At 69.7% G+C, this 225,680-nt stretch carries 225 protein-coding genes, 5 tRNA genes, 1 pseudogene and 3 riboswitches (1 of these 234 running past the window's edge); of the genes and pseudogenes, 170 read left to right on the top strand and 61 right to left on the bottom strand.

Annotated elements, in window-relative coordinates; genetic code table 11:
* Positions 1 to 100: 100 nt before the first annotated feature.
* Positions 101 to 3,340, bottom strand: a complete 3,240-nt coding sequence (locus tag ACH442_RS27655) for an SNF2-related protein (protein WP_396341031.1) — start codon at positions 3,338 to 3,340, stop codon at positions 101 to 103.
* A 162-nt stretch (positions 3,341 to 3,502) separates the two neighbouring features.
* On the opposite strand from ACH442_RS27655, the gene ACH442_RS27660 reads away from it, so the two are divergent.
* Positions 3,503 to 3,575 (top strand) — tRNA-Arg (locus tag ACH442_RS27660).
* Between the two features lie 162 nt (positions 3,576 to 3,737).
* Here the strand turns inward: ACH442_RS27660 and ACH442_RS27665 are convergent.
* The 4 genes from ACH442_RS27665 to ACH442_RS27680 all read right to left on the bottom strand — a co-directional run bounded on the left by ACH442_RS27665 (position 3,738) and on the right by ACH442_RS27680 (position 8,851).
* Entirely contained in the window at positions 3,738 to 4,853 is a 1,116-nt protein-coding gene (locus tag ACH442_RS27665) for a tyrosine-type recombinase/integrase (RefSeq protein WP_396341032.1), read from the bottom strand.
* A gap of 1,087 nt (positions 4,854 to 5,940) precedes the next feature.
* Positions 5,941 to 7,176, bottom strand: coding sequence for a Fic family protein (locus ACH442_RS27670; protein ID WP_396341240.1), 1,236 nt, complete (start codon positions 7,174 to 7,176; stop codon positions 5,941 to 5,943).
* 902 nt (positions 7,177 to 8,078) lie between these two features.
* Positions 8,079 to 8,540: a hypothetical protein gene (locus ACH442_RS27675; RefSeq protein ID WP_396341033.1), complete on the bottom strand. Its 462-nt coding sequence runs from the start codon at positions 8,538 to 8,540 to the stop codon at positions 8,079 to 8,081.
* 137 nt (positions 8,541 to 8,677) lie between these two features.
* A complete protein-coding gene (locus ACH442_RS27680) occupies positions 8,678 to 8,851 on the bottom strand; it encodes a hypothetical protein (protein ID WP_396341034.1) in 174 nt (57 codons plus the stop codon).
* 501 nt (positions 8,852 to 9,352) lie between these two features.
* Between ACH442_RS27680 and ACH442_RS27685 the strand changes: the two genes are divergently transcribed.
* Entirely contained in the window at positions 9,353 to 9,583 is a 231-nt protein-coding gene (locus ACH442_RS27685) for a hypothetical protein (protein WP_396341035.1), read from the top strand.
* Here the strand turns inward: ACH442_RS27685 and ACH442_RS27690 are convergent.
* On the bottom strand, positions 9,580 to 10,557 hold the full coding sequence (locus ACH442_RS27690; protein WP_396341036.1) for an alpha/beta hydrolase fold domain-containing protein: 978 nt from the start codon (positions 10,555 to 10,557) through the stop codon (positions 9,580 to 9,582). The genes ACH442_RS27685 and ACH442_RS27690 overlap by 4 nt on opposite strands.
* A gap of 251 nt (positions 10,558 to 10,808) precedes the next feature.
* Between ACH442_RS27690 and ribA the strand changes: the two genes are divergently transcribed.
* From ribA to ACH442_RS27705, 3 genes are read left to right on the top strand one after another with little or no spacing between them, the layout of a single operon-like run.
* A complete protein-coding gene (ribA, locus tag ACH442_RS27695; RefSeq protein WP_396341037.1) occupies positions 10,809 to 11,465 on the top strand; it encodes a GTP cyclohydrolase II in 657 nt (218 codons plus the stop codon).
* The gene (locus ACH442_RS27700; RefSeq protein ID WP_396341038.1) at positions 11,462 to 11,929 is read left to right on the top strand and encodes a dCMP deaminase; all 468 of its coding nucleotides are present in this window, start codon (positions 11,462 to 11,464) and stop codon (positions 11,927 to 11,929) included. The genes ribA and ACH442_RS27700 overlap by 4 nt, the downstream gene beginning before the upstream one ends.
* Entirely contained in the window at positions 11,926 to 12,399 is a 474-nt protein-coding gene (locus ACH442_RS27705; protein ID WP_396341039.1) for a MarR family winged helix-turn-helix transcriptional regulator, read from the top strand. The genes ACH442_RS27700 and ACH442_RS27705 overlap by 4 nt, the downstream gene beginning before the upstream one ends.
* A gap of 488 nt (positions 12,400 to 12,887) precedes the next feature.
* On the opposite strand, the gene ACH442_RS27710 is transcribed toward ACH442_RS27705, so the two are convergent.
* Positions 12,888 to 13,709, bottom strand: coding sequence for a hypothetical protein (locus tag ACH442_RS27710; protein WP_396341040.1), 822 nt, complete (start codon positions 13,707 to 13,709; stop codon positions 12,888 to 12,890).
* 223 nt (positions 13,710 to 13,932) lie between these two features.
* Here ACH442_RS27710 and ACH442_RS27715 point away from each other — a divergent pair, with 223 nt between their 5' ends.
* Complete coding sequence (locus tag ACH442_RS27715; RefSeq protein WP_396341041.1) at positions 13,933 to 14,397, top strand: hypothetical protein; 465 nt, start codon at positions 13,933 to 13,935, stop codon at positions 14,395 to 14,397.
* A gap of 580 nt (positions 14,398 to 14,977) precedes the next feature.
* On the top strand, positions 14,978 to 19,750 hold the full coding sequence (locus ACH442_RS27720; RefSeq protein ID WP_396341042.1) for an ExeM/NucH family extracellular endonuclease: 4,773 nt from the start codon (positions 14,978 to 14,980) through the stop codon (positions 19,748 to 19,750).
* Positions 19,751 to 19,817: 67 nt separating this feature from the next.
* On the opposite strand, the gene ACH442_RS27725 is transcribed toward ACH442_RS27720, so the two are convergent.
* Positions 19,818 to 20,723, bottom strand: a complete 906-nt coding sequence (locus ACH442_RS27725; protein WP_396341043.1) for a LysR family transcriptional regulator — start codon at positions 20,721 to 20,723, stop codon at positions 19,818 to 19,820.
* A 91-nt stretch (positions 20,724 to 20,814) separates the two neighbouring features.
* On the opposite strand from ACH442_RS27725, the gene ACH442_RS27730 reads away from it, so the two are divergent.
* Positions 20,815 to 21,171 (top strand): YybH family protein, encoded by a 357-nt coding sequence (locus tag ACH442_RS27730; protein WP_396341241.1) that lies wholly within the window; start codon positions 20,815 to 20,817, stop codon positions 21,169 to 21,171.
* Here ACH442_RS27730 and ACH442_RS27735 read toward each other — a convergent pair.
* Positions 21,143 to 21,826, bottom strand: coding sequence for a transglycosylase family protein (locus tag ACH442_RS27735; RefSeq protein WP_396341044.1), 684 nt, complete (start codon positions 21,824 to 21,826; stop codon positions 21,143 to 21,145). The two genes, ACH442_RS27730 and ACH442_RS27735, sit on opposite strands and share 29 nt — an antisense overlap.
* Before the next feature lies 1 nt (position 21,827).
* A riboswitch (cyclic di-AMP (ydaO/yuaA leader) is annotated at positions 21,828 to 22,009 on the bottom strand.
* A 346-nt stretch (positions 22,010 to 22,355) separates the two neighbouring features.
* Between ACH442_RS27735 and ACH442_RS27740 the strand changes: the two genes are divergently transcribed.
* Entirely contained in the window at positions 22,356 to 23,594 is a 1,239-nt protein-coding gene (locus ACH442_RS27740) for a saccharopine dehydrogenase family protein (RefSeq protein WP_396341045.1), read from the top strand.
* Between the two features lie 6 nt (positions 23,595 to 23,600).
* Here ACH442_RS27740 and ACH442_RS27745 read toward each other — a convergent pair whose 3' ends face one another.
* Complete coding sequence (locus tag ACH442_RS27745; protein ID WP_396341046.1) at positions 23,601 to 24,218, bottom strand: class I SAM-dependent methyltransferase; 618 nt, start codon at positions 24,216 to 24,218, stop codon at positions 23,601 to 23,603.
* Between the two features lie 126 nt (positions 24,219 to 24,344).
* Between ACH442_RS27745 and ACH442_RS27750 the strand changes: the two genes are divergently transcribed.
* The 3 genes from ACH442_RS27750 to ACH442_RS27760 are packed head-to-tail and all read left to right on the top strand — an operon-like array spanning position 24,345 to position 26,696.
* Entirely contained in the window at positions 24,345 to 24,953 is a 609-nt protein-coding gene (locus ACH442_RS27750) for a GNAT family N-acetyltransferase (RefSeq protein WP_396341047.1), read from the top strand.
* Between the two features lie 21 nt (positions 24,954 to 24,974).
* The gene (locus ACH442_RS27755) at positions 24,975 to 26,072 is read left to right on the top strand and encodes a DNA glycosylase AlkZ-like family protein (RefSeq protein WP_396341048.1); all 1,098 of its coding nucleotides are present in this window, start codon (positions 24,975 to 24,977) and stop codon (positions 26,070 to 26,072) included.
* Between the two features lie 36 nt (positions 26,073 to 26,108).
* The gene (locus ACH442_RS27760) at positions 26,109 to 26,696 is read left to right on the top strand and encodes a hypothetical protein (protein WP_396341050.1); all 588 of its coding nucleotides are present in this window, start codon (positions 26,109 to 26,111) and stop codon (positions 26,694 to 26,696) included.
* 146 nt (positions 26,697 to 26,842) lie between these two features.
* On the opposite strand, the gene ACH442_RS27765 is transcribed toward ACH442_RS27760, so the two are convergent.
* The 6 genes from ACH442_RS27765 to ACH442_RS27790 form a co-directional block, all read right to left on the bottom strand.
* Entirely contained in the window at positions 26,843 to 27,118 is a 276-nt protein-coding gene (locus ACH442_RS27765) for a DUF3040 domain-containing protein (RefSeq protein WP_396341051.1), read from the bottom strand.
* A 401-nt stretch (positions 27,119 to 27,519) separates the two neighbouring features.
* Complete coding sequence (locus ACH442_RS27770) at positions 27,520 to 28,749, bottom strand: glycosyltransferase (RefSeq protein ID WP_396341052.1); 1,230 nt, start codon at positions 28,747 to 28,749, stop codon at positions 27,520 to 27,522.
* A 175-nt stretch (positions 28,750 to 28,924) separates the two neighbouring features.
* Entirely contained in the window at positions 28,925 to 31,090 is a 2,166-nt protein-coding gene (locus ACH442_RS27775) for an ArnT family glycosyltransferase (protein WP_396341053.1), read from the bottom strand.
* A 131-nt stretch (positions 31,091 to 31,221) separates the two neighbouring features.
* Complete coding sequence (locus ACH442_RS27780) at positions 31,222 to 32,286, bottom strand: 3-deoxy-7-phosphoheptulonate synthase (RefSeq protein WP_396341054.1); 1,065 nt, start codon at positions 32,284 to 32,286, stop codon at positions 31,222 to 31,224.
* A 204-nt stretch (positions 32,287 to 32,490) separates the two neighbouring features.
* Positions 32,491 to 34,038, bottom strand: coding sequence for a sensor histidine kinase (locus ACH442_RS27785; protein ID WP_396341242.1), 1,548 nt, complete (start codon positions 34,036 to 34,038; stop codon positions 32,491 to 32,493).
* A gap of 89 nt (positions 34,039 to 34,127) precedes the next feature.
* Positions 34,128 to 34,865 (bottom strand): response regulator transcription factor, encoded by a 738-nt coding sequence (locus ACH442_RS27790; protein ID WP_396341055.1) that lies wholly within the window; start codon positions 34,863 to 34,865, stop codon positions 34,128 to 34,130.
* A gap of 262 nt (positions 34,866 to 35,127) precedes the next feature.
* On the opposite strand from ACH442_RS27790, the gene ACH442_RS27795 reads away from it, so the two are divergent.
* A complete protein-coding gene (locus ACH442_RS27795; RefSeq protein WP_396341056.1) occupies positions 35,128 to 35,499 on the top strand; it encodes a tetratricopeptide repeat protein in 372 nt (123 codons plus the stop codon).
* A 10-nt stretch (positions 35,500 to 35,509) separates the two neighbouring features.
* Positions 35,510 to 35,794: a Smr/MutS family protein gene (locus ACH442_RS27800; RefSeq protein WP_396341057.1), complete on the top strand. Its 285-nt coding sequence runs from the start codon at positions 35,510 to 35,512 to the stop codon at positions 35,792 to 35,794.
* A 222-nt stretch (positions 35,795 to 36,016) separates the two neighbouring features.
* On the opposite strand, the gene ACH442_RS27805 is transcribed toward ACH442_RS27800, so the two are convergent.
* Positions 36,017 to 38,374 carry a M28 family peptidase gene (locus ACH442_RS27805; RefSeq protein WP_396341058.1) on the bottom strand — a complete coding sequence of 786 codons (2,358 nt, stop codon included), beginning with the start codon at positions 38,372 to 38,374 and terminating at the stop codon, positions 36,017 to 36,019.
* A 76-nt stretch (positions 38,375 to 38,450) separates the two neighbouring features.
* On the opposite strand from ACH442_RS27805, the gene ACH442_RS27810 reads away from it, so the two are divergent.
* The 10 genes from ACH442_RS27810 (at position 38,451) to ACH442_RS27855 (ending at position 49,327) form a co-directional block, all read left to right on the top strand.
* On the top strand, positions 38,451 to 38,807 hold the full coding sequence (locus ACH442_RS27810; RefSeq protein WP_396341059.1) for a hypothetical protein: 357 nt from the start codon (positions 38,451 to 38,453) through the stop codon (positions 38,805 to 38,807).
* A gap of 92 nt (positions 38,808 to 38,899) precedes the next feature.
* The gene (locus ACH442_RS27815) at positions 38,900 to 40,102 is read left to right on the top strand and encodes a PP2C family protein-serine/threonine phosphatase (RefSeq protein WP_396341060.1); all 1,203 of its coding nucleotides are present in this window, start codon (positions 38,900 to 38,902) and stop codon (positions 40,100 to 40,102) included.
* A complete protein-coding gene (locus ACH442_RS27820; protein ID WP_396341061.1) occupies positions 40,099 to 41,700 on the top strand; it encodes an ATP-binding protein in 1,602 nt (533 codons plus the stop codon). Before ACH442_RS27815 ends, ACH442_RS27820 begins: the two co-directional genes overlap by 4 nt.
* 73 nt (positions 41,701 to 41,773) lie before the next feature.
* Entirely contained in the window at positions 41,774 to 42,226 is a 453-nt protein-coding gene (locus ACH442_RS27825; protein WP_396341062.1) for a response regulator, read from the top strand.
* On the top strand, positions 42,219 to 43,037 hold the full coding sequence (locus tag ACH442_RS27830; protein ID WP_396341063.1) for an inositol monophosphatase family protein: 819 nt from the start codon (positions 42,219 to 42,221) through the stop codon (positions 43,035 to 43,037). The genes ACH442_RS27825 and ACH442_RS27830 overlap by 8 nt, the downstream gene beginning before the upstream one ends.
* Before the next feature lie 67 nt (positions 43,038 to 43,104).
* Positions 43,105 to 43,878 carry an SDR family NAD(P)-dependent oxidoreductase gene (locus tag ACH442_RS27835; protein WP_396341064.1) on the top strand — a complete coding sequence of 258 codons (774 nt, stop codon included), beginning with the start codon at positions 43,105 to 43,107 and terminating at the stop codon, positions 43,876 to 43,878.
* A 63-nt stretch (positions 43,879 to 43,941) separates the two neighbouring features.
* Positions 43,942 to 45,003 (top strand): coiled-coil domain-containing protein, encoded by a 1,062-nt coding sequence (locus ACH442_RS27840; RefSeq protein WP_396341066.1) that lies wholly within the window; start codon positions 43,942 to 43,944, stop codon positions 45,001 to 45,003.
* A gap of 66 nt (positions 45,004 to 45,069) precedes the next feature.
* Positions 45,070 to 46,581, top strand: coding sequence for a fused MFS/spermidine synthase (locus tag ACH442_RS27845; RefSeq protein ID WP_396341067.1), 1,512 nt, complete (start codon positions 45,070 to 45,072; stop codon positions 46,579 to 46,581).
* A gap of 214 nt (positions 46,582 to 46,795) precedes the next feature.
* Positions 46,796 to 48,565, top strand: a complete 1,770-nt coding sequence (locus tag ACH442_RS27850; protein ID WP_396341068.1) for a serine/threonine-protein kinase — start codon at positions 46,796 to 46,798, stop codon at positions 48,563 to 48,565.
* Positions 48,566 to 48,601: 36 nt separating this feature from the next.
* Complete coding sequence (locus ACH442_RS27855; RefSeq protein WP_396341069.1) at positions 48,602 to 49,327, top strand: SDR family NAD(P)-dependent oxidoreductase; 726 nt, start codon at positions 48,602 to 48,604, stop codon at positions 49,325 to 49,327.
* 119 nt (positions 49,328 to 49,446) lie between these two features.
* Here ACH442_RS27855 and ACH442_RS27860 read toward each other — a convergent pair whose 3' ends face one another.
* Positions 49,447 to 49,845 carry a hypothetical protein gene (locus ACH442_RS27860; protein WP_396341070.1) on the bottom strand — a complete coding sequence of 133 codons (399 nt, stop codon included), beginning with the start codon at positions 49,843 to 49,845 and terminating at the stop codon, positions 49,447 to 49,449.
* 182 nt (positions 49,846 to 50,027) lie between these two features.
* Between ACH442_RS27860 and ACH442_RS27865 the strand changes: the two genes are divergently transcribed.
* On the top strand, positions 50,028 to 52,154 hold the full coding sequence (locus ACH442_RS27865) for a RecQ family ATP-dependent DNA helicase (protein ID WP_396341243.1): 2,127 nt from the start codon (positions 50,028 to 50,030) through the stop codon (positions 52,152 to 52,154).
* A gap of 13 nt (positions 52,155 to 52,167) precedes the next feature.
* Here the strand turns inward: ACH442_RS27865 and ACH442_RS27870 are convergent, their stop codons facing one another.
* The gene (locus ACH442_RS27870; protein WP_396341071.1) at positions 52,168 to 52,623 is read right to left on the bottom strand and encodes a GNAT family N-acetyltransferase; all 456 of its coding nucleotides are present in this window, start codon (positions 52,621 to 52,623) and stop codon (positions 52,168 to 52,170) included.
* Between the two features lie 210 nt (positions 52,624 to 52,833).
* Positions 52,834 to 53,787, bottom strand: a complete 954-nt coding sequence (locus tag ACH442_RS27875) for a nucleotidyl transferase AbiEii/AbiGii toxin family protein (RefSeq protein WP_396341072.1) — start codon at positions 53,785 to 53,787, stop codon at positions 52,834 to 52,836.
* A 63-nt stretch (positions 53,788 to 53,850) separates the two neighbouring features.
* Here ACH442_RS27875 and ACH442_RS27880 point away from each other — a divergent pair, with 63 nt between their 5' ends.
* The 3 genes from ACH442_RS27880 (at position 53,851) to ACH442_RS27890 (ending at position 55,547) form a co-directional block, all read left to right on the top strand.
* On the top strand, positions 53,851 to 54,156 hold the full coding sequence (locus tag ACH442_RS27880; RefSeq protein WP_396341073.1) for a metal-sensitive transcriptional regulator: 306 nt from the start codon (positions 53,851 to 53,853) through the stop codon (positions 54,154 to 54,156).
* A gap of 55 nt (positions 54,157 to 54,211) precedes the next feature.
* Positions 54,212 to 54,424 (top strand): heavy-metal-associated domain-containing protein, encoded by a 213-nt coding sequence (locus ACH442_RS27885; protein WP_396341074.1) that lies wholly within the window; start codon positions 54,212 to 54,214, stop codon positions 54,422 to 54,424.
* A 115-nt stretch (positions 54,425 to 54,539) separates the two neighbouring features.
* Complete coding sequence (locus ACH442_RS27890; RefSeq protein WP_396341075.1) at positions 54,540 to 55,547, top strand: hypothetical protein; 1,008 nt, start codon at positions 54,540 to 54,542, stop codon at positions 55,545 to 55,547.
* Here the strand turns inward: ACH442_RS27890 and ACH442_RS27895 are convergent.
* Positions 55,540 to 56,679 carry a class I SAM-dependent methyltransferase gene (locus ACH442_RS27895; protein WP_396341076.1) on the bottom strand — a complete coding sequence of 380 codons (1,140 nt, stop codon included), beginning with the start codon at positions 56,677 to 56,679 and terminating at the stop codon, positions 55,540 to 55,542. The genes ACH442_RS27890 and ACH442_RS27895 overlap by 8 nt on opposite strands.
* A 118-nt stretch (positions 56,680 to 56,797) precedes the next feature.
* Here ACH442_RS27895 and ACH442_RS27900 point away from each other — a divergent pair, with 118 nt between their 5' ends.
* A complete protein-coding gene (locus ACH442_RS27900) occupies positions 56,798 to 57,454 on the top strand; it encodes a heme oxygenase (biliverdin-producing) (RefSeq protein WP_396341077.1) in 657 nt (218 codons plus the stop codon).
* 101 nt (positions 57,455 to 57,555) lie between these two features.
* Here ACH442_RS27900 and ACH442_RS27905 read toward each other — a convergent pair whose 3' ends face one another.
* From ACH442_RS27905 to ACH442_RS27915, 3 genes are all read right to left on the bottom strand, one after another.
* Positions 57,556 to 59,535 (bottom strand): DEAD/DEAH box helicase, encoded by a 1,980-nt coding sequence (locus tag ACH442_RS27905; RefSeq protein WP_396341078.1) that lies wholly within the window; start codon positions 59,533 to 59,535, stop codon positions 57,556 to 57,558.
* A gap of 208 nt (positions 59,536 to 59,743) precedes the next feature.
* Positions 59,744 to 59,968, bottom strand: coding sequence for a DUF3107 domain-containing protein (locus tag ACH442_RS27910; protein ID WP_203739383.1), 225 nt, complete (start codon positions 59,966 to 59,968; stop codon positions 59,744 to 59,746).
* 40 nt (positions 59,969 to 60,008) lie between these two features.
* Positions 60,009 to 60,668, bottom strand: a complete 660-nt coding sequence (locus tag ACH442_RS27915) for a TetR/AcrR family transcriptional regulator (protein WP_396341079.1) — start codon at positions 60,666 to 60,668, stop codon at positions 60,009 to 60,011.
* A gap of 620 nt (positions 60,669 to 61,288) precedes the next feature.
* Between ACH442_RS27915 and ACH442_RS27920 the strand changes: the two genes are divergently transcribed.
* The 6 genes from ACH442_RS27920 to ACH442_RS27945 all read left to right on the top strand — a co-directional run bounded on the left by ACH442_RS27920 (position 61,289) and on the right by ACH442_RS27945 (position 70,679).
* The gene (locus ACH442_RS27920; RefSeq protein ID WP_396341080.1) at positions 61,289 to 62,710 is read left to right on the top strand and encodes a Daple; all 1,422 of its coding nucleotides are present in this window, start codon (positions 61,289 to 61,291) and stop codon (positions 62,708 to 62,710) included.
* On the top strand, positions 62,710 to 63,669 hold the full coding sequence (locus ACH442_RS27925; RefSeq protein ID WP_396341081.1) for an alpha/beta fold hydrolase: 960 nt from the start codon (positions 62,710 to 62,712) through the stop codon (positions 63,667 to 63,669). The genes ACH442_RS27920 and ACH442_RS27925 overlap by 1 nt, the downstream gene beginning before the upstream one ends.
* Positions 63,670 to 63,771: 102 nt before the next feature.
* Positions 63,772 to 64,698, top strand: coding sequence for an APA family fibronectin-binding glycoprotein (locus ACH442_RS27930; protein ID WP_396341082.1), 927 nt, complete (start codon positions 63,772 to 63,774; stop codon positions 64,696 to 64,698).
* Positions 64,699 to 65,679: 981 nt separating this feature from the next.
* Complete coding sequence (locus tag ACH442_RS27935; protein WP_396341083.1) at positions 65,680 to 68,439, top strand: DUF3152 domain-containing protein; 2,760 nt, start codon at positions 65,680 to 65,682, stop codon at positions 68,437 to 68,439.
* Between the two features lie 108 nt (positions 68,440 to 68,547).
* Positions 68,548 to 69,729, top strand: coding sequence for an adenylyltransferase/sulfurtransferase MoeZ (gene moeZ, locus ACH442_RS27940; RefSeq protein ID WP_396341084.1), 1,182 nt, complete (start codon positions 68,548 to 68,550; stop codon positions 69,727 to 69,729).
* A 143-nt stretch (positions 69,730 to 69,872) separates the two neighbouring features.
* A complete protein-coding gene (locus ACH442_RS27945) occupies positions 69,873 to 70,679 on the top strand; it encodes a prenyltransferase/squalene oxidase repeat-containing protein (RefSeq protein ID WP_396341085.1) in 807 nt (268 codons plus the stop codon).
* Between the two features lie 272 nt (positions 70,680 to 70,951).
* Here the strand turns inward: ACH442_RS27945 and ACH442_RS27950 are convergent, their stop codons facing one another.
* The 4 genes from ACH442_RS27950 to proB form a co-directional block, all read right to left on the bottom strand.
* Entirely contained in the window at positions 70,952 to 72,457 is a 1,506-nt protein-coding gene (locus ACH442_RS27950; protein ID WP_396341086.1) for a glycosyltransferase, read from the bottom strand.
* A complete protein-coding gene (locus tag ACH442_RS27955) occupies positions 72,454 to 73,056 on the bottom strand; it encodes a hypothetical protein (RefSeq protein ID WP_396341087.1) in 603 nt (200 codons plus the stop codon). Before ACH442_RS27955 ends, ACH442_RS27950 begins: the two co-directional genes overlap by 4 nt.
* Positions 73,057 to 73,368: 312 nt before the next feature.
* Positions 73,369 to 74,613 carry a glutamate-5-semialdehyde dehydrogenase gene (locus ACH442_RS27960; protein ID WP_396341088.1) on the bottom strand — a complete coding sequence of 415 codons (1,245 nt, stop codon included), beginning with the start codon at positions 74,611 to 74,613 and terminating at the stop codon, positions 73,369 to 73,371.
* A 164-nt stretch (positions 74,614 to 74,777) separates the two neighbouring features.
* Entirely contained in the window at positions 74,778 to 75,890 is a 1,113-nt protein-coding gene (gene proB / locus ACH442_RS27965) for a glutamate 5-kinase (RefSeq protein ID WP_396341089.1), read from the bottom strand.
* Positions 75,891 to 75,952: 62 nt separating this feature from the next.
* Here proB and ACH442_RS27970 point away from each other — a divergent pair, with 62 nt between their 5' ends.
* Positions 75,953 to 76,276: an MGMT family protein gene (locus ACH442_RS27970; RefSeq protein WP_396341090.1), complete on the top strand. Its 324-nt coding sequence runs from the start codon at positions 75,953 to 75,955 to the stop codon at positions 76,274 to 76,276.
* Complete coding sequence (locus tag ACH442_RS27975; protein ID WP_396341091.1) at positions 76,254 to 77,054, top strand: class I SAM-dependent methyltransferase; 801 nt, start codon at positions 76,254 to 76,256, stop codon at positions 77,052 to 77,054. Before ACH442_RS27970 ends, ACH442_RS27975 begins: the two co-directional genes overlap by 23 nt.
* A gap of 130 nt (positions 77,055 to 77,184) precedes the next feature.
* Here ACH442_RS27975 and ACH442_RS27980 read toward each other — a convergent pair whose 3' ends face one another.
* Positions 77,185 to 77,868, bottom strand: a complete 684-nt coding sequence (locus tag ACH442_RS27980) for a TetR/AcrR family transcriptional regulator (RefSeq protein WP_396341092.1) — start codon at positions 77,866 to 77,868, stop codon at positions 77,185 to 77,187.
* Positions 77,869 to 77,969: 101 nt separating this feature from the next.
* On the opposite strand from ACH442_RS27980, the gene ACH442_RS27985 reads away from it, so the two are divergent.
* Positions 77,970 to 78,893 carry an NAD-dependent epimerase/dehydratase family protein gene (locus ACH442_RS27985; RefSeq protein ID WP_396341093.1) on the top strand — a complete coding sequence of 308 codons (924 nt, stop codon included), beginning with the start codon at positions 77,970 to 77,972 and terminating at the stop codon, positions 78,891 to 78,893.
* Positions 78,894 to 78,953: 60 nt separating this feature from the next.
* Here the strand turns inward: ACH442_RS27985 and ACH442_RS27990 are convergent, their stop codons facing one another.
* Positions 78,954 to 80,345: a gamma-glutamyltransferase gene (locus ACH442_RS27990; RefSeq protein WP_396341094.1), complete on the bottom strand. Its 1,392-nt coding sequence runs from the start codon at positions 80,343 to 80,345 to the stop codon at positions 78,954 to 78,956.
* 49 nt (positions 80,346 to 80,394) lie between these two features.
* Between ACH442_RS27990 and ACH442_RS27995 the strand changes: the two are divergent.
* The 3 genes and pseudogenes from ACH442_RS27995 to ACH442_RS28005 form a co-directional block, all read left to right on the top strand.
* Positions 80,395 to 80,736 (top strand): annotated as a pseudogene (locus ACH442_RS27995) (hypothetical protein); the annotation flags it as partial.
* 90 nt (positions 80,737 to 80,826) lie between these two features.
* Entirely contained in the window at positions 80,827 to 81,363 is a 537-nt protein-coding gene (locus tag ACH442_RS28000) for an NADH-quinone oxidoreductase subunit B (protein ID WP_396341095.1), read from the top strand.
* A gap of 10 nt (positions 81,364 to 81,373) precedes the next feature.
* Positions 81,374 to 82,675, top strand: a complete 1,302-nt coding sequence (locus tag ACH442_RS28005; RefSeq protein ID WP_396341096.1) for a DUF2252 domain-containing protein — start codon at positions 81,374 to 81,376, stop codon at positions 82,673 to 82,675.
* A 7-nt stretch (positions 82,676 to 82,682) separates the two neighbouring features.
* Here ACH442_RS28005 and ACH442_RS28010 read toward each other — a convergent pair whose 3' ends face one another.
* Positions 82,683 to 83,609, bottom strand: coding sequence for a hypothetical protein (locus ACH442_RS28010; protein ID WP_396341097.1), 927 nt, complete (start codon positions 83,607 to 83,609; stop codon positions 82,683 to 82,685).
* Entirely contained in the window at positions 83,606 to 84,142 is a 537-nt protein-coding gene (locus ACH442_RS28015; RefSeq protein ID WP_396341244.1) for an RNA polymerase sigma factor, read from the bottom strand. Before ACH442_RS28015 ends, ACH442_RS28010 begins: the two co-directional genes overlap by 4 nt.
* Positions 84,143 to 84,214: 72 nt before the next feature.
* Here ACH442_RS28015 and ACH442_RS28020 point away from each other — a divergent pair, with 72 nt between their 5' ends.
* The 9 genes from ACH442_RS28020 (at position 84,215) to ACH442_RS28060 (ending at position 92,610) form a co-directional block, all read left to right on the top strand.
* A complete protein-coding gene (locus tag ACH442_RS28020) occupies positions 84,215 to 84,940 on the top strand; it encodes an NADH-quinone oxidoreductase subunit C (protein WP_396341098.1) in 726 nt (241 codons plus the stop codon).
* Positions 84,940 to 85,899, top strand: coding sequence for an NADH-quinone oxidoreductase subunit H (locus tag ACH442_RS28025; protein WP_396341099.1), 960 nt, complete (start codon positions 84,940 to 84,942; stop codon positions 85,897 to 85,899). Before ACH442_RS28020 ends, ACH442_RS28025 begins: the two co-directional genes overlap by 1 nt.
* Positions 85,900 to 86,074: 175 nt before the next feature.
* A complete protein-coding gene (locus ACH442_RS28030) occupies positions 86,075 to 86,641 on the top strand; it encodes a NuoI/complex I 23 kDa subunit family protein (RefSeq protein ID WP_396341245.1) in 567 nt (188 codons plus the stop codon).
* On the top strand, positions 86,638 to 87,204 hold the full coding sequence (locus tag ACH442_RS28035; protein WP_396341100.1) for an NADH-quinone oxidoreductase subunit J: 567 nt from the start codon (positions 86,638 to 86,640) through the stop codon (positions 87,202 to 87,204). The genes ACH442_RS28030 and ACH442_RS28035 overlap by 4 nt, the downstream gene beginning before the upstream one ends.
* Positions 87,204 to 87,566, top strand: a complete 363-nt coding sequence (gene nuoK, locus ACH442_RS28040; RefSeq protein WP_396341101.1) for an NADH-quinone oxidoreductase subunit NuoK — start codon at positions 87,204 to 87,206, stop codon at positions 87,564 to 87,566. Before ACH442_RS28035 ends, nuoK begins: the two co-directional genes overlap by 1 nt.
* Positions 87,563 to 89,476 carry an NADH-quinone oxidoreductase subunit L gene (locus ACH442_RS28045; RefSeq protein WP_396341102.1) on the top strand — a complete coding sequence of 638 codons (1,914 nt, stop codon included), beginning with the start codon at positions 87,563 to 87,565 and terminating at the stop codon, positions 89,474 to 89,476. Before nuoK ends, ACH442_RS28045 begins: the two co-directional genes overlap by 4 nt.
* Positions 89,476 to 91,038, top strand: a complete 1,563-nt coding sequence (locus ACH442_RS28050) for a NuoM family protein (protein WP_396341103.1) — start codon at positions 89,476 to 89,478, stop codon at positions 91,036 to 91,038. Before ACH442_RS28045 ends, ACH442_RS28050 begins: the two co-directional genes overlap by 1 nt.
* Positions 91,035 to 92,477, top strand: coding sequence for an NADH-quinone oxidoreductase subunit N (locus ACH442_RS28055; RefSeq protein WP_396341104.1), 1,443 nt, complete (start codon positions 91,035 to 91,037; stop codon positions 92,475 to 92,477). The genes ACH442_RS28050 and ACH442_RS28055 overlap by 4 nt, the downstream gene beginning before the upstream one ends.
* A 4-nt stretch (positions 92,478 to 92,481) precedes the next feature.
* Positions 92,482 to 92,610 carry a hypothetical protein gene (locus ACH442_RS28060; protein WP_396341105.1) on the top strand — a complete coding sequence of 43 codons (129 nt, stop codon included), beginning with the start codon at positions 92,482 to 92,484 and terminating at the stop codon, positions 92,608 to 92,610.
* On the opposite strand, the gene ACH442_RS28065 is transcribed toward ACH442_RS28060, so the two are convergent.
* The 7 genes from ACH442_RS28065 to ACH442_RS28095 form a co-directional block, all read right to left on the bottom strand.
* Complete coding sequence (locus tag ACH442_RS28065; protein WP_396341106.1) at positions 92,603 to 92,905, bottom strand: GNAT family N-acetyltransferase; 303 nt, start codon at positions 92,903 to 92,905, stop codon at positions 92,603 to 92,605. The genes ACH442_RS28060 and ACH442_RS28065 overlap by 8 nt on opposite strands.
* Positions 92,906 to 92,926: 21 nt before the next feature.
* Complete coding sequence (locus ACH442_RS28070) at positions 92,927 to 93,583, bottom strand: MOSC domain-containing protein (protein WP_396341107.1); 657 nt, start codon at positions 93,581 to 93,583, stop codon at positions 92,927 to 92,929.
* On the bottom strand, positions 93,580 to 94,401 hold the full coding sequence (locus tag ACH442_RS28075) for a GNAT family N-acetyltransferase (protein ID WP_396341108.1): 822 nt from the start codon (positions 94,399 to 94,401) through the stop codon (positions 93,580 to 93,582). The genes ACH442_RS28070 and ACH442_RS28075 overlap by 4 nt, the downstream gene beginning before the upstream one ends.
* A gap of 19 nt (positions 94,402 to 94,420) precedes the next feature.
* A complete protein-coding gene (locus tag ACH442_RS28080; RefSeq protein WP_396341109.1) occupies positions 94,421 to 95,428 on the bottom strand; it encodes an LLM class flavin-dependent oxidoreductase in 1,008 nt (335 codons plus the stop codon).
* Complete coding sequence (locus ACH442_RS28085; protein WP_396341110.1) at positions 95,425 to 96,135, bottom strand: TetR family transcriptional regulator; 711 nt, start codon at positions 96,133 to 96,135, stop codon at positions 95,425 to 95,427. Before ACH442_RS28085 ends, ACH442_RS28080 begins: the two co-directional genes overlap by 4 nt.
* A gap of 311 nt (positions 96,136 to 96,446) precedes the next feature.
* Complete coding sequence (locus ACH442_RS28090) at positions 96,447 to 96,923, bottom strand: DUF1707 domain-containing protein (RefSeq protein WP_396341111.1); 477 nt, start codon at positions 96,921 to 96,923, stop codon at positions 96,447 to 96,449.
* Positions 96,924 to 96,978: 55 nt separating this feature from the next.
* Positions 96,979 to 97,422, bottom strand: a complete 444-nt coding sequence (locus tag ACH442_RS28095) for a DUF4396 domain-containing protein (RefSeq protein WP_396341112.1) — start codon at positions 97,420 to 97,422, stop codon at positions 96,979 to 96,981.
* Between the two features lie 129 nt (positions 97,423 to 97,551).
* Between ACH442_RS28095 and htpX the strand changes: the two genes are divergently transcribed.
* Entirely contained in the window at positions 97,552 to 98,457 is a 906-nt protein-coding gene (gene htpX, locus ACH442_RS28100) for a zinc metalloprotease HtpX (protein ID WP_396341113.1), read from the top strand.
* A gap of 202 nt (positions 98,458 to 98,659) precedes the next feature.
* Complete coding sequence (locus tag ACH442_RS28105) at positions 98,660 to 99,904, top strand: MFS transporter (RefSeq protein WP_396341114.1); 1,245 nt, start codon at positions 98,660 to 98,662, stop codon at positions 99,902 to 99,904.
* Between the two features lie 484 nt (positions 99,905 to 100,388).
* On the opposite strand, the gene ACH442_RS28110 is transcribed toward ACH442_RS28105, so the two are convergent.
* Both ACH442_RS28110 and ACH442_RS28115 read right to left on the bottom strand, forming a co-directional pair.
* Complete coding sequence (locus ACH442_RS28110) at positions 100,389 to 101,051, bottom strand: HAD family hydrolase (protein WP_396341246.1); 663 nt, start codon at positions 101,049 to 101,051, stop codon at positions 100,389 to 100,391.
* 38 nt (positions 101,052 to 101,089) lie between these two features.
* Positions 101,090 to 101,956, bottom strand: coding sequence for a GntR family transcriptional regulator (locus ACH442_RS28115; protein WP_396341115.1), 867 nt, complete (start codon positions 101,954 to 101,956; stop codon positions 101,090 to 101,092).
* A gap of 362 nt (positions 101,957 to 102,318) precedes the next feature.
* On the opposite strand from ACH442_RS28115, the gene ACH442_RS28120 reads away from it, so the two are divergent.
* The 15 genes from ACH442_RS28120 to ACH442_RS28190 all read left to right on the top strand — a co-directional run bounded on the left by ACH442_RS28120 (position 102,319) and on the right by ACH442_RS28190 (position 112,369).
* Positions 102,319 to 102,570, top strand: coding sequence for a DUF6284 family protein (locus tag ACH442_RS28120; RefSeq protein WP_396341116.1), 252 nt, complete (start codon positions 102,319 to 102,321; stop codon positions 102,568 to 102,570).
* A complete protein-coding gene (locus ACH442_RS28125) occupies positions 102,570 to 102,923 on the top strand; it encodes an RRQRL motif-containing zinc-binding protein (protein ID WP_396341117.1) in 354 nt (117 codons plus the stop codon). The genes ACH442_RS28120 and ACH442_RS28125 overlap by 1 nt, the downstream gene beginning before the upstream one ends.
* A 33-nt stretch (positions 102,924 to 102,956) precedes the next feature.
* Positions 102,957 to 103,748 carry an ABC transporter permease gene (locus tag ACH442_RS28130; protein WP_396341118.1) on the top strand — a complete coding sequence of 264 codons (792 nt, stop codon included), beginning with the start codon at positions 102,957 to 102,959 and terminating at the stop codon, positions 103,746 to 103,748.
* A gap of 91 nt (positions 103,749 to 103,839) precedes the next feature.
* Positions 103,840 to 104,001, top strand: coding sequence for a hypothetical protein (locus ACH442_RS28135; protein WP_396341119.1), 162 nt, complete (start codon positions 103,840 to 103,842; stop codon positions 103,999 to 104,001).
* A 1-nt stretch (position 104,002) separates the two neighbouring features.
* A complete protein-coding gene (locus ACH442_RS28140) occupies positions 104,003 to 104,692 on the top strand; it encodes an NUDIX domain-containing protein (RefSeq protein WP_396341120.1) in 690 nt (229 codons plus the stop codon).
* Positions 104,693 to 104,698: 6 nt separating this feature from the next.
* Positions 104,699 to 104,860: a hypothetical protein gene (locus tag ACH442_RS28145; protein ID WP_396341121.1), complete on the top strand. Its 162-nt coding sequence runs from the start codon at positions 104,699 to 104,701 to the stop codon at positions 104,858 to 104,860.
* A 12-nt stretch (positions 104,861 to 104,872) separates the two neighbouring features.
* Complete coding sequence (locus ACH442_RS28150) at positions 104,873 to 105,256, top strand: hypothetical protein (RefSeq protein ID WP_396341122.1); 384 nt, start codon at positions 104,873 to 104,875, stop codon at positions 105,254 to 105,256.
* Entirely contained in the window at positions 105,253 to 106,359 is a 1,107-nt protein-coding gene (locus ACH442_RS28155; protein WP_396341123.1) for a hypothetical protein, read from the top strand. Before ACH442_RS28150 ends, ACH442_RS28155 begins: the two co-directional genes overlap by 4 nt.
* The gene (locus ACH442_RS28160) at positions 106,266 to 107,408 is read left to right on the top strand and encodes a hypothetical protein (RefSeq protein WP_396341124.1); all 1,143 of its coding nucleotides are present in this window, start codon (positions 106,266 to 106,268) and stop codon (positions 107,406 to 107,408) included. Before ACH442_RS28155 ends, ACH442_RS28160 begins: the two co-directional genes overlap by 94 nt.
* A 136-nt stretch (positions 107,409 to 107,544) precedes the next feature.
* Positions 107,545 to 107,817 carry a hypothetical protein gene (locus ACH442_RS28165; RefSeq protein ID WP_396341125.1) on the top strand — a complete coding sequence of 91 codons (273 nt, stop codon included), beginning with the start codon at positions 107,545 to 107,547 and terminating at the stop codon, positions 107,815 to 107,817.
* The gene (locus ACH442_RS28170) at positions 107,814 to 108,155 is read left to right on the top strand and encodes a hypothetical protein (RefSeq protein ID WP_396341126.1); all 342 of its coding nucleotides are present in this window, start codon (positions 107,814 to 107,816) and stop codon (positions 108,153 to 108,155) included. Before ACH442_RS28165 ends, ACH442_RS28170 begins: the two co-directional genes overlap by 4 nt.
* Complete coding sequence (locus ACH442_RS28175) at positions 108,155 to 109,216, top strand: bifunctional DNA primase/polymerase (RefSeq protein ID WP_396341127.1); 1,062 nt, start codon at positions 108,155 to 108,157, stop codon at positions 109,214 to 109,216. Before ACH442_RS28170 ends, ACH442_RS28175 begins: the two co-directional genes overlap by 1 nt.
* The gene (locus ACH442_RS28180; protein ID WP_396341128.1) at positions 109,213 to 110,445 is read left to right on the top strand and encodes a DUF3631 domain-containing protein; all 1,233 of its coding nucleotides are present in this window, start codon (positions 109,213 to 109,215) and stop codon (positions 110,443 to 110,445) included. Before ACH442_RS28175 ends, ACH442_RS28180 begins: the two co-directional genes overlap by 4 nt.
* A 323-nt stretch (positions 110,446 to 110,768) precedes the next feature.
* The gene (locus ACH442_RS28185) at positions 110,769 to 110,957 is read left to right on the top strand and encodes an AlpA family transcriptional regulator (RefSeq protein ID WP_093618787.1); all 189 of its coding nucleotides are present in this window, start codon (positions 110,769 to 110,771) and stop codon (positions 110,955 to 110,957) included.
* Between the two features lie 26 nt (positions 110,958 to 110,983).
* On the top strand, positions 110,984 to 112,369 hold the full coding sequence (locus tag ACH442_RS28190) for a tyrosine-type recombinase/integrase (RefSeq protein ID WP_396341129.1): 1,386 nt from the start codon (positions 110,984 to 110,986) through the stop codon (positions 112,367 to 112,369).
* Positions 112,370 to 112,488: 119 nt separating this feature from the next.
* Here ACH442_RS28190 and ACH442_RS28195 read toward each other — a convergent pair.
* A tRNA-Tyr gene (locus tag ACH442_RS28195) sits at positions 112,489 to 112,572 on the bottom strand.
* A 147-nt stretch (positions 112,573 to 112,719) separates the two neighbouring features.
* Between ACH442_RS28195 and ACH442_RS28200 the strand changes: the two genes are divergently transcribed.
* On the top strand, positions 112,720 to 113,211 hold the full coding sequence (locus tag ACH442_RS28200; RefSeq protein WP_396341130.1) for a YajQ family cyclic di-GMP-binding protein: 492 nt from the start codon (positions 112,720 to 112,722) through the stop codon (positions 113,209 to 113,211).
* 585 nt (positions 113,212 to 113,796) lie between these two features.
* Here ACH442_RS28200 and ACH442_RS28205 read toward each other — a convergent pair.
* Positions 113,797 to 114,156: a hypothetical protein gene (locus tag ACH442_RS28205; RefSeq protein WP_396341131.1), complete on the bottom strand. Its 360-nt coding sequence runs from the start codon at positions 114,154 to 114,156 to the stop codon at positions 113,797 to 113,799.
* A gap of 256 nt (positions 114,157 to 114,412) precedes the next feature.
* On the bottom strand, positions 114,413 to 114,688 hold the full coding sequence (locus tag ACH442_RS28210; protein WP_396341132.1) for a S1 RNA-binding domain-containing protein: 276 nt from the start codon (positions 114,686 to 114,688) through the stop codon (positions 114,413 to 114,415).
* 195 nt (positions 114,689 to 114,883) lie between these two features.
* Here ACH442_RS28210 and ACH442_RS28215 point away from each other — a divergent pair, with 195 nt between their 5' ends.
* The 3 genes from ACH442_RS28215 to ACH442_RS28225 all read left to right on the top strand — a co-directional run bounded on the left by ACH442_RS28215 (position 114,884) and on the right by ACH442_RS28225 (position 116,805).
* Complete coding sequence (locus ACH442_RS28215; protein WP_396341133.1) at positions 114,884 to 115,174, top strand: hypothetical protein; 291 nt, start codon at positions 114,884 to 114,886, stop codon at positions 115,172 to 115,174.
* A gap of 174 nt (positions 115,175 to 115,348) precedes the next feature.
* A complete protein-coding gene (locus ACH442_RS28220; protein WP_396341135.1) occupies positions 115,349 to 115,981 on the top strand; it encodes a LysE family translocator in 633 nt (210 codons plus the stop codon).
* Between the two features lie 14 nt (positions 115,982 to 115,995).
* Entirely contained in the window at positions 115,996 to 116,805 is an 810-nt protein-coding gene (locus tag ACH442_RS28225) for a sulfurtransferase (protein WP_396341136.1), read from the top strand.
* Positions 116,806 to 116,809: 4 nt separating this feature from the next.
* Here ACH442_RS28225 and ACH442_RS28230 read toward each other — a convergent pair whose 3' ends face one another.
* Entirely contained in the window at positions 116,810 to 117,157 is a 348-nt protein-coding gene (locus ACH442_RS28230) for a hypothetical protein (protein ID WP_396341138.1), read from the bottom strand.
* Between the two features lie 258 nt (positions 117,158 to 117,415).
* Between ACH442_RS28230 and ACH442_RS28235 the strand changes: the two genes are divergently transcribed.
* From ACH442_RS28235 to truA, 56 genes are all read left to right on the top strand, one after another.
* Positions 117,416 to 117,556, top strand: a complete 141-nt coding sequence (locus tag ACH442_RS28235; RefSeq protein WP_396341139.1) for a hypothetical protein — start codon at positions 117,416 to 117,418, stop codon at positions 117,554 to 117,556.
* Between the two features lie 53 nt (positions 117,557 to 117,609).
* The gene (locus tag ACH442_RS28240; RefSeq protein ID WP_396341140.1) at positions 117,610 to 120,138 is read left to right on the top strand and encodes a putative bifunctional diguanylate cyclase/phosphodiesterase; all 2,529 of its coding nucleotides are present in this window, start codon (positions 117,610 to 117,612) and stop codon (positions 120,136 to 120,138) included.
* A gap of 93 nt (positions 120,139 to 120,231) precedes the next feature.
* Positions 120,232 to 120,304, top strand: a tRNA-Thr gene (locus ACH442_RS28245).
* Positions 120,305 to 120,352: 48 nt separating this feature from the next.
* Positions 120,353 to 120,425, top strand: a tRNA-Met gene (locus ACH442_RS28250).
* Positions 120,426 to 120,531: 106 nt separating this feature from the next.
* A complete protein-coding gene (gene rpmG / locus ACH442_RS28255; protein ID WP_014687739.1) occupies positions 120,532 to 120,699 on the top strand; it encodes a 50S ribosomal protein L33 in 168 nt (55 codons plus the stop codon).
* Between the two features lie 78 nt (positions 120,700 to 120,777).
* Complete coding sequence (locus ACH442_RS28260) at positions 120,778 to 121,233, top strand: MaoC family dehydratase N-terminal domain-containing protein (protein ID WP_396341247.1); 456 nt, start codon at positions 120,778 to 120,780, stop codon at positions 121,231 to 121,233.
* 73 nt (positions 121,234 to 121,306) lie between these two features.
* Positions 121,307 to 121,702, top strand: coding sequence for a MaoC/PaaZ C-terminal domain-containing protein (locus ACH442_RS28265; RefSeq protein ID WP_396341141.1), 396 nt, complete (start codon positions 121,307 to 121,309; stop codon positions 121,700 to 121,702).
* Between the two features lie 81 nt (positions 121,703 to 121,783).
* Positions 121,784 to 121,856: transfer RNA gene (locus tag ACH442_RS28270), tRNA-Trp, on the top strand.
* Between the two features lie 104 nt (positions 121,857 to 121,960).
* Complete coding sequence (secE, locus tag ACH442_RS28275; RefSeq protein WP_396341142.1) at positions 121,961 to 122,341, top strand: preprotein translocase subunit SecE; 381 nt, start codon at positions 121,961 to 121,963, stop codon at positions 122,339 to 122,341.
* A 53-nt stretch (positions 122,342 to 122,394) separates the two neighbouring features.
* Complete coding sequence (gene nusG, locus ACH442_RS28280; protein WP_396341143.1) at positions 122,395 to 123,111, top strand: transcription termination/antitermination protein NusG; 717 nt, start codon at positions 122,395 to 122,397, stop codon at positions 123,109 to 123,111.
* Positions 123,112 to 123,189: 78 nt separating this feature from the next.
* Entirely contained in the window at positions 123,190 to 123,906 is a 717-nt protein-coding gene (rplA, locus tag ACH442_RS28285) for a 50S ribosomal protein L1 (RefSeq protein WP_396341144.1), read from the top strand.
* Between the two features lie 64 nt (positions 123,907 to 123,970).
* Positions 123,971 to 124,837, top strand: coding sequence for an ATP-binding cassette domain-containing protein (locus tag ACH442_RS28290; RefSeq protein ID WP_396341145.1), 867 nt, complete (start codon positions 123,971 to 123,973; stop codon positions 124,835 to 124,837).
* Positions 124,834 to 125,532: a hypothetical protein gene (locus ACH442_RS28295; RefSeq protein WP_396341146.1), complete on the top strand. Its 699-nt coding sequence runs from the start codon at positions 124,834 to 124,836 to the stop codon at positions 125,530 to 125,532. Before ACH442_RS28290 ends, ACH442_RS28295 begins: the two co-directional genes overlap by 4 nt.
* A gap of 485 nt (positions 125,533 to 126,017) precedes the next feature.
* Positions 126,018 to 126,566, top strand: a complete 549-nt coding sequence (gene rplJ, locus ACH442_RS28300) for a 50S ribosomal protein L10 (protein ID WP_396341147.1) — start codon at positions 126,018 to 126,020, stop codon at positions 126,564 to 126,566.
* A 57-nt stretch (positions 126,567 to 126,623) separates the two neighbouring features.
* Positions 126,624 to 127,007 (top strand): 50S ribosomal protein L7/L12, encoded by a 384-nt coding sequence (rplL, locus tag ACH442_RS28305; protein ID WP_396341148.1) that lies wholly within the window; start codon positions 126,624 to 126,626, stop codon positions 127,005 to 127,007.
* A gap of 583 nt (positions 127,008 to 127,590) precedes the next feature.
* A complete protein-coding gene (locus tag ACH442_RS28310; RefSeq protein ID WP_396341149.1) occupies positions 127,591 to 131,031 on the top strand; it encodes a DNA-directed RNA polymerase subunit beta in 3,441 nt (1,146 codons plus the stop codon).
* A gap of 131 nt (positions 131,032 to 131,162) precedes the next feature.
* Positions 131,163 to 135,053 carry a DNA-directed RNA polymerase subunit beta' gene (locus tag ACH442_RS28315; RefSeq protein ID WP_396341150.1) on the top strand — a complete coding sequence of 1,297 codons (3,891 nt, stop codon included), beginning with the start codon at positions 131,163 to 131,165 and terminating at the stop codon, positions 135,051 to 135,053.
* A gap of 119 nt (positions 135,054 to 135,172) precedes the next feature.
* Complete coding sequence (locus ACH442_RS28320; protein ID WP_396341248.1) at positions 135,173 to 135,499, top strand: hypothetical protein; 327 nt, start codon at positions 135,173 to 135,175, stop codon at positions 135,497 to 135,499.
* Positions 135,500 to 135,625: 126 nt separating this feature from the next.
* Positions 135,626 to 136,036, top strand: coding sequence for a hypothetical protein (locus ACH442_RS28325; protein WP_396341151.1), 411 nt, complete (start codon positions 135,626 to 135,628; stop codon positions 136,034 to 136,036).
* A 408-nt stretch (positions 136,037 to 136,444) separates the two neighbouring features.
* Positions 136,445 to 136,819: a 30S ribosomal protein S12 gene (rpsL, locus tag ACH442_RS28330; protein ID WP_007465318.1), complete on the top strand. Its 375-nt coding sequence runs from the start codon at positions 136,445 to 136,447 to the stop codon at positions 136,817 to 136,819.
* A 1-nt stretch (position 136,820) separates the two neighbouring features.
* Positions 136,821 to 137,291, top strand: coding sequence for a 30S ribosomal protein S7 (gene rpsG, locus ACH442_RS28335; protein ID WP_396341152.1), 471 nt, complete (start codon positions 136,821 to 136,823; stop codon positions 137,289 to 137,291).
* An 85-nt stretch (positions 137,292 to 137,376) separates the two neighbouring features.
* A complete protein-coding gene (gene fusA / locus ACH442_RS28340) occupies positions 137,377 to 139,473 on the top strand; it encodes an elongation factor G (protein ID WP_396341153.1) in 2,097 nt (698 codons plus the stop codon).
* A 118-nt stretch (positions 139,474 to 139,591) separates the two neighbouring features.
* Positions 139,592 to 140,785 carry an elongation factor Tu gene (gene tuf / locus ACH442_RS28345; RefSeq protein WP_203739449.1) on the top strand — a complete coding sequence of 398 codons (1,194 nt, stop codon included), beginning with the start codon at positions 139,592 to 139,594 and terminating at the stop codon, positions 140,783 to 140,785.
* A gap of 367 nt (positions 140,786 to 141,152) precedes the next feature.
* Positions 141,153 to 141,461, top strand: coding sequence for a 30S ribosomal protein S10 (rpsJ, locus tag ACH442_RS28350; protein ID WP_007073037.1), 309 nt, complete (start codon positions 141,153 to 141,155; stop codon positions 141,459 to 141,461).
* An 11-nt stretch (positions 141,462 to 141,472) separates the two neighbouring features.
* Entirely contained in the window at positions 141,473 to 142,123 is a 651-nt protein-coding gene (gene rplC, locus ACH442_RS28355) for a 50S ribosomal protein L3 (protein WP_396341154.1), read from the top strand.
* Entirely contained in the window at positions 142,120 to 142,767 is a 648-nt protein-coding gene (gene rplD, locus ACH442_RS28360; protein ID WP_396341155.1) for a 50S ribosomal protein L4, read from the top strand. The genes rplC and rplD overlap by 4 nt, the downstream gene beginning before the upstream one ends.
* On the top strand, positions 142,764 to 143,066 hold the full coding sequence (gene rplW / locus ACH442_RS28365; protein ID WP_203739455.1) for a 50S ribosomal protein L23: 303 nt from the start codon (positions 142,764 to 142,766) through the stop codon (positions 143,064 to 143,066). Before rplD ends, rplW begins: the two co-directional genes overlap by 4 nt.
* Positions 143,067 to 143,080: 14 nt before the next feature.
* Positions 143,081 to 143,920: a 50S ribosomal protein L2 gene (gene rplB / locus ACH442_RS28370; RefSeq protein WP_396341156.1), complete on the top strand. Its 840-nt coding sequence runs from the start codon at positions 143,081 to 143,083 to the stop codon at positions 143,918 to 143,920.
* A 14-nt stretch (positions 143,921 to 143,934) separates the two neighbouring features.
* Complete coding sequence (rpsS, locus tag ACH442_RS28375; protein ID WP_014687760.1) at positions 143,935 to 144,216, top strand: 30S ribosomal protein S19; 282 nt, start codon at positions 143,935 to 143,937, stop codon at positions 144,214 to 144,216.
* Positions 144,217 to 144,253: 37 nt separating this feature from the next.
* Entirely contained in the window at positions 144,254 to 144,712 is a 459-nt protein-coding gene (gene rplV, locus ACH442_RS28380; RefSeq protein ID WP_396341157.1) for a 50S ribosomal protein L22, read from the top strand.
* On the top strand, positions 144,712 to 145,563 hold the full coding sequence (gene rpsC / locus ACH442_RS28385; protein ID WP_185039463.1) for a 30S ribosomal protein S3: 852 nt from the start codon (positions 144,712 to 144,714) through the stop codon (positions 145,561 to 145,563). Before rplV ends, rpsC begins: the two co-directional genes overlap by 1 nt.
* A 3-nt stretch (positions 145,564 to 145,566) precedes the next feature.
* Positions 145,567 to 145,992, top strand: a complete 426-nt coding sequence (gene rplP, locus ACH442_RS28390; RefSeq protein ID WP_014687763.1) for a 50S ribosomal protein L16 — start codon at positions 145,567 to 145,569, stop codon at positions 145,990 to 145,992.
* Complete coding sequence (gene rpmC / locus ACH442_RS28395) at positions 145,992 to 146,225, top strand: 50S ribosomal protein L29 (protein WP_203739467.1); 234 nt, start codon at positions 145,992 to 145,994, stop codon at positions 146,223 to 146,225. The genes rplP and rpmC overlap by 1 nt, the downstream gene beginning before the upstream one ends.
* The gene (rpsQ, locus tag ACH442_RS28400; protein ID WP_396341158.1) at positions 146,222 to 146,494 is read left to right on the top strand and encodes a 30S ribosomal protein S17; all 273 of its coding nucleotides are present in this window, start codon (positions 146,222 to 146,224) and stop codon (positions 146,492 to 146,494) included. Before rpmC ends, rpsQ begins: the two co-directional genes overlap by 4 nt.
* 92 nt (positions 146,495 to 146,586) lie before the next feature.
* A complete protein-coding gene (gene rplN / locus ACH442_RS28405) occupies positions 146,587 to 146,955 on the top strand; it encodes a 50S ribosomal protein L14 (RefSeq protein WP_014687766.1) in 369 nt (122 codons plus the stop codon).
* Positions 146,952 to 147,272, top strand: coding sequence for a 50S ribosomal protein L24 (gene rplX / locus ACH442_RS28410; protein WP_185046399.1), 321 nt, complete (start codon positions 146,952 to 146,954; stop codon positions 147,270 to 147,272). Before rplN ends, rplX begins: the two co-directional genes overlap by 4 nt.
* Positions 147,272 to 147,841, top strand: a complete 570-nt coding sequence (gene rplE / locus ACH442_RS28415) for a 50S ribosomal protein L5 (RefSeq protein WP_396341159.1) — start codon at positions 147,272 to 147,274, stop codon at positions 147,839 to 147,841. Before rplX ends, rplE begins: the two co-directional genes overlap by 1 nt.
* Before the next feature lie 2 nt (positions 147,842 to 147,843).
* Entirely contained in the window at positions 147,844 to 148,029 is a 186-nt protein-coding gene (locus ACH442_RS28420; RefSeq protein WP_014440734.1) for a type Z 30S ribosomal protein S14, read from the top strand.
* Positions 148,030 to 148,103: 74 nt separating this feature from the next.
* Positions 148,104 to 148,511: a 30S ribosomal protein S8 gene (rpsH, locus tag ACH442_RS28425; protein ID WP_396341160.1), complete on the top strand. Its 408-nt coding sequence runs from the start codon at positions 148,104 to 148,106 to the stop codon at positions 148,509 to 148,511.
* 14 nt (positions 148,512 to 148,525) lie between these two features.
* Positions 148,526 to 149,065, top strand: coding sequence for a 50S ribosomal protein L6 (gene rplF / locus ACH442_RS28430; RefSeq protein WP_396341161.1), 540 nt, complete (start codon positions 148,526 to 148,528; stop codon positions 149,063 to 149,065).
* An 8-nt stretch (positions 149,066 to 149,073) separates the two neighbouring features.
* Complete coding sequence (gene rplR / locus ACH442_RS28435) at positions 149,074 to 149,457, top strand: 50S ribosomal protein L18 (protein ID WP_203739547.1); 384 nt, start codon at positions 149,074 to 149,076, stop codon at positions 149,455 to 149,457.
* Positions 149,458 to 149,470: 13 nt separating this feature from the next.
* Positions 149,471 to 150,091, top strand: a complete 621-nt coding sequence (gene rpsE, locus ACH442_RS28440) for a 30S ribosomal protein S5 (RefSeq protein WP_396341162.1) — start codon at positions 149,471 to 149,473, stop codon at positions 150,089 to 150,091.
* A complete protein-coding gene (gene rpmD, locus ACH442_RS28445) occupies positions 150,091 to 150,273 on the top strand; it encodes a 50S ribosomal protein L30 (RefSeq protein ID WP_014687772.1) in 183 nt (60 codons plus the stop codon). The genes rpsE and rpmD overlap by 1 nt, the downstream gene beginning before the upstream one ends.
* Entirely contained in the window at positions 150,273 to 150,722 is a 450-nt protein-coding gene (gene rplO / locus ACH442_RS28450; protein ID WP_396341163.1) for a 50S ribosomal protein L15, read from the top strand. Before rpmD ends, rplO begins: the two co-directional genes overlap by 1 nt.
* Before the next feature lie 232 nt (positions 150,723 to 150,954).
* Entirely contained in the window at positions 150,955 to 152,295 is a 1,341-nt protein-coding gene (gene secY / locus ACH442_RS28455; RefSeq protein ID WP_396341164.1) for a preprotein translocase subunit SecY, read from the top strand.
* A gap of 74 nt (positions 152,296 to 152,369) precedes the next feature.
* The gene (locus ACH442_RS28460; RefSeq protein WP_203739488.1) at positions 152,370 to 153,023 is read left to right on the top strand and encodes an adenylate kinase; all 654 of its coding nucleotides are present in this window, start codon (positions 152,370 to 152,372) and stop codon (positions 153,021 to 153,023) included.
* 1 nt (position 153,024) lies between these two features.
* On the top strand, positions 153,025 to 153,855 hold the full coding sequence (gene map / locus ACH442_RS28465) for a type I methionyl aminopeptidase (protein WP_396341165.1): 831 nt from the start codon (positions 153,025 to 153,027) through the stop codon (positions 153,853 to 153,855).
* Between the two features lie 47 nt (positions 153,856 to 153,902).
* Entirely contained in the window at positions 153,903 to 154,340 is a 438-nt protein-coding gene (locus ACH442_RS28470) for a DUF1707 domain-containing protein (RefSeq protein ID WP_396341166.1), read from the top strand.
* A gap of 214 nt (positions 154,341 to 154,554) precedes the next feature.
* On the top strand, positions 154,555 to 154,776 hold the full coding sequence (gene infA / locus ACH442_RS28475; protein WP_007073013.1) for a translation initiation factor IF-1: 222 nt from the start codon (positions 154,555 to 154,557) through the stop codon (positions 154,774 to 154,776).
* Between the two features lie 102 nt (positions 154,777 to 154,878).
* Positions 154,879 to 154,995 (top strand): 50S ribosomal protein L36, encoded by a 117-nt coding sequence (gene rpmJ / locus ACH442_RS28480; protein ID WP_014687778.1) that lies wholly within the window; start codon positions 154,879 to 154,881, stop codon positions 154,993 to 154,995.
* 150 nt (positions 154,996 to 155,145) lie between these two features.
* Positions 155,146 to 155,526, top strand: coding sequence for a 30S ribosomal protein S13 (gene rpsM / locus ACH442_RS28485; RefSeq protein WP_185039472.1), 381 nt, complete (start codon positions 155,146 to 155,148; stop codon positions 155,524 to 155,526).
* A gap of 17 nt (positions 155,527 to 155,543) precedes the next feature.
* Entirely contained in the window at positions 155,544 to 155,951 is a 408-nt protein-coding gene (rpsK, locus tag ACH442_RS28490; RefSeq protein ID WP_014440747.1) for a 30S ribosomal protein S11, read from the top strand.
* A 16-nt stretch (positions 155,952 to 155,967) separates the two neighbouring features.
* Positions 155,968 to 156,594: a 30S ribosomal protein S4 gene (rpsD, locus tag ACH442_RS28495; protein ID WP_396341167.1), complete on the top strand. Its 627-nt coding sequence runs from the start codon at positions 155,968 to 155,970 to the stop codon at positions 156,592 to 156,594.
* Between the two features lie 83 nt (positions 156,595 to 156,677).
* Positions 156,678 to 157,700 (top strand): DNA-directed RNA polymerase subunit alpha, encoded by a 1,023-nt coding sequence (locus ACH442_RS28500; RefSeq protein WP_203739500.1) that lies wholly within the window; start codon positions 156,678 to 156,680, stop codon positions 157,698 to 157,700.
* A gap of 40 nt (positions 157,701 to 157,740) precedes the next feature.
* Positions 157,741 to 158,316 carry a 50S ribosomal protein L17 gene (gene rplQ / locus ACH442_RS28505; protein WP_396341168.1) on the top strand — a complete coding sequence of 192 codons (576 nt, stop codon included), beginning with the start codon at positions 157,741 to 157,743 and terminating at the stop codon, positions 158,314 to 158,316.
* A gap of 144 nt (positions 158,317 to 158,460) precedes the next feature.
* Complete coding sequence (gene truA, locus ACH442_RS28510; RefSeq protein WP_396341169.1) at positions 158,461 to 159,285, top strand: tRNA pseudouridine(38-40) synthase TruA; 825 nt, start codon at positions 158,461 to 158,463, stop codon at positions 159,283 to 159,285.
* A gap of 83 nt (positions 159,286 to 159,368) precedes the next feature.
* Here truA and ACH442_RS28515 read toward each other — a convergent pair whose 3' ends face one another.
* A complete protein-coding gene (locus ACH442_RS28515) occupies positions 159,369 to 160,133 on the bottom strand; it encodes a hypothetical protein (protein WP_396341170.1) in 765 nt (254 codons plus the stop codon).
* A gap of 94 nt (positions 160,134 to 160,227) precedes the next feature.
* Here ACH442_RS28515 and ACH442_RS28520 point away from each other — a divergent pair, with 94 nt between their 5' ends.
* From ACH442_RS28520 to thiC, 9 genes are all read left to right on the top strand, one after another.
* Positions 160,228 to 160,848, top strand: a complete 621-nt coding sequence (locus ACH442_RS28520; protein WP_396341171.1) for a class I SAM-dependent methyltransferase — start codon at positions 160,228 to 160,230, stop codon at positions 160,846 to 160,848.
* A 65-nt stretch (positions 160,849 to 160,913) separates the two neighbouring features.
* Entirely contained in the window at positions 160,914 to 162,560 is a 1,647-nt protein-coding gene (locus ACH442_RS28525; protein ID WP_396341172.1) for an ABC-F family ATP-binding cassette domain-containing protein, read from the top strand.
* Between the two features lie 158 nt (positions 162,561 to 162,718).
* Positions 162,719 to 162,829, top strand: a riboswitch (TPP riboswitch).
* On the top strand, positions 162,823 to 163,422 hold the full coding sequence (locus ACH442_RS28530; RefSeq protein ID WP_396341173.1) for a thiamine phosphate synthase: 600 nt from the start codon (positions 162,823 to 162,825) through the stop codon (positions 163,420 to 163,422). (Overlaps the previous riboswitch by 7 nt.)
* Positions 163,419 to 164,435 (top strand): glycine oxidase ThiO, encoded by a 1,017-nt coding sequence (gene thiO / locus ACH442_RS28535; protein ID WP_396341174.1) that lies wholly within the window; start codon positions 163,419 to 163,421, stop codon positions 164,433 to 164,435. The genes ACH442_RS28530 and thiO overlap by 4 nt, the downstream gene beginning before the upstream one ends.
* Complete coding sequence (gene thiS, locus ACH442_RS28540; RefSeq protein ID WP_396341175.1) at positions 164,426 to 164,626, top strand: sulfur carrier protein ThiS; 201 nt, start codon at positions 164,426 to 164,428, stop codon at positions 164,624 to 164,626. Before thiO ends, thiS begins: the two co-directional genes overlap by 10 nt.
* A gap of 2 nt (positions 164,627 to 164,628) precedes the next feature.
* Positions 164,629 to 165,378 (top strand): thiazole synthase, encoded by a 750-nt coding sequence (locus tag ACH442_RS28545; protein ID WP_396341176.1) that lies wholly within the window; start codon positions 164,629 to 164,631, stop codon positions 165,376 to 165,378.
* A complete protein-coding gene (locus tag ACH442_RS28550; protein ID WP_396341177.1) occupies positions 165,372 to 165,953 on the top strand; it encodes a thiamine phosphate synthase in 582 nt (193 codons plus the stop codon). Before ACH442_RS28545 ends, ACH442_RS28550 begins: the two co-directional genes overlap by 7 nt.
* Positions 165,950 to 166,711 (top strand): bifunctional hydroxymethylpyrimidine kinase/phosphomethylpyrimidine kinase, encoded by a 762-nt coding sequence (gene thiD, locus ACH442_RS28555; RefSeq protein ID WP_396341178.1) that lies wholly within the window; start codon positions 165,950 to 165,952, stop codon positions 166,709 to 166,711. Before ACH442_RS28550 ends, thiD begins: the two co-directional genes overlap by 4 nt.
* 62 nt (positions 166,712 to 166,773) lie before the next feature.
* Positions 166,774 to 168,300, top strand: a complete 1,527-nt coding sequence (gene thiC, locus ACH442_RS28560) for a phosphomethylpyrimidine synthase ThiC (RefSeq protein WP_396341249.1) — start codon at positions 166,774 to 166,776, stop codon at positions 168,298 to 168,300.
* Here thiC and ACH442_RS28565 read toward each other — a convergent pair.
* The 4 genes from ACH442_RS28565 to ACH442_RS28580 all read right to left on the bottom strand — a co-directional run bounded on the left by ACH442_RS28565 (position 168,276) and on the right by ACH442_RS28580 (position 174,196).
* Positions 168,276 to 171,374, bottom strand: coding sequence for a signal peptidase I (locus tag ACH442_RS28565; protein ID WP_396341179.1), 3,099 nt, complete (start codon positions 171,372 to 171,374; stop codon positions 168,276 to 168,278). The two genes, thiC and ACH442_RS28565, sit on opposite strands and share 25 nt — an antisense overlap.
* A gap of 98 nt (positions 171,375 to 171,472) precedes the next feature.
* Positions 171,473 to 171,877 carry a hypothetical protein gene (locus tag ACH442_RS28570; RefSeq protein WP_396341180.1) on the bottom strand — a complete coding sequence of 135 codons (405 nt, stop codon included), beginning with the start codon at positions 171,875 to 171,877 and terminating at the stop codon, positions 171,473 to 171,475.
* 20 nt (positions 171,878 to 171,897) lie between these two features.
* Positions 171,898 to 171,972: riboswitch (cyclic di-GMP riboswitch) on the bottom strand.
* Positions 171,973 to 172,224: 252 nt separating this feature from the next.
* Positions 172,225 to 172,656 (bottom strand): ribonuclease domain-containing protein, encoded by a 432-nt coding sequence (locus tag ACH442_RS28575; protein WP_396341181.1) that lies wholly within the window; start codon positions 172,654 to 172,656, stop codon positions 172,225 to 172,227.
* 73 nt (positions 172,657 to 172,729) lie between these two features.
* Positions 172,730 to 174,196 carry a hypothetical protein gene (locus ACH442_RS28580; RefSeq protein ID WP_396341182.1) on the bottom strand — a complete coding sequence of 489 codons (1,467 nt, stop codon included), beginning with the start codon at positions 174,194 to 174,196 and terminating at the stop codon, positions 172,730 to 172,732.
* Between the two features lie 600 nt (positions 174,197 to 174,796).
* On the opposite strand from ACH442_RS28580, the gene ACH442_RS28585 reads away from it, so the two are divergent.
* Genes ACH442_RS28585 through ACH442_RS28600 form a run of 4 tightly spaced genes read left to right on the top strand, consistent with a single transcriptional unit; the run spans position 174,797 to position 179,052 of the window.
* On the top strand, positions 174,797 to 177,646 hold the full coding sequence (locus ACH442_RS28585) for a nitrate- and nitrite sensing domain-containing protein (RefSeq protein WP_396341183.1): 2,850 nt from the start codon (positions 174,797 to 174,799) through the stop codon (positions 177,644 to 177,646).
* Positions 177,643 to 178,050: a roadblock/LC7 domain-containing protein gene (locus tag ACH442_RS28590; protein ID WP_396341184.1), complete on the top strand. Its 408-nt coding sequence runs from the start codon at positions 177,643 to 177,645 to the stop codon at positions 178,048 to 178,050. Before ACH442_RS28585 ends, ACH442_RS28590 begins: the two co-directional genes overlap by 4 nt.
* A 44-nt stretch (positions 178,051 to 178,094) precedes the next feature.
* Positions 178,095 to 178,457, top strand: coding sequence for a DUF742 domain-containing protein (locus ACH442_RS28595; protein WP_396341185.1), 363 nt, complete (start codon positions 178,095 to 178,097; stop codon positions 178,455 to 178,457).
* Positions 178,438 to 179,052, top strand: a complete 615-nt coding sequence (locus ACH442_RS28600; protein ID WP_396341186.1) for a GTP-binding protein — start codon at positions 178,438 to 178,440, stop codon at positions 179,050 to 179,052. The genes ACH442_RS28595 and ACH442_RS28600 overlap by 20 nt, the downstream gene beginning before the upstream one ends.
* A 617-nt stretch (positions 179,053 to 179,669) precedes the next feature.
* On the opposite strand, the gene ACH442_RS28605 is transcribed toward ACH442_RS28600, so the two are convergent.
* A complete protein-coding gene (locus ACH442_RS28605) occupies positions 179,670 to 180,815 on the bottom strand; it encodes a uroporphyrinogen-III synthase (RefSeq protein WP_396341187.1) in 1,146 nt (381 codons plus the stop codon).
* Positions 180,816 to 181,435: 620 nt separating this feature from the next.
* Here ACH442_RS28605 and rplM point away from each other — a divergent pair.
* From rplM to glmM, 3 genes are all read left to right on the top strand, one after another.
* Positions 181,436 to 181,879 (top strand): 50S ribosomal protein L13, encoded by a 444-nt coding sequence (gene rplM / locus ACH442_RS28610; RefSeq protein WP_109598659.1) that lies wholly within the window; start codon positions 181,436 to 181,438, stop codon positions 181,877 to 181,879.
* A gap of 20 nt (positions 181,880 to 181,899) precedes the next feature.
* On the top strand, positions 181,900 to 182,415 hold the full coding sequence (rpsI, locus tag ACH442_RS28615; protein WP_396341188.1) for a 30S ribosomal protein S9: 516 nt from the start codon (positions 181,900 to 181,902) through the stop codon (positions 182,413 to 182,415).
* Positions 182,416 to 182,620: 205 nt separating this feature from the next.
* Positions 182,621 to 183,976: a phosphoglucosamine mutase gene (gene glmM, locus ACH442_RS28620; RefSeq protein WP_396341189.1), complete on the top strand. Its 1,356-nt coding sequence runs from the start codon at positions 182,621 to 182,623 to the stop codon at positions 183,974 to 183,976.
* 61 nt (positions 183,977 to 184,037) lie between these two features.
* On the opposite strand, the gene ACH442_RS28625 is transcribed toward glmM, so the two are convergent.
* Both ACH442_RS28625 and ACH442_RS28630 read right to left on the bottom strand, forming a co-directional pair.
* On the bottom strand, positions 184,038 to 185,195 hold the full coding sequence (locus ACH442_RS28625; RefSeq protein WP_396341190.1) for a pyridoxal phosphate-dependent aminotransferase: 1,158 nt from the start codon (positions 185,193 to 185,195) through the stop codon (positions 184,038 to 184,040).
* 10 nt (positions 185,196 to 185,205) lie between these two features.
* Positions 185,206 to 185,802, bottom strand: a complete 597-nt coding sequence (locus ACH442_RS28630) for an MmpS family transport accessory protein (RefSeq protein ID WP_396341191.1) — start codon at positions 185,800 to 185,802, stop codon at positions 185,206 to 185,208.
* 158 nt (positions 185,803 to 185,960) lie between these two features.
* Here ACH442_RS28630 and glmS point away from each other — a divergent pair, with 158 nt between their 5' ends.
* Complete coding sequence (gene glmS, locus ACH442_RS28635; protein ID WP_396341192.1) at positions 185,961 to 187,844, top strand: glutamine--fructose-6-phosphate transaminase (isomerizing); 1,884 nt, start codon at positions 185,961 to 185,963, stop codon at positions 187,842 to 187,844.
* A gap of 17 nt (positions 187,845 to 187,861) precedes the next feature.
* Here glmS and ACH442_RS28640 read toward each other — a convergent pair whose 3' ends face one another.
* Together ACH442_RS28640 and ACH442_RS28645 are read right to left on the bottom strand one after the other, a co-directional pair.
* Entirely contained in the window at positions 187,862 to 189,298 is a 1,437-nt protein-coding gene (locus ACH442_RS28640; protein WP_396341193.1) for an alpha/beta hydrolase, read from the bottom strand.
* Complete coding sequence (locus ACH442_RS28645) at positions 189,295 to 189,582, bottom strand: type VII secretion target (RefSeq protein WP_396341194.1); 288 nt, start codon at positions 189,580 to 189,582, stop codon at positions 189,295 to 189,297. The genes ACH442_RS28640 and ACH442_RS28645 overlap by 4 nt, the downstream gene beginning before the upstream one ends.
* 100 nt (positions 189,583 to 189,682) lie before the next feature.
* Between ACH442_RS28645 and ACH442_RS28650 the strand changes: the two genes are divergently transcribed.
* The 12 genes from ACH442_RS28650 (at position 189,683) to ACH442_RS28705 (ending at position 201,338) form a co-directional block, all read left to right on the top strand.
* Positions 189,683 to 190,051 (top strand): holo-ACP synthase, encoded by a 369-nt coding sequence (locus ACH442_RS28650; protein WP_203739583.1) that lies wholly within the window; start codon positions 189,683 to 189,685, stop codon positions 190,049 to 190,051.
* Positions 190,052 to 190,060: 9 nt separating this feature from the next.
* Positions 190,061 to 191,512, top strand: coding sequence for an NAD(P)H-hydrate dehydratase (locus ACH442_RS28655; RefSeq protein WP_396341195.1), 1,452 nt, complete (start codon positions 190,061 to 190,063; stop codon positions 191,510 to 191,512).
* Between the two features lie 48 nt (positions 191,513 to 191,560).
* Positions 191,561 to 192,670, top strand: a complete 1,110-nt coding sequence (alr, locus tag ACH442_RS28660) for an alanine racemase (RefSeq protein WP_396341196.1) — start codon at positions 191,561 to 191,563, stop codon at positions 192,668 to 192,670.
* Positions 192,667 to 193,827 carry an alpha/beta fold hydrolase gene (locus ACH442_RS28665; RefSeq protein ID WP_396341197.1) on the top strand — a complete coding sequence of 387 codons (1,161 nt, stop codon included), beginning with the start codon at positions 192,667 to 192,669 and terminating at the stop codon, positions 193,825 to 193,827. The genes alr and ACH442_RS28665 overlap by 4 nt, the downstream gene beginning before the upstream one ends.
* Positions 193,824 to 194,273, top strand: coding sequence for a tRNA (adenosine(37)-N6)-threonylcarbamoyltransferase complex ATPase subunit type 1 TsaE (gene tsaE / locus ACH442_RS28670; protein WP_396341198.1), 450 nt, complete (start codon positions 193,824 to 193,826; stop codon positions 194,271 to 194,273). The genes ACH442_RS28665 and tsaE overlap by 4 nt, the downstream gene beginning before the upstream one ends.
* The gene (gene ung / locus ACH442_RS28675) at positions 194,270 to 194,953 is read left to right on the top strand and encodes a uracil-DNA glycosylase (protein WP_396341199.1); all 684 of its coding nucleotides are present in this window, start codon (positions 194,270 to 194,272) and stop codon (positions 194,951 to 194,953) included. The genes tsaE and ung overlap by 4 nt, the downstream gene beginning before the upstream one ends.
* A 9-nt stretch (positions 194,954 to 194,962) precedes the next feature.
* Positions 194,963 to 195,619, top strand: a complete 657-nt coding sequence (gene tsaB / locus ACH442_RS28680) for a tRNA (adenosine(37)-N6)-threonylcarbamoyltransferase complex dimerization subunit type 1 TsaB (protein ID WP_396341200.1) — start codon at positions 194,963 to 194,965, stop codon at positions 195,617 to 195,619.
* Positions 195,616 to 196,053, top strand: coding sequence for a ribosomal protein S18-alanine N-acetyltransferase (rimI, locus tag ACH442_RS28685; protein ID WP_396341202.1), 438 nt, complete (start codon positions 195,616 to 195,618; stop codon positions 196,051 to 196,053). The genes tsaB and rimI overlap by 4 nt, the downstream gene beginning before the upstream one ends.
* A gap of 139 nt (positions 196,054 to 196,192) precedes the next feature.
* A complete protein-coding gene (gene tsaD, locus ACH442_RS28690) occupies positions 196,193 to 197,245 on the top strand; it encodes a tRNA (adenosine(37)-N6)-threonylcarbamoyltransferase complex transferase subunit TsaD (protein ID WP_396341204.1) in 1,053 nt (350 codons plus the stop codon).
* 326 nt (positions 197,246 to 197,571) lie between these two features.
* On the top strand, positions 197,572 to 197,826 hold the full coding sequence (locus tag ACH442_RS28695) for a hypothetical protein (protein ID WP_396341205.1): 255 nt from the start codon (positions 197,572 to 197,574) through the stop codon (positions 197,824 to 197,826).
* A gap of 42 nt (positions 197,827 to 197,868) precedes the next feature.
* Positions 197,869 to 199,557, top strand: coding sequence for an ABC transporter transmembrane domain-containing protein (locus ACH442_RS28700; protein WP_396341206.1), 1,689 nt, complete (start codon positions 197,869 to 197,871; stop codon positions 199,555 to 199,557).
* Positions 199,554 to 201,338 carry an ABC transporter ATP-binding protein gene (locus ACH442_RS28705; protein ID WP_396341207.1) on the top strand — a complete coding sequence of 595 codons (1,785 nt, stop codon included), beginning with the start codon at positions 199,554 to 199,556 and terminating at the stop codon, positions 201,336 to 201,338. The genes ACH442_RS28700 and ACH442_RS28705 overlap by 4 nt, the downstream gene beginning before the upstream one ends.
* A gap of 12 nt (positions 201,339 to 201,350) precedes the next feature.
* On the opposite strand, the gene groL is transcribed toward ACH442_RS28705, so the two are convergent.
* On the bottom strand, positions 201,351 to 203,000 hold the full coding sequence (gene groL / locus ACH442_RS28710) for a chaperonin GroEL (protein ID WP_396341208.1): 1,650 nt from the start codon (positions 202,998 to 203,000) through the stop codon (positions 201,351 to 201,353).
* 74 nt (positions 203,001 to 203,074) lie between these two features.
* Entirely contained in the window at positions 203,075 to 203,389 is a 315-nt protein-coding gene (gene groES / locus ACH442_RS28715) for a co-chaperone GroES (protein WP_014440794.1), read from the bottom strand.
* A 216-nt stretch (positions 203,390 to 203,605) separates the two neighbouring features.
* On the opposite strand from groES, the gene ACH442_RS28720 reads away from it, so the two are divergent.
* From ACH442_RS28720 to ACH442_RS28765, 10 genes are all read left to right on the top strand, one after another.
* Complete coding sequence (locus ACH442_RS28720; protein WP_396341209.1) at positions 203,606 to 204,784, top strand: methyltransferase domain-containing protein; 1,179 nt, start codon at positions 203,606 to 203,608, stop codon at positions 204,782 to 204,784.
* Positions 204,785 to 204,863: 79 nt separating this feature from the next.
* The gene (gene ybaK / locus ACH442_RS28725) at positions 204,864 to 205,346 is read left to right on the top strand and encodes a Cys-tRNA(Pro) deacylase (RefSeq protein ID WP_396341210.1); all 483 of its coding nucleotides are present in this window, start codon (positions 204,864 to 204,866) and stop codon (positions 205,344 to 205,346) included.
* 312 nt (positions 205,347 to 205,658) lie between these two features.
* Complete coding sequence (locus tag ACH442_RS28730; RefSeq protein ID WP_396341211.1) at positions 205,659 to 206,765, top strand: sugar ABC transporter substrate-binding protein; 1,107 nt, start codon at positions 205,659 to 205,661, stop codon at positions 206,763 to 206,765.
* Positions 206,766 to 206,884: 119 nt separating this feature from the next.
* Complete coding sequence (locus tag ACH442_RS28735) at positions 206,885 to 207,688, top strand: ATP-binding cassette domain-containing protein (RefSeq protein ID WP_203739619.1); 804 nt, start codon at positions 206,885 to 206,887, stop codon at positions 207,686 to 207,688.
* Positions 207,685 to 208,947, top strand: a complete 1,263-nt coding sequence (locus ACH442_RS28740; RefSeq protein WP_396341212.1) for a sugar ABC transporter permease — start codon at positions 207,685 to 207,687, stop codon at positions 208,945 to 208,947. Before ACH442_RS28735 ends, ACH442_RS28740 begins: the two co-directional genes overlap by 4 nt.
* A gap of 2 nt (positions 208,948 to 208,949) precedes the next feature.
* Entirely contained in the window at positions 208,950 to 210,128 is a 1,179-nt protein-coding gene (locus ACH442_RS28745) for an ROK family protein (protein ID WP_396341213.1), read from the top strand.
* 46 nt (positions 210,129 to 210,174) lie between these two features.
* Entirely contained in the window at positions 210,175 to 211,116 is a 942-nt protein-coding gene (locus tag ACH442_RS28750; RefSeq protein WP_396341214.1) for a hypothetical protein, read from the top strand.
* Positions 211,113 to 212,786 (top strand): M16 family metallopeptidase, encoded by a 1,674-nt coding sequence (locus tag ACH442_RS28755; protein WP_396341215.1) that lies wholly within the window; start codon positions 211,113 to 211,115, stop codon positions 212,784 to 212,786. The genes ACH442_RS28750 and ACH442_RS28755 overlap by 4 nt, the downstream gene beginning before the upstream one ends.
* Positions 212,786 to 214,477 (top strand): M16 family metallopeptidase, encoded by a 1,692-nt coding sequence (locus tag ACH442_RS28760; RefSeq protein ID WP_396341216.1) that lies wholly within the window; start codon positions 212,786 to 212,788, stop codon positions 214,475 to 214,477. Before ACH442_RS28755 ends, ACH442_RS28760 begins: the two co-directional genes overlap by 1 nt.
* Before the next feature lie 29 nt (positions 214,478 to 214,506).
* On the top strand, positions 214,507 to 216,009 hold the full coding sequence (locus ACH442_RS28765; protein ID WP_396341217.1) for a molybdopterin-dependent oxidoreductase: 1,503 nt from the start codon (positions 214,507 to 214,509) through the stop codon (positions 216,007 to 216,009).
* A 159-nt stretch (positions 216,010 to 216,168) separates the two neighbouring features.
* On the opposite strand, the gene ACH442_RS28770 is transcribed toward ACH442_RS28765, so the two are convergent.
* Positions 216,169 to 216,555 carry a WhiB family transcriptional regulator gene (locus tag ACH442_RS28770; protein ID WP_014687836.1) on the bottom strand — a complete coding sequence of 129 codons (387 nt, stop codon included), beginning with the start codon at positions 216,553 to 216,555 and terminating at the stop codon, positions 216,169 to 216,171.
* Positions 216,556 to 216,786: 231 nt separating this feature from the next.
* Here ACH442_RS28770 and ACH442_RS28775 point away from each other — a divergent pair, with 231 nt between their 5' ends.
* On the top strand, positions 216,787 to 217,617 hold the full coding sequence (locus ACH442_RS28775) for a response regulator transcription factor (RefSeq protein WP_396341218.1): 831 nt from the start codon (positions 216,787 to 216,789) through the stop codon (positions 217,615 to 217,617).
* Between the two features lie 669 nt (positions 217,618 to 218,286).
* On the opposite strand, the gene ACH442_RS28780 is transcribed toward ACH442_RS28775, so the two are convergent.
* On the bottom strand, positions 218,287 to 218,682 hold the full coding sequence (locus tag ACH442_RS28780) for a DUF5319 domain-containing protein (protein ID WP_203739646.1): 396 nt from the start codon (positions 218,680 to 218,682) through the stop codon (positions 218,287 to 218,289).
* 119 nt (positions 218,683 to 218,801) lie between these two features.
* On the opposite strand from ACH442_RS28780, the gene guaB reads away from it, so the two are divergent.
* Positions 218,802 to 220,289 (top strand): IMP dehydrogenase, encoded by a 1,488-nt coding sequence (gene guaB, locus ACH442_RS28785; protein ID WP_396341219.1) that lies wholly within the window; start codon positions 218,802 to 218,804, stop codon positions 220,287 to 220,289.
* A gap of 18 nt (positions 220,290 to 220,307) precedes the next feature.
* Positions 220,308 to 221,429, top strand: a complete 1,122-nt coding sequence (locus tag ACH442_RS28790; protein ID WP_396341220.1) for a GuaB3 family IMP dehydrogenase-related protein — start codon at positions 220,308 to 220,310, stop codon at positions 221,427 to 221,429.
* Between the two features lie 33 nt (positions 221,430 to 221,462).
* Here the strand turns inward: ACH442_RS28790 and ACH442_RS28795 are convergent, their stop codons facing one another.
* Both ACH442_RS28795 and ACH442_RS28800 read right to left on the bottom strand, forming a co-directional pair.
* Entirely contained in the window at positions 221,463 to 222,845 is a 1,383-nt protein-coding gene (locus tag ACH442_RS28795) for a M1 family metallopeptidase (RefSeq protein WP_396341221.1), read from the bottom strand.
* A gap of 15 nt (positions 222,846 to 222,860) precedes the next feature.
* Positions 222,861 to 223,958: an LCP family protein gene (locus ACH442_RS28800; protein WP_396341222.1), complete on the bottom strand. Its 1,098-nt coding sequence runs from the start codon at positions 223,956 to 223,958 to the stop codon at positions 222,861 to 222,863.
* Between the two features lie 148 nt (positions 223,959 to 224,106).
* On the opposite strand from ACH442_RS28800, the gene ACH442_RS28805 reads away from it, so the two are divergent.
* Positions 224,107 to 225,680 carry the 5' portion of a S8 family serine peptidase gene (locus tag ACH442_RS28805; protein ID WP_396341223.1) on the top strand. Its footprint extends 190 nt past the window's final position, so the window shows 1,574 of its 1,764 coding nt (coding positions 1–1,574); the start codon lies at positions 224,107 to 224,109; the stop codon falls past the right edge of the window.

Consider the following 225,680-nt stretch of genomic DNA (forward strand, 5'->3'; position numbering starts at 1 on the left):
TGCACTGCTGGAGGCCTTCACCTGTTCGCGAGATGGATCAACAATCCTCAGATCGAGTGGTCACACTTCCTCGACCAACGTCCCCGGATATCACAGCTAGCTAGCCCAGGAGCTCACGGATGTCGGCAGCGGTGAGCCCCGCGGATGCGAATTCTCCGCCGTCCATCACTCCGGCGAACAGTTCGGCCTTGCGTGCCTGCAGGGCCATCACCTTCTCCTCGATGGTGTCGCGCGCTACCAGGCGGTAAACGATGACGTTGCGGGCCTGGCCGATGCGGTGGGCCCGGTCCACGGCCTGTGCTTCGGTGGCGGGGTTCCACCACGGGTCGAGCAGGATGCAGTATTCCGCCTCGGTCAGGTTCAGGCCGAACCCGCCGGCCTTCAGGCTGATCAGGAAGACCGGCGCGGTCCCGGTCTTGAACTCCTCAACCACCTGCTTGCGGTTGCGGGTGGTGCCGTCCAGATAGACGCAGGTGATGCCGGCCTGCTCCAACCGGGCGCGGGCCGCGCCGAGGAAGCGGGTGAACTGGCTGAACACCAGGGTGCGGTGGCCCTCGGCGGCGATGTCGGTGAGCTGCTCGACGAGCAGGTCGAGTTTCGTCGACGAAACCGTCCGGTGTTGTTCGTCGACCAGCGCCACGTCCAGGCTGGCCTGTCGCAGCAGGGTCAGCGAGCGGAAGATCTCGAACCGGTTTTTCTCCAGGTCGCCGAGCAGGCCGAGCACCTTCTGTCGCTCCCGCTGCAGATACCGCTGGTAGATCTTGCGATGGCCCGGGGACAGGTCGACCTCGATCACCTGTTCCTGCTTGGGTGGTAGGTCGGCGGCGACCTCGTTCTTGCGGCGGCGCAGCACCAGCGGGCGGATCCGGCGGCGTAGCTGGGCGAGCCGGTCTTGGTCGTGCTCGCGTTCGATCGGATGGCGGTAGTACTCGGTGAACCGGTCGAGCCGAGGGAACAGGCCGGGCGCCGCGATGGAACAGAGTGCCCACAGCTCGGCGAGATTGTTCTCCATCGGCGTACCGGTGATGGCGACTTTGAAGGGTGCCGGGAGCCGGCGGGCGCATTTGTACGCCTGCGACTGCGGGTTCTTCACGAACTGCGCTTCATCGAGCACCAGCCCGGCCCAGCCCAGCGCGGCGTAGTCGTCGTACTCCAGGCGGAACAGCGTGTACGACGTGACCACGACGTCGGCCCGGTCGACCGCCTCGGTCAGCTCGATTCCTCGCCGGGCCGCGGTGGAGGTGATTGCTCGTACCTCAAGGTCGGGGGTGAAACGGGCGGCCTCGGCTGCCCAGTTGTGCACGACGCTGGCTGGCGCGACGACCAGAAACCGGCCATGTTTGCGGGCATGGCAGAGCAGCGCGAGGGCCTGCAGCGTCTTGCCGAGGCCCATGTCATCGGCAAGGATGCCGCCGAGCCCGTTGTCGTGCAACGCCGCCAGCCAGCGGAAACCCTCCAGCTGATACGGGCGCAGCTCGGCGTCCACCTCGGCGGGCACCGGCTGGTCGAGGCGCACTCCGGCCTCGCTCAGCGTGGCCACTGTGCGCTGCCAGTCGGCTGCCTGACCGGCCAGCTCACCCAGCTCGGCCAGCTCGTCCCAAACGCCGGCCTGGAACCGGCCGACCCGCAGCACGCCCGGCGGGCTGTCAGTGAGCGCGCGAGACTCGGCGATCAACTCGCGCAACTGCCGGAACTCCGGCCGATCGAGAGCGAAATAGGTGCCGCTGGGCAGGATCAGGAACTCCTGGTCACGGGCGAGCCCGATGAAGAGTTCCTCGAAGTCGACCTGCTCACCACCCACCTCGACGCGTACCGACAGGTCGAACCAGTCGTGCTCGTCAGCCTGTGCGGCACTGGCGAACGTGATGACCGGCGGTGCTTCGCTCTCCTGAAGGTCCCAATCCTCGTCAGGCTCGATCACGGAAACGCCGAGATCGGCCAGCGCGGGGACCACCGTGCTCACGAAATGGATCATCGAGTCGCCGCCGAGCACTGATTCAGCGGCGAGCCGAGGACCCGCCAGGCCCTGCTCGAGCAGGCCAGACCCAACAAGATCAACAATTCGCCGTACGAGATCAGCCTGCTCGTCGGAGAGCGTCGGCGACCACAGTGGTTCGACGCGCCGGCCGCCGCCCACCTCGACCGCCCACTCCCAGCACAGCCGCAGTTGATGTCCACGCTCGGGGGTCAGCGTCACGGTCAGGGCCGGAGCGCCCACATCGGGAAGGCTCACGTCCGGTCCCGCCGGCACTACCTCCAACTGCCGGACGAGACTGGGGTAGAACTCGGAAAAGAACCGGTCTTCCTGCTCGCTCGGGATCTGGATGCTCGGGGCGGCCAGCACCTTGCGCGCTGATTTCGGCAGCGGACGCGCCAACGGGGCCAGCCGCATCACCTGCCCGGTCTCCGCACCCCACGAGGCGATGCCGTGTGCCGGCTCGCCGATGAACATCGCGTGCTCGACATCCACCGACATGCCGTCGACCTGCACGACGGCTTGCAGCGAAAGATCACCCTCGATCCGGTCCACCTGCAACGACACTCGGGCAGGGCGGCGCGCTACGACCACCGGCGCGGCGTTCTTTCCGTGCTGCACCAGCGGCAGGCCGGACTCCTGTGCCTCGGCCAGAAGGTCCCAGATGCGCCGGCTGCCGAACTCGTCGAGGAACAGATTCGTGCTGCCGCTGCCGTAGTAGGGCGCATAGGAGCCGGACAATTTGATGATTTCGTTGAGCAGCCGGCGGTGGTGTTCCAAGTCCGGCGAGTGCCCTCCGGCGTAGCTGATCGAGTGCCAGTTGATCCCGGTCCGCACCCACCCTTTACGGCCGGGTAGAACCGGGCGCAGCGAGATTCGCTGTCCAGTCTTGCGACTACGTGGGAGATACCCGCTCACCAGCTCGAACTGCAGACCGAGACCGGGTTCCGCGGGCTGCGTCAGCGACGGCCCGGCCACGTCCCGCATCCATGCCGACAGCTGAGACTCCCACCGACTCCTCTTCGGCCGCCGTTGCGCCGGCGCAACGGACTTAGTCGGTGCGGTCTCCTGCCGAGCGGCGATCAGCAGCGCCACGATATGAATGCAATCCGAGTCGGCGCAGCTGCACACGCCGCTCAGGTTGGGCGTTGCCCCGGAGGTCAACTCGCCGGCCACGACTCCGCCGCCGCGGAGCTGGCCGACCGCCTGACCGGAGCCGGCAGCCTGGACGAGAATTTCGCCATCGGCCACCACCGCACGTGCCCGGAGGAAGGTGTGAACCCCGACCGCCTCGCAGAGGGCAGCTTCCTCCGGGGACAGGACCAGCTTCGCCATCATCACCTTCCGCCAGCGCCAACCGTTCACCTTAAACGCGCTACGGCGGGGATCGCACGCTGTGTACTCACCGAGAGGGACACCCGATGTGCGATCCGTCGGTGGGAACGCACCAACTTCGACGCCGCTGGTCAGCGGTGGGTGTTATCGGGTGCTGGTGGTCACCGCTGGTCAGGTAGGATCGGCAACCGCGCCCTCGTAGCTCAGGGGATAGAGCAACGGTTTCCTAAACCGCAGGTCGCAGGTTCGATTCCTGCCGGGGGCACTCTATCGATCACCAGAAACGTCCGCTGGCCTGCGCGGACATAAGATCGTCGATGTGCGGCCATGTGCAGCCGTGCGCCTCTGAAAGCCGCCGTTTGTCGCCAGTCGTGCAAAGGGCGTGCAATGGATCTTGGTAGCGTTTCCGCAGGCCAGCCGTCGGATTTCAGGCATCGAGTGCAGCCTCGATCCGGGCATTGAATCGCTCCCGATCGCCGTCGAGGCACTTGGCGTAGACCTTGAGCAAGACGTCGACGGAGTGCCCGGCGCGGTCGGCGACGTCGGTGGCAGGCACGCCTGCGTTCAGCCACAACGACACCCCGGCATGCCGCAGATCGTAGGGGCGACCGGCCAGCGGGGTGCCGACCCGGTCCGGAGGGAACGCCACCGTACGGGCGATCTCCCACACCCGGGAGTACGCCGAGGACGAGACCACCCCGCCGCGGGTGCTCCGGAACAGCCGGCCGGTCTCGTCGGTGCCGAAGCGCTTCAGGTGCTCCCTCAGGATCGCCACCAGCTCAGGCGGAATCGGGACATCCCGCGCCTCCGTTTGGCCCCGGTGCTTGAGCCCTCGGTCGTCGTGGACCTCGCCACTGTCGGTGTAACGCTTGCCCGCCGCCGGCCGCGAGCGTTCCACAGTCAGTGTGCCCCAGCCGGTTGCCGGAAGCTTGCAGTTGTGCCGACGAAGGTCGGTGGCCTCGCCCGGTCGTAGCCCCGCGAAGTACATGCAGGCGAAGAAGGCTCGAAGCCGCTCCCCACGCCGACCGTCCTTGCCTCGGGAACCGACGTAGGTCACCGCCGTCAGCAGCTCTCGCGCCTGCTTGGGGTTGACGACCACGCGGCGGTCGACTTGGACGGAAACCTTGTTCCGGTTGGAACGTACCCGTAGCTGGTCCACCGGGTTGAAGGCGAGAAGTTCCAGCTCGACCGCGTACTGAAGAACGTTGTAGAAGACTGCGCGCTTGCGCCGGGTCGTGGTGGCCGCCGCGCTCCGGCCGTCGAGCCGCACGGCCAGGGCGTTGAGCGCCGGGCGGATGACCGACGCTTGAGTGAGATCGGCCAGGGGCAGCGATGCCCGTTCCAGCCATTGCAGCGTCTTAGCGACGTCAGCCGGTCGCGGTTCCTCGCGAGTTGCCGGAACAAGTTCGTAGCCACGCAGCGCCCGCCGTAGCAGTTCGGCGTCCGGCCTCCCGGGAACGTCCGCCGTCAGCGCAGGCGTCACCGTGGCCAGCGCGTCGGTCAAACTCTCCCGCGACTTCGCGGCGGAATCCGGCCACTTCATCGCGGATGTGTGGGCAGCCCAGGTCCACGAAGAGTTCCATACCCTTTGCGACTGCTATCAGGCCACGCCGCGCAGCATCCTGCCAGCCCGCTACGGACTCGTCGCCGCTGTCAACACCCCAGACGGACCACTCGTATTCCGCAGCAGCCCAGACCCCCGCGGCCGCAACCAGGCAGCCGTAGCCGCCGCGCTCGCCGACCTGGGCGCCGCCTCACGGGTGCACGAGGCCGTCACCACTGACCACGGAACTGGACCGTCGCCGACCGCGTGCTACCAGGCACCCCACTCAGCCAGACCGACCCCGCAACCGTCAACCCCCAGGCACTCTTCGCGCCCTTGGTGATGATGCGTGGACAACCGGCCCCGCTTCCTGACATTCCTTCAGTGTTGGACTGGCTTCGCGAACGCCTTCAAAATGACCAGCTTACCGACTTACGTCCAGGCACGACCATTGCACCGGCCGGCGAACGCAAAGCCGCACTTAGACTCCTAACCGAGCTAGCTGTGATCACGTCCCCGGTCTATGCCACGGAGACGCCTCCAGTGGCAACATTATCGCCAACGGGCCAAACCATTGGATGTATATCGACCTCCGCGGCATGGCCGGCGAATACACCTACGATGTCGCCGTGCTCGCCATTAGAATTAGCGCTGCTCATGGCACGCCGGACGCATTTAGCCAAATTTTCTATTTAACGCAAGCGGAGCCCGATCGCCTCCGCTCCTGGATGGCGGTTGCTCAAGCTGCGCGCGTTTAGTGGCGGTACTGCCCTGCCCGGAAATTGCCAAACGCGAGGGCATATTTTGACCTGCGGAGCTACATCAGTCTTGCATTTGGGCAGGCTGAACCTCCCGCACCTAGTGGTTAAGGAAGTGTCAGTCTTAGTTCGGTGGCCATTAGTCGGTCGGGCCGTAGATGCGGTTGGCTTTCTTCTTTAGCTCTCGGTACTGCTGAGCGATAGCGCTGTTGATTTTCTGGCACAAATAGAATTGTACGAAGCGTCAACGAAAGACGTACTCAACCTCAAGCGGCAGCGGGCTACTGGCCTCTCCATTTAGGAATCAAGAGGCCAGTAGGTGCGCCAATCTACAGCTCTCGCGCAGCATTTGCACGATCTTCATCCGTTGGCGAGTGTTGCGGTCTACGGCGCCCAATTTGGCTAGTTATCCGTAGAACTCGGTCGCAAGCAAAGAGCCTATTCTGTCGGCGACCCGTAATTTCTCTTAGAAGCCCAAAGTCAACGAGTCGTTGGACGGCCTGATTTGCTGCCTCAAACGACTTTCCGATCATTGTTCGTGCGGTTGGAACGTCAATTACAGGGTAGCCGATCAGATTCTCCGCAATGTGGAGTCCAGATCCTCGCAGGCCTCCATCGCGAAGCAGTTTTACCATCTCATCACGCTCACCAAGAAGTTCTCGGATAGTGACGATTCCTTCTTCGGCTTGCACCCTCACCGCTTCGCTGAAAAATTCGACCCAAGGGCTAAAATCCCCAGTAAGCGTTACGTCTATAAGTCCCTTGATGTACTGCTCGCGACGTGGTTCTAGCCATGGTGCGATGTTTAATACGGGTAAGCGAAGAACGCCTTCTTGGATAAGCTGAAGAATGGCCAGAAGTCGCCCAACGCGGCCATTTCCGTCATTGTACGGGTGGAGTGATTCAAATTGATAATGCGCTAGCGCAACCTTGGCAATAATGGGAATATCGCTCGATGAGTTTATCCACTTCTCCCACTCACTGAATCCTTGTTCAAGGATCATGCCATTCGGAGGGGGGATGTACCTTGCGTCTTCGATCGATTGCCCGGGGTTGCCAATTTTTACGAGGCGTTGGCGCAGGTCGCCGGCATCATAGGTCTCGCCCGATGTCCCGCGAACGATGCTGAGCTGCAAGGTGCCGACTAAGCCTCGGCTCAGCGGGTAGGTCTCCATCAACTGGAGTGCCTGATCAGTGGCCCTTACGTAGTTGTAGGCCTCACGCTGGTCGGCAGACATGTACCTGTCTTCAAGGAACTCGGCTTCCAGGACCTCGTCGAACGCTGCATAGGTACCTTCGAGTGCCGACGTGCTGACTGCCTCTCGGCGAACGAACGGCCGCACGAGAAGCTTGGGGTTTGGGAGCTGCGAGAGGGCTTCATCTAGGCGTACCACAGCCATGGCGGCAGTGGCCGCGGCGTTGATCGCACGGAGAGTCAACGCAGGGTGGGATGGCAGCGGCGCTGGCGAGTAGGCAAAGTAACTCCAAGACGAGCCGCGGGGATCGGTACCGGAAATCGGTACAAGTGCCCCCAAGGGGGACTCGCGGAGTGCTTCGAGGTCCATGACATTCAAGTTTACGCCTCCAAACTTGAACTAGTAGCGTCGGCATTCAAGATTCGGTGGCACCTACTAGCGCCGGTGCAGTCAAGCTTCGCCGGCCAAACTTGAACTTACGAAGCTAAGGTTCAAGGAAGAGGCAAGAGACATACCTCAAGTTTGATAACTACCAGTCACTGCGGCCGCGGTGCAGGTGATCGTGGCGATGCTGCCGAGACGGGGGTTGGCGAGAGTGGTGGTAGTTACCTTCACTGTCCGAACTTTGCGGCTCGCCTGTTGGGCTAAAGGTGGCATGCTGAGCCTTGCGTCATCTGAGCGCCATTTGGGGGCCAAGTCGACGTAACCGGGCAAATGGTCTATTGACTAGGGGGCTAGGCTCGGACCGCGTCGCTACGCGATGCTTGCACCCAAAGGGCGCGGTCCGAGCCTAGCCCCCTAGGCGCGCGATTGTACGATACTCACGAATGGTTGGCAACCCTCTTGAGGCAGTCCATGCTTGACTGCCTCGATACGGTCCAGGCTGTCGTTCCGCGATGTGCAGCACCCACAGGGCAGCCTGGAGCAGCGGAAATACAGAAATTTCATGCATGTAGGCATGCGCGCATGGTGAGTTGCTGCCAGCTTCAGTCCAGCTTCAGTAACGCACTGCCGAATTCTCCTCTTTTAAATCAAGGCGCCGCGCAAGCGCGGCGCAGGCCGGACGCGCTCGACCTGCTGGCGGCCTTCGGCCGGCATCGGCCGGCGCGCCGGCCAATCTCCGCTACGGTGTCTGATCCTAAGGAGCCTCCGGCGGGAGCGCTCGGGCCTCAAGGATGGTGGTGTCATCCCGCCGGCCGTCGACCCGGACGAAGTCCGCTCCCCAGGGGGGCGGGTCGACGGCGGACGGGATGACGAGAGGCGGTGGACTATCAGTCCCCGTCGCGCCTGCTGTTCAAGCCGACTACGCCGAAGAGGAAGCCCGCCAGTTCGAACGGCGTCAAATGAAGCTCCTCCAGTTCGTCCCACACTGCCGGGTAGGCAGTCCGCAGAACAGCGCAGGTAACCAGTGCCGTCGTGGCGACGGAGGCGGCGGTCATGAACGCTTCGACCGGTTTGGTACTGGGAAGCGACGCACGTAAGGCAAAGAAGAGCCACGAGACATGCCATGCGGCGGCGTCTTTCGCGCTCGGTACCGGCGGATGGTCCTCAGCATCCGTTAGTTCCTCGCGTAGCAGTCCGTCTACTTCGTGTTGGACTGTGTGCCACAGCTCTGCGTAACCCGGAGCGTCAGCAACTTCCGCGGCCAGGGTATCAAGGGATGGTGACGGGACTGGCTCGTTCGCTCTATGCAGGATCGTTGCGCTGATCTCCCCGGTACGGCGAAACAACACACCCGGAAGTTGGGCTGTGGCGCCAGCAGCAAGGCCGGTCAACCGAGGTAAGAGCGGATCGAGGATCTGGGACAGCCGTTCGGACTGACTCTCGGGGATGGCCGTGGCGGCGAGCTGTTTGGTGATGCTGTCGGTGATCAGGCGCTGGTCGCCGGGGTAGAGCTTGAGGAGCGGCTGAGTTCAAACAGCTCGGGGACGGCCACCGCGGCGACCTGTCTGAACGCTGCGTCGATCATCCGACGGTGGCTGTAGGAAGCCCGCAGGAATTCCTCAGCAGGTGAGTCGTCGAACGCATCGCTCGGCTGTGTCACGCTCGCTCAACCTCCAAGAGTGAAGGCGCACAAGTGTACGATCCTTCCGCATCCGGTGCCGATCTGACGAAGAGAGAACACATGGCCGCAGGGCTGGCCCCTGGTCCATTCAGCCGGTGCAGAGGAAGTGCAAAGGGGTCGCCTCACGCCTGGCTGTAGAGAGGCTTCTGCGCAGGTCAGACACCTGCCACACTCATCGGTGCTCACTCATTCCTAAACCGCAGGTCGCAGGTTCGATTCCTGCCGGGGGCACTCTATCGATCACCAGAAACGTGCGTTGAGCTGCGCCGACAAGAGACAGCCGACGTTTTGCGGCTCGGTCGGCTGGTCCGCGGGATGTCTTGATCGGCTGAGATCGCCTTACGAGTGGTTCGGGACGACCGTCCCCGAGCGCGTCGCTCGTTCTCACCTCGTCGGGGTGCTCGCCGCGGCCGAGTTTGCGATGGTGCGAGTGCCGGCGTTGGATTGATCGACTCGGGATCGCCCGGAAGGATGGTGGGTATGAGCGACTCCTACACCGGGCCGGCCGAGATCAGCAGTGACGAACTCGGGAGTTTTCGGGCTGTCGTTGAACTGTGGGTCACCGAGGACGGTGGCTGGGTCGGGACGTGTCTGCTCGAGGACGAGCGGCTCGAGGGTAAGACCGTGACGCTGGAACTGGGCACCGGGCAGACGGGGACGGCCAGGGTCAATGGTGAGGTGCTGACCGGGTCGGGTCCTGCGCCTTTCTAGGCGAGCGCCGACCGGATGAAGGCCTCGATCATGCCGTACGTCGGATGGGGGTAATCCCGCGTCAGCGGTGTCCCGGTGTGACGGATCGTGGCGCGTGGCGCCCGGACGGAGACGATGTCGCGGCTGTGGCCGACGCCGGGGACTGTGTAGAACGTGGCCGGGACCGACGCCGCGGCCAGGGTGTCGAACAGCACCTGGCTTTGGCTGAGGGGGACCAGGCCGTCCTCGGTGCCGTGGATGATCAGTACGGGTGGGGCGGACGGCGTGACCCGGTGCAGGGGGTTGGCTGCCGTAACCCGGTCGGGGCAGGTGTTGATCGGGCAGCCGAGCAGGGACGATTCCGGTGATGCGGGGTCGGCGTGGCATGCGGTGAGGTAGAAGGCGCGGTTGAACGAGGCGCAGGCGCCGGGCAGCATGTCGGGGTCGAGGCGGAGGAAGTCGATCGGGGCGTAGAGGTCGACGACGGCGCGGACTCCGGTGCCGGTGAACCCGGCCATCAGGGCGGTCCAGCCGCCGGACGAGTCGCCGAGGACGGCGATCCGGGCGGGGTCGAATTCGAAGCGGCCGGCGTTGGCACGCAACCAGCGGATGGCGGCTTGTACGTCCTGGACTTGACCGGGGAACTTCGTCTGGAAACTGGAGCGGGTGGAGACGCCGGCGACCACGAAACCGTGCGTGGTGAAGTAAGGGGCGAGCGCCGGGGCGTAGCCCTTGCCGTCATCGGCTTTCCAGCCGCTGCCACCCATGACGATCAGCAGCGGGTACGGCTTCGTGGCCGGCTGCCCCGGCAGGTAGAGGTCGAGCAGGTGACCGTGGGTGCCGGCGGGCTGGGCCGGGGCGTACGCCAGATTGCGGAAGATTCGCGGCGGGCGTGATGCCGCGGCGGTCGGCAGCCCGGCGGTGAGCACCCCGGTCAGGGCCGTGACCAGGAGCGCCGCTATCGCGAGGATGCGGGAGTGGGTCCGACTCAGCAAGGTGGGCCTCCGGGGGTGGATTCGATCGTCGCCCACTGCGGCAACTCCGCGGAATCCCCCGCTCGGAGCATGGTGACCAGGGAGAACGCGCCTTTCGGCAACCTGTTGGGCACGCTGCGGCAAGCGGATCGGTGGATGCTGGGTCACAAGAGGGCCGCCGGTGGTGATGTAACCCACCCCTCAGCTTGTTGAAGTTTCAAAAGCGACCGGCGAATAGTGTTGGTGAAACTTCAACAACCATGGGGGCTGCCATGACGGTGACGATCGGTGAGGCGACAGCGCGGGTGACGCCACCGGCGGCGACGATCCGCACCCGGGTCACGGTGCCGCTCGAGTTCCCGGATGGCTACCGCACCACCGCGGAGGTGTTCACCTTCGTCGGGCTCGTCGACGGGCGTGAGCACCTCGCCCTCGGTCTGGGCGACTGGAAGAACGCGACCGACCCATTGGTCCGCCCGCACAGCGAGTGCCTCACCGGCGACGTCTTCGGCAGCCAGCGCTGCGACTGCGGCCCGCAGCTGCGGGAGGCGGCCGAGCGCATCACCGAGGCCGGCGGGATTCTGCTCTACCTGCGGCAGGAGGGCCGGGGCATCGGCCTTTACGCGAAGCTGGACGCCTACGCGTTGCAGGACACCGGTCTCGACACCTACGAGGCGAACCTGGCCCTCGGTCACGGCGAGGACGAGCGTGATTACACCGCCGCCGCGCAGATGTTGCACGCGCTTGGCGTCAATCAGATCCGCTTGCTGAGCAATAATCCTGACAAAGCCGGGCAACTCGGTGATCTCGGTGTCGAGGTGACCGAACAGATCCGGACGGGCGTCCACCTGTCCGCTTCGAACGCCCGGTACCTTGCTGCCAAGCGCGATCACACCGCGCACACCCTCGACCTGACCGGTGCCGCATGACGCTCTTCACCGAGGCTGACCGCTTCTGGATGCGATCCGCCATCGACCTCTCCCGGCTGTCCCCGCCGTCGCCGACGCACTACGCGGTCGGCGCGGTGATCGTCGGCCCGTCCGGCAACCCGATGGCCACCGGCTACACAGGCGAGACCGACCCGCACTTCCACGCCGAGGAGGAGGCGCTCGCCAAGCTCGCCGGGCGCGGCTTGGACCTGGCCGGCGCGACCCTCTACACCTCGCTGGAGCCGTGCACGACCCGCAAGTCGCGCCCGGTCTCGTGCACCGAGCTGATCCTCGCCTCCGGCATCCGCCGAGTCGTCCTGGCGCTGCGCGAGCCGCTGCACTTCGCCGACTGCACCGGGGTGGAGACGCTGCTCGGCCACGGCGTCGAGGTGATCGAGATCCCCGAGCTCGGTGAGGGGGTGCGGGACATCAACGCGCACGTCATGGGGATGCAGACGACATGACCCAGAATGCCGTCGTGACCGAGACCCGCTGGCTCAGCCGCCCGGAGATGGCCACCTGGCTGAACCTCACCCAGCTGCTGATGCTGCTGCCCAGCGCGCTGGACCGGCAGCTGCGTGACGACGCCGGCATCCCCCACGCGTACTACCAGATTCTCGCGATGCTCAGCAACGAGCCGGGCCGCTCGATGCGGATGACCGATCTGGCCCGGCTCGTCGGCACCACCACCAGCCGGTTGTCCCACGCTGTCGCCAGCCTGGAGCAGCGCGGCTGGGTGCGGCGCCAGGCGTGCGCCTTCGACAGGCGGGGGCAGATCGCCGGGCTGACCGACGAGGGCATGGCGGTGCTGGAGGCGTCGGCGCCGGGACACGTGGCCGAGGTCCGCAGGCTCATCTTCGACCGGCTGACCCCGGACGAGGTCGACCAGTTGCGCGAGATCACCGCCAAGATCCTCCCGGCCGCAGCGAGCTGAGAAGCCGTGCTCAGCTGATCTGGTCAACCGGCCGCCCAAGGGCAAATTTCCGCAGTACGTCGTGGCAGCGCTCGCTGGCATCGCCGACGCCGGCGTGGCCCGCCGCCAAGCCGGCCTTGTCACCGAGACGGTCACCTGACCGTTCTTGACCACGAACTTCGACGAGCTCGCCCGCCCCCACGCACGCACGCACCGGGAGTGAATACGGTGCGGATCTCGGCGACCAGCGGATGGTTGAGCCTGTCGGTTAGCTGCGACGCGGTGCAACTGGATTGAGAACGCTTGCGTGGGCGGGCGGTCAGGCCCGCCCACGCGGTAGCACATCGGGATGATCAGTAGAGCTTGTCCACAGTGGCGCTCTGTCCACAGGCGGACGGCATGATCATGCATTTTCCGGCCACAATGAGCGGCGTGGAGGTGGCCCCCCTTTGGGTTGGGTGGGCTCTATCTGCGGGCCGTCTCCAAGATCCAGCGGTGGCCTTGATCGACTAGTGGTTGGTGAGAGGGCCTGACGGGCCGCCATTCCCGCTGCCACCCGGGCCGCCACCACTGTGGCCGCCGGTACTGGGCCCGCCGGTACTGGGCCCGCCGTTGCTCGGCCCGCCGTTGTGGCTGCCGCTCGGTCCGCCGTTGGCCGGTCCGTCGTTGCTGGGTCCGCCGTTGCTGGGTCCGCCGGTACTGGGTCCGCCGTTGCCGGGTCCGCCGCCGGTCGGTCCGCCGGGCCCAGGGCGATCGGGACGGTCAGGACCGTTGGATCCAGGCCGGTCGGGTCGACCCGGCCCGTCGGAACCCGGGTGGTCAGGGCGCCCCGGCCCGATCGGTCCGGGGTTCCCGTTGCCGGGCCCCGGGTGGTCAGGACCGGGCCGGTCCGGGCGGTCGGGTCCCGGCCGGTCCGGACGTCCCGGCCCGTTCGGCCCCGGGCGCCCCGCTCCCGGCCACGTCGGCCGGTTCGGCCATCCGGCCGGCCACATGCCGGGCCGCCACCGGTTGTCCCACCGGTTGTCCCAGTCGTTGTCGTCCACGATCAGGGCGTAGGCGCCGCGGCGTACACCCCAGCGGACCTTTTCGCACTCGTGGGCGTCCCAGGCGCGGAACCGCTGTCCGACGAGTCCGGCCCGGTGGCACGACCAGAAGTCGCGGTAGTAGCCGACGACCTCGTCGTCTTTCCACGGGTTCTTCTGCTGCTGCGCGGACGCGCTGCTTCCCGATTTGCCGTTGCCCGGTGCGGCCTGGGCGGGTGCGGCGGCAGCCGTCAGCCCGGCCAGCATGCCGAAGCCCGCCAGCGCCAGGAAGCGCATGGTCTTCTGCATTGCAAGTCCCTTCCGTTATTCCTAAAACCCCCTTAACCGTGACATAACGGACCTAACCCACCTAGCACCCGTTCTCATACTTTTAGGCCTACCTCCGGACCTGAATCGCTGAAGACGCGTCTTCGCAGGTACCGCGTACGGAAGAGGGCTACCGACCCGTTCAGATCGACACGTATCTTGTGTCGCGTCATTACGGCAGTGAGACCTGAATCGGGGTACATGGATGGGCTATTTCGGCGAGATCCTGGTCGCACGCAGCGTGCAACCGCTGGCGGAGTCGTCCGCGATCGGAGGCACCGCGGTGCTGGACGAGCGGGAACTGGGCAGCGGCTGGCGCTTGGCGCAGCTGGACGGCGGCGTGCCTGGTGCTCTGGCAGAGCTGACGAGGCTGACCGGAGCGCCGGCTCTGTCGGTGTTCGTGATCGACAGCGACACCGCCCTGGTCGAGGCGGTCAGCCCGGCCGGGTCGGGCTGGATGGCGCACCTGCACCCGGAGCACGCGGCGGAGCTCGGCGCGCCGGAACTCGAACTCGACACGCCGGAGATCGTTGTGCGGGCTGTCGCCTGGGCGGCGGAGGCCGGGCTGAGCGTTGATGCCGGAGCGGTGGAGGCGGCGCTCTCCGCGAAGAACGTCTTCGTCGAGGAAACCTTCGACGAACTGCTGGCCGCGTTGGGTATCGCGGCGTAAGGGCGGATCGCCGTACGGGAAAAGGAACTGAGCGGTGCGCAGGCGGGAGGCCTGCCCACCGCGTGGTTTCAGGCGGCCGCGAGCAGCTCGCGGTCCTCTTCACACGGCGTCGCCGCGAGCCTCCGGGTGACGGCCTCGCCCTCCACTTCGCGATGTCCCCGGCGGCGAGGAGAGCGTCGCGTCCGCAAGGTCGCCGGTAGGACAGCCGGCCGAGCCGATACAGCGGGGTCGCCACGGGGATTCCTTCTCGGAGAGGGTCGGCTCACGTGATCGGCCACCTTCGGAAGGGTCTGAGAATCGGGGCAAGAAGCCCACGTTGTGTCGTGTGCGTCCCGTCGCGACGCCGACGTTTCGTTACGCGTTGTATAGACAGCCGACAGGTAACAATCCGTAGTGGTTCCCCGGATGTTGAACTGTGACCCGGGTAAGAGGTTGATAAGTGTGGATTAGACCCTGTCCTTTGTGGGTCGCACCCCTTTCTGTTACCTGAACGAGAAGAGATCGTCACCGGGCATACCTACGCTCCGGCGCACTCACTTCCATAGGGGGACCTGTTTCCATGCGTCCATATCTACGCAGCGTGAGCGCCGCTGCTGGCCCCAAGGCTCTCCGAGCCGTGGGCGCGGCGGCACTCGCGACCGCGCTGGGATTGGGCTTCTCCGTGCCGGCGTTCGCGGCCGAGGCCCAGATCCCCTTCATCTCCGAGATCCACTACGACAACGCCGGCACCGACGCCGGTGAGGCGATCGAGGTCCAGGCCCCGTCCGGGGTCGACCTGGCCGGCTGGACCGTCGTGCTCTACAACGGCAACGGCGGCGCCTCCTACGGCACGATCAACCTCTCCGGCACCGGGGTCGTCAGCAAGGCCTACGCCGGTATCCAGAACGGCAACCCCGATGGGCTCGCCCTGGTCGACCCGGCCGGCAAGGTCGTCGAGTTCATCAGCTACGGCGGCACCTTCGCCGCCACCAACGGTCCGGCCGCCGGGCAGACCAGCGTCGACATCGGTGTGGCCGAGTCGACCACCACGCCGGCCGGGCAGTCGCTCCAGAAGGTCGACGGCAAGTGGACCGGCCCGGCGACCAGCTCGTTCGGCACCCTGAACGGCACCGTCACGGACCCGGGCCCGGGCACCGACCCGACCGGCTGCGACACCGCGGTCACCAAGACGATCGCCGAGGTGCAGGGCACCGGCGCCGCGTCCCCGCTGGCCGGCCAGACGGTCACCGTCGAGGGCATCGTCACCGCCGACCACCGCACCGGCGGCTTCAGCGGCTTTTACATCCAGACCGCGGGTACCAGCCACACCGCGGCCGAGGGCGTCGCCTCCGACGCGATCTTCGTCTACGGCTCGGCCCTGCCGGACATCAAGATCGGCGACCGGGTCCGGGTCACCGGCAAGGTCACCGAGTTCAGCACGTTCACTGAGCTGACGATCACGGCCAAGACCGACACGCAGATCTGTGAGCACGACGCGACGATCCCGACCGCTTCCCCGCTGGGCCTGCCGGCCGGCGACGCGGTCCGCGAGTCGGTCGAGGGCATGCTGGTCTCGCCGGCCGGCACCTACACCGTCTCCGACCCGTACTACCTGACCGGGTACGGCGAGGTCGTGCTGGCCGCCGGTGACAAGGTCGCCAAGGTGCCGACGGACGTGGCGAAGGCCGGCAGCGACGAGGCGGCGGCGGTGAAGGCCGCGAACCGGGCCGGCCGCATCCTGCTCGACGACGGCCGGACGACGAACCTCTACAACAACGGCATCGCCCCGCCGTACCTGAGCAAGGACGAGCCGATCCGTGCCGGTGACAAGGTCGCCTCCTTCGCGCCGGTGGTGCTCGACTACGCGTACGGCGACTGGCTGCTCGAGCCGACCACGCCGGTCACGAGCGACACCCCGGCCGCGAACCGGACCACCTTCAGCTCGGTCAAGCCGCGGACCACCGCTCCGGCGGTTGTGGGCGGCGACATCAAGGTGGCCAGCTTCAACGTCCTGAACTACTTCGTCCACTTCGGTGGCGACGCCCGTGGCGCCAAGGACGCGGCCGCGCTGGCCAAGCAGCAGGCGAAGATCGTCACGGCGATCAGCTCGATGGACGCCGACGTCGTCGCCCTGATGGAGATCGAGAACTCGGTCCGCTTCGAGGCGAACGACCCCCAGCAGGCGCTGAAGACCCTGGTAGCGGCGCTGAACGAGAAGGACGGCGCCGGCACGTGGGACTACGTCCGCACGCCGGCCGAGCTGCCCGCTCCGGAGCAGCAGGACTTCATCACCACCGCGATCATCTTCAAGCCGGCCAAGGTCACGCCGAAGGGCGCGTCCCGGTCGGTGAACGACGAGACCGTGTGGTCGAACGCGCGCGAGCCGCTGGCGCAGACCTTCACCGCCGGCAGCATCGACTTCACCGTGGTGGCGAACCACCTCAAGTCGAAGAGCACCGGCACGCCCCCGACCGGCGACAACGTGGACACCGGGGACGGGCAGGGCGCGTACAACGCCGACCGTAAGCGGCAGGCCGCCGCGCTGGTCGAGTTCGTCAAGGGCGTCGAGAAGGACAGCGGCACCGACAAGGTGATCCTGCTGGGCGACTTCAACTCGTACACCCAGGAGGACCCGATGCAGGTCCTCTACGACGCCGGGTACACCGACGTGCACACCACGAAGGCGCCGGGCAAGAACTCGTACGTCTACGGTGGTGAGTCCGGTTCGCTGGACCACGCGCTGACCACGCCGTCGCTGACCTCCCGGGTCACCGGCGTCGACATCTGGAACATCAACTCGGTCGAGTCGGCCGCCTACCAGTACGACGGCTGGGCGCCGTTCTACAACGCCGATCCGTACCGGGCCAGCGACCACGACCCGGTCGTGATCGGCCTGGACACCGGCGCGCCGAAGCCGGTCAGCCTGCAGCTGCTCAACATCAACGACTTCCACGGCCGCCTGGAGCAGCCGACCGCGGGTACCGGTGGCGCGGCTCAGCTCGTCGGCCTGGTCGACAAGCTGCGGGCGGAGAACCCGAACACGATCTGGACCTCGGCCGGTGACAACATCGGCGCGTCCACGTTCATCTCCTCGATCGACGGCGACAACCCGACGATCGACGCGCTGAACGCGGGTGGCCTGGCCGTCTCCGCGGTCGGCAACCACGAGTTCGACAAGGGCTTCAGCGACCTGACCGGGCACGTGCAGGGCCGGGCGAAGTTCCCGTACCTGGGCGCGAACGTCTACACCGCGGACGGCAAGCGGGCCCTGCCGGCGTACGACGTCGAGACCGTCGGCGGTGTCCGGGTCGGCTACGTCGGCGTCGTCACCCAGCAGACCAAGACCCTGGTCAGCCCGGACGGCATCAAGGAGTTGGAGTTCCACGACCCGGTCGCCGAGGCGAACAAGGTCGCGGCCGAGCTCTCCGACGGCGTCGAGTCGAACGGCGAGGCGGACGTGGTGGTCGTGCTGGCTCACGAGGGCGCGGCGACCGAGAACATCAGCAGCGCCGAGGCCCTGCAGAACGACGAGGTCTTCGGGGCGTTCACCAAGCTCAGCGCGGACGTGGACGTGATCTTCAGCGGTCACACCCACCAGCCGTACGCCTTCGAGATCCCGATCCCGGGTACCGGCAAGACCCGGCCGGTCGTCCAGGCCGAGGACTACGGCGTGCGCCTGGGCCGCGCGAATCTCACCTACGACCCGGTGACCAAGTCCGTGACCGGCTCGACCGCCGAGCTGATCGACGTCAAGGGCTATCCGGAGAACGCCGCCGTCGCGACGATCGTGGCCAACGCCAAGACCAACTCCGCGGAGCTGGGCAAGCGCGAGCTGGGCAAGATCACCGACGACATCAAGCGGGCGTACTCGGCCACCGGCGCCGAGGACCGTGGCGCCGAGTCGGTGATGGGCAACTTCATCGCCGACGTGCAGCTCGACCAGACCAAGGACGCCGGTCGTGGCGGCGCGCAGATCGCCTTCATGAACCCGGGTGGTCTCCGGACCGACCTGCTCAAGGGCGACGACGGCGTGATCACGTACTCCGAGGCGTACGCGGTGCAGCCGTTCTCGAACGACATGGTCACCAAGACGCTGTCCGGCGCCGAGATCAAGCAGGTGCTGGAGGAGCAGTGGCAGCCGGCCACCGCGTCCCGCCCGATCCTGCATCTGGGCGTGTCGAAGGGCCTGACCTACCAGTACGACCCGAACGCGGCGAAGAACTCGCACATCGTCGCGTCGACGCTGAAGCTGAACGGGGTCACCCTCGACCCGAACGGCTCCTACCGCGTCTCGATGAACTCGTTCCTCGCCTCCGGCGGTGACAACTTCGCCACCCTCGGCCTGCACAACGAGACGAAGACCACGACCGGCGACAACGACCTGACCATGCTGGTCAACTACTTCGCCGAGTACACCCCGATCACCGCGGACAAGCAGTTCCGCAGCAGCGTGTACGTGCCGGCGCCGACCGACACCACCGCGCCGGCCGGGACGTACTCGGTGAACGCGAGCAGCATCTGGACCGGCCAGACGGTCACCCTGACCCAGAAGAGCCTCTCCGACGACGTCAGCGGCGCCGCGGACATCGCGCAGGTGGTCAACTGGGGCGACGGCGGCGCGGCGGAGACGCTGGCGGCCGGCGCGACGACGGCGACCCACAAGTACACCAAGACCGGTACGTTCGCGGTCACCGTGACGGTCACCGACAAGGCGGGCAACGCGGCCGCGGCGATCACCGCCGGGACCGTGACCGCCGCCGCGCAGGCCGGCAAGTACAGCCTGGACCGCGGTTCGATCTACGCCACCCAGTCGGTCACGCTGCGGGTCAGCGGTGTGAACGGCACCTCGGTGAAGGTCGCCTGGGGCGACGGTTACCTCACCACCGCCTCGGTGAACACGCCGGTGGCGCACGCCTACAAGAAGGCCGGGACGTACTCGGTCAAGGTCACCCCGGTGAACGGCCTCGGCGCCGGCACCACCGTGACCGCCGGCACGGTCAAGGTCGTCAAGGACGTCTGGGCGCCGAGGGTCACCCTCAAGGTGCCGGCCGGCCCGGACCGGGCGTCCTCCTGGGCGAAGGTGACCGGTTCGGTCAGCGACACCGGGCTCGGCGTCCGCTCGGTCCGGGTCAAGCTGATCGAGCAGCGCGGCAGCCACTGGTACTACTACGGTCACGGCAAGTGGACCAAGGCGTCCTCGCGGACGTCCGCACTGGCCAAGGCCGAGACGGTGAACGCGTCGTTCAACGGGAGCACGTGGAGCGTCCGGGTCACCGGCGTGAAGCCGGGCATCCTGCGGATCACGTACTGGGGTGTGGACAAGGCCGGTAACACCTCGGCCGGCAAGGTCTACTTCCGGACGATCACGCGGTAACACCACCTGAGCCGGGAGGCCCTCGTCGCGGTTGCGCGGCGGGGGCCTTTCCGTCTTCGCGGGCGTTTCACGGGCGTACGCCAATCGGCTCTTGATCGGGGAAAAAGGCTGCTCGGCAGTGCTGGAGGAGGGCGGCGAGGGCCGGACTCGCCCGCTCCTGCCAGACCAGCGCGAGCAGGGCCGGGATCGCGACGCCGTCGATCGGCACGGCGACCAGATCGGGATGGGCCGCGGCCATCGACTCGCTCAGGACGGCCACGCCGAGACCGCGCCGGGCCAGGCCGGCGACCGTGGCCGGCGAGGTCGCGGCGAGCGCGACCTCCGGTCGCAACCCGAGATCAGCCGTCCCGGCGTGGTCGAGTACGTCACGGATGCCGGTGCCACGCGGAAGACAAATTATTCGGTACGCCGTGAGCTGCGCGATCGTCACCCGGCCGCGTCCCGCTAGGTCACCGCCGGGTGGCGTCAGCGCCACCAGCGGCTCACTGACGATCACCTGCGACGCGAGATGTTCCGGGGGCTCACCGGCCAGCCCCGCCAGCGCCACGTCGATCGCGCCCGTGCGCACCCCGGCGACGAGGTGGTCCGAGTTCGCCTCGGTCAGCTCCAGCGCGATGCCGGGGTGGGCGTCGTGGAACGCGGCGAGCGCGTCGAAGAGCGGAGCGACCTCGCAGCCGATCACCATGCCGATCCGCAGCCGCCCCCGGATCAGCCCCTTGACGTCGTCGATCGCGTCCCGCAGGTCGAGCGTCGAGTCGATCGCCTCCCGCGCGTGGCGCAGCGCGACCGCACCCGCCTCGGTCAGCCGGGCGGTCCGCCCACTGCGCACGAACAGTTCCGCCCCGAGTTCGTGCTCCAGGGCCTTGACCTGGGCACTCACCCCGGACTGGGTGATGTGCACCCGCTCGGCGGCGCGGGTGAAGCTGCCGGTCTCGGCGACCGCGATGAAGTACTCCAGTTGCCGCAGATCCATGAATGAAAATTGTAGTTCCTAGAAGAACCATCTGTTGGACTTGTAGGGTGCGGCGGAGGAAGGTGGAGGCATGAGCGAACGAGCGAAGGCACTGCAGCCGGAAGATCTCACCCGCCTCTTCGTCGAGCGCGCGAACGCCAAGGACGCCGAAGGGCTCGCGCTGCTGTATGAGGAGGATGCCGTGATGGCCTATCCGCCCGGCAGCCGGACGGTCGGCCGGGCGGCGATCGAGAAACTCTGGGCGGAACTCCTGCCCAGGATGCCGCGGTTCGAGCCCGAGCCTCCGCTGCCCACTCTGATCAGCGGCGACCTGGCCCTCACCGCGACGCCGCCGAAGGACGGGGCCGGGGCGAGGGCACAGGTCGTCCGCCGGCAGCCCGACGGGACGTGGCTGCGGGTGCTCGACCAGCCGGAGTTCTCTAGAGGGCCAGCCGCTGACCGACCCTGAGGCGGTTCGGGCTGCTCAGGCGGGCCGCGTTGGTGCGGTAAAGGGCCTTCCAGCCGCCCCGCACGTGGTAACGCCGCGCGATCCCGGAAAGGGTGTCACCGCGCTTCACGGTGTAGGCGTGCGCGGACCGCAGCGGCGTGTTGTAGGAGGCCAGGCGGTATGGGCTGACCCGTGTGGTCGTGCGCGCCCGGGTGAGCCCGCGACGACCGCACGTCGGCCAGGCGCCGATGCCCTGGGTGCGCAGGACGCGCTCGGCCACCGCGATCTGCTCGCTCTTGGAGGCTCCGTTGGCCGTGGAGGCGTACCTCCCGCCGCCGTGCGCCCGCCAGGTCGAGCGGCTGAACTGCAGCCCGCCGAAGTAGCCGTTGCCGGTGTTGATCCGCCAGTTGCCGCCGGACTCGCAGCGGGCCACGGCGTCCCAGTTGACGTCCGGGGCGGCGCTGGCCGGGGAGGCCTCGACGGCCATCAGGCCGACCGCTCCGGCCAGACCGGCGATGGTGATGCCGAGGCTGCGCTGCAGGCGGCCCGGCTTCTTCGGAGCGCGGTGCTTGGGCGTCGAGTAAGCGCGCCCGGCGGCCGTCGCCGGTGCATGGGCGCGCGGGGACTGGGCTCGCCGGGACAGGACACGGCGAACCCCACTGTTCAGGTGAAGCATGAAGTTTTCCCTCCACGCCTGCGAGGTGAGCTGTCGGGTTCGGGCCGAGGAGCCCGGCTGCTGACGCAGCTTCACCCCGAGGCGCACTCCCGTGGGAGCGCGCCGAGGAACTGGTGGGTCCCCCGCTCCGTGCCTGTGTGTTGTTGACCGTGACCAGCAGGCAGGATTCGGCGTTCCGGCCACGGTGTCCGCACGTGCGGACTGCTTGACGGAGCCACCGCCTCGCCGGACTGACCATGCCCGGGCTGCGACAGGTGACGTTGTTTCCCCAAATTAACCGCTTTGATCTTCCTTTGTGTGGATAACTCCCGCAGATTCTCGGGCGTGGCGTGACTTGCTACTCACGTGGTCGCGCGGACGGGGGAAAGCCGGTGCCCACAGGCATGGCGGTCCGGCGACTGGGTAAAAAGGGCCTGCTCATTGGAGTTCCACGCGCGTGCTCAAGCGACTCCGGCCCGGTGTAAGGGATTGCGCCCGTTGTTACTGATGAGTTTCCTTCGGGGTGGTCCGCGGTGCACAATCTCCGACCATGAGCGATCGTTCACGCGACTTCGAGGTGATCGTCTACGGTGCGACCGGCTTCGTCGGCGTGCTGGTGGCGGAATACCTTGCCGGGCACGCGCCGACCGGCACCCGCATCGCGCTGGCCGGGCGCTCAGCGGAGAAACTGGAGGCCGTCCGGGCCCGGCTCGGCGTCGACTGGCCGACCCTGGTCGCCGACGCCGCCGACGCGGACGCGTTGACCACCCTGGCCGGACGCACCCGCGTCGTCATCACCACGGTGGGGCCGTATGCGAAGTACGGCAAGGTTCTCGCGCACGCCTGCGCCGCGGCCGGCACCGACTACGTGGATCTGACCGGTGAAGTCCTGTTCGCCCGGGACAGCATCGACGAGAACCACGAACTCGCCCGCAGCACCGGTGCGCGGATCGTCCACTCCTGCGGCTTCGACTCCATTCCGTCCGACATCGGCGTGCACGCCCTCCACAAACTGATCGAATCGGACGGCGCGGGCGAGTTGCTCGACACCACGCTGGTCGTGACGAGCTTCCGCGGCGGGGTCAGCGGCGGCACCATCGACTCGATGCGCAACCAGGTCGACGTGCTGAAGGAGAAGCCGGCACTGCGCAAGGTGGCCGGGAGTCCGTACTCGCTGAGCCCGGACCGCCACGCCGAGCCGAGACTCGGCCGCCAGAGCGACCTGGACACGATTCCCGGCTCCGACGTGGACCCGCAGCTCAAAGGGCGGCTCGCACCGTTCGTGATGGCGTCCTACAACACTCGCGTGGTGCGGCGGAGCAACGCGCTGCGCTCATGGGCGTACGGGCGGAACTTCACCTATCGCGAAGCGATGAGCGTCGGCGCCTCCCCGCTGTCGCCGGTCATCGCGCTCGGCACGAAACTCGGGCTCGGCGCACTCTTCGCCGGGCTGGCGCTGCCACCCACCCGCTTCGTGCTGGACCGCATCCTGCCGAAGCCGGGTGACGGGCCGAGCCGGAAAGACCGTGAGAACGGGCATTTCACCATGGACATCTTCACGACGACGACGTCCGGGGCGCGGTACACGGCTCGGGTGCGGGCCAAGGGCGACCCGGGGTACGCCGCGACCTCGGTGATGCTCGGCGAGTCGGCGCTCGCACTCGCGCTGGACCGGTCGTCGCTGCCGGAGAGCGAGGGTGGCGTGCTCACCCCCGCCACCGGGATCGGGGATGCGCTGGTCACACGGCTGCAAGCGGCCGGATTCGAGATCACCGCGCGCAAGCTCTGACGGTGGTCACCGCGGGCGCCGGGCGATCAGCTCGAAGACGTGCCAGTGCTTGGGGCCGCTGAACGCCGGGCCGTCCTCGTCCTGCTCGTCCCAGTGCTCGACGATCAGGCCGTCGGCCAGGGCGGACGCCTCCGCGACGGTCAGGAACGTCCACTCCCCGTTCGCCGTCCACGAGTCATGGACGCCGAAGAGATCCACTGCCACGAGACCGCCGGGACGCAGAGCCGTGCGGATGAGCGTCCACAGCCGATCGAAGGACGGCCGGTCCTGGTACGGCAGGGCGTAACCGGCGTAGATCAGGTCGGCCTCGGGCAGCTCGGTGATCTGCTGAAAGCCGAGCCGGTGGGCGGTCAGCGACGGGTGGGAACGGTCGACGCCGGCCAGCATGGCGGGCTCGCTGTCGTAGGCGGCGACCCGCCAACCGGCTTCGAGCAGGGCCCGGGTCTCGCGGCCGGCGCCGCAGCCGAGGTCGACGGCGGTGCGCCCGGCGCCCGGGCCGGCGAGGTCCATCGCGCGACGGCAGGTGGCGCGGACGTCGCGGGTGACCTGCGCGGCGTTGTAGGCCGTCCAGTGGTCGTCGGCGTGGGTGGGGTGGGCTGACGGCGTACCGGAGACGTCGGGCATGGAATGAATGGTGCCCTGAGTGATACCGCGATCGGGAATCCGACGGATGGACGGTCAGGTATCAACGACGCCGACCTTCAATTCGGTACTAGCCGGGCACGTGTCTTTCTGGGCAGGATCTGAAGGGTGACCGCCAACCCGCTGCCGCATCCGCTGAAACTGGCGGGCAATGGCGTCGTGCTGCGGGAATGGACGCCCGACGATCTGGAGGATCTGGTGGCGATCCTCGACGAGCCGGCCATCGCGCGGTGGACGCCGATGCCGTCGCCGTTCGACGTCGAGGCCGGGCTGGCCTACCTGAAACGGGCCCTGCAGGGGCGGCTGACCGGGCGGCGGATCCAGCTCGCGATCACCGCGGACGGCGGCCCGCCCCTGGGCGAGGTGCTGCTCTTCGGCGTCGACTCGGGGATGCGCGAGGCCGAGCTGGGCTATCTGGTCGGCGCACCCTACCGGCGTCGCGGACTTGCCGTCGCCGCGTTGTCCCTGCTCACCGAGTATGCGTCCGGCACCCTGCGACTGAGCCGGCTGCTGCTGCGGATCGACCCCGGCAACACGGCGAGCACCGCGGTGGCACGCCGGTGCGGGTACCGGTTGACCGGCGAGCCGCCGATCCCGCAGGAGGGACCTTACGGTCCCACGAGCCTGGACACCTGGGAGTACGTGTCGGGACTCCCCGGGTCGCGACGGGAACGCCTGAGAAATGTCGCATCCCGGCGGTACGGTCGTCGCACCTGACCGACCGGGGAGGTGTCACGAGTGCTCAACGTGGATCGTGCGCAGGTCATGGCGTTCCGGCTGGGCGCGCTGGGGCTGACCGGGCGTGGCACCGGCCGTCCCGCCGACCTGCCCGTGCTCGACCTCGGAGTCCAGGAATACACCCCTGGCTCGACCCACGTCGCCCTCGCCGCGCGGACCAGCGCCGAGCTGGAGGACGACCGGCTGGTGACCGTGTGGGCGGCGCGAGGTGCGCCGCACCTGCATCGGCGGGCCGACCTGGAGACGCTGACGTGGCAGCTCTGGCCGGTCAGTGACGCCGACGCTCGGGCGAGGATCAAAAGCGGTCAAATTCCCGATGGCGTACGGCGTGGGGCCGCGGCCCTGCGAGCGACTGCGGAAGCGTTCCGCGAGGTGGTGCGGGAGCCGATGCCCCGCGGCGAGGTGAGCACCGGCGTCAGCGCGCTCGTGCCGCCGGAGTTGACCTACGAGTGCCAGGCCTGCCGGGCGCGGCACGTCGCCGGGATCGTCTGGCAGCAGGCCGGGCTGGCCGGTGCGGTCCAGGTGCTCTCCCGCGGCCGGGAGGCGATGCTGGGGCCGCTGCCCGGCTTCACCGCCCCGATCCCGTCGGCCAACCGGGGCATCGATCGGCTGATCGCGACGTACCTGCGGTTCCTCGGGCCGGCCGGTCCCGCCGAGGTCGCGAGATATCTGCAGAGCAGCACCGCCGAGATGCGCGCGGTGTGGCCGGACAACCTGGTCGAGCTCCGGGTCGACGGGCGCGAGGCCTGGCTGCCCGAGACGAGCGTGGGCGCGCTGGAGTCCGCCGTCACGCCGTCCGGGGTGCGGCTGCTACCGGCGATGGATCCGCTGCTCCAGGCGCGGGACCGAGATTTGCTGGTCCCCGCGCGGGAACGGCAGAAAGAGGTGTGGCGGGTGCTCGGCAACCCCGGCGTGGTGCTGCTCGACGGCGAGATCGCCGGAGTGTGGCGTCCGCGCCTGGCCGGGCGGAAACGGGTCGACCTGACTGTGAACTCTTTCGGTCAGTTGACGGCGGCTCAGCGGGCGTTGATCGAGGCCGAGGCGGGGGAGGTGGCGCGGGCGCGAGGGGTTCCGGCGGTGACCACGATGTTCCGGTGAGCACGATCGGGTTCCGGCGGTGACTACGGTGTTCGGGTGAGCACGATCGGGTTCTTGCACACCGCGGATGTGCACGTGGCGACGTTCCGGGCGCTGGTCGCGGAGCTGGCGCCGGGGTGGCGCGACGAGCACGTGGTGGATGCGAGCCTGCTCGCGGACGCCCGGGCCGGGATCCCGGTCCAGGAGAGGGTGCGGGCGCGCCTGGCCGAACTGGCCGGGGCCGACGTGATGGTGTGCACCTGCTCGACGATCGGACCGGAAGCGGAACTCGCCGGGGTCATGCGTGCCGACCGCCCGATGGCCCGGGCCGCGGTGGTCGCCGGCGGGCGGATCGCGGTGGCTTACGCCGTGGAGTCCACCCGGGAACCGACAACCGCACTGCTGCGCGACGAGGACCCGTCCGCCGACCTGCTCTTCGTGCCATGTCTGGAAGCGTGGCCGTTCTTCGAAGCGGGCGACCTCGACGGGTATCACGCGGCGATCGCGACGCGCCTGCGGGACGTGCCGGCCGACGTGATCGTCCTGGCGCAGCCGAGCATGGCCCCCGCCGCCGATCTGCTCCCCACCCGCCACGTCTTGTCCAGCCCGCGCGCCGCGGTCCTGGCCGCCACCACCTCCTCCTGACCTCCCGTCCCGCAGGTCGGCGGCCCGTTCTCCGGCGCGTGGGCAGGCCCCTGCTCGCGTCAGGTCGCCCGGTTTGTGCCCGGGGCGCCTCGGGCGTGGTCGAGCCCGCGCCGTGCCGGGCGCGGGCTCGATGGGGGAGAGGCCTGTTACCGGGAGCGGAACCTGCGGAGGCGGTAGCCGGCGGCGATCGCGGTGACGACGCTCCAGACGGCGACGATGACGCCGGCGATCCACCAGCCGGCCGCGGCGACGAGGATCGCGGCGACGGCTATCGCGGCGGCGACGAAGAAGAGGGCTAACGGGGGGCGGGGCGTCGGAACGCTGAAGTTGCCGCCGCCCATCCGGGCGCAGAAGTCGGGGTCGTCGCGCCGGAGCTGACGCTCCAGCTGTGCCAGCCGTCGGCTGTCCTCTTTGCTGAGCATGTTTTGCTACCTTCCGGTCGCCGCGCCGGTGAAGCAAGGATCGAGAGTCGGCTATCCCGATCAAAGCCCATTGTTACCTCTGAGTTGCTTCCGTGATACGTCTGCGTGTGCCGAATTTTCCGCCCGAACTACCCGTGGACCGGTCGGCGCGCCCAGTGGGTGAGATGACCGGAAAGGTATTCGGTAACCGGTACAACGGCTTTGCCATGTTTCGATGACGGTGCGAACCGGCCCGGCCTCGTCCCGCATTTCGGACCATGCGGTCAGATGGCGATAGAAACGACTCCCTTGTGGGCTGCGAAAAAACGCGGCGCCCGGATGGCGGGCGCCGCGTGCAGGGTGTTGCGAAGTAAGCGGTGCAGGGATCGGTGGCGGGCGTTCGCGGGTCATGGGGCCGCGGGTCAGGCCCGGTCCCGGGATCCGCGGAAGACCCATACGCGCATCATGAGGAACCGGACCGCCGTCGCGATCAGATTCGCCAGGACCAGGACCGTCAACTCGACGAAACGGGACGGCTGGGTCGAGGCCGCGTCCAGCAGCGCGAGAGAGCCGCTCGTCAGCGCCAGGCCGATGCCGAACACGACCAGGCCCTGCGCCTGGTGACGGAGGGCGCCGTCCTTGCCACTGACCCCGAACGTCAGGCGCCGGTTCGCGGCGGTGTTGGCGACCGCCGTGACGAGCAGGGCGATGAGGTTCGCGGCCTGCGGGCCGACGCCGACCCGGAGCAGCGCGTAGAGCACCAGGTACGCCAGCGTGCTGGCCACCCCGACGCCGGCGAAACGGATCAGCTGACCGGTGAGGCCGCTCGGCACCCCCTCGACCGGCAACGGGTTGCGCCCGAGCTGCTCGCGCAGCGCCCCGATGGGGAGCTTTCCGCTGCTCAGCGCGCGGGTGATCCGGACGATGCCCTTGAGGTCCGCCATCGCGGTGGAGACGATGTCGACGCGACTGTCCGGGTCGTCGACCCAGTCGACCGGCACCTCGTGGATGCGCAGGCCGGCCCGCTCGGCGAGCACCAGCATCTCCGTGTCGAAGAACCAGCCGGTGTCCTCCACCATCGGCAGGAGCCGGCGAGCCACATCGGACCGGATGGCCTTGAACCCGCATTGCGCGTCGGAGAAACGGGCGGCCATGGTCGTACGCAAAATGAGGTTGTAACTGCGGGAGATGAACTCGCGCTTGGCGCCTCGGACGACTCGTGATCCGCGTGCCAGGCGGGAACCGATCGCGAGGTCGGAATGGCCGGAGATGAGCGGCGCGACGAGCGGCAGCAGTGCACCGAGATCGGTGGAGAGATCGACGTCCATGTAGGCGAGAACGGCGGCGTCGGAGTGCGTCCAGACGTGGTTGAGCGCGCGTCCGCGCCCCTTCTGCGTCAGGTGGACGGCCTCGACCTCGGGAAACTCGGCCTTCAGGCGCTGGGCGACGGCGGCGGTGCCGTCAATGCTCGCGTTGTCCGCGATCGTGATCCGGAATCGGTACGGGAAATAGGCCGCGAGATATCCGTGCAGTCGCCGGATGCACGGTTCGAGGTCGATCTCCTCGTTGTAGACCGGCACGACCACGTCGAGGACCGGTGCGGTGACGCGGGCCGAACCGGCGTCCTGCGAGGGCAGCGTCGAAAGGCTCATGGGACCAATTTCCGTCCCACGTCTTTGCGCCCTGTATAAGAAAGCTGTGGGCGCACTGTGAGTTGATGGGGCTCTCTGTCCGCTTTGTGTCACGGATGTTTCTGGCAATTCGGGTACGGCAACAGCGGGCGGCCCCGTCCCGGAGCCGCCCGCGCGTGTCGGTTGTGGAAGACGGTCAGTTCGTCGTGCCGGAAGCGCCCGTCGTCAGGTCGTAGACGGTGGTGTTACCGACCGTCTCGGCGGTGAAGTTCGCCGTCACCCAGGCGGAGATCTGACTGCTGTCGGAGCTGCCCGAGCTGCCACCTCCGCCGACGCCGCTGCCGCCGATGAAGTAGTGGATCTTTCCGGCCGCCACGTACTCCTTGAACTGGGCGATCGTGGGCGACGGGTCGGTGCCGTTGAAGCCGCCGACCGCCATCACCGGCTTCTCGGTGGCGAGCTGGTAGCCGGAGGCGCTCTGCGAGCCGATCGCCGCGGCGACCCAGGTGTACTTGTCGGCGTCCTGTTCGAGCAGCGCCTTCATCTCATCGCTGACCGTCGCGGCGTTGAGCAGGCCACCCATACCACCACCCATGCCACGGCCGCCGAAGCCGCCGCCGTCACCCTGCGTACCGCCGGGTTGGGTTTGCCCTTGGTTGTTGCCTTGGCTGGTGCCGCCTTGGGTGTTGGTGCCGCGACCGGGAAAGCCGCCGCCACCGGGGAAACCGCCGCCGTTCTGACCGCCGCCGAAGTTCCCGCCGCCGGGGAAGCCGCCGCCACCGCGGTTGCCGCCGCGTCCGCCCCCGCCGCCCGGGCCGCCGCCGAACCCGCCGCCCCGCACCGACGGACCGGCCGACGGAATCGAGCCGGTGTGCGCCTCGGAGGCGGTCTGCACCGCGTACGCCGCCGGCCCGGCCAACGCCGTGACCAGCGCAACCGACCCGGCCACCAGCGCGATCCGACGCCCGAGGCGGAACGAGGCCACCACCGCGACCGCCGCCCCGACCCCCACGATCAGGACCGGCAGGCGCAGCCAGGGCAGGAAGTCGGAACTGCGGCCCAGCAACGTCCACGACCACCAGGCAGTGACCGCGATCGCCGCGCCCAGGGTCAGCGCCGCGACAAGGTTCGACCGGTGCTGCCAGAGCAGGACCACGCCCATGCCGACGACCGCGCCGACCGCGGGGGCGAGGGCCACCGTGTAGTACGCGTGGAAGATGCCCTGCATGAAGCTGAAGACCAGCCCGGTGATCAGCAGCCACGAGCCCCACACGACGAGACCGGCGCGCTGCAGATCGGTGCGGGTGCGGCGGAAAGTGATCACCAACCCGGCCGCCAGCACGATCAGCGCGGCCGGCAGCAGCCAGGAGACCTGACCGCCCTGCGAGCTGTCGAACATGCGCGACCAGCCGGTCTCGCCCCACATCCCGCCGCCGTTGCCGCCGCCCCCGCCGCCGCCGACGCTGCCCGTCTCCTCACCGTTGAGCCGGCCCAGACCGTTGTAGCCCAGCGCGAGCTCCAGCAGGCTGTTGTTCTGCGAACCACCGATGTACGGCCGGGCCGACGCCGGCACCAACTCGACGATCGCGATGTACCACCCCGCCGAGACGACCAGCGCGCCCAGCGAGAGCAGCAGCTGCCAGATCCGTTTGAGCAGCTGGGGCGGGCCGGCGATCAGGTAGGCCAGCCCGTAGGCCGGAACGACCAGCAGCGCCTGCAGCATCTTGGTGAGAAAGCCGAAGCCGACGAACACCCCGGCGAGCACGATCCACTTGGTCGAGCCGCTCTCGACCGCACGCAGCGTGGCATAGGCGCCGGCCACCATGAGCAGCACCAGCAGCGCGTCCGGATTGTTGAAGCGGAACATCAGCACGGCCACCGGGGTCAGCGCCGAGACCGCTCCGGCGATCAGACCGGCGGCCGGGCCGAAGCCACGACGCACGGTGGCGTAGAGCAGCCCGGTGCCGGCCACGCCGAGCAGCGCCTGCGGGACCAGGATGCTCCACGAGCTGAGGCCGAAGATCCGTACCGAAATCGCCATGATCCACAGCGCGGCCGGGGTCTTGTCGACCGTGATCGAGTTCGCCGCGTCGGACGAGCCGTAGAAGAACGCCTTCCAGCTCTCCGAGCCGGCCTGGACCGCGGCCGAGTAGAACGCGTTCGCCCAGCCGGAGGCGCCCAGACCCCAGATGTAGAGGAGCGCGGTGCCGATGAGCAGCGTGAACAGGGCCGGGCGGACCCACGGGGCGTCGTCGCGCCCGAGCAGCCAGCGCTTGGCGCCGGTGCGGGCGCGAGCGGCCTCCGGCTCGATGACCTGCGGGGGTGGTTCGGCTGTTTCGGTGACCGGCGCGTTCAGGGTCATCGGGTACTCCCAGAGCTGGCGGATTCGTACCCGATGAACTGTTTACGCGCGCCCTGTCGCCTCCTTGTGGCCCGCCTGTGGGTTCTCTGTGGGTCCTGCCGAGAGCCGGCAGGACCCCACAAAAGAGCAGATCAGAGCGTACGTCGGTGGGCCGCGGCGGCCGCGAGTCGCTCCAGCACCGCCACCGTGCCGTCCCAGCCCATGCACGCGTCGGTGACCGACTGCCCGTACGTCATGTCATCGCCCAGGTCCTGACGGCCGGGAACCAGGAAACTCTCCAGCATCACGCCACTGATCGCGTGGTTGCCGGCCTCCATCTGACCGGCGATGTCCTCCGCGACCAGCGGCTGCCGGTTGTGGTCCTTGTTGCTGTTGCCGTGCGAGCAGTCGATCACCAGACGCTCCGGCAGACCGGCCTTGCGCAGCAGCTGCATCGACTTCTCGACGTCCTCCGCGCTGTAGTTCGGTTTGCCGCCACCGCCCCGCAGGACCAGGTGACAATCAGGGTTGCCGGTGGTGTGCAGGATCGCCGGGGTACCCGAGTAGTCGATGCCGGGGAAGACGTGCTGCGCGGCCGCGGCGTGGATTGCGTCGACGGCGGTGGAGACGCTTCCGTCCGGGCGGTTCTTCATGCCGATCGGCATCGACAGGCCGGACGAGAGCTGGCGGTGCACCTGCGACTCGACGGTCCGGGCGCCGATCGCGCCCCAGGCCACGGTGTCCGCGATGTACTGCGGGGTGATCGGGTCGAGGAACTCGACGGCCACCGGCAGACCCCGGCTGACCACCTCCAGCAGCAGCTTGCGAGCGATCCGCAGACCGGCGCCGACGTCACCCGAACCGTCCAGGGCCGGGTCCATGATCAGACCCTTCCAGCCGACCGTGGAACGCGGCTTCTCGAAGTACACCCGCATCACGATCAGCAGGTCGTCCTTGAGTCGGTCGGCCTCGGCCTTCAGACGGTCCGCGTACTCACCGGCGGCGGCCGGGTCATGCACCGAACACGGGCCGACCACGACCAGCAGGCGCTGATCTCGGCCGTTCAACACGTCCTCGACCTGCTTGCGGCCGGCCAGCACGGTGTCGTGCAACTCCGCCGTCAGCGGCAACTCGTGGTGCAGGAGCGCCGGGCTCATCAGTGGAACGATCTTCTCGATGCGCTGGTCACGGACGCGCTGCACCTCGGGGGCGGTCATGGTGATCTCTTCTCTCCTTCGACCGGCCCTCATCGTGAGCCGGTTTGCTTTGGGCAAACAAAAAGGCAGCGACGAAGTCGCTGCCTCAGCCGGCTCTGGCGGGGTGTCTCAGGTCATGCGGCCATGGCCGAGGCACCGGCGCGAGCCGGCCTCGTAAACCAATAGAACGCGTACGCACGAGACACGCCCGCCAGCATAGCCGGATCAGCCCACCCGTGGCAGATATGGCGTGTGATGTTCAGCTGATGGGACGACCATCTGCGGGGCGAGCGGCAGCATCACCGTGAAGACGGTCCGGCCCGGACGGCTCTGCACCCCGACCTTGCCCCGGTGCGAAGTGACCACGGCGTGCACGATCGACAGGCCCAGGCCGGTGCTGCCGGCCGCCCTCGACCGTGAACTGTCACCGCGGGCGAACCGCTCGAAGATGTGCGGCACCAACTCGGCCTGAATGCCCGGGCCGTTGTCGATCACCTGGAGCACGGCCGCGTTCGGCACCGTGCCGACCTTCACCGTGACGGTCGAACCCTCCGGGGTGTGCGTGCGGGCATTGGCCAGCAGGTTCGCCAGCACCTGGTGCAGGCGGGCGCCGTCACCGACGACCGTGACCGGCTCGTCCGGCAGATCCAGCTGCCAGTAGTGCCCGGGGCCGGCGGCGTGCGCGTCACTGGTCGCGTCGACCGCCAGCATGGTCAGGTCCACCGGATCCTGCGCCAGCGGGCGGCCGGCATCCAGGCGGGCGAGCAGCAGCAGGTCCTCGACCAGGGTGGTCATCCGCTTCGCCTCGGACTCGACCCGGCCCAGGACATGGGCGATCTCGTCCGGGATCGGCTGGCGGCTGCGGCGACTCAACTCGGCGTAGCCACGGATCGCGGCCAGCGGGGTACGCAACTCGTGGCTCGCGTCGGCGACGAACTGGCGGACCTGCATCTCGCTCGCGTGCCGCGCCTCCAGCGCACTGCCGATGTGGTCGAGCATCCGGTTCAGGGCCGAGCCGACCTGACCGACCTCGGTCCGGGGATCGGTGTCCTGCTCGGGGACCCGCTGGGCCAGCTGCACCTCGCCGCGATCCAGGCGCAGCTCGGCGACGCGGCTCGCGGTCGCCGCGACACGATCGAGAGGCTGGAGCGTACGGCGGACGATCAGCGCCCCCGCCCAGCCGGCGATGAGAAGCGACCCGAGAATGACGCAGCCGGTGAACCCGGCGACCTTGAGCAGCGTCGAATTGGTGTCCGCGAGCGGCAGCGCGATGAGGGTGTAACCGTTGTCCACTTCGAGGCCGGGCGGGCCGGCGTGCGACCTGAAGATCCCGACCCGGTAGTCGCCGAGCTCCCCGACGGAGACGGTCCTGATGTCGCCCTCCGGCGTCGCCGTCAGCAGCGCGGCAGTCTCCGCGTCGGTGAGCGGCTCGTAATAGCCGGAGTAGCGCCCGAGGCTGCCGGACAGGCTGTTGGAGGCGGACGGGCCTTGGTATCGCAGGACACCGCTGTTCCTCTTGCCGCTGCTGTTGGTGTAGTCGATCTGGTTCATCGACGAGTCGAAGTACAGAGTGATCATCTTCTCTTGCGCGTTGGGCGGCACGTTCACGCCATCGTCTGCGGAAGAGCCCTTCTGGCCGCTCGGGCCGAAGCCCCGGCTGAACTTCTGCAGCTGCTGAAGACGGTCGTCGACCTGGTTGTAGAGGGACTGCTTGAGGTAGAGCTCGGCGGTGCCGCCGACGACCAGGCCGAGGACCGCCAGCAGGGCGATCATCGTGGCGACCAGCCGGGTACGCAGCGGCCAGCCCGCCGGGCTGCGCCAGCGGGCGGGGCGGGACGGGGTCGTGTCGGCAGCTGCCATGGTCAGTCGGCCGGCTTGAGGACGTAGCCGGCGCCGCGCATGGTGTGGATCATCGGCGCGCGGCCGGCGTCGATCTTCTTGCGCAGGTAGGAGATGTACAGCTCGACCACGTTGGCCTGCCCGCCGAAGTCGTAGTTCCACACCCGGTCGAGGATCTGCGGCTTGCTCAGCACGCGACGCGGGTTGCGCATGAGATAGCGCAGCAGCTCGAACTCGGTCGCGGTCAGCGTGATCAGGTCACCGCCGCGGCGGACCTCGTGCGAGTCCTCGTCCAGGGTCAGGTCACCGACGACCAGCTGCGACTCGGCGCGCATCGGGGCGTGCCCCATCCGGCGCATCAGCCCGCGCAGCCGGGCCACCACCTCTTCCAGGCTGAACGGCTTGGTGACGTAGTCGTCGCCACCGGCGGTGAGACCGGTGATCCGGTCCTCCACCGAGTCCTTGGCGGTCAGGAAGAGCACCGGCACCTCGGGGGACTCGCCGCGCAGCCGGCGCAGCACCTCGAGTCCGTCGATGTCGGGGAGCATCATGTCGAGGATGACGGCGTCCGGACGGAAGTCACGGGCCGTGCGCACCGCGGTCAGTCCGTCGCCGGCGCTCTTGACCTCCCAGCCCTCATACCGCAAGGCCATCGAGAGCAGCTCGGCCAGCGTCGGCTCGTCGTCCACCACGAGTACGCGAACCGGGGTGCCGTCGGGCCGCCGGAGTTCGGTGCTGGAGTCTGCGTTCGCCATCGTCATGTCCCCAACTGTGGTCGGCCACGCTCGGCGCCACCTTTTCGTTTCCTGTGCAGCACCTGTGGAAGTGGCCGCCAGGAGAGATGTGTCGTCTTGGTTTTCGGCACGGGCGGCTTCCGTCTCAAGCGTTAGAGGCATTTGCCCGTACGCAATAGGGGTTTTGATGGCTTTTGTCGGGAACCCGGGGTGGGTGGAACACTCGCTGCCGCCTCGATGTTGTGCAAGCGTTGGTCATGTCGGCGGGCGCGAGCGTGGGGAGCTGCACGTGGATCTTCTCGAGGAGTACCGCAGAGCCAATTTCTTCTTCGAGTCCGGTGACCCGCTCGGGGCATCCCGGCTGCTCGAGCCGATCGTGGAGGCAGAACCGCACAACGCCGCGGTCCGGCAGTTGCTGGCTCGCGCCTACTTCAACTCGGCGCAACTCAACGGGGCCGAAACCCAGCTCCGGGCACTGATCGAGCATGACCCGTCGGACCACTACGCGCACCACGTGCTCGGCCGGACCCTGGAACGGGCCGGTCGTTTCCGCGAAGCGCTCCCGCACCTGCGGCTGGCCGCGGCCATGAAGCAGCAGGACGACTATCAGGAAGCGCTGCGCCGGGTCGAGACCTGGCTCGGCAAGAACGCCGCGGAATAAGGTCTCGGTCATGAAGCTGAAGCTCGACCTGCACGACATCTTCAACAAGGGCCACGAAATCGACCGGGCCCTGCGCGGGATCATCGACGAGGCGATCCAGAAGAAAGCCGCCCTCGTCGAGATCATCCCGGGCAAGGGCAGCGGGGCGCTCAAGAAGAAGGTGATCCGCTTCCTCGAGCAGAAGGACGTCAAGCAGCTCTATCACCGCATCGAGAAGGACGGCGACAACTGGGGGCGCCTCTTCGTGCACTTCCGCCACGAAGCGCCGGCTGGGCGGCGGGGGCGCGGTCGGTAGGTGGGGCTGGACGGGTCTGATTGTCTCGCTGTGTCTGATGGCCTCGCTGCGCTCGGCGGGCATTTCGCCCCTTTAGGTCGATGCCGAGAGCGCCGAAAAACGACTGCGCTTCGCTGGCCGTTTTTCGGCGTTCTCGGCATCGACGGGCGAAATGCGCAACGCCCGTATTGAGGCAGTTGACTCGAAGGTGTCGGTCTTGGTGGTGGTGACCAGCTTGCTGGATCAGAACGTGTAGGTCTTGGTTACGGCGACCATCTCGCTGCTGTGGGAGCCGAGGACGCCTACGCCGGAGGGGCGGGGGTGGAAGCCGGGCATCTCGGTGACGTTGTCGCTGGCGTCCATGGCCCGGACCTTCACCGGCCCGGCGCTGTGGATGGTCAGCACCACCTGGACGCCCTCGGCCGGCGGCGCGTGGAAGATGAAGCCGGTACCCCAGCCGCCACCGGCGGACTTCTTGACCGGGATCGGCTGACCGGCCACCGTCAGAGCGGTGACCTGCATCGACGCGGCCACGTGCAGCGTGGTGAACCGGACTGTGCGCTGCGGTCTCAGCCGGAGGGTGACGATGCGGTCGCCGTTGGCCGCAGTGGTCTCCGACTCCTTGGTGACGAACGGCGCGGGCAGGGACGCGGCCTGGGCCGGGCCGGTGCGCAGGGCGGCGTCGCCGAACGCCGGCAGGATCGCGGCCACCGGTTTCGGGTCGCCCGACACATACTGCGAGGTCCACTTCTGGGTGGTTGCCTCGGCGCTGAGCCACTCGGCCTGGCCGGTGTCGGCGTCCAGCGCGTACATCAACTGGGTGAGGGCCGGGTGGGCCGAGTCGAACCGGTCGACGGCCAGGCCGGCCGCGGCGCAGACGACCGCGGTGAGTGAGGCGACCAGGGTGGCGAGCGTGCCGCGGCGGCGGGCCCGGGCCGCGGGCAGGCCCTGCACCGGCTCGGCCGACGGGTGGAGCAGGTCGATCACGGGCAGCAGCGCCAGCAGCAGAAGCATGGTCAGGAACGCGCCGGCCGCGGCCATCCCCATCCCCAGCGCCGGGAAGAGCATGACCACGGTGGGGAGCAGGATCACCACCGCGACCACACCGCCGGCGGTCAGCACCGCGGTGGCGATCAGCGGGCGCACCAGGAGGCTGACCAGCCCGGTGATCGCACCGGCCAGTGCCGGCAGCGTGGCCAGGTAGGCGCCGCCCGGAGTGACCGCGGCCAGCACCACGCCCAGCCCGGCGAGCCAGGCCAGACCGGCGACGGCGAGCGCGGCCGCGCCGAGCTTGCGACGCAGCAGGGCGAACCAGCAGAACACCACGGCGGCGGTGATCGTCACCACGGCGATGCGATAGAGCCCCGGGCGGTACGGATCGATCGGCAGCGCACCGTATTCCGGGCGGACCAGGGTCAGCACGGTCCAGAAGAGCTGGGCCAGGGCGACCGCGACCACGATCGGGGCGAGGGTGAGCGCCCCGGCGATCAGCAGCCGCCGGCCGGCCAGCCGCCCCCGCCGCCGGGCCAGCCAGGCCAGCGCGCCGACCGCGAGCACGGCCAGCACGGCCAGCGGCCAGATCAGCCCGCCCGGGTAGCGGACCAGCAGGCCGAGCACCGGAAAGTACGTCGCGTCGCCGGTGGCCGTGGCCTTGTCGAGGTCACGGGTGTCGCCGAGCGTCCGGGTGAGTGCGAGCGCGTTGGCGCCGTGGTGCTGCAGGCTGTCCCGATCCATCGCGGAGGGCAGGTCGGTCGGCGCGTGGTAGACGGCCGCGCCGTCGATGTACGCCGAGTTCAGCCCGGTGAACCCGGCCTCGCGGAACGCGGTGAAGTCGGTGTCGTTCGGCAGCAGGCGGTAGATCTCGACGGCGAACGAGGTGCCCACCGGGTAGGGCGCCTGCGCATAGGCCCGGACCAGCCGCGCGTTCTTCTCCGAGGTCTCGAACATGATCGCCGGGCCGGAGCTGCCGCGCGCCTCCAGGTTGATCGCGATGCCGCCGCCGCGGGCCAGCTCGTGCTGCTCGACGAACGCCTCGGCGCCGCACAGGCACGCCTCCTCGGCGTCGGTGAGCACCAGCACCACGTCGTTGAGCAGCTGATCGCTCTTGGTCAGCGCGCGGGCCGTCTCCACGATCGTGGCGACGCCGGCCGCGTCGTCGTTGCCGCCGGGGCCGGTCTGCGCCGAGTCGTAGTGCGCGACGAGGAAGATCCGCTCGGTGGACGCCTTGCCCGGGATCACCGTGACGATGTTGCGGACCCGGGCCAGCCCGGTGCCACCGGCGCTGGCCGACAGCTCGCCGCCCTGGAGCGAGACGGTGTCCTGCACCTGCGGGGTCAGGCCCAGGGCGGTCAGGCTCTGCACCAGCTGGTCGCGGACCCGGTCGTTGGCCGCGCTGCCGGCCGGATGCGGCACCGTGGCCATCGCCTGGACGGTCTGAAAGGCGCGCTCGGCGCTGAACTCGCCGGCCGGTGCGGAGGCCGATGACGCGGCCGGGGGCAGGATGGACCGGACCGCGGCGAAGCCCGCGAGGGCGAGCACGGCGAGGACGGCCAGGGCGGCGAAGCCGCGCCGAGCCGGCCGGGCGAGGGCGGCGTCACGCATGGATGACATCTAATCGCGGAGGTACGACATCCGGGTACCCGGTAGATCGCTTGGCGCGTGCAATAGCGTTGTCCGGGTGACTGCCCCGTTCGACCCGGCCGCCGTCATCGCGGAATTCATCGACGCGGTGGCTCCCTACAACCCACACCCGGACGCTGCACCGGTGGCGCTGCTCGGCATCCGCACCGCGCTGGGTGACGAGACGTTCGCCATGAGTGATCATGTGATCCGGGCCATGTGCCGTGCTCTCGCGTCCTATCGCGACCCGGAGGACCGCGGGGACTGCATCGAGTGTGGTGGTCGACACCTCGACGAGAACCTGCACTGCATGGACTGCGGGCGGCTGCACGGCATCCTTGGTCAGGTGATTGCTGATCATGCCCGCCGGGTCGCCTCGTCCGGTGACGGCAACGCTCCCAGTGGGCCGGCGTGAGGCCAGGTCACGAGGTGATGACCGGTGTTGTGCCGCCGGGCCCGGTGGTACACGATTTCCGGGTCACCTCTGCGTCGAGTGGGGATTCTCCGATGACGGATCGTTCGCTCGTCTCCAGCACGTACGCGCTCAGTCAGCAGCATCTGGAACGGTTGCGGATCCTGTTGGTCGAGGATGACGAGGGCGACGCCTTCCTGGTCCGCGAGCTGCTCACCGAGGCTGAGGCGCCCTTCGAGCTGACCGTGGCGAGCAGTCTGCGCGAGGCCCGCGAGCTGGTTGCTCAAGCCGAGTGCGTGCTGCTCGACCTGGGTCTGCCGGACGCCGAGGGCATCGACGGGCTGCGCAAGCTGCTGGCGGTCGCCGGCAGCGCGGCGGTCTGTGTGCTCACCGGCCGCTCCGACGAGCACCTGGGCGTCCAGGCGGTCGCCGAGGGCGCGCAGGACTACCTGGTCAAGGGTCAGGTCGACGGCGTCTGGCTGGTCCGCGCGCTGCGGTACGCGGTGGAGCGCAAACGCGCCGACGAGGCCGCCCGCCGGCTGCGCGAGGTGGAGCTGCGGCAGGAGGAGTCGGCTCGCCTGGAGCGCGGCCTGCTGCCCAAGCCACTGATGCAGACCACGCAGGTGCAGGTGGAGACGTTCTACCGTTCGGGTCGCGCAGCCGGCCTGCTCGGCGGGGACTTCTTCGACGTCGTGCAGATCGGTGAGGACAAGCTGCACGTGATCGTCGGTGACGTCTGCGGGCACGGGGTGGACGAGGCCGCGCTCGGCGTCGAGCTCCGGGTCGCCTGGCGCGCGCTGGTGCTCGCCGGGGTGCCCGAGGAGCAGGTGCTCGCCTCGCTGGAGCAGGTGCTGATGACCGAGCGCCGGGCCCGTGAGGTGTTCGCCACGGTCGCCTCGGCCACGATCGATCTGAATCACAACCGCGCGACGGTACGTCTTGCCGGTCACCCGCCGCCCGTCGTGCTCGGCGAGGGGCGCGCCACGCCGGTGCACGCGCGTACCGGCATCGTGCTCGGGGTACGTCCCACCCCGACACCCGCTACCGAGCTGGAGTTCACCGGCGATGACTGGTCCCTGCTGATGTACACCGACGGCCTGATCGAGGGGCACACCGGCCCCGGGAACGAGCGCCTGGACGTGAACGGGCTCTGCAAGCTTCTGGACGACCCCGCCGCGCGGGAGGTCCCGCTGACCGGGCTGCCGGCCTGGCTGGTCGACCGCGCCGACCGGGACAACGGCGGGCCGCTCACCGACGACGTGGCGATGCTGCTGATCTCGCGGGGTGGTGGGCGGTGACCGGCCTTCGCGCGCGGACGTGGACGCTGCGGGCCCGGATCTCCGCCCTCTGCGCCACCCTCGGCCTGATCCTCACCGCGCTGGGCGTGTTCGCGGCGATCACCGCGGCCGCGCACAACCACCAGCTGGACGACGTGCTGAACCGGGCCAGCCCGATGCGTGCGGCCGGTGAGACGCTGAACACCGCGATGGTCGACCAGGAGACCGGTATCCGGGGGTACGCGATCACCGGCCGGGATGCCAACCTCAACCCGTACCGGGAGGGCCTGGACGACCAGAACGCGCAGATCGCGCGGATCGAGGGGTTCCTGCACCCTGAGGACCAGCAGATCCGGGTCGCGCTGGAGGAAGTCAGAACCCGGATCGACACGTGGCACCGGGAGGTCTCCGAGCCGGTCATCGCGACGGTGCAGGCGCAGGGGGTGAAAGCCGCCCAGGCGCAGATCGAGGCCGGTAGCACCACCCAGTTCGACGAGCTGCGTTCCTCGATCGAGCGGATGCAGAACGCCATCCAGGTGTTGCGGGCGAAGAGCGCGACCGCCGCCAAGGACTCCAGCCAGACCATGGTGGCGATCGAGATCGCTGCCGCGGCCATCGTCGTGCTGGCCGGGATCTTCCTGCTGCTCCTGCTGGACCGGCTGGTCAGCCGCCCGATCGTGGACCTGGCCGACCAGGTGCGCCGGGTGGCCGGCGGCGACTACCAGCGGCACATCGAGAGCCGGCAGGGCTCCCCCGAGCTGGCCGGGCTGGCCGCCGACGTCGACCAGATGCGCCAGCAGATCGCCTCCGAGCTCTCCGAGGTGCGCGACGCCCGGCAGCAGGTGGAATGGGTCAACCAGCAGCTGCAGAGCCAGGCCGAGGAGCTCACCCGGTCGAACCGGGACCTGGAGCAGTTCGCCTACGTCGCCTCGCACGACCTGCAGGAGCCGCTGCGCAAGGTGGCCAGTTTCTGCCAGTTGTTGCAGCGGCGGTACGCCGGTCAGATGGACGAGCGCGCCGACCAGTACATCGCCTTCGCGGTGGACGGCGCGCAGCGCATGCAGCGACTGATCAACGACCTGCTGGCGTTCTCCCGCATCGGGCGGCTGACCAGTGGCTTCACCGACGTCGACCTGAACAAGGTGCTCGGCGAGGTGAAGTCGCAGCTGGAGCCGCGGGCCGGTGCGGACGCCGAGATCTCCTGGTCGCCGCTGCCCACTGTGGAGGGCGAGGAACCGCTGCTCACCACGCTCTTCGTGAACCTGGTCGGCAACTCGCTGAAGTTCCGCCGGCCGGACGTGCCGCCCGAGATCAAGGTCACCGCCGAGCGGGACGGCAAGGAGTGGAAGTTCAACGTGCGGGACAACGGCATCGGCATCGAGGCCGAGTTCGCCGACAAGGTGTTCGTGATCTTCCAGCGCCTGCACGCCCGGGACGCGTACGAGGGGACCGGCATCGGACTGGCGATCGTCAAGAAGATCGTCGAATACCATGGCGGACGGATCTGGCTGGACGTCGACGTCGAGGTAGGTGCGTCGATCTGGTTCACGCTCCCCGCGCTGATCGGTGCCGACGAGCCGGGCGAAGAAGCCGAGAGCCGAGAGATGGTGGACGCATGAGAGAGCGAAGCGAACGAATCATTGGGCTCCGTGTTCACACTCATGTCGTCGCGGAGCGCAGCGGAGTGACGGCATGAGTCTTGAACGGGAGAGCGGAACACCGATCGAGGTGCTGCTCGTCGAGGACGACCCGGGTGACGTCCTGATGACGCAGGAGGCGTTCGAGGAGCACAAGGTCCGGAACCGGTTGACCGTGGTGTCGGACGGTGCCGAGGCGCTCGCCTACCTGCGCCGCGAGGGGCAGTTCTCCGACGCCGTACGGCCGGATCTGATCCTTCTTGATCTGAACCTGCCGCGGCGGGACGGGCGTCAGGTGCTCGAGGAGATCAAGAAGGACGACGAGCTGGGGCGGATCCCGGTCGTCGTGCTGACCACGTCCTCCGCGGACGAGGACATCCTGCGCAGCTACCAGTTGCACGCGAACGCGTATGTGACCAAACCGGTCGACTTCGAGCGGTTCATCGCGGTGATCCGGCAGATCGACGAGTTCTTCGTCAGCGTCGTGAAGTTGCCGCCGCGTGCTTGATCAAGTTCCCGATCTCATCCGTGAGGTCGCGCAGACCGTCGTGCTGCCCCGCTTCCGGAAGCTGACCGCCGACGAGGTGCACCAGAAGGCGCCCGGCGACCTGGTGACGATCGCCGACCAGGAGTCCGAGCGCGCGCTGGCCCGCGGTCTGACCGCGCTGCTGCCCGGCTCGGTGGTCGTCGGCGAGGAGGCGGTCGCCGCCGATGCGTCGATCCTCGGCCGGATCGGTGCGGGCGGAGACGTCTGGATCGTCGACCCGGTCGACGGCACCAACAACTTCGCCGCCGGAAAAGCGCCGTTCTGTGTGATGGTCGCGCTGGTCAAGGACGGTGAGACGGTCGCCGGCTGGATCCTCGACGTGCTGGACGACCGGCTCACGACGGCCGAGCTCGGCGCCGGCGCGTTCCGGGACGGCGTGCGGCTGAAGACCCGTGCCGACTCGCCTGCCGCGGCCGGCCTGCACGGGGTGATCTCCCGAAAGTACTTGCCGGACCACCTGCGCGATCAGGTCGACGCGCACGCCGGCGCACTCGGCGGCTACACGATGGGGCGGCACTGCGCCGGCTACGAGTACCCGGCGACGGTCGCCGACGAGCAGCAGTTCGACCTCTTCTGGCGGATCAAGCCGTGGGACCACGCGCCCGGCACACTGATCGTCCGCGAGGCCGGTGGCGTGACGCGACACCTCGACGGGCTCGAATACCAGCCGGTGAACCACCGTCGCGGGCTTCTCGTCGCGGCCAACGAAGAGATCTGGCAAACCGTGCACACCACCCTTTTCCCGGACGGTCCACCGGTCATCGAGGACTGATCCGGTACGGCGTGGCGGATCTCACACTGCGATCCGAAGCGGTCACTCCGCGCTCTACCGTGCCGGTATGGCGTCGTACCTCGATGAGCTCTTCGGGTTGAGCGGGCGGACCGCGGTGGTGACCGGCGGCAGTTCCGGGATCGGCCGCGAGATCGCCCTCGCCCTCGGCCGGGCCGGTGCTCGCGTCGTGCTGGTCGCCCGGCGCCCCGCGCCGATGGATGACGTGGTCGCCGAGCTGGAGAAACTCGGCGCCGAGGGCGGCGCGATCTCCGCCGATCTGGCGGATCGCGAGGCGGTGCGAGGCGCCATCGACAAGATCATTTCCCGGTACGGCGTTCCGGACGTCCTGGTCAACTCGGCCGGCGTGAACCTGCGTCCGCCGCTGGGTGAGCTCACCGAGGAGGTCTGGGACCTCACCGTGGCGGCCAACCTGACCGCCCCGTTCCTGCTCGGGCAGGCGTTCGGGCCGGTGATGGCCGAGCGCCGCTGGGGCCGGATCATCAACCTCGTCTCCCAGCAGGCCTTCCGGGCGTACGGGAACAGTGGGGCCTACGGCGCCGCGAAAGCCGGCCTGGTCGGCCTGACCCGATCGCAGGCCGAGGCGTGGTCGCGCCACGGCGTCTGCGTCAACGCGATCGCGCCCGGCGTCGTGCACACGCCCCTGACCGAAGCGGTCTTCGCCGATCCCTCGAAAGTGTCGGCGCACGCCGCCCGGACGATGATCGGACGCAACGGGCTGCCGACGGATTTCGCCGGATGTGCGGTCTTCCTGGCCAGCGGTGCCAGTCAAGCGGTAACCGGTCAGACACTCTTCGTCGACGGCGGGTACTCGGCGACCTGATCGATCTCCCTCTCTCCAGGTCCGGCACGGTAAAGTACCGGCGCTCACGACTTGGAGGTCTCCGTGGCGGTCATCCCCCCGCTTGGTTTCCGCACCGTGTCCGCGCGCGCCGGTTCCACGCGCAGTTCCCACCCGCGGGCCGGGCTCTTCGGCGCCCTCGTGGCTGCCGTCGTCACCCTGGTTCTCGCCGTCTCCGGCACGGCGGCCTGGGCCGCGGACCCGGAAGGTGGCTCCAAGAAACTGCGGGCCAATCTCGAGGCCGCCTCCAAGGGCTACGAGCAGGCGAAGACCAAACTGGCCGCGTCCAAGAAACGGCAGACGCAGCTCAACGCCACGATGAAAGCGGCGCAGGACCGGGCCGGGCGGCTCACCACGCGGGTGTCCGCGGTCGCCAACCGGTCCTACCAGATGGGCCGGATGAGCACCGTGATGCTGCTGCTCAACAGCGGCAACCCGGACAGTTTCATCGAACGGGTCCAGGGCCTCGACATGCTCGCCCAGGTCGACGGCAGCACGCTCGCGTCGTACCGGGAAGACATCGAGACCACCAAGAAGGCGCAGACCGCGCTCAACGCCGAGATCCTCGAACAGCAGCGGCAGCTCAAGGTGATGGAAGGCAAGAAGAAGCAGGCCGAGACCGCGCTCGCCGAGGTCGGCGGTGGATCGGCCGGTGGCTTCATCGACGCCTCCTCGCCGGCGGCCGACCCCGCGCCGCGCAACTCGGACGGCTCCTGGCCGAAGGAGTCGTGCACCGTCGACGACCCGACCTCGACCGGATGCGTGACGCCGCGGACGCTGCACGCCTACCAGCAGGCGCGGGCCGACGGGTTCACGCACTACACGGTCTGCTGGAGCCAGCGAGACTCCGGGGAGCACCCGAAGGGGCGGGCCTGCGACTTCTCGGCGAACGCGAGCACGTTCAAGGATGCGGCCGCGACCGGCAGCGACAAGGAGTACGGGGACCGGCTGGCCGCCTACTTCGTGAAGAACGCCGACAAGCTCGGCGTGATGTACGTGATCTGGTACCGGCAGATCTGGACGCCGAGCACCGGGTGGCGGGCGTACAGCGCCAGCGGCGGGCCGTCCGTGGTGCACACCAACCACGTGCATCTCTCCGAACTCTGACCACCTTTCCCGGCGCCGGTGTGGCTCGTGGGGCGGATGCAGCCGAGGGCGGATAGCATCCCGGCGATGGAGACAGCGCCGCCCCGCGCCCTGCCGACGGCCCTGGCCAGTGCCCTGGCCTTCGGCTCCAGCGGCGCCGTGCTCGTCCTCGAGATCGTCGCCCTGCGCCTGGTCGGCCCCTACGTCGGCGTCACCCTGCAGGTCAGCAGCTCGGTGATCGGCATCTCGCTGGCCGCGATCGCCTACGGCGCGTGGCTCGGCGGCCGCCTGGCCGACCAGTTCGACCCGCGCATGCTGCTCGCCCCGGCCCTGATCCTCGGCGCCATCGGCACCGCCGTGACGCTCCCGCTCGTCCGCTGGGGCGGTGAGCTGCTTCGGGGCGGCGCCGCCCCGGCCGTGCTCCTGCTCGCCGCCCTGGCCGTCTTCCTCCCCGCCTTCGTGCTCTCCGCGATCCCGCCGATGGTCGTGAAGTTGCAGCTCAGCAGTCTGCGCGAGGCCGGCACGGTGGTCGGGCGGCTGTCCAGCATCGGCACGCTCGGCGCGATCACGGCGACGCTCGGCACCGGCTTCGTCTTCGTCGCCGCGATGCCGAGCAGCGCGATCGTGCTGAGCCTGGCCGTGCTGCTCGCGCTGGGCGGCCTGGTGCTCGGCTGGTGGCTGCGGCGCGACGAGACCCATCCGCGGCTGCCCGGCTCGCCCCGTTTCCGGTCCGTGATCGCCACGATCGGCCTGGTCGGCGCCGGGATGGGGGCGATCTCCCCGACGCCGTGCGACGTGGAGACGGCGTACCACTGCGCCCGGGTGGAGGCCGACCCGGACAACCCGGGTGGGCGCACGCTGATGCTCAACGCAGCCCCGCACTCGTACGTCGATCTCGACGATCCCCGTCACCTCGAATTCGAATACGTCCAGTGGATCGGCGCGGTCGCCGACGTCCTCCGCCCGGCCGGCGCCCCGATCGACGCCCTGCACATCGGCGGCGGCGGGTTCACCGTCCCCAACTACCTGCGCGCCACCCGTCCCGGCAGTGACCAGCTCGTCCTCGAACTCGACGGCGGCCTGGTCGACCTCGACCGGCGCAAGCTCGGCCTGGTCACCGGCCCGGACCTGCGGGTCCGGATCGGTGACGCCCGGGTCGGCGTGTCCGAGCGCCCGGCCGAGGCCTACGACCTGGTGGTCGGCGACGCCTTCGGCCACCAGGTGGTGCCGTGGCACCTGGCGACCCGGGAGATGGCCACGGAGATTGCCCGGACTCTGCGCGCCGACGGCATCTACGCCCAGAACGTGATCGACTACCCGCCGGATCGCCTGATCCGCGCCGAGCTGGCCACGGTCGCGGCCGCCTTCCCGGACGTGGCCCTGATCGCCCCGGCGGATGCCCTGGCCGGCGAGGTCGGCTCCAACTTCGTGATCGTCGCCGCCCGCGGTCCGCTGCCGCTGGCCGCTCTCGGTGAGCGGCTCGCCCAGGTCGAGAAGCCGGTCAAGCTCCTCTCCGGTGCCGACCTGACCACCTACATCGGCGGCGCCCGGGTCCTGACCGACGATTACGCGCCGGTTGACCAGCTTCTGCCGAGCTGATCGCGCCGCCCGCTGAGCTGATCCCGGCTCCGGCCACGCCGGCCTGAGCGCCGCCCGCTGAGCTGATCCCGGCTCCGGCCACGCCGGCCTGAGCGCCGCCCGCGGCGTTTGACGTGCCGGCTGCGGGGCTCGCCGAGGGCTGTCCGGCCGGCGAATCCGTACGGGTTTCGGTGTGCGGCTCCGGAGGACGAGCCGCTCGGGCGAGAATCGGCGCATGGGGCGTACGGAGCGAAACGGTCACGAAGGATCGCTTCGCCTCGCCGGGCGTTACCGCCTCGTCGAGAAGCTCGGCACCGGCGGGATGTCGGTGGTCTGGCGTGCCTACGACGAGACGCTGGGTCGCGAGGTCGCGGTCAAGGTGCTCACCCCGCAACTGGCCACGGATCGTACGTCCCGGGACCGGCTGCGCCAGGAAGCGCTCGCCGCGGCCCGGCTCTGCCACCCGCACATCACCGGTGTCTACGACTTCGGCGAAGCGCTGCTCTCGGAGCATCTGACCGTTCCTTACGTGGTGATGGAACTGAACGACGGCGAGTCGGTCGGCGCGCGGATCGGCCGGCAAGGCTCGCTGGACTGGCGGGAGGCGGTGATGGTCTGCGCCGAGGTCTCGTCGGCGCTGGCCACCGCGCACGCCCGCGGTGTGGTGCACCGCGACGTGACCCCGGCCAACGTGATGCTCACCGGAGCCGGGGCGAAGGTGGTGGACTTCGGCATCTCGGCGGTGGTCGGCCAGCGCGACGCCGGCCCGGACGGCAGCCTGCTCGGCACGCCCGCCTACCTCGCCCCGGAGCGTCTCGGCGGCGCGCCGGTCTCCCCGGCGACCGACGTCTACGCCCTCGGACTGCTGCTCTATCGCTCTCTCACCGGCCGGATGCCGTGGCCGGCCCAGACCACCACGGAGGCGCTCCGAGCCCACCTTTACGCCGACCCCGAACCCGTCCCCGACCTGCCCGGGATGCCGCCCGCGGTGGCCGACCTGTGCCTGCGCTGCCTGGCCAAGGACCCGGGCGACCGGCCGCTCTCGGCCGAGTTGGCCCGCGGCCTGGCGGCCACCGTCGGGGTGCGCCCGATCATCCCGCCGCTGCGCCCGGGGGAGCGGTCGAGCGTCGCCGCCCGGGGCGTGGTGCCCGTTGCCATCTCGCCGGACGACCGTGAGCGCGGCTCGGCCCGGAGCCGGCTGCGCAAGCTGCGGCTGCGCGCGGCCCTGCGGGTCGGTGCGGCGCTGCGGATGGGCGGGGTGCGGCCGCTGGGCGGTGGCCTGTTCATCGGGGCCGGGACGCGACGACCCGGCCCGGCCACCGGCTGGACCCGCCGAGGGCGCCCGGCCCCGGCTCGGAGCCGGCTGTCGGTCGCCGCGGCGCTGGCCACCGTCGTGCTGCTCACCGGCAGCGCGCTGAGCTGGTCGGCCCGGCGCGAAGCCGCGGAGGCCGACCAGTCCAGCGCCTCCGCCGCCGGACCCGCCCCGGGCGGCGCCTCGGTGCGCCGGATCCGCTGCACGGTCAGTTACCAGGTACAGCGGGACTCGGGCGGTTCCTTCGAAGCGCGGATGACCGTGGTCACGTCGGGTGGCCCGGGGGACTGGCGGGTGGACTTCTCGTTCCCGGGCACGCAGCAGCTGGCCGGGACGTCCGAAACGGTCGCGCAGCGCGGGCGCCACGTGATGGTGCACGGTCAGGGCCGGACCCGGGTCGTCACGCTGCGCGGCGGTTACCGCGACCGCAACCCGTTGCCGCTCTCCTTCGCGATGAACGGCCACCCGTGCCGGGCCGAGGTGCTGGGCAGCGTCAGCGAGGCCGCCCCGGTCAAGGACGACTCGGTGAGCGCGGCCTCGGCCAGGGACCGGCCCGAGGAGACGATCCGCAAGCGCAAACGCCAGCCGTCGCGCCAGAGCGCCACCCCGCGCAGGCGGGTCGTGCCGCCGCCGGTCACCCGTACGCCGCCCCCACCGGCCAAGCGGAGCAGCGGGTTCTCCCTCGCACTGTGAGACCACCGAACGGCCTACTTCGATAGGGTCGAGGTCATGACAAGACTGGCTGTGGTCACCGGGGGTGGCACCGGAATCGGCAGGTCGATCGCGGGCATGCTGGCCGGCGAGGGTTTTGACGTGATCATCGTGGGTCGCCGGCCCGACGTGCTGGCCGACGCGGTCAAGTGGATCGGCCCGCAGGCTTCCGCCGTGACCGCCGACGCCGCCGACCCGGCGCAGGTGCACCAGGTCGTCGAGGCGGTGGCCGGGCGGCCGCTGGACGTGCTGGTCAACAACGCGGGCGCGTTCATCGGTGGCGACGACAGCACGCTCGACGACGTGGCCGAGCGCTGGCGGGCGACCCTGGACTCCAACGTGCTGACCGCGGTGCTGATGACCACCGCACTGCTGCCGAGCCTGCGCCGGCCGGGCGGGAAAATCATCCTGACCAGTTCGATCGCGGCACAGCGGGGTGGCGGCGGCCCTTACTCGGCGGCCAAGGCCGCGCTCCACGGATACGGTCTGGATCTCGCCACGAAGCTGGGTGCGGAAGGGATCACAGCCAATGTGATCTCGCCCGGATACATCACCGACAGCGAGTTCTTCGCCGGCCGGATGACACCCGAGGGGCACGCCTCGCGGGTCGCCTCCTCGCTGGTCAACCGGGCGGGAGAGCCGCAGGAGGTGGCCGAGGCGGTGCGCTGGCTGGTCGGGCCGGGCGGAGGGTTCGTCACGGGGCAGATCATCAACGTGAACGGGGGCACGGTCCTGGGGCGCTGACCTCGGGGACCGTTCCGGACGCGAGGGGCCGGGCACGACCGGGACCGGCCGTCGCGCCGTCACGGTGGGTGGGGCCGGCTCCCTCGTACGGCAATGATTGGATCTTGAATTTCCGCAGGTCATTGACTGGCTCCGGAGAAGCGGCCCTCGTCCGGACGGTTCGGCCGGAAACGCAACCCGGACCAACGGTCGTCGATCGCCACCTGGCCGCACGGACGCATGTCGAAATCGGCCACGATGGGCCAGAGCGTGTCCCGGTTGATATCCGCCTTGTTGCCTTTCGGATAGGCGATCCAGAACGCGCTCGGCTTGTCCAGGTCGGCCCGGTGCTCGGTCAACTGCTCGCGGACGGAGGCGGCATCCTCGGCGAAGAGCACGGCGGTGCCGGCGGTGGCCAGCGTCCCGGTCTCGCGCACACCCTCCGGCATCGGGGTGAGCAGCGGCAGACGGGCCGGCTGGCTGAGCCAGACGGTGGAGTTCGGCTTGATCAGCAGCTTCTCGGCGATCGTTTTGGTCATGTCCTGAGACTTCCATTCAGGAGTGGGCCCGGGTCGCGTTTGCCCGGATGCCCACGAGCTTGGCCCGCCGCGCCGCCCGCCGCTCGAAAATCTTGGCGTCCTGTGGACAACCCCGCGCTGTGGATAACTCCGGTTCTGTCGGTGGGTGCTGATAGACATGCCGGGTGACCGAGACGACGCGGATGGCAGCCGGTGCGGCTGAGCGGGCGAGTGTGCGGGAGCGTGCCGAGCAGGTGCTGCGCCGGCTCGCCGGCGAGCATGCGCGACTGCGTGAGGATCAGTGGCGCGCCATCGAGGCGCTCACCGTCGACCGCCGCCGGGTGCTCTGCGTGCAGCGCACCGGGTGGGGCAAGTCGGCGGTCTACTTCGTGGCCACCGCGCTCCTGCGCGAGAACGGGCCGACCGGGCCCACGGTGATCGTCTCCCCGCTGCTGGCCCTGATGCGCAACCAGGTCGACGCGGCGGCCCGGGCCGGCATCCGTGCCCGCACGATCAACTCGGCGAATCTGGAGGAGTGGTCCGAGATCGAGCAGGAGATCCGGGCCGGCGCGGTCGACGTGCTGCTGATCAGCCCCGAGCGGCTCAACAATCCGGATTTCCGCGACAACGTGCTGCCCGGCCTCGCGCACAGCACCGGGCTGCTCGTGGTCGACGAGGCGCATTGCGTCTCCGACTGGGGCCACGACTTCCGGCCGGATTATCGGCGGTTGCGGACGTTCCTGGCCGGTCTTCCGAACCACACGCCGGTGCTCGCGACCACCGCGACGGCCAACGCCCGGGTCACCGCCGACGTCGCCGACCAACTCGGCGACGCGCTGGTGCTGCGCGGCGCGCTGGGCCGCGACTCGCTGCGCCTGGCGGTGCTGCGGCTGCCCGACCCGACGCATCGGCTGGCCTGGCTCGCCGACAACCTGGAGCGGCTCCCGGGGTCGGGCATCATCTACACGCTGACCGTGGCCGGGGCCACCGAGACCGCTGATTTCCTGCGCTCGCGCGGGTTCCCGGTCGCGTCGTACACGGGTCAGCTCGACGACGCCGAGCGTCGCGCGGCCGAGCAGGACCTGCTGGACAACAAGATCAAGGCGCTGGTCGCGACGTCCGCGCTCGGCATGGGTTACGACAAGCCGGATCTCGGGTTCGTCGTGCACCTGGGCGCGCCGAATTCGCCGATCGCCTACTACCAGCAGGTCGGTCGCGCCGGTCGTGCGGTCGAGCACGCCGAGGTGATGCTGCTCCCCGGCCCGGAGGACGCCGCGATCTGGCGATATTTCGCCTCTCTCGCCTTCCCGCCGGAGGAGCAGGTGCACGCGGTGCTGGCCCAGCTCACCACCGACCACGCGATGTCGACACAGGCCCTGGAGCCGCTGGTCGACATGCGGCGCAATCGGCTGGAGCTGATGCTCAAGGTCCTCGACGTGGACGGCGCGGTGCGGCGCACCCGCGGCGGCTGGCTCGCCACCGGCCAGCCCTGGGAATATGACCACGCCCGGCTGCGGCGGGTCGCCGAGGCCCGGGAAACCGAACAACAAACCATGATTGAGTATGCGGTGACTCCCGTCTGCCGCATGGAGTTCCTCCGCCGCTGCCTGGACGATCCGGAGGCCGCACCGTGCGGGCGGTGTGACAACTGCGCCGGTCCGCTCTTCGACACCGACGTGTCCTCGGCGGCGCTCTCCGCCGCGGGGGCGTTCCTCGGGCGTCCCGGGGTCGAGATCGCCCCGAAGAAGATGTGGCCCACCGGCCTGTCCGCGGTCGGCATCTCGCTGAAGGGCAGGATCGCGGCGGCCGAGCAGATCGCGCCCGGCCGGGCGGTCGGCCGCCTCTCCGACCTCGGGTGGGGTTCGCGGTTGCGCGGCCTGGTCGGCCCCGACTCACCGGACGGGCCGATCCCCGCCGAGCTGGCCGCGGCGGTGGTCGAGGTGCTCAAGGCGTGGGCGCGCGGCGACGACGCCTGGGAGCAGCGCCCGGTCGGCGTCGTTGCGGTCGGCTCCCACCGTCATCCACAACTTGTCCACAGCCTGGCCGAGCACATCGCGCAGGTGGGGCGGTTGCCGCTGCTCGGGGCGTTGCCGCCGGTGCCGTCGGGGGAGGCGGGCTTCCGGGGCAACAGCGCCCAGCGAGTGCGGGCGCTGCACGACGCGTTCAGCGTTCCGCCGCAGGTCCGGGCCGAGATCGAGGAGGCGCCCGGCCCGCTGCTGCTCGTCGACGACCTGGTCGATTCGGGGTGGACGATGGCGCTGGCCGGTCGTGTCCTGCGCAAAGCCGGGGCCGAGGCGGTCCTGCCGCTGGCGCTGGCGGTGGCCGGCTGACGCAGGCGGTGGGTCAGGCCAGCCCGAGGATGGCGTTGCGGGTGGGACGGCGGTCGATCTCCATGAACCGGCCCGGGCCGGCCAGCGGGGTGAAGCCCGACCGGCGGTAGACCTCGTGCGCGTCCCGGGTCGCCAGCAGCAGGCGCAGGATGCCGCGGTCGGTCATGTCCTCGACGATGCTGTCGATCAGCCACACGCCCAGGCCGTGGCCGCGGTGCCGCTCGTCGACGAAGACGTCGCAGACCCAGGCGAAGGTGGCGCCGTCGGTCACCACGCGGGCGAAGCCGACCTGCTCGCCGTCGTGCCGGATCGTGTAGGGCAGCGAACCCTCGATCGACCGGGCGACCAGGTCGTGCGAGCGGCCGGCAGCCCAGTAGGACTCCTCGGCCAGCCAACGGTGCACGCGATCGACATCCACCCGGCTCGCGTCGTCGGTCAGGACGTAGCCGTTGCGTTCGCGGTCTCCCACAGTGACTCCTTCAGCGTTTCCGAACTCCGCCGCATCCTGCCACGGGCCGGTGACCGGTCGGCCAACGCTTTCTCACGGTTCCAGACCCGGAAACGCCGGAGGGAGCGCACAGCGGAAACGCCGGAGGGAATGCTGGGCGGGAGTGCTGGACGGGAGCGCACCGCGGGAGTGCTGGGCGGAGTGCAGCTGGGAGGCGCAGGACGGGAGCGCTCACGCTTGCAGGGCCGGGAGGGCGGCGGCCAGCCGGGCGAGCCACGGCGCCGCGCCGCCAGGCAGGTCACCCTCGATCGACCAGGTCGGCAGGGTGAGAAGCGTCACGAGCTCGTCGAGCGCGAACGGCTGGAGGCGTTCCGGCAGCCTAATCCCGGGCACCTCGGCGAGGAGGACGGCGTCGTACAGGTCCTTGGCGGCCGAGACCCGCTGGGTGGACTGGTCGGCGGCGAGCCAGTGCAGTTTCCAGGCCAGCGACAACTCGCGTGACGCGGTGAGCAGGCCCAGCGGGGAGCGCCCGTCCGCACGCGGCACCGCGGTCAGCACCGGCGGCTCGGGCACCACCTCGTCGAACGCGAAATCGATGTTGACCTTGCCGCCCTCGCCGCCGGGCGTGACCCAGGGGAGCTCGATCGTGGTCCGGATGCCCCGGCCCGGTTCCATCACCCCGTATTCACCGTCGTCGGAGTAGTAGTCCACGGAATCGATCTCGAGGATGGCGTCCAGGTCGAATTCCACCCCCTCCTCGGTCCGCGGACTGTCCGTCACCATGTCCCGCACGAAGCCGACCGTGTACCCCGTCTCGGTCAGCTGTTCCGCGCCCATCCAGTGCAGACCCTCGGGTGGCAGCCGGGGGTGCTGACCACCGGTCTCGAACTCCTCGAACGTCCACATCTCGTTGCGCGCGCCGCCGTGCACCGCCTCCGGCCAGTGCTGGGCCGGGTCGATGGTGTCGACGAACGGCCACGGCGCGCGACGGTCGGGAAGGGTGAGGCCGTCGGAGAGCACGATCCAGTCGAGGTCACCGGGCAGCCGGGCCTGCTCACCGACCCAGGCCGGCATCAGCATGCTGCCGCGCAGCATCAGCACGTCGGCCCAGGACGATTCGGCGATCAGGCCGAGGACATGATCGAGGGCGGAACGATGTGCCGCCTCCCACGGATCGATTCGCACGGCGGCACGGTAACTCCCGGGTATGACACTTCCTTCATACCGGTGGGGGGTATGCTTGGACGCATGTCTGAGGAGGCTGTCCCGCAGCACGGTCCGCACGGTTACTCCGGTGACAAGGTGGCCCTGCTCAGCCGCCTGCGCCGGGTCGAGGGCCAGATCCGTGGGCTGCAGCGGATGGTCGACGAGGATACGTATTGCATTGATGTCCTGACCCAGATCTCCGCCGCGAAAAGCGCGCTGCAGGCGGTCGCGGTCGGCCTGCTCGAGGATCATCTGGCCCACTGCGTCGTGGACGCGGCGCGCGCCGGCGACCCGTCGGCCAAGGTCAAAGAGGCGTCCGACGCGATTGCCCGGTTGATCAAGTCCTAGGGTCGGCGCCTCTGACGTGGCGGAAACCGCCCACAACCCCGGAAAGGCGATTGTCATGGCTGTCACCAGCACCTACACCGTCAAGGGCATGACCTGCTCGCACTGCGTCAACGCGGTGACCGAAGAGATCTCGGCGCTTCCCGGCGTCTCCGGTGTGCAGGTCGATCTGGGTTCCGGTGGGGTGACGGTGACCAGCGAGGCGCCGCTCGGTGACGACGCGGTGCGCGCGGCGGTGGACGAGGCCGGCTACGAGCTCGCGGATGCCTGACCATCCCGGCGACGCCGCCGATCACCCCGCTGAAGCGCCAGCGGAAGTAACAAAAGCAGAAAATAGCGAAAAGCCGGATGCTCGACGCGCGGCCGTCCCACACGACCCTGTACCGATGAGAAACGTGGACGTACCGACCGAGGACCCACCCCGCCACAAGTCCAAATGGTCCCTCGACCTCACCGACGACGAGGAGCCGGCCGCGGCGCCCGCCGGCGAGCCCGAGAAGAACTCCACGTTCCGCTTCGCCGCGATCGGCGCCCTGCTGATCGTGGTGCTCTTCGCCGGTTACGGGCTGGGCCGGCTCAACAACGGCACGAGCGCGAGCGCCACCACGACCCCGGCCGCCGCCACCAGCACCGGCAGCACGGTGGTCAACGAGAACATGCCGCACACCCACGGCGCGACCGGCGCCGGGGTTGCCGCGACCAGCGCCGTCGTCGGGGGCCTCTCGCTCAGCTCCGACGGCCTGACCCTGCGCCCGGCCACCACCACGTTCGAGGCCGGGAAGCAGCAGCGTCTGAGCTTCACGATCGACGCGACCGGGGGGACTCCGGTCACCTCCTACGCGATCGTGCACGACAAGCCGCTGCACCTGATCGTGGCCCGGCGGGACCTCACCGGCTTTCAGCACCTGCACCCGGTGATGGCCGACGACGGCACCTGGAGCATCGACCTGACGCTGGCCCAGCCGGGCGTCTACCGCATGATCGCGGACTTCACCGCCCTGGTCGGCGGCCGGCAGGTCGCCACGACGCTCGGGACCGACCTCACCGTGGCCGGGAACTACGTGCCGCAGGCGCTGCCCGCCGTGTCCGACCAGGCGACCGTGGCCGGCCTGACCGTCACCTATGCGGGGGCACCCGACACCACAGCGGTCCAGCCCCTGCTGATGACGGTCACCGGTGGGACCGTCGAGCCCTACCTCGGCGCGTACGGTCACCTGGTCGTGCTGCGCCAGGGAGACGTCGCCTACCTGCACGTCCACCCGGAGCAGCAACTCGTCGACGGCAAGGTCAAGTTCTGGGTGACGGCGCCCAGCCCCGGTTCCTACCGGATGTTCTTCGACTTCCAGGTCGCGGGCCAGGTCCACACCGCCGAGTGGACGCTGCAGGTCAGCTGAGCAGCCCGGCCAGCGCCGGTTTCACCTCCCACTGCCCGATCAGGGCGTCATATTCGGCGCGCTGCTCGGCTGTCGGCGCCGCCCCGGTGCGCCGCGCGCGCAGCATCAGGTTGCGCGGCGTGTGCGCGGAGTCGATGAACTCCACCACGTCGACCCGATAGCCGTTGAGCCGCAGCAGCCCGGCCCGCAGCGAGTCGGTCAGCACGTCGGCGAAGCGCTCGCGGAGGATCGCGTGCCGGGTGAACTCGCCATAGGGTGACGGCGATGTGTTGCCCTTGAGTTGGGCGGCGATGTCGTGGTGGCAGCAGGGCGCGGCCAGGACCCAGCGCGCCTCCCACCGGACGGCACGGGCCAGCGCCTGGTCGGTGGCGGTGTCGCAGGCATGCAGCGCCAGCACGAGATCCGGCGTGAACGGCAGCTCGGCGGCCTCGATGGTGCCGGCCACGAAGGTCACCTCGTCGGAGCAGCCGAGCTCGGTGGCGACCTCACCGTTACGTACGTGCTGATCTTCCCGGACATCGACCCCGGCGACCTGAACCGTGACGCCCCGCCCGGCCAGATAGCGGTAGGCGGCGAAGGTCAGGTAAGCGTTTCCGCAGCCCAGGTCGACGACGCGCAGCGTCGGCGGAAGCTCGTCGGGCAGGGTTGCGGCGAGCGCGCGCAGGAACGCGTCGATCTGCCGCCGCTTGGCCGCGTTGCCTCCGATCACCGCGAACAGCGGGTCACCGGGGTCGAGAAGCCACTGCTTGGCCCGGTCATGATCTTGCGGGGTCGCGGGTGCGGCGGCCGCGGCGGCCCGGTGGACCTGGGCGTCGCCCTTCTTCGTGATCCGCACCTGGACGGTGGCCGAGTCGGTCTCCACGTGCCAGTTGCCGAACGGCTCGGCCAGCAGCTCGTCGATCGCGGCGGCCGCCTCAGCGCCCGGCGCGACATTGCGGGTGAAGGGCCGCGCGCCGTCGTCGGTGACGATCTGCAGTTTGGGACCGCTCTTCAGAGTGACGGGGCGAACCTGGGCCCGTGTGACCGAGGGCACATACCCGCGGCGCCGACCGGCCGCGACGGCACGGGTCAGCCCCGGGGCGAGAAGGAGTTCGCGCACCTCGGCGAGCGCTTGATCGAGCGGTTGTGGCATGCCTCCATTCTGCCCGCTCCGCGAGATCACCCGGCCGGGCCTGTGGACAACGTATCCACAGGGGCTGTGGAGCGTCGCCCGGTGCCGCTAGGTTGATCGGAGCGGAAGGAGAGGTCCAATGTGGCATCTGACGGACACGCCCGTCACCGGCGCACTCTCCTCCTCCCTGCGGAGAATTCTCGCGGAGGGGTTCGCTGCGGCCCGGCGCAGCCGCTTCATCCAGGATCTGGTCAACGGTCAGCTGCCGATCGACGCCTACGCCGAGCTGGTCGCCCAGCACTGGTTCGTCTACGAGTCGCTCGAGCTGGCCACCAGCGCGATGGCCGACGATCCGGTGGCCGGGCGGTTCTGCTTCCCCGAGCTGCTCCGGCTCCCGCTGCTCGAGGATGATCTGCGCTTCCTGCGCGGCCCCCGCTGGCAGAGCCGGATCGCCGCGCTCCCGGCCACGACGACGTATTGCACGCGCCTGCGATCGGCCGCGTTCGGTCAGGCCACGGGCTATGTGGCGCACCACTGCACGCGCTATCTCGGCGATCTGGACGACGGCCAGTGGCTGGGCGCGGCAGTCTGGGAGATGTACAACTTCCGCCGCCAGGGCTACCGCTTCTTCGTCTTCGAGGGCGTCAACCCGGAACTCTTCCAGGCGCGCTACGACTCCCTGCTGGACACGACGCCGTGGTCGGCCGCCGAGCGCAACGCGTTCCTCGCCGAGGTCACCACCGCCGTCCAACTCAACCTGGGCATGCTCGACGACCTCGAGAGCCGTTGGACCTGAAGATCAAACCCGATTCGGGCGTACGTCGTGAGCCCGCCGCCCCGAGCCGCAAAGCACAACGCCCGGGACCGTGAGCACGATCCCGGGCGCAGCGTGAACGATCAGACCTCGGTGGTGCCCACCCCGGCCTCGGAGCCACCGCTCATGCTCTCGGCCGGCTCGTCGGCGTCCCGGGTGCTACGACGCCGGCGACGACGAGGGCGCGACTCCTCGTCGGATACCGCCGACGCGGCCTCGCCGGATACCGCCGACGCGGCCTCGCCGGATACCGCCGACGCGGCCTCGCCGGATACCGCCGACGCGGCCTCGCCGGATGCCGCCGACGCGGCCTCGCCGGCAGCGAGTTCCGGGGTGGCGGCAGGCTCGGAAGCGTCAGATTCCGCCGGGGCGGACTCCGAGAAGGTGAGCGAGGTCGCCGGAGCACGGCGGCGACGGGTCCGTGCGCGGGGCGCCTCGTCGGCGACCACGGCCGCAGGCTCGGCTGCCGTCACCTCGGGTGTTTCCCGCGGCTCGACGGCACCCTCCGTACCCGGAACGGGGGAATCGGCACCGTCGACGACCTTGCGCCGGCGCCGCTGCCTCTTGGGCCGCTCGGCTCCCTCCTCGGACGAGGACGAAGACGAAGGCGAGCTGGAGGACGAGCCGTCAGGCGACGTGGAGCCCGAGGGCGAACTGCCGCGGGAGCGCCCACCGCGACCACTGTCCCGGCTGTCCCGGCTGTCCCGGCTGTCCCGGCTGTCGCGGCCGTTGCGGGAGCGGCGTCCCCGGTTACCGCCGCCGAGATCCTCCTCGATCTCGGCGGAGAGCCCGGCCCGGTTCCGCTCGGCGGTCGGCAGGGTGCCCGAGATGTCGGTCGGAATGTCCAGGTCGTGGTAGAGCGCCGGACTCGTGTGGTACGTCTCCGGCGGCTCCGGCATGCTCAGGCCGAGCGACTTGTCGATCAGGACCCAGCGCGGCATGTCTTCCCAGTCCACGAACGTCACGGCGACGCCCGTGGCGCCCGCGCGACCGGTCCGGCCGATACGGTGCGTGTAGGTCTCCGGGTCTTCCGGGCAGTCGTAGTTGATGACGTGGGTGACGCCCGAGACGTCCAGCCCGCGGGCCGCGACGTCGGTGGCGACCAGCACGTCGATCTTGCCGCTGCGGAACGCCCGCAGGGCCCGCTCGCGCGCGCCCTGGCCCAGGTCACCGTGGACCGCGGCGACCGCGAACCCGCGGAAGTCCAGTTCCTCGGCGACCTTGTCGGCGGCCCGCTTGGTCCGCGTGAAGATCATCGTGAGGCTGCGGTCCTTGGCCTGCAGGATCCGCGACACCATCTCGATCTTGTTGAGCGGGTGCGTGCGGTAGACGACCTGCTTGGTCAGCGGGTTCGGGCCGCTCTCGTTGGTGTGACCGGCGTGAATGGTCATCGGGTTGTGCAGGAACCGGCGGGACAGCGCCACGATCGGGTCCGGCATGGTGGCCGAGAACAGCATGGTCTGCCGCTGCTCGGGCAGCATCGCCAGGATCTTCTCGACGTCGTCGAGGAAGCCCAGGTCGAGCATCCGGTCGGCCTCGTCGAGGACCAGCGCGCGGACGGCGTTCAGCTTCAGCTGCTTCTGCTTGGCCAGGTCGAGCAGCCGGCCGGGGGTGCCGACGAGGATCTCGACGCCCTTCTTCAGGGTGTCGACCTGCGGCTCGTACGCGACGCCGCCGTAGATCGGGAGGACCCGGACGCCGCGCGTGCTGCCGGCCGCGGCAAGGTCGCGGGCCACCTGCAGACCCAGCTCACGGGTGGGAACGACGACCAGAGCCTGGGGACGGCCGTCGGCGCCCTCGGACGGGGCGAGGACCCGCTCCAGCAGCGGCAGGCCGAAGCCGAGGGTCTTGCCGGTGCCGGTCGGGGCCTGGCCGATCAGGTCGGAGCCGCGCAGCGCGATGGGCAGCGCGTACTCCTGGATGGCGAAGGCGTGGGTGATGCCCGCCTTGGCCAGCGCCTCCACGGTCTCCGGACGAACACCCAGCTCAGCGAAGGTGGGGCTGTCCGGCCGGACCGGAGCACGATTCGTTACGGGGATCAGAGCTTGCTCATTGTCGGTCATGAAGTTTTACGGGTGCCCTCTCGTGGTGCGCCCGTTGAGTGTCTGGGGCGCGGTCTGGTTTGGCGCGGGCCGCACGCTCGAAAGCGGGCCACACGCGGGGCCGTCGACTTGACAGATCGACGGCGACACCAGCCACTCTACCCGACCCAATAGCAGACATGCGCCAGTGCAGTTACGGGAGGGAGGCGAGCTCCCTCCCGTTACCGCATCAGCGGGTGGTGAAGCCGAACGGCCGGTGCGAGGCCTCGGCGATCTCCACGTAAGCCACCTTGGCGACCGGGATGATCACCTTGCGGCCCTTCTCATCCGTGAGTGTCAGGACGCCGTCCTTGGCGAGAGCCTCGGACACCGCCTCCTCGACCTCCGCCGGAGTCTGGGCGCTCTCCAGCACGAGCTCACGCGGCGACTGCTGCACGCCGATCTTGACCTCCACGGAGTCCTCCTCTGTCAAATGCGTCTACCGCTTGGAAAGGCTATCCGATTTCCGGTGCCGTTCCGGCTGTTGAACCGCCCTGCAGAGGGAAGCTCGCGATCCCGCGCCAGATCAGAGCGGCGACGAGGCTCTCGGCTTCAGCTTTGGGCGTACGACGACCGTTCGCCAACCAGTACTGAGCGGCCGCACCGGAGGCGCCGGCGAGACCGGAGGCGAGCAGGTGCGCCTGGTCGGGCCGGAGCCCGGTGTCCGAGATGATGGTCTGGGTCAGCGCCTCGATGCAGCCCTGCTCGACCCGCTCGACCCGCTGCCGCACCTGTGGGTCGTTGCGCAGGTCGGACTCGAAGACCAGGCGGAACGCCTCGCTCTCGTGGTCCATGAAGTCGAAATACGCCCGGACGGCGCCCTTCACCCGCTCCTTGTTGTCCGGGGTCGCCTCCAACGCGCCCCGGACCTTGGCGATGATGGCGTCGCAGTGCGTGTCCAGCAGAGCCAGGTAGAGCTCGAGCTTGCCAGGAAAGTGCTGGTAGAGCACAGGCTTGGAGACGCCCGCGCGCTCAGCGATGTCATCCATCGCTGCGGCGTGGTAGCCGTGCGCGACGAAGATCTGCTGGGCGGCAGCCAGCAGTTGCTTACGGCGTGCCGATCTCGGCAGCCGGGTGGGGCGAGTGGTCTGAGCCCCGCCGGACGCGGCGGTCATATCTGGTGAACCTCCAGGGGGTCGGTCCCCGCGGTTTGTCGACGCGGATTGCCCGGATCGGCGCTTGTCGCGGTCGTGCGGGCAATTGTCGCGACGCTGCAACTTATCGCCACTGCAACCACACGGTAGCCTCAGCGGGGGCGAGCGAGGAGCACGCGGTGGATGAAACAGGGCATTCCGGAGACACCGGAGCCGCGAGTGGCGGCAACGGTGCCGACGCGCGTGACCGCAATCGGATGAATGGCTGGGTGAACGGCGAAAACCCGTGGTCGGCAAGGGAGCAGGAGGCGGACGTGCCCCCCTGGCGGCGTGGCGTGCAACCGCACCCCGCGAACCCGTTCGGCCCCGCCCCGAGCTCGGCCGTGCCGGCCCAGGTGCCACCGCCGCCGGGGTTCGTGGACCCACCGCCGCCCACCGAGATTCCCCCTTCCGGGAACACCGAGACGTCGCCGTGGTCCGGCGACCGCAGCCGTCTTGCTGACATTCTCGGTCACCGGCCGCGTCCGGTCGATCCGGCATCTGCCGCCCCGTCGAGCGCGCCCCCTTTTCCGTACGAGGGTGACCTCGACGATTCGTACCGTGGCGGCCCGCCGGCTCCGATCCAGCGCGCCGCCGTGCCGATGGCCCGACCCACGGGCCCGACCCAGGGAGATCCACTGAGCCGTACCGACGCTCCGTCCGAACCGATCCGATCCCGGCACGCGCTGGTCAACGACACGCTCGCGCAGGGCCTGCCGCGGGTCGAGCCGTCCGCACCGGCGGGGGACCAGCGATCGGTGGACAACGAGCCCGGCCTGGGCCTGCCGACGTACGATGCGTCCAGTTTCGCCCGCCGCAGTTACGAGCCGTCGCCCCCTTACCCGTCCGAGAGCCCGAGCTCCGCGCTGGACGAGCCGAGCGGGGCGCTGCCCCAGCGCGTGCCGGCCCAGCCGGACGTGCCCCGAGTCCCGGAGCCGCCCGCCGTGGAGCCATCGGCCGAGGCCCCCGCCCTGGCGCGGATCGCGACGCACCTGCGTCGCGGTGACGTCGTGCCCGCGCAGGAGCGTCAGGAGGGCTTCGACGTCCAGGCGATCCTGGCCGCCGTGCGCGAGGTCGCCGGTGTCCGGGACGCCTCCTTGCGAGCCACCCCGACCGGCGCGCACAGCCTCCGGCTCGACCTCGCCGACGGTGCCGACGCGGCCGAGGTGAGCCGCCACGTCGCTCGCCTGCTGCAGGAGCGGATGGGTCTGGACGCGGCGATGCCCGGCGCGTTCGGTGGTGTCGGCTCCGCGCCGGCGGTGCCGTCCCAGGCCACCCGGCCCGGCCGGGCCTCGGTCCGGCCGGTCTCCCCGGCCCCGCGGCCGGCCTCCGCTCCGCCCGCACCGGCCCCGGTCTCGGCCGCCCCGATCTCCGCGGCGCCGATCACCGCGGCGCCGGTCACTCCGTCCCCGGCCCCGCCCTCGCTGACTCCGCCTCCGCCCCCGCCCTCGCTGACCCCGCCCCCGCCTTCGTTGAGCCCCTCCCCGCTGAGTGCGCCTCCGCTGACGGCGGCCCCGCCGCAGCCGGCCCCGAAGCCCGAGCCGGCTCCCGCGCCCGCCGCCCTGGCCCCCCGGGACCTGAACAAGCCCCGCCCGCTCGACCCCGGCGACCGTCCCGGCCCGCGCGTCCTGATCGAGAACGTGCACGTCAACACGTTCGGGGCGGACGCGACGGTCGAGGTGCGGCTGCGCGCCGGCGACCGGACGGCCTCCGGCATCGCCACCGGCCCGGCCGTCGACGGGTATCTGCTGCGCTTGTGCGCCACCGCCACCGCCGGTGCGGTCGACGAGTTGCTGTCGGCGTCGACGCACGCGGACGGGCCGGCCCGCTGCTTCGTCGAGCACGCGGCCGCCGTCTCGTTCGGCTCCACCCAGGTCGCCGTCGTGGTGCTGCTGCTGTCCTGCGCGGGCGGCTGGGTCGAGCAGCTCTCCGGCTCGGCCGTGGTGACCGGCGACGACCGGCACGCCATGGTGCGCGCCACACTCGCTGCCGTGAACCGTCGCGTCGAGGCACTCTTGGCGTAGTGAAAGGCGCGATTCTGGCCGGTGACAGTGAGCTGTTGCCGGCGGGCGAGGTGCCGCCACCCTGGCCCGCACGACAGGTGACGGTGGGCGGCGCGATGCTGCACGTCCGGGACACCCCGGCCACCAGCCCCGGCGCGGAGCCCGCGGTCTACGTGCACGGCCTCGGCGGTTCCTCGCAGAACTTCACCGATCTGGCCGGCCTGCTCGCCGACCGGTTCGACGGGCAGGCGGTCGACCTGCCCGGGTTCGGCTACAGCGACCCCAGCCCGCGTTACTCGATCCCGGCCTTCGCGGCCACCCTGATCGACTACCTCGATGCGTCCGGCCGCGGCCCGGTGCACCTGGTCGGCAACTCGCTCGGCGGGTCCATCTCGGTGCGGGTCGCCGCGCTCCGGCCCGACCTGGTGCGCACGCTGACGCTGGTCTCCCCGGCGATGCCGTTCCTCAATCCGCGCCGCACCGCGCAGGGTCCGATGCTGCCGCTGCTCGCCCTGCCCGGCGCGGAACGCCTGATGGCCTGGGGCCTGACCCGGATCACCGCGGAACAGATGGCCGAGCAGGTGCTGGCCGCCTGCTTCGGCGACACCAGCAAGGTGCACCCGCAGCGCCGCATCGAGGCGATGGAGGAGATTCAGCTGCGGTACACGGTCGCGCACTACCCCCGGGCGTACCTGGGGACGCTGCGCGGCCTGGTCGGGAGTTTCCTGCGGGCCTACCTGCCGGGCGTCAACTCGCAGTGGCGTCTGGCCGCCCGGGTGCAGGCGCCGACGCTGGTCATCGGCGGCCTCAACGACAAGCTGGTCGACCCGCGGGTGCCGGCACAGGTGGCCCGCGCGGTCCCGGACGGGCGGCTGCTGATCCTGCCCGGGGTCGGCCACGTGGCCCAGATGGAGGTGCCGCGCCTGGTCGCGCGGGCGATCGTCGGGATGCTCAAGGACGTGCACTCGCCGGTGGCGTGACCCACGCCCGCGCCGGTCCGGGGTTCACCATGGCGGCGTTCGTCACCCATGATCACATCGGGTCGATGCGACCGGCGCTCATGTGCGAGGCTCAGGCCCAAGATGATCGCTCCCGTCACATCCGTTCACGAACCGGGCAATCGGCAGAAGGCCGGTGACCGGTGGCGTCAGTGGTGGCTGGCCCTGTTCTCGATCACGCTGGTGCTGCTCGCGGTGATCACGGTGGCCTACCGCAAGTCCGCCCCGGCCGCCGCCCCGGTTGCCGCTCCGGCGTCCGCTGCCGCCCCGTCGCCGGTCGCTTCGCCGTCGCCGTCCACCGCCGACGTCTCGCCGTCGGCCTCCGCGCCGATCGAGGAGTCGACGGCTCCCGCCTCGGCTTCGCCATCGGCCACCTCACCGCTTCTCGACCCGGAGGCCCTGCAGATCTCCGGCTCGGTTCCGACGCACGGTTCCGGCGATTTCTCGTACGCGACCAAGCGCGGCCCGATCCTCGGAACCGAAGGCCGGCTGCGCCGCTTCCGGGTGGCCGTGGAGAAGGGCAGTGGCGAGGACCCGGATGCGTTCGCCGCGCAGGTGGTCAGCACGCTCGGCGACGGGCGCAGCTGGACCGGCAACGGCAACCTGCGGCTGCTCATGGTCGACGGGAACGAGCGGGCCGACTTCACGGTCTTCCTCGCCACCCGCGACACTGCCGGAGCGAAGTGCCAGGCCGGTGGCACGAACATCCGGATCGGCGGGGTGCCCTACACCTCCTGCCGGGTGCCCGGCGCGGCCATCATCAACCTGGACCGTTACCGCAAGTCGTCCAAGCCCTACCTGAACGCGAAGATCCCGCTGGCCGTCTACCGCAACTACGTGATCAACCACGAGGTCGGTCACGAGCTCGGCCACCACCACGAGGGGTGCCCGGAAGCCGGCGGTCCCGCCCCGGTGATGGTCCAGCAGACGTTGACCACGCGCGGTTGCCTGCCCTATGCCTGGCCGCGCCGCGACGACAAGCCGTTCACCGGGCCGGCCTTGTCCCGCTGACCCCTTCCGGGTGGGTTTTCCCTGCTGAGCCACCTGCCGAGCCGAACCGTACGACCCACCCACCCTGGGGGAAGTTCCGCTGGTCAGTATGGCGGGGAAACGGCGCGTCCCGCTCGTGGCCTGTGGACGGCGTGCTGGTGTGGACAAACTCCGGTGGCGGGCGGCGTGGCATGTTGCGGAGTTCTTCCGGTGGGGAATCCGATTCTCCTGTGACGGGCGGCTAGTCGTGGCAGGCTGGCCCTTGTTATGGCAAACGCGACAAATGCCTCCCCTGATCCGGCGACCGGCGCGAGCCCGTCCGCTGCCGGACGGCGTGCCCGCAACGAGCCAGCTCGGGCCAAGGCGCCCGCGAAAGGCGTCATCACGGCGCAGGCCGCCGCGAAGAAGCCCGCCCGTACCCGGACCGCCGCGGCTGAACAGCCCAAGCCCTCGTCCGCACGCACCGTGGCCTCGAAGTCGGCCGCGGCTTCCGCTCGAACGGCAGCGGCGGCTTCCGGCCGAGCACCGGCCGCGGCTGCTACTCGGACGGCGGCGGCTTCAGGCCGAACGCCGGCTGGTGGGTCCGCTCGCAACGCTGCCGCCGCCGGCCGGAAGTCAGCCACGGCCTCAGGCCGCGCGCCGTCCGGGACCGGTGTCAGCGTCGCCGCCGCGCGCAAGCCCGCTACCACGGGCCAGCCGGCCTCCGCTGCCCGCGGGAGGACCGCCGGCGATCCGGCCTCCGCTGCCCGCGGGAGGACCGCCGGCGATCCGGCCTCCGCTGCCCGCGGGAGGACCACCGGCGAACCGGCCTCCGCTGCCCGCGGGAGGACCACCGGCGATCCGGCCTCCGTCGCCCGCAAGACGACCGCGGCCGGGTCGGCGTCCTCTCGCTCGGTGAGCCCGGCGAAGTCACTCCGCGGTGGAGAACCCGCCGGAGACGTCGGCGCCGCGAGCTCCTCGGCGACCAGGCCGACCAGACGCCGGCCCGCGTCCCAGGACACCGTGGAGATCAAGACGACGACGGCGCGCGCCCGCAAGAGCCTGCGCGCCGGTGAGGTGAGCAGCCGTGCGGTGGCCGCCGAGTCCGGGACGGCGACGCGTGTCCGCAAGACCATCCCGGCCGGCGACAGCACGCCGTCGCGGGGCCGAGCCGTCGCGGCGGAGGCCAGTACGGCCTCGCGACCTCGGAAGACACTGTCGAGTGACGCCCACGTGAGCCCGGCCGCCACGCCGCGCAAGACGATCGGCCGTGGGCCTGACCCGATCCGGCCGGCCCTGCACGCGGCCGAGGATCGGGAGACGTCAGGTGGCCGTCATCGGCGCAGTGCCGAACGGCTGGACACCGCCACCGGCCGCCACCGGTTGACGCCGGAGAACCCGCCGGCCCGGCACCGGGCCGAGCAGCACCCGGCCCATGACCCGGACGACTCGTGGCCCGCGATCACGGCCGATCCCGAGCAGCAGGCGAGCGGCGGAGCGTCAGGTCCGCTGTGGCCGGCGCCGCCCGCGGACTCGTCCGCTGGTTCACCGGCCCGGCACGCCCAGCCGCGACCCACCCGGCCGCCGGTCGACCCGGCGACCGGCCTGCCACCGGGCATGACCCGCGGAATCCTGGAACTGGCGGCCGAGCGCCTGGCCGCTTCCCGCGCCGCGCAGCCCGCTGACGGCGACGGCGAGGAACCGGAGGCCGAGGAGCCGGAGCTGGACGAGGTCGACGAGACACCGCGGCCGGCAGCGCGCCGAGGTGGCCGTTCGGCCGGGGGGCCGGGTCTGCGCACCGCGGCGACACCGGCGGCCGGCACCCGCCCCGGTTCGGGTCCCCGCCCACCCCTCGCGTCCCGGCCCCCGGCCGGCCCGCCCGAGGCCGTCCGCCCACCGACCACCCCGATCGACCCGGCCATGCGCCATGCGCCGACGACCCCGATCGACCCGGCCATGCGCCATGCGCCGACGACCCCGATCGACCCGGCCATGCGCCATGCGCCGACCATCCCGGCCGACTCCGGCCCACTTCGGTCGCCGGCCGGCCCGGCCGCCGAGTCGCCGCAGCTGGGCTGGCCCGCGAGCACGCGCCGGCCCCGCGGTTCGCGGCGGGAGACAGACGCGCCGTCCACAGACGGGCCGCAGCTCGTCCGGCCGATCCGGGCCGACCGGCCGGCGCCGCCCGAGTTGGAGCAGACGGTCGAGGAGCCGCCGGGCCACGAGCCGATCGAGGACGACGGCCGGCCGCTGCGCCCCAGCCGTCGTCGCCCGATCGTGCGTCCGGCCCCGGCCGCGAATCTCCCGGGGGTGGATCGGCCGGTGGTCGCACGTCCGGACTTCTACCGGGCCGCGGCGCATCCGGTGCCGGCCGCGGAAGCGCCGGCCGAGACCATTGCGTACGCCGTCCCGGGGACCGCCATCGCGCCGGCGCACATGGAGAGCGAGCCGGTGGCGGGCGCGCTCACGACGTACGCCGGAAACGGCCGGCCGATGCCCGCGAACGCGCCCGACACCGTCGAGTCAGATCATGAGACCGAGGACGAGACCTGGTTCTGGTCGACCGCGGAGCATCCCGCGGGGCTTCCGGAGAGCGTGCGCCTGCCGGTCGGCATCCCGGAGGGCCTCTGGCATCCGGCCGAGCACGAGCCGGTCCACGACGATCAGCCGACGCACGAGCAGCCGGCCTTCGCGGAGGCGCCGGCGATCGCGATGCCCGAAACCGTGCCGTCCGAGGCAGCGCCGTCCGGGGTCGTGCCGTCTGGGGCAGCGCTGTCCGGGGTCGTGCCGTCCGAGGCAGCGCCGTCCGGGGTCGCGCTATCCGAGGCAGCGCCGTCCGGGGTCGCGCTATCCGAGGTCGAGATCAGGGAGAGCCTGGTCCCGTACCAGCCGCTGCCGATCGCCGGTGCGGCCGAGACTCCGGTCGTCGAGATCGACCGGACCGGCCCGCCCCCGGACGTCGACGGTCCGGCCGAGGTCACCCCGTCCGGTCGCAAGGTGCTGCGGCGGCGTCGCCGGGTGACTCTCCTGGCGTACATAATTGTGATTTGTCTGGTTTTGGTCGTCGGTCATGAATTGCGGGACCGTCGGCGGCCGGGCCTGGCCGACCGTGCGGCCGAACCGATCGGTGCCACCGCGCCGCAGGTCACGCAGACGAAGGAAGAGCCGGACAAGGTGGGCTCGGTGCAGGGTGAGACCCCGGCCGCCGGCGAGACCTCGGGCCAGGCCGGCGATTTCCGGTACGTCGAATCCCGCGGCTCCACGCTGGGAAAGTCCGGGCGGCTGCACCGGTTCCGGGTGGCCGTTGAGGAGACCGTCCCCGAGGTCGAGCCGGACGTGTTCGCCCGTGCGATCGACAGCACCCTGGGTGACAAGCGGAGCTGGATCCGCAGTGGCAAGGTGCGTCTGCGCCGGGTGCCGGAGTCGGCCGAGGCGGACTTCACGATCTATCTCGCCTCGGCCGCCACCTCGGAGAAGATGTGCGCCGCGGGTGGCTTGCACACCGAGGGTTTCACCTCGTGCCGGGTGCCCGGTCAGGTGATCATCAACGCCGAGCGCTGGGCCGACGCGGTCCCGGACTACGACGGCGAGCTGTGGGAGTACCGGCAGTACACGATCAACCACGAGGTCGGTCACGAGCTCGGGCACGGTCACGAGAGCTGCCCGGGCAAGGGGAAACCGGCGCCGGTGATGCTGCAGCAGACCTACGGCCTGGACGGCTGCACCCGCAACGCCTGGCCCTACCTCGACGGCAAGCGGTACGAGGGCGAGCCGGTCCCGTAAATATTCCTGATCCCGCATGTCGGGCCCGTGTCCGACGTCATGGGCAAGCGCGTGTCGAACGAGCGACAATGGGCGACGATCCTTACCACCGAACCCGGGGAGTGAACTGTGGCTCTGCCCCCGCTCGTCGAGCCGGCCGCTGAGCTGACTGTCGACGAGATCCGCCGCTATTCGCGACACCTGATCATCCCCGACGTCGGGATGGACGGGCAGAAGCGGCTGAAGAACGCCAAGGTCCTCGCTGTCGGCGCGGGTGGCCTCGGCTCGCCGGCGTTGCTCTACCTGGCCGCGGCCGGGGTGGGCACGCTCGGCATCATCGACTTCGACACCGTCGACGAGTCCAACCTGCAGCGCCAGGTCATCCACGGCGTCTCCGACGTCGGCACGCCCAAGGCGGAGTCGGCCGCGCGCAGCATCGCGGAGATCAACCCGCTGGTGAACGTGATCATTCACAACACCGCGCTGGACCGCGACAACGTCAAAGAGATCTTCAGTCAGTACGACTTGATCGTCGACGGCACCGACAACTTCGCCACGCGCTACATGGTGAACGACGCGGCCGTGCTGCTCGGCAAGCCGTATGTGTGGGGTTCGATCTACCGCTTCGACGGCCAGGCCTCGGTCTTCTGGGAGGAGCACGGTCCCTGCTACCGGTGCCTCTACCCGGAGCCGCCGCCGCCCGGCATGGTCCCGAGCTGCGCCGAGGGCGGCGTCCTCGGCGTGCTCTGCGCGTCGATCGGCTCGATCCAGGTCAACGAGGCGATCAAGCTGATCACCGGCATCGGTGAGCCGCTGGTCGGCCGCCTGATGGTCTACGACGCCCTCGAGATGGAGTACCGCAAGATCAAGGTCCGGAAGGACCCGAACTGCGCGCTCTGCGGGGAGAACCCGACCGTCACCGACCTGCTCGAGGACTACGAGGACTTCTGCGGCGCGGTCTCCGAGGAGGCGCAGGAGGCGATCACCGGCTCGACGATCACCGCCCGCGAGCTCAAGGACTGGCAGGACAGCGGCAAGGACATCTTCCTGGTCGACGTCCGCGAGCCGGCCGAGTGGGAGATCAACCGGATCCCCGGCGCGACGCTGATCCCCAAGGGCGAGATCCTCTCCGGCGAGGCGCTGGCGAAGTTCCCGCAGGACCGGCAGATCGTGCTGCACTGCAAGTCGGGCGTGCGCTCGGCGGAGGCGCTGGCCGCGCTGAAGGCGGCCGGCTTCAAGGACGCGGTGCACGTCCAGGGCGGCATCGTCTCCTGGGTCAACACGGTCGACCCGTCGCAGCCTTCGTACTGAGGGGTAAGGCCGGCGCTCCTGTCACGGGAGCGCCGGCCTTCGCTTTCGTGACCGATGTGCCGGCTGGAAAACACTCTCCGGTGTGACAAGTGCTGTCCGGATCACGGCGGCGAATCACAGAATCGGCGGGTAGCGTCTCTATCGTGGTCGATATCGATGCCGCGATCGGATACGTCGTGGCCCATGGTGACCCGGTCGAACGTGCGCGCTTGTCGTATCTGCGGACCGGTCAGCCGGCGCCTCCGGAGATCATCGACCGGATCGCCGGCGGTCAGATGCCCGAGGGCGGCTGGCCCGCTTCCGCCGACGGGCAGGTGCCGTCGGTCGACGCGACCTGCTTCCGCCTCGGCGAGCTCGACGATCTCGGCGGGCTGCAGGCCGGCCCGGTCGCCGAGCGCGCCTTGCAATGGCTGGCCGCCGCTCAGCGCCCCGACGGCACCTGGCAGGAACACGAGTCGCTGGCCGGGGAGGCCCCGGCGTGGGCGATGCCGGGTGATCCGGAGGCCACGCTCTACCTGACCTCGGCCGCCGGTTTCTGGCTGACCGCCGCCGCAGTCGAGACCGACTCGTATCAGACCCGTGGTCGCTATGCGAGCGTGCTGGTCTCGGCGGCCGCGTTCGTCGCCGCGCAGATCCGGCCGGACGGGACGTGGCCGTCGTTCCTGGCGGCCGGCTGGCACGCCGCCGGGCTCCTGCACCAGCAGCAGTATTTCTACGAGTCGTCGCGGGTGCAGCTGGTCCTCGGCGAGCGGCTGCCCGAGATGGGGCCGGGCGATGTGGCGCAGATGGCGGCCGCGCTGCGCCGGGTGAACCTGGGCGACGACTGGCTGTTGCAGAATGCGCGCAAGAGGCTGGCCGAGACGCAGCGGCCGGACGGCGGGTGGGACAGCAACGAGGGCCCGATCTTCGACGTCAACATCACGCTGACCGCGTTGCGCGCCTGCCGCTGAGCCGCCTTTCACAAGCGTCGCCTCATTCAAGAGCGCGCTGCCCTCGGAACATGCCGCCTCTTCCATAGCGCGCTGCCCTCAAAGCACGCCGTCTCTCCCAGAGCGCGCTGCCCTCAAAGCACGCCGTCTCTTCCAGAGCGCGCTGCCCTCAAAACATGCCGCCCTTCAGGAGCGCGCCGCCTTCAAATCGCGCCGCCCTTCAGGAGTGCGAACGCTCCCGCCCGGCTGATCACCATTGATCGGCCGGGCGAAGTCGTGCGCCGAACCTGCTGTCAGACCTGGAAGCCGCGGTGGCGCCGCACCAGCTTGCGCAGCATGAACACGGTCTGAGCGATCGTCGCCAGGTAGAGGATCGGCCACCCCAGCGACAGGATCGCCGACTGCACGCCGACGCTCTGCTGGCTCCAGGCGTAGATCCCGCCGCCCAGGATCGCGAGCAGCACGACCAGCGGCATGACGTACGCCGATCCTTTGCCCTTCTCGGCGTTGGCCTGCGCCGCCCAGTTGTCCTTGTCGCTCTGGGCCAGGAACTGCGTCCACGCGGACACGAAGTGCCCCATCCGGATCCACATGTAGAACTCGGCCGGGATTATCAGCCCCGCATAGAGCAGGTCGGACGCGCTCTTGTCCTTCATCGCCAGCGCGAGCCGCAGGTTCAGCAGCATCGCGATGACCGGCGGGATCAGCCAGATCGGGTTGAACACGAACGCGTGAATCGACAGCGCCGCGATCAGCAGCAGCAGGAAGCCGATCCGGGACCCGATGTTGAACAGCATCGCGATGTTCTCGTACCAGCGCAGGCGCAGGTTCGGGTGCAGCGGCTGACCTTTGTTGTCACCGCGCTGACCGGGCCAGAACAGGTCGATCGCGCCGAAGTTCCACTTGACCTGCTGGCCGTGCAGAGCGCGCAGGTTCGTCATCGGGCCGACGAACGCGCGGGCCGTCGCGCTGATCTTGGTGCTGTAGCCGGCGTCCTTGATCTGGAGCGACAGCTTGCTGTCCTCGACCTCGCTGTCGCGGACCCACGGCGCCTGCTGGTGATGTCGGACCATGACGGTCTCCAGCGCCCGGATGCTGAACAGGCTGCACTGCCCGCCCAGCACGGCCATGTTGCGGCCGCGCAACAGGTTGTCCATGTTGAACGCGCCGAACTGGGCGCGCTGGCCGGCCACCAGGAAACGGGCCATCAGGCCGCGGTACCGGCTCTTGTCGATCGTGTAGATGGCGCTCAGCCCGCCGATGCGCGGGTCGTCGGTCATCTCCAGTTCGAGGCGCTCGACGGCGTCCCGGGCGAGCGTGGTGTCGCCGTCGACGCCCAGGATGTAGTCGCAGCCACGGGACAGGAAGTAGCCGTAGTTGAGCGCGCCCACCTTCTTGTCCGGGTTCACACCCATGTCGTGGACGTGGACGGTGGTGACGAACTCCTCGCCCTTGATCGTCCGGGTGTGCCGGCCCTCGAACGAACGGGCGATCTCCGGGGTGTCGTCGTCGGTGTTGTTGATGATGACGTGGATGACGTCGGGCAGCCGGGTCTGGGCCAGGATGCTCTTGAGAACGTCGCTGATCGTCTCCTGCTCGTTGTAGCAGGGAATGATGCAGCTGATCGTCGCGTGCCGGGGTTTCGCGGCGGCGATCTCGTCGGACACCGCCTCGGCGGTCTCCAGCAGGGCCAGCTGCGGGACGGCGGCCGGCAGCGCCAGCGGTCCGGCCTTGGTACTCCTGGGCAGCAGGATGCGGCGGTCGGTAGCTCGGCGAAGGCCGGGACTGGTCTCGGTCATCGTGTGGCGCCATTCGTGAGCAGTGGCAGCGTCAGGGTGTCCAGCGCTGTCGAGCGGTAGTACGTGTTCGCCTTCGGGGCGGTCTCCACCAGGAGATCCAGCCGGACCGTGAGCGTGAGCGCCGCTGCTCCCGCCGTCGCCGCCGGCAGGGTCACCACGGTGTTGTAGGGGTACGGCGGCGTGACGTCGAACGTGCCCTTGTCGGTCGCGGCCACCACCCGGTTCGTGCCGTCGTCCTGCGTCACCTGGAACGTGCTGATGGTGACCCGGTGCGTGCTGTCGGCGTCCTCGATGTGGGCGGCGACGTTGATCGTCTTCACGCCGTCAGCGGTGTAGAGCTTGGCGTTGTCCGAGGTCCAGTACGTCAGCTGGACCGTGAAGTTGCCCTGCTTGAGACGGTGGACAGCGGTGCCGGTGTCCAGGGCGCCGCTGGGCCGGGTCGACTTCGCGGCGGTCGTGGCGGCGGCGGTCGCGGCCGGGGACGCCTTGGCCGTGGGACTGGTGGTCGTCTTCGTGCCGGCCAGCGGCTTGCTGCTGCTGGTCAGCTCCTGCAGGCTGGTGCAGCCGCTGAGGCTGCCGAACAGCGCGACGGCTGTCACGACCGCTGCCGCGCTTCGGGGGAGACGCACTGATGACCTCTTCGCTGGGGGAGAAACTGCTCATGGCGTACGGGGGATGCAAGCCCTTGATCGGTCCCCGGCGGGCCGGGACAAGGGTTCGTGCGGAATCACCCCGTCGGCATGCGACGTTGCGGGCCAGGGGTCGCCGGGCCAAGTCGGCAACGGTTACCCGGCACTTGAGCAGTCCTGCCGTGGAGGAGCCGTTCGGCTGCGGGACGGTGGCCGGACAGGAGAAAAAGAACGACCGCGGCGGGCTGTCGCCGCCGCGGTCGTCGTGTTCGGTCGTGCCGGTCAGCCCCGGATGTGACCGTTTCCGGTCACGATGTACTTCGTGGAGGTCAGCTCCGGCAGCCCCATCGGGCCCCGGGCGTGCAACTTCTGGGTGCTGATGCCGATCTCGGCGCCGAACCCGAACTCGCCGCCGTCGGTGAACCGGGTCGACGCGTTGATGATCACGGCGGCCGCGTCCACGCCAGCGGTGAAACGCCTGGTGGCAGCGATGGACTCGCTGACGATCGCCTCGGTGTGACCGGTGCCGTGCTGCCGGATGTGGTCGAGCGCGTCCTCCAGGGTGTCGACGACCGCGACGGCGAGGTCGGCCGAGAGGTACTCCCGGTCCCAGTCCTCCTCGGTGGCGGCGACCACGGCGTCGCTGTAGCCGGCCACCCGGGAATCGCCGTGCACCGTGACCCCCTTGGCGGCCAGCTCCTCCAGCACCAACGGCAGGAACGTGTCGGCGATCTCGGCGTGCACCAGCAGCGACTCGGCGGCGTTGCAGACCGAGTTCCGCTGGGTCTTCGAGTTGATCGTGATGGCGAGCGCCTTCTCCAGGTCGGCGGCGGCATCCACGTAGACGTGGCAGTTGCCCACGCCGGTCTCGATCACCGGCACCGTGGACTGCTCCACCACTGTCCGGATCAGATCAGCGCCGCCCCGCGGGATCAGCACGTCGACCAGGCCGCGGGCGCGCATCAGCTCCTTCACCGAATCGCGTGTCGTGGCGTCCAGCAGCTGGATCGTGTTCGCCGGCAGGCCCGCGTCGGCGACCGCCTTGCGCAGCACCGAGACGATCGCCGCGTTCGACGAGAAAGCCGAGCCGGAACCGCGCAGCAGCGCCGCGTTGCCGGACTTCAGGCAGATGCCGGCGGCGTCGGCGGTCACGTTCGGCCGGCCCTCGTAGATCATGCCGACCACACCGAACGGCACCCGGACCTGCCGCAGCTCCAGCCCGTTGGCCAGGGTCGAGCCGCGCACCACGTCACCGACCGGGTCGGGCAGCGCGGCGAGCTGGCGCAGCCCGTCGGCCATCGCGGCAACCCGCGCCGCGGTCAGCGCGAGCCGGTCGATCATCGCCTCGGAGATGCCGTTCTCCCGCGCGTTGGCGACGTCGACCGCGTTCGCCGCGACGATGTCGTCGGTGCGCTCGACCAGCCGGTCCGCCATCAGCAGCAGAGCCGCATCCTTCTCCGCGCGAGTGGCCCCGGCCAGATCGATCGCCGCGATCCGAGCGGCAGCCGCCTGCTCCAGCACGCTCATGCCGCCCCCTCCGCTTCGCTCCGGCGTCGCCATGAGGTGGTGACTGAGCCCAATGATTCACTCGCAAGCTCGCTCATGCCGCCGCCTCCGCTTCGCTCCGGCGTCGCCATGAGGTGGTGACTGAGCCCAATGGTTCACTCGCAAGCTCGCTCATGACAAACCCTTCATAGGAGTACGAGGTCGTCGCGGTGGACGACCTCTCGTTCATAGCCCGGCCCGAGCTCGGCCGCCAGTTCCGGAGTGGACCGGCCGAGCAGCGCCGGCAGCTCCACCGCGTCGTAGTTGACCAGCCCGCGCGCCACCGGCGTGCCCGAACCCGCGTCGACCAGGTCCACCGGGTCACCGGCCGCGAACGACCCGTCCACCGCGGTGATCCCGGCCGGCAGCAGCGACTTGCGCCGGGCCACCACCGCGGCGACCGCGCCCGCGTCCAGGTGCAGGCGACCGCGCGGCGAGGTGGCGTGCGCCAGCCAGAACAGCCGGGCGGCCGGACGGCTCGCGGCCGCCTCGAACAGTGTCCCCACCTCGTCGCCGGCCAGCACCTTCCCGGCCAGCGGCGCGGCGGTCAGCACGACCGGGATGCCGAAACCGGTGGCGATCCGGGCCGCCTCGACCTTGGTGACCATGCCACCGGTGCCGACCCCGGACTTGCCGGCCGACCCGATCGCGATGCCCTCCAGGTCGCTGTCGTCACGGACCAGTGGGATCTTTCGCGCGGACGGGTCGGCCGGGTTGCCGGTGTAGAGCGCGTCCACATCGGAGAGCAGTACCAGCAGGTCGGCGTCGACCAGCGCGGCGACCAGTGCGGCCAGCCGGTCGTTGTCACCGAACCGGATCTCCTCGGTGGCGACCGTGTCATTCTCGTTCACGATCGGCAGAGCGCCGAGGTCGAGCAGTTTCCGCAGCGTCTGGTAGGCGTTCCGGTAGTGCGACCGCCGCGTCACGTCGTCCACGGTCAGCAGCACCTGGGCCACGGTCAGGCCGTGCCGGGCGAACCCGGCCGTGTAACGGGCGACCAGCAGACCTTGGCCGACTGCGGCGGCAGCCTGCTGAGTGGCCAGGTCATGCGGTCGCCGTGGCAGGTGCAGCGGGGCCAGCCCGGCCGCGATCGCGCCGCTGGAGACCAGGACCACCTCACGACCCTCGCCGGCCAGCCCGCCCAGGGTGTCGACCAGGGTGTCCAGACGCTGCTCGTCGATGCCGCCCGCCGCCGTGGTCAGCGAGGACGACCCCACTTTGACCACGATCCGGCGCGCACCGGTAACCACTTCCCGCATCCGGCCCATTCTGCTCGGCCGCCCGGTGATGATCCGTCGCAGATCCCATATCGTGGCCGGTGATGACACCGGAGGAGTACGTCGAAGCCGTCCTCGACCTCGTCGAGCGGATCCCGGAGGGCCGGGTGATGTCGTACGGCGCGATCGCGGACGAGCTGGCCGACCGCTCCGGCCGCAACTCGCCCCGTCAGATCGGGGGCATCTTGTCCCGGCACGGTGGCAGCGTGCCGTGGCACCGGGTGGTGAACAGCGCCGGGCGGCTGCCACCCGGCCACGAGCGGGAAGCGCGGGCGCGACTGCTCGCCGAGGGCGTACCGTTGCGCGGCGACCGGGTAGTGATCGACAAGGCCGGGTGGAGCCCAGATGCAGACCGGACAGGCGAGTAAAACGGCGTACGCGGCGGCGCGGTACCGTGCCGCCCACCAGGTGCTGGAGCACGGGTCGATCTTCACCGACCCGCTTGCGCTGAGGATTCTCGGGCACGAGCCGGAAGAGCTGCTCGGTGACGCGCCGCGACGCGGGATGCGGCTGTTCATCGCGGCCCGCCACCGGTTCGCCGAGGATCACCTGGCCGCGGCGGTCGAGCGCGGCGTGCGGACGGCGGTGGTGCTCGGGGCGGGGCTCGACACGTTCGCGTACCGGAATCCGTTCCCGGAGCTGACCGTGATCGAGATCGACCACCCGGACACGCAGGCGTGGAAGCAGGAGCGGCTCACCGAGACCGGCATCGACATTCCGGACAACATGCGATACGTCGGGGTGGATTTCGAGCACGAGACGTTGCGGCTGGACCTCGACGGGCCGGCGTTCTTCCTGTGGATGGGCGTCGTGCCCTACCTGACGATCGAGGCGTTCACCGAGACCCTGACATTCATTTCCCGGGGTACGGGCAACGAAGTCGTCTTCGACTACGCCCAGAGCCCGGATCGCATGCCGGCCGGCCGCCGCGCCGCGCTGGAGGCGCGCGCCGCCCGGGTCGCCAAGATCGGCGAGCCGTGGCTGACGTTCTTCGAGCCGTCGGAGATCGCCGCCCGGCTGGAGTCACACGGTTTCGCCGACCTCGACGACCTCGGCCCGTCCGGCCTGGCCGCCCGCTTCTTCAACCGCCCCGACGTCCCCCCGGAAACCCCCGGCGGCCACGTCGTCCACGCCCGCCGCCGCTAGCCCGCCGCCACAAGCTCCCGCGTCCGTCGAGCGGGACGCCTGGTCCGCCCCGTTCGAGCGGGATGCAAGGTCCGCGCCCGGTCCGGCGCTGCGGCCGGGACCCACGGCGGAGGCCGCGGATTCCGGGCCGCTAAGCGATTCCGGCGAAGGTGGCCGCGGCGCGCATCTGCCACTCGAAGAAGCCGCGCCGATCCTCCTCGAACGTGTTGTTGAGCTGGCCGAACAGCTCCGCGCTGACCGCGCCGCACAGGTGGATGAACCCGGACATCACTCCGCCGACCAGGTGGGCCGGCACGCCTGCGCCGAACTGTTCGGCGACGGCGGCCATCTCCTCGCCGAAGCGCCCGGCCGGTTGCGGTGGCACTTCGGTGATCCGTCCGCTCCGCAGCCCGGCCTGTGCCGTCCCGGCCAGCGCGAGGACCACCCGGGTGGCCGGGACGACGGTGTCCTGCGGCGCCTGGTAGCCGGGGACCGGGCTGCCGTAGATCAGCGCCCACTGGTGCGGGTTGGTCAGCGCCCAGTCGCGGACGGCATGGGCGATCGACAGCCAGCGCGCGAGGGGATCGTCCTGACCTGCGGAGGCTTGTTCGGCGGCGTCGCCGACCGCGTCGTAGGCGTCGATGATCAGTGCCGTGAGCAGGTCGTCGCGGCTGGCGAAGTAGCGGTAGACGGCGGAGGAGGCCATTCCCAGGTCGCGGGCGACTGCCCGTAACGAGAGGTTGGCCCCGTCGGTTGCCAGGTGGCGCCGGGCCACCTGCTTGATCTCTTCGGTCATCTCGGCCCGGACGCGGGCTCGCAGGTTGGCGGCGCTCATGAATGCCAGTGTGCCACAACGAGAGCAGTGCTCTTGCACGTTGGCGGATCGTATGGAACAGTTGTCCTCAACGGAGAGCAGTGCTCGCAAAGGAGAACATCATGCACGTCGTCGTCGGTTCCGGCCCGATCGGTTCGAACGTCGCCCGCATCCTCGCCGAGCAGGGCGAGCAGGTGCGGATGGTCACGCGCAGCGGCAGTGGCCCGGAGCATCCGCTGATCGAGCGGGTCGCCGCGGACGCGTCCGACACCGCCCGCCTGACCGAGCTGACCCGGGGCGCCGAGGTGCTCTACAACTGCGCGAACCCGAAGTACACCGAGTGGGCCGACAAGTGGTTCCCGATGAACGACGCGATGATCGCCGCGGCCAAAGCGGCCGGCGCGGTCTACGCGATCACCGGGAACCTGTACGGATACGGTCCGCAGCCCGACGGCCGGATGACCGAGAACACCCCGCTCGCGGCGACCGGGCGCAAGGGCCGGATCCGGATCAAGATGTGGCAGGACGCGCTGGCCAGTGGGGTGCGCACGGTCGAGGCACGGGCGTCGGACTACGTCGGGGCGGGCGCGGTCAGCACGATCTCGGCGGTGCTGCTGCCGGCGATCAATTCCGGTCGCGCCGCCTGGGCGCCGGGCGATCTGGACGCGCCGCACACCTTCACCTACACCGGTGACATGGCCCGCACGCTGGTGACGCTGGCCCGCGACGAGCGCGCGTACGGCAAAGCCTGGCACGTCCCCTCCGGCCCGGCGATCAGCATGCGCGAGCTGGCCGCACGCTACTGCGCGGCGGCCGGCGTGCCGCTGGTCAAGATGCACAGTTTGCCGCGGTTCGTGATGCGCACGGCCGGGTTGGCCGTCCCGATCGCCCGCGAGCTGGCCGAGATGGATTACCAGTTCTACGCGCCGTTCCGGATGGACAGCTCGCTCACCGAGCGCACGTTCGGGCTGACCGCCACCGATCTGGACGTGGCGCTGCGGGAGACCGCGGCCGCGGCCGAGATCACCGCGGCCCGCCGGATGTGACGGGGCGTGTCGTGAGTTCGGCTGACCGCGCCGCAGCCCGGTCGAATTTCACGACACGCCCTACAGGAGCAGACCGACCCCGCCGCGCCGCGGATCGCCCGCGGCGCCGGCCAGGCCCACCGCGGTCACCCCGCCGAAGTAGTGGTTGAGGTCCGGCCACTCGACCACCTGCCAGCCCGCCGCCCGCAACGCGTCCAGTTCCTCCGGTGGGCATCCGCTCTCGGCGTGGATGGTGTCCTCGACGGCGTGGAAGCGGGGCCGGGAGATCGCGTCGGCCACGTCCAGCCCGTCGACCAGCACCCCGAGCAGCGTGTCGACCAGGGCGGTACGGATCCGCGACGCCCCCGCCGACCCGGCCGCCACCGCGAGTGTGTCGTCCGGCCCGATCACCACGAGCGGGCACATGTAGGACGACATCCGCCGCCCCGGCACCAGGTCCTCGGTGAGCAGTTCGCCCTCGCCGAGCATGGAGTTCAGGTTGATGCCGAGCCCGGGCAGCCACACCCCGGCGCCCAGCCCGAGCGTCGTCGTGATCACGCAGGCGTTGCCCTCGGCGTCGACCACCGACACGTTCGTGGTGTCGCCCAGCCGCTGCGCCCCGAGGTTGCGCAGCGCGGTCGCCACCCCGACGGCCCGGCCCGGGCGGGTCAGGTCGGCCGGCAGTGCGCCGATCGTGTCCACGGTCCGGTTCAGGTCGTGCCGGGCGCAGACCCGGTAGCCGGCGAGCGTGGCGTGGTCGACCGGGACCTCGTTGACGCGGTACCCGGCCAGGTCGGCCGGCCCGATCGTCCCGCCGGCCGCGCGGACCGTGGAGACCAGCAGGTCGGCGTGCTCCCCGGTGTAGAACACGCCCGGCCCGCCGGCGGCCAGCGCGTCCATCGCGGTCGACAGCCCCTGGTGGAAGAGCAACTCGTCGCTCTCCAGCAGGCGCCCCTCCGGCTGGTAGGAGGCCGCGCCCTCGCCGTAGGCCAGCGCCGGCGCGCACGATTTCAGCGTGCGGGCGTGCGCGGCCGGCAGCAGCACGCCGGTGCGGGCCAGGCCGGCGGCCGGGGCGACCACCTCCGACCAGGGCAACCGTCCCCAGCGCTGGTGCACCTCGCCGAGACCGGCCGGGACGCCGGGCACGGCCACGCTCGCCCCGCCGATCGAGTAGATCTGTGGCAGCCCGCCGAAGAACACGTCGACCGCCACCATCGGCTCCGGTTTCCGGTCGCCGTCCAGGCCTGGCACCGCCACGAAGAAGTCCAGACAGGTGACCTCGCCGGTGCGCGCGTCGAAGTAGGTGGCGAACCCGCCGCCGCCCAGCCCGGTGTAGATCGTCTCGGCGACGCAGCAGGCCAGGACCGCGGCGACCGCCGCATCGGCGGCGCTTCCGCCCGCCTCGAGAATCCGCACTCCGGTGCGGGTGGTCGCCGGATGGCTCGCGGCGACGCCGGCCGCAACGCTTCCCATGCGAGCGAGCGTAGGCGGCAAGACCCGATCATGGTTACGATGCGCGTCGATGACCCCCACCGGTCCCTCTCCCGTGGTAACCCGGCCGAGTGCCCTGCCCCGGAGGGTTTTGGCTGGGTATGCCCTTGACTCCCTGGTCACCGGCGCGTTCGGGACCGTGCCCGGTTTGCTTTTTCTGCCCTATCTGACGGACACGCTGGGTGTCGCGGCGATCGGGCCGGAAACCGTGCTCGTCGTCGGTTCCGCCCCCTCCTACGCGCACGGTGTCGTCGACCCGATCCCTGAACTGGCCGCGCTCTGCCTGGAACGTGGCGTCCGGTTCCACGTCGACGCCTGCTTCGGCGGCTGGATCCTGCCCTACCTGCGGCGGCTCGGCGCCGCCCCGCCCGCCTTGCGGGAGGCCCTGCTGACCGGCTTCCTCAGCCTCCTGCAACGCCCGGCCTTCGACTGACCGCCCTCGTGGATGCAGTAGGTTGACGAAATGGCCCTACCTGGAGTGCTCGGTGAACCCATCCGGTTCGTGCTGAACTGGGGCCGCCGCTACTCGCTGTGGGTGTTCAACTTCGGCCTGGCCTGCTGCGCGATCGAGTTCATCGCGTCCAGCATGAGCCGGCACGACTTCATGCGACTCGGGGTGATCCCGTTCGCGCACGGCCCACGCCAGGCCGACCTGATGGTCGTCTCCGGCACGGTCACGGACAAGATGGCCCCGGCGATCAAGCGCCTCTACGACCAGATGCCCGAGCCGAAGTACGTCATCTCGTTCGGCTCCTGCTCCAATTGCGGCGGGCCGTACTGGGACTCGTATTCGGTCACCAAGGGCGTCGACCAGATCATCCCGGTCGACGTCTACGTCCCGGGCTGCCCTCCTCGCCCGGAGGCCCTGCTCCACGGCATCCTCCGCCTCCAGGAGAAGATCGCCGCAGAGCAGTCCGGCCCCGGCGGCGTCTACCGTCCCGACCCGTTGGCCAAGGATGTCGCCGCGTTAACCGCTCCCGTGGTGGCCCGGCCGGTCTAGCGTGATCGGCATGAGCCAAGCGTCTCGTGCTGATGTCATCGTCGACGTGCTCGCCCGGGAGTTCGGGGAGCTGATGGCGATCGATCCGGCCGCGTTCCGTCGCAAGTTCCGGAAGATGGCGGCGTCGCCGTTCGCGTTCTACCGGGGCAGCGCCTCGCTGTTCTACGCCGACCTGGCCGGCGACTACCGTGACGACAGTTATCTCGACGAGCGGACCAGCCGGGTCTGGATTCACGGCGATCTGCATGCCGAGAACTTCGGGACGTACATGAACTCGTCGGGGCGGCTGGTCTTCAACGTCAACGACTTCGACGAGGCGTACGTCGGGCCCTTCTCCTGGGATCTGAAACGCTTCTCGGCGAGCGTCGCGCTGATCGGTTACTCCAAGGCCTTGTCCGACGACAGCATCACGGCCCTGGTGACCGCGTTCGCCGAGTCGTATCTGACCGAGTTGCGGGCGATCGCGCACGGCGGGGACGACGCGATCGGTTCGATCACGCTGGAGAACGCGGACGGGGTGCTGCGCCGGGTGCTGCAGGAGGCGCGGCTGAACACGCGGGTGGATCTGCTGAACGGGCAGACGACGGTCGATGACTACGAGCGCCGGTTCTCGCTGGGTGACGGGGTCTACGACGTCGACGACGACACCGCCTCGCAGGTGACGCAGGCGTTCGAACGGTACCTGGGCACGCTGCCGGAGGCGGGGCGGCCGATCTCCACCACGATCAAGGACATCAAGCTGCGCAAGGGTGTCGGTATCGGGTCGGCCGGGTTGCCCTCGTACAACCTGCTGCTGGAGGGGCACACCGAGGCGCTCGAGAACGACGTGATCATCTACATGAAGCAGGCGCAGGTGCCGGCCGTCGCCCGGTGGATCGACGACGAGCGGGTCCGGGCGTACTTCCAGCACCAGGGCCACCGGACCGCGGAGTCGCAGCGGGCGCTGCAGGCGCACGCCGATCCGTGGCTGGGCTTCACCGAGCTCAACGGGGTCGGTCAGCTGGTCGCCGAGGTGTCGCCCTACGCCGCCGACCTGGACTGGTCGGACGTCAACGAGCCGGAGGAGCTCTCCGGGGTGGTCGCCGACCTGGGCCGCGCCGTTGCCCGGATGCACTCGGTCGCCGACGACGAGTCGAGCCACGACCTGGTCGACTTCTCGACCGAGGAGGCGATCGTCGCGGTGGTCGACAAGGACGAGGCGGGTTTCGTGCGGCACCTGGTCGAGTTCGCACACAAGTACGGTGACCAGGCCCGCGAGGACCACCAGGACTTCGTCGACGTGTTCCGCAACGGCCGCATCCCCGGTCTCTAGAAGCGGCTCAGCGGCGGTCCACCCGGACCGCCGCCGCGGCCTGCCCGGTGGCCTCGGCCGACGGCGTGACGTCGATGACGGTGGTCTTGGTGCCTTTCGGGATGGTCACGTCGAGGTGCCCCAGGGCCGGGACGTGGCCGCACTCCTGCGTGAGTGTGGTGAACGGCGCGGCGACGCCGGGCTCGCCGGGCTTCTCCGGGCCGATCTGGACCTTCACGGTGCCGGCGCCGACGCAGGCCACGGTGAGCCGGTAGTTTCCGGCCCGCATGGTCTGGTCCTCCAGACCATCGCCGCCCTGGGTCAGGAATCCGGAGATGGCGCTGTACGAGCTGTTCCCCACCGCTTCCTGCGCGGCGACGCGCAGCCGTTCCTGGGCGGCCTGGGTCATCTTCAGCGAGTACGCGATCCCGGTCCGCCCCTCGGTCGCCGAGTCCGGGCGCAAGGACACGACGGTCGGCTGGTCCGATGCGGGCACGGTCACCGGGACCGTGAGGACCGGTGGCGTTTCCTCGCACGTCACGGTGAACGCCTTTCCGGCCACTTCCGCCGCGACGTAGCCGGGGGCGCCGTAGCAGGCCGTCGTGACCTCGTAGTCCCCGGCGACGAGCGGGTACGTCTGCTGACCGGTCTCGATCGCGATGCCGCTGATCGCGGAGTCGCCCGGCGACTGGTCGATGCGCTCGGACGCCTTCTGGGCGAGTGCCCACCGGTCCGCCGCCGGGAGGGCCGGGCCCGCCGTGGAGTGCCGCGCCGGCTGCGGGCTGAGCCCGATCCCGGCCGCGACCAGCGCGACCAGTCCGGCCGTGGTGATCGCGGTGGCCCGCCGCCGGCGACGGCGAACCGTGCTCCGGGCCGCGTCTACGCCGGGCGGGACGATCCGCGGCATCGTGTCGGCGCGCAGTTCGCCGAAGAGGCGTTCCAGCTGATCGGTCATCGCGTGTCTCCGGTGTTGTCGTCCAGGTTCAGGTGTACGGCCATCGCCGCCCGGCCGCGGTGCAGCCAGGCCTTCACGGTGCCCTCGGCGACGCCTTCGCGCCGGGCCACCTCGGCGACCGGCATGTCGCCCAGGTAGTGCAGGACCAGCGCCCGGCGATGGTTGTCGGGCAGCTCGGCCAACGCGGCGATCAGCGCCACCCGGTCCGGCTCGGGGCCGTCGGCGTACAGCTCGGCCGTCGGCTGCCGGCGCAAGAAACCGAGCGCGGTCCGGGCGCGGCGCCAGCGGCTGACCGCGAGGTTCCACGCGACGCGGCGGATCCAGGCGACCGGATCGTCGTACCGGGAAATTCTTTTCCATCGGGAAAGAGCACGACAAAACGCTTCCTGTACGACGTCCTGAGCCTCCTGCCGATCGCCGAAGTAGGCATACAACTGCACGGTGAGGTCCGCGTAGTGAGCGGCATAGATCTCGTCGAACGTCGGCGGCTCGTGGTGCACGGCGCTCGGCGTCTCCGATCTCGTCCCGGCGATGACTGTCACGGCGACTACACGCCCGTGCCCGGCGGCAGGTTGCACTCTGATCCTGGCCCATAGGATGACGCCATGACGCCGGAAGAGGTCGGAGAGCGACTGGTCCACCTGATGGCCACGGACGATCCCGCCCTGGGCGAGGTGACCGCCGGCGTGTCCGGCGGCGGTCCCGGTCATGCCCGCGCGGTGGTCGACGTCCCGCTCGCCCGCTGGTGGCACGCGGCCGGCATCGCCCGCGACCCGGGTGCCCTGGGCTGCGACTTCTTCGACTGGCTGTCAGCGGTGGACGAGCTGGAGGACGGCTTCGACGTGATCGCCCACCTCTGGTCGACCCGGCGGCGGCACGGGGTGCTGCTGCGCACCCGGGTGCCGCGCGTCGGCCCGGAGGTGGAGTCGCTGGTGGAGCTCTACCCGGGGGCCGCGTGGCACGAGCGGGAGACGTTCGAGATGTTCGGCATCGTCTTCGCCCGCCACCCTGACCTGCGTCCGTTGCTGCTGCCGCCGGAGTTCGAGGGGCATCCGCTGCGCAAGGAGTTCGTGCTGGCCGCGCGGGTGGCGAAGCCGTGGCCGGGCGCGAAGGAGCCGGGGGAGTCCGAGGCGGGCACGGCCAAGCGCGCTCCGATGCGGCCGCCGGGCGTCCCCGACCCGAACGAGTGGGGCCCGATGAAAGGCACGATCCCGCCGCCGGAGACCCCGGCCCGTCCGGCGCGCCCGGCCCGTCCCGCGGGTGAGCGGCCGGCCCGCCCGCCGCGCGCGAACCCGGCCGTGGAGAAGCCGGTCGAGGGGGAGGGCAACTGATGCCGCTCTGGCTGGATCTCCTCATCCGCGTCGTCGCCGTCATGGTCGCTTTCCTCGTGCTCCCGCTCGTCGTCGGCCAGGCCGAGCACAAGGTCATGGCCCACATGCAGGGGCGGGTCGGCCCGATGTACGCCGGCGCCTTCCACGGCTGGGCCCAGCTGGTGGCGGACGGCGTCAAGTTCGTCCAGAAGGAGGACGTGCACCCGCACGGCTCGGACCGCACGGTGTTCCGGCTGGCCCCGATCGTCGCCCTCTTCCCCTACCTGGTCGTCATCCTGACGATCCCGCTGGGCCCGAACGGGCTGGTTGCGCAACGCCTCGACATCGGCCTGTTCCTGGTCCTGGCGATCCTCGGCTTCGGCGTCGTCGCGGTGCTGATGTCCGCCTGGGCCTCCGCCAACAAGTACAGCCTGCTCGGCGGCCTGCGCGGCGCCGCCCAGCTGCTCGGCTACGAGCTCCCGCTGGTCCTGGCCGCGGCCAGTGTCGCGATGGCGGCCGGCACGCTGAGCCTGCCCGGCATCGTCGAGGCGTGGCGGCCGTGGTGGCTGATCTGGCAGGCCCCGGCCGGCCTGGTCTTCTTCATCGCCGGCCTGGCCGAGATCCGCCGCCCGCCGTTCGACATGCCGATCGCCGACTCGGAGCTGGTCTTCGGTTACATGACCGAGTACACCGGCCTGCGGTTCGCGTTCTTCCTGCTGGCGGAGTACGTCGGGATCATCGTGATCGCCGGCCTGACCACGGTCCTGTTCCTGGGCGGCTGGCACGGCCCGTTCGCCGATCAGCTCGGCTGGCTGTGGACCCTGCTGAAGATCTTCGCGCTGTCCTTCGTGATCATCTGGTTCCGGGTGACGTACCCGCGGCTGCGCGAGGACCAGCTCCAGCGCCTCTGCTGGCTGATCCTGGTCCCGGTCTCCCTGGCCCAGCTCGTCCTCACCGTGGCGGTGAAGTCCCTGCTCTGACTCAGGTGCCGGGGCGTCAGCTGCTTGATCGGGAGGTCGATGAGCCACGGCTCCTGGACCTTGAGCCTGATCGCCCGCCGACGAACGTCACTCCAAGATACGGCCGGGTCGAGGTCGCGTCACTCGAACGGAGCGGGCAGGATATGCCCTTGTGACTGATGACGGGGAGCGGAGCATGCCCGGCAAGGGCTTGATCAATGGCCTTGCCGTCACGCTCAAGACGATGATCAAGCCGACCATCACCCAGCAGTATCCCGATGTCGAGCCGGAGCTGCCCCCACGCAGCCGCGGCGTCATCGCGTTGCTGGAGGAGAACTGCACGGTCTGCATGCTGTGCGCCCGCGAGTGCCCCGACTGGTGCATCTACATCGACTCGCACAAGGAGGAGGTCGTCGTCCCGGGCGCCGCGCGCGCTCGTCAGCGCAACGTGCTGGACAAGTTCGACATCGACTTCTCCCTCTGCATGTACTGCGGGATCTGCATCGAGGTCTGCCCGTTCGACGCCCTGCACTGGACGCCCGAGTTCGAGTATGCGGAGACCGACGTCCTCTCCCTGCTGCACGACAAGGACCGGCTCGGCGAGTGGATGCGCACGGTTCCGCCGCCCCCGGCCCACGACGTGCTCGGCGAGCCTTCCAAGGAGGAGGCGACCGCCGCGCGCAAGGCGGCCGGTCCGGGCGCGGCTACCGCCGCAAAAACGGCAAGACCCGCTGCCGTACGTCGTGAGCAGGCCCCGGAGTGACCATCGCGGACGTGCTGATGATCGCCCTCGGCGCCGTCGCCGTCGGTGCCGGCGCCCTCGTCGTGACCAGCACCCATCTGGTCCGTTCCGGCCTGTACCTGGTGGTCAGCCTGGGCGCGATCGCCGGCCTCTACCTGGTTCTCGGCGCCGAACTGGTCGCCTGGGTGCAGATCCTGGTCTACGTCGGTGCGGTCGTCGTGCTGCTGCTGTTCGCGGTGATGCTGACCCGCGCCCCGATCGGCCCGAGCCCCGACCTGGACCGCCCGATCGGCCCGTCCGCCCTGATCGGCGCGGGGGTGGGTCTGGGCCTGGCCGCGCTCTTGGCCGACGCGTTCCGCTGGGTCGAGTACCCGCGGGGCGATCCGGGCACCGCCGAGCAGGTCGGCAAGCAGATCTTCGGAACGTGGGTGCTCCCGTTCGAGGTTCTCTCGATTCTGCTGCTGTCCGCCCTGGTCGGAGCGATCGTGCTGTCCCGCCCGGACATCGGCGCCCGGCCGGTGCAACCGGAGGAGCCGGGGGAGACCACAGAAGAGGAAGAGAAGGACGAGGAGGTGCCGGCCTGATGCACGTGACCATTCCGTACGTGATCGCTGCCGCCCTTTTCGGTCTGGGCGTCTACGGCGTCGTCCGCCGCCGCAACGCGATCCTGGTCCTGATGGCGGTCGAGCTGATGCTCAACGCGGTGAACCTGATCCTGGTCACCGCGGACGTGTCGCTGCGCTCGGCGTTGCGGGGCGTTCCCGGCGAGGCCTGGGCCAATCCGAGCTCCCAGCCCGGCTCGGGCGGTGTCTTCGCGCTGTTCGTGATCGTGCTGGCCGCCGCCGAGGTGGGTGTGGGCCTGGCCATCGTCCTGCAGTTCTACCGGATGCGCCGGACCGTCGCGCTCGACGAGGTGCCGCTCGACGAGGAACGGGTGACCGAGTGAACGCCGGCGTGGTCGGAGCGCTGCTCCCCGGCGTCCCGCTGGTCCTTGGTCTGCTCGGTCTTGCCCTTCCGCCGGGGGACGGCGGGCCGCGCCGGCTGGCGGCCGCGCTCGGCATCACCGGCGCCGCGGTCGCGCTGATCGACGCGATCGTGCTGCTCGCGACGGTCACGAGCCGCGGTGAGCCACTGGTCGCGAGCACCCGTTGGGCGAGTTTCGGCGATCTCGAGATCACGCTCGGGTTCTCGGCCGGCGCCGCCGCGCTCTACGTCGCGCTGGCGGTCGGCACGGTCGCCCTGTGCGTCCAGGTCTACTCGGTGACCTATCTGCACGACGATCCGCGCTACGCGCCCTACGCCGCCCAGGTCAGCCTCTTCACCGGCGCGATGCTCCTGGTCGTGACGTCCGGTGACCTGATCGGTCTGCTGATCGGCTGGGAGGTGATGGGCGCCTGCTCGTACCTGCTGATCGGTCATGACCGCCGGCTGCCCGAGGCTCCGGCCGCCGCGGTGAAGGCGTTCCTGGTCACCCGGGTCGGTGACGTCGGTTTCCTGCTGGGCATCGCGCTGCTGATCGCCGGCGCCGGCACGTCCCGGATCAGTGACGTCCTCGCCCACGACTACCCGAGCGGGACCTTGACCGCCGCGTTGCTGCTGCTCCTGGCCGGGGTCGCGGGCAAGAGCGCCCAGTTCCCGCTGCACACCTGGCTGCCGGACGCGATGGCCGGCCCGACGCCGATCTCCGCGCTGATCCACGCCGCGACGATGGTCGCCGCCGGGGTCTACGTCGTCTTCCGCACGTTCCCGCTGTTCCAGCAGTCCCCGGCCGCCCTCGCGGTCCTCGCCGTGATGGCCTCGATCACGATCCTGCTCGGTGCGCTCGCCGCCACCGCGCAGGATGATCTGAAGCGGGTGCTGGCCTGGTCCACGGTCTCCCAGATCGGTTACATGACCGGCGCGCTGGCCGTCGGCTCACCCGCCGCCGCGCTCTTCCACCTGCTCACCCACGCCGCGTTCAAGGCGCTGCTGTTCCTCGCCGCGGGCGCCGTGATCCACGCCGTCGGCACCAACCATCTGTCCCGGATGGGCGGGCTGCGCGAGCACATGCCGGTGACGTTCTGGTCGTTCGTGATCGGTCTCGGCGCGCTCGCCGGGGTGCCCCCGCTGGCCGGTTTCTGGTCGAAGGAGAACGTGCTGACCGCGGCCGCGCACGCCACCGACGGCGGCGAGGCGGTCCCGGTCTGGGCCGCGTGGATCGTCTGGGTCTCCGCGCTGCTCGCCGTCGGTGTCACCGCGTGGTACGCGATGCGGTTGCTGCTCCGGGCGTTCTTCGGCCCGTCCCGCCAGCACGGTCCCGCCGGGCCGGACTGGGAGATCGGCTTCGACGACGGCCGCTACCACGTGCCGTCCGTCCCGCACGACCCGCCGGGCCCGATGCGCTGGCCGGTCCTGCTGCTCACGATCCCGGCCGCGCTGCTGGGCCTGGCCGCGTTCGCCCCCGGCTTCCGGCACGCGCTGGAACTGGAGGATCCGCATTTGAGCGTCGCGATCCTGCTGCCGCTGCTGCTCCTGGCGGCCGGCGCCGGGACGGCCTGGTGGCTGTGGTGGGCGGTGCCCGGCGTCGATCCGGTCCTCGCGCTCGGCCGGGCCAGGCCGCTGTTCGCTTCCGGCTTCCATCTGGACCATCTTCAGAGCCTGATTTTCGTACGGCCGGTGAAGGCGCTCGCCCGGCTCGTGGCCACCGCGGACGAGCAGGTGGTGGACGCCGCGGTCGAGGGCACCGGGAAAGCCACTCGCGGTCTCGGCGGCCTGTTCGCTGACGCGCACCGGGTCGCGCTGCCCGGCGCCGCGGTCCTGGTCCTGTTCGGCGCCCTGGTCCTGAGTGTCGTCGCGTGGTGGGGAGCCCTGTCCTGATGTATCGCGACTACGTCCCCGATCAGCCGACCTGGAACGCCGCGTCCGTCCTGCTGGTGGCCCTGCTCGTGGTGCCCGCGGTGGGCGCCGCCGTGGTCGCCGTGTTCCCGGCCCGGCGGGACAGACTGGCCCGGATCGTCGCCACCGGCTTCGCCGCGGTCACGTTCGGGCTCTCGCTCGTCCCGTTCTTCGCGGGCGAGCGCCACCTGGGCTGGTTCGCCTACGGCGGGCCGCGAACCACGGTGCCGCTGATCCCCTGGGTGAACGTGGACCTGCCCTGGGTCCCCGCGCTCGGCCTGCGTTTCCACCTCGGGGTGGACGGCGTCTCCTTTCCGCTGGTGGTGCTGACCGGGCTGCTCACGCTGCTGTGCTGCGCCTACACGGTGCGCAAGGTGCCGAAGGGGGGCGGCCCGGGGCGTACGCTCAGCGCCTTGCTCTTGATCTTGGAAGTCGGCGTCCTCGGAACTTTCCTGTCGCTGGACCTGATCCTCTTCTTCGTCTTCTTCGAGGTCGTCCTGCTCCCGATGTACGCCGTGATCGCCGGCTGGGGTGGCAGCGAGCGCCGGGCGGCCGCCCGCAAGTTCGTGCTCTACACCCTGTTCGGCTCGGTCCTGCTGCTGCTCGGGGTCGTCCTGGTCGTCACGAAAGCCGGCACCGGTGACCTGATCACGCTGACCGGCGCGTCCGGCCTCACCCGCACCACCCAGTGCGTCGTGTTCGCCCTGCTCGCGGTCGCGTTCGCGGTGAAGGCCCCGCTCTGGCCGCTGCACACCTGGCTGCCCGACGCGCACACCGAGGCCCCCACGGTCGGCTCGGTGATCCTGGCCGGCGTCCTGCTGAAGATGGGCACCTACGGCCTGATCCGTGTCGGTGTCGGCGTCGCCCCGCTCGGCGGGCGGTGGGCCGCTCCCGTGCTCGGCGTCCTCGCGGTGATCGCGATCCTCGCCGGCTCGCTGATCTGCCTGCGCCAGCGCGACTTGAAGCGGCTGATCGCCTACTCCAGCGTCGGCCACATGGGGTTCGTGCTGCTCGGCATCGCCACGCTCTCGGTGACCGGGCTGCAGGCGGCCCTGCTCGGCAACGTCGCGCACGGTCTGATCACCGGCCTGCTGTTCTTCCTGGCCGGGACGATCAAGGACCGCGCCGGGACGGGTTCGCTCGACCAGCTCAGCGGCTTGCGGGAGACCGCGCCCCGGCTGGCCGGCCTGTTCGGGTTCGCCGCGATCGCGTCCCTGGGCCTGCCCGGCCTGGCCGGCTTCTGGGGCGAGGCGTTCGCGGTGATCGCCGCCGTGCGCCGGGGTGGGCCGCTCTGGCTCACACTGGCCGTGCTCGCGGCCGTGGGCGGCGCGCTGACCGCGGCGTATTTCCTGCGTCTGCTGCGCCGGCTGACGCACGGTCCCACCACACCGACGGTCCATGCCATGCGCGCGTCGACCGCGGCCGTCGAGTGGTTCGCGTGGACCCCGCTGATCCTGCTGACCCTGGCCGTCGGCGTGATCCCGGCCCTGGTCCTGGCCGAGACGGCGCTGCCGCTGACCACCCTCCTGGGAGGCCACCCGTGAGCCAGCCGGTTGATCACTTCGCGTTGCTCCCGCTCTACGCGGCGGCCGGCACCGCGATCCTCGCGTTCCTCGCCGACCTGTTCGTCGCCGAGCGCGGCGTGACCGTCGCCGTCACCGCGCTCGGCGGCCTGGCCACCGCCGTCCTCGCTCTGGTCGTCGGCCCGGAGGCGGGCACGTTCTGCACCACCGGCGCGTGTTCCTGGGTCCCGACCTGGCCGGCCGCGGTCACCGCCGCGCTGTTCGCCGCCCTGACCGTCGGCGTCCTCGCCCTTTCCGCGCCGGCACTGCGCCTCGGTGTCGCCCCGGCCGGCGAGTTCTGCTTCCTGCTGGCCTGCTCGATGACCGGTGGCGTCGTGATCGCCTACGCCGGCGACCTGATCACCCTGATCGTCGGCCTGGAAACCCTGACCCTCCCGCTGTACGTGCTGGTCGGCCTGCGCCGGTTCGGCCCGGCCGGGCGGGCGGCCTCCGCGTCCGTGACGTTCTTCCTGATCAGCATCGTCTCGACCGCCGTGACCCTGCTGGGCGCGGCCCTGAACTACGCCGCCACGGGCGCCGTCCACCTCGCCCGGCTGCACGCCGCGTCCGGCCCGTTCGCCCCGCTGGCCGGGGTGGGGGTGGCCCTGCTGGTGATCGGCCTGGCCTTCAAGGTCGCCGCGGTCCCGTTGCACGCGTGGGCCCCGGCGACGTATGACGGCGCGCCCGTCCCGGTCGCGGCCTACCTGTCCACCGCCTCCAAGCTGGGTGGCGTCCTGGCCCTGGCCGCGGTCGTCTCCCGCCTGGACGCGCGCGCGGTGATGGCCGTCCTCGCCGTGCTCACGATGACGATCGGCAACCTGGTCGCCCTCCGCCAGACCCGGATGATCCGGCTGCTGGCGTGGTCGTCGATCGCCCAGGCCGGCTACATCCTGGCGGCGCTCGCGCTCGGTGCTCCGGGCGTTCCGGCGGCTCTGGCGTACGCCGTCTTCTTCATGGTCCTGGAGTTCGTGGCGTTCACCGTCGTCGTCGCACTGCGCCACCCCGGCGCCGACGGCGGCCCCCTGCTCGACTACCGGGGCGCCGGCCGCCGGAACCCGTGGCTGGGCGCCGCCCTCGTGCTGTCCCTGGCCGGGCTGGCCGGTCTGCCGCCCGGGCTGGCCGGTCTGTTCGCCAAGCTGTCCGTGGTGACCACCCTGGTCCAGCACAACTGGTCGTGGCTGGCGGCGGTCGTCGTCCTGAACGCGGTGATCGCCCTGGCGTACTACGTCCGGGTCGCCGCGTCCCTCTACTCGCTGCCGCCGCGGATCGGCCTGAGCGTCGCCGACCCGGTCCTGGTCGACGCCGCTCTGCACCCGCGCCTGCCGGTTCCCCGCCCGGTGGCCGCGGCTCTGGCCGCCTCGGTCGCGGTCGCCGTGATCCTGGGCTTCGCCCCGCAGCTGCTCTTCGACGCCCTACTGTGAACCCGTGGTGCAGTTGCTGCTCGCCGTGGCCGGCCTCGTCGTGTTCTATCTGGTGATCCGGCTTGCCGTTGCGCACGGCATCGCTGACGCCGACATCAAACGCCGCCGCGACGGCCGGGGGCCGGTTACTTGACGCGGCGGGTGTTGCGGGCGACCAGCGATTCGTACTCCTTGTGCTTGTCGAGCCACTCGGAGACGAACGGGCACATCGGGACCACCGTGCGTCCCTTCGCCCGGGCGTCGTCCATCGCGAAGCGGACCAGCGCCGACCCGACTCCCTGCCGCTCGAAGGCCGGGTCGACCTCGGTGTGCGTATACACGACGATCGGCCCGGTCAACTGGTAGGTGAGCACTCCCGCCGGCGCGCCGGACTCGTCCCGAGCTTCGAATCGGCCCTTCTCCGGCACCTCGGCCACGGTGAACTCCATCAAGCCATCAAACCACGGAGATCACCGGAGTCGTTCCGCCACCTCGGCGAGCATCTTCGGCGGCAGTTCCGGCGCGTCCAGGAGCCGGGCCAGACGCGCGTTGTCGTGCATGTAGATCTCGTACGACTCGGCGAGTGTCAGCCCGTGCGCCGGCCGGTCCACCACCGTGATCCGGTCACCGGGAAGGAGCTGCCCGGAGGCGATCACCCGCAGGTAGGCGCCGGTCCGGTTCGCCGCCGAGAAGCGTTTCACCCAGCGCGGCTCACCCATCCGGTTCTGGAAGGTCACGCACGGTATCCGCCCGAAGGTCACCTGCAGGACCAGGCCCGAGCCGAACTCCCACTTCTCGCCGATCACCCCGCCGACCAGGTCCAGCCCGGACGTCGTCAGGTTCTCCCCGAACAGCCCCGGAGGCAGGTCGCGGCCCAGCGACGCCGCCCACCACGCATAGTCCTCCGCGGCGTACGCATAAATCGCCTGGTCGTCGCCGCCGTGATGCTCGGTGTCCCCGATGTGGTCGCCGACCACCCCGCTGTGCAGGCCGACCGTCTTGGGCCCGGGGGCACGCACCGTCACCGGCTCGGACACGGGCCTCTTGTTGATCCCCGTGGTCGCCACGTCCTTGCCCATGCTGGGTCCCGGACGGCCCACATTGACCGACTGCGCGATTCCGTTCATGAGAAAATCACCATCGCCCGATCCTCCACCGGCCGATAGCCGAGCCGGTGATAAAGCGCGTTGCTCGTCGGATTGTCCAAGTCGGTGTAGAGCACGACCTCGCCGGCACCCTCGTCGAGCGCGGCCTGCGTGGCAGCCGTCGTCGCCCCGCCGGCATATCCGCGGCGGCGCAGAGCGGGTGGCGTCCACACGTACAGAATGCGAATCATGCCGGCGGAAGGCCGGGAGCGGACCGCCATGGAAACCGGTGCGCCCTCGTCGATCCATAGTGTGATGCCGGAATGCGCGAGATGGTCGTCGACGACCGCCGGGACGTCGGAACGGGGCTCGCCGATGAATTCGTAGAAGTCCCGCAGCCAGCCGATCAGCAGATCACTGTCGGCTTCGGTGGCGGGCCGCGCGAATCCCGACGGTGCCGGATCGGGCGGGGTCAGCGTCCCGAGACGGTGCAGGCGGGTCCGCATTCCCGGCACATACTTCCGGTCATCGGCGAATGCGGCGATGTCGCCGTCCGCCATGTTGACCCCGGAAACACGCCGGTCGGCCAGGACGGAGGCCGCCGCGGGCACGGCTTCCGCCGGCAGCGCGCTGAACAGCACGGGATGCGGGGGAGTCTGCAGCAGCACTCCCGCCACCTCGCCGTCAGGCCGTCGCCACCAGCCGAAAAAGGGGTCCTCTACGCCGTACGCGTGCAATCCCCGCGACCGCAAGTTGTCGATCAGCGTGAGAAAAACAGTGTTCTGGACTGGCGAGGATCGCAGGAAGGCCCCCGCGACCGACGCGAACCGCTCCACATCGGACGTCAGTTCCCAAGACATCTCGTCATCCTAGAGCCGCTCACATGCCCCACGCCTTCGCAATTCGCGCGAGGCTGTCCCGCCGGGTCGCCGGGTCGTAGACGGTTCCGGCCAGGATCAGCTCGTTCGCGCCGGTCCGCTCGATCAGGGCGTCCAGCCCGGCGACGACCTCGTCGACCGTTCCCGCGTACTGCGTCCCCGGCAACGAGTTCAGCAGCTGCAGATCCAAATCGGACAGCTGCCGCTCGGCGGCCGCCTCCGGCGAGATGATCGGCCCGAGCCGCCCGGTGCGCAGGCTCAGCGCCATGATCCGGCTCGGCCCGGCCAGGAACTGCGCCTCCTCGGTCGTCTCGGCCGCGATCACCGACGCGCTGACCATCACGTGCGGCTCCGGGAACCGGGCCGACGGCTGGAAGCCCGACCGGTACAGCCGCAGCGCACTGTCCACATCGGAGGCGATCGCGAAGTGGTACGCATAGCAGAAGGGCAGGCCCAGGGCGGCCGCCATCTGCGCACCGTATGTCGACGACCCGAGGATCCAGACCTCCGGGAACGTCTCCGGAGCCGGCGTCGCGTGCAACCGCCCCGCCTTCCCGGCCGACCGCTCGTCCCCGAGCAGCCCCAGCACCGTCTGCAGGTGCTCGGGGAAATGCTCCACCGTCAAATACGGCGAAACGCCGCGCAACGCCGCCGCCGTGGCCTGATCAGTTCCGGGCGCGCGCCCGATCCCCAGGTCGATCCGCTCCGGGTAGAGCGCCTCCAGCAGCGCGAACTGCTCCGCGACGACGAACGGCATGTGGTTCGGCAGCATCACCCCGCCGGACCCCACCCTGATCCGTTTCGTCTGCGCGGCCACCGCCCCGATCAGAACCGGCGGAGTGGTCGACGCCACCGCCGGCATGTTGTGATGCTCGGCCACCCAGAACCGGGAAAACCCCAAGTCGTCGGCGGCCTTGGCGATCTCGATCGTGCCGCGCAGCGCATCGGCGCTGCCGTGCCCCTCGCGAACAGTGGCCAGATCCAGCACGGAAAGCGGTACACGGGTCATGACGTCGTCCATTCCGGAGATTGCAGAAGAGTGAAACCCTCGTCGATCAGCCGATGCAGCCCGGCGATGCCGGTATCCACGTCCCAGCGCGGAAGCACCGTGTTCAGAACAGTCCGCGCGGTGTTGATGAGAAGGTCGAGTTGCAGCTCACTCAGGCCGGCATCCCATCCCACGGCCCGTTCCCATTCCACGGCCCGTTCCCGTTCCGCGGCCCGTTCCCGTTCCGCGGCCCGTTCCCGTTCCGCGGCCCGTTCCCGTTCCGCGGCCCGTTCCCGCTCGGCGGCCCGTTCGCGTGCCGTGGCCCGTTCGCGTTCGGCCGCCCACTCGCGGGTGGCGTCCCAGAACCGATCGCACACATTCCGCGAGCAGACCGCCAATTCCGGCGACGCCCGCAGCACCAGCCGCTGCCGGATCATTCGTTCCGCGGTCACCGTCGTGTATTCGCGGATCAACTGATGAAGCGCGGTCCAGAGCGGCTCACCGGCCGGCCGGGCAGCGGTCAGCTCGGCCCACAGCAACGGATCCTCGGGGTCCGGATCGAAAAGCACGGACTCCTTGCCGGCGAAATAGTTGAAATAAGTCCGCCGGGAGATGCCCGCCGCCGCCACGATGTCCTCGACCGACACCGCGTCGAACCCGCGCTCCGCCATCAGGCCGACAGCCGAGTCCCGGATCTGCCGCCACGTCTCGGGGCTGCGTTGTCGCACACCGTGACCCTAGCGCGGCGTGCACTGAGTGCAAGTTAGATGTGCTTCACACCCCAAAAATCCTCATGTCCCCTCTCCGCTGTGGTCCGGATCGTCGCTCCCGCGGGGACCCTTCCGGGCTCCGCAGGGCCGTGGCCGGCCCAGAACGCGAAACCCTCCAGGGCGACCTCCGTGGCGGGTCAAGCTCACCCCGCACCCCAGCCCCACCCGGCAGCGTCGAAGGCCCCCGGACGCCCAGCCGCGCGGTGCCGGCCGACTCCCAGCGGTGCCTCGAGTGTGCCGAGGGCCGCTGATGAGCAAGCCGACGGAGGTCAGTAGCGACGCCGCTGCCGACGGATCACCTGGACGCCGACCGTGACCGCGGCCAGCCCCGCCCCGGGCACCAGCATCCACGCCGGCCACGGATAGACGTAGTCGTTGACGGTCGCCCGCACCAGCGCATACACCACCAGGTTGACCGCGACCACCGACGCCCAGATCGTCCACAGCACCACCATCGCGGTCGGCAGACGGCTCGACTCGCGGCGTTCCTCGGCGGCCCGGCGGGCGTGGACCTCGGCAGCGCTGATCCCCGGGCGGGGCAGATCCTGAACGATCACGAGAAGCTCGGCGTAGGTGCGCGCCGCATACGCCGCGGCCACCCGGTCGTCGTACTCGTGCAGGGAAAGGCGCCCCTCGTCGAGCGCGCCCTTCAACTGATCGGCGATCTGCTGCCGGTCGGCGTCGGCCGCCCGCATCATCTCGATCTGCTCGGGGCGCCGGCCCGAACCGGTGACCTCTTTCGCCATGCCCGAGCTCCTTTGCACGCCGGTTCTCGGCGTCAGGCTACCGAAACTTCGCAACTCAGTGGTGATGGTGCTGATGCACCACGGCATGCTCTTTTCCGCGGGCGATCATCCACCGGTTCACCGGGACGGTCAGCACGAACGCGATCGCCGGCGTGCCCACCAGGCTCGCCCAGAACAGCCGGTCACCCAGCCCGGCCTCCATCACCCCGGGGATGACCAGCAGCCCGACGTTGTCGAACAGCTCCATCGACGCGATCGACACGGTGTCAGCGGCCAGCGCAATCCCGGCCGCCTGCCGCAGCGGCACCCCGGCGGCCAGCACCGGCCGGATCGTCAACGCGTGTCCGAAGAGGAGGGCAAGCCCGACAGAGAGCGCTATGTTCCCAGCGTTGTGCCAGCCCAGCGCCGTGCTGACAACCATGCCGAGCACTTCCCCGATGGCGCACCCGGTCAGGCAGTGCAGAGTGGCGGAGACTGCGGTGCGTGTCAATGCGTCCATGCCTCGACCACACCCCCTGGGGGTAAATTCCGCGACGGCACTCTCCGTGCTGCCCAGCGAACTCACAGCGTCCTTCCGGATGAACGCGCAGCCTTCTCGCGTTCTCTGGAGTGCGGGTCACGAGCCCGCATGCTGAAGGAGTCGAACGTGCACAGCCATCACAACGGACTCAAGACGGCCGCCCTGCTCGGGCTGCTCACCGGCCTGATCCTGGCCGTGGGCTATTGGCTCGGCGGCAGCACCGGCCTGGTCATCGCGGTGATCTTCTCGCTGGTCACCAATGCGGTCAGCTACTTCTTCTCGGACAAGATCGCGCTGCGGGCGATGGGTGCGCAGCCGGTCAGCGAGGCCGAGTTCCCGGCGCTGTACCAGATCGTGCGTGAGCTGGCCCACCAGGCGGGGCAGCCGATGCCGCGGCTCTACGTCTCCCCGTCGATACAGCCGAACGCGTTCGCGACCGGGCGTGACCCGCAGCATGCGGCGGTCGCCGTCACGGTCGGCATCACGCGCATCCTCGACACGCGTGAGCTGCGTGGCGTCATCGGCCACGAGCTGTCGCACGTCTACAACCGGGACATCCTGATCTCCAGCGTGGCCGGCGCGCTCGCCGGGATCATCACGATGTTCGCCCAGCTGGCGATCTTCCTGCCGTTCGGTGGGCCGGACGACGAGGACGGGCCGAACCCGGCGTCGTTGCTGCTCATGCTCATCCTCGGCCCGCTGGCGGCGTCGGTCGTCCAGCTGGCGATCAGCCGTAACCGGGAGTTCCAGGCGGACGCGTCCGGCGCGACGCTGACCGGTGACCCGCTGGCCCTCGCCAGTGCCCTGGAGAAGATTCACTACGGCACGCAGCGGGCGCCGTTGCCGGCCGACGGGCAGCTCACGAGTGCGGCGCACCTCATGATCGCCAACCCGTTCCGGAGCGAGGGCATCGCGGCGCTGTTCTCGACGCACCCGCCGATGGCCGAGCGGATCCGCCGCCTCCACGAGCAGGCGTCGCTGACCGGTGGCGCCTCCAGGCCGTACCTCCGCTGATTTTTCTTCGATTCTCGACGGCCGTGCCGATTGGCGCGGCCGTCCCCTTTTCCGGCCGAAGATCAAAATCCGATTTCCGCCGTACGCCGTGAGCCCGCGACCGCGGATGGTGAGCCGCATGACAGCAGTCCGTTCCCCCGGGCGAGCGGCGTTAGGGTCGAAAGCAGTTACACCCGTTACCGAACCCCTGGAGGTCCCGCCCGTGACCGCGTTGCGTCAATACCTTGGCGTGTGGCAGCTCCCGGGCGGACGAACCCTGCTGATCGTCGGCGTCCTGGCCCGGCTCGGCATCGGGATGACCCCACTCGGCCTGCTCCTGCTCGTCGAGCAGGCCACCGGGCGATACGCGGCGGCCGGTCTCGCAGGCGGCGTCTACGCCCTGGCCGGCGCGGCGCTGAGCCCGGTCGCGGGCCGGCTCGCCGACCGGATCGGGCCCGCGCCGATCCTGTTCGCCACCGCGGTCCTGCATCCACTCGCGCTCGGCGGGCTGCTGCTGGCCAGCCGCGGCGGTGCGGACGCGCTCACCTGGATCTTCGTGGCGTCGGCCGCGGCCGGGGCGACGTACCCGCCGCTCACCGCCGCCATCCGCCGCGGCTGGAACGACATGACCGCGCCCGGCACCGGGCAGCAGGCTCTGCGGTCCGCCGCGATCGCCGCCGAGACCTCCCTCTTCGAGCTGGTCTTCGTGCTCGGCCCGATGCTGGTCGCCGTCTTCATGGTGGTCACCGGGCAACCGGCGACCGCCCTGGCCAGCTCGGCCGTCGCCACCCTGTTCGGCACCGCGGTGGTCGCCCGCCTGCCGGTGATGCGCCGCCACGGCGCCCACCCCGCCGAACACGCCGCCCGCGGCCTCGGCCCGCTGCGCTCCGGCGGGTTCCCGGCGCTGCTGTTCTGCGTCGGCGCGCTCGGCGTCGCGTTCGGGGCGGCCGGCGTGATCGTCCCCGCCTACGCCGAACAGCACGGCGGCGGCGAAGCCCTCGGCGGCGTCCTGCTCGGCGTCTGGGGCGTGGGCAGCGCGATCGGCGGCATCTGGTTCGGCACCCGGCGCTGGGACATCCCCCTGTCCCGCCAGTTCGCCTGGCTGCTCGGCGCCGTCGCGGCCAGCTTCCTCGTGCTCGCACTCATGCCCGGCCCCGTGCACCTGGGCATCGCCCTCGTCCTCGGCGGCGCCACCATCGCCCCCGCCCTGACCGTCGAGAACAACCTGGTCGGCCGCTTGGCCCCGGCCGCGATGCTGAACGAGGCGTACACCTGGATGGTCACCGTCTCGGTCTCCGGCAGCGCCGCAGGCGGCGCCCTGGCTGGCATCATCGTCGACCAGCCCGGCGGCCTCCCCTGGTCCTTCGCCTTCGCCGCCGCCGTCCTCCTGCTGGCCGCCGCAGTCGCCGCCATCCCAGAGGGCTCCATGGCCCGAGCCGACCGCCGCGCCGCCGCCGCCGAAGCCTGACCCGACCAGTTCAGCGGAGGCGAGTCACCCGGCTGAGAGCCAAGCCTCGCCGACAATGCCTTCCGCGTAGTCCCACCAGCCCTTCCGGACCCCGCGGCGCAGAAACCCAACGCCCAGCGCGACGAGACGGAACTGTTCGATTCCTTACCGGTGATACCCAGCGGGGCGAACGCGTCCAGACCCCGCTTCGAGCACGCCGGCCTCGTCACACACGACTCGGACCTCATCGCCGGAGGAAAACCGTGGACCGACTTCAGGTCGGCCGTGTTCCCCGGGCGGCAAAATTCACAGAACACAACGAGAACGGCCCCGGAGCGCGTTTCCGCAGCTTCCGGGGCCGTTATCTGTGCTTGTGGCGGGTAGAGGATTCGAACCTCTGTAGCTTTCGCGACGGATTTACAGTGTGCCGATCATCCCGCTTTGACCAGGACAAACGTAGTTCTCGGGTGTCGCACCGACAGGTATGCGACATCAGCCCCGCTGATCAGTCCCCCTCACGGGAGACGGGAGTCACCGGGGACAGCGCCTCCGCGACGGCTCCCATCGACGTGATGACGATGTCGGCCGCCGCGAACGCCTCGACCTTCCACGCTCTGTTGGCGTAGCCGATCGCGGCGACCCCAGCGGCACGAGCCGCCTCGATGTCGGAAAGCGAGTCGCCGATCAACGCGCAAGACTCCGGCGCGGCTTCGAGGGCACTTGCGGCATCCAGCAGTGGGCCGGGATCTGGCTTCATCCGCCACGGAGCCGCATAGGGCCGGCCGACGATGGGCGAGACGAACTCGGCGAGACCGTGAGCCGACAGGTACGCCTCGATCGCCGCCGCTGAGTTGTTGCTCACCACGGCGACCGGCACGCCGCGAGCCCGCGCGCCGAGGATCACCTCACGCCCGAATGGCGTTGGTGCCGCGACGCTCGCGGCGTGTAGCTCGGCCGCGCACAGGGCCTCCTCGACAGCCGCCGTCAGGTCGGGTGAGCACGCTTCGCCAACCCACCGAAGAACGGCAAGAGGATCGCGTTCGCTGCGTACCTCGGGCGGCACGTCGACGCCCTCGACATCGAGCAGAGCGACCAACTCGCCGGCGACGCGCGGCGCGGGATAGCCCGCGAAGATCGAGCAGACCGGCCCGTCGAAATCCAAGAGCAACGGGCCGGCGCTCAGAAGGTCGGGCAGCGTCCGCCCGGTCACGAGTGGTACTCGCGCGCGACGCTGTCCCACACGGAGTTGAACCACAGCCGCGCAGACTCCACGAACTGTGTGCCGTGCGACGCCTCGTCATCATCAACGGCGTAGTGGAACAGGGTTGCGTCCCTGCCCATCAAGTCGAAGATCTCGACTGGCTCTCGGCCGATGGTCACCTCGCGCTTGACCGCCGGGTAGAAGCCGAAGAACGCCTCTCGTCCGTTGAGCATGTAGAGCTTGAAGGTCGGAGCGATGCTGTGGGTCCGGACCTCCACGGTCGCGGACTTCACAAGGCCAAGGTCAGCGAGTTCGTGCACCTGGTCAATGATCCCGTCGGCAGCTCGCCGTGTGATGCGTTCTGCCCGCTTCCGGACAGCCGGATCATCGGCCCCGGTCGCGGCCAGCGCCGGAAGCGCCATCGGCACCGACATGTCCGAGATCATCAGGCGGACGGTGATGGTCTCAGGGGCTGACCGGCCGGCGCGCACCATGTCGAGTGCTTCGGCAATCGCGTCCCGCAGGGTCTCACCCGAGAACCCGGCGAAGTCGATCGCCACATGTGTGTGCTCGAAAGCGGCCTCGACCAAGGGACGTAGCTCGACCGGCCGCTGAGTCTGGGCGCGGACGAAGGCTCCGCTGCCCTGGCGGGTGACGATCAGGCGCTCATTGCGCAGCACCTCAAGCGCTCGCTTGATCGTCTCGCGCGCTACGCCGTAACGATTCGCGAGTTCGGGCTGTGAGGGCAGCTTGTCGCCCGGCGCGAGCTTCCGGGTCAAGATCGCGGCGCGCAGCATGTTCGCGATCTGCTGCGACGCCTGTCGCGGGTCGTCGGGATCAAGGTCACCAAGGAATTCCAGGTTCGCGGCCACGGGCTGACCTTATCTCTGACTAGCCAAGTTAGGGAAGTTCCACGCAAGGGGTTGACCTGACTAGCCAGGCCGGTCTAGCTTCATCTCATGCCCCCTGGCTAGCCAGGCAAGGCAAGCCGGTCGGGCTCCGACACGGCGGAGGTGGCTCCGGCTGCACCGTTCGTGATCGTCCCGCTGCGCACACGTTCTCTGAGAACTCCATAGAGCCGTTGGGCCGCACCTCCCACGGGACGGAATCCCGAAAAAGGTCGCCGCGCATGGGCGCTGGTCACCCATGCACCTTCTTCGTCATCTTCGCTGGTCAGTGCGGCATCAGCCGCTCGTGTAGGTGCCGCGCTGACCCTTCCTATGGAGGACATCCCGTGAGCGATCACGACTTCTACGCCGAGCCGACCGCCGCCGACCTGGCGGCGATCGAGATCGAGGAACCTTTGCTCGCCGCCGAGTTCGAGTGGGCGCTGGCTGAGGTCACCCTGCTGGACGCGATCAACCGTGGCCGGACCTGCGAGCTTGACGTTCGCCGGGCTCGCCGCGCCGAGCACGCGGTAATCCGCGAGACGTTCGCGCTGGTGGCCCGGCTGACCCGCTCGCCGAGCCCGCGCCGCGCGGCCTGATGGCCCGTATCCGGGCCGCGTTCCACGACCCGGAAGGCACCCGGTACGGCATCCCCACCTTCTGGTGGCGGGGTGCCCCGGCCGGTTACGCCACCCGCCGTCAACTGCGGGAACGCGGTCTCTGCCCTGGCGGTCAGCCGATCGCCGCTCAGGTCTTGTGGCGCGGCGTCGGTGGCGTCCGCGCGGCCTACCTGTACCGGCTCGACCTGGCCCGGCCGAAGCGCACGCCGAGCCCCGCGCAGCTGCGAGCGCTCGCCAAGGCGATGACGGCCCGGCGCACCTGTTCGACCTGTTCGACCGTCCGGCCCTACTGCATCCCGCGCTCGCTCGGCTGCTGCATCGAGTGCGCGTGACCTGCCCTATCCCTGCTCCGAGAGGAACAGCCGATGACCGCCACGACCACCCCGAGCGCCTACCCCCGCACCGTCGACGAACTGATCCCGCACGCCCGCGACCTGGCCGACCGGCTCGGCGAGATCCCGAGCCGCAACACGCTGATGAAGACCTTCAAGGTCGGCGGACCGAAGGCGAAAGAGTTGCTCGCCGCGCTCACGCCCGCCCCGGCCGCGCCGACCGCTCCCGAGCCGGTCGAGCCCGAGCCGACCGCCGACCCGGTTGCCGAGCCCGCGGTGACCGCGCCGCCGCTTCCGACGATCGACCCCACCGGGGAGACGCCGGCGGTCGGCATCACCCGGCCGCCCGCCGAGCCGACCGCGCCGCCGGCGGCCGAGCCGGTCGCCGAGCCCGAGCCGAAACGGCGTCGCCCGATCGTGTGGCCCGTGCTGATCCTGTGTCTGCCCGCGTTCGTCGCGATCTGGGGCGGCTGGGTCGAGATGGGACGGCTGACCGGCTTCGGCATGGTCACGCTGCTCCCCGGCATCTCCGACTTCCAGATCAACACGGCGATCACGCTCCCGATCGGCGTGGAGACGTACGCCGCGTACGCGCTGTACGTGTGGCTGTCCGGCATGGTCACCGGCCCGGCGCTCACGTTCGCCAAGTGGTCGGCGCTTGCGTCGCTGGCGCTCGGCGCGCTCGGCCAGGTCGCCTACCACCTGATGGCGTCGTGGGGCTGGACGTCGGCCCCGTGGCCGATCACCGCCGCTGTCGCCTGCATCCCGGTCGCCGTGCTCGGCATGGGCGCTGGTCTCGCGCACCTGATGCACCGCTCGCACTGACTTCGCCCGGCGGCACGGCTACTGGCCTGGTAACCGCGCCGTGCCGCCGGTCTCCCCATCCGCTGCAAGAACCTCAGAGGAGGAGGCCATTATGGCCGCTCGCAAGACCCCGCCGCCCCAGACCAGCGTTGAGATCACCTTCTCGGCGTGCGGTCACACCGCGACGTTCGCCACCGGCGCGAGCACGACCACGCCGGCGCGCTGCCCGCGCGACTGCGACCCGCTCGCCCCGCAGCACCGTCGGGGGCGCTGACATGACGACCCCCGAACCGCGCACGTTCACCCATCCCGACGTGCTCGCCGCCGTGGCGGCCGGCGCGTCGTGGGCCGACCCCGTCACCGACCCGACCCGCATCGACTGGACGGCGCGGCAGGCCGCCGCCGTCATCCCGTTCACCCTGGTCGACGGTCGGCCGGTCAACCCGTGCGAGAGCACCGGCATCCGCTACGGCCGCAACGAGTTGGGCCACTGGGGAGAGCAGGTGTGCGCCGACGCCCTCGTGGTGGCCCACGACGCCGCCGGACACCGCTGGATCGTCATGGTCGAGCGCTCCGACGGCCACGGGTGGGCGCTGCCCGGCGGCTACGTCGACCCCGGTGAGGACCCCACCGACGCCGCCGTCCGGGAACTCCAGGAAGAGACCGGGCTGACCGCCAACCCCCGCGACCCGTGGGTCACGACGCTGCCCGCCCGGTACGTGCCCGACCCGCGCGCCTCGGATGAGGCGTGGATGGTCACCGTGCCGGTCCGCATCGACTTCGGCCCCTGCGAGCACCCGTGGCAGCTCCCGCAGCCCACGGCCGGCGACGACGCCGTGTGCGCGACGTGGGTGCTGGCCGACACCTTCGAGGAGCTGACCGGCTACGTGGCCGACGAGTTCTACGGCGAGATCTTCCCGGCGCACCGGGCGATGCTCGCCGACGCGCTCGGCTCGGGGGAGTGATCGCCAGTGACCACCACCCCGGCACGCCTCGACCCGGACGACGTCGACCTCACCCCGGCCGAGCCGCCGGCGGACGTCGATGACTACCCGCTGACCGACGTCGGCGGCTACCTCGCGTGCGGCTGTCACGGCTCGCAGCGCGAGCACACCTGCGGACCCCTCGACTGACCGGGAGCCGTCATGACCCTCGTTCGCATCGACATCGACCCGGACGCCGTGCGCAACAACGCCGAGTACCTGATGTACGCGCTCGGCCGCACGGCTGAGGACGTGGCAACCAACCTGATGTGCGCCGGGATCAAGGGTGAGCCCGAGCACCCCGGACGGTGCCCGGTCGCCCGGTACCTGCTCGACCGCGACGCGCGGCTGACCGCCGCCGTCGTCGGCTCGGACGTGGTGCACCTCGACACGTCGGGCGGCACGGTGTGCGCCACCGTGCCCGACCCGGTGAGCACGTTCATCGGCCTGTTCGACATCGGCGAGTACCCCGGCCTGATCGGGTCTTGCCTGCCCAACCCCCTCGTATGCCCAGGCACCACCGACGGAACGGAGAACCGTCCGTGAGCGACAACCCGACCCCCAACCCTGACGGATTCGACTGGACGGCCGCCGAACACGACGTGGCGGACCGGCCCGACGCCGACGTGGTGGACCTGGACACGGCCCGCGCCCGGCGGGCGGCGGCCGAGCCCGGCGGCACCCACTTCGAGGTGGCCCTCGACACCGAGCCTCAGCGCGGCGGCGCGGTGGTGGACCCGCCGCCGGCCGCGTCCGGCGACCGGATGCCGATCGTGCCGGTCGGCTGGAACACCTGGCCCAACATCAAGCACAGCGCCAAAGTCGCCGCCGCGCTCGCCGCGTACCGGACCGGCTTCCACGCCCTGCGCATCCCGCTGTACGTGGTGCTCGCCTCGTTCTGGTCGATCGTCGGCACGTTCCGGCTGATCGGCCGGCAGATCAAGTGGTGGTGGGTGACGGAACAGTACGGGCTCCGCCAGGCCGCCGCCGACGCCAACGACCCGGCGATGTGGCTCAAGCTGCACCGGGAGGTCAAGGCCACCCGCATGTGGCGCGGGATCGTGCTGCTGGCTGGCCTGCTCACGCTGCTGATCGGCGGACCGGTCCTGTACGCGACCGCCCCGACGTGGGCGCTGCTGCTGGTCATCGGGTCGGTGGTGGCGTTCCTGGCGCACATCGGCCGCCCCGAGGACCGGCCGATCATCACCCCGGCGACCGTCGCCGGACGGTTCCGCCGGATCAACCCGGACATCATCCTGCGGGCGTATTACGCGGCCGGGCTCGGCCACCCGGACAAGGCCCACCAGCAAGTGGCGTTCGGTTCGACGATGGCCCGTGACCGGTCCGGGACCGGCTCTCAGGTCAGCATCGACCTGCCGTACGGCAAGACGTTCGACGACGCGGTCAAGGCGCGCGGCGCTATCGCGTCCGGCCTCGACGTGGCGATCTCTCAGGTGTTCATCACCCGCGACGCCACCTCGCACCGTCGGCACACGCTGTGGGTGGCCGACCGTGACCCGCTGTCGGTGGGTGCCGGTCGTACGCCGTTGCTGCGGTGCAAGCCCACCGACATCTGGCAGCCTGCCCGTTCGGCCTCGACGAACGCGGCAACAAGGTCGAGATCAGTCTGTTGTGGACGTCGTTCCTGATCGGCGCTCAGCCCCGGCAGGGCAAGACGTTCGCCGCCCGGCTGCTCGGCCTGTATGGCGCGCTCGACCCGTACGTGAAGCTGACCGTCTTCGACGGCGGCGGCAAGCCTGACTGGCGCAAGTTCGCGCTGGTCGCCGACCGGTACGCGTTCGGCCTGGCGATGACCCGCGACGGCGACCCGGCAGAGATCGTGCTGGAAGGGTTGCGGGAGATCAAGGCCGACGTTCAGGACCGGTACGAGCGGCTGTCCAAGCTGCCCGTGGACGTGTGCCCGGAAGGCAAGCTGACCCGCGAGATCGCCCGTGATCCGAAGTACAAGATGCCCGTGCGGATCGTGCTGCTGGACGAGTTCCAGGAGTACTTCGACCTCGGGGACATCTCCAAGGAGATCGCCGCGCTGCTGGTCTACCTGGTCAAGGTCGCCCCGGCCGCCGGCGTCATCTTCGTCGACGCCACCCAGCGCCCGAGCGGCATCGGCACCGGGCAGGTCGCCCAGCAGTTCATCAGCTTCCGCGACAACCACCAGGTGCGGTTCAGCCTGCGTACCGGGTCGTGGCAGGTCAGTGACCTGGTACTGGGTTCCGGCGCGTACTCGGAAGGCTTCGACTCGTCCACGCTGCTGCCGTCCTACAAGGGCGTCGGCATCCTGCGGGGCGCGTCGGATGTCACCCCGACGGTGCGGACCTACCTCGCCGACGCCGACGACGCCGAGAAGATCCTGATCGCCGCCCGCGCGCTGCGGGAAGCGGCCGGGACGCTGACCGGCATGGCCGCCGGTGAGGACGTCGCCAAGGTCTCCCGCGACGTGCTCGCCGACGTGCGCTCGATGTTCGAGCGGGGCGAGAACGGCTTGCAGTGGGAGGACCTTGCGGAGCGGCTGGCCGGTCGTCTGCCGGAGCACTACGCGGACATCACCGCCGAGTCGATCTCGGCTCAGATCCGCGCGTTCGGTGTACGGAGCGTAGATGTCAAGCGGTCCGGCAAGGCGCTCAAGGGTGCCAAGGCCGACGACATCGACGCCGCGATCGACCGCCGCAAGGCGGCCTGACCGGTCGCGGCATCCCCGCGACCGGTCGCGTCAACGCGACTCGACCCGCGACCGGCCTGGTCAGCACAGACATTGGCCGGTCGCGGGTCGCGTCGACACCCCTCCACGCTCGGAAAACGTCTCAGGAGGCATCACCGTGCCGTCCCTCGCCGCGACCGCAACCCCGGAAACCACCATGATCGGCGCGCTGATCCTCGCCGCCGTGATCGCCACTCTCTGTTACGCGTTCGGCTGCTGGCTCTGGCCGTTCGGCGCGTGCCGCAAGTGCCACGGCTCGGGCAAGCGCCGGTCGCCGTTCGGCAAGGCGTTCGGCCTGTGCCGCCGTTGCGGCGGCGACGGGCGCCGCTTGCGGATCGGCCGCCGGATCATCAACGGCCTGCGGGAGCTGCACGACAAGGGCACCCGATGAAGGCCCGCACGATGGCCCGTCTCCAGCGCACCGAGACGCCGCACACCGATTGGTGCGCCCGTGATCACCGGTGCGGCATCGACACCCATCGAGCGCCGGACGTCATCGCCGACGCGACCGGCGGCCGGGGAGTCATCACCCGCGTTCGCGCCGGTGACCGGGAGTACGCCGAGATCACGATCCGCGTGCGGCTCGACCACCGCGACCCGATCGCCGTCCGGCAGGTCGGCCTCACCCTGCACCTGATCCGCCGACTGATCGGCGCGGTCGCCGCCGTCCGGCCCGACGCCCTGACCGGCGGCGCGTCCCGCATCGCGATCGGCCGCAAGGCCGCCTGATGCACCCCGCCGCCACGTGCGGCCACTGGATCGGCGGCGAGCGCCGCTACTGCCTCGCCGCCGACCATGTCCGCCCCTACCTGCCCGGACCGCGTTGCCCCGCGCACACCCCGGCCGCCCTGGTCGGCCGCGCGGACGCGCCGTCCGTGACCAACGATTGGACGTCGACCATGCCCGACCATGTCCCGACGCTGCCCGCCGCGCTGGCGCTGGCCGCTGAGGGCTACCCCGTGTTCCTGCTCGGCCGGTCCAAACGACCGGTCGCCAACTGCGCACTCTGCCCGAAAGCCGAGACCGACCCGGCTCGGGCGCACGATCCGGAAGCGTGCGACCACCTGACCTGCCACGGCTTCTACGCCGCCACCCGCGACCCGGACCGGATCACCGCCATGCACCAACGGGTACCGGGCGGCCTGCTCGCCATCCGGACCGGCCGGATCTGCGACCTGTGCGTGATCGACATCGACCCCCGCAACGGCGGCACCATCGACCGCGCCCTGATGCCGGCCACCCGCGCCGTGCGGACAGGGTCCGGCGGGTGGCACCTGTACTACCGCCACCCCGGCGGCACACTGGCCGCCAAGCTCCGCGATCACCCCGGCGTCGACATCAAGGCCGACGGCGGGTACATCGTCGCCCCGCCCTCGATCCACCCGGCCACGCGTGAGCTGTACCGGCCGATCGGGGACCGGCCCGTGATCGAGATGCCCCGCGCGCTGGTCGAGCTGTCCCGCCCGGTCGAGCCCGCGCCGACCGCAACGCCTGCCGGCACCGTTACCCCGCTTCACCGGGGGGAGGGCATCTCGGCCCCGGCCGCGCTGCTCGCCGCCAACCTGGCCGCCATCGCCAACGCCCCGGAGGGCACCCGCCGCAACACGATCTACGGCGCGGCACGCGGCGTCGCCCGCATGGTCGCCGCCGGAGCGATCACCCCGGCCGACGCTCACGCGGCGCTCTACCACGCCGGCCGCGCCGCCGGACAGACCGACCGCGACACCCGCGCGGCCATCACGGGCGGCTTCCGCGCCGAAGCTGTCCCCACAGAAGGGCTCGCCGCATGACTACCCCGCATCGGATCATCGAGGGAACCGCGATCCTCGACCGGCTACACGCCGTGCTGACCACGTACGTTGTACTCCCGTCGCCGGAAGCGATCGACGCCGTGGTGTTGTGGATCGCCGCCACCCACGCCCAACCGGCATGGGCGCACGCGCCCCGCCTCGTGATCCGCGCACCGGAGAAGCGCTGCGGGAAGTCGAGGCTGCTCGACATCGTGGAAGGCACGTCCTGCAACCCGCTGATCACCGTCAACGCCAGTACAGCGGCGGTGTACCGGTCGATCGGCTCGGACGACCCGCCGACGCTGCTAGTCGATGAGGCGGACACGATCTTCGGGGGGAAGGCGGCCGAGAGCAACGAGGAGTTGCGCGGGCTGCTCAACGCCGGTCACCAGCGCAACCGGCCCACGATCCGGTGGGACAACGCCCGCAACCGGGTCGAGAAGATCGCCACGTTCGCCATGGCCGCGCTCGCCGGCATCGGCCAGATGCCCGACACGATCGAGGACCGGGCCGTGGTCATCCGGATGCGCCGCCGTGCACCGGGCGAGACCGTCTCGCCGTACCGGCACCGCCGCGACGGCGTGGCGCTGCGGCAACTCGCCAATGACCTCAATCAGTGGTTGCGCGGCAACCTGCCCGCGCTGGAGAAAGCCGAGCCGGTCATGCCGCTGGAGGACCGGGCGGCCGACACGTGGGAACCGCTGATCGCCATCGCCGACCTGGCCGGCGGCGACTGGCCCGACCGAGGCCGCGAGGCAGCGACAGCGCTGACCGCCGAACGCGACAGCAACACCGTCGCCTCCGACCGCATCCGGCTCTTGACCGACTGCCGAGCGGCGTTCGGTGACGCCGACGCGATCCCGACCGCCGTCCTGCTCGAACGGCTCAAGGCAGACCCGGAAGCGCCGTGGTCGGAGTACGGCGGGACCGGGACCGGCCTGACCGGGGTACGGCTCGGGACGCTGCTGCGGGAGTACGACATCCGGCCCGACACGATCCGCTTCCCTCAGCCGATCGGCCAGGCCAAGGGCTACCGCCGCGCCGTGTTCGGCGACGCGTGGCAGCGCTACTGCCCCGACGACGAGGGAGAGCCGTACCAGCCGTACCAGCCGTACCCGCCCAGCTCAGACGCGGTACGGCTCGACAACGTGGTACGGCTCCAGCCGTACCAAGCCACCCTCGACGAGATGCCCCCGCCGCCGGCGGCCGACGCCACTGGTACGGCTTGACCCGTACCGCCCCGACAAGCCGTACCGCCCCTGACCTGCACTGGTACGGCTGGTACGGCTTGGTACGGCTACACACCCCAACCGAGCCGATCCGCCGACCGGCTCACCCAAACGGCCCTCTGAGAGCCTCACCCGTACCTCCGCCTATGGCCTAACCCTCGGACACCCGAGATCTTGGCTCTACGGCGCTCTCAGAGGGTCGCTGTGTGGCTTTCTGCGTCAACGACTTCGACACCCATGGAAGGAGGTCCGCCGGGTCCGTTCGGCGGTCAGCGCCGCCATGGGTTGCCCCAACATGCCCTTTCCCAGGGAGGCCGGACCCCATGGCACGCACCTTTCTGACCTTGACTGACTTCCTCGCCGAGCTGGACGTTCCGAAGTCGACCTTCTTCCGCTGGAAGGCGCTCGGCCAGGCACCCCGTACCTACAAGCTGCCGAATGGGCAGCTCCGCATCCGTCGTACCGACTTCGACGCGTGGCTGTCGAGCCGTGAGGAGCAGCAGGCCGCATGAGCACCTTCGATGTCCGCGTTCACAGCGTGCTGGTCAACAAGCTCGCGAAGGGCACCTCATACACCGTCCGATGGGTCGTCGCCGGCAAGCCGTTCCGGGACACGTTCGCGACTCGGGCACTCGCCGATAGCTTCCGATCAAAGCTGGTCGTCGCTCAACGAGAGGGCGTCGCCTTCGACGAGACGCGCGGTCTGCCCGAGCCGATGGCACGCGCTCTCAACGCCCGATCGTGGTACGACCACGCGACTGCCTATGTCGATGTCAAGTGGCCGCGCGCCTCAGCCAAGCACCGCAAGGGCATCGCTGAGGCGCTGGCCACCGTCACGCCCGTGTTGCTGGCGACCAACAGGGGAGCGCCGAGCGACAAGGCCATCCGAGCCGCCCTCTACGGCTGGTCGTTCAACAAGGCACGGCGCGACGCCGGAGAACCTCCCGCCGAGTTGGTCACGGCCGTTCGGTGGCTGGAGTCCAACACCGTCGACCTGTCCGCCCTGACCGACGCCGCTCTGATCAGGAAGTGTCTCGACACGATCGCCCTTCGCATGAAGGACGGCGGAGCGGCCTCCCCGAGCACCATCGCTCGGAAGCGCGCGATCTTTTCGGGTGCGCTCAAGTACGCGGTTGAACTGCGGTTACTGGAGGTCCACCCGCTTTCTCTCGTGAGCTGGATCGCCCCGAAGCATGACGACGAGGTTGATCGCAAGGCGGTGGTCAACCCGGCGCAAGCTCGCGCGCTGCTCGCCGCTGTACGCGACCGGACGCCCGAACTGGTGGCGTTCTTCGGTTGCATGTACTACGCGGCGCTGCGGCCCGAGGAGGTGCTGAACCTTCGGGAGGATGAGTACGAGCGACCCAAGGTAGAGGGCGGGTGGGGGGTCCTGCACCTCACCGGTTCGACGGTCGCCGTAGGGCATGGGTGGGGTGACGAGGCCGGCACCATCGAGCGTCGCGGCCTCAAGCACCGGGCCAAGAGTGCGACGCGGCCGGTTCCAGCGCCGCCGCCTCTCTGCGCCCTGCTCGACCACCACATCGGCAAGTACAAGCCGGCATCCGACGGCAGGCTGTTCGTCACCCGACGCGGCCCCGGTGGGCGCTACGTGCCGACGCTCGGCCAGCCCATCCCCAGCAACTCCTACGGCAAGGCGTGGCGCGACGCGCGCGAGGCCACCCTCACGCCCGTGCAACTCCGGTCGCCACTCGCGAAGCGTCCCTACGACCTGCGGCACGCCGCCGTGTCGCTCTGGCTGAACGCGGGCGTTCCCGCGACCCAGGTCGCCGAGTGGGCCGGACACAGCGTCCACGTCCTCATGCGGGTGTATGCGAAGTGCATCTACGGGCAGGACGAGGCGTCCCGCCGGAGGGTCGAGGCGGCACTCGGCCTGACACAGCCGGCCGCTCAGAACGCCGCCTGATCGCCGACACGTATACGACACGACCAGTGAGATCGAGCGGTTCCGGGTGAGACCCAGTGGGACCAACGAAAGAAGCCCCTCACCGCTGTATCAGCAGGTGAGGGGCTTCTTTTACCCTGTGGTGGCGGGTAGAGGATTCGAACCTCTGTAGCTTTCGCGACGGATTTACAGTCCGCTCCCATTGGCCGCTCGGGCAACCCGCCTGGGCACTCACCGCGGTCTCCCGCGGTTGCGGACATGAGCATAGCCGTACCGCAGGGCCGCCCCGCAACCGGGTACGGTCGGCATGTCGCGGGCTGGAGACGGCCCATCGGCGACATCGACAAGCATCCAGCGCAGGAGTCTCAATCATGGCAGCCAACCCGTCGTTCGACATCGTCAGCAAGGTCGACCGGCAGGAGGTCGACAACGCTTACAACCAGGCGGAGAAGGAACTGAGCACCCGGTTCGACTTCCGGGGCACCGGCACCGAGGTCGCCAAGTCGGGCGAGGCCTTCACCATCACGTCGGAGACCGAGGAGCGGGCCATCGCCGCGCTCGACGTGTTCAAGGAGAAGCTGGTGAAGCGGAACATCTCCCTGAAGTCGCTGGACGCGGGGGAGCCCCGGCAGTCCGGCAAGACCTTCAAGATCGATCTCAAGGTGGTCGAGGGGATCGAGACCGACAAGGCGAAAGCGATCAGCAAGAAGATCCGCGACGAGGGCCCGAAGGGCGTGCAGGCGCAGATCCAGGGTGACTCGCTGCGGGTCACCGGTAAGAAGCGCGACGACCTGCAGGCCGTGATCGCCCTGCTCAAGGCCGAGGATTTCGGCGTCGCGCTGCAGTTCACGAACTACCGATAGTGGCATTGGGCCGGTCCTGACCACAGGGCCGGCCATGCATGCTGAGCTGGGTAACGCCGTTGGTCATGGTCATCTTTGGTCAACGTTTTCGAACGTCTGAGAGCCCAGAGACGGCCCAGGATCGCCTCAGCGGCCCGGAGGTCGTCGGATCCATGTCCTAACCTTCGTCCGTGGGATCCCGCCCGCTGCCGGAGCCGGAGACGCAGGCTCTCTCTGGGCGGGCTGGCTTCCGCTGAACGATCGGGCGGCCCGCCTCCGGGTGGCGCGTGGCCCAGGGCTGTGCCGGGTGAGGCGGCTGGGGGAGAAGACGCTCGCCTACGTCGGGCAGAGTGCAGGGCTCCGCGGCCGACTCAGCCAGCTTTGCGCGCTGTATGGCGACGAGACGCCGTACAACGACCCGCACACCGCAGCCCCGTGCCTCTGGGTGATGCGGACCGTGGAGGCCGGCGAGTTCGAGGTCTCGGTGGCTGAGTTCGCGGGAGACGTTCGGGAGCGCAAGCTCGCCGAGTGCGTCGTGGTGTCGCAGCACCGGGCAGATCGGTGGTGCTATGCCAATGAATCCGGTTGCTCTGAACTTCGACAACATCAAGAGGTCGGCAAGTCAATCCGGCGCCCCATCCCCATCGAGGGTGCCGCACTGTCGGTGATCATGGCAAAGGCGCCAGCCGGAACTCCCTCGAACCTCGCCACGCGGGATGCGGCGCTCACCAGGGCCTCCTCGTCAGTGCCAGTAAGAGAGAAGACGTAGGCGCCGAAGAATTCCTCGCCCTCGTCATACGTCTCCACCACGCCCTCATCTTCGATCTCGATGAGGAAGTCCTCGACCCGCTCGATCCACGGGAACGGGTACGCGCCCGGTTCGAGTCCTGGGGCCGGTATCAACGGCACATGGATCTCCACGATGGCTGCCATGACGCCATGATTCACCAGGTCGAGCGGGTCCATGCACGAACGGTTGGAAACCACGGTCACACCTATAGCGGTGGACAGCCGCAATACGAGCGATCCCGCCGGTCGCCTCGACCAAGCGTGGCCGGGCTGCGGTCGTACCACCAGTAGACAAGTAGCCGCGAGTTGCGCCTCGACGTGATGGCCTAAGCACCGGGGACCGATGCCTTCCAGTACGACCGGGCGCGACGCGAACGAATGCGCCGAAGGGACCGATCGGGCCGGGGAGCTCCTCACCGGCCCGGTCGGCGAACTAAGGGAGTGGACGTTCCTGCAAGGCTTTCAGTGAAAGCTGAACCTGTCCGCGTGTGCTGTCGAAGTCGAGCACTTGAGCGGAGATCCGCTGACCAACGTGCACCACGTCGGCGACGTCAGCGGAGTATTCCCAGGTCAGCTCCGGAATCCGAATGAATCCGCTGCCTGAGTGGTCAACCGGATCTCCTTCGAGACGTACGAAGACGCCGAAATTGTGTACCTCTGAGACGATTCCGTCCACCACCGTGCCGAGCTTCGGCTGACCTTCGTACACGCTGGCACTATATCGTCAAGTAGCGTTACGCAGCCGTTGGCCAGGCGCACTGTCATGCCGCTGTCCGAGCTCGGTTTTCGGCGGCCCAGAAGGCTCCGAGGGTTACAAGACCGCAGTCTGACGGCCCTGCAGCCGCGGGTCACGAATTACCGCTAATGCGCTGAACGACGCCTGTCCCGGTCGCACACTGGGACGATGAGTACCGAGGCGCTGGGCGGCCTGGCGGGGCTGGCGCTGTTCATCTTCGGGGTGCGGATGCTGGTCCTGGGCCGGGGGCCGGAGATGATCGCGCGCTCGTTCCGGTCGTTGCGGGACGCCGGCTTCTACCATCTGCTCTTCGGTCTCGCCCTGCTGATCTACGTGGGCGGTCTGCACCTGCCCGGCGCGGTGACCGGGCAGGTCGCCGCGGTGCTCGCGGTGGCCCTGGTCGGTGTGGCCCTGGTCCTCTTCCGCCCGCGCGGCCGGGGCCCGACCCGTAAGGCGTGAGCCCGCGCCGGACCCGTAAGGCGTGAGCCCCCACGGCCGGGGCCCGACCCGTAAGGCGTGAGCCCGCGCGGCCCGGGGCCCGACCCGCAAGGCATGAGTCCGCGCTGGCAGCCCAATCCGCGAGGCGTGAGAACCGGCTGGCCAGTGAGTCGCCGACCAGCTAAGAACGGGGTCATGGACCTGACTCACGCCGTCCTTTCCTTCGCGATCCTCGGCGCCCTGCTCACCGTCACCCCGGGCCTGGACACCGCCCTGGTGCTCCGTTCCGCGGTGACGATGGGCCGGGGCCCGGCGTTCGCCACCGCCCTGGGCGTCAACACGGGCGCGCTGGTCTGGGGCGCCGCTGCCGCCGTCGGCGTGTCTGCTCTGCTGACCGCGTCGACCACGGCCTACACCGTGTTGCGGGTCGCGGGTGCCGCGTACATGCTCTTTCTCGGCGTACGCATGATGTGGTCGGCTTTCAAAAAGAACGGTCTGATTGTCGAGCCGGCCGGGCCGGCGGCGCCGACCTGGTGGAGCATGTTCGGCCGGGGTCTGTTGACGAACCTGCTGAACCCGAAGGTCGGCGCGTTCTACGTGGCCGTTCTCCCGCAGTTCATCCCGGCGGATTCCTCGCCGCTCGGTGTCGGGCTGCTGCTCGCCCTGGTGCATGATCTCGAGGCGCTGGTCTGGTTCTCGTTGATCATTTTCGGGGCGCAGGCCGCGCGTGGTCTCCTGGCTCGCCGCTCGGTGCGGCGTACCGTCGACGCCGGGACCGGCGCTGTCCTGATCGGATTCGGACTGCGTCTGGGCCTGTCGAGTCGGTAGGAGAGGGTGGCGTGATGATCGACCCCGTGGTGGATCTGGACTGGGTGCGGGCGCACGCGGGTGACGTGGTCCTCGCCGACGTCCGGTGGTATCTGGACGGGCGGTCGGGCCGTGCCGCGTACCAGAAAGGTCATCTGCCCGGCGCCGTCTTCATCGACCTGGACACCACTCTGGCCGGTCCGGCGTCGCCGGCCGAGGGCCGGCATCCGCTGCCGGATCCGGAGGTTTTCGCCGCGGCGATGTCCGCCGCCGGGATCGGGGACGCGAGCACCGTCGTTGCCTACGACGACGCCGGCGGCGTCATCGCCGCTCGTCTCATCTGGTTGCTGCGGGCGGTCGGCCGCCGGGCCGCTCTTCTCGACGGAGGCTTGCTGGCGTACGACGGTGAGCTCGCGACCGGGTCCACGCCGCCGTCCCCGGCGGTCTTCTCGGTGCGCGAGTGGCCGGCCGAGCGCCTGGCGACCCTGGACGACGCCGCCGGTGGGGGCCACGTGGTGCTCGACGCCCGTGACGCTCCCCGTTTCCGGGGTGACACCGAGCCGGTCGACCCGCGCGCCGGCCACATCCCGGGTGCCCGCAACCTGCCCTGCCGGGCGAACGTGACCGCTGACGGCCGTTTCCTCCCCGTGGCCGAGCTGCGTGAACGTTTCGCCGCGGTGGGCGTGGCCGAGGGCGCCGAGGTGATCTCCTACTGCGGCTCCGGCGTGACCGCCTGCCACAACCTGATCGCGCTGGAGCACGCCGGTCTCGGCCGGGGCCGGCTCTATCCGGGCTCGTGGTCGCAGTACAGCACGACTGACCGTCCTGCCGCCACGGGGGACTGATCGGTCAGTTCGGGCGACCCGTCTCCGGCTCACGTTGATGGGCTTGCTCGTCGATCCACCGCTGGTGGGCCTCCCAGGCGGCCTGCTTGCTGGTGCCGAGCGCGGCGCCGATCTGCGTCCACGAGACGCCGGCGGCGCGGGCCGACCGGACGGTGGCCTGCCGCCCGTACCCGGCCTTGCGGATCACCACCTCGCTGAGCGCGAGCATCTCGAGTGTCTCGGCGGGGGAGAGGGCGGTGCCGTCGTCGCCCGGGGACATCGCGGCCAGGGCTTCCCGCATCCGCAAGTCGTCGTAACGATGTGTAGCCGTGACCAGCGTGTGCTGTAGTTCCAGATCGTCTGGCGTGGTCATGAGCGAGAAGTGTTTCGTCAAGACACCCTGACGTCAAGTGGTCCTGACGCTCTGAGGTGAATTGGCCTTACTTCTCCGCTTAAATGGCGTATAAAGGCGTGAATCCTTCAGCATGGACAGACGGGTAGGCCTCAGCCGTTCGGCCAGGATTCGCCAGAGCGTCGCCGCGACCCGCCGATGAACACTCCCTGTCGCACAGGTGGTGTGGCACCATCATGGAACCCCGGTAAGCGCAAGTTCGAATGAGGGAGAACCACGATGTTCGCAAGGAAGCTGGGCCGCCTTGCAGGCTTGGTCTTCGTGCTCGCCGCGATCGTCGGGGGCACGGCCGGAGGCGTCGCCTACGCCGCCGACTCTTCCGCGGTGGCCTACTCCACGCTTGATTTCAACTGGGACTGAGGCATCTCGAGGTTCGCCACACGACCCCCGGGGTCAACCGATAAGGAGCGCGAATGGCTGGGCGTTCAAGTCCACAGCCGCGCTCTGAGCAATTCGCCTGGTTGATCACTGGCCCGCTGATTCTGTTCGCGGTCGTCTGCACCACAGCGTTCTGGGTCACCGACACCCATTGGCACGACGCCTGGGGCGCCGGCCTTCTGATCTTCCCGCTCTACTCGGTGGCGTCCCTCACGCTCTTCAACGTCGTCATCCGGCGCAGCTCGGTCGGCATCGTGGTGAACGAGGTCCCACTGGTCCTGGGGCTGTACTACCTCTCCCCGGTGCTGATGATCCTCCTGGTCGTCGGCGGTCAGCTGATGGCGCTGGTCAAGGGGTCGTTCGCCCCGGTCAAATGGGCCTACAACGTCGCTCGCAGTGCCGCCAGCATCTGTGCCGCCCTCCTGGTGCTCCAGCCGTTCCGGCCGCTCGACTCGGCCAGCCCGGTGACCTGGGCGCTGCTGTTCGCCGCCACGCTGGTGATGCTGCTCGTGCAGATCTTCAGCCTGTTCGGCGTGATGGCCGTGGTGCAGGGCCTGCAGGCCGGTCGGAACGTGCTCCGCGCGCTGTTCTCCCGGCTCATCGTCCCGTGCGTCAACGTGACCATCGGCCTGCTGTTCCTGATCGCGCTGGACACCACCTTGTGGTCAGCGATCCTGCTGGCGGTCCTGGCGGTGGCTCTGGTCTTCATGCTCCGCTCGTTCGCCGGCTTCTTCCGTCAGCACCAGACCCTCAGCGACGTCTACGAGATCACCCAGGCGGTCCGGAACGAGAGATCCGACAGCAGCCTGCCGGACGTCCTGCTCGGCCGGGTCCGGGCCCTGATGAGCTCGGAGTTCGCCACCCTTTGGCTCGCGCCGCAGGGCCGCTATCCCGAGGTTCTGCTCACCGCCCAGGTGGACAACGAGGGCCTGCTGGATTTGTCGCCGGTGCCGATGACCGTGCGGGACAAGGCCGTGCAGGACCGCTCGCCGGTCGCGGTCGGCACCCAGTTCCCGGCCATCGAGAACCTTCGCGATTCGCTGCGTGCCGCGCGGGTGAAGGACGCCGTGGTGATCCCGTTGCGCTCCGGCCAGGCGGTGATCGGCACGCTCGAGGTGGTCAACCGGCTCGGCGAGAGCCGGACCTTCCGCGACTCCGACGTGCAGGTGCTGGAGACGATCGCCGCGCATGCCGCGGTCGCCGTGGAGAAGTCGCGGCTCGTCGACCGGCTGCGCTACGACGCGTACCACGATCGCCTGACCGCCATGCCGAACCGCCGCCGGATGATCGACGCTCTCGCCGAGTCGGTGACGGTGCGGGTCGAGGACGAGGTCGTCGCGGTTCTGCTCTTCGACGTCGACGGCCAGCGCAACGTCAACGAGTCGATGGGTCACGCCGCCGGCGACAAGCTGCTCGCCGAGGTCGCCGAGCGCCTGCGCGGCATCGCCGGTCCGGGCGCGCTGGTCGGCCGGGTCGGCGGCGACGAGTTCATGGTCACGCTGCGGACCGAGGGCATCGAGGCGACGATCGAGCTCGCCACCCAGATGCGCGAGCGGCTGCGCGGCCCGATGACGGTCGGCTCGCTCACCCTGGACGTGGACACCGCGGTCGGCGTGTCGGTCTATCCCGATCACGGTGGCGATCCGGAGACCTTGCTGCAGAGGGCCGAGCTCGCGGCCAATGCCGCCAAAGTTCTGCCGTACGGCGTTCAGCCGTTCCACCCCGCGCTGGAGTCCCGTGCGGTCCGCCGCCTGGGCATCGCCGCCGATCTGCGCCGCGCCATCGACGGTGACCAGCTCGACGTCTACTTCCAGCCGAAGGTGACCCTGACCGACCGGCACGTCCTCGGCGTCGAATGCCTGGCACGCTGGGTGCACCCGACGCACGGCGAGGTCGCCCCGGAGGATTTCGTGGCGGTCGCCGAGCACACCGGCCAGCTGGCCCGGCTCACCGAGGTGGTGCTCACCGCCGGCCTGCGGCACTGCCGGGCCTGGGCGGACGCGGACCGGCCGCTCTCGATAGCGGTCAACCTCTCCGCCCGTACGCTGCTGGACTCCCGCTTCCCGGATCTGGTCGAGGAACTGTTGGAGGAGCACCGGGTCGAGCCCGGTCAGGTGACGTTCGAGATCTCCGAGCCGGGCATGCTCCACGACATCGAGCGAGTTCTGCCCACCCTCTACCGGCTGCGTGACCTCGGGGTCCGGCTGAGCGTCGACGATTTCGGCACCGGCGCCTCCTCGCTGGGCTATCTGCGGCAGTGGCCGGTGCACGAGGTGAAGATCGACGACACGTTCGTCCAGGGGATGGCGACCGACTCGGGTGACCTGGCCATCGTCCGGGCGATCGTGAGTCTGGCCCGCGAGTTCGGCCTCACGGTCGTCGCCGAGGGCGTGGAGAGCGAGCTCACCCTCGAACTGCTGGAAGAGATGGGTTGCGAGATCGGTCAGGGGTACCTGTTCAGCCGGCCGCTCCCGTTCGAACGGCTGGAGGCCTGGCTGAGCGCGCAGACCGAGCCGGAGTCCACTCCGACCGGCGAGGTCCGACGGCTCCGAGCCGTGATCTGACCTGCGGTTATGCGGTGTAGGGGATACCGATTTCACCCCTGCTGGAGGGCCGTGTAGTCTTATCCACGCAGCGAGCGAGTGATCGCAAGCAGCGCCCCCTTAGCTCAGTCGGCAGAGCGTCTCCATGGTAAGGAGAAGGTCTACGGTTCGATTCCGTAAGGGGGCTCTACCGGGTTCGTTCCCGCCGAGCCGGCGATGGACGTGAGCCTGGCTCGGCGGTGTAGCTCAGATGGCAGAGCAAGCGGCTCATAATCGCTGTGTCGCCGGTTCAAGTCCGGCCACCGCTACTCTTCAGTGAGGCCTCAAATCCGAGGCCGCTTTGCAGAGTGACCGACCGAGCGTCTACGCTGGTTCGTCGTCAGTTAGTTTCCGTTAGCAGGAAGGCACCCCGCCGTGGCCAAGGCGACCGACGTACGTCCGAAGATCACCCTGGCGTGCACGGAGTGCAAGGACCGGAACTACATCACCAAGAAGAACCGGCGCAACGACCCGGACCGCGTGGAGCTGAAGAAGTTCTGCCCGCGCGACGGGAAGCACACCCTGCACCGCGAGACCCGCTGATCCAGGACTCGCAGCCCCAGAGAGTTTCCAATGCGCCGCCCGGAGTTACTCCGGGCGGCGCATTGTAGTTTGTGGGGTATGCCCCTGGATGAGACGTTTGCCGGCCGCAGCTGGCCGCCCACCGATACCTATCTCGTCGGCCGGGAGAAGATCCGCGAGTTCGCCCGGGCGATCGGCGCGACCGAGGCGGAATATCACGACCCGGAAGCTGCGCGGGCGCTCGGTTACCCGGATGTGGTGGCGCCGCCGACCTTCCCGGTGACGATCACCATGGCCGCCAGCCGGCAGGTGGTGAGCGATCCCGCGCTCGGCCTGGACTACTCGCGCGTGGTGCACGGTGACCAGAAGTTCGCTTATCGCCGGCCGCTGGTCGCCGGTGATGCGGTGGTCTGCGTGAACACGGTGGACGAGATCACCAGCCGGGGCGGCCACTGGTTCATCACGATCCGTACCGACGTGCGTACCGAGGCCGGCGAGCCGGTCGTGACGGCATGGTCGAAGCTGGTCCAGCGGGGCGAGGAGCACACGGCATGAGCGAGCTTGCGAGCGAATCATCGAACTCAGTCCCGAATTCATGGCGAAGCCGGAGCGCGGCGGAGGTGGCGGCATGAGCGAGGGATTCGAGCCTCAGACGTTCCGCGTCACGCGGGCGGACCTGGTCCGCTACGCCGGCGCCTCCGGCGACTTCAACCCGATCCACTGGAGCGAGCGCGTCGCCACCGGTGTCGGGCTGCCCGGGGTGATCGCCCACGGCATGTTCACCATGGCGCTGGTCGGCCGCGCGGTGACCGCCTGGGCGGGCGCCGGTGACACGGTGAAGGAGTTCGCCGTCCGCTTCAGCCGCCCGGTCCCGGTGCCGGACACGGACGAGGGCACCGAGGTCGTGGTGACGGCCACGGTGAAGGAGGTCACCGAGGACGGGGACACCCGCCTCGCCCTGACTGCCACATGCAACGGAGACAAGGTACTGTCTCTGGCACAGGCGCTTGTCGGTAAGCGGTAGGCCCGGGTTGGGATAACCAAGGGCATACCCGTACACTGGTGCGCCGTGGGACTGTGAGCCGCGAGGCATGCGGTCCCGCAAAGGGGTGTAGCTCAATTGGCAGAGCAGCGGTCTCCAAAACCGCAGGCTGCAGGTTCAAGTCCTGTCACCCCTGCGCAATCCTCCTCGACGTGCCCGCCCGGTGCGCGGTTTGCACAGTCCGCGTCCGGTCGAGTGCTGACGGGAAATCATCACCACCGACGACGGAAGTAGGGCGAAGTGGCCGACAAGGACCGGCCCGGTGACGACGTCCCGGGCGACGACGAGCTGCTCGCCGACGCCGCCGACGGTGACGATGCCGATGAGGCCGCTGACGCCCCGGTGAGCCGTGGTGGCGGGACTGCGGTCGCCGAGCGCACGAAGGACGACGAAACCCCGAAGACGAAGAAGGAGCGCAAGCGCACCGGCTTCTTCGGGCGGATCGGTGGGTTCTTCCGCGAGGTCATCAGTGAGCTCCGCAAGGTCATCTGGCCCACGCGCAAGGAGCTTCTGACCTACACCGGCGTCGTGATCGCGTTCGTCACGGTGATGACGGCGATCGTGGCGGTGCTGGACTACGGATTCGGTAAGGGCATCCTCTTCGCGCTCGGCGGTAAGTGAGCCGTCGCCAGTCGGATTCCGAACCGAGTGACTTGATCTGGAAGTGAGCGAGCGTGCCTGAGTACGACGACGAGACCGCAGAGTTTGCTGACGAGCAGTCGTCGCCGCTCACCGACGAGTCGGTCGAGGAGGCCGACGAGACTGCGGTGGCGGTCCAGGCGCCCGAGGCCGACGAGGACTACGACCCGGTCAAGGAGCTGCGGCAGAAGCTGCGGTACGCGCCCGGCGACTGGTACGTGGTGCACTCCTACGCCGGTTACGAGAACAAGGTGAAGACCAACCTCGAGACCCGGATCACGAGCCTCGACATGGAGGATTTCATCTTCCAGGTCGAGGTCCCGACCCGTGAAGAGGTCGAGGTCAAGAACGGCAAGCGCAACCAGGTGCAGGCCAAGGTCTTCCCCGGCTACATCCTGGTCCGGATGGACCTGACGCCGGAGTCCTACTCCTGTGTCCGGAACACCCCTGGTGTCACCGGCTTCGTCGGTGCTACCGACCGGGTCGACCGGCCGGCCCCGCTCTCCCTCGACGAGGTGCTGAAGTGGCTGGCCCCGGCCGTGCAGGCCGAGGAGAAGAAGGCCAAGCCCGAGGTCAAGGTTCTCGACTTCGAGGTGGGCGACTCGGTCACGGTCACCGACGGCGCGTTCGCCTCGCTGCCGGCGTCGATCAGCGAGATCAACGCCGACCAGCAGAAGCTGAAGGTCCTGGTGTCGATCTTCGGCCGGGAGACCCCGGTCGAGCTGAACTTCAACCAGGTCACCAAGATCTGATCGCCGGATCCCCGGCGAGATCAGTGGGAGGGGCCGACATTCGCGCGGCCCCGCCATCAACCACAGGAGTAATGAGCAATGGCACAGCGCAGCAAGGTCTACCGCGCCGCGGCAGAGAAGATCGACGCCGACAAGCTCTACGAGCCGAAGGACGCGGTCGCCCTGACCAAGGAGACCAGCTCCAAGAAGTTCGACGCCACCGTCGAGGTCGCGATGCGCCTCGGTGTCGACCCGCGCAAGGCGGACCAGATGGTCCGCGGCACGGTCAACCTGCCGCACGGCACCGGTAAGACCGCCCGTGTCATCGTCTTCGCCCAGGGTGCGAAGGCCGAGGAGGCCCTCGCGGCTGGCGCCGACGAGGTCGGCACGGACGAGCTCGTCGCCCGGATCCAGGGTGGTTGGCTGGAGTTCGACGCCGCGATCGCGACGCCGGACCAGATGGCCAAGATCGGCCGTATCGCCCGGATCCTCGGCCCGCGTGGCCTCATGCCGAACCCGAAGACGGGCACCGTCACCATGGACGTGACCAAGGCCGTCAACGAGATCAAGGGCGGCAAGATCACCTTCCGGGTGGACAAGCACTCGAACCTGCACCTGATCATCGGCAAGGCGTCGTTCACCGCCGAGCAGCTGGTGGACAACTACGCCGCGGTGCTCGACGAGGTCCTGCGGGCCAAGCCGTCGGCGGCGAAGGGCAAGTACCTGAAGAAGGTCACCTTCTCCACCACCACGGGCCCCGGCGTTCAGGTCGACCCGAGCGCCGTGAAGAACCTGAAGGGCGACGCTCAGAACTGAGCACCCTGATCGACGAAGCCCCCGGAGAACTCTCCGGGGGCTTTTTCGTGGAATGCTAGCGGCCATGCGTCTGGACGGGGTCTGGTTCCGGTACAGCCGGCATGCGCCGTGGGCGCTCCACGACGCACGCGCGGACGTCGGCCCGGGACAGACCATCGTCGTGCTCGGCCCCAACGGCGCCGGAAAATCCACCCTGCTGCAGCTGGCGGCCGGAGTGCTGCGCCCGTCGCGCGGCGCGATCCGGGATCGCCCGCCGATCATCGGCTGGGTGCCCGAGCGGTTCCCGGCCGACCAGCCGTTCACCGTGCGCGGCTATCTGCACGCGATGGCATCTGTGCGTCGCGTCCCGGTCAGCGCCGCCGACCACTGGATCGAACGCCTCGGCCTGACCGCGCACACCGGGACCACGCTCGGCGCCCTCTCCAAAGGCACCGCGCAGAAAGTAGGCCTCGCCCAGGCGCTGCTCGCCCCGCCCGGCCTGCTCGTGCTCGACGAGCCTTGGGAAGGGCTCGACGCCCGGGCCCGTACCCTGATCCCGGAGATCGTCGCCGAGGTCACCGGCGCGGGTGGGGCGGTCCTGGTCAGCGACCACCGCGGCGAGATCACCGGTCTTCCCGGCGCGATCCACTGGTCGGTGGCCGCCGCAACGCTGCACGTCGCCGGCCTCCTCACGGCACCGGCCCGGGCCGGCGACCGAGTCGATCGCGCCGATCCGTCCGGCTGCCACCCCGAACAGCGGAGCGACGCCCGGCCCGGCGACGGCGACGGCGACGCGGCGATCGGCCCACCCGACGACGACGTGGTGGTCGAGATCGCGGTGCCGCGCGCGGAGGCCGACGCGACGGTGGTCCGGCTCCGCGGCTCCGGTCACCGTGTTCTGCGCGTACGCGATCAAGCCGTTCCTGACCAGCCCCAGCGGGAGACGCGATGACCGCCCTGGTCCGCATGCGACTCGCCGGCTTCTTCCGCGGCGGCCGTGCGCTGGCCCCGCTGATCGCCGTGCTGGTCGTCCTGGGCGTCATCTACGGCGGGGGACCGTCCCCGGCCGGTGCCGCCTACGGCTACTCCGCGGCCGCGCTCTTCCCGGTGCTGGCCTGGCTCGCCAAAGTGCTGCTGGACACCGAACCGGACGTGCAGCGCCGCCTGGTCCGGCTCGCTGTCGGCCCGGCCCGGGAATCCGCTGCCGGGCTGCTGGCCGCGGCGCTCGCGGGTGCGGTCGTCTGCGCCGCCGCGATGCTCGCCCCGTTCCTCTTCCACGGCATTCGCGGCCCGGAAGCGGGATCCGGGGAGTCCTCGCTCGGTGCCGGCATCCTGCTCGGCGTACTGGCTCATGGACTGTCCCTGATCGCGGCGGTCGCCCTGGGTGCGCTCGCCGGCCGGGCCGTCACCCGTCGTGTGCTGCCCGGCGTCGCGACCCTGGTCACCGGCTCGATCCTGGTGATCGTGCTCGGTCTTACCAGCTCGATCGCCCCGTGGCTGGCGCCGCCCGTGATGGCGACCGCACGGGCGCTGAACAGCGGTGTCACTCCGGCGGCGTCGACGCTGGCCCAGCTCACGGCGTGGTCGTTGGCGTGGTCGGCGGTGGCTTTTGCGACTTATGGAGCTTTCCGACGCTCTCGCTCATAATCGTCTCCTGGTGATAGCCCACCCTCCCTGGGGGGCCACCGCCTCCGACGTCAGTGTGGCAGGGAGTTGCTTGATCAGGCCGGGGGCTGTGGACGACCGCGGAATGTGGACAACCCCTCGGCGACCGCACGCGCGTGCTATGCGCCGTACCGGGAAATGGGTGTGATCCGAGCGGACCTCGAGCGACGCGGGCGGCGAGGGGCGGTCGGCAGGGACCGCCCGATTTGGTTTTCGCCGGGGTGCCGCGTACTCTTCCTTCTCAGAGTTCCACCCATAGACCGCTGGTCGCCGCAGCATCCGTCGTCATGACGGGCGTCGCGGCCGAAGGTCCCGCATGAGCGGGCGACCTGCGCAGGGAGACCGGTTCGTGAAGTCTTGGCCCGCGTTCGCGCTGGTGCCAGAGTCCGCCCCGTGCCCTGCGCCGGGGCGTTTTGCTTTTTCGGACCCTCTCGACCAGTGGCAACAGCACTGAGGAGAGGAGGGACATGGCGGACAAGCCGGTCCGGGCCGACAAGGCTTCGGCCGTCGCTGAGCTCACGGACAACTTCCGTGACTCCGCGGCCACCGTGTTGACCGAATACCGCGGCCTCAGCGTCAAGCAGCTCACCGAGCTGCGCCGGACGCTGGGCCAGCAGGCCAAGTACGCCGTTGCCAAGAACACGCTCGCGAAGCGTGCCGCTGGCGACGCCGGCATCGAGGGCCTCGACGCTCTGTTCACCGGTCCTACCGCGCTCGCCTTCGTGAGCGGCGACGTGGTCGAGGCGGCCAAGGGCATCCGTGCCTTCGCCAAGGCCAACCCCGCTCTGATCATCAAGGGCGGCGTCTTCGAGGGTAAGGCTCTCACGGCGGACGAGGTCAACAAGCTTGCTGACCTCGAGTCCCGTGAGGTTCTGCTGGCCAAGCTGGCCGGCGCCATGAAGGGCAACCTGAGCAAGGCCGCGGCCACGTTCCAGGCTCCGCTCTCCCAGGCCGTGCGCCTGGTGGACGCCCTGCGTGACAAGCGCGAGAAGGACGGTTCCGCCGAGGCCGCCTGACGGCGCCTCGCGAACCCAGCAACGTTCTACATCAGAAGCTAGGAAAGGTTGCCAATCATGGCGAAGATCAGCACCGAGGACCTGCTCGAGGCCTTCAAGGAAATGACCCTGATCGAGCTCTCCGAGTTCGTGAAGACCTTCGAGGACGTCTTCGACGTCAAGGCTGCCGCTCCGGTTGCCGTCGCCGCCGCCGGTGGCGCTGCTGCTCCGGCTGAGGCTGCCGCTGAGCAGGACTCGTTCGACGTCGTCCTCGAGGGTGACGGTGGCAAGAAGATCCAGGTCATCAAGGTCGTGCGTGAGCTGACCGGCCTGGGCCTGAAGGAGGCCAAGGACGCCGTTGAGGCCGCCCCGAAGGCGATCCTCGAGGGTGTCAACAAGGAGAAGGCCGAGGCCGCCAAGGCGAAGCTCGAGGCCGAGGGCGCCAAGGTCACCCTCAAGTGATCTAACGCTCTTCAGCGTTTTCCTTCGATGGCGGAGATCCTTGACGGGTCTCCGCCATCGGCGTTTCCTTCGGTGTTCATACTGTTCGGTGGAGCGCGCTCGGGCAGGTCGCGGGCCGGGTGACAAAGCGTCACAAAGCTCGCCATCCATGCAGTAAGGTCCCTGTGGTGCGCCGGCGGGACGAGCGGGTGAGTCCGACCCGCGGCACAGCCCTTGACTGTGTGTCCCCTGACAGGCACGCTGATGGCAGCAAGTTTCCGCGCTTGCGACAGCCGCCCCGTGGGTAACCACGACCGGCACCACGAAGAAGATGTGCCGCGTCTCTTGAGCGGCCCCGAGCACCATGTTGATCGCGATTGCGCAGGTCAGCGACGCCGGGGACACGTTCCGCAGGCCACTTCGTGGTGTGGGCTGGACAGCGGTTAGCCAAGCGGCTACACTGCTAGTTTGCGCTGCCTTCTATCTTGACGCCTGTCGTTCCATTCATGTCTGTGGATTCGACGGGTGTCTTTTGGAGTGCACGCAGACCAGTTGCATCAGCAACTCAGCCGCATAGCAGCACCGGTCCTCGGAAGGACGCATCTTGGCAGCTTCCCGCCCTGCGAAGACCAGCCGTACGTCGAGCGCTTACGCACCCCGCCGGGTCTCTTTCGGCCGGATCACCGAGCAGCTAGAGGTCCCCAACCTCCTCGCCCTCCAGACGGATTCGTTCGACTGGCTGGTCGGCAACGAGGCTTGGCAGGCGCGTACGACGGACGACCCGCACGCCCACTCGGGCCTCGCAGAGATCCTCGAAGAGATCAGTCCCATTGAGGACTTCTCCGGCACCATGTCGCTGTCCTTCTCGGCTCCGCGCTTCGATGAGGTCAAGGCCTCGATCGAGGAGTGCAAGGAGAAGGACCTGACCTACTGTGCCCCGCTGTTCGTGACCGCGGAGTTCACCAACAACACCACTGGCGAGATCAAGAGCCAGACCGTGTTCATGGGTGACTTCCCGATGATGACCCCCAAGGGGACGTTCGTCATCAACGGCACCGAGCGGGTCGTGGTGAGCCAGCTCGTCCGCTCGCCGGGCGTGTACTTCACCAAGGAGCCGGACAAGACCTCCGACCGCGACCTCACCAGCGTCAAGGTCATCCCGAGCCGGGGCGCCTGGCTCGAGTTCGACATCGACAAGCGCGACACCGTCGGCGTTCGCATCGACCGTAAGCGCCGTCAGGCCGTCACTGTCCTCCTCAAGGCGATCGGCTGGTCCGCTGACCAGATCCGTGAGCGCTTCGGCTGGTCCGAGCTGCTCATGACGACGCTGGAGAAGGACCACATCGCCGGGCAGGACGAGGCCCTACTCGACATCTACCGGAAGCTGCGCCCTGGCGAGCCCCCCACCCGGGAGAACGCGCAGACCCTTCTCGACAACCTCTTCTTCAACCCGAAGCGGTACGACGTCGCGAAGGTCGGCCGGTACAAGTTCAACAAGAAGCTCGAGATCGACGTCCCGATCGTCCGGGGCACGCTGTCCGAGGAAGACATCGTCAAGACCGTGGATTACCTCTGCCGGCTGCACGCCGGTGAGGAGGGCTACGAGGCCGACGACATCGACCACTTCGGCAACCGTCGCCTGCGCACCGTCGGCGAGCTCATCCAGAACCAGGTCCGCGTGGGCCTCTCCCGGATGGAGCGCGTCGTCCGCGAGCGGATGACGACCCAGGACGTCGAGGCGATCACGCCGCAGACCCTGATCAACATCCGCCCCGTGGTGGCGGCGATCAAGGAGTTCTTCGGTACGTCGCAGCTGTCGCAGTTCATGGACCAGACGAACCCGCTGGCGGGCCTGACCCACCGGCGTCGTCTGAGCGCGCTCGGCCCCGGTGGTCTGAGCCGTGAGCGGGCCGGCTTCGAGGTCCGTGACGTGCACCCGTCGCACTACGGCCGGATGTGCCCGATCGAGACGCCCGAGGGTCCGAACATCGGCCTGATCGGCGCGCTCTCGACGTTCGCGCGGGTCAACCCGTTCGGCTTCATCGAGACGCCGTACCGGAAGGTCGAGAACGGTGTCGTCACCGACGAGGTGCACTACCTCACGGCCGACGAAGAGGACCGGTACATCAAGGCACAGGCGAACGCCGTGCTGTCCAGCGACAACACCTTCGCCGAGGACCGCGTTCTGGTCCGCCGGAAGGGTGGTGAGGTCGACTACGTGCCCGGCACGGAGGTCGACTACATGGACGTGTCGCCGCGGCAGATGACCTCGGTCGCCACCGCGATGATCCCGTTCCTCGAGCACGACGACGCCAACCGTGCCCTCATGGGTGCGAACATGCAGCGTCAGGCCGTGCCGCTGGTCAAGGCCGAGGCGCCGCTGGTCGGCACCGGCATGGAGTACCGGGCCGCGGTCGACGCCGGTGACGTGGTCGTCGCCGAGGTCGCCGGTGTGGTCGAGGACCTGTGCGCCGACTACGTGACGGTGCACCAGGACGACGGCCACCGTCGTACCTACCTGCTGCACAAGTTCCGCCGCTCGAACGCCGGCTCCTGCGTCAACCAGAAGCCGGTCGTCTTCGAGGGTGACCGGGTCGAGGCCGGCCAGGTCATCGCCGACGGTCCGTGCACCGACGAGGGGGAGATGGCCCTCGGCCGCAACCTCCTGGTCGCGTTCATGTGCTGGGAAGGCCACAACTACGAGGACGCGATCATCCTGTCGCAGCGCCTCGTGCAACAGGACGTGCTCACCTCGATCCACATCGAGGAGCACGAGGTCGACGCCCGCGACACCAAGCTCGGCCCGGAAGAGATCACCCGCGACATCCCGAACGTCAGCGAAGAGATGCTGGCGGACCTGGACGAGCGTGGCATCATCCGGATCGGCGCCGAGGTCGTGCCCGGCGACATCCTGGTCGGCAAGGTCACCCCCAAGGGCGAGACCGAGCTGACCCCGGAGGAGCGGCTGCTGCGCGCGATCTTCGGTGAGAAGGCCCGGGAGGTCCGGGACACCTCGCTGAAGGTTCCGCACGGCGAGACCGGCACCGTCATCGGTGTCCGCACGTTCTCCCGCGAGGACGGCGACGAGCTGCCCCCGGGCGTGAACGAGCTGGTCCGCGTCTACGTCGCCCAGAAGCGCAAGATCCAGGACGGTGACAAGCTCGCCGGCCGTCACGGCAACAAGGGCGTCATCTCCAAGATCCTGCCGGTCGAGGACATGCCGTTCCTCGAGGACGGCACCCCGGTCGACATCGTGCTCAACCCGCTCGGTGTCCCGTCGCGTATGAACATCGGCCAGGTTCTGGAGACCCACCTCGGGTGGATCGCCAAGACCGGTTGGTCGATCGAGGGCGAGGACGAGGAGTGGAAGCGTCAGCTCCGCTCGATCGAGGCGCACGAGTCCCCCGCCGACAGCAACGTCGCGACCCCGGTCTTCGACGGTGCTCAGGAGGAGGAGATCAAGGGCCTGCTCGAGTCGACCCTGGTGAACCGGGACGGCAAGCGGCTGGTCAACGGTGACGGCAAGGCGCAGCTGTTCGACGGCCGCTCCGGTGAGCCGCTGCCGGACCCGATCTCGGTCGGCTACGTCTACATCCTGAAGCTGAACCACCTGGTCGACGACAAGATCCACGCACGGTCGACCGGTCCGTACTCGATGATCACGCAGCAGCCGCTCGGTGGTAAGGCCCAGTTCGGTGGCCAGCGGTTCGGCGAGATGGAGTGCTGGGCGATGCAGGCCTACGGCGCCGCTTACGCGCTGCAGGAGCTGCTGACCATCAAGTCCGACGACGTCCTCGGCCGCGTGAAGGTCTACGAGGCCATCGTCAAGGGCGAGAACATCCCGGAACCGGGCATCCCGGAGTCGTTCAAGGTGCTTCTCAAGGAGCTCCAGTCGCTGTGCCTGAACGTTGAGGTGCTCTCCAGCGACGGTGTGGCTCTGGAGATGCGTGAGACCGACGACGAGGTCTTCCGGGCCGCGGAGGAACTCGGCATCGACCTGTCCCGGCGCCCGAACGAGGGCGTCAGCAGCGTCGAAGAGATCTGACGGAGAGCGGCCCCGGTTCATCAAACGGTTTTGTCGGGATTCGGCGAAACCGCGTGGACAGCACGACCAACCGGGGCCGCCCCCGCCGGCCTTGAATTCACCCGAGCAACGAAACACGAGGGATAGTCCAAGTGCTCGACGTCAACTTCTTCGACGAGTTGCGCATCGGCCTGGCTACCGCTGACGACATCCGGCAGTGGTCGCACGGCGAGGTCAAGAAGCCCGAGACGATCAACTACCGCACCCTCAAGCCCGAGAAGGACGGACTCTTCTGCGAGAAGATCTTCGGTCCGCAGCGGGACTGGGAGTGCTACTGCGGTAAGTACAAGCGCGTCCGGTTCAAGGGCATCATCTGTGAGCGCTGCGGCGTCGAGGTGACTCGCTCCAAGGTCCGGCGTGAGCGTATGGGTCACATCGAGCTGGCCGCCTCGGTCACGCACATCTGGTACTTCAAGGGTGTGCCGAGCCGCCTGGGCTACCTGCTCGACCTGGCGCCGAAAGACCTCGAGAAGATCATCTACTTCGCTTCGTACGTGGTCACGAGCGTTGACGCCGAGTCGCGTCACCGTGACATGTCCACGATCGAGAACGAGATCTTCGCCGAGAAGCGGCAGTCGGAGAACGGTCGCGACTCGGAGATCGAGAAGCGTGCCGCCAAGCTGGAGCAGGACCTGGCCGAGCTCGAGGCCGAGGGTGCTAAGGCCGACGTGCGTCGCAAGGTCAAGGAAGCCGGCGAGCGCGAGATGCGCCAGATCCGGGACAAGGCCCAGCGCGAGATCGACCGCTTGGACGAGGTGCTCGACACCTTCCGCAAGCTCGACTCGAAGCAGCTGGTCACGGACGAGCTGCTCTACCGCGAGCTGCGCGACCGCTTCGGTGAGTACTTCACCGGTGGCATGGGTGCCGAGGCGATCAAGGCCCTGCTCGAGAACATGGACCTGGACGCCGAGGCGGAGAACCTCCGGGAGATCATCCGCACCGGTAAGGGCCAGCGGAAGATCCGGGCGCTCAAGCGGCTGAAGGTCGTCGCGGCGTTCCTGAACACCCGCAACTCGCCGCTCGGCATGGTCCTGGACTGTGTCCCGGTCATCCCGCCGGACCTGCGCCCGATGGTGCAGCTCGACGGTGGCCGGTTCGCGACCTCCGACCTGAACGACCTGTACCGCCGGGTCATCAACCGGAACAACCGGCTCAAGCGCCTGATCGACCTGGGTGCGCCCGAGATCATCGTCAACAACGAGAAGCGCATGCTGCAGGAGGCCGTCGACGCGCTGTTCGACAACGGCCGCCGCGGCCGGCCGGTCACCGGCCCGGGTAACCGCCCGCTGAAGTCGCTCTCCGACATGCTCAAGGGCAAGCAGGGTCGTTTCCGTCAGAACCTGCTCGGCAAGCGCGTCGACTACTCCGGCCGTTCGGTCATCGTCGTCGGCCCGCGGTTGAAGCTGCACCAGTGCGGTCTGCCCAAGCAGATGGCGCTGGAGCTGTTCAAGCCGTTCGTGATGAAGCGCCTGGTCGACCTGAACCACGCGCAGAACATCAAGTCGGCCAAGCGCATGGTCGAGCGTCAGCGCCCGGTCGTGTGGGACGTCCTCGAAGAGGTCATCTCCGAGCACCCGGTGCTGCTGAACCGTGCTCCGACCCTGCACCGCCTGGGCATCCAGGCCTTCGAGCCGCAGCTGGTCGAGGGCAAGGCCATCCAGATCCACCCGCTCGTCTGCACCGCGTTCAACGCGGACTTCGACGGTGACCAGATGGCGGTCCACGTGCCGCTGTCGGCCGAGGCGCAGGCCGAGGCCCGGATCCTGATGCTGTCGTCGAACAACATCCTCAAGCCGGCCGACGGCAAGCCGGTGACCATGCCCACCCAGGACATGATCATCGGGCTGTACTACCTGACCCACATGACGCCCGGCGCCAAGGGCGAGGGCCGGGTCTTCAGCTCGGACGCCGAGGCACGGATGGCGTTCGACAACGGCGAGCTGCACCTGCAGGCGCCGGTGAGGATCCGCCTGCACGAGGTCATCGGTGTCGACAACGGCGCGAAGCAGGACGCCTGGGTCGCTCCGGAGGAGTGGGTCGAGGGCGAGCCGCTGCTCGTCGAGACCACGCTCGGCCGGGTGATCTTCAACGAGACGCTGCCCCCGGGCTACCGCTTCGTGAACTACGAGATCCGCAAGGGTCAGCTGTCGGCGATCGTCAACGACCTCGCCGAGCGCTTCCCCAAGGTCGCGCTGGCCGCGACCCTGGACGCGCTCAAGGAGGCCGGCTTCCACTGGGCCACCTGGTCCGGTGTGACGATCGGCATGGGCGACGTCATCGGCCCCCCGCGCAAGCCGGAGATCCTGGCTCGCTACCAGGTCGAGGCGGACCGGATCGACAAGCAGTACCAGCGTGGTCTGATGACCGCCGAGGAACGTCGCGGCGAGCTCATCGAGATCTGGACCAAGGCGACCAACGAGATCTCCAAGGAGATGGAGACCGCGCTGCCGCAGGAGAACCCGCTCTGGGTGATGATCAACTCCGGCGCTCGCGGTAACCTGCTCCAGCTCCGGCAGATCGCCGCGATCCGTGGTCTGGTGGCCAACCCCAAGGGTGAGATCATCCCGCGGCCGATCACCTCGTCGTACCGCGAGGGTCTGACCGTGCTGGAGTACTTCATCTCCACCCACGGTGCCCGTAAGGGTCTGGCCGACACCGCGCTGCGTACCGCCGACTCGGGTTACCTGACCCGTCGTCTGGTGGACGTCTCGCAGGACGTGATCATCCGCGAGGAGGACTGCGGCACCGAGCGGGCCATCCCGATGGCGGTCGGCGACCGGGAGCCGGACGGGACCCTGGTCGTGCACACGCACTCGGAGACCGGTGCGCACGCTCGTACCATCGCCGACGACATCTCCGACGCGAACGGCAACCTGATCGTCGCCCGCGGCACGGACCTCAACTCGATCATCGTCGACCAGCTGGTCGCCGCCGGTGTCGAGAACGTCCGGGTCCGCAGTGTCCTGACCTGCGAGTCGAAGCTCGGCGTGTGCGCGGCCTGCTACGGCCGTTCGCTGCCGACCGGCAAGTCGGTCGACATCGGCGAGGCGGTCGGCATCATCGCGGCCCAGTCGATCGGTGAGCCCGGCACGCAGCTGACGATGCGTACCTTCCACACCGGTGGTGTCGCGGGTGAGGACATCACCCAGGGTCTGCCGCGTGTCCAGGAAATCTTCGAGGCCCGCGTGCCGAAGGGTAAGGCGCCCATCGCCGACACCCCTGGACGCATCCGCATCGAGGACGGCGAGCGGTCGCGGAAGATCATCGTGATCCCGGACGACGGCAGCGAGGAGATCGTCTACGACAAGATCTCCAAGCGCGTCAAGCTGCGGGCGCACGACGGCGACCACGTGCAGGTCGGCGAGAAGCTCACCGAGGGCACCATCGACCCGCACGAGCTGCTGCGCATCATGGGCCCGCGCGCGGTCCAGGTCCACCTGACCAGTGAGGTCCAGGAGGTCTACCGCTCGCAGGGTGTGCTTATCCACGACAAGCACATCGAGATCATCATCCGCCAGATGCTCAAGCGGGTGACGGTCATCGACTCCGGCGCGACCGAGTTCCTGCCGGGTCTGCTGGTCGACCGGGCGCTCTTCGAGTCGGAGAACCGCCGGCTCGTGGGCGAGGGCGGCGAGCCCGCCGCCGGTCGTCCGGTGCTGATGGGTATCACCAAGGCCTCGCTGGCGACCGACTCCTGGCTCTCGGCGGCCTCCTTCCAGGAGACCACCCGGGTGCTCACCGACGCTGCGATCAACTCGCGCAGCGACTCGCTGGTGGGCCTCAAGGAGAACGTCATCATCGGTAAGCTCATCCCGGCCGGTACCGGTATCTCGAAGTACCGCAACATCCGGGTCGAGCCGACCGAGGAGGCCAAGGCCAAGGTGTACTCGATGACCGGGTACCCGGAGACCGACTACGGTTTCGGCCCGGCCAGTGGCCAGGCGGTTCCGCTGGACGACTTCGACTTCGGGTCGTACCGCTAGGGAATCCACGTTCGCTGGGGCGGTCGCGCGTTTGCGCGGCCGCCCCAGCGGCGTTTGCGCCGGGCCGCGCGGATCAGAACCCCAATTAGGATGTACGAGTGACCGTTCAGCTCGCGCCCATGCGCCATCCCCTGGATCCGGAGCCGGCGCCCTCGACGAAGGCCCGGGCGGTCTTCGTGCTGGGGCTGGTCGGGCTGTTGACCGGGCCCCTCATCGGTGGCGTGATTCCTGCCACCATCGCGTTGCTCCTGGCCCGTCAGACGTCCCGTGAGGCGTTCGCAGCCGGTGGCTACCTCACCGGTGGCGCCTGGATCCGCCGGGGCCGCACACTTGCCTGGGCGGGCCTCGCGCTGGCGCTGACAGCGCTGGTGGTGGCCTTGATCGCGGGCCTGCTGCACCTGGCCGCCGCGCCCGGCGGCACGGATTTCGCCCCCGGCACCGACTGATCGCCGGCCGACGGCCGGCAGGCGGGGGAGCACCGGCCGGGCTGCGGGGCGGCACGTCCGGGTGACATGCTTCTGAACATGATGCAACCCCCACCGCCCATGCCGTACGGTTCGCAGCCTTATGGCGTGCCTCCGCAGCCGGCGAGCGGCTGGGAGACCGAGCGCGTGGACGTGGTGAGCGGCACTCCGTTCGGTCTGGTGCAGCTCCGCGTCGTGCCGATCACCTCGGGGCTCGCGATCGGCTCGCTGATCGCCGGGATCGCGGCGATCCTCGTGTCCCTCCTCGCGATCTGCTTTGGCTTCACGACCGGCGGCCCCTGGGTCGGCGGGGCATTCACACTGCTCAGCGTCCTGGCCGGCGGGGGAGCGATCACCGCGGCGGTGCTCGCGATCCGGCAGATCCGGCGTTCCGGCGAGCCGGGGCGGGTCCGGTTCACCGGTCGCGGGCTGGCGATCTCCGGCATCGCGTGCGGCGGGTCCGGCGCGGGAATATCGTTGCTGGCGTTGTTGCTGGGATTAGTGTTCCAGTCTTCTTGACTGGTCCCGATGCGTGGATCCGGCACCGCGGCATTGCCGCGCCGGGGCACCCGGTACACTGGTATACGGAGATGTCCGTCGTGGGGTCCTGGGTTCATTTTGACCTGGGTGCCTATGGTGGGTACTCTTTCCCCTCGTGCCCGGGCTCGCCCGGGCAACTCGTGCGTGCACCCGAATCGGAACGTACGACGGGTATTGCCGCACGACGGGCAGGGTTCCGCGAGAACCCATGTCCTGACAAAGACAAGATCCGGTACGCGTGACCTCATCGCGCGTGGCGGGACCGTGAGCCGGACGACACGCCCGACCGCGGGTGCGGGACGCTCCTTCCAGGAGGGCCTCGCACACAGGCAGAACACTCGGTGCGGCCGTAAAACAGGAAACGGCCGAAGGGAGCGGAGAAACCCGGTGCCCACGATCCAGCAGCTGGTCCGCAAGGGCCGCCAGGCGAAGACGACCAAGACGAAGACGCCGGCACTGAAGGGAAGCCCTCAGCGGCGCGGCGTGTGTACCCGCGTGTACACCACCACCCCCAAGAAGCCGAACTCTGCGCTGCGCAAGGTCGCTCGCGTGAAGCTGAGCAGCCAGATCGAGGTCACGGCGTACATCCCGGGTGTCGGTCACAACCTGCAGGAGCACTCGATCGTGCTCGTGCGTGGCGGCCGAGTGAAGGACCTTCCCGGCGTCCGCTACAAGATCGTCCGCGGTTCGCTGGACACCCAGGGTGTCCGCAACCGCAAGCAGGCCCGCAGCCGTTACGGCGCGAAGAAGGAGAAGAGCTGATATGCCGCGTAAGGGCCCCGCTCAGCGTCACCCGGTGGTCGCTGACCCGGTGTACAACTCGCCGCTGGTGACCCAGCTGGTCAACAAGATCCTGATCGGCGGCAAGCGTTCGCTGGCCGAGCGCATCGTGTACGGCGCCCTCGAGGGTGCGCGCGAGAAGAGCGGCACCGACCCGGTGGTCATCCTCAAGCGCGCGATGGACAACGTGAAGCCGACCCTCGAGGTCCGCAGCCGCCGCGTCGGTGGCGCGACCTACCAGGTGCCGATCGAGGTGCGCACGCCGCGCCAGACGACTCTGGGTCTGCGCTGGCTCGTCCAGTACTCCAAGGTCCGTCGCGAGAAGACCATGATCGAGCGGCTGCAGAACGAGCTGCTCGACGCCAGCAACGGCCTCGGCGCAGCTGTGAAGCGTCGCGAGGACACTCACAAGATGGCGGAGTCCAACAAGGCCTTCGCGCACTACCGCTGGTAAGACCCTGCTGCGGGCCCGGTCAATCACCGGGCCACGGCAGTCGTACCGGTTCACGAGACGACGACGAAGAAAAGTAGGGATGGACGTGGCTGCCGCAGACGCGCTCGCCAAGGTTCGCAACATCGGCATCATGGCGCACATCGACGCTGGTAAGACGACGACGACTGAGCGCATCCTGTTCTACACCGGCATCACGTACAAGATCGGTGAGGTCCACGAGGGCGCCGCCGTCATGGACTGGATGGAGCAGGAGCAGGAACGCGGTATCACCATCACCTCCGCCGCCACGAAGTGCGAGTGGAAGGGCTACACGATTCAGATCATCGACACGCCCGGCCACGTCGACTTCACGGTCGAGGTCGAGCGGTCGCTGCGCGTGCTCGACGGCGCGGTGGCGGTCTACGACGGCGTTGCCGGCGTGGAGCCCCAGACCGAGAACGTCTGGCGTCAGGCGGACAAGTACCACGTCCCCCGGATGTGCTTCGTCAACAAGCTCGACCGGACCGGAGCGGACTTCTTCCGCTGCGTGCAGATGATGATCGACCGGCTGAACGCCACGCCGCTCGTGCTGCAGATCCCGATCGGCCTCGAGGGCGACCACATCGGCGTCGTCGACCTGATCAACATGAAGGCGCTCACCTGGCGCGGGGAGACCCAGAAGGGTGAGGACTACGCCGTCGAGGAGATCCCGGCCGACCTGGTCGACTCCGCGACCGAGTGGCGCGAGAAGCTCATCGAGACCCTGGCCGACGTCGACGACGCGGTCATGGAGAAGTACCTCGAGGGCGAAGAGGTCTCGATCGACGAGATCAAGGCCGCCATCCGGCGCGCCACGATCGCCAGCAAGGCCAACCCGGTCCTGTGTGGCTCGGCGTTCAAGAACAAGGGCGTTCAGCCCATGCTCGACGCCGTCGTCGACTACCTGCCGTCGCCGCTGGACATCCCGGCGATCGAGGGCACGGCCACCGACGGCGAGACGCCGATGCTGCGCAAGCCGTCGAACGACGAGCCCTTCTCCGGCCTGGCCTTCAAGATCCAGACCGACAAGCACCTCGGCAAGCTGACCTACGTCCGGGTCTACTCGGGCACGCTCGACTCCGGTTCCCAGGTGGTCAACTCCACCAAGGACCGCAAGGAGCGCATCGGCAAGATCTACCAGATGCACGCGAACAAGCGTGAGGAGCGCGCCACCGCGCAGGCCGGCGACATCATCGCCGTCCAGGGTCTCAAGCAGACCACCACCGGTGACACGCTCAGCGACCCGGCGAACCCGGTCATCCTGGAGTCGATGACCTTCCCGGAGCCGGTCATCCAGGTCGCCATCGAGCCGAAGACCAAGTCGGACCAGGAGAAGCTGGGCACCGCGATCCAGCGCCTGGCCGAGGAGGACCCGACCTTCCGCGTCTTCAACGACGAGGAGACCGGTCAGACGATCATCGCCGGCATGGGCGAGCTCCACCTGGACATCCTGGTGGACCGCATGCGCCGCGAGTTCAACGTCGAGGCCAACATCGGCAAGCCGCAGGTGGCGTACCGTGAGACGATCCGCGGCACCGTGGAGAAGCACACGTACGTCCACAAGAAGCAGACCGGTGGCTCGGGCCAGTACGCGAAGGTCGTCGTCAACGTCGAGCCGCTGCCGCTCGACGCCGACGGTCCCACGTACGAGTTCGTGAACGCTGTCACCGGTGGTCGTATCCCCAAGGAGTTCATCCCCTCGGTGGACGCGGGTGCGCAGGACTCTCTGCAGTACGGCGTCCTCGCCGGCTACCCGCTGGTCGGCGTGAAGTTCACGCTGGTCGACGGTCAGTACCACGAGGTCGACTCCTCCGAGATGGCGTTCAAGATCGCCGGCTCCATGGCGATGAAGGAAGTGGCCCGCAAGGCCGACCCCGCGCTGCTCGAGCCGATGATGTCCGTCGAGGTCACCACCCCGGAGGACAACATGGGCGACGTGATCGGCGACCTCAACTCCCGGCGTGGCATGATCCAGTCGATGGAGGAGCGTCACGGCGCCCGCGTCGTGAAGGCTCTCGTGCCGCTCTCGGAGATGTTCGGCTACGTCGGCGACCTGCGGTCGAAGACTGCGGGCCGGGCGAGCTACAGCATGCAGTTCGACTCCTACGCCGAGGTTCCTCAGAACGTGGCGAAGGAGATCATCGCTAAGGCCACCGGCGCCTGACGCGTTGAGGCACGTGCGGCCTGTCGAGGGCCGCACGTGCACGAGCAGTCGACAGAGTCCTGAGCGCCTTATCGGCGTGCCGGGCGAAAAGTAATGATCAGTCCACAGGAGGACACCAGTGGCGAAGGCGAAGTTCGAGCGGACTAAGCCGCACGTCAACATCGGCACCATTGGTCACATCGACCACGGTAAGACGACGCTGACTGCGGCCATCACGAAGGTCCTGCACGACGAGTTCCCGGACCTGAACCCGTACACCCCGTTCGACGAGATCGACAAGGCGCCGGAGGAGAAGGCCCGCGGCATCACGATCTCGATCGCGCACGTCGAGTACCAGACCGCGGCGCGCCACTACGCGCACGTGGACTGCCCCGGCCACGCCGACTACATCAAGAACATGATCACCGGTGCTGCCCAGATGGACGGCGCGATCCTGGTCGTGGCCGCCACCGACGGCCCGATGCCGCAGACCAAGGAGCACGTCCTCCTGGCCCGCCAGGTCGGCGTTCCGTACATCGTCGTCGCCCTGAACAAGAGCGACATGGTCGAGGACGAGGAGCTCCTGGAGCTCGTCGAGCTCGAGGTCCGCGAGCTGCTGAGCACCTACGAGTTCCCGGGCGACGACCTGCCGGTCGTTCGCGTGTCGGCGCTCAAGGCGCTCGAGGGCGACCCGGAGTGGACCGGCAAGCTCATGGAGCTGATGAACGCGGTCGACACCGCGATCCCGCAGCCCGAGCGTGAGACCGAGAAGCCGTTCCTCATGCCGATCGAGGACGTCTTCACGATCACCGGTCGTGGCACCGTGGTGACCGGTCGCGCCGAGCGCGGCATCCTCAAGCCGAACGAGGAGGTCGAGATCGTCGGTATCCGCGAGAAGTCGACCAAGACCGTTTGCACCGGCATCGAGATGTTCCGCAAGCTGCTCGACGAGGCCCGCGCGGGTGAGAACGTCGGTCTGCTGCTCCGCGGCATCAAGCGCGAGGACGTCGAGCGCGGCATGGTCGTCGTGAAGCCGGGCACCTCTACTCCGCACACGGAGTTCGAGGGCCAGGTCTACATCCTCTCGAAGGAGGAGGGTGGCCGGCACACCCCGTTCTTCCAGAACTACCGGCCGCAGTTCTACTTCCGCACCACGGACGTCACCGGCGTCGTCACGCTGCCCGAGGGCACCGAGATGGTCATGCCCGGCGACTCCACCTCCATGTCCGTGAAGCTGATCCAGCCGATCGCCATGGAGCAGGGCCTGAAGTTCGCGATCCGTGAGGGTGGCCGCACCGTCGGCGCCGGAACGGTCACGAAGATCAACAAGTGATTGAAGGTTGTCCATGGTCAGCCATGGGCAACCTCTCAATGGTGACCCCGATTAGCAATGCTGAGTTCAATCCGGCATACTAGTCAGGTTGCGTCCGCGCGGGGTGGGTTCCTGACGTGCTCAGGGCCCACCCTCGCCGGGTGTCCGGGTGTGTTTGTTCGCCGCCCGGCGCCCCAGATCCCCGCGATCGCGTTCGTCCCGGCAAGATCGGGGACGGAGGCCGGAAGCCGAGTGCCCAGCACTCTGTGACGAGGCGCGACACGCCCGACCGCGGGGGTCGGACAACGCAGGATCAACGGTCCTGCGGGCATGTGGAGGCCACCGCTTCCGCACGTAGCGGCATCGAGAGAAGGAAACAGAAGCCACCATGGCGGGACAGAAGATCCGCATCCGGCTCAAGGCCTATGACCACGAGGTCGTCGACTCCTCGGCGCGGAAGATCGTCGAGACGGTGACGCGTACCGGGGCGCAGGTCGCGGGCCCGGTGCCGCTGCCCACGGAGATCAACCGTTTCTGCGTGATCCGTTCGCCGCACAAGTACAAGGACTCGCGCGAGCACTTCGAGATGCGCACGCACAAGCGGCTGATCGACATCATCGACCCGACTCCGAAGACGGTCGACTCGCTCATGCGCCTCGACCTGCCGGCTGGCGTCGACATCGAGATCAAGCTGTAGGGATCCGGACAATGGACAGGCAAGTAAAGGGGATCCTGGGCGCCAAGCTCGGCATGACCCAGGTCTGGGACAACAACAAGGTCGTCCCGGTGACCGTGGTTCAGGCCGGCCCGTGCGTCGTGACCCAGGTCCGTACTGACGAGAAGGACGGCTACGCGGCTGTCCAGCTGGCCTACGGCGCTATTGACCCTCGTAAGGTCAACAAGCCCGAGAGCGGCCACTATGCGAAGGCCGGTGTCTCGCCGCGCCGTCACCTCGTGGAGCTGCGCACGACCGACGCCGGTTCGTACGAGCTCGGCCAGGAGGTCACCGTCGAGGCGTTCACCGCGGGTACCGCGATCGACGTCACCGGTAAGACCAAGGGCAAGGGCTACGCCGGTGTCATGAAGCGGCACGGCTTCCACGGTCTGCGTGCCAGCCACGGTGTCGAGCGCAAGCACCGCTCGCCCGGCTCGATCGGCGCCTGCGCGACCCCGGGTCGCGTCTTCAAGGGCGTCAAGATGGCCGGCCGCATGGGCAGCAAGCGCTACACCGTGCAGAACCTGACGGTGCAGGCGGTCGACGCCGAGCGCAACCTGATCCTGGTCCGTGGCGCTGTGCCCGGCCCGAAGGGCGCGCTGATCCTGGTCCGCACCGCGGCCAAGAAGGGTGGTGTCAAGTGAGCTCGGTCGACATCATCAACGCCGAGGGCACGAAGACCGGGTCGGTCGACCTGCCCGCCAGCGTCTTCGACGCTCAGGCGAACATCCCGCTGATGCACCAGGTCGTCGTGGCGCAGCTGGCCGCGGCCCGGCAGGGTACGCACAAGGCGAAGACCCGCGGCGAGGTCGCCGGTGGCGGCAAGAAGCCGTACAAGCAGAAGGGCACCGGTCGCGCCCGCCAGGGCTCGATCCGCGCGCCGCAGTTCACCGGTGGTGGCGTCGTGCACGGTCCCGTGCCGCGTGACTACAGCCAGCGGACCCCCAAGAAGATGAAGGCCGCCGCTCTGCGTGGCGCCCTCTCCGACCGGGCCCGTGACGGCCGCGTGTTCGTCGTCGAGTCCTTCGTCACCGGCGAGACGCCGTCGACCAAGGCCGCCGTCGCCACGCTGCGGAAGGTCGCGCAGACGACCAAGATCCTCGTCGTTCTGGACAGCCAGGACGAGCTGAACTGGATCTCGCTGCGCAACGAGCCGACCGTGCACCTCATCGAGGCCGGCCAGCTGAACACGTACGACGTGCTGGTCGCTGACGAGGTCGTCTTCACCAAGGTCGCGCTGGACGAGTTCCTGGGCGGGTCCGAGAAGTCCGAGGAGGGCGACAAGTGAGCACGATCGCCGACCCGCGCGACATCATCGTCGCCCCGGTGGTCTCCGAGAAGAGCTACAGCGTTCTCGACCAGAACTGGTACACGTTCACGGTCCACCCGGACGCGAACAAGACCCAGATCAAGATCGCGATCCAGCAGATCTTCAACGTCCGCGTGCTGACGGTGAACACCGCCAACCGCGAGGGCAAGCGCAAGCGCACCAAGACCGGTTTCGGTCAGCGCAAGGCGACGAAGCGCGCGATGGTGAAGCTGGCTGACGGTGACCGTATCGAGGCCTTCGGCGGCCCGGTCAGCTAAGGGGTTTGTGAATCATGGCTATCCGTAAGTACAAGCCGACCACGCCGGGCCGCCGCGGCTCGAGCGTCGCCGACTTCGCCGAGATCACCCGGTCCACCCCGGAGAAGTCTCTGCTGGTCCCGCTGCCCAAGAAGGGTGGTCGCAACGTCCACGGCCGCATCACCACGCGGCACCAGGGCGGCGGCCACAAGCGGCAGTACCGGCTGATCGACTTCAAGCGGAACGACAAGGACGGCGTGCCGGCCAAGGTCGCTCACATCGAGTACGACCCGAACCGCACGTCGCGCATCGCGCTGCTGCACTACGCCGACGGCGAGAAGCGCTACATCCTCGCGCCGAAGGACCTGAAGCAGGGCGACCGCGTCGAGTCGGGCGTGGACGCGGACATCAAGCCGGGGAACAACCTTCCCCTGCGCAACATCCCGGTCGGTACGACGATCCACGGTGTGGAGCTTCGTCCCGGCGGTGGAGCCAAGCTGGCCCGCTCGGCCGGCGTCGGCATCCAGCTGCTCGGCCGTGAGGGCGCGTACGCCACGCTGCGTATGCCGTCCGGTGAGATCCGGCGTGTCGACGTGCGTTGCCGCGCGTCGATCGGCGAGATCGGCAACGCCGAGCAGTCGAACATCAACTGGGGTAAAGCCGGCCGTATGCGGTGGAAGGGCAAGCGCCCGACCGTCCGTGGTGTCGCCATGAACCCTGTCGACCACCCGCACGGTGGTGGTGAGGGTAAGACCTCCGGTGGTCGTCACCCGGTCAACCCGGCTGGTAAGCCGGAGGGCCGTACCCGCCGCAAGGGCCAGGAGAGCGACAAGCTGATCGTTCGCCGCCGCTACGCCACCCGCAAGCGCGGGTAACGGGAGTTTAAAAGATGCCTCGCAGCCTGAAGAAGGGCCCGTTCGTCGACGACCACCTGCTCAAGAAGGTGGAAGTCCAGAACGAGAAGAACTCGAAGAACGTCATCAAGACCTGGTCGCGGCGTTCGACCATCATCCCCGACATGCTCGGGCACACGATCGCCGTGCACGACGGGCGCAAGCACGTCCCGGTGTTCGTCACCGAGGCGATGGTCGGGCACAAGCTCGGCGAGTTCGCTCTGACCCGCACGTTCAAGGGTCACGAGAAGGACGACCGCAAGAGCCGTCGTCGCTAAGCAGATTCACGAATTAGAGGATTTAGGAGCTACAGCGATGCCAGCAAAGGGCGACGCTCCGGTGCTTCCGGGCGCGCGGGCGGTTGCGCGACACGTGCGCATCTCGCCGAACAAGGCGCGCCGGGTGGTCAACCTCGTTCGTGGTCTGCCCGCGAAGGAGGCGCTGACCGTCCTGCAGTTCGCGCCGCAGGCCGCCAGCGAGCAGGTCTACAAGGTGCTTGCCAGCGCCGTTGCGAACGCGGAGAACAACGAGCGGCTCGACCCCGACGCACTCCTCGTGAGCGAGGCGTTCGTCGACGAGGGTCCCACGCTCAAGCGGTTCCGTCCGCGGGCGCAGGGCCGGGCGTACCGGATCCGCAAGCGCACGAGTCACATCACTATCGCGGTCGAGGCGGTCCAGGTGGCCCGCCCGGCGAAGAAGGCTTCGGCGAAGAAGGCCACTGCGGCCGCTGAGCCGGCTGCCGCCGAGTCCCAGAGCACGGAGGGTGCCGAGTAATGGGTCAGAAGGTTCACCCCACCGGGTTCCGCCTCGGCATCTCCACCGACTGGAAGAGCCGCTGGTTCGCGGACAAGCTCTACAAGGACTACATCGGCGAGGACGTCAAGATCCGCCGCATGATGTCCAAGGGCCTCGAGCGTGCCGGCATCTCCAAGGTGGACATCGAGCGGACCCGCGACCGGGTTCGGGTCGACATCCACACCGCCCGGCCGGGCATCGTCATCGGCCGTAAGGGTGCGGAGGCGGACCGGATCCGCGGCGAGCTCGAGAAGCTCACCGGCAAGCAGGTCCAGCTGAACATCCTCGAGGTCAAGAGCCCCGAGTCGGATGCGCAGCTGGTGGCCCAGGGCGTCGCCGAGCAGCTGTCCTCCCGGGTCAGCTTCCGCCGCGCGATGCGCAAGGCCATGCAGTCGGCCATGAAGAACCCGATCTGCAAGGGCATCCGGGTGCAGGTCTCCGGCCGCCTCGGTGGCGCGGAGATGAGCCGCACGGAGTTCTACCGTGAGGGTCGCGTTCCGCTGCACACGCTGCGGGCGAACATCGAGTACGGCTTCTTCGAGGCCCGTACCACGTTCGGCCGGATCGGCGTGAAGGTCTGGATCTACAAGGGCGACGCTGTTCCCGGCCGCGAGGCCGTGGCCGAGGCGCCGGCGCGTCCGCGCCGTGACCGCGCCGACCGTCCCGAGCGTCCGCGCCGTGGCCGTTCCGGCTCGTCCGGCACGACCGCGGGCGGCACCGAGGCGGGTCGCGCTGCGGCCCAGTCCCGGTCCACCGCGGACGGCGACAACGCGAACGACGCCGCGGTTGCCGCGGCTCCGGCTCCGGCCGAAACGCAGCAGGAGGGCTGACACATGCTGATGCCGCGTAAGCCCCCAAAGGGCTTCCGTAAGCCGCACCACCCGGACCGCCACGGTGCGTCCAAGGGCGGCAACCGGGTCGTCTTCGGCGAGTTCGGTATCCAGGCTCTCGAGCCCGCGTACGTGACCAACCGGCAGATCGAGTCGGCGCGTATCGCGATGACCCGTCACATCAAGCGTGGCGGTAAGGTCTGGATCTCGATCTTCCCGGACCAGGCGCTGACCAAGAAGCCCGCCGAGACCCGCATGGGTTCCGGTAAGGGTTCTCCCGAGTGGTGGGTGGCGAACGTCAAGCCGGGTCGGATCCTCTTCGAGATGTCCTTCCCGAACGAGACGGTCGCGCGTGAGGCGATGCGCCGCGCGATCCACAAGCTCCCGATGAAGTGCCGCATCGTGACGCGCGAAGTGGGTGAAAGCTGATGGCAGCGGGCGTTAAGGCAGCCGAGCTGCGCGAGAGCTCCGACGAGGAGCTGGTCGCGAAGCTGCGGGAGGCCAAGGCGGAGCTGTTCAACCTTCGCGTGCAGCGCGCGACCGGCCAGCTCGACAATCACCGTCGACTGCAGGTCGTCCGCAAGGACATTGCGAAGATCTACACGATCATGCGTGAGCGCGAGCTGGGGCTCTCGGTTGCGCCGGATGAGGTGAGCGCATGAGTGAGAACACTGTTGCGCCGCGCGCCCAGCGCAAGGTGCGTGAGGGTCTCGTGGTCAGCGACAAGATGGACAAGACCGTCGTCGTCGAGGTCGAGGACCGCGTCAAGCACGCGCTGTACGGCAAGGTCATCCGTCGTACCCGCAAGCTGAAGGTGCACGACGAGCAGAACGCCGCCGGCACCGGCGACCGGGTTTCGATCATGGAGACCCGCCCGCTCTCCGCCACCAAGCGGTGGCGGATCGTGGAGATCCTCGAAAAGGCCAAGTGAGTACGCTGGGCCGGCTGCGGCCGGCCCAGCGGACCATCGTTCCGCCAAGCTTCGGTAGGTCACCGGAGAACTGGCAGACATAGGAGACAGACGTGATCCAGCAGGAGTCGCGACTGCGTGTCGCCGACAACACGGGTGCCCGGGAGATCCTGTGCATCCGCGTGCTCGGTGGCTCCGGTCGCCGTTACGCGAGCATCGGCGACGTCATCGTGGCCACGGTCAAGGACGCCATTCCGGGCGCTGGTGTGAAGAAGGGTGACGTCGTCAAGGCGGTCATCGTCCGCACCAGCAAGGAGCGGCGCCGTCCCGACGGCTCGTACATCCGCTTCGACGAGAACGCCGCCGTCATCATCAAGGACGGTGGGGACCCCCGCGGTACCCGCATCTTCGGCCCGGTCGGGCGCGAGCTGCGCGACAAGCGGTTCATGAAGATCATCAGCCTGGCGCCGGAGGTGCTCTGACCGTGAAGATCAAGAAGGGCGACACGGTCGTCGTCATCGCCGGCAAGGACAAGGGTGCCAAGGGTAAGGTCATCGCGGCCTTCCCGCGGCAGGACAAGGTCCTGGTCGAGGGCGTCAACCGAGTCAAGAAGCACGAACGCATCCGCACCACCCAGCGTGGTTCGAAGACCGGTGGCATCGTCACCCAGGAAGCCGCGATCCACATCTCCAACGTGCAGATCCTGGACGACCAGGGGAAGCCGACCCGGATCGGTTACCGGATCGACGAGAACGGCACCAAGGTCCGTATCGCGCGTACGACCGGTAAGGAACTGTGATGACTGCCGCCACTGAGACGAAGACGCTGCCGCGTCTGAAGACCAAGTATCGCTCCGAGGTCGTTGCGGCGCTCCAGGAGCAGCACAAGTACGGCAACCCCATGCAGATCCCCGGCCTGGTCAAGGTCGTCGTGAACATGGGTGTCGGCGAGGCTGCCCGGGATGCCAAGCTGATCGACGGCGCGGTCCGTGACCTGACCACGATCACCGGCCAGAAGCCGCTGATCCGCCGGGCGACCAAGTCCATCGCGCAGTTCAAGCTGCGCGAGGGCATGCCGATCGGCGCGAAGGTCACCCTGCGCGGCGACCGGATGTGGGAGTTCCTGGACCGGCTGCTGTCCATCTCGCTGCCGCGTATCCGTGACTTCCGTGGCCTCGACGGCCGCAAGCTCGACGGTCACGGCAACTACACCTTCGGTCTGACCGAGCAGTCGGTGTTCCACGAGATCGATCAGGACAAGATCGACCGGCCGCGGGGCATGGACATCACGATCGTCACGACGGCCACGACCGACGACGAGGGCCGGGCGCTCCTGAAGCTCCTGGGCTTCCCGTTCAAGGAGAACTGAACATGGCTAAGAAGGCGCTGATCATCAAGGCGGCCGCGAAGCCGAAGTTCGCCGTGCGCGCATACACCCGCTGCCAGAAGTGCGGTCGCCCGCACTCGGTCTACCGCAAGTTCGGCCTGTGCCGCGTTTGCGTGCGGGACATGGCTCACCGCGGTGAGCTGCCCGGCGTGTCCAAGGCCTCCTGGTAACCGACTTAGTAATACCGCTTCGCCGTAGGCCTGGTCCTACCGGGAACCCCGGCGAGAAAGGTTGACGAATACCCATGACGATGACGGACCCGATCGCAGACATGCTGACGCGTCTGCGCAACGCCAACCAGGCGTACCACGACAAGGTGACCATGCCGTACTCGAAGATCAAGGCGAACATCGCCGAGGTCCTCAAGTCCGAGGGTTACATCGCGTCGTGGACGGCTGAGGAGCCCGAGGAGGGCGCGGTCGGCAAGCGTCTGGTCGTTGAGCTCAAGTACGGCCAGAACCGCGAGCGCAGCCTTGCCGGCATCAAGCGCGTCTCGAAGCCCGGCCTGCGGGTTTACGCCAAGAACGACGAGCTGCCCCGCGTGCTCGGTGGTCTCGGTGTCGCGATCATTTCGACGTCCCAGGGACTGCTGACCGACAAGCAGGCCCGCAAGCGGAGCGTTGGCGGGGAAGTCCTCGCCTTCGTCTGGTAACTGGAGACTTTGACATGTCGCGAATCGGACGTAAGTCGATCCCGGTCCCGGCCGGCGTCGACGTCACCATCACGGGGCAGACCGTCAAGGTCAAGGGCCCCAAGGGCGAGCTCACCCACACCGTGGCTGAGCCGATCACTGTCGCCCAGGAGGGCGGCGAGCTGGTCGTCAACCGCCCCAATGACGAGCGCAAGGCCAAGGAACTGCACGGCCTCTCCCGCACGCTGGTCGCCAACATGATCGTCGGAGTGACCGAGGGCTACAAGAAGACCCTCGAGATCAACGGCACCGGCTACCGTGTCACCGCGAAGGGCAAGGACCTGGAGTTCGCTCTGGGCTTCTCGCACCCGGTGAACATCGTGCCGCCGGTGGGGATCAGCTTCTCGGTGGAGAAGCCGACCCAGTTCACGGTGTCGGGCATCGACAAGCAGCTGGTCGGCGAGGTCGCCGCCAACATCCGGAAGATCCGCCCGCCGGAGCCCTACAAGGGCAAGGGCGTCAAGTACCAGGGCGAGGTCATCCGCCGCAAGGCTGGAAAGGCAGGTAAGAAGTGACCGCCACGCTGCTCAAGCGCCGCAATGGCGGCGGTGTCGCCTCCCGGCGAGCCGTTGGCAAGGCGCGTCGGCACTTCCGGGTCCGCAAGAACGTGCGCGGCACGGCCGAGCGTCCCCGCCTTGTCGTCACCCGGTCCACGCGGAACATCACCGCGCAGATCATCGACGACCTCAAGGGCCACACGCTGGCTTCGGCCTCGACCCTCGACACCACGATCCGGGGCACCGAGGGCGACAAGAGCTCGCAGGCAGGCAAGGTCGGCACGCTCCTCGCCGAGCGCGCCAAGGCTGCGGGTATTTCCAAGGTCGTCTTCGACCGCGGTGGCAACAAGTACGCGGGGCGTATCGCCGCGCTTGCCGATGCCGCTCGCGAAGCCGGACTCGAGTTCTAGGAGGATTTGACCAATGCCTGGTCAGCAGCGCCGTGGCGGCGGGTCCGGCGGCAACAACGAGGGTGGCGGCCGCCGCGACAACCGTCGCGAGGGCGGGCGTAACGCCCCCGTCGAGAAGACCCCCCACCTGGAGCGGGTCGTCGCGATCAACCGTGTCGCCAAGGTCGTGAAGGGTGGTCGTCGCTTCAGCTTCACCGCCCTGGTGATCGTCGGTGACGGTGACGGCACCGTCGGTGTCGGTTACGGAAAGGCCAAGGAGGTGCCCGCGGCCATCGCCAAGGGCGTCGAGGAGGCCAAGAAGCACTTCTTCAAGGTTCCGCGTATCGGTGCGACCATTCCGCACCCGATCACGGGTGAGGCTGCCGCGGGTGTCGTCCTGCTCAAGCCGGCGTCCGCTGGTACCGGTGTCATCGCCGGTGGTCCGGTGCGCGCCGTGCTGGAGTGCGCGGGCATCCACGACATCCTCTCGAAGAGCCTCGGCTCCTCGAACCCGATCAACATCGTGCACGCCACGGTGGCGGCGCTGAAGGGCCTCGAGTCCCCGGAGCAGGTCGCGGCTCGCCGCAGCCTCCCGGTCGAGGACGTGGCGCCCGCGGCCATGCTGGCGGCGCGCGCGGAAGCGGCGGTGCACTGATGGCTCGCTTGAAGGTCACCCAGATCCGGTCCGAGATCGGGCGCAAGCAGAACCAGCGTGACTCGCTGCGTTCGCTCGGCCTGAAGCGGATCAACGATGTGGTGGTCAAGGAAGACCGTCCCGAGATCCGGGGCATGATCTTTGCCGTGAACCACCTCGTCACTGTCGAGGAGGTCGAGTAATGGCGATCAAGATTCATGACCTGAAGCCGGCTCCCGGTGCCAAGACCAAGAAGACCCGCGTGGGTCGTGGTGAGGGCTCCAAGGGCAAGACGGCCGGCCGCGGTACCAAGGGCACCGGCGCCCGGAAGAACACTCCGGCGTCGTTCGAGGGTGGGCAGATGCCTATCCACATGCGCCTGCCGAAGATCAAGGGCCTGCGGAACCGCCCGCGCAACAAGGTCGTGTTCCAGGTCGTGAACCTGGACCGGCTTGCCGAGCTGTTCCCGAACGGTGGCGAGGTCGGCCCGTCCGAGCTCGTCCAGGCCGGCGCGGTTCGCAAGAACCAGCCGGTGAAGGTCCTGGGCTCGGGTGAGCTGGGTGGCGTGTCGCTGACCATCTCGGCGCACGCGTTCAGTGACTCGGCGAAGGAAAAGATCGCAGCCGCTGGTGGTTCCGCCACCGAGCTGTGAGGCTTGCGGGGATGCTCGTCCGGACTCGTGTTCGGCGAGCATCCCCTTGTGCCGTTTGACCTGCAATTTTGTGATCGGTAGTAACGCAGTGCCTCGTGGACGGCTACCGTGGCTGACCACGACGGGACAAGACTGTTAGAGTCCGTTCCCAGCTAGGGATATCGGTCATCCGGGCCGATGCCTTCCCCCCGTACCGCCGATAAAGGCGGTCACCTCGCGCAGGAGGAAGAAGTTGCTCTCCGCCTTTTCGAGTGCGTTGCGGACGCCTGACCTGCGCAAGAAGTTGTTGTTCACGGTGGCGATCATCGCGCTCTACCGGCTCGGCGCAACCTTGCCCAGTCCGGGCGTGTCGTACACCAACGTGCAGGCCTGTCTCAAACTGACCGAGCAGTCGGGCAACCAGGTTCTGAACCTGTTGAACCTGTTCTCCGGCGGTGCTCTGCTCCAGCTCTCGGTCTTCGCGCTCGGCATCATGCCGTACATCACGGCGTCGATCATCCTGCAGCTGCTCACCGTGGTCATCCCGCGGCTGGAGCAGCTCCGCAAGGAGGGTCAGTCCGGCCAGGCGAAGATCACCCAGTACACCCGGTACCTGACGCTGGGCCTGGCGATCCTGCAGTCCTCGGCGTTCGTCGCCCTCGCGCGCACCGGCCAGCTCTTCGGCGGCCTCTGCGACCAGGACAACCCGGCGTACCAGATCATCCCCGAGGGCACCGGCATCCCGATGTGGCTGACGCTGACCGTGCTGGTGATGACGATGACCGCCGGCACCGGCATGGTCATGTGGCTCGGCGAGCTGGTCACCGACCGCGGCGTCGGCAACGGCATGTCCGTCCTGATCTTCACCTCGATCGCGGCCCGCCTTCCTGGCGAGGGCTGGACGATCAAGCAGACCGCCGGCACCGCGAAGTTCCTCCTGGTGATCGCGCTGGTTCTGGTGATCATCGGCCTGGTGGTCTTCATCGAGCAGGCGCAGCGGCGCATCCCGGTGCAGTACGCGAAGCGCATGATCGGCCGCCGGATGTACGGCGGAACCTCGACCTACATCCCGCTGAAGGTGAACCAGGCGGGTGTCGTCCCGGTCATCTTCGCGTCGTCGCTGCTCTACCTGCCCCAGCTGTACTTGCAGTTCTTCGACAAGAACAACCTCAAGGGCTACCAGATCTGGATCCAGAACTGGCTGGCGGCGCCGACCAGCTGGGTCTACATCACCGTCTACTTCCTCCTGATCATCTTCTTCACGTACTTCTACGTGTCGATCACGTTCAACCCGACCGAGGTCGCGGAGAACATGAAGAAGTACGGTGGTTTCGTACCGGGGATCCGCCCGGGCAAGCCGACCGCCGACTACCTGGATTTCATCCTCAGCCGGATCACGCTCCCGGGCGCGCTCTACCTGGGTCTGATCTCGGTCCTGCCGAACTTCTTCTTCATCTGGCTCGACCAGCAGCAGTACCAGAACTTCCCGTTCGGTGGCACCGCCGTCCTGATCATGGTCGGTGTGGGTCTGGAGACGGTGAAGCAGATCGAGAGCCAGCTCATGCAGCGGAACTACGAAGGGTTCCTCCGGTAGTGGGTACGCGGGGCCGGGGGGCTCTGGCGTCAGCGGTTGGCGTGGTGTGGTGCGACCGAAGCGAGGCGATGTAGGTGCGGCTGGTACTGGTGGGCCCTCCGGGGGCCGGCAAGGGGACCCAGGCTGAGTTCATCGCCGCCCATCTCGCCGTACCGAAGATCTCGACCGGGGACATCTTCCGCGCGAACGTCTCGCAGGGCACCCCGCTCGGCGTCGAGGCCAAGCGCTACATGGACGCCGGGCAGTTGGTGCCGGACGAGGTGACCATCAACATGGTCCGGGACCGGCTCGCCGAGCCGGACGCCGGCGACGGGTTCCTGCTGGACGGGTTCCCGCGCACGGTGCCGCAGGCGAACGCGCTGGACAAGCTGCTGGCCGACCTCGGCACGGCGCTGGACCTGGTGATGGAGCTCGTGGTCGACGACGACGAGGTGATCCGGCGGCTCTCCGGCCGCCGGACCTGCCGGGGTTGCGGCAAGATCTGGCACGTCGAGTTCGACCCGACGAGCAAGGAGAACATCTGCGACCGCTGCGGGTCGGAGCTGTTCCAGCGGGACGACGACAAGGCCGAGACGATCGCCAACCGCCTGGTGGAGTATGCGGACAAGACCGCGCCACTGGTCGACTACTACGGCGCTCAGGGCAAGCTGGTGGGCATCGACGCGACCGGCCCGGTCGAGGACGTGACCGTGCGCGCGATCGACGCCCTCCGGTCGTACGGGGGCTGAGATGCGTCGTCAGGAGCTGGACATCCAGCTGAAGACGCCGGAGCAGATCGAGAAGATGCGGGCGGCCGGCCTGGTCGTCCACGCCGCGCTGGAAGCGATGCGCGAAGCTGTCGCTCCCGGCGTCTCGACCGGCGATCTGGACGCGATCGCGGAGAAGGTGATCCGCGATCACGGGGCCATCCCGTCGTTCAAGGGCTACCACGGCTTCCCGGCCTCGATCTGCGCGTCGAACAACGAGCAGGTCGTGCACGGCATCCCCAGCCCGGAGCAGATCCTCGTCGAGGGCGATCTGATCTCGCTGGACTGCGGCGCGATCCTGGACGGCTGGCACGGCGACTCGGCGATCACGGTCGGCGTCGGCGAAACCGATCCGGCGTTGCTGCGGATGGCCGAGGTCGCCGAGGACGCGATGTGGGCCGGGATCGCCGCCGCGGCGCGGGGCGTGGCCAACGGGCGGGGCCGGCTCACCGACATCTCGTTCAACATCGAGAAGGTGATCCGCAAGGCCGGGCGGTACGGGATCGTCGACGGTTACGGCGGGCACGGCATCGGCACCGAGATGCATCAGGAACCGCACGTGCTCAACCACGGCAAGCCGGGCCGCGGCCCGCGTCTGATCGCCGGCATGGCGCTGGCCATCGAGCCGATGATCACGATGGGTTCGCCGCGCACGCTGGAGCTCTCCGACGGCTGGACCGTGGTGACCCGCGACGGCTCGCGCGCGGCGCACGTGGAGCACACCATGGCGCTGCTGGAGGACGGGGTGTGGGTGACCACCGCCCTGGACGGTGGAAAGGCCCGTCTGGGCGATCTGGTGACCGCTCGCGCCTGATCGGTGCGGCCTTTCGACCCTCGCGTACGCCTGGCATGCTGTGACGCATGGGACGCGAGGGGATGCGGGCCGGGGACAGCGATCGTCAGCGAGTCGCGGATCAGTTGAAGACCGCGCTGGACGAGGGCCGGCTGGATCTGAACGAGTACGACGAGCGGGTCCAGCGGGCCTACGCGGCACGCACGTATCAGGATCTCGACGGTCTCCTCGACGACCTGCCCGGCACGATCCCGGTGCAGCACGCTCAGGTCCAGCAGCACACCCCGCCGCCGCAGCCGGTGCAGTCCCCGGTCGGCAAGGACCGGCACTCCGGCGGGCACACGTTCGGCTCGGCGCTCACGGCGTTCCTGGTCTGCACGCTGATCTGGGCGGTCTCGTCGGTCAGCTCCGGTCACGCGTACTATTTCTGGCCCGCTTGGGTGTTGATCCCGGTCGTCATCACGGCCGTCGGCGCGCTGACCGATCGCCGTCGCCGCGACCGCTGAGCGGGGCGTGACACGCCCGACCCCGGGTATGGGCGACCTCGGTTTGGCGTCCCCGAAACGTGCGCGTAGACTGGCTTGCTGGCGCGCAGCGTCCACTCTTTCATGTCCTCAGCGCTTCGAGGATCGAGGGAGCCGCGGCTGGTCCGAGTCCCAAGAGGCTCGGGTACGACGTTGCAAAGCCTGCCCCAGAACCCGATGTCAGGTAGCGGAGGACATGCCAAAGAAAGACGGAGCCATCGAGATCGAAGGCCGAGTGATCGAGCCCCTGCCGAACGCCATGTTCCGCGTTGAGCTCGCCAATGGTCACAAGGTCCTGGCACACATCTCCGGGAAGATGCGCCAGCACTACATCCGCATCCTTCCCGAGGACAGGGTCGTCGTCGAGCTCTCGCCGTACGACCTGACCCGTGGGCGCATCGTCTACCGCTACAAGTGAGCCTTCCTCGACGTGGTGCGGGCCCTCGGCCCGGCGCCATGCCGAGAAGGTCGGGTCGCGGGGATTTCACAAGTCCCGTCTGACTGAGAGTTAAGGCAAACCGTGAAGGTCAAGCCGAGCGTCAAGCGGATCTGCAACAACTGCCGGATCATCCGGCGGCACGGCCGGGTCATGGTCATCTGCTCCACCGACCCGCGCCACAAGCAGCGCCAGGGCTGAGTAGACCCGCGCAGGATCCGTACCACTGAATAAGCCCCTCCCAGCCGTCGTCCGACGGCTGCACCCCCGGTCGGAGGCCGGGGCCCGCCCGGGCAGGCGGGAAGGGATGGGCACAGACCTCCGCGACAACAACGAGGAGTACGCCCACTAATGGCACGTCTCGTCGGCGTCGATCTTCCCCGCGAAAAGCGGATGGAGATCGCGCTCACCTACATCTTCGGGATCGGGCGCACCCGGTCCGTCGAAGCACTGAACGCTACGGCGATCGACCTGAACAAGCGCGCCAAGGACCTCACGGAAGAGGAGCTGCTCAAGCTCCGCGAATACATTGAGGCCAACTTCAAGGTTGAGGGCGACCTGCGCCGCGAGGTCGCCGCGGACATCCGCCGCAAGGTTGAGATCGGCTGCTACGCCGGCATCCGCCACCGCAAGGGTCTGCCCGTTCGGGGTCAGCGGACCCGGACCAACGCTCGTACCCGTAAGGGCCCGAAGCGCACGGTCGCCGGTAAGAAGAAGCCCGGTCGGAAGTAATAGGAGCGCACTGACTTATGCCACCGAAGGCACGCGCAGGGGCCGCAGTCAAGAAGGTCCGGCGCAAGGAACGCAAGAACGTCGCCCACGGGCAGGCGCACATCAAGAGCACCTTCAACAACACCATCGTGTCGATCACCGACCCGACCGGTGCGGTCATCTCCTGGGCCTCTTCCGGCCAGGTGGGCTTCAAGGGCTCCCGCAAGTCGACTCCGTTCGCCGCGCAGCTGGCCGCCGAGGCCGCCGCTCGCCGGGCCATGGAGCACGGCATGCGCAAGGTCGACGTTTTCGTCAAGGGCCCCGGTTCCGGCCGGGAGACCGCCATCCGTTCGCTGCAGGCCGCTGGTCTCGAGGTCGGTCAGATCTCCGACGTGACCCCGCAGCCGCACAACGGGTGCCGTCCGCCGAAGCGTCGTCGGGTCTAAGGGAGATCTGGAAACAATGGCTCGTTACGTAGGTGCGGACTGCAAGCGCTGCCGCCGCGAGAAGATGAAGCTGTTCCTCAAGGGCAGCAAGTGTGACGGGCCGAAGTGCCCGTTCGAGTCGCGTCCCTTCCCGCCCGGCCAGCACGGCCGTGGCCGGACCAAGGAGACCGAGTACCTGCTCCAGCACCGCGAGAAGCAGAAGGCCCGCCGCGTGTACGGCGTGCTGGAGAAGCAGTTCCGCGGGTACTACGAGGAGGCCGTCACCAAGCCCGGCAAGACCGGTGAGGTGCTGCTGCAGATCCTCGAGTCGCGTCTGGACAACGTCGTCTACCGGGCCGGCTACGCCGCGTCCCGGGACGCCGCCCGCCAGCTGGTCAAGCACGGCCACTTCCTGGTGAACGGCGTCAAGGTCGACATCCCGTCGTACCGGGTGAAGGAGCACGACATCGTCACGCTCCGCGAGAAGTCGAAGGAGATGACTCCCTTCGTCGTCGCGCAGGCTCAGGCGGGTTCCCGGCCGGTGCCGGCCTGGCTCGAGCCGATCCCGAGCGAGATGAAGATCCTCGTTCACACGCTCCCGGCCCGCGCTGTCATCGACACGCAGGTCCAGGAGCAGCTGATCGTCGAGCTCTACTCCAAGTAACAAGTTGTCCGGCGCCCTGAAAAGGCGCCGGACAATCCAGATGGCCATCAAATAGCGGTTGGCCGGACAGAAAGAAGAACAGCGTGCTCATCAGCCAGCGGCCCTCCCTCTCGGAGGAGTCGATCAGCGAGACCCGTTCCCGGTTCACCATCGAACCGCTGGAGCCGGGCTTCGGTTACACCCTCGGTAACTCGCTCCGGCGCACCCTGCTGTCGTCCATCCCGGGCGCTGCGGTCACCAGCATCAAGGTCGACGGCGTGCTGCACGAGTTCACCACGATCCCCGGTGTCAAGGAGGACGTGGTCGAGCTGGTCATGAACGTCAAGGAACTGACCGTCAGCTCGGAGCACGACGAGCCGGTCAGCATGTACCTGCGCAAGCAGGGCCCGGGCGACGTGACCGCCGGTGACATCCAGCCCCCGGCCGGTGTCTCGGTGCACAACCCGGACCTGAAGCTGGCCACGCTGAACAGCAAGGGCCGGCTCGACATGGAGCTGACCGTCGAGCGGGGTCGTGGCTACGTCACGGCGGCGCAGAACAAGAGCGCGGGCGCGGAGATCGGCCGGATCCCGGTCGACTCGATCTACTCGCCGGTGCTCAAGGTCACCTACCGCGTCGAGGCGACCCGTGTCGAGCAGCGCACCGACTTCGACCGTCTGATCATCGACGTCGAGTCGAAGGCGTCCATCTCGCCGCGGACCGCGCTGGCCTCGGCCGGCTCGACCCTGGTCGAGCTGTTCGGGCTGTGCCGGGAGCTGGACGAGACCGCTGAGGGCATCGACATCGGCCCGTCGCCGCAGGACGCGCAGCTCGCTGCCGACCTGGCTCTCCCGATTGAGGAGCTGGACCTCACCGTCCGGTCGTACAACTGCCTCAAGCGTGAGGGCATCAACTCGGTGGGCGAATTGATAGGGCGTACCGAGGCCGACCTCCTGGACATCAGGAACTTCGGCCAGAAGTCCATCGACGAGGTCAAGATGAAGCTCGCCGGAATGGGCCTGGGCCTCAAGGACAGCGCGCCGTCCTTCGACCCGGCGCACGTCGTGGACTCGTTCGGCGACGTGGACTACGACACCGACGATTACCGCGAGACCGAGCAGCTCTAAGCTCTCGGGCCTGGCGCCATCTTTTCAAGGAGCATCGGAAATGCCCACGCCCACCAAGGGTGCCCGCCTCGGCGGCAGCCCGGCACACGAGAAGCTCATCATGGCCAACCTGGCCACCGAGCTCTTCCGGCACGGGAAGATCAAGACCACCGAGACCAAGGCGAAGCGGCTGCGCCCGCTGGCTGAGCAGCTCATCACGAAGGCCAAGCGCGGCGATCTGCACGCCCGTCGCCGGGTGCTGACCGTCGTGAAGGACAAGGACGTCGTGTACGCCCTGTTCGAGCAGATCGCTCCGCGATACACGGGCCGTCCCGGTGGCTACACCCGGATCACCAAGACCGGTCCCCGCAAGGGCGACGCTGCTCCGATGGCGATCATCGAGCTGGTCGAGGAGGCCCCGATCGCGGCCACCAACGCGCCGGCTCCGGCCGCCAAGGCCGCCGCTCGCAAGGCCGCGCAGCAGGACAAGGTCGAGGCTCTGGCCCCGGAGGAGGAGACCGCGCCCGCCGCGGTCGCCGACGACCAGGACGCCGAGGCTCCGATCAGCGCTTCCGGTGACAAGGAGGCCGACGGTCCCGGGACCAAGGCCGAGGGCGAAGACACCGACAAGGCCTGATCCGGCGTCGACGAGGAGCCCGGCATCCGAGAGGGTGCCGGGCTTCACGCTTTGAAAAACGATTATTTGGTACGACGTGAGCCCAGTCCCGTGGCGCGGCGACGCGAGGCGGATCGTGGGCCCGGCCGAGGAGCGCGCTGCGGCATGACGGAAAAGATCCGCCTTCGACTCGACGTCTCCTACGACGGCGCGAACTTCTCGGGCTGGGCGGCACAGCCCAGCCGTCGTACTGTCGCAGGGGTTCTGACCGAGGCCCTGCATCGGATCCTCGGGGCGTCGGGCGAGGAATGGCCGCTGGGACTCACGGTGGCCGGACGCACCGACGCCGGAGTGCACGCCACCGGCCAGGTCTGTCACATCGAGCTGCCGGCCGAGCGGTACGAGGAGCTGGCCGGCTCGCTGCTGCGGCGGCTGAGCGCGCTGATGCCGCCGGATGCCCGGGTCAAGGGCGTGGTGCCGGTCCCGGAGACGTTCGACGCACGGTTCTCGGCCACGTTCCGGCGCTACGAGTACCGGGTCTGCGACGACGGCTGGGGGCCGGAGCCGCTGCGCCGTTACGACACGATCGGCTGGCAGCGCCCGCTCGACCTGGACCGGCTCAACGCCGCCGCGGCGGGGCTGCTCGGGGAGCACGACTTCGCCGCCTTCTGCAAGCGCAAGGAGCACGCCACCACGATCCGCGCGATCGCCCGGCTGGACTGGCGCCGCGAGGCGGACCGGACGCTGGTGGCGACCGTGCAGGCCGACGCGTTCTGCCAGGCGATGGTGCGCAGCCTGGTCGGCGCGATGCTCGCGGTCGGTGAGGGGCGTCGTGAGCCGGAGTGGCCGGCGAAGCTGCTCACCCTGCGGGAGCGGTCCAGTGAGGTGACCGTGGCTCCGGCGCACGGGCTGACGCTGGTCGCGGTGGGGTATCCGGCGCAGGAGGAGTACGCGGCCCGCGCCGACGCCACCCGCCGCCTGCGCGCCTGACCACTCGCGTGCCGGCTAGGTTCTGTCCGCGGATCACGCGGGGCTGGGCCACGCCTCGCTCCCACGTGATCCGTGGACAGAACCTAGGAGCGGTGGTCCAGGACCTGCTCGGTGAGGTAGGCGTCGAGCAGGTCGCCGGTCACGCGCGGCAGGGCCGGGTCGGTGCTGGTGACCGGCTCGCCGCCGGTACCGGTGATCACGCAGTAGAGCAGGTAGTGGCCGTGGGCGCGGTATCCGATCGGCGTACCGGGCGGGGCCTGTTCGCCGCTGAGGGCGGTGAAGCTGCCGTCGTCGGCTTCGACCAGGCGGCCGACCTGGTCGCCGACCGCCGCGGCGCTCTGCGAGTCGGCCAGGTTGAGGACGCCGGCGGTCACTTCGAAGCCGCTCGCCGGGGCGTTCAGCGTTGCTCGGACGGCCTGCGAACACCCGTACGCGGAAATCGCGGAGCGCAGGGCGCCGGTGACCGCAAGCGTGCAGTCGGCCTGGTCGGAGGTGGTCTTGACCTCGAAGCCGGCGAAGCCGGTGGGGAAGACCTCGGCGACGGTGAGGGGGCGCGGATCGTCGGCGCGCGAGGCGATGCGGCTCTCGCCGGCGGCCGGGCCCTGGCTCTCGTCGCCGACGATCAGGAACGCCGAGACCAGGCAGATGCCGAGCACGATCAGTGCGGCCAGGCCGCGGGTGAGGATGGTCATGGCCGGGTACGGCTCACGCCGCACGTGCCGCTGCGGACGAGCCCGGACCTGCTGCCGATGCTGGCCGGAGGATCGCGGGAACGGTGCGGACGGCAGCACGAGACCGGCTGCCGGGGCGGCGCGATGGGCGGAGCGCGTCGGGGTGGCGAAGCGCATGGGCACAAGTTAGGTGCGCACGTCAGTCGATGAACGCACAGTCTGTCCGGCACCCGGTGCGCCGTGCGGCGTTGTGACGCGGGAAACTTGTGGGGTGACCGCCGAGCATTACTTCAGCACCGACCCGGACGCCCCGATGCGCCGGGGCGAGATCGAGTTCAGCGTGGCCGGCCGGGACTACCGGCTCGCCGTGGCCTCCGGGGTGTTCTCCGCCGGGCGGCTCGACCCGGGGACCGCGGTGCTGCTGCGCAAGGCGGACCTGCCGGGCGCGGCCGTCGAGGGGGATCTGCTGGACCTCGGGTGCGGCTATGGGCCGATCACCTGCGTGCTGGCGTCCGAGGCGCCGCGCGCGACTGTGCACGCGATCGACGTGAACTCCCGCGCTCGCGAGCTGACCAGCGAGAATGCGACCAAGCTGGGGCTCGGTGCGCGGGTGCGGGTGAGCGCTCCCGACGACGTACCGGAGGAGGTGCGGTTTGCCCAGATCTGGAGCAACCCGCCGACCCACGTGGGCAAGGCCGAGCTGCACGCGCTGATGGAGCGCTGGTTGCCGCGGCTGGCGCCGGGCGGGGTCGCCTGGCTGGTGATCAACCGGAATCTCGGGGGAGACTCGCTGCACGCCTGGCTGGTCGAGCGCGGCCGGCAGGTCGAGCGGGTCGCCAGCCAGAAGGGTTTCCGGGTGTTGAAGGTCACCCTCCCGGGCGCGACCTCCTGACGCGTGCTGCCGGTGACCGGAAAACCGGCTGCCGTCCGAGACCTTGACCGGGCAGGATGCCGGGCATGGGTTACGTGGATGTCGCCGGTGTCGGTTTTGTGCTGCCCGACGGGCGGGAGTTGTTCACCGACGTGTCGTTCCGGGTCGGCGAGGGCGCCAAGGTCGCGCTGGTCGGGCCGAACGGGGCCGGCAAGACCACCCTGTTGCGGACGGTGGCCGGGGACATCCCGACGCAGAGCGGGACGGTCGCGCGTTCCGGTGGCCTGGGCGTGATGCGCCAGTTCATCGGGATGATCGGCGACGACCGTACGCTCGAGGACTTCGCGTTGTCCCTGGTCGCAGAGCCGTTGCGGGAGGCCGGAGCGCGGCTGGCGAAGGCCACGGAGGCGCTCGACGAGACCGAGAAGAGCCAGATCGCGTACGCGAACGCGCTGGCTCACTGGGGTGAGGCCGGCGGTTACGACGCCGAGGTGTTGTTCGACACGGTCGCGGTCTCGATCCTCGGTAAACCGTGGGAGGAGGCGCGCAGCCGGATCGTGCGCACGCTCTCCGGCGGTGAGCAGAAACGGTTCGCGCTCGACCTGCTGCTGCGCGGCAACGACGAGGTGCTGCTGCTCGACGAGCCGGACAACTTCCTCGACGTGCCCGCGAAACGCTGGCTGGAGCAACGGATCCGCGAGTCGAACAAGTCGATCCTGTTCATCTCGCACGACCGGGAGTTGCTGGCGCAGACCGCCGACCGGGTCGTCGCGGTCGAGGGCGGCGGCGCGTGGACGCACCCCGGCGGGTTCGCCTCCTGGCACGAGGCCCGCTCCAACCGGCACGAGCGCATGGAGGAGCTGCGCCGCCGGTGGGACGAGGAGCACGAGAAGCTCCGCGAGCTGGTCTTCACGCTGAAGAACAAGGCCGCGTTCAACGACGGCCTGGCCTCGCGCTATCAGGCCGCGCAGACGCGACTGCGCAAGTTCGAGGAGGCCGGCCCGCCGCCGCTGCCGCCCAAGGAGCAGGCGGTCAAGATGAACCTGCGCGGCGGTCGCACCGGTAAACGGTCGGTGATCTGCGAGAACCTGGAGCTGGAAGATCTGACCTTCCCGTTCGACCTGGAGATCTGGTACGGCGACCGCGTCGCGGTCCTTGGCGCTAACGGCACCGGCAAGTCGCACTTCCTACGCCTGCTCGCGGCCGGTGGCAGCGAACCCGATGTGGAACATCAGCCGGTCGACGGGGCGCCGCTCGCGCACGTGAAGCACAACGGGGTTGCGCGGCTCGGTGCCCGGGTGCGCCCCGGGCACTTCTCGCAGACCCACGACCGGCCGGAGCTGATGGAGAAGACGCTCGTCGAGATCCTCTGGCGGGGTGACGAACATCGCTCCGGGATGGACCGGGCCGGTTCGATGAAACACCTCAGCCGGTACGAGTTGTCGGCCCAGGGCGACCAGCGTTTCGGCACCCTCTCCGGTGGACAGCAGGCGCGTTTCCTGGTGCTGCTGCTGGAGCTTTCCGGGGCGACGTTGTTGCTGCTCGACGAGCCGACCGACAACCTCGACCTGGCCTCGGCGGAGGCACTGGAGGAGGGGTTGAAGGCCTTCGACGGGACGGTGATAGCGGTCACGCACGACCGCTGGTTCACGCGGTCCTTCGATCGGTTCGTGCTCTTCAGGAGCGACAACGAGGTCGTGGAGGTTCCGGAACCGGTCTGGGACGTGCGCTGAGCTCGATGGCTCCGCTTCGCTCCGCTGGCGGGTGCCGCCGGTAACCGGTGACTCGGTTTCCCGGCAGCCCTGTAGTTTGCGGCTGCCGGGAAACCGAGTCGCAAGTCACCGGCGGCACCCGCTAGCGCGAAGCGTCACGGACCGGTTATGGTCCGGTTACAACAACCCACGGGAGTCCGGGCACCGGGCTGAGAGGGGGGCTGAAGCGGCCCCCGACCGTAGAACCTGATCCGGGTAATGCCGGCGCAGGGAGGAGTGCGTCATGGACGCTTTGTCTTTTCCCCGGCTCCACGTTCTGACCGACGACGTCGAGGTCGTTCGCGCGGTGGCGCGGCCCGGCGTCGCGGTGCAGATCAGGGTCAAGAGCAACGACAATGCGGCGTACGCCGTGACCGTCGCCGCCGTCCGGATCTGTCGCGCGGCCGGCGCGATGTGCCTGGTCAACGATTCCGTCGGGGTCGCGCTGGCGGCCGGCGCCGACGGAGTGCACGTGGGTGCGGACGACCTGCCCGTGGACGCCGCACGCCGGGTGCTCGGGCCGGATGCGATTGTCGGGGCGACGTGCCGTACGGCGGAAGATGCCCGTGAAGCGATCGCGCGGGGCGCCTCCTATCTCGGGGTCGGGCCCGCTTTCGCGACGTCCACGAAGGACGGATTGCCACCACCGCTCGGGCCGGACCGGATCGCCGGGGTGGCGGCGGCCGTCCCGGGGACGCCGGTGCTGGCGATCGGCGGGATCACGCCGGCGCACGTGCCGCGGTTCGCCGGGCGGGTGCACGGGGTCGCGGCGATCTCCGCGTTCACCGCCGATCCGGCTCGCGCCGTCGACGAGTTCCTGCAGGCCCTGGGTGTGCCGGCATGAGGGTCGGTGTCATCGGTGGCGGGATCGTCGGGCTCGCCATCGGTGCCGAGCTGCTGCGTCGCGGGGCGGACGTCACCGTCTACGACCCGGCGCCGGACGGAACGGACGGCGCCTGGCATGTCGCCGCCGGGATGCTGGCTCCCGGCGGCGAGTCGGTCTTCGAGTTCCCGCAGCTGGAACGCCTGCTCGAGGCGTCCAACCAGCTGTGGCCGGAGTTCGCGGCGGCGCTCGGTGACGTCGGCTACGACGACGCCGGGACGCTGGGGGTGGCGCTGACCGCGGACGACGTGGCCGAGATGGCGCGGGAGTGGAAGCACCAGAAGTTGTCGCCGCTCACCGGCTCTCAGCTGCGCGACCTTTCGCCGGCGCTGTCGCCGCGGATCCGGGCGGGGGCCTATTCGCCGACCGAGCGTCAAGTTGACCCGCGCAGAGTCGTCAACGCTCTGCGAGGGGTCCTCGATGGACGATTCGTCCAGGCCGAGGTCGGTGCTGTGGCCGCTCTGCCGGAAGACCGCATCGTCGTGGCCGCCGGCTGCGGCACCGCCGGGCTCACCGGGCTCCCGATCCGGCCCGTCAAAGGCCAGGTGCTGCGCCTTCGCGGTGAACCCGGCCTGCTCAGGCACGTGATCGACGGCGCTGCCGACGGCCGGCACGTCTACCTCGTCCCACGCGCCGACGGCGAAGTGGTCGTCGGCGCCACCCAGGAGGAACGCACCGACCGCCACCCGACCGCCGGTGGCGTGCACGACCTGCTGCGGGCCGCCCTCGACCTGGTCCCCGGCCTCGCCGAGCACGAGCTCACCGAGGTCACCGTCGGCCACCGCCCGGGCACCCCGGACAACGCGCCGATCATCGGTCACTTCAGGGACAACGTCTACGTCGCCGCCGGCCACCACCGCAACGGGGTGCTGCTCACCCCGATCACCGCGCGGCTCGTCGCCGACCTGGTGCTCACCGGGACCGCGGACCCGATCATCGACGACTTCACCCCCGGGAGGTTCGGATGCGCCTGATCGTGAACGGCCGGCATGAGACCCGGCCGGAAACCTGCTCGGTGGCCGCACTGGTCGCCGAGATCACCGACGCGCACCGCGGGGTCGCGGTCGCCGTGAACGGCGCCGTCGTGCCGCGTTCCACCTGGGGGCAGGTCGACCTGTCCGACGGCGACGCGGTCGAGGTGCTGACCGCGGCCCAGGGAGGATGACGATGGGCGACCTCCTGCCCGAGAACGGGCTGATCCTCGGCACCGGCGGCGCGAACAGCCTCGCCGCGCTCGAAGAGGCGATCATCGCGTCCGGGACCGACCTGGTCACCGTCGCGCTGCGCCGGGTCGAGGCGGCCGGGCCGGGACTGCTGCCGATGCTTGACCGGCTCCGGGTGCGGATCCTGCCGAACACCGCCGGCTGCTTCACCGCCGGGGACGCGATCAAGACGGCGCAGATGGCCCGCGAGGCGTTCGAGACCGACCTGATCAAGCTGGAGGTGATCGGCGACGAGCGAACCCTGCTGCCCGACGGCGTCGAGCTGCTCCGGGCCGCCGAGGCGCTGGTCGCGGATGGGTTCACGGTCCTGCCGTACACCACCGACGACCCGATCCTGGCCCGCCGGCTGGCCGACGCGGGCTGCGCCGCGGTCATGCCGGCCGGCTCCCCGATCGGCTCCGGCCTGGGTATCTCCAACCCGCACCACATCGAGCTGATCCGGCAGAACGTCGACGTGCCGGTGGTCCTCGACGCCGGCATCGGCACCGCCTCCGACGCGGCGCTCGCGATGGAGCTGGGCTGCGACGCGGTGCTCGTGGCCAGCGCTGTCACCCGGGCCGACGCGCCGGCCGTGATGGCGGCGGCGATGCGGCACGCGGTCGCCGCCGGTCGCCTCGCGCGGCAGGCCGGGCGCATCCCCCGCCGTTTCCACGCACTGGCCTCCACTTCGGACGACGGGATCCCGGTGTGGTGACGCCCGGCGGGCTCGTCGTGCTCACCGATCGGCGGTCCGCCGCCGGGCCGCTGGTGGAGACGATTGCCGCAGCAGTACGCGGTGGAGCCGCCTGGATCGTCCTCCGCGAGCGCGATCTCCCCGTGGAGCAGCGCGCCGACCTGGCCGCCCGGCTGCGCGCCGTGGTGCCCCCGGGCCGGCTGATCGTTTCCGGACCGGACCCGCTCGGCGGCGACGCGGTGCACCTGGCCGCCGCCGACCCGCGCCCGGCCGGTGTGGCGCTCGTCGGCCGTTCGTGGCACGGCACCGAACCACTGTCCGACGTGGACTACGTGACGCTCTCGCCGATCTACCTGACGTCGACCAAGCCCGGATACGGGCCGGCGCTCGGCGTGGAACGGGCCGCCGAACTGGCCGGGAGCACGCCGTGGCTGGCACTGGGCGGGGTGGACTCGGCGGCCCGGGCGGCGGAGTGCGCGACCGCGGGCGCGGCCGGGATCGCGGTGCTCGGCGCGATCATGCGCGCGGCGAACCCGGAGCGGGTCGCCCGGACGCTGGCCGGTGCGTTCGGTGCCGATCGGCGGGTGCGAGCATGACGCCGCCGGTGGTGCTGACGATTGCCGGGTCGGACTCCGGGGGCGGCGCGGGGATCCAGGCCGACCTGAAGACGTTCGCGGCGCTGGGGGCGTACGGGACGTCGGTGATCACGGCGATCACGGCGCAGAACACGCTCGGTGTGACCGCGATCCACCCCGTTCCGGCCGAGATCGTGGCTGCACAACTCGACGCCGTGCTCACCGATCTGCCGGTGGCTGCGGTCAAGGTCGGGATGATCGCGGATCCGGCCGTCGCGAAGGTGATCGCCGACCGGGCCGCGGACCTGCCGAACCTGGTCGTGGACCCGGTGCTGGTGTCCACCTCCGGAAGCCGGCTCGGGGATGCCGCGGTGGTGTCGGTGCTCATGCCGTATGCGCAAGTCGTGACGCCGAACCGGCAGGAAGCCGCCGCCCTCGTCGGAGGGCGCGCCGGGACCACCTCGGAGATGGCCGCGGCAGCGGCTCGCCTGGCCGGGACCGGGCCGCGCGCCGTGGTGGTGACCGGCAGCGAGCTCGCGGTCGACGTGCTCTGGCACGGCGGCGTGATCACCGAACTGCGTGGGGAGGCCGTGCCGACGCGGAACAACCACGGATCCGGGTGCACGTTCTCGTCCGCGATCGCGGTGCGGCTGGCGCTGGGTGATCCGGTGCCGGAGGCGATCGCGGCGGCGAAGGAGTACGTGACCGGCGCGCTGCGCGGCGGCGCCGGGTGGGAGCTGGGCGCCGGGCCCGGGCCACTCGACCACTTTTTCAACTAGACCGGCCCTTTTCTGGGTCCTTACTGCCATCTGATGCCGGTTTTGCACCTATCTGGGAGGAAATAATCATGAGGCGCAAGGTCTACGTGGAAGGCTCCCGTCCGGAGATCCGGGTGCCGTTCACCGAGGTGGTGCTGACCGGCGACAACCCGCCGGTGCGGCTCTACGACACGTCCGGCCCGGGCAGCGAACCCACGGTCGGGCTGCCGCCGCTGCGGAAACCGTGGTGGGACGGGCGGACGCAACTCGCGGCGGCGCGAGCCGGGGACGTCACGCCGGAGATGGAGTTCGTCGCGGTCCGCGAGAACGTCTCACCGGAAGTCGTGCGTGACGAGATCGCCGCCGGTCGCGCCGTGCTGCCGGTCAACCGCAACCACCCCGAGTCCGAGCCGATGATCATCGGGTCGAAGTTCCTGGTGAAGGTCAACGCGAACATCGGCACCTCGGCGGTCACGTCGTCGGTCGCCGAAGAGGTCGAGAAGCTCACCTGGGCCACCCGGTGGGGCGCGGACACCGTGATGGACCTCTCCACCGGGCCGCGGATCCACGAGACCCGCGAGTCGATCATGAGGAACTCGCCGGTGCCGATCGGGACCGTGCCGATCTACCAGGCACTCGAGAAGGTCAACGGCGACCCGCTCAAGCTGAACTGGGAACTGTTCCGGGAAACCGTGATCGAGCAAGCCGAACAGGGCGTCGACTACATGACGATCCACGCGGGCGTTCTTCTGGAGTACGTGCCGCTGGCCGCCGAACGGGTCACCGGCATCGTGTCGCGCGGCGGGTCGATCATGGCGGCCTGGTGTCTCGCCGGACACCGGCAGAACTTCCTCTACGAGCACTTCCGCGAACTGTGCGAGATCTTCCGGGAGTACGACATCACGTTCTCCCTCGGCGACGGACTGCGCCCCGGATCGATCGCCGACGCCAACGACGAAGCCCAGTTCGCCGAGCTGCGGACATTGGGCGAACTGACGCACATCGCCTGGGAGTACGACGTACAGGTGATGGTCGAAGGCCCCGGCCACGTGCCGATGCACAAGATCAAGGAGAACGTCGACCTGCAGCAGGAGTTGTGCGCCGGGGCGCCGTTCTACACCCTCGGACCGCTGGCCACCGACATCGCGCCCGCCTACGACCACATCACGTCCGCGATCGGCGCCGCGATGATCGGCATGTTCGGAACCGCGATGCTCTGCTACGTCACCCCGAAAGAACACCTCGGCCTGCCGAACAAGGAAGACGTCAAAGCCGGAATGATCGCGTACAAGATCGCGGCCCACGCGGCGGACCTGGCCAAAGGCCACCCCGGCGCACAAGCATGGGACGACGCGCTGTCGCACGCCCGGTTCGACTTCCGGTGGGAGGACCAGTTCGAACTGGCCCTCGACCCGGAAACCGCGCGGTCGTACCACGACGAGACCCTGCCCGCGGCGCCCGCCAAAACCGCGCACTTCTGCTCCATGTGCGGGCCCAAATTCTGCTCGATGAAAATCAGCCACGAACTGCGGGCGGCCGGCATGAAAGCCAAATCGACCGAGTTCGTCGACGCCGGCGGTCGCGTCTACCTGCCGGTGACCTCCTCCTGATCCTTCTTCGGGAGGAAGTCGAAGACCGGGTCCCGTGAGGCGGTGCGCTTCGCGACACGCTCCTTACGGGCCCGGTCCGCGGCGGCCTGATCCTCCTCGGCCTTACGAGTGATGGCTTCTTCCAGGGCTAGGTTGCGCTCGGCCAACTCCTCGGCTGCCTTTCGTTCCGCGGCGAGAACTTCCGCCTTCTTCCGGTCGGTGGTCGGTTCCGGGGTCTCGTGGATCTCGCCCGCTGGGGTGGTCGCCTCGGGGGTCGCGCTCTCGGCTTCCCCGGACGCAGTGCTGTCGGCTTCGTCAGGCGCCGCACTGGCGGCTTTCTCGGACGCCCTGCCGTCGGCCATTTGGGGCGCCGTGCTGTCGGCTTTTTTGAGCGCCGTGCTGTCGGCTTTTTTGAGCGCCGTGCTTCGGGCGGGTGCAGGCGCCTCGCTCCCGGCGGCGGGCTTCGGGGCTGCCTTGCGGCGCGTGGTGGCGGGCTTGGGCGCGGTCTCCGCCTGCTTGGCGGCCGGGGCTGCGGCGACGGCCTTGCGGGCCCGCGGCTTGCGGCGGGCAGTCTGCTTCTGCGGCTGAGGCGCGCTTCCCGCTTCCCGCTCTTCTTCCCGTACGGCCATAGCCGCGCCCACCGCCTGATCGGTGGCGCTGACCTCGGTGGAAAGCCCGTCACCGGCCCCAGGAGCCGTCACCGCCTGCGGGTCCGCCGCGGTCTTCGGTGCCGCCTTCGCGGGACGCTTCCGTGGGCGCCGGGCCGGCGGCTCCGCCCGGTCGACGGTCGTGGCCTCCGTCGGCTCCGGTGTCGGCTCCGCGGGATCGGCTTTCAGCTCCGCTGTCGTCGGCTGTACGGCATCGGGTTCCGGCTCCGCGGTGGTCGAATCCGCGGTCGTCGAATCTGCGGCCGTCGGGTCGGTGGCGTCAGTTCTCGGCTCGGCCACGTTCACGGTGACCGATGCGGCCTCGGTGACGGGCGTGGCCTCGATGGGCTGCTCTGCCTGGGCGAGTCGCCCAGCGACCGTGACGAGGTCAGCCGGTTGTTCCGCGGTCGTGCCCGCCTCGGCCGGCTGCTCGGCGATCGTGCCCGCCTCACCCGGTCGTTCGGCGGCAGGTCCGCCCTCCGCCGGCTGCTCTACTTCGGCGGTCTCCGGCTCGTGGAGCTGCTCGACCGCAACGATGGCCTCGGCCTCGCTGGGCTTCTCGGCGATGACGGGCTGCTCGGCGACCTCCGGAACGGCCGGGGTGGCGTCATCCCCAGGCTTGGACCGACTCTCCGCCTCGGCTTCCGCAGTCGCTGCCGGTCCGTCAGCGGCGGGCTTCTCGGCTTCCGCCGCGGCCTCGGCCTTCTCGGTGGTGGGCTGCAGTCCGCCGGATCCCTGAGGCTGAGCCGCTGTGAACTGCGGCTCGGAGGTCTCCGGCCGGTCAGAAGGCGGCTCAGCGACCTTCTCCACGAAATCATCCGACGGTTCCGGAGCAGGCGCCGCCACGGCCGCCTGCGCAGGCGAACCGATCACCGAAGCGATCCCGAGCGCGGCCGACTTCTGAGCCCGGCGGGCCGGATGCGGCATCCTGGAAAGCGGCGGCTCAGCAGTCGCCGGTCGAGGCGACACGATCCGATATCGGTAGATGACCCCGTCATCCCGAACCACGAAGTCATCTGCGCCGTCGGAACGGGTCCAGGTGAGGATCATCTGCCCGTACTTCTCGGCCAGCTTCACCAGCGCCGGCACCGACGCCACGGTGACGACCGTTTCCCCTTGCTTGCTGTCCATCGGCTCAACCGGGACGAGCAGGTGCCCATAGCGGCGCTGGATCTGCGCCCGGGTAGCCAGCGGCACCTGCCGCAGCGCCATCAGCCCGATCCCGATCGCCCCGGCGACGGCCACCAGCAGCAGCCAGACGGCATACTTGCGAGCCTCACCCGCGGTCATCAAATCCCGCCCCAGCACACTGATCTGCCGCGGATAGATCCCTCCGCCCGAGGTTGAGCCAGACTGGCTTACCACCAAGCTCGTCGGTCCGTTCGCCAGGGCAAGTTGAAGCTCGCTGAAGGTAAGAGCGAGTTGCGGCTCGAAGGTCGAGCCGTCGTTGCGCTCGACGTGGGCAGTCACGGTGAGAGTCACCTGGCCGAGATCTGCTCCGATCGCCTTGACAGCTGACTGTATACGGTCGTCGAAGCCATTGAGGTCAAGCAGAACCGTGCCTGTGTAGCGTTCGGCGGTGAATTCGCGAGGCTGAGACAGCTGGATGGTGGAATGCCAACCAATCGGTGAGGAGAGCCGGGCGCCGACGCTGATGCGTCCAGGTTCACCCTGGTATTGCAGTTGCAGATTGACGAAGTTTGCAAGATTCCGATAGATCGGATCAGGCGAGTAGGCAACGGATCCGTCATACGCAGCCGACCGTTGAACCTTGGCTGAGTACGAAAATGTCATCGATTCGCCGACCTGTGAGCTGCTCGGTGTTGTCTGGTTGGTCGGCTGCATCCAACCCAGTACACCTAGGAGAACTCCCGCTGCTGCGGACAGGGCGGTCATGACGGCGAGCACGCGAACGACGGGATGAAGGCGGCTGACGGCCTTGATGATGACCGCGGCCGCTGCCCAAGAGCCGCCTTGGCCAGCCATACCCTTCACTTTCTTTTTATGTCGACCGCGTCCAATGTCGCGCCGGGACTTGGCCGCCGTCGTGCCGCCGCTGATGGTCAGGAAACCCAGCATGCCAAGGCCGGTCGGGCTGATCAGTGGCTTCAGCCAGACTCCGCCGTGGGGGATGTGCAGAACCGCTCGTCCGATTAGTTGATCGGCGGTTGGCTCGTCGCTGTCGACGAATTTATTGTTGTCGCCTTTGAAGCTGTATCCTGATGCGGCGTCACCGCCGATGATTCGGTGCAGGACCTCGACCCGGCCGTGAAGACCATGGTAAGCAGCTATGTCCCCGACCTTGTATGAATCGGCCTTTATGACGAGTACAAGATCTCCGGCGTGGTAGAGGGGCTGCATGCTGACGCCGTGAGTAACGACGTAGGAGATCCGGTGGGTGCTGATCGCCCACACGCCGATGGCCGCCATCACGGAGATGGCGGCCATGGCGAGGCGTCGGGTCAGGCCTTGGATAGCCCGAGGATAAGTCCGGAGACGCGTCGGGTTCTCGGATATCTGCCGCTCAAGGCGAGCGGAGGTCGGAATTAAGCGGTTTCGTAGTTGACCGCGATGGTGCCGAGGCCAGTCCAGTAGTTCGTGCTGTCCGCGCACACCCAGGCTGACGAACCCGACACGTAGCTGCACGTCGGCGTCAGGCTCGCCGTTCCGCCGGTGGTGGTCACGGTGACCGACATGGTGCCGGTGGTCAGCGGGTTGGTGCCATCGGTGATGGTCATCAAGATCTTGTTGATCTGGTCGGCGTTGCCCGAGACGTAGCCGAACTTGACCGAGCCGAGCTGAGCACCGACGACGTTGAAGGCGCTCAGCTTGCCACCGCCGACGACAGTGCCGGCGCCGTTGGTTAGACCAGCGGCGGTGAAGGCGGTGCTTCCGGCGGCAACCGCACCAGCAACAGCGACCCCGCCAACAAGCTGGAGGATGCTCTTCATATCTGTTCCCCTGTTCGTTCGGTGGTAGCCCAGCCGACCTCGTGGGTCCTGTGGCTTTGCGTCCCCGGCTCGCGCCGGGTTTGCCCTTATCGCCGAGCGGACTTCGTTATCCCCTGGCGCCAGGTTGTTCGACCGTGACGGTGCTCCGGCTAAGCATTAGCCGAGAATTGCCTGGTCTGAATTTCGGGGTTTGCCCACCTGAGCGCCTTCGGGGTGCTAGCGGTTGCGGGCGGGTTGCGGGTCCCGGCGAACAATGCGGCAACGGCGCGGGTCGGGGGACTAATACGACGCGGCGGCCGTCAAGGGGCGGCCGCCGCGGGGGCGCTCATCGCGTACCGAATGATGGTTCAGAGCTTGTAGAAGGTCACGTAGTGATCCGGAGTGAAGTAGGCGACCTTCGTGCTGCGGTTGACCACGATGCGGTAGGCGTCGCGCGAGGCACCGCGAGCGCGGGAGTAGACGTCGTATTCGTTGTAGGTGGCGGTCGGCAGGTAGCCCTCACGGTTCTGGAACGTGCCGCCGGTGTAGTTGTAGTTGCCGTAGGGCCAGGAGTACCAGCCTGAGCTCAGCGGCCAGCCGAGGGTCTGCCAGCCGGTGAAAGCGGTGCGCGCGGCCGAGCAGCGGCTGATCGTGCACGTCTGGTAGACGGCGGCCTGGGCGGCCGCGGGGACGGCGAGGCCGGTTCCGGCCAGCCCGAGGATCAGGGCGAGGCTGAGCAGGAGTTTGCGGACGCGGGGCATGTGACTCTCCGAGATGCCGAGGGGATGGGGCCCGGACATCGAGAATCGTGTATTACCCGACGGCTCCGCGGTACCTCCCAGACGCATCATTCCATCGGAGTTTACGAATGCTTTACTGGCCGCCCAGGCCGCTCACCCAATCGACATAGTCATTGTCCTGGCCGGGCTTGCGCGCGGGACCGGTCGGGTACGGCCCGCTGATCGAGGTCGGCTCGACGACCGGGCCGCGGGCGGCGGGGATCCGGGGCTGCTCGGCGGTGATCGACCCGGCCCGGCCGGCCGCGAAGCCGTCGAAACCGTCTCCGCTCCGGGCTTGAGGCGAAGCGGGCGGTCCGGAACGCCGGGCGGAGTACCCGGACGCCGGCCGTGGCTGCTGGCCGGAGAAACGCGGCGGGTTCTCCGGGGCCGGTGCCTGCGGCGGCGGCTGGACGGGGGCCGGCTGGGGCGGGAACGGCGTGCCGGAGCGGAACGGGCTGCCGCTGCCGCCGGCGAACGGGTTGTTCGGGGTGCCGGGCGCGATGACGCCGGTGTCCGAGGGGCGCAGCTCGTGTTCGGGGCGTTGCGCGGCGGCGGCCGCGGCCTGCGCGATCGCCGACTGAGCGGGAGCGTCGCGCTTGGGCAGCGGTGCCGGTGCCGGGACCGGGGCGGCGGCGGGGGCAGTCGCAGCGGCCGGGGCGGCGGCGGGGGCGGTCGCAGCGGCCGGGGCCGGGGCGGTCGCGGTTGCGGTTGCGGGGGTGCCGCGGACGAGAGCCGCGAGGACCGAGCCGAGCACGCCGGCGCCGCACGCGGTCATCGCCGACCAGTACGGGTCGTCCTGGAACCCGGCCGCGCCCAGCTCCGGGCCGGCCACCAGGTAAGCCGCCGTGAGCAGGGCCGGACCGGCCAGCCCGGCGAGACCGGCGGCCGGCATCGACACCCGGTGGCCGCGGGCGACGAACCCGATCACCAGGCCGGCCAGCAGGGCCAGCGTCGGCATGGTCAGGAAGGCGGTGTGCGAGGCCAGGGCGGACGGGATGAGGGTGCCGCTCAGCACGCCGAGACGGACCGCGGCCGGGTCGTGGCCGGGGCGCAGCGACGGGCCGATCGAGACCAGCGCGACGACCCACATCAGCAGGCTCAGCGTCGTCACGTTCCAGCGCGCGGCCGGTTTGGCGGCGGCGGCCCACCCGGCGAAGAGACCGGCGGCGGCGCCGAGCCCGGCCGCGATGCCGATCACCAGGGCCGGCTGCACGCCGCTGACCTGTGCTTCGCGGGCCGGCTGCATGGTCAGTGGCAGGACGGCGAGGGAGCCGAGCCCGCCGGCGAGCCCGACGGCCAGTGCGCTGCCGGCGCCGAGCGGGCGGTCGCGCCAGCGGGGCAGGAGCCCGATGGCGACGGTTGCGCCGAGGGCGGCGGCGGTCATCGTGATCCACGAGACCCAGGCGAGCTGTGCGGTCCATTGATCACGCGCAGTGACGTCGAGGGTGAGGTCCAGCCGGACGATGCCGAGCCCGTAGGCGATGCCGAGTTGGCCGGCTCCGACCACCGCGGCGGCCGTGGCGGTGGCGGCCAGCAGCTTCACCCAGCTCCGAATTGCCATGCCGGGCACGTTACGGAATCCGGCGGCGGTCACGCCAGTGGAGACGTGGCTTCTTAAGGCAGCCTAAAGTCTGGATCTTCATCAATCGAAATACATCGATAACCTAGCGTCACGGTGGGTCACTTCAAAACGACGTACGGGATAGTTGCGGTACCGGCGCTCCAGAGTGGACACTGTCCGGCACGGACAACGAGTCCGTCGCATCGTGCCAATCCTTGCGAACGTGAGACCCCTGCTCAGAAGCCGCGGGTTCGTCAGGCGCGGGACAGGACTCTCACATAGTGGTTGGAATCGTGATGGTGTTCGGTTGCCGTGACCGCGGAATCGGTCGCGGATGAGGTATTCGCGCACGTCAACCCCACAGTCCCTGGTGCGCGCCGCTCTCGCGCGCGGTTACCACCCGGACAGCCGGGTGGATTCCGGGAGGATCCAGGCTTCCCAAAACCGTCGAGGGTCTGATGAAATCGCCGCCGTGCCATTTTCGGCACGAACCTTGCTGCGCGCACCGGACGGGGCCGGACCGCAGACCCCGGACGCCGCCGCGGCGGCGGTGACGTTCGTGATCCGGGGCCCAGGCGGGACGACCGCGAAGGAGATGTCGTGAGCACGGGATCCTCGGGCCTGGCTGTACGACGCGGTCCCTTCCCTTGGCTGCGCGACGCCCGCATCCGCGCCAAGGTCGCCGGCATCCTGGTCATCCCGCTGGTCGCGGTGCTCGTGCTGGCCTCGGTGCGCCTGATCGAGGTGCGTGGCCGGGCCACCGACGCCGGCCGGGTCGCCGGCCTCACGCAGCTCGGCACCGACCTGTCCGGGCTCAGCCGGTTGCTGCACCAGGAACGGATGGCCGCCGCCGCGTTCCTGGCCTCGCCGGACGCGTCACGGGACAGCTTCCGGAACGCGGTCGTGGCCACCGATGCCCAGGCGCAGACGTTCCGCCGGGACCGCGCCGGAATCCAGGAGGTGCCGGCCCGGGTGCAGGACCGGCTGACGCTGATCCAGGAACGGCTCAGCGCCCTGAGCGACACCCGCGGGGCGGTCAACGCCCGCAAGGACGTGACGGTCGCCACCGCCGTGCAGCAATACAGTGAGGTGCTCGACGGGCTGGCCGACTACGACGAGACGGTCAGCCAGATCGCCGAGCCCGGAACGGTCGCCGACGGGCTGCGCGCGCTCGCCGCGTTCACCCGTGTCCAGGCCGCCGCCGCGGATCAGGAGGCGGCCGCGTACGTGGTCCGGGTCACCGGCCAGCTCAGCGCCGTCTGGCAACAGCAACTGATCGGTGCGCAGGCCGCGCGGCAGGAAGCACTCGACGACTTCCGGCAGATCGCCACCACCGACCAGGTCGGCGTGGTCGAGTCGACCCTCGCGGACGCCGCGGTGGCGAAAGCGGACGGGATGGTCACCCGCCTGACCGGTGCGGGCGCACCGTCGGCGGAGGAGCTGACGAAGGCGTACGCGCAAGTCCTTGATCTTTTGCGAAGCACCGAGACCCGGCTGGAGGGTGAGGTCGTCCGGATCGCCCAGGACGACAGCTCGGCCACCAGCCGACGCTCGACCCTCGAGTTCGTCGTGGTCCTGATGGTTCTGATCGCGGCCATCGCGCTCGCCGCCTACCTGGGTCGCAACCTGCACCTGTCACTGCGCCGCCTGCGGGAGGGCGCGCTCGCCGTGGCCCACCGCGACCTGCCGGACGCGGTCAGCCGGCTCCAGGACGTCGACAGCCTCGGCGAGGGCGGCGTCGACCGGATCGTCGCGCAGACCCGGGACCCGATCCGGCTGCCCGACCGCGACGAGTTCGGGCAGGTCGCCGAGGCGTTCAACATGGTGCACCGGGAAGCCATCCGGGTCGCCGCCGAACAGGCCGCGCTGCGCACCAGCGTCTCCGCGATGTTCCTCAGCCTGGCCCGGCGCAGCCAGGCGCTGGTCGACCGGATGATCGGCGAACTCGACCGGATCGAGCGCACCGAGGAGGACCCGAAGCGGCTCGCCAAACTCTTCGACCTGGACCACCTCGCCACCCGGATGCGCCGCAACGACGAGAACCTGCTCGTCCTGGCCGGGGCCGACGTGGGCGCGCCGCGCCGCGAGGACGCGCTGCTCGTCGACGTGCTCCGCGCCGCGCAGTCCGAAGTGGAGCTGTACCACCGGATCGAGTTCGGCGCGACCGACACCGACGTCTCGGTCGCCGCGGCCGCCGTCAACGACGTGGTCCGGCTGATCGCCGAACTGCTCGACAACGCCACCCGGTTCTCGCCGCCGACCACGGCGGTGGTGGCGCAGGGCCGGCGCGCCGGCGACCGGGCGGTCGTCCAGGTCGAGGACCGTGGGCTGGGCATCACCCCCGAACAGCTGGAAGTGATCAACCGGCGGCTGGCCGAACCCGCCGCGGTCGACGTCGCCGCGTTCCGGCTGATGGGCTTCGCGGTCATCGCGCGGCTCGCGGCCCGGCACGGCATCGAGGTACGGCTCCTGCCACACCGTGACGGCGGGACGATCGCCGAGATCACCCTGCCGCCCGAGATCACCGTGCTGCCGGGGACCTCGTCGGTCGCGCCGGGGCGGGCGGCCAGCTGGACCCGCCCGGGGCCGGCGCCGCAGCCGGCCGGGGGGATCGAGCGCGCGCCCGAGGTGCGGCCCCCGATCCGATCCGCGCCTGCGCCGACAACCGCACCGGCGATGCCGCGCTGGGCCGGCATGGAGATGGGGCCGGCCCCGGACCTGGATCTGCGGCCCACGCCGGACCGGCCGAAGCTGCCCACCCGGGTGCCGAAGCCGGACGTGCCGGCGGACCTGCCTCCGGCGCCGCTGTTCGAGCCGGTCAGTGCCGCTCCTTCCTACTCCGCGCAGCCGGTGGCGCCCTATTCGGTGCAGCCGGTCTCGTCGCAGCCGCTCGTGGCCCGGCCGGTCTCGTCGCAGCCGGTCTCGTCCCAACCGGTCTCGTCGCAGCCGGTATCCACGCCCGAGGCTGGGTCGATCCACGTGGAGATGCAGCACAACTGGTTCGAGGCCGAATCCTCCGACACCCCGGACATGCGGGGCATGCCGACCGCCGGTTACGCGCCCGCCCCGGTCGCCGTCTCGCCGGCCCCCGGCGTGTCCACCGCGGTACGCGAGAGCCGGACCGGCGAGCACGCCCAGATCCCCCGGCCCCGGGCCGCCGCCGAGGACCGGTGGCGCACCGCGGCCGACGAGGGCTGGCAGCGCGCACTCCACGCCTCCGCACCCAAGGACGCCGGGATCACCACCTCCGGTCTGCCGAAGCGGATCCCGCAGGCACAACTCGTACCCGGTGGGGTGCAGGAGACACCTCGCGCACAGAATCGTCGCAGCCCTGATGACGTACGGGGACTTCTCTCCGCGTACACCCGCGGGGTTCAGCGAGGGCGGACGGACGGCGTCGCCGAATCCGCCGCCGTGGCACCACAGGCTCCTAAGGAGAACGAACAGTGACCAGGCCTCCCACCATGCACGACATGGGCTGGCTGCTCAACAACTTCGCCGACAGCATCGCGGGCATCGCGCACGTGGTCGCCGTCTCGGCGGACGGGTTGTTGCTGGCATCCTCGCGGGATCTGCCGGCCGACCGGGCCGACCAGCTGGCCGCGATCACGTCCGGTGTGGTCAGTCTGACCGACGGCGCCTCCCGGATGTTCACTGCCGGAAAGGTGCAGCAGACCATCATCGAAATGGACAGCGGCTATCTTTTCCTCATGTCCATCAGCGACGGTTCGTCGATGGCCGTGCTGGCGGCGCGCAGTTGCGACGTCGGCCAGGTCGGCTACGAGATGGCTCTGCTGGTGGAGCGCGTCGGCGCGGCACTGTCGCCGGCGGCACGCGAGGCCGTCAGCTACTAGGCGCCGGGGTCTGCCGACCCCGGCGGAGATGAGGTGACCGCGACATGACAGAGCCGCATGATCCCCGGGGAAACCTGGTGCGGCCTTACGCGGTGACCCGCGGCCGGACCGAGCCGATCCGGGACATCCCGATCGAAGCGGTCCTGGTCGCCAGCCCGGCGGCCGTGGAGGAAGCGCGTTTCGCCGGACACGACAAATACCGCATCGCCGTCCTGTGCGAGCCGAAAGCCCAGTCTCTCGCCGAGCTCGCGGCGCTCACCCGATTGCCCCTCGGGGTGGCCCGGGTGCTCGTCGCCGACATGGTGGCCGATGAATTGCTCTCGCTGCACAGCGCCGCTCCTCGCAAGGGTTTCACGGAGCGGATGGATCTGCTGGGAAGGGTTTTGAGTGGACTTCGCAAGCTCTGAGCGGGCGGGCGCCCCTCCTTCGGAGATCACCTCCGCGAAGATCGTCATCGCCGGTGGCTTCGGCGTCGGCAAGACGACGCTGGTCGGCGCCGTCTCCGAGATCGAGCCGCTGACCACGGAGGCCGTGATGACCGCGGCCGGCGCCGGCATCGACGACGCCTCGAAGGTGCCGGAGAAGGGCACGACCACGGTCGCGATGGACTTCGGCCGCATCACGATGGCCGACGACCTGATCCTGTACCTGTTCGGCACCCCGGGGCAGACCCGCTTCTGGTTCATGTGGGACGAGCTCATCCGCGGTGCGGTCGGTGCCGCGGTGATGGTCGACACGCGCCGCCTGACCGACGCGTTCGCCCCGCTCGACTACTTCGAGAACCGGCACCTGCCCTATCTCGTCGCGGTCAACTGTTTCGACGGCGCGCCACGCTACGAGCCGGAGGAGGTCCGCGAGGCGCTCGCCATCCCGGCCCGCGTCCCGCTCGTCATGTGCGACGCCCGCCACCGCGAATCGGTCAAGTCCGTCCTGATCGGCGTCGTCGAACACGCCATGGCGACCCTGGTTGCCGAGCATGAACAGGGCGCTGTCGTCGGCTGACGAACGTTTCCGGCCCGCGCCGACCTGATCACTTCCGGTCGACGCGGGTCATTGTTTTGAGGATCAAATTCTTCGGGTCCTACGTCCGCGGTGGTCACCCTCCGCCGCTCCCGCGGGGACCCTTCCGGGCCGAGCAGGGCGCGGGGCGCCCAGAGCGCTCAGCCCTCCAGGGCGACCTCCGTGGCTGGTCACCCTCACCCCAACCCCAGTTGTCCACAGCCCGTCCACACCCCACCCCCGCCGTGCCCCCACCCAACCGCCCAGCCTCCAGCCCACGCCCGCCCCACCCCGGCGTTCGACCTCTGACGCCCCAGCCGCTGGGCCTTGGGGTGCTTCGGATTCCGGATTCGACCGCTGAGGCCCGGCCACGAGGGCGCGGCCGACTCCCAGCGGTGTTCGGGACGGGGCCTGACGGCTTCGTCGTGGACTTCGGCGGCCGGCTTGCGCCTGTCGGCGGGTTTGTTGCTCTGACCGCGCCCACCCACGGAGGCCGCCCTTTCGGGTCTCGCGTTCTGGGCCGCCCGCGGCCCTGCGAGACCCGGAAGGGTCCCCGCGGGAGCGACGACCCGGACCACGGCGGAGCGGGGACCTGAAGGTCTTGATGGGGGTGAAGCTGGTCAGACGGGGATGCGGTAGCCGCGTTTGACCACGGTCTGGACCACGCCGGGGATGGCCAGACCGGCTCGCAGGCGGGCGACCGCCATCTCGACCGCGTGCTCGTCGGCGTTGCGGGGGAGGGCCTGCAGCAGGGCGGCCCGGGAGAGGACCCGGCCGGGTGGGGTGGCCAGCGCGCGGAGGACGGCCATCGGACCGGGGGCGAGGGGGCGGAGTTCGCCGTCGACCACCGCGGCGTGTCCGCGCAGGGTGATTGCGTGGCCGTTGACCTGCAGGGATATCGCGCGTTGGGGGAGTTCGTCGACGAGGGTGCGGACCAGGGCGCTGAGGCGGGCGCGGCCGGGTGTGGCGACGGGGATCTCGAAGCGGCGCAGCGGGGCGGCCGTGACCGGGCCCACGCCGGCGGCCAGGACGTCGCCGCGGAGGGCGTCGAGCAGCGGGTCGGTGGCCGGGCCGGCCGCGCGGAGCAGGGCGTGGACGGCGGCGGCGGAGGTGAACGTCACGGCGTCGACGAGCCTGCCGACGATCAGGTCGACCAGGCGGTGCAGCGGGGCCGGGTCGGTGGGCGGCGCCCAGCGGTAGACGGGGACCTCGATCACCCGGGCGCCGGCGGCTTCCAGTGCCTCGGTGTACTCCGGCTGGCTCTCGCCGTGCAACTGCATGGCCACGGTGAGGCCGGCGATGCCGCGGGCGGTCAGGTGCTCGACGACTTCCTCGTAGCTCTCGCCGTCCGGGGTCCACTGCTCGTGCAGGCCGGCGGTGCGGACCGCGGCGCGTGCCTTCGGGCCGCGGGCGACCAGGTAGGCGCTGGTCAGTACGGCCTGCAGCGGCTCGGCCAGGCCCCAGCCCTCGGCCGCCTCCAGCCAGCCGCGCATGCCGATCCCGGTGTTGACCAGCACGATGTCGGGTGGGTCGTCGAGGCAGGCGCGGGTCGCGGCGCGCAGCTCGGCGTCATCGGCGATCGGGACGATGCGCAGCGCGGGGGCGATCACGACGCGGGCGCCGCGGCTCTCCAGCAGGCCGGCGAGCTCGTCGCGGCGGCGGTCGGAGGTGACGCCGATGGTGTACCCGGCGAGCGCGGCGGCCGGCTCGGCCAGCGCGGCCGCGGTCAGCACCGGCCGGCGTGCGCCGGGGATCCGGTCGGTCATCCGGTGATGCCCCGGGTGAGGGTGAGAAGTCGCGGCGTGGCCGGGCGGTCCACCGAAGGGCACGCTCGAGAACCGTCGTCCTCAGCGTCGACCCGCTCCCATGTCACGCTTACGGTTCTCGCCATGCCTCCGTCCGGGGCACGCCGCGACTTCTCCTCACCAGCCCGGCGAGCCGGGGTGGTGAACATCGTCAGGTCCGTCCTCAACCCTGACGATGGTCTTTCCATGGTGCGCCCGAACACGCCTCCTCGGCCAATGCCGGGCCGTGTCGTCGGGGGTTCCGCACCGTTGGGCATGCCGGGAAGCCTGCCGGTGGCGAATTTCGGCCGGACGTCCCATTTGTTTCGAGCCTGCTAAGAGCAGTGGAGCCGGTGTTGCCGCACCCGCGGTCGGGCGAGTCCGGAGACCGAGTATGCTGGATACCGTTTGAGGTCCCGCCTCGGGCCATTCACCCAGGGGCAGCCTGTTTTGACCACGCGCCGCGCGGCCGGGTATTGTTGCCTGCTGTTGTGCGATAGCTGGCGAGCGCTCCCCCTGGGGTGTGCTTGATAGTCGTGTCGACGTCGAGTTCGACGCGACCAGCGCGCGCCCCCAGACCGACGACGAGACAAGGTAATTCTGTGCGTACGTACAGCCCGAAGCCGGGTGAGATCGAGCGTCAGTGGCACATTATCGACGCTTCTGACGTCGTTCTGGGCCGCCTGGCTACCCACACCGCGACCCTCCTCCGCGGCAAGCACAAGCCGACGTTCGCCCCGCACGTCGACACCGGCGACTTCGTGGTGATCATCAACGCCGGCAAGGTCGCTCTGACCGGCAACAAGCGGCAGACCAAGGTCGCCTACCGGCACTCCGGCTACCCGGGTGGTCTGAAGCAGGTCGGTTACGAGGAGCTGCTGACCAAGCGCCCCGAGAAGGCGATCGAGCTGGCCGTCAAGGGCATGCTCCCGCACAACAAGCTGGCGCGGCAGATCATCAAGAAGCTGAAGGTCTACCCGGGCGCCGAGCACCCGCACGCCGCTCAGCAGCCGCAGCCGTTCGAAATCAAGCAGATCGCGCAGTGAGCGCGGGAGAAGGCAGCAGCATGACCGACATCATCGAGCCCGAGGCCGTCGAGACCGAGGCTGTCGTCGAGACCGTCGAGGAGCCCGCTGAGACGGTCGTCGTGGTCGAGGAGCCCGCGCCGGCGCCGGTTCGCGCGCCGCGCCCCGGTGGTCGCCCGATCCAGACCGTCGGCCGCCGCAAGGAGGCCATCGTCCGGGTGCGTCTCGTCCCCGGCACCGGCAAGATCACCTGCAACGGCCGTGAGCTCGAGGACTACTTCCCGAGCAAGGTTCACCAGCAGCTGATCCGTGAGCCGCTGGGCACCGTCGAGCGCGCCGAGCAGTTCGACGTCTTCGCGAACCTGCGTGGCGGCGGCATCACCGGCCAGGCCGGTGCGCTGCGTCTCGCGATCTCCCGGGCCCTGATCTCCAACGAGCCCGACGACCGCCCGGCCCTGAAGAAGGCCGGCTTCCTGACCCGTGACGCCCGGGTCAAGGAGAGCAAGAAGTACGGTCTCAAGAAGGCCCGTAAGGCTCCGCAGTACTCGAAGCGCTGATTTTTCTACGACGGCCGAGTGTGCTTCCCGATTAAGTCGGGGAGTGTGCTCGGCCGTCGTGGTTTTTGTGCTTCCTGTGGTTGCTGTGCGACGCCTGTGCTCTGTGTGACACCCCCTCCCCCCAACTAGCCGTTCCGGTACTCCTGCCCTGACCAGTTGTTGTTGCACGCTGGAGGGGACGTGTCACCGGCGAAAGGAAGCCGCCATGGGGCGACTCTTCGGCACCGACGGCGTTCGCGGTCTTGCGAACGGCGAACTGCTCACCCCGGAACTGGCCCTCGCGGTTGCTGTCGCGGCGGCCCGGGTCCTGGTCGAGACCGACAGCAGCCACCAGCCGCTCGCGATCGTCGGGCGTGACCCGCGGGCCAGCGGCGAGATGCTGGAGGCGGCCGTCGTGGCCGGCCTGACCAGCGCGGGGGCCAACGTGGTCCGGGTCGGTGTGCTGCCGACGCCGGCGGTCGCGTACCTGGTGGGGCAGACCGGCGCCGACCTGGGTGTGATGCTCTCCGCGTCGCACAACCCCATGCCGGACAACGGCATCAAGCTCTTCGCCGCCGGCGGCCAGAAGCTGCCGGACGAGCTCGAAGCGCGGATCGAGAAGGCCGTCGAGGACGGGCACGGCCTGGTCGGGCGCCCCACCGGTGCCGGCATCGGCCGGGTGCACGACCTGCTGGACGGGGCCGAGCACTACATCAAGCACCTGGTCGAGTCGCTTCCGCACCGGCTGGAGGGCATCAAGGTCGTCGTGGACTGCGCGAACGGCGCGGCCAGCGAGGTCGGCCCGGTGGCCTACCGGGAGGCCGGCGCCGAGGTCATCGCGATCCACGCCGAGCCGGACGGGCTGAACATCAACGAGGACTGCGGCTCCACGCACCTCGACAAGGTCCGCGCGGCCGTCCTGGAGCACGGCGCCGACCTGGGCCTGGCCCACGACGGCGACGCCGACCGCTGCCTGGCCGTCACCGCGTCCGGCGAGGAGGTGGACGGCGACCAGATCATGGCGATTCTGGCGCTGGCCATGCGCGACGCCGGCACGCTGACCGACGACACCCTGGTCGCGACCGTCATGAGCAACCTGGGCCTGCGGATCGCGATGAAGCAGTCCGGGGTCAAGCTGGTCGAGACGAAGGTCGGCGACCGGTACGTGCTGGAGCACCTGCAGGCCAACGACCTGGCGCTGGGCGGCGAGCAGAGCGGGCACATCGTCATGCCGGCGTTCGCCACCACCGGCGACGGCGTGCTGACCGGCCTGCACCTGATGGCCCAGATCGCGGCGAGCGGCAAGTCGCTGGCCGACCTGGCGGCCGTCGTGCACAAGCTGCCGCAGGTGCTGATCAACGTCAAGGTCGGCAACCGGGAGGCCGGGGCCGCCGCGCCGACCGTGCAGGCCGCCGTGGCGCTGGCCGAGGCCGAGCTGGGCGAGACCGGGCGGGTGCTGCTGCGCCCCTCCGGCACCGAGCCGCTGGTCCGGGTGATGGTCGAGGCCGCCACCGAGGAGGCCGCGCGGACGGTCGCCGAGCGGATCGCGGGCGAGGTCCGGGCGGCCAGCCCGGTCAGCTGATCGCGAAGATCTCCGACGGCCCGTCGCGCTTGCTGCCGGCGGGCCGTCGTCGTTCCCTGCGTTATTTGAGGCGGGTCACCGCTTCGTCGATCACCTCGGGGCGCTTGCAGAAGGCGAACCTGATCAGGTGCCGCCCGGCCTCCTGATGGTCGTAGAAGACCTGGGTGGGCACCGCCACGACGCCGCTGCGCCCGGGCAGGGCACGGCAGAACTCGAGGCCGTCGGTCCCGCCCAGCGGACGGATGTCGGCGGTCACGAAGTACGTCCCCTCGGGCGAGAAGACCTCGAAGCCGGCCGCGGTCAGCCCCGCGACGAGCCGGTCCCGGTTGGTCCGCAGGCCGGCCGTGAACCCGGTGAAGTACGAGTCCGGCAGGTCGAGGGCGACCGCGACGGCCGGTTGCAGCGGGGACGCGTTCACGAACGTCAGGAACTGCTTGACCCGCTGCACGGCGGAGACCAGCGGCGCCGGACCGGTGGCCCAGCCGACCTTCCACCCGGTGCAGGAGAACGTCTTGCCGGCCGACGAGATGCGCAGGGTCCGCTCCCGCATGCCGCGCAGGGTCGCCAGCGGGGTGTGCACGCCGTCGAAGACCAGGTGCTCGTAGACCTCGTCGGTGACGGCCCAGGCGTCGAACTCCTGACAGAGGCCGGCGATCACCGTCAGCTCCGGCTCGGTGAAGACCTTGCCGGTCGGGTTGTGCGGGGTGTTCAGCAGCACCAGCCGGGTGCGCGGGCCGAACGCCGCCCGCAGTTCCGCCTCGTCGAACCCGTAGCGCCCGTCCGGCCCCGGCCGCAGGGTCACCGGTCGCCGGACCGCACCGGCCAGGGTGATCGAGGCCGCGTACGAGTCGTAGTACGGCTCGAAGCACACCACCTCGTCACCGGGCTCGCAGAGCGCCAGGATCGCCGCCGCCACCGCCTCGGTCGCGCCCGCGGTGACCACCACCTCGGAGTCCGGATCCCGGGTCAGGCCCCAGAAACGCTGCTCGTGGCGGGCGATCGCGTTCCGCAGGGCCGGGATGCCGGGCAGCGGAGGGTACTGGTTGGCGCCGCCGGCCAGGGCCTGAGCCGCGGCGGCCAGCATCTCCGGTGGACCGTCGGTGTCCGGGAAGCCCTGGCCGAGGTTGACCGCGCCGGTGCGGGCGGCGAGCGCGGACATCTCGGCGAAGATCGTGGTCCCGAACGGGCGCATCCGCTCGACCAACGGGTCCGTGCTCACCGCTTTCCCTTCAGTTGAACGTCACCTTGTTGCAGGTGGCCGTGGCGCCGATGCCGGACGTGGTGTGCTCGGACACCGTCTTGCCGTCGATCGTGGCCCGGCAGGTGATGCTGCCGTCCTGCAGCGAGGTGCGCAGCGCCGACACCGAGGCGAAGGCCAGGCCCTCCTCCATCTCGAGCGCCAGCTTCCACGGCAGGGCGGCATCGTTCACCGTCTTCGGCAGGCCGCCCAGCTTTTCGGTGTAGATGACGGTCGCCGGACCGTCGCCGCTCACCTCGTACTTCACGGTGATCTTCGCGCTGCTGCCCGGGGTGCTCGGTGCGACCGTGGGTGCCTTGGTCGGCAGGGTCGTCGGGATCTGCTGCGCCACCTCCTTGGCCTTGTCGCTCGCGCGTCGGAACAGCAGCACGCCGGTGGTGACGACGCCGCCGCACAGCAGCAGTGACACGGCCAGGATCAGGGCGATCAGCGGGGCATTGCTGCGGCGCGGGGCCGGGGGCGGCGGTCCATAGGGACTTCGTGGCCCGTGACCAGGCGGGGCATAGCCGACCGGCGGAAACTCGGAGGTGGGCGGATAGTCCCGTGACGGTTCCTCCTGGTAGCTCATCTCGTCCCTCCGGGTTCAGCCCGTGATGAGGCCGATGACGACGGTACGCGACCGGAGCGAGCGCCCACTACCCGATCTATGTTTCCGATCACGTATCATGCTCGTAAGAGTGCTTCTTGCGCATGACGTTTGCGCGAAAGTCGGCTACGCTGCCCGGCATGTGTGGGATCGTGGGTTACGTAGGCAATCGCCCGGCATTGAGCATCGTTCTCGATGGGCTCCGCCGGCTGGAGTACCGGGGATATGACTCCGCCGGGGTCGCCGTCATCGACGGTGGCGTGGTGCGCACCGAGAAGCGGGCCGGCAAGCTCGCCAACCTGGAGAAGGCGCTCGCCGAGCGGGCCGCGGACGGCATCGCCGCCGGGCAGACCGGCATCGGGCACACCCGGTGGGCGACCCACGGCGGGCCGACCGACCGGAACGCGCACCCGCACCTCTCCGCCGACGGCCGGGTCGCCGTCATCCACAACGGCATCATCGAGAACTTCTCCCGGCTGCGCGCCGAGCTCGAGGCCGACGGCGTCGAGTTCCGCAGCGACACCGACACCGAGTGCGCGGCGCACCTGCTCGCCGCCGAGATGCGCGCGCTGCGTGCGGCCGGCGCGGAGGACGGTCCGGCGCTGCTGGCCGAGGGCATGCGTCGCGTCGTGCGGCGGCTGGAGGGCGCGTTCACGCTGCTCGCGGTCGACGTCGAGGTGCCCGACGCGGTGGTCGCGGCCCGGCGCAACTCGCCGCTGGTCGTCGGCCGCGGCGAGGGGGAATACTTCCTGGCCAGTGACGTCTCGGCGTTCATCGAGCACACCCGCGAGGCGGTCGAGCTGGGGCAGGACCAGGTCGTTCTGATCACGCCGGCCGGCATCGAGATCACCGACTTCGACGGCAACCCCGCCGCGGGCCAGGAGTTCCACGTCAACTGGGACCTGTCCGCCGCCGAGAAGGGCGGCTACGAGTACTTCATGCTCAAGGAGATCGCCGAGCAGCCGCAGGCCATCGCGGACACGCTGCTCGGGCGCCTCAGCGAGCGCGGCGAGATCATCCTGGACGAGGTCCGGTTGACCGACCAGGACCTGCGGGACGTGGACAAGGTCTTCATCGTGGCCTGCGGGACGTCGTTCCACGCCGGCATGGTCGCGAAGTACGCGATCGAGCACTGGGTGCGCATCCCGTGCGAGGTGGAGCTGGCCAGCGAGTTCCGCTACCGCGACCCCATCCTGGACCGCTCCACGCTGGTGATCGTGATCAGCCAGTCCGGCGAGACCATGGACACCCTGATGGCGCTGCGGCACGCCAAGGAGCAGAAGGCCCGCGTTCTGGCCATCTGCAACTCCAACGGCTCCACCATCCCGCGCGAGTCGGACGCCGTCCTCTACACCCACGGCGGGCCGGAGATCGCGGTCGCGTCGACCAAGGCGTTCCTGACCCAGCTGGTCGCCTGCTACCTGATCGGCCTGCACCTGGCCCAGATCCGCGGCGTGATGTACGCCGACGAGGTCGCCGCCGTGGTCGAGAAGCTGCGCGCCACCCCGGACAGCCTGCGCACCCTGCTGGCCCGGATGGAGGACGTGCGCGCCCTGGGCCGCGACCTGTCGACCGCGTCGACGGTCCTGTTCATCGGCCGGCACGTCGGCTTCCCGGTGGCTCTGGAAGGCGCGCTCAAGCTCAAGGAGCTCGCCTACATGCACGCCGAGGGCTTCGCCGCCGGTGAGCTCAAGCACGGCCCGATCTCGCTGATCGACCAGGGCACGGCCGTGGTCTGCGTGGTGCCGTCGCCGGCCGGTCGTGGCGTGATGCGCGACAAGGTCGTCTCCAACATCCAGGAGGTCCGTGCCCGGGGCGCCCGGACCATCGTGATCGCCGAGGAGGGTGACGACGACGTCGCCGCCTACGCCGACCACCTGATCACCGTGCCGCCGACGCCGACCCTGCTCGCGCCGCTGATGACCACCGTGCCGCTGCAGATCCTGGCCTGCGAGATCGCCGCCGCCCGCGGCAACGACGTGGACCAGCCCCGCAACCTGGCGAAGTCGGTCACCGTCGAGTGATCCGCTGACGCCGGCCCTCACGGCGTCCCGCCCAGCGTGATCCGGGCGAGGGCGTCGAGGGCCGGCCGGCCCGGATCCCAGTAACCGAGGTGGCCGGCGTTCCACTGGCTGTCGAAGACGCGCGCGCCGAACTCCGCGTCGCTCGGGTTGTGCCCGAACCACAGCTCGTCGGCCGGCCCGGTCGGTGGCGACCCCGGCAGCAGGTGGCGGGCGACCGTGCCGGGGGAGACCGCCGCGTACTGGATCGGGTCGCTGATCGACGTCGAGGCGAACACCTTGTCGGCCGGGACCGTCAGCTCCCTCGCCGAGTCGACCCCGACCCCGGGCGAGCCGACGAAGACCACCCGGTCGGCGTCCAGCGCCCCGGTCGCCGCCTTGCCCACCACCAGTGACCCGTAGCTGTGCCCGAGCACGGTCTGCGTCGCCGCCGGCCCCTCGTGCCCGGCCCGCAACCCCTCCTGGAACCGTCGCAGCCCGGCGGCACCCTCCTCGGCCTGCCGCGCCGACCAGGCCTCGTTCAGGAAGTCCGGCGCGTCGTAGCCCAGCCACGCCACCGCGCTGGTCGCGGCGGCCGGACCCAGCTCGGTCGCCCGGGCCGCCACCCGCTCGGCCCGGACCAGCTCGTGATCGAGATCGGCCAGGTCGGCGGTCATCCCCGGGACATGGGTCAGCACGTTCGCGGCACGGTCCGGGTCACCGAAGGCGACCACCGCCCGGCCGTCATTCCCGACGTCCAGGCCCATCAGGTACGCCCGGGGCCCGCCCTCGCTCTCCAACCGCCCGGCCAGCCGGTCCAGCCCGCGCAGCTTGTCCACGTCGACGCCCGTGCGCAGCAGGTAGTCGCGCCGCTCGGCGAGCAGCAGCCGGTTCGCCAGATCGCGGTCGGCGGCCGGAACCCCGTCCAGCCCGGCGACCGAGGCCGGTTCGTCGCCGAGCAGCCACATCCGCTCGGCCGGGGTCAGCCCGTCCCACCACTGCCGGATCTGCGCCGGAGTGGCCGTGCAGTCCGGCCGGCGTGGTTCGGCCGGCGCGACCGGGAGTGCGGAGAGCTCGGCCAGGCGGGCGGTGGCACTCGCGTCGGCGTCGGCGGCCACCCGGAGCGCACCGGCCAGGTCGGGCTGATCCAGGGCGGGCTCGGCGGGGGCCGACACGGCCCGGGCACGGTCCAGCAGCGCGCGGGCCCGGGACAGGGCGGCGGCGAACTCGGACAACACCTGATCGACGCGCCAGCAGAGCAGCCGGAACAGGACCAGTCGGCGGCGGACCGCGGCCAACCGGGTGACGGCGGCCTCGGCGGCCGCGCCGGACCAGGCGGCCCGCAGGCGCTCGACCAGGGGAGCGAACTCGCCGCAGAGCGCACCGGCCAGTGCCGCCCAGCGGCGCCAGGCGAGAGCGGCGGTGGTCCAGCGGGCCGGATCGGTGGTGCGCAGCCGGTTGTAGGTCACCTCGCTCATTGCGCCGCCCGTAGACGGGTCGCGGCGCGGGCGTCGGCATCGGCGTACGCGGAAATCGTGGTCTTGATCTGGACGGCGGTGTCGGTGAGGGCGGTGCTGAGGTCGCGCAGGACCCGCACGGCGGCGTCGGTGACGGAGGCGGTGGCGTCGACGGCCGCCCAGCGCGGACCGGCCACCGGTGGTGGCGAGGTGCCGGCCGCTTCCCGGACACGGGACGCCGTCCCGCCGACCGCGGAGGCGGCGTCCTGCAAGTGCTGGCTGTCGACGTCGAGATCGGGATTCATGGCGGCGAGGCTAGGCGTTTTCTCAAGGCCCGGAGGACGGCCTGTGGACAACCCTCGCGGCGTCGTCCACAGGCATGCGACGGCCATTAGGGTGTCCGTTGTGATCGTGTCTGTCGGCATCGACGTCGTCCTGGTGGACCGCTTCGCCCAAGCGCTGGAGCGGACACCGCTGCTCACCGACCGGCTGTTCACCGAGGAGGAACGGCTGACCGGCTCGGGGAATCCGCGCTCGCCGGAGTCGCTGGCCGCCCGGTTCGCCGCGAAGGAGGCGGTGGCCAAGGCCCTCGGTGCACCGGCCGGGCTGCGCTGGCACGACTGCGAGATCGTCACCGACCCGGACGGGCGGCCCTGGTTGACCGTTTCGGGTACGGTCGCCGCCGCCGCTTCCGAGCGCGGCATCAATCGATGGCACCTGTCGCTGTCCCACGACGGCGGCATCGCCTCCGCGATGGTCGTCGCGGAAGCTTAGGAGGTCGGCATGCGGCAGGCTTGGCGGGTCGCGGACGTCCGCGCGGCGGAGAAGACGCTGATGGCGACGCTGCCCGAGGGGACGTTGATGCGGCGCGCCGCGGCCGGCCTGGCCCGCCGCTGTGCGCTGCTGCTCGAGCCGACCGGCGGGGTCTACGGCGCGCGCGTGCTGCTGCTCGTCGGCAGCGGTGACAACGGCGGCGACGCGCTCTTCGCCGGGGCCGCGCTGGCCGCCCGGGGCGCCCAGGTGCGCGCGCTGCTGCTCAGCCCCGACCGGGTGCACCTGGCCGGGCTCGCGGCGCTGCGGCAGGCCGGCGGGTTCACCACCGTGGACCTGCCCGCCCGCGCCGACCTGGTGGTGGACGGAATCGTCGGGATCGGGGCGGCCGGCGGGCTGCGACGGCCCGCGGCGGTGATCGTCGAGCGTCTCGGTGACCTGCGTGGGCGTACCGGGGAAAGGCCTTTGATCGTCGCGGTGGACGTGCCGAGCGGGGTGCGGGTCGACACCGGGGACGTGCCCGGCGACGCGGTGACCGCGGACGTCACCGTGACCTTCGGATGCCTCAAACCGGCGCACCTGGTCGGCCCGGCCGCGCCCCGCTGCGGGCAGATCGAGCTGGTCGACATCGGGCTGGGACCGGTTCTGGTCACCGACCCGGCGGTGCGCGTGGCCGATGCCGTGGACATCGCCGCGTGGTGGCCGCGACCGGAGGTGACCTCCGACAAGTACACGCGGGGCGTGGTCGGCCTGGCGACCGGCTCGGCGCAGTATCCGGGCGCCGCGCTGCTCTCCACCGCCGGCGCGCTGGCCGGCCCGACCGGGATGGTCCGCTATGCCGGCAGCGCGCAGAAGGAGGTCGTCCGCGCGCACCCGTCGGTGGTCGCCGCGCGGCGGGTCGCCGACGCCGGGCGGGTGCAGGCCTGGGTCTGCGGCTCCGGGCTCGGGACCGGCGCCGACGCCCGCACCGAGCTGCGCAGCGTGCTGGCCACCTCGCTGCCGGTCCTGCTCGACGCGGACGCGATCACCCTGCTGGTCGGCGGGCAGCACGCCGAGGACCTGCGCCGCGACGCGCCGCTCGTGCTGACCCCGCACGACGGCGAGTTCAAGCGGCTGGCCGGGGAGGTGCCGGGCGCCGACCGGATGGCGTCCGCGGCCCGGCTGGCCGCCTGGACCAACGCGGTGGTGCTGCTCAAGGGCGACCGGACGATCGTGGCGACCCCGGCCGGGGAGATCTGGGCGAACCCGACCGGCAGCGCGGCGCTGGCCACCGCGGGCAGTGGGGACGTGCTGGCCGGGCTGCTCGGCTCGCTGCTGGCAGCCGGGTTGCCGGCCGTGCGGGCGGCGGTCGCGGCGGCCTACGTGCACGGGCTGGCCGGACGGCACGCGGCGCTGAACGGGCCGGTCACCTCGCCGGACATCGCGGCCGCGCTGCGCCCGGTCCTGGCCGGTCTGCTGGGGTAGACACCCGGTCCGACCGAAACTGTCGTACCCCTCAGTAGGGTGGATGGCATGTGGCAGGCCGAAGTCCGCGTCGATCTGGACGCCATCCGGGAGAACGTCGCGACGTTGCGCGCCCGCACCTCCGCCGAGGTGCTGGTCGCCGTCAAGGCGGATGGCTATGGGCACGGCCTGGTGCCGGCCGGCCGGGCGGCGGTGGCCGGCGGCGCGACCTGGCTCGGCGTGGCCACCCTCGACGAGGCGCTGGAGCTGCGCCGGGCCGGCATCGAGGCCCGCGTGCTGGCCTGGCTGATCGCGCCCGGGCTGCCCCTGCACGAGGGCGTCGAGGCCGGCATCGACCTGAGCGCCGCCACCCCCGAGCTGATCGCCGAGCTGGTCACCGCCGCTCGCCGGGCCGGGCGGCCGGCTCGGGTGCACCTCAAGCTGGACACCGGCCTGTCCCGCGGCGGCGCGGTGCCGGCCGAGTGGCCGGCGCTGTTCGAGGCGGCGGCCAAGGCCGAGGCCGGCGGCGACGTCGAGGTGGTCGGCGTGTGGAGCCACTTCGCGTGCGCCGACGAGCCGGGACACGAGTCGATCGACCGTCAGCTGGCCGCGTTCGCCGCCGGGCTGGAGCTGGCCGGGCATGTCGGGCTGACCCCGCGCTATCGGCACATCGCGAACTCGGCGGCGACACTGACCCGGCCGGATGCGCATTTCGACCTGGTCCGGGTCGGCATCGCGGCCTACGGGTTGTCGCCGATCGCCGGCGAGACCTACGGGCTGCGGCCGGCGATGACCGCGCACGCCCGGGTGACGCTGACCAAGCGGGTCCCCGAGGGGCAGGGCGTCTCCTACGGGTTGACCTATCACACGCAGCGCGAGACGACCCTGGCCGTGGTGCCGCTGGGGTACGGCGACGGGGTGCCGCGGCACGCGTCCAGTGCCGGGCCGGTGCGGATCGGCGAGGTCACCGCCAGGATCGCCGGGCGGGTCTGCATGGACCAGTTCGTGGTCGACGTCGGTGACGCGCCGGTCGCGGTGGGGGACGTGGTGACGCTCTTCGGCGACGGCGGGCCGAGTGCCGACGACTGGGCCGAGGCGACCGGCACGATCAACTACGAGATCGTCACGCGCTTCGGCAGCAGTCGCGTGCCCCGGGTCTATGTCGGGGAGGGCGCGTGAGCCCGTCGCGGGCGGCGAAGACCGCGGGGATAGCCGGTGCCGTCGTCGGTGTCGCGGCGGCCGGGCTGGCGACCGCGTTCGCCGTCGAGCGGGTGCTGGTGCGCCGGTCGGTCAACAAGCCGGGCGATCCCTATGTGGACGAGCCGTTCGGCGATCAGCCCTATGACGAGCAGGTGACTGTCACCGCCGCGGACGGGACCGAGCTGCACGTGGAGATCGTCGATCCGCGCACAGCGGTCGAGGCCCCGGCGGACGGCGATGCGGCAGCTCGTGGCTGGCTGGGCCGGCGGAAGCGCGGCCGGGCGGAACCGCCGGGGAAGGCCGCGCCCGGGGTGAAGCCGACGATCGTGTTCGTGCACGGCTTCGCGCTGGACATGGGCACGTTCTACTTCCAGCGCAAGGCTCTCGCCGAGCGCGGCGACCACCGGCTGGTCTTCTACGACCAGCCGGGCCACGGTCGTTCCTCAAGACTTCAATCCGGGACGTACGACATAGCCGCGCTCGGCCGATCGCTGGCCGCGGTCCTCGACGCGACCGTGCCGGAGGGGCACATCATCCTGGTCGGTCACTCGATGGGCGGCATGACGATCATGGCGTTCGCCGAGCAGTTCCCGGAGTGGTTCGGCAATCGCGTGACCGGCGTCGTGCTGATGTCCACCTCGGCCGGCCTGTTCGACAAGGCCACGCTCGGCGTCAGCAACGTGGTGGCCCGGTTCAGTGCCCCGTTCTTCCCGCTCTGGGGCAAGGCGGCGAAACTGGGTGGCGGCACCATCGACCGCGCCCGGGTCGCCTCCTCCGACCTGGCCTGGCTGCTCACCCGGCGGTACGGGTTCGGCGAGGCCCAGCCCAGCCCGTCCCTGGTCACGTTCGTGGAGAGCATGAACTCGGGGACGTCGGTGGAGACACTCACCAAGTACCTGAACACGCTTTACCGGCACAGCCGCCTGCCGGCTCTCTCCGCCCTGCGCGGCGTCCCGGTCCTGGTGGTCGTCGGCACGCGGGACTACCTGACCCCGGTCACCCACTCGGAGGAGATCATCAAGGTGCTCCCCGAGGCCGAGCTGCTGAAGGTGGAGAACAGCGGCCACGTGGTGATGCTGGAGAAGGCGGACGAGGTGAACGCGGCCCTGATCCCGTTCCTGGAGAAGATCTCGTGAAACTGACCACCGTCGAGGAGACGCAGGCGTTCGGCCGCCGCCTCGCCGCCGTGCTGCGCCCGGGCGACCTGGTGCTGCTCACCGGCCCGCTCGGCGCCGGCAAGACCGCGCTGGCCCAGGGCATCGGCGCGGGGCTGGGCGTGCAGGGGCCGATCACCTCGCCCACGTTCGTGATCGCCCGCGTGCATCGCGGCCCGGTGCCGATGGTGCACGCGGATGCGTACCGGCTGGGCGATCGCCCCGATCCGCGCGCCGAGATCGACGACCTGGACCTGGACGCCTCCGCCGACGAGGCGGTCACCGTGGTGGAGTGGGGCGCCGGCCTGGTCGAGCAACTGAACGACGAATACCTGCTGGTCCGCATCGACCGGCTGGACGACGACACCCGAGTGATCGAACTGGTCCCGCACGGCGGCGACTGGGCCCGACGACTGGAGAGAATGTGAACCTGACCGAGCTGCTTCCCGGCGAGTGGCGCACCGAGCTGGCCCCCTTCCTGGACGAGAAGGCGACGGCCGCGCTGGGCGAGTTCGTCGCCGCGGAGTATGCCGAGCACACCGTCTACCCGCCGGTGGAGGACCTGTTCTCGGCGTACCGGCTGTGCCTGCCGGAGCAGACCCGGGTGCTGATCCTGGGCCAGGACCCGTACCACGGCGCGGGTCAGGCCCACGGGCTGAGCTTCAGCGTGCGTGACGGCGTCCGGGTGCCGCCGTCGCTGCGCAACGTCTTCAAGGAGCTCTCCGAGGACGTGAACATCGCCCCGCCGAAGAGCGGCAACCTGACCGGCTGGGCGCAGCAGGGTGTGCTGCTGCTCAACGCGGTGCTCACGGTCCGCGCCGGCAAGGCCGCCTCGCACGCCAACAAGGGCTGGGAGACGTTCACCGACGCGACGATCAAGGCGCTGAACGAGCGGGACGAGCGGGTCGTCTTCCTGCTCTGGGGCAACTACGCGAAGAAGAAGGCGGTGCTGGTCACGAACCCGGCGCACGCGGTGATCGAGGCCGGTCACCCGAGCCCGATGAACCCGGCCGGGTTCCTCGGCAGCCGCCCGTTCAGTGCGGCGAACAAGGCTCTCGCGGACGGTGGCCGCCCGGTCATCAACTGGGACCCGCGGGCGACCGACTAGGCTCTTTCCGTGCTTGTTCTGGCTCTGGACACCGCCACGCCGGCGTCGACGGCGGCGCTCATCGAGGTCACCGCGGACGGTTTGTCCGGCGTGGCGGAGAGTCGCACCGTCGACCCCCGCGCGCACGGCGAGAAACTGGCGCCGGAGATCGCGGCGGTGCTCGCCGAGGCCGGGGTCCGGCCACGTGACCTGACCGCGATCGTGGCCGGTCTCGGCCCCGGGCCGTTCACCGGCCTGCGGGTGGGGCTGGCCACGGCCGCGAGCATGGGTCAGGCGCTGGGCATCCCGACGTACGGGGTGTGTTCGCTCGACGCGCTCGGGCGGGCCGCCGGACCGGGGCGGGTGCTGATCGCGACCGACGCCCGGCGGCGTGAGGTGTACTACGCGACGTATGCCGACGGGGAACGCGTCAGCGGCCCCGACGTCGCCAAGCCCGCCGATGTCGCGGTAAACGCCGACAAGTCGGCTGGTGAGGGTGCGCTGAAGTACGGCGACGTCTTCGGGTTGCCCGTCGAGGAGCATCTGCTCTACCCGCCCGGCGCGGCGTTGGTCGCGATCGCCGCCGGCCGGATCCGGGCCGAGGCGCCGAGCGAGATCCTCACCCCGCTCTACCTGCGTCGGCCGGATGCCGTCGAGCCCGCGGGCCGCAAGCCGGTGCTGACGTGAGGATCGAGCGTTTCCGCTGGTGGCACATCGATGACGTGCTGCCGCTGGAAGAGGACCTGTTCGGGCCGGAAAAGTGGTCGGCCGCGATGTTCTGGAACGAGCTGGCCCAGCGGAACTATTACGTCGTGGCCATGGAGGACAACGACCTGGTCGGATATGCCGGGCTCTCCATTGTCGATCGTGAGGAGTCCTGGGTGCAGAACATCGCCGTGCGCCGGGACACCCAGCGGCTCGGCATCGGCCGGGCACTGCTGGAGGATCTGCTGGCCGAGGCGGCGCGCAACCAGGTGGGCCGGATGCTGCTGGAAGTGGCGGTCGACAACCACCCGGCGCAGAAGCTCTACGCCACCTATGACTTCGAGCCGGTTGGCATCCGGCGCGGTTACTACCAACCCAGCAACACTGACGCCCTGGTGATGATGCGCGATGCGTGACGAGCCCCTGATCCTGCGGAGCAAGACGGTGATGGTGCGCGATGCGTGACGAGCCCCTGATCCTGCGGAGCGAGACGGTGATGGTGCGCGATGCGTGACGAGCCCCTGGTCCTGCGGAGCGAGACGGTGATGGTGCGCGATGCGTGACGAGCCCCTGGTCCTCGGGATCGAGACCTCCTGCGACGAGACCGGCATCGGCATCGTCCGCGGGCACACCCTGCTCGCCGACGCGCTGGCGTCCAGTGTGGATCAGCACGCCCGGTTCGGCGGCGTGGTGCCCGAGGTGGCCAGCCGTGCCCACCTGGAGGCCTTGGTCCCGACCATGCAGCGGGCGCTGGACGAGGCGAAGGTCACACTGGCCGACATCGACGCCATCGCCGTGACCAGCGGGCCCGGGCTGGCCGGCGCGCTGCTGGTCGGGGTGGCCGCGGCCAAGGGTTATGCGCTGGCCGCCGAGAAGCCGATCTACGGGGTGAACCACCTGGCCGCGCACGTCGCGGTGGACACTTTGGAGCACGGGCCGCTGCCCGAGCCGGCGATCGCCATGCTGGTCTCCGGCGGCCACTCGTCGCTGCTGCTGGTCGACGACCTGACCGCGGGCGTCACGCCGCTCGGGGCGACCATCGACGACGCGGCCGGTGAGGCGTTCGACAAGGTGGCGCGGCTGCTCGGGCTGGGCTTCCCGGGCGGGCCGATCATCGACCGGTCGGCGCGCGAGGGTGACCCGGGGTCGATCGCGTTCCCGCGCGGGCTGACTGCGCCGAAGGATCAGGCCGCGCACCGGTTCGACTTCTCGTTCTCCGGGCTGAAGACGGCGGTGGCCCGCTGGGTGGAGGCGCGCGAACGGGCCGGCGAGCCGGTGCCGGTGGCCGACGTCTCGGCGAGCTTCCAGGAGGCGGTGGTCGACGTGCTCACGGCCAAGGCGATCGACGCGTGCCTCAGCAACGGGGTGGGCACGCTGGTGATCGGTGGGGGCGTGGCGGCGAATTCGCGACTGCGCGTGCTGGCCGGGGAACGGGCGGCCAAGCACGGGATCACGGTGCGGGTGCCGCGGCCGCAGCTGTGCACGGACAACGGGGCGATGGTGGCGGCGCTCGGCTCGCACCTGGTCGCCGCCGGCGTGGCGCCGAGCCGCTTGGACCTGCCGGCCGACTCCGCGATGAACCTGACGACGGTCAGCGTCCCGGCCTGAGCGGCGCGGCGGCCGGCACTCAGGGTGGGTTCCGCCCCGGAACACGACGCTGGGCGCCGGCCGAGTCCGGCGAGCGGCGCGACGTGGGGCCCGGGCGGGCGTCCGGTGAGTGCGGGTGCTCGGGTGAGTGCGGGCGCTCGGGTGTGGGCGGCGGTGCCGGTGTGGGTGGCGGTGGCGGTGCCGGTGTGGGTGGTGGTGCGGGTATGGGCGGCTGTTCCGGTGGGGCGGGCGTTTCGGTGGGAACGGGCGGCTTGACGCCGTACGGGAAAAGGGATGTTGATCTGTTGGGTTTGACCGCGATCGGTGTCGCGGGGTAGACAGCGAGCATGATCGCGCGGATGTGGGAGGTGCGGGCCTCGCGCAGCGGCTTCGACGAGCTGCTGAGCTGGGTCTGCGACACGGCGGTGCCCGGCCTGGAGGTGCTGCCACAACATGTGTCGAGTGACGTCTATTCGTCCACGGATCATCGCATCGTCGTCATCACCAAATGGCGAAACACCCCGGAGAGCCTGCCTGCGCCGCCGGAAAAGCTGGTAGCACGCGCTCCACACGTCTGGGATTTCACCCCCGTCGATCGTTGAGCGGTCGCTCCACGGGCGTCCCGGCCGTACCGTCGGGGCCTGATGCGCAGATTGCCCGTGGCCGATCCCGGCCTGCCCGACGCCCGGTCCGCCACCCGTTTTCTGAGCTGGCTGGTCCGGCGCTCCCGTATGACGATCGTCACCGGGATCGTTCTCTCGGTCGCCTGGATGGCGTGCCAGTCGCTGGTGCCGGCGATGGTCGGCCGGGCCATCGACGCGGCCGCCGAGGAGCGCGGCGGTGCGTTGCTCGGCTGGGGTCTCGTGCTGCTCGTGGTCGGTGTCGTGCAGGCGCTCACCGGGATCAGCCGGCACCGGTTCTCGATCTACAACTGGCTGGGCGCCAGTTTCCGGACCGTGCAGGTGACGGTCCGCCGGGCGAACCTGCTGGGTTCGTCGCTGCCGCGCCGCCTGGAGGCGGGCGAGGTGGTGGCGATCGGCACCGCGGACGTCACGCACATCGGCGGCGCGGTCGACGTCGCGTCGCGTGGCACCGGCGCGGTGCTGGCGGTCACCATCGTGACGCTGCTGCTGCTGCACACGTCGGTCCCGCTGGGGCTGGTAGTGCTGATCGGGGTGCCGGCGCTGATGGCTGTCGTGGGTGGACTGATCCAGCCGCTGCACCGGCGTCAGCAGGCTTACCGGGAGCAGCAGGGGCGGCTGACCACCCAGGCCGCTGACCTGGTCACCGGGTTGCGGGTGTTGCGCGGCGTGGGCGGTGAGTCGGTCATGGTGGCGCGCTATCGCGCGCAGTCCCAGGCGCTGCGCGCGGCGGGGGTACGGACGGCCACCGTCGAGTCCCTGCTGGAAGCCGCCCAGGTCCTGCTGCCGGGAACGTTCCTGGTGCTGGTGACGTGGCTCGGCGCCCGGTTCGCGGCGGACGGGCGGATCACCGTGGGCCAGCTCGTGTCGTTCTACGCGTACGCCGCGTTCCTGGTCGCGCCGCTGCGCCAGCTCACCGACTCGATCGACAAGGTGACCCGCGGCCACGTGTCGGCCCGCCGCGTGGTGAAGCTGCTCGGCCTGTCCCGGAACATGCCGCCACCAACGATGTCCACAGCGGAGCGACCATCGGGGGACCTGACCGACCCCGAGTCGGGGGTGCGGATCGTGCCCGGCCGGCTCACCGCGATCGTGGCCGAGGATCCGGCCGACGCCGCCCGGGTCGCCGAGCGGCTCGGCGGTTACACCACCGGGGCCGAGCTCGGCGGGGTGTCCCTGACCGGCCTGCCCGTGGCCGACCTGCGGCAACGGATTCTGGTCGCGGAGAACGACGCCCGGCTCTTCTCCGGGCGGTTACGGGCGGATCTGGACCCGGAGCGCGGCGGCCGGCTCACCGAGGCGCTGGAGGCGGCCGCCGCCCAGGACATCGTGGACGGTCTGCCCCACGGCCTGGACAGCGTGGTCGCCGAGCGCGGCCGGTCCTTCTCCGGCGGCCAGCAGCAGCGGCTGCGACTGGTCCGGGCGCTGGTCGCGGACCCGGAGATCCTGATCCTGGTCGAGCCGACGAACGCGGTCGACGCGCACACCGAGGCGCGGATCGCCGAGCGGCTCCGGGCCGTACGCGCCGGGCGCACCACGGTCGTCTGCACCTCCAGCCCGCTCGTGCTCGGTCACACCGACCGGGTGCTCTTCCTGGAGCGGGGGCAGGTGACGGCGGCCGGGACCCATCACGAGCTGCTGGACTCGGAGCCGCGGTACGCCCGCGTCGTGCTCCGCGAGGAGCAGCCGTGACCCATGCGCTGCCCGTCGCCGACCGTTCCCAGGCCTGGCGTTACGCCCGATCGTTGTTCCGTACCCACCCCGGCATGTTCCGCGCCACGATCGGCTTGCACCTGCTGGCCGCGCTGGCCGGGCTGGCCGGTCCACGACTGCTCGGCGAACTGGTGCAGGCCGTTCAACGGTCGGCGCAGGTGGCCGAACTGAACCGGCTGGCCGCCGCGCTGGCCGGGTTCGTGCTCCTCCAAGCCGTGCTGATCCGGTACGCGTACCTGGCCTCGGCCCGGCTCGGCGAGCAGGTGCTGGCCGAACTGCGGGAGGAGTTCATCGCCCGGGTGCTCACGCTGCCGCTGGGCACGGTGGAGTCGGCGGGGACCGGGGACCTGCTGACGCGTACCACCCGGGACGTGGACGTGCTCTCCCGATGTGTCCGGCTGGCCGTGCCGGAGACGCTGATCGCCCTGCTCACCGGTGGTCTGGTGGTGGTCGCGCTGGTCGTGGTCAGCCCGATCCTGGCCGCCCCGCTGCTGATCGGCGTGCCGATCACGGTCGCCGGGACCCGGTGGTACGTCCGGCGCGCCCCTTCCGGGTATCTGCGGCAGAACGCGGCCTACTCCGAAGTGACCGACGGGCTGGCCGAGACGGTCGAGGGCGCCCGCACGGTCGAGGCGCTCGGGCGGCAGGGGCAGCGGATCGCGCGTACCGACCGGGATCTGGGCCGATCGTGGCGGGCCGAGCGGTACACGCTGTTCCTGCGGACGATCTGGTGGCCGGTGATCGAGGTCAGTTACGTGATCCCGATGGTGCTGACCCTGCTCGTCGGCGGCTGGCTCTACCTGCGGCACGCGGTCTCCCTGGGCCAGCTGACCGCCGCGGTGGTCTACGTCCAGCAGCTGATCCACCCGCTCGACCGGCTGCTCTCCTGGCTGGACGAGCTGCAGGTGGGCGGTGCGTCGCTGGCCCGGCTGCTCGGGGTGGCCGATGCACCCCGACCGGCCCGTCCGGCCGCACCGCTGCCGGACGGCACCCGGATCGAGGTACGCGGGGTGCGCTTCGGCTACATCGAGGGTCGGGAGGTGCTGCACGGCGTCGACCTGACCCTGCGACCGGGGGAGCGGCTCGCCGTGGTCGGCCCGTCCGGTGCCGGCAAGTCGACCCTGGGACGGCTGCTGGCCGGCATCCACCGGCCCACCGAGGGCAGCGTGACCGTCGGCGGGGTGCCGCTCGGCGCGCTCGCCCCGGACCGGCTGCGCGCCGAGGTGGCGCTGGTCAGCCAGGAACATCACGTGTTCATCGGCACGCTGCGGGAGAACGTGGCGATGGCCCGCCCCGCGGCGCCGGAACCGGACGTCCGGACCGCCCTGGCCGCCGTGAACGCCCTGGAATGGTCGGACGCGCTGCCGCACGGCCTGGACACCCCGGTCGGCGACGGCGGCCACCCGCTGACCGCGGCCCAGGCGCAACAGGTCGCCCTGGCCCGGCTGATCCTGGCCGACCCGCACACCCTGGTGCTGGACGAGGCGACCGCGCTGCTCGACCCACGGGCGGCCCGGGACCTGGAACGGTCGCTGGCGGCGGTGGTGCACGGGCGGACCGTGGTGGCGATAGCGCACCGGCTCTTCTCCGCCCACGACGCCGACCGGGTCGCGGTGGTGGAGGACGGCCGGATCACCGAGCTCGGGTCGCACGACGAGCTGGTCGCGGCGAACGGGTCGTACGCGGCGCTCTGGCGCTCCTGGCAGGGCGGCGACCCGGACACGAAAAAGGCGCGTCCCCGGGAGGACGCGCCTTTCTAGCGGATCAGCGGATCAGAAGCCCGGACCGTGCTGGTGGCCGTGCCCGTGACCGTGGCTGTGGCCGTGCCCACCGGCGGCCGGCTCCGGCTCGGCCGGCTTCTCCACGATGAGGCTTTCCGTGGTCAGCAGCAGACCGGCGATCGAGACGGCGTTGGAGACCGCGTTGCGGGTCACCTTCACCGGGTCGATGATGCCGGAGGCGGCCAGGTCCACGTACTCGTCGGTCGCGGCGTTGAGGCCGTGGCCCCAGCCCAGCTCGTTGACCTTGCCCACCACGACGTAACCGTCGTGACCGGCGTTCTGCGCGATCCAGCGCAGCGGCTCGACCAGCGCCTTGCGGACGATCGAGACGCCGATCGCCTCCTCGCCGGTCAGGTCCAGGTTGCCGTCGAGCTCCTTCGCGACCTGCGCGAGAGCGGCGCCGCCGCCGGGGACGGTGCCTTCCTCGACCGCCGCCTTGGTCGCCGCGATGGCGTCCTCGATGCGGTGCTTGCGCTCCTTCATCTCGACCTCGGTCGCGGCACCGACCTTGATCACCGCGATGCCGCCGGAGAGCTTCGCCAGCCGCTCCGAGAGCTTCTCCCGGTCCCAGTCGGAGTCCGACGCCTCGATCTCCTTGCGGATCTGCGAGACCCGGTCGGCGACCTCGGCGGCGTTGCCGCCACCGTCGACGATGGTGGTGTTCTCCTTGTCGACGACGATCCGCCGGGCGGTACCCAGCTGCTCGAGGCCGACCTGGTCGAGCTTGTAACCGAGCTCGGGGGCGATCAGCTCGCCACCGGTCGCGATCGCCAGGTCCTGCAGGATCGCCTTGCGGCGGTCACCGAAGCCGGGCGCCTTCACGGCGGCGACCTTGATGGTCTTCCGCAGCGAGTTGACGACCAGGGTGGAGAGCGCCTGGCCCTCCACGTCCTCGGCGATGATGAGCAGCGGCTTGCTGGTCTGCAGCACCTTCTCCAGCAGCGGGAGCAGCTCCTCGATGCTGGAGATCTTCTGCGTGGTGAGGAGGATGTGCGCGTCCTCCAGCACCGCCTCCTGCGACTCGGCGTCGGTCACGAAGTTCGGCGAGATGAAGCCCTTGTCGAACTGCAGACCCTCGGTGACGTCGAGCTCGGTCAGCATCGCCGAGCCCTCCTCGACGGTGATGACACCGTCGCGGCCGACCCGGTCCATCGCCTCGGCGATCAGCTCGCCGATGGTGGCGTCCTGCGCCGAGATGGTGGCGACGTTGGCGATCGCCTTGTGGTCGGCGACCTCGACGGCCTTCGCCAGCAGCGCCTTGGACACCACCTCGGAGGCCTTGTCCATGCCCCGCTTGAGGCCGATCGGGTTGGCGCCCGCGGTGACGTTGCGCAGGCCCTCGCGGACCAGGGCCTGGGCCAGAACGGTCGCCGTGGTGGTCCCGTCGCCGGCGACGTCGTTGGTCTTGGTCGCCACCTCCTTGACGAGCTGCGCGCCAAGGTTCTCGTACGGGTCGGTGAGCTCGATCTCCTTGGCGATGGTGACGCCGTCGTTGGTGATCGTCGGAGCGCCGAACTTCTTGTCCAGGACGACGTTGCGGCCGCGCGGGCCGAGAGTGACCTTGACCGTGTCGGCGAGCGTGTTGACGCCGTGCTCCAGAAGGTGCCGGGCGTCGTCAGAGAAGCTGAGGATCTTCGCCATGTAGTGGTCCCTTCACGCGCCGACGCCCTGCCCCGATTTCCCGGAACAGGGCGTCTGCACAGTCGGTTTAGGTCTTACTTCTCGATGACCGCGAGGACGTCGCGGGCGGAGAGCACCAGGTACTCCTCACCGGCGTACTTGACCTCGGTGCCGCCGTACTTCGAGTACAGCACCACGTCGCCGACCTTGACGTCGAGCGGGACGCGGTTGCCCTTGTCGTCGATCCGGCCGGGGCCGACGGCGAGGACGGTGCCCTCCTGGGGCTTCTCCTTGGCGGTGTCGGGGATCACGATGCCGGAGGCGGTCGTGGTCTCAGCCTCGTTCGCCTGGACCACGATGCGGTCCTCGAGCGGCTTGATCGCAACCTTGGTCGCGGTAGTCACGGGCATACCCTCCTGGGTACAGGTTTCGCCGGCCTTGAACCAGGCCAGTCAATGCCTCATGCCACCGGGCGGGGCCGTCGTCGCGGGTGCCGGTCCGCCTGGTGCCTAACCGCCACGAGCGAGCCCGGGCGGCTGGCACCCTCATGTTGAGAGTGCTAACCGAAGATTATGCCGGAACTAGCACTCCGTCAACCAGAGTGCCAACCTGTCACGCCGGGGAGAATGCCTGGTGTGACCCCTGAACTTCTCACCCTGCTGCAAACCCCGGAAGGGGCGGATGCCCTGGCCGTGGCGGCCGAGGTCGGCGACGGCGAGCCACTCGCCGCGGCCTCGGCGCTCCGGGCCCGGGGCTTCGGCGCGGAGCTGGCCGCAGCCGCACTCACCCAGGTTAGTTTGCGCAGGCGGGCGGCGGTGAAGTTCGGCGCGGACGCCACCCGGATGTTCTTCACCCGGCACGGCCTGGAGCAGGCGACGCGGGCGGTGGTGGCCGAGCGCCGGGCGGCCCGGCTCGCCGCTTCCGGCGCCGAGACCCTCGCCGATCTGGGCTGCGGCCTGGGTTCCGACGCGCTCGCCGCGGCGCGTCAGGGCCTTTTCGTGTACGCCGTGGAGGCCGACCCCGCCACGGCCGCGCTCGCCGCCGCCAACGTGCGGGCCGCGGGGCTGGCCGAGCGGATCACGGTCACCTGCGCCGACGCGACCACCGTCGAGGTGGAGAAGTTCGACGCGGTCTTCGCCGATCCGGCGCGTCGCCAGGCCGGCCGTGGGCGCGTGTTCGACCCGAAGGCGTACTCGCCGCCCTGGGACTTCGTCGCCGGTCTCGCCGAGCGGGTGCCCCGGACCGTGCTGAAACTGGCCCCGGGCATCGACCACGACCTGCTGCCGCCGGGTGCGGAGGGCGAGTGGGTGAGCGTCGGCGGCGACCTGGTCGAGGCGGCGTTCTGGTGCGGCCCGCTGGCTCGCGCGCCGCGGCGGGCGTCGGTGGTCGGGCTGGGCGGGCTGACCGGTTCCGGGGTGGAGAAAGCGCCGGTCGGGCCGGTCGGCGCGTGGTTCTACGACCCCGACCCGGCGGTGGTGCGCTCGCACCTGGTCGCGGAGTTCGCCGCGGGGATCGGCGGGTGGCTGGGCGACCCGGAGATCGCCTACGTCTATACGGACGAGCCGGTGGACACGCCGTTCGCGCGGCGGCTGGCGGTCACCGACGTGCTGCCGTTCTCGCTGAAGCGGCTGCGGGCGCTGCTGCGCGAGCGGGGCGTGGGGACGCTGGAGATCCGCAAGCGGGGGTCCGCGCTCGTACCGGATCAGTTGCGCAAGGACCTGAAGCTGAGCGGCCCGCACGCCGCCGGCCTGGTCCTGACCCGGGTCGCCGGTGCGCCCACGGTCTTGATCACGGCGCATTCGTAAAGGCGCAACGTGGCCGCATCGTCGCAACGGGTTCGAATCGGGGCGAGGCGTAGATCACTTCCGGGGTAGCGTGCGGCGCATGGCGAAGAAAGCGGCCGGTACCCCGGCCACCGTGCTGCTGACCGCGGAGAAGGTGCCGCACACCCTTCATCCGTACGAGGTCTCGCCGGACGCCCCGAACTACGGCGCCCTGGTCGCCCAGGCCCTGGGTGTGCCGCCGGAGCGGTTGTTCAAGACCCTGATCGCCGAGGTGGACGGCCGGCTCGTGGTCGGGGTCGTGCCGGTCACCGGCGATCTCGACCTGAAGGCGCTGGCGCACGCCGCCGGTGGCAAGAAGGCCGCGCTCGCCGACCGGGCCGCCGCCGAGCGCAGCAGTGGCTACGTGCGTGGCGGCATCTCTCCGCTGGGTCAGCGCAAGCGACTGCCCACAGTGATCGACGAGTCGGCCGAGGGCCTGGATCTCATGTACGTCTCCGCGGGCCGCCGCGGTCTGCAGGTCTCCTTGGCGCCCGCCGACCTGATCCGGTTGACCAGCGCGACCGTCGCAGTGATCAGAAGCTGACACATCGTTCCGGGCCGTCGTCCCCGGGATCCTTCGGGTTATCACTCAGCGTCATTTCACGTAACGGAATGCGCGAGATTCGGGCCAGTTCACGCGTGCCGGGTGCCAGTCGTGTTGCTGGATTGTTATCCAGCGTTACGAGATAGATCTCCGCAGTGCCTTGTGTTCCAGGCCACTCTCGGAATACGTTGCCGGGCACAACAAACCGGTTCCTGATCCATCGGCGCCCAGGGGAGCGACACTCCCAGGCACGCACAACCCCTGACAAATCCGAACGAAGGCCCGGATTTACCCCCCGAAAGGACATACGGAATGCGTAAGGGACTGTTCGCCCTTGCCGCGGTCGGCCTGCTGGCCACCGGAAGCATGGCCGCCTGTGGCGACGACAAAGGCTCCGACACCGGCTCCAACGGCGGCTCCGGCACCAAGGCCGGCAAGGTCGGCGTGATCCTGCCCGACACCAAGAGCTCGGCTCGGTGGGAGACGGCGGACACGAAGTACCTGACGGAGGCGTTCAAGGCCGCGGGCGTCGAGGTCGAGATCAAGAACGCGCAGAACGACAAGGCCGCGTTCCAGACCATCGCCGACGGGATGATCCAGGAGGGCGTCAAGGTCCTCATGATCGTCAACCTGGACGCGGGTACCGGCAAGAACGTGCTGGACAACGCCAAGAAGGCCGGCATCGCGACGATCGACTACGACCGTCTGACGCCGGACGGCGGCGCGAACTACTACGTGTCGTTCGACAACGTCCAGGTCGGCAAGCTGCAGGGCCAGGGCCTGGTCGACTGCCTGACCGCCGCGAAGGCGGACAAGCCGTTCGTCGCCGAGCTCAACGGCTCCCCGACCGACAACAACGCCACGCTGTTCAAGCAGGGCTACGACTCGGTTCTGCAGCCGAAGTACGACTCGGGCGAGTACCAGAAGGGCCCGGACGACTCGGTGCCGGAGTGGGACAACGCCAAGGGCGGCACCATCTTCGAGCAGCAGCTCACCAAGCAGCCGAAGATCGCGGGCGTGCTCGCCGCCAACGACGGTCTCGGCAACGCGGCCATCGAGGTGCTGAAGAAGAACAAGCTGAACGGCAAGGTCCCGGTGACCGGCCAGGACGCGACCGTGCAGGGCCTGCAGAACATCCTCGCCGGTGACCAGTGCATGACGGTCTACAAGGCGATCAAGAAGGAGGCCAACGCGGCCGCCGAGCTGGCTGTCGCGCTCGCCAAGGGCCAGAAGCCGACCACCGCGACCGGCACCACCAAGGACCCGAAGTCCGGCGCCGACGTCCCGTCCGTGCTGCTGACCCCGGAGGCGATCACCAAGGCGAACGTCAAGGCGGTCATCGACGACGGCTACGTCACCAAGGCGGAGCTGTGCACCGCCGCCTTCGCCGCGGCCTGCACCGCCGCCGGCATCAGCTGACCCAGCGCAGCACCACCGCTTGAACCGGCGACGGCGCCGCTCACGCACTCGCGTGGGCGGCGCCGGAGTCGGTTCAAGCGGTCCCGAACGGCCGGTCACCGAACGAAGGAGAAACATCCGTGGCCGCGACACCCCTTTTGGAGCTGCGCGGGATCGACAAGAGCTTCGGTCCCGTACAGGTCCTGCACGATGTCGAACTGAGCGTCTACCCCGGCGAGGTGACCGCCCTGGTCGGCGACAACGGCGCCGGCAAGTCGACGCTGGTCAAGTGCATCAGTGGCATCTACACGATCGACGCGGGCACGGTGACGTTCGACGGCAAGCAGGTTGCCATCCACAGTCCCCGGGAAGCCGCCGATCTCGGCATCGAGGTCGTCTACCAGGACCTCGCTCTCTGCGACAACCTGGACATCGTCCAGAACATGTTCCTCGGCCGGGAGAAGGTCCGCGGCATCGTCCTGGACGAGCCGACGATGGAGCAGATGGCCGGTGAGACCCTCGCCAGCCTCTCGGTCCGCACCGTCAAGTCGCTGCGCCAGCTGGTCGCCAGCCTCTCCGGTGGTCAGCGTCAGACCGTGGCGATCGCCAAGGCCGTCCTCTGGAACAGCCGGGTCGTCATCCTCGACGAGCCGACCGCGGCCCTCGGTGTGGCGCAGACCGCCCAGGTCCTCGAGCTGGTCCGCCGGCTCGCCGACAACGGCCTCGGCGTGGTCCTGATCTCGCACAACATGAACGACGTCTTCGCCGTCTCCGACCGGATCGCCGCGCTCTACCTGGGCCGGATGGCCGCGCAGGTGAAGGCCAGCGACGTCACGCACTCTCAGGTCGTCGAGCTGATCACCGGCGGGCGCAGCGGCAACCTTGGCCTCCCGCCGGAGAAGCCCACCGACTTCGTCGACATCACGCCTGGAGCGGACCAGTGACCACCACACCCACCCTTGAGACCGCCGGTGGCGTCAAGGTCGTCAAGCCCACCGTCGGCAGCCACGTGCGCGACTACTTCGGGCGGATCCGAGGCGGCGACCTCGGTGCGCTGCCCGCCGTCCTCGGCCTGGTCATCCTGGTGGCGATCTTCGGCAGCGCCCGCAGTGACACCTTCTTCAGCGCCGGCAACTTCGCGAACCTGTTCAACCAGTCGGCCGGCGTCATCATGATCGCGATGGGCCTGATCTTCGTCCTGCTGCTGGGCGAGATCGACCTGTCGGCCGGCTTCACCGCCGGCCTCTGCGGCGCGGTGATGGCGGTCCTGCTCACCGAGCACGGCTACAACCAGGCCATCTCGCTGGTCGCCGCGCTCGTGACCGGTGTGGTGATCGGTCTCGTGCTCGGTCTGCTGGTCTCGAAGGTCGGCATCCCGTCGTTCGTCGTGACCCTGGCCGCCTTCCTGGCCTTCCAGGGCATGCTGCTGGTGCTGCTGGGCGAGGGCAAGAACATCTCGATCCCGGACGGCTTCATCAAGTCGCTGAACAAGGACAGCCTCCCGGTCGGCTGGAGCTGGGCCCTCGCCGTGGCGGCCGTCGCCGGCTTCGCGCTGGTCCAGTTCCTGCGTCACCGCGGCCGGGCCCGGCGTGGCCTGGTCACCGAACCGCTGGGCATCATCCTGATGCGCATCGCCGGCATCGCCGCGCTGCTGCTGATCTCGACCGCGATCCTGACCCAGGAACGGGCGATCAACCCGGCCGTCGCGACGCTCAAGGGTGTCCCGATCGCCGCGCCGGTGATCGGTGGCTTCCTGGTGCTGTGGACGTTCGTCCTGGGCCGCACCACCTACGGCCGGCACGTCTACGCCGTCGGTGGCAACGCCGAGGCCGCCCGCCGCGCCGGTATCCCGGTCGACCGGATCCGCATCTCGGTCTTCGTGATCGGCTCGTTCATGGCCGCGGTCGGCGGTGTCATGCTGGTCAGCCGGGCCGGCTCGGTCGACCCGAACACCGGTGGCAGCAGCACCCTTCTCTACGCTGTGGGCGCCGCCGTCATCGGTGGCACCAGTCTGTTCGGCGGCAAGGGCAAGGTGATCCACGCGGTGATCGGTGGCGCGGTGATCGCCGTTATCGACAACGGCATGCTGCTGATGGACTTCTCGTCCGGCACGCGTTACATGTTCACCGGCGTCATCCTGCTCATCGCCGCCGGCGTCGACGCGCTGGCCCGGCGCCGGGCCGCCGCCACGGGCAACCGGTAACGATGCGCGCCGGCCCCAGCCAGGACGAGATCCGCCGGCACAATCTCGGGACACTGCTGCGCTACGTCCACGTACACGGCGCCACGTCCCGGGCGGAACTCACCTCCCGGCTCGGCCTCAACCGCAGCACCATCGGGGCACTCACCGCCGAGCTGATCAGCGCGGGTCTGGTCAGCGAGGCGGTGCCCAAGGAGACCGGCCGGGCCGGGCGACCGTCATTGGTCGTCCGGCCCGAGTCGGAGAAGATTTTCGCGTACGCCCTGAGCATCGAAGTGGATCGCCTGCGTGCCGCCCGGGTCGGGCTGGGCGGGCAGATCCTGGAGCAGTACGAGACCGTCCGGCCGCCCGGGATGAGCGCCGACGAGGCGGTCGAGCCGCTGGCCCGGTTCGTCCGGGCGATGCACGACCAGGTCGGTGACGACTCCCGCTGCGTCGGCAGCGGGCTCGCGGTGGCCGGCATGGTGCGCCGCGAGGACGGCATGGTCCGGCTCGCGCCCACCATCGGCTGGGTCGAGGAGCCGGTCGGCGCGGCACTGCGCTCCGAGCTGGGCGCGCCCGGCACGCTCAGCATCGGCAACCACGCGGACGTCTGCGCGCTGGCCGAGCACGCCCGTGGCGCGGCGGTCGGCTGCGACAACGTCATCTACCTGTACGGCGACGTCGGTGTGGGCGCCGGCATCGTGGCCGGGGGACGCCGGGTCACCGGCCACGGCGGGTACGGCGGCGAGGTCGGTCACATGGTGGTCAACCCGTACGGACGGCCCTGTGACTGCGGTTCGCGCGGCTGCTGGGAGACCGAGATCGGCGAGCACGCGCTGCTGCGCCTGTCCGGGCGCGAGGGGCGTACCGGCCGGGATGTCGTGCTCGAAGTGGTCGACGCCGCGGTCCGCGGGGACAGTCAGGCCCAGCACGCGTTGCGGCACGTCGGCGACTGGATCGGGTTCGGCGTCGGCAACCTGGTCAACATCTTCAACCCGGAGGTGGTGATCTTCGGGGGCACGTTGCGTGACGTCTATCTGGTCGCCGCGGCCCAGATCCGCAGCCGGCTCAACGCGGTCGGACTGCCGGCCTGCCGCGAGCACGTCCGGCTGCGCACCCCGGAGCTCGGCGCCGACGCCGCCCTGATCGGGGCGGCCGAACTCGCCTTCGACCACCTGTTGGACGATCCGCTGGTCACCTGATCACCCGGGACGCGCGAACGGCCCCGGAAGTTCTATGCTGCCGCGCATGCCCCCGCACCACCCGGTACTGGACCCCGCCGCCGCGTACCCGAAGATCACCGAACTTCGCTCCCTCCTCGACGCCCGTGACTGGGCCGCCGCCCGGGCACTTCTCGATGCGGCCGAGCCGGTCGAGCGTGACTCCCTGATCCGTTCCGGGGCCGAGGCCGGCGGGCGCGAGGAGTTCCTGCGCGGGGTGCTGGACGCGGACCCGGCCGACAGCGCGGCCGCCGCGATGCTCGGGCAGCACCTGATCGTCGAGGCCTGGAAGATCCGGACCGGTTACCGGGCGTCGCACGTCAGCCCGGAGCAGTTCGCCGCCTTCCACGACCTGCTCCGCAGAGCGGAGATCATGCTGATCGGCGCGACCGCGCGGACCCCGGGCGACCCGGCGCTGTGGACGACCCGGATCACCACGGCCCGTGGCCTCGAGCTGGGGCAGTCCGAGGCCCGCCGGCGGTACGACCGGCTCGCCGAGGTGGCCCCGCATCACCTGCCGGCACAGCGGCAGCTGCTGCAGCAGCTGTGTCCGAAGTGGAGCGGCAGCTGGGAGAGGGCGCACGCGTTCGCCCGGGAGGCGGCCGGCGCCGTCCCGCCCGGCGCGCACAACGCCGTGCTGATCGCCGAGGTGCACCTCGAGCACTGGCTGGATCTGCAGAGTCCGGGGAACCTCACCTACCTGCGGATGGACCCGGCCCGCAGCGAGGTGTACGACGCGGCGCGCCGCTCGGTCTGGCACCCGGAGTTCCGCCGCACGCACGGCTGGGTCGGCGTGATGAACACGTTCGCCGCGGTCTTCGCCCTGCTCGACGACATGCCGGCGGTCGGCTCGCTCTTCACCGCGCTGGGTGACCTGGGCTGCGAGTGGCCGTGGGAGTACATCGGCGATCCGGTCACCGTGATCAGCCAGTACCGGAACCGTGCCCTGCCGGCCGGGGTCCCCGCATGATCACTCAGCTCGAGGTCGACGGCGTGCCGGCCGTGCTCGCGCCGACCACCGGTCCGATGCACGCCGGCCTGGCCTTCCGGGTCGGCGTGGCCGACGAGACGCTGCCGTGGCGCGGCCTCACCCGCCTGGTCGAGCACCTCGCGCTGGACGGTCTCGGCACCGCCGACCAGCAGCACAACGGCATGACCGGGGCCGAGCACACGTTCTTCCACGTGCGGGGCACGGCCGACGAGATCACCGCTTTTCTCAGTGCGGTCTGCGACGCGCTGCGCGAGCCCGACCCGGGGCGGATCGAGCAGGCCCGGGCCCGGGTGCGCGCTGACGGGCGCGGCAACGACCCGCTCGCGCTGTGGCGGCACGGCGCCCGCGACTTCGGCCTGACCGGTTACCCCGAGTGGGGTCTCGACCGGATCGGCCCGGACCAGCTGCTCGACTGGATCGCGCGGTACTTCACCAGGGAGAACGCGGCGCTCTGGGTGGCCGGCGAGAAGGTGCCGGACGGGTTGAAGCTGCACCTGCCCAGCGGCGAGCGGCAGCCGGCCCGGACACCCTCCTCGGCGCTGCCGGCCAGTCCGGCCTGGTTCAGCGGGGCGGACAGCGACGTCGCCTGGGACGCGGTGGTCGACCGCGAGGCGCGGGCCGCGGTCTTCGCCAACGTGCTGGAACGGCAGATGTTCCGCGAGCTGCGGCAGCACGACGGCATCTCGTACACGGTCCGCACCGACTACCAGCCGCGGGCCGGGGGCAGCGCGCGGATCGTCGCGTACGCCGACGCGCTCCCGGAGAAACGCGAGGCGGCCCTCGGTGGCTTGATCGACCTGCTCGCCGCGATGCGCGTCGGCCGGATCGACCCGGAGGACGTGACCACGGTGATCGGGCTGACCGCGGACGGGCTGGCCGAGGCCGACACCCGCGGCGGGCGGCTGCCCGGGCTCGCGTTCAACCTGCTGGCCGGCCGGGAACTCAAGGACCTGGCGGAGGCGGTCGCCGAGGTCCGCGCGGTGACCACGGCCGACGTGGCCGAGGTGGCCGTGGCGGCGTACGACGCCGGTCTGCTGATGACCCCGGACGGCACCGGCGCCGGCTGGGCCGGGTACACCGCCGCGCCCACCCACTCCGAGTCGCCGGTCACCGGCCGTGGGCATCGGGCGATCCGCGACCCACGGCACCACCTGATCAGCGGACCGGACGGGGTGAGCCACGTGATCGGCGGCGAGGCCGCGACGGTCCGGTACGACGAGGTCGTCGCCGTGCTCGCCTGGCCGGACGGCGCCCGCCAGCTGATCGGCCCGGACGCGATCGTCGCGCGGGTCGAACCGGCGCTGTTCCGCGACGCCGCCCGGGTCACCGCCGAGGTGGACGCGCGCGTGCCGGCCGACCGGCGGATCGAGATGCCGGCCCGGGACGCCGAGCGGATCCCGCAGCCACCGCCCCGGCCGGAGACGAGTGCGCGGGAGCGGATCAGCCCGTACGCGCAAATCCTGTTCTTTCTGCCTTTGGGTCTCTGCCTGATCGCCGTGGCGGGCTGGGAGATCCGGCGGATCGTCACCGGGGACGGCGCCGCGCGGAACTTCCTGTTCGTCGGTGCCTGCCTGGCCGGCGCCGGGGTGCTGGGCCGCAACGTGCTGCTCGCCGTGCGGGAGTTGCGGGAGAGGTGGGCGAACCGCTGATGATCAGACGACTCGACGTCGACGGGGTGCCGACGCTGCTGGCCCCCACCACCGGGCCGATGCACGCCGGTCTGGCGTTCCGGGTCGGCCTGGCCGACGAGCCGCTGGTCAAGCGCGGGATCACGCACCTGGTCGAACACCTCGCGCTGCACTCGTTCGGGGTGGCCGACTACCACTACAACGGCGCGACCGGGGTGGAGCACACCTACTTCCACATGCGCGGCGCCGAGGCGGACATCGTCAAGTTCCTCAACGGGGTCTGCGCCGGCCTGTCCGACCTGCCGATGCAGCGATTGCCGGTGGAGAAGGAGATCCTGCGGACCGAGGAGAACGGGCGGGCCGAGGGAGCGACCGACGGGCTGCCGCTGTGGCGGTACGGCGCCCGTGACTACGGCATGCCGGCCTACCCGGAGTGGGGCCTGACCGGGCTCACCCCGGACGACCTGCGCGCCTGGGTGGCCCACTGGTTCACCAAGCAGAACGCGGCACTGTGGATCGCCGGGCCGGACGTGCCGGCCGGGCTGCAGCTGACCCTGCCGGACGGCGAGCGCCGCCCGGCCCCGGCACCGTCGTCGGCCCTTCCGGTCCGGCCCGCGTTCTTCCAGGGCCCGGCCAATGTCGTCGCCTGGGACGCGGTCGTGCCCCGCCGGCCGGCCGCGTCGGTCTTCGCCGGGGTGCTGGAACGCGCGCTGTTCCGCTCGCTGCGACAGGAGAGCGGCCTTTCCTACACCGTGCAGACCGACTACGACCCGCGCGGCGACGGCACGGCGGTGCTGACGGCGCTCGCCGACGCGCTGCCGGAGAGGCAGGAAGCGGTGCTCGGCGGCTTCCTCGACGTGCTGGCCGCGGTCCGCGCCGGCCGGGTCGACCCGGCCGAGGTGACGGCCGTGGTCAACCAGCACTGCGAGGACTTCACCCGGGCCGACGAGGCCGGTGCCCGGCTGCCGGGTATGGCGTTCGGGCTGCTCGCCGGGCGCGAACCGCAGAGCCTCGAGACCGTCCTGGCCGAGCTGCGTGCGATCACCCCCGGGGACGTCGCCGAGGTGGGGCGGGCCGCGGTCGCCGACGGGCTGCTGATGACGCCGGGGCCGACGGCACCCGAATGGGCCGGTTACGTCCCGGCGCCGGAGCGGTCGGCGGAAGCGGTGCACGGGACGTCGTACCCGTCGCTGGAACGCCCCGACCGGCACCTGATCGCCGGTGAGGACGGGGTCAGCGCCGTCGACCCGGAGAACCTGGTGACGGTCCGGTTCGACCGCTGCTCGGGCGTGCTCGCGTGGCCGGACGGCGCCCGCCGGTTCATCGGCCACGACGGCATCCAGGTGCACGTCGAGCCGACCCTGTTCGCCAACGGCCACGCCGTGGTGACCGCGCTCGACACCCGGGTGAGCCCCGAGCTGCGGATCGCCATGCCGGCGCGCGACCCGTCCCGGATCCCCGCGCCGCGCCCGCCCGCGAGTCCCGCGCCGGTGGCCGCCCGGACCGGCCGTGGCGTGCTGATCACGCTGCTGGTCATCCTGGGCGTGGTCGTTCTGCTCTGCGGCGGGCTGGGCCTGCTGATGTCCCTGGACGCGGCGCTGGAGTCGGAGGACCGGGGCATCGCGATCGGCATCGCCGTGGTCAGTCTCGGTCTCGCCGCCGGCGCCGGATATGGCGTATATCGCCTTACGAAGCGCTTACGAGCCGGCTGAATTCCCGTTCGGCGAGGCAGGATGGCGCGGTGAGGACATCGATCCGGGCCGGGCTCGCCGGCGTGACGGCGGCCGCGGCCGCGCTCGGGGTGGCGGAGCTGCTCGCCGTCTTCGCCGGGGCGCGCTCGGCGCCTCTGGTCGCGGTCGGCGGGGTGGTGGTCGACCACGTGCCGCCCGGGGTGAAGGACTTCGCGATCGCGGTGTTCGGCACGCACGACAAGACCGCCCTGCTCAGCGGGACCGCGATCCTGCTCGCGCTCTACGCGTTCGGGGTGGGCGTGCTCGCCCGGCGCTCGTGGCCGCTCGCCGCCGCGGGCATCGCGCTGTTCGGCGTGATCGGCGCGGCCGCCGCTGTGACCAGGCCGAACGCGGGGACCGGGTCCGCGCTTCCGTCCGTGCTGGGTGCGGCCCTGGCGTTCCTCGTGCTGCGCCATCTGCTGCGTGTCGCCGACAAGCCCGGCGTCGTCGAGGCGGAGAGCCGGCGCACCTTCCTCAAACAGGTCGGGATCGTCGCGGCCGTCGCCGCCGGCGGTGGGGTGGCCGGTCGCTGGCTCACCTCGCGCGGGGCCGCCAGCGCCGCGCGGCAGGACCTGACCCTTCCGGCCGCGACCGGGCCGGCCCCGGTCGTTCCGGCCGGCGCCCAGGTCGAGGGCGCGGTGCCCTACGTGACGCCGGTCGACGACTTCTACCGCATCGACACCGCCCTGATCACGCCGCAGGTCGACCCGGCCGACTGGACCCTGAGGATCCACGGCATGGTCCGCAACCCGATCACCATCACCTGGGCCGAGCTGCTGCAACGCCCGATGGTCGAGCGTTACGTGACGATCGCGTGCGTCTCCGACGAGGTCGGCGGCGACCTGATCGGCAACGCGCTGTGGCTCGGCACGCCGATCAAGGCGCTGCTCGACGAGGCCGACCCGCTGCCCGAGGCGGACCAGGCGGTGCAGCGCTCGGCCGACGGCTGGACGTGCGGGACACCGACCGCCGTGCTGCGTGACGGGCGGGACGCGCTGCTGACGATCGGGATGAACGGCGAGGCGCTGCCGGTCGAGCACGGCTTCCCCGCGCGGATGATCGTTCCCGGACTCTACGGATACGTCTCGGCCTGCAAGTGGATCACCGAGATCGAGCTGACTCGATTCGCTGACTTCGACGCGTACTGGGTGCCCCGGGGGTGGTCGGCCCAGGGCCCGATCAAGACCGAGTCGCGCATCGACTCGCCCCGCGACGGTGCCTCGAAGAAAGCCGGCCCGATCGTGGTGGCCGGCGTCGCCTGGGCCCAGCACCGCGGCATCGCCAAGGTCGAGGTGCAGGTCGACGACGGTCCGTGGGAGACGGCGACGCTCGCGCCGGCGGTCTCCGACGACACCTGGCGGCAGTGGACACACACCTGGACGGCCACGTCCGGTGATCACGAGCTGCGGGTGCGGGCGACCGATCTGGACGGGTACACACAGACGTCGGAGGCCGCCGATCCGGCTCCGGACGGGGCGACGGGATGGCACCGGGTGACGGTCTCCGTCACCTAGCTGAAAGCCGCACTTTCGGTCCGACTCGAAAACGCAAGTCGCTCATACGGTGGGTTGCATGTCCACCAATGCGGTTGAAGAACCGCTGAACCACTCGACACGGCCCCCCGGGGAGGACCGTGTCGCCAGTCGTGTGGTGATGCCGCGTGCCGGGCGTTCTCAGGCCGCCGGTGCTTGCCGCTGTGCGGGCACCGCCGACTTGTGGGGCCGGCCGAGGCGTGCCTCGAGCCGGGCCAGGTCGACTCGTCCGTGACGATCGGCCAGATCCTCCCAGCCGACCGCGAGCAGCCGCAGCCGCTCCGATTCGCTGAACCCTCCCCACACCCCGTACGGCTCGCGCACCGCGAGGGCGTGGGCGGCGCACTCGGCTCGTACCGGGCACGCGCCGCACATCGTCTTGGCCTTGGCCTCCCGGCGATTGCGGGACGAACCGCGCTCGCCGTCGGGGTGGAAGAACTGCGCACTGTCCCGGCCCCGGCAGAGCCCCAGGCGCTGCCAGTCCCAGAGATCGGCGATGGGCCCCGGCAGCCTGCGAACGTTCGACATCAACACCCTCCTCACCGCGCGGCACCGCGGATTGGTCGACATGGGGGCCCGAGAGGGGCCTCACGCGGGTGTACCCCGGTCAACGCCGGCTCACACGCACCATGTCGATGTCTCTCCGAGCGCAGTGGCAAAGAGGGGGCAAGTCATACCTTTCTTTCCCGTTTTTTCCATCTAAAGCGCGTAATGCTGCGGCCCTCGCGTGATCTCCTCTGAGAGAGAAGGAGGATCACTGTGCGTACCGTCCTCGTGTGCGTCCGAACCCCGCTGGCGGCCCAGACCGTCGCGTCCACCGCGGCCCGGCTCGGCATGACCGGCGTCGTCCGGACCGCGGTCAGCGAGACCGAGGCCATGATCCGACTGGCGGAACGGCCGGCCGAAGTGGTCCTGGCCGACACCGCCGTGACCCGACCCGACAGCGTCGGCTTCACCCGGCGCGTGCTCGCCCGCGCGCCACAGGCTCAAGTGGTGCTCTTCGGCGCTGAAGACCCCAGGGTCGCCGCGGCGGCCGTCGCGGCCGGCGCCCGCGGCGTCATCCGCGGCGTCGAGCACGACCTGGTCAGCGTCGTCGCCAAGGCGCTGCTCCTGCTGCTGTTGCCGGTGCGCCCGCAGGGCATGCCGATCAACGGCAACGCGCAGCCGGCCACGGTGGCCGGCGGAATGCGCAACAACAACTCACCCGCCACCCGCGGGCAGTACGGCCTGGGCGTCGGCGCACACAACGCGGCAGCGGTGCCGGCGATGCTCGGGCCCAACGCGCCGATGGTCCCGGCACAGCGCGGCGACGCCCCGATCGACCCGGCGACCGGCCGGCCGATGGTGGCCTGGCCGGGCAACGAGATGGGCGAGGCTCAGCCGGCCGGCCGCCGGCTCACGCTGACCGAGCGTGAGCTGCAGGTTCTGCGCGGGATGGCCGACGGCAAGAGCAATGCCGAGATCGGCCGCGAGCTGTTCGTCTCCGAGGACACCGTGAAGACCCACGCGCGCCGGCTGTTCCGCAAGCTCGGCGCACGCGACCGGGCGCACGCGGTGGCGGCCGGTTTCCGAGCGGGTCTGGTCGCTTGAGATCCGCCGGTGGAGGCATCTCCACCGGCGGATTCATCGACGGCTTCGCCGCCCGAAGATCAACTTCTGCATTGCCTGCGTCCGCCGTGGTCCTTCACCGTCGCTCCCGCGGGGACCCTTCCGGCCCTCGCAGGGGCGCGGGGCGCCCCAGAACGCGAGGCCCGCAAGGGCGACGTCCGTGGGTGGTCGCGGTCAGGGCAACAAACCCGTCCACGGTGTCTGCCCCGCCTGTGCGCGTCCCCCGGCCGGGAGTCCGCGACCGATCCGACGGGTCACGCCCGCGGCGCGCCGCACTCTTCCGGCTGGTTCTCGTCGTTGTTCACGAGGCACGAACAACGACGGTGAGAACCGGCCGGGACCGGGAGCGCGCTGCCTGTGTCACCAACTGACAAGCTCGCGGGCTCCGGACGGCGGGGCTGGCTCGCGGGTGCTCATCGCCGCCGACCCGGCGCGGCAGCGCGGGCCGGATGCCGGCGGACGCTGGAAGTGGGTTTGCTGCTCTGGCCGCGCCCACTCGCGGAGATCGCCCTTGCGGGCCTCGCGTTCTGGGCCGGCCACGGCCCTGCGAGGGCCGGAAGGGTCCCCGCGGGAGCGGCGGAGGGTGACCGCAGCGGAGACGGGACCTGAAGATCTTGAAGTTGATCTTCAGGGTCGGGACGGGTGAAGCGGTCAGTCGTCGTCGCTGCCCTCGGTGAGGGTGTCGTGTACGCCATCGGCGTAACCACGCGCGTATTCCCACGTCACGTAGTGGTCGGGGTCGGGGTCGTAGGCCGGCTCGTGCACCCGCGGGCGTCCGCTGCTCAGCAAGTGGCGCAGGTTGCCGCGGAGCAGGTCCCAGTCGAAGTAGTGCGGCTCGTGACAGTCCTCGCACTCGATGACCAGGCCGCGGATGCCGGTCGGGCTCAGTAATGCCTGGTAGATCTCCAGGTCGGAGAGATCCTCCAGGACGTCCTGCCGCTCGTCCTCGGTCAGCGGTTCGTTCTCGGCGTCCTCGTTGAGGTCGTCGAGTTCCGCAGCCGGGTCGGCGGGGTCGCCGTTGAACGGGTCGATCGGCTCTTCTTGCACCCCCATACCGTACTCACCTCCCGGCGGAGTGTGCTGGCCCGCACGTTCTGTCCGCCGCCCGGGTGCCCCGTCCGGGATGGGTAGGATGATGAACTCCGCCTCTTGTCTAGGGATGATCTGTGGAAACTGACAGCGCTCGCACTGTTCCCCTCGGTCTGACTTTCGACGACGTGCTGCTGCAGCCCGGCGAGTCCGACGTGGTTCCGAGCCGGGTGAACACGGTCACGCGCCTCACGCGCAACGTCGAGCTGTCCATTCCGCTGCTCTCGGCGGGCATGGACACCGTCACCGAGGCGCGGATGGCGATCGCCATGGCCCGCCAGGGTGGCATCGGTGTCCTGCACCGCAACCTCTCGGTCGAGGACCAGGCCGCCCAGGTCGACCTGGTGAAGCGGTCCGAGTCCGGCATGATCACCAATCCGATCACCTGTGGCCCCGACGACACGCTGCGTCAGGTCGACGCGCTCTGCGGGCGCTACCGGATCTCCGGCGCCCCGGTGGTCGACGCCCAGGGTGTGCTCGTCGGCATCGTCACCAACCGCGACATGCGGTTCGTCAGTGACCTGGACGCCAAGGTCCGCGACGTGATGACCAAGGCCCCGCTGATCACCGCCCGGGTCGGGGTGAACAAGGACGAGGCACTGGAGCTGCTGGCCAAGCACAAGGTGGAGAAGCTGCCGCTGGTCGACGAGGGCGGCCATCTGCGCGGTCTGATCACGGTGAAGGACTTCACGAAGTCCGAGCAGTTCCCGAACGCCGCGAAGGACTCGCAGGGCCGGCTGCGCGTGGCCGCGGCGGTCGGGGTCGGCGACGACTCCTACAAGCGCGCCCGCGCCCTGGTCGACGCCGGGGTGGACGTGGTGATCGTCGACACCGCGCACGGCCACCAGCGGGCCGTGCTGGAGATGGTCGCCCGCCTGAAGAAGGACGTCGCGATCGACATCATCGGCGGCAACGTGGCGACCTACGCGGGTGCGAAGGCGCTGGTCGAGGCGGGCGCCGACGCGGTCAAGGTCGGGGTCGGCCCGGGCGCGATCTGCACCACGCGCATCGTCGCGGGCGTGGGCGTGCCGCAGATAACGGCGATCATGGAGGCCAACCGGGCCTGCGCACCGGCCGGCGTCCCGGTGATCGGCGACGGCGGTATCCAGTACAGCGGCGACATCGCGAAGGCGATCGTGGCCGGCGCCAGCACGGTGATGCTGGGCAGCCTGCTGGCCGGCTCGGAGGAGAGCCCCGGCGAGCTCATCTTCATGAACGGCAAGCAGTTCAAGTCGTACCGGGGGATGGGTTCCCTGGGGGCGATGCAGTCGCGGGGTCAGGCGAAGTCCTACTCCAAGGACCGCTATTTCCAGCAGGATGTGAACGAGGACAAGCTGGTGCCCGAGGGCGTCGAGGGTCAGGTGCCCTATCGTGGTCCTCTGTCCAGGGTGGCGCACCAGCTCATCGGCGGGCTGCGCGCGGCCATGGGCTACGTGGGCGCGGAGACCATCCCCGATCTTCAGGAGCGGGGTCAGCTCATCCGGATCACGGCGGCCGGGCTCAAGGAGTCCCACCCGCACGACATCCAGATGACCGTCGAAGCCCCCAACTACCACTCCCGCTAGAAAGAAGCCAAGGACGCCATGCGCGACGTAGTGGAGATCGGCCTCGGTAAGACCGCCCAGCGCGGCTACCACCTGGATGACATCGCGATCGTGCCGAGCCGGCGGACCCGGGACGTCGACGACGTCTCGACCGAGTGGAAGCTCGACGCGTACCCGTTCAAGATCCCCTGCGTCGCGCATCCGTCCGACGCGACCCAGAGCCCCGATTCGGTGATCGCCCTCGGCCGCCTCGGTGGCCTGGGCGTGCTCAACGCCGAGGGGCTCTGGACCCGCTACGAGGACCCCACCAAGATCCTCGAAGAGCTCGCCTCGCTGGACGAGGAGGCGGACGCGACCAAGCGTCTGCAGGAGGTCTACGCCGAGCCGATCAAGCCGGAGCTGATCGGGGAGCGCGTCCGGCAGATCCGTGAGGGTGGCGTCACCGTCGCCGTCCGGGTCTCGCCGCAGCACACGCTCGCGCTCGCCCCGGTGATCCTCGACGCCGGTGTGGACCTGCTGGTCATCCAGGGCACCCTGGTCTCGGCCGAGCACGTCTCGACCACCGACGAGCCGCTGAACCTCAAGGAGTTCATCGCCGACCTGGACCTGCCGGTCATCGTCGGCGGCTGCACCGACTACAAGACCGCCCTGCACCTGATGCGCACCGGCGCGGCCGGCGTGATCGTCGGCGTCGGCGCGGACGAGTGGTCGACCACCGACACCGTGCTCGGCATCCGGGTGCCGATGGCCACCGCGATCGCCGACGCGGCCGCGGCCCGCCGTGACTACCTGGACGAGACCGGTGGGCGGTACGTGCACCTGATCGCCGACGGCGGCATCGCCACCTCCGGCGACATCGCCAAGGCGATCGGCTGCGGCGCCGACGCGGTGATGCTGGGCGAGCCTCTGTCGCTGGCCGAGGGCGCGCCGGCCGGTGGCGCCTGGTGGCACTCGGCGGCCAGCCACCCTGCGCTGCCGCGGGGCGGGTTCTGCATCGCCGGTGAGCCCGACGGGTCGCTGGAGCAGCTGCTCTACGGTCCGGCGGATCGGGCCGACGGGCAGCTGAACCTGTTCGGTGGGCTGCGGCGGGCGATGGCCAAGTGTGGTTACCGCGACGTCAAGGAATTCCAGAAGGTCGCGCTGGTCCTGGATCGCGCCTGAGCTTTCGTTCGACAAGGCCGCCGGCTCCCGGATTCACGGGGCCGGCGGCCTTTTCGGTGCGTAGAGCCAGGCCTGGAAGAAGCTGTCGAGATCCTTTCCGGACACTTTCTCCGCGGTGGCGATGAACTGGGCGGTGTCGCCGTTGCCGTCCCGGTGTTCGCTGACCCAGGTGGTCAGCAGCCGGAAGAACGCCTCGTCGCCGATCGTCCTCCGCAGGGCGTGCACGACCAGCGCCCCGCGTTCGTAGACCGCGGCGCCGAAGATCCGGGCCGGGCCGGGATCGCCCGCCGGCTGGGTCCAGTCGACCGAGGCGTAGGTCGTGTCGAACTGCTGCTGCACGGTCTTGCCGTGATCATGTTCGGACCACAACCATTCCGCGTACGTCGCGAAGCCCTCGTTGAGCCAGATGTCGCTCCACCGGTCGAGCGCCACGGAGTCCCCGAACCACTGATGCGCCAGTTCGTGCGCGACCACCCCGGGGTTGACCTGGTCGAAGAAGGTGCTGCCGTAGACCGGCCGGGACTGTGTCTCCAGCGCGTACCCGATCCGGTCGTCGTCGACGATCACCCCGCCGTTGGCGTCGAACGGGTACGGCCCGAACACGCCGGCCAGATAGTCCGTGATCTCCCCGGTGCGGGCGAGTGATCGCGCGGCCGGCCCGTTCTCCGGCAACGACTCGGGCACCGCGATGATCATCGGCTTGCCGTCGTGGGTGCCGGTGGCGATCCGGTACCGACCGATCACCACAGTGGACAGGTAACTCGCCATCGGCGATGCCTCCGCCCACCGCCAAGTCGTCCAGCCGTCCTTGGTGTCGCGCGCCCCGGGCACCCCGTTGCTGATCACTTCCAGTCCGTCGGGCACGGTCATGGCGAGCGTGAAGGTCGCCTTGTCCGACGGGTGGTCGTTCACCGGGTACCACGTACTGGCCGACTCGGGCTGGCCGAGCGCGACCCCGCCGTCCTCGGTCCGCAACCAGCCGCCGTTGCCGAGGGTCTTGTTCGCCAGCTGGTCGGGGGTGCCGCCGTACTCGGCGACGACGGTGAACTTCCGCCCGTCGGGGATTCCGGTGGCGGGCGTGACGACCAGTTCGGTCCCGTCGGCGCGGCTGGTCGCGGCCACGCCGTCCACGGTGATCGCCGTGACGCTCAGGTGCGCCAGGTCGAAGTCCAGGCGGGACAGGTCCTGGGTGGCGGTCGCGGTGATCGTCGCCCGGCCGGCGAGCTTCCCGGTCGCCGGGTCGTAGCGCAGGTCGAGGTCGTATCCGGCGACGTCGTACCCTCCGTTGCCGTACTTCGGGAAGTACGGGTCGCCGGCCCCGTCCGCCCCCGGCCGGAACTCCGGGGCCGCGGACGCGGTGCACCCGCCGATGAGCAGAGCCGCCGTTACCGCCAGTGCGTAGCCCCGTCGTCCCATACGACGAGGTTACGGTCAGTCCTTGCTGACCATTTTGGGGTGTGCCTTCAGATATGCGGCGATCTTCCCGTTGGCGACCGCGGTGAGGAACCCGCGGGCCTCCGTGGTGAGCTGTTCACCGAGGTAACCGCTGCCGCTGCCGACGCCACTGCCGTCGAGCTGGACCGAGGTGATGGTGGCCGGGGTGAGGTCGCGCAGGGCGTACGCGTACTCCACCGGCTGCCGCCCGCCGAAGGTGACCAGTGACTTGCCCAGCGCCGTGACCAGCGACTGCAGCTTGGCGGCGTCGCTGAGGTTCTGGCCGAGCGCCTTGTCCAGGATCGCCTTGACCATCTGCCTCTGGTGGCGCTGCCGGTCGTAGTCACCGTTCGGCAGCCCGTACCGCTGGCGGGCGTAGTCGAGCGCCTGCCAGCCCTCCAGGTGCCGCTTGCCGGGCAGGTAGACGGCCTGCGGCCCGGTGAAGTCGTGGCCGGACAGGGTGCGCAGTTTGCCGTTGGGCCGGCGGTGCCGCGACTTGACCTTCTGGTCGATCGTCATGTCGATGCCGCCGAGCTCGTCGACGAGCTGATCCAGGCCACCGAAGTTGAGGATGGCCCCGGCCTGGATCGTCTTGATCCCGGTGTAGTTGCTGATCGTCCTGGTGAGCAGCTCGTACCCGTTCTGGACGTTCTTGGTGCTCTTGCCGGGCACCCTCGACCCGTACGCCATCGCTTCGGTGATCTTGTGTTTCCCGCCGGGAAAACCGGATTTCTTGTACGCCGGGATCTGCACCCGGAGATCACGTGGCAGTGAGTAGAGGTAGGCGGACTTCAGCCCGGGCTCCACGTGCAGCAGCATGATCGCGTCGGAGTGCGGCTCCCAGTCCGGCTGTTTGTTCCGCGTGTCGACGCCGGCGAGCAGCAGGTCCAGTGGGCCGGTCAGGTCGGCGCCGGGGGAGGGCGCCGGCGAGGCCGACGCGGAGGGCGCGACCGTGTTCTCCGTCACTGGCGACGTGTCGGGCGCCGCCGTGGGGCCCGGAGTGTCGCTATTGACGGCAATCGCTATTCCTAGCCCCGTGAGCACGGCGATGATCACTCCGGCGATCACCGACCAGGTGATCCTGCTCTTCCGCATGGGCGGAACCCTAGAGGACGTGACGGCACCGACTCAACGTCGAGTCCGAAGGTGACTGAAAGGGGGGTTACTAAATGGAAGATCGCCAGTATGTTCACTGGGCGATTTCGTCAATATGCGGCGATCGCCAACGGGGAGGCAACCACACATGAACCGTTCAGTCCGGCGGTTGACCGTCGGCCTCATCTCCAGTGCTCTGATCACGGCCGCCGGTGCCGCCGCGAGTGCGCCGGCCACGGCGGCCGACACTCCGGTGCGGGTGCTGATCGGACTCAGGGCGGGATACGACGCCAAGGCGGGTCTGTCCAGCCTGGACGCTCTCGGTCTGCGCAAGGCCGAGGTCAACGGCCAGGCGCGCGGTGCACTGCTGGCCGCGCTCGGAGCCAAGTCGCTCACCGTCCCGCAGAGCCGGGTCAGCTCCACCCTGGCCGCGCTGCGCCAGGATCCCTCGGTGGCGTACGCGGAGCTGGACGTCAAGCGCAAGACGTCCGCGATCCCGCCGAACGACCCGCTCTACTCCCAGGGCCACCAGACGGAACTCTCCCGGCTCAACGTGCCGGCCGCCTGGGCCACCACCACCGGATCGGACGTCACGGTCGCCGTGGTGGACACCGGGGTGTCACCGGTCGGTGACCTGGCGGGCAAGGTCCTGCCCGGTTACGACTTCTACAACGGCGACAGCGACCCGAGCGACGACGGCGTCTTCCCGCACGGCACCGTGGTCTCCTCGCTCATCGCGGCGACCGCCGACAACGGTGAGGGCATGGCCGGCGTCTGCTGGCAGTGCAAGATCCTGCCGGTCAAGGTGCTGAGCAACGAGGGCGACGGCTACGACTCGGACGTCTCGCAGGGCATCATCTACGCGGCCCAGCACGGCGCGAAGATCATCAACCTGTCGCTGGGCGGCTACGGCTACTCCAAGACGCTGGCCGGGGCGGTGGCCTACGCCAACGCCAAGGGTGTCCTGGTGGTGGCCGCCGCGGGTAACGACAACACCACGCAGAAGTCGTACCCGGCCGCTCTGCCGGACGTGCTCGCCGTCGGTGGTACCGACACCAGCAAGTCCGGTGACTACAAGGTCAGCTTCTCCAACTACGGCAGCTGGGTGGACGTGTCCGCCCCGGCCGTCACCGCCGGCATGTCCAACACCGGTCAGTACGCGTACGGCCTGGAGGGCACCTCGTTCTCCACGCCGCTGGTGTCCGGCATCGCCGCGCTCGTCCAGTCGGTCCACCCGGAGTACTCGGGCTGGAGCCTGTGGAGCTCGATCATCCGCTCCGGTCGCAAGGGCACGCGGAACTGGAACGCCTACGGCATCGTCGACGCGGCGAAGGCGCTGAACTTCGGCACCGACACCACGCCGCCCACCGTCTCCCGGGCGCTCCCGGCGCAGAACACCGTGGTCCGCGGCACGGTCACCATCACGCCGAGCGGTCTGAAGGACTCCGGTAGCGGCATCCGGGTCGTGGAGGTTCAGCGCAACGGCGCGTTCGCCGGCTGGTCCTACACCGGTCCGGCCTTCGCCCCGAAGCTGAACACGGCCGGGCTCAACGGCCCGATCTCGATCCGCCTGAAGGTGACCGACAAGGCCGGCAACGTCGGCTACTCCGGTTACCGCCAGCTGATCGTCGACAACAGCAAGCCGAAGCTCACGGTCACCAGCTGGCCGGCGAACAAGGCCAAGGTCCGTGGCACCATCACGATCAAGGCCACCGCCAGCGA

The organism is Actinoplanes sp. NPDC020271 (genome assembly GCF_044388125.1).
Taxonomy (GTDB): Bacteria; Actinomycetota; Actinomycetes; order Mycobacteriales; family Micromonosporaceae; genus Actinoplanes.

Excerpts from the sequence above, each read along its gene's own strand:
- ACH442_RS27970 (WP_396341090.1), top strand. The coding sequence starts at position 75,953 with ATGACACCGGAGGAGTACGTCGAAGCCGTCCTCGACCTCGTCGAGCGG.
- ACH442_RS27930 (WP_396341082.1), top strand. The coding sequence starts at position 63,772 with ATGATCGCTCCCGTCACATCCGTTCACGAACCGGGCAATCGGCAGAAG.
- ACH442_RS28470 (WP_396341166.1), top strand. The coding sequence starts at position 153,903 with ATGGGACGCGAGGGGATGCGGGCCGGGGACAGCGATCGTCAGCGAGTC.
- ACH442_RS28770 (WP_014687836.1), bottom strand. The coding sequence starts at position 216,555 with ATGTCGAACGTTCGCAGGCTGCCGGGGCCCATCGCCGATCTCTGGGAC.
- ACH442_RS28205 (WP_396341131.1), bottom strand. The coding sequence starts at position 114,156 with ATGGACCCGCTCGACCTGGTGAATCATGGCGTCATGGCAGCCATCGTG.
- ACH442_RS27740 (WP_396341045.1), top strand. The coding sequence starts at position 22,356 with ATGAGCGATCGTTCACGCGACTTCGAGGTGATCGTCTACGGTGCGACC.
- ACH442_RS28645 (WP_396341194.1), bottom strand. The coding sequence starts at position 189,582 with ATGAATCCCGATCTCGACGTCGACAGCCAGCACTTGCAGGACGCCGCC.
- ACH442_RS28080 (WP_396341109.1), bottom strand. The coding sequence starts at position 95,428 with ATGACCCGTGTACCGCTTTCCGTGCTGGATCTGGCCACTGTTCGCGAG.
- ACH442_RS28695 (WP_396341205.1), top strand. The coding sequence starts at position 197,572 with ATGATCGCGCGGATGTGGGAGGTGCGGGCCTCGCGCAGCGGCTTCGAC.
- ACH442_RS27915 (WP_396341079.1), bottom strand. The coding sequence starts at position 60,668 with ATGACCGCCGCGTCCGGCGGGGCTCAGACCACTCGCCCCACCCGGCTG.
- ACH442_RS28075 (WP_396341108.1), bottom strand. The coding sequence starts at position 94,401 with ATGTCTTGGGAACTGACGTCCGATGTGGAGCGGTTCGCGTCGGTCGCG.
- ACH442_RS27710 (WP_396341040.1), bottom strand. The coding sequence starts at position 13,709 with ATGCAGAAGACCATGCGCTTCCTGGCGCTGGCGGGCTTCGGCATGCTG.
- ACH442_RS27890 (WP_396341075.1), top strand. The coding sequence starts at position 54,540 with ATGAGAAACGTGGACGTACCGACCGAGGACCCACCCCGCCACAAGTCC.
- rplO (WP_396341163.1), top strand. The coding sequence starts at position 150,273 with ATGGCGATCAAGATTCATGACCTGAAGCCGGCTCCCGGTGCCAAGACC.
- proB (WP_396341089.1), bottom strand. The coding sequence starts at position 75,890 with ATGCGGGAAGTGGTTACCGGTGCGCGCCGGATCGTGGTCAAAGTGGGG.
- ACH442_RS27685 (WP_396341035.1), top strand. The coding sequence starts at position 9,353 with ATGAGCGACTCCTACACCGGGCCGGCCGAGATCAGCAGTGACGAACTC.
- ACH442_RS28730 (WP_396341211.1), top strand. The coding sequence starts at position 205,659 with ATGCGTAAGGGACTGTTCGCCCTTGCCGCGGTCGGCCTGCTGGCCACC.
- ACH442_RS28580 (WP_396341182.1), bottom strand. The coding sequence starts at position 174,196 with ATGGCAATTCGGAGCTGGGTGAAGCTGCTGGCCGCCACCGCCACGGCC.
- rpsQ (WP_396341158.1), top strand. The coding sequence starts at position 146,222 with ATGAGTGAGAACACTGTTGCGCCGCGCGCCCAGCGCAAGGTGCGTGAG.
- glmS (WP_396341192.1), top strand. The coding sequence starts at position 185,961 with ATGTGTGGGATCGTGGGTTACGTAGGCAATCGCCCGGCATTGAGCATC.
- ACH442_RS28420 (WP_014440734.1), top strand. The coding sequence starts at position 147,844 with ATGGCTAAGAAGGCGCTGATCATCAAGGCGGCCGCGAAGCCGAAGTTC.
- ACH442_RS28605 (WP_396341187.1), bottom strand. The coding sequence starts at position 180,815 with ATGACCGACCGGATCCCCGGCGCACGCCGGCCGGTGCTGACCGCGGCC.
- ACH442_RS28515 (WP_396341170.1), bottom strand. The coding sequence starts at position 160,133 with ATGCGCTTCGCCACCCCGACGCGCTCCGCCCATCGCGCCGCCCCGGCA.
- ACH442_RS27790 (WP_396341055.1), bottom strand. The coding sequence starts at position 34,865 with ATGACGATGGCGAACGCAGACTCCAGCACCGAACTCCGGCGGCCCGAC.
- ACH442_RS27860 (WP_396341070.1), bottom strand. The coding sequence starts at position 49,845 with ATGACCAAAACGATCGCCGAGAAGCTGCTGATCAAGCCGAACTCCACC.
- ACH442_RS28745 (WP_396341213.1), top strand. The coding sequence starts at position 208,950 with ATGCGCGCCGGCCCCAGCCAGGACGAGATCCGCCGGCACAATCTCGGG.
- ACH442_RS27900 (WP_396341077.1), top strand. The coding sequence starts at position 56,798 with ATGTGGCATCTGACGGACACGCCCGTCACCGGCGCACTCTCCTCCTCC.
- thiO (WP_396341174.1), top strand. The coding sequence starts at position 163,419 with ATGAGGGTCGGTGTCATCGGTGGCGGGATCGTCGGGCTCGCCATCGGT.
- ACH442_RS28185 (WP_093618787.1), top strand. The coding sequence starts at position 110,769 with ATGGCACGCACCTTTCTGACCTTGACTGACTTCCTCGCCGAGCTGGAC.
- ACH442_RS27865 (WP_396341243.1), top strand. The coding sequence starts at position 50,028 with ATGGCAGCCGGTGCGGCTGAGCGGGCGAGTGTGCGGGAGCGTGCCGAG.
- ACH442_RS27985 (WP_396341093.1), top strand. The coding sequence starts at position 77,970 with ATGCACGTCGTCGTCGGTTCCGGCCCGATCGGTTCGAACGTCGCCCGC.
- groES (WP_014440794.1), bottom strand. The coding sequence starts at position 203,389 with ATGCCCGTGACTACCGCGACCAAGGTTGCGATCAAGCCGCTCGAGGAC.
- rplF (WP_396341161.1), top strand. The coding sequence starts at position 148,526 with ATGTCGCGAATCGGACGTAAGTCGATCCCGGTCCCGGCCGGCGTCGAC.
- ACH442_RS28030 (WP_396341245.1), top strand. The coding sequence starts at position 86,075 with ATGCCCGGCAAGGGCTTGATCAATGGCCTTGCCGTCACGCTCAAGACG.
- truA (WP_396341169.1), top strand. The coding sequence starts at position 158,461 with ATGACGGAAAAGATCCGCCTTCGACTCGACGTCTCCTACGACGGCGCG.
- map (WP_396341165.1), top strand. The coding sequence starts at position 153,025 with ATGCGTCGTCAGGAGCTGGACATCCAGCTGAAGACGCCGGAGCAGATC.
- ACH442_RS28005 (WP_396341096.1), top strand. The coding sequence starts at position 81,374 with ATGAGCCAAGCGTCTCGTGCTGATGTCATCGTCGACGTGCTCGCCCGG.
- ACH442_RS28130 (WP_396341118.1), top strand. The coding sequence starts at position 102,957 with ATGACCGCCACGACCACCCCGAGCGCCTACCCCCGCACCGTCGACGAA.
- rplL (WP_396341148.1), top strand. The coding sequence starts at position 126,624 with ATGGCGAAGATCAGCACCGAGGACCTGCTCGAGGCCTTCAAGGAAATG.
- ACH442_RS27745 (WP_396341046.1), bottom strand. The coding sequence starts at position 24,218 with ATGCCCGACGTCTCCGGTACGCCGTCAGCCCACCCCACCCACGCCGAC.
- rpsI (WP_396341188.1), top strand. The coding sequence starts at position 181,900 with ATGACCGACATCATCGAGCCCGAGGCCGTCGAGACCGAGGCTGTCGTC.
- ribA (WP_396341037.1), top strand. The coding sequence starts at position 10,809 with ATGACGGTGACGATCGGTGAGGCGACAGCGCGGGTGACGCCACCGGCG.
- rplV (WP_396341157.1), top strand. The coding sequence starts at position 144,254 with ATGCCAGCAAAGGGCGACGCTCCGGTGCTTCCGGGCGCGCGGGCGGTT.
- rpsS (WP_014687760.1), top strand. The coding sequence starts at position 143,935 with ATGCCTCGCAGCCTGAAGAAGGGCCCGTTCGTCGACGACCACCTGCTC.
- ACH442_RS28320 (WP_396341248.1), top strand. The coding sequence starts at position 135,173 with ATGCGCCATCCCCTGGATCCGGAGCCGGCGCCCTCGACGAAGGCCCGG.
- ACH442_RS28595 (WP_396341185.1), top strand. The coding sequence starts at position 178,095 with ATGACAGAGCCGCATGATCCCCGGGGAAACCTGGTGCGGCCTTACGCG.
- rpsD (WP_396341167.1), top strand. The coding sequence starts at position 155,968 with ATGGCTCGTTACGTAGGTGCGGACTGCAAGCGCTGCCGCCGCGAGAAG.
- ACH442_RS27715 (WP_396341041.1), top strand. The coding sequence starts at position 13,933 with ATGGGCTATTTCGGCGAGATCCTGGTCGCACGCAGCGTGCAACCGCTG.
- rplP (WP_014687763.1), top strand. The coding sequence starts at position 145,567 with ATGCTGATGCCGCGTAAGCCCCCAAAGGGCTTCCGTAAGCCGCACCAC.
- ACH442_RS27845 (WP_396341067.1), top strand. The coding sequence starts at position 45,070 with ATGGAGACAGCGCCGCCCCGCGCCCTGCCGACGGCCCTGGCCAGTGCC.
- ACH442_RS27835 (WP_396341064.1), top strand. The coding sequence starts at position 43,105 with ATGGCGTCGTACCTCGATGAGCTCTTCGGGTTGAGCGGGCGGACCGCG.
- ACH442_RS27780 (WP_396341054.1), bottom strand. The coding sequence starts at position 32,286 with ATGACCGCCCCCGAGGTGCAGCGCGTCCGTGACCAGCGCATCGAGAAG.
- ACH442_RS28295 (WP_396341146.1), top strand. The coding sequence starts at position 124,834 with ATGACCGCCCTGGTCCGCATGCGACTCGCCGGCTTCTTCCGCGGCGGC.
- ACH442_RS28180 (WP_396341128.1), top strand. The coding sequence starts at position 109,213 with ATGACTACCCCGCATCGGATCATCGAGGGAACCGCGATCCTCGACCGG.
- ACH442_RS27815 (WP_396341060.1), top strand. The coding sequence starts at position 38,900 with ATGACGGATCGTTCGCTCGTCTCCAGCACGTACGCGCTCAGTCAGCAG.
- ACH442_RS28200 (WP_396341130.1), top strand. The coding sequence starts at position 112,720 with ATGGCAGCCAACCCGTCGTTCGACATCGTCAGCAAGGTCGACCGGCAG.
- rplA (WP_396341144.1), top strand. The coding sequence starts at position 123,190 with ATGGCACAGCGCAGCAAGGTCTACCGCGCCGCGGCAGAGAAGATCGAC.
- ACH442_RS28230 (WP_396341138.1), bottom strand. The coding sequence starts at position 117,157 with ATGACCACGCCAGACGATCTGGAACTACAGCACACGCTGGTCACGGCT.
- ACH442_RS28050 (WP_396341103.1), top strand. The coding sequence starts at position 89,476 with ATGTATCGCGACTACGTCCCCGATCAGCCGACCTGGAACGCCGCGTCC.
- rplE (WP_396341159.1), top strand. The coding sequence starts at position 147,272 with ATGACTGCCGCCACTGAGACGAAGACGCTGCCGCGTCTGAAGACCAAG.
- thiS (WP_396341175.1), top strand. The coding sequence starts at position 164,426 with ATGCGCCTGATCGTGAACGGCCGGCATGAGACCCGGCCGGAAACCTGC.
- ACH442_RS28220 (WP_396341135.1), top strand. The coding sequence starts at position 115,349 with ATGGACCTGACTCACGCCGTCCTTTCCTTCGCGATCCTCGGCGCCCTG.
- ACH442_RS28125 (WP_396341117.1), top strand. The coding sequence starts at position 102,570 with ATGGCCCGTATCCGGGCCGCGTTCCACGACCCGGAAGGCACCCGGTAC.
- ACH442_RS27825 (WP_396341062.1), top strand. The coding sequence starts at position 41,774 with ATGAGTCTTGAACGGGAGAGCGGAACACCGATCGAGGTGCTGCTCGTC.
- ACH442_RS28525 (WP_396341172.1), top strand. The coding sequence starts at position 160,914 with ATGGGTTACGTGGATGTCGCCGGTGTCGGTTTTGTGCTGCCCGACGGG.
- ACH442_RS27885 (WP_396341074.1), top strand. The coding sequence starts at position 54,212 with ATGGCTGTCACCAGCACCTACACCGTCAAGGGCATGACCTGCTCGCAC.
- ACH442_RS28575 (WP_396341181.1), bottom strand. The coding sequence starts at position 172,656 with ATGTCCGGGCCCCATCCCCTCGGCATCTCGGAGAGTCACATGCCCCGC.
- ACH442_RS28010 (WP_396341097.1), bottom strand. The coding sequence starts at position 83,609 with ATGACCGATCAGCTGGAACGCCTCTTCGGCGAACTGCGCGCCGACACG.
- ACH442_RS27775 (WP_396341053.1), bottom strand. The coding sequence starts at position 31,090 with ATGACCCTGAACGCGCCGGTCACCGAAACAGCCGAACCACCCCCGCAG.
- nuoK (WP_396341101.1), top strand. The coding sequence starts at position 87,204 with ATGCACGTGACCATTCCGTACGTGATCGCTGCCGCCCTTTTCGGTCTG.
- ACH442_RS28090 (WP_396341111.1), bottom strand. The coding sequence starts at position 96,923 with ATGGCGAAAGAGGTCACCGGTTCGGGCCGGCGCCCCGAGCAGATCGAG.
- rplC (WP_396341154.1), top strand. The coding sequence starts at position 141,473 with ATGGACAGGCAAGTAAAGGGGATCCTGGGCGCCAAGCTCGGCATGACC.
- ACH442_RS28240 (WP_396341140.1), top strand. The coding sequence starts at position 117,610 with ATGGCTGGGCGTTCAAGTCCACAGCCGCGCTCTGAGCAATTCGCCTGG.
- ACH442_RS27805 (WP_396341058.1), bottom strand. The coding sequence starts at position 38,374 with ATGCGTGACGCCGCCCTCGCCCGGCCGGCTCGGCGCGGCTTCGCCGCC.
- ACH442_RS27950 (WP_396341086.1), bottom strand. The coding sequence starts at position 72,457 with ATGACCGAGACCAGTCCCGGCCTTCGCCGAGCTACCGACCGCCGCATC.
- ACH442_RS28760 (WP_396341216.1), top strand. The coding sequence starts at position 212,786 with ATGATCAGACGACTCGACGTCGACGGGGTGCCGACGCTGCTGGCCCCC.
- rpsK (WP_014440747.1), top strand. The coding sequence starts at position 155,544 with ATGCCACCGAAGGCACGCGCAGGGGCCGCAGTCAAGAAGGTCCGGCGC.
- ACH442_RS28000 (WP_396341095.1), top strand. The coding sequence starts at position 80,827 with ATGGCCCTACCTGGAGTGCTCGGTGAACCCATCCGGTTCGTGCTGAAC.
- rpsE (WP_396341162.1), top strand. The coding sequence starts at position 149,471 with ATGCCTGGTCAGCAGCGCCGTGGCGGCGGGTCCGGCGGCAACAACGAG.
- rplB (WP_396341156.1), top strand. The coding sequence starts at position 143,081 with ATGGCTATCCGTAAGTACAAGCCGACCACGCCGGGCCGCCGCGGCTCG.
- ACH442_RS28700 (WP_396341206.1), top strand. The coding sequence starts at position 197,869 with ATGCGCAGATTGCCCGTGGCCGATCCCGGCCTGCCCGACGCCCGGTCC.
- ACH442_RS28545 (WP_396341176.1), top strand. The coding sequence starts at position 164,629 with ATGGGCGACCTCCTGCCCGAGAACGGGCTGATCCTCGGCACCGGCGGC.
- ACH442_RS28260 (WP_396341247.1), top strand. The coding sequence starts at position 120,778 with ATGCCCCTGGATGAGACGTTTGCCGGCCGCAGCTGGCCGCCCACCGAT.
- ACH442_RS27980 (WP_396341092.1), bottom strand. The coding sequence starts at position 77,868 with ATGAGCGCCGCCAACCTGCGAGCCCGCGTCCGGGCCGAGATGACCGAA.
- ACH442_RS27920 (WP_396341080.1), top strand. The coding sequence starts at position 61,289 with ATGGCCCGACCCACGGGCCCGACCCAGGGAGATCCACTGAGCCGTACC.
- ACH442_RS28795 (WP_396341221.1), bottom strand. The coding sequence starts at position 222,845 with ATGGGACGACGGGGCTACGCACTGGCGGTAACGGCGGCTCTGCTCATC.
- ACH442_RS28235 (WP_396341139.1), top strand. The coding sequence starts at position 117,416 with ATGTTCGCAAGGAAGCTGGGCCGCCTTGCAGGCTTGGTCTTCGTGCTC.
- ACH442_RS27670 (WP_396341240.1), bottom strand. The coding sequence starts at position 7,176 with ATGGACCTCGAAGCACTCCGCGAGTCCCCCTTGGGGGCACTTGTACCG.
- ACH442_RS28135 (WP_396341119.1), top strand. The coding sequence starts at position 103,840 with ATGGCCGCTCGCAAGACCCCGCCGCCCCAGACCAGCGTTGAGATCACC.
- ACH442_RS28215 (WP_396341133.1), top strand. The coding sequence starts at position 114,884 with ATGAGTACCGAGGCGCTGGGCGGCCTGGCGGGGCTGGCGCTGTTCATC.
- ACH442_RS28140 (WP_396341120.1), top strand. The coding sequence starts at position 104,003 with ATGACGACCCCCGAACCGCGCACGTTCACCCATCCCGACGTGCTCGCC.
- ACH442_RS28025 (WP_396341099.1), top strand. The coding sequence starts at position 84,940 with ATGCCGCTCTGGCTGGATCTCCTCATCCGCGTCGTCGCCGTCATGGTC.
- ACH442_RS27800 (WP_396341057.1), top strand. The coding sequence starts at position 35,510 with ATGAAGCTGAAGCTCGACCTGCACGACATCTTCAACAAGGGCCACGAA.
- ybaK (WP_396341210.1), top strand. The coding sequence starts at position 204,864 with ATGGCGAAGAAAGCGGCCGGTACCCCGGCCACCGTGCTGCTGACCGCG.
- ACH442_RS27705 (WP_396341039.1), top strand. The coding sequence starts at position 11,926 with ATGACCCAGAATGCCGTCGTGACCGAGACCCGCTGGCTCAGCCGCCCG.
- glmM (WP_396341189.1), top strand. The coding sequence starts at position 182,621 with ATGGGGCGACTCTTCGGCACCGACGGCGTTCGCGGTCTTGCGAACGGC.
- ACH442_RS28655 (WP_396341195.1), top strand. The coding sequence starts at position 190,061 with ATGCGGCAGGCTTGGCGGGTCGCGGACGTCCGCGCGGCGGAGAAGACG.
- ACH442_RS27770 (WP_396341052.1), bottom strand. The coding sequence starts at position 28,749 with ATGAGCCTTTCGACGCTGCCCTCGCAGGACGCCGGTTCGGCCCGCGTC.
- infA (WP_007073013.1), top strand. The coding sequence starts at position 154,555 with ATGCCAAAGAAAGACGGAGCCATCGAGATCGAAGGCCGAGTGATCGAG.
- rpsG (WP_396341152.1), top strand. The coding sequence starts at position 136,821 with ATGCCGCGTAAGGGCCCCGCTCAGCGTCACCCGGTGGTCGCTGACCCG.
- rpmC (WP_203739467.1), top strand. The coding sequence starts at position 145,992 with ATGGCAGCGGGCGTTAAGGCAGCCGAGCTGCGCGAGAGCTCCGACGAG.
- ACH442_RS28530 (WP_396341173.1), top strand. The coding sequence starts at position 162,823 with ATGGACGCTTTGTCTTTTCCCCGGCTCCACGTTCTGACCGACGACGTC.
- ACH442_RS28570 (WP_396341180.1), bottom strand. The coding sequence starts at position 171,877 with ATGAAGAGCATCCTCCAGCTTGTTGGCGGGGTCGCTGTTGCTGGTGCG.
- ACH442_RS27765 (WP_396341051.1), bottom strand. The coding sequence starts at position 27,118 with ATGCTCAGCAAAGAGGACAGCCGACGGCTGGCACAGCTGGAGCGTCAG.
- ACH442_RS27665 (WP_396341032.1), bottom strand. The coding sequence starts at position 4,853 with ATGAAGTGGCCGGATTCCGCCGCGAAGTCGCGGGAGAGTTTGACCGAC.
- ACH442_RS28265 (WP_396341141.1), top strand. The coding sequence starts at position 121,307 with ATGAGCGAGGGATTCGAGCCTCAGACGTTCCGCGTCACGCGGGCGGAC.
- ACH442_RS28750 (WP_396341214.1), top strand. The coding sequence starts at position 210,175 with ATGCCCCCGCACCACCCGGTACTGGACCCCGCCGCCGCGTACCCGAAG.
- ACH442_RS28175 (WP_396341127.1), top strand. The coding sequence starts at position 108,155 with ATGCACCCCGCCGCCACGTGCGGCCACTGGATCGGCGGCGAGCGCCGC.
- ACH442_RS28565 (WP_396341179.1), bottom strand. The coding sequence starts at position 171,374 with ATGGCCGCCATCTCCGTGATGGCGGCCATCGGCGTGTGGGCGATCAGC.
- rplQ (WP_396341168.1), top strand. The coding sequence starts at position 157,741 with ATGCCCACGCCCACCAAGGGTGCCCGCCTCGGCGGCAGCCCGGCACAC.
- ACH442_RS28225 (WP_396341136.1), top strand. The coding sequence starts at position 115,996 with ATGATCGACCCCGTGGTGGATCTGGACTGGGTGCGGGCGCACGCGGGT.
- ACH442_RS27735 (WP_396341044.1), bottom strand. The coding sequence starts at position 21,826 with ATGCTTCACCTGAACAGTGGGGTTCGCCGTGTCCTGTCCCGGCGAGCC.
- ACH442_RS27855 (WP_396341069.1), top strand. The coding sequence starts at position 48,602 with ATGACAAGACTGGCTGTGGTCACCGGGGGTGGCACCGGAATCGGCAGG.
- ACH442_RS27725 (WP_396341043.1), bottom strand. The coding sequence starts at position 20,723 with ATGGATCTGCGGCAACTGGAGTACTTCATCGCGGTCGCCGAGACCGGC.
- rpsC (WP_185039463.1), top strand. The coding sequence starts at position 144,712 with ATGGGTCAGAAGGTTCACCCCACCGGGTTCCGCCTCGGCATCTCCACC.
- rplJ (WP_396341147.1), top strand. The coding sequence starts at position 126,018 with ATGGCGGACAAGCCGGTCCGGGCCGACAAGGCTTCGGCCGTCGCTGAG.
- rpsM (WP_185039472.1), top strand. The coding sequence starts at position 155,146 with ATGGCACGTCTCGTCGGCGTCGATCTTCCCCGCGAAAAGCGGATGGAG.
- ACH442_RS27700 (WP_396341038.1), top strand. The coding sequence starts at position 11,462 with ATGACGCTCTTCACCGAGGCTGACCGCTTCTGGATGCGATCCGCCATC.
- rpmD (WP_014687772.1), top strand. The coding sequence starts at position 150,091 with ATGGCTCGCTTGAAGGTCACCCAGATCCGGTCCGAGATCGGGCGCAAG.
- rpsJ (WP_007073037.1), top strand. The coding sequence starts at position 141,153 with ATGGCGGGACAGAAGATCCGCATCCGGCTCAAGGCCTATGACCACGAG.
- ACH442_RS28020 (WP_396341098.1), top strand. The coding sequence starts at position 84,215 with ATGACGCCGGAAGAGGTCGGAGAGCGACTGGTCCACCTGATGGCCACG.
- ACH442_RS27990 (WP_396341094.1), bottom strand. The coding sequence starts at position 80,345 with ATGGGAAGCGTTGCGGCCGGCGTCGCCGCGAGCCATCCGGCGACCACC.
- ACH442_RS27905 (WP_396341078.1), bottom strand. The coding sequence starts at position 59,535 with ATGACCGACAATGAGCAAGCTCTGATCCCCGTAACGAATCGTGCTCCG.
- rpsH (WP_396341160.1), top strand. The coding sequence starts at position 148,104 with ATGACGATGACGGACCCGATCGCAGACATGCTGACGCGTCTGCGCAAC.
- ACH442_RS27960 (WP_396341088.1), bottom strand. The coding sequence starts at position 74,613 with ATGAGCGTGCTGGAGCAGGCGGCTGCCGCTCGGATCGCGGCGATCGAT.
- ACH442_RS27850 (WP_396341068.1), top strand. The coding sequence starts at position 46,796 with ATGGGGCGTACGGAGCGAAACGGTCACGAAGGATCGCTTCGCCTCGCC.
- htpX (WP_396341113.1), top strand. The coding sequence starts at position 97,552 with ATGCTGAAGGAGTCGAACGTGCACAGCCATCACAACGGACTCAAGACG.
- tsaD (WP_396341204.1), top strand. The coding sequence starts at position 196,193 with ATGCGTGACGAGCCCCTGGTCCTCGGGATCGAGACCTCCTGCGACGAG.
- ACH442_RS28170 (WP_396341126.1), top strand. The coding sequence starts at position 107,814 with ATGAAGGCCCGCACGATGGCCCGTCTCCAGCGCACCGAGACGCCGCAC.
- ACH442_RS28065 (WP_396341106.1), bottom strand. The coding sequence starts at position 92,905 with ATGGAGTTCACCGTGGCCGAGGTGCCGGAGAAGGGCCGATTCGAAGCT.
- ACH442_RS28790 (WP_396341220.1), top strand. The coding sequence starts at position 220,308 with ATGCGCGACGTAGTGGAGATCGGCCTCGGTAAGACCGCCCAGCGCGGC.
- ACH442_RS28630 (WP_396341191.1), bottom strand. The coding sequence starts at position 185,802 with ATGAGCTACCAGGAGGAACCGTCACGGGACTATCCGCCCACCTCCGAG.
- ACH442_RS28640 (WP_396341193.1), bottom strand. The coding sequence starts at position 189,298 with ATGAGCGAGGTGACCTACAACCGGCTGCGCACCACCGATCCGGCCCGC.
- ACH442_RS28755 (WP_396341215.1), top strand. The coding sequence starts at position 211,113 with ATGATCACTCAGCTCGAGGTCGACGGCGTGCCGGCCGTGCTCGCGCCG.
- ACH442_RS27975 (WP_396341091.1), top strand. The coding sequence starts at position 76,254 with ATGCAGACCGGACAGGCGAGTAAAACGGCGTACGCGGCGGCGCGGTAC.
- ACH442_RS28290 (WP_396341145.1), top strand. The coding sequence starts at position 123,971 with ATGCGTCTGGACGGGGTCTGGTTCCGGTACAGCCGGCATGCGCCGTGG.
- ACH442_RS28150 (WP_396341122.1), top strand. The coding sequence starts at position 104,873 with ATGACCCTCGTTCGCATCGACATCGACCCGGACGCCGTGCGCAACAAC.
- ACH442_RS28095 (WP_396341112.1), bottom strand. The coding sequence starts at position 97,422 with ATGGACGCATTGACACGCACCGCAGTCTCCGCCACTCTGCACTGCCTG.
- ACH442_RS27785 (WP_396341242.1), bottom strand. The coding sequence starts at position 34,038 with ATGATCGCCCTGCTGGCGGTCCTCGGCCTGGTCGTCGGCGGCACCGCC.
- alr (WP_396341196.1), top strand. The coding sequence starts at position 191,561 with ATGTGGCAGGCCGAAGTCCGCGTCGATCTGGACGCCATCCGGGAGAAC.
- ACH442_RS27895 (WP_396341076.1), bottom strand. The coding sequence starts at position 56,679 with ATGCCACAACCGCTCGATCAAGCGCTCGCCGAGGTGCGCGAACTCCTT.
- groL (WP_396341208.1), bottom strand. The coding sequence starts at position 203,000 with ATGGCGAAGATCCTCAGCTTCTCTGACGACGCCCGGCACCTTCTGGAG.
- ACH442_RS28720 (WP_396341209.1), top strand. The coding sequence starts at position 203,606 with ATGCCTGGTGTGACCCCTGAACTTCTCACCCTGCTGCAAACCCCGGAA.
- thiD (WP_396341178.1), top strand. The coding sequence starts at position 165,950 with ATGACGCCGCCGGTGGTGCTGACGATTGCCGGGTCGGACTCCGGGGGC.
- ACH442_RS28800 (WP_396341222.1), bottom strand. The coding sequence starts at position 223,958 with ATGCGGAAGAGCAGGATCACCTGGTCGGTGATCGCCGGAGTGATCATC.
- ACH442_RS28070 (WP_396341107.1), bottom strand. The coding sequence starts at position 93,583 with ATGAACGGAATCGCGCAGTCGGTCAATGTGGGCCGTCCGGGACCCAGC.
- ACH442_RS27880 (WP_396341073.1), top strand. The coding sequence starts at position 53,851 with ATGTCTGAGGAGGCTGTCCCGCAGCACGGTCCGCACGGTTACTCCGGT.